This is a genomic window from Stenotrophomonas sp. YJH_SMC_20 (assembly GCF_059367845.1).
Genome location: NZ_JCAFRG010000001.1, coordinates 336,548 through 558,278, shown reverse-complemented (window position 1 = coordinate 558,278; position 221,731 = coordinate 336,548). Strand labels below are relative to the sequence as shown.

The 221,731-nt window shown below is 66.6% G+C and carries 217 protein-coding genes, 8 tRNA genes, 1 other RNA gene and 1 pseudogene (2 of these 227 cut by a window edge); 119 read left to right on the top strand and 108 right to left on the bottom strand.

The features are described from left to right. The 3 genes in view from AC5P6A_RS02645 to AC5P6A_RS02635 are tightly spaced (at most 44 nt apart) and all read right to left on the bottom strand, a layout consistent with a single transcriptional unit that may run on beyond the window. On the bottom strand, positions 1-247 hold the 5' portion of the coding sequence (locus AC5P6A_RS02645; RefSeq protein ID WP_005412421.1) for a hypothetical protein. It extends 38 nt beyond the left edge of the window; only the first 247 of its 285 coding nucleotides appear in the window; its start codon is at positions 245-247; its stop codon lies off the left edge, out of view. Next, positions 240-383: a hypothetical protein gene (locus tag AC5P6A_RS02640; protein WP_005412422.1), complete on the bottom strand. Its 144-nt coding sequence runs from the start codon at positions 381-383 to the stop codon at positions 240-242. The genes AC5P6A_RS02645 and AC5P6A_RS02640 overlap by 8 nt, the downstream gene beginning before the upstream one ends. 44 nt (positions 384-427) lie before the next feature. Next, positions 428-2,863 carry a DNA-directed RNA polymerase gene (locus AC5P6A_RS02635; protein ID WP_495222208.1) on the bottom strand — a complete coding sequence of 812 codons (2,436 nt, stop codon included), beginning with the start codon at positions 2,861-2,863 and terminating at the stop codon, positions 428-430. Between the two features lie 561 nt (positions 2,864-3,424). Here AC5P6A_RS02635 and tig point away from each other — a divergent pair. From tig to AC5P6A_RS02580, 11 genes are all read left to right on the top strand, one after another. Beyond that, the gene (tig, locus tag AC5P6A_RS02630; protein WP_019659529.1) at positions 3,425-4,720 is read left to right on the top strand and encodes a trigger factor; all 1,296 of its coding nucleotides are present in this window, start codon (positions 3,425-3,427) and stop codon (positions 4,718-4,720) included. A 74-nt stretch (positions 4,721-4,794) separates the two neighbouring features. After that, on the top strand, positions 4,795-5,421 hold the full coding sequence (clpP, locus tag AC5P6A_RS02625; protein WP_019659528.1) for an ATP-dependent Clp endopeptidase proteolytic subunit ClpP: 627 nt from the start codon (positions 4,795-4,797) through the stop codon (positions 5,419-5,421). A 126-nt stretch (positions 5,422-5,547) separates the two neighbouring features. Next, positions 5,548-6,837, top strand: a complete 1,290-nt coding sequence (gene clpX, locus AC5P6A_RS02620; protein WP_049466059.1) for an ATP-dependent Clp protease ATP-binding subunit ClpX — start codon at positions 5,548-5,550, stop codon at positions 6,835-6,837. A gap of 143 nt (positions 6,838-6,980) precedes the next feature. Next, the gene (gene lon / locus AC5P6A_RS02615; protein ID WP_021202276.1) at positions 6,981-9,431 is read left to right on the top strand and encodes an endopeptidase La; all 2,451 of its coding nucleotides are present in this window, start codon (positions 6,981-6,983) and stop codon (positions 9,429-9,431) included. A gap of 217 nt (positions 9,432-9,648) precedes the next feature. Then, entirely contained in the window at positions 9,649-9,921 is a 273-nt protein-coding gene (locus AC5P6A_RS02610) for an HU family DNA-binding protein (protein ID WP_005408270.1), read from the top strand. An 11-nt stretch (positions 9,922-9,932) separates the two neighbouring features. Further along, a tRNA-Val gene (locus tag AC5P6A_RS02605) sits at positions 9,933-10,007 on the top strand. 25 nt (positions 10,008-10,032) lie between these two features. Beyond that, positions 10,033-10,109 (top strand) — tRNA-Asp (locus AC5P6A_RS02600). A gap of 83 nt (positions 10,110-10,192) precedes the next feature. After that, a tRNA-Asp gene (locus AC5P6A_RS02595) sits at positions 10,193-10,269 on the top strand. An 87-nt stretch (positions 10,270-10,356) separates the two neighbouring features. Then, positions 10,357-10,433: transfer RNA gene (locus tag AC5P6A_RS02590), tRNA-Asp, on the top strand. Between the two features lie 105 nt (positions 10,434-10,538). Further along, positions 10,539-10,615, top strand: a tRNA-Asp gene (locus AC5P6A_RS02585). A gap of 147 nt (positions 10,616-10,762) precedes the next feature. Beyond that, a complete protein-coding gene (locus AC5P6A_RS02580; protein ID WP_021204523.1) occupies positions 10,763-12,718 on the top strand; it encodes a peptidyl-prolyl cis-trans isomerase in 1,956 nt (651 codons plus the stop codon). Positions 12,719-12,926: 208 nt separating this feature from the next. On the opposite strand, the gene AC5P6A_RS02575 is transcribed toward AC5P6A_RS02580, so the two are convergent. After that, positions 12,927-14,126, bottom strand: coding sequence for a lytic transglycosylase domain-containing protein (locus AC5P6A_RS02575; RefSeq protein ID WP_019659524.1), 1,200 nt, complete (start codon positions 14,124-14,126; stop codon positions 12,927-12,929). Beyond that, positions 14,123-14,887, bottom strand: coding sequence for a hydroxyacylglutathione hydrolase (gloB, locus tag AC5P6A_RS02570; protein WP_021204521.1), 765 nt, complete (start codon positions 14,885-14,887; stop codon positions 14,123-14,125). Before gloB ends, AC5P6A_RS02575 begins: the two co-directional genes overlap by 4 nt. 11 nt (positions 14,888-14,898) lie before the next feature. Between gloB and AC5P6A_RS02565 the strand changes: the two genes are divergently transcribed. From AC5P6A_RS02565 to dnaQ, 3 genes are read left to right on the top strand one after another with little or no spacing between them, the layout of a single operon-like run. Then, positions 14,899-15,543, top strand: coding sequence for a class I SAM-dependent methyltransferase (locus AC5P6A_RS02565; protein ID WP_019659522.1), 645 nt, complete (start codon positions 14,899-14,901; stop codon positions 15,541-15,543). A gap of 13 nt (positions 15,544-15,556) precedes the next feature. Then, positions 15,557-16,009 carry a ribonuclease HI gene (gene rnhA / locus AC5P6A_RS02560; protein WP_019659521.1) on the top strand — a complete coding sequence of 151 codons (453 nt, stop codon included), beginning with the start codon at positions 15,557-15,559 and terminating at the stop codon, positions 16,007-16,009. 4 nt (positions 16,010-16,013) lie between these two features. Further along, positions 16,014-16,745, top strand: a complete 732-nt coding sequence (dnaQ, locus tag AC5P6A_RS02555; RefSeq protein ID WP_019659520.1) for a DNA polymerase III subunit epsilon — start codon at positions 16,014-16,016, stop codon at positions 16,743-16,745. 110 nt (positions 16,746-16,855) lie between these two features. Here the strand turns inward: dnaQ and AC5P6A_RS02550 are convergent, their stop codons facing one another. Continuing rightward, a complete protein-coding gene (locus AC5P6A_RS02550; RefSeq protein WP_019659519.1) occupies positions 16,856-17,560 on the bottom strand; it encodes a PP2C family protein-serine/threonine phosphatase in 705 nt (234 codons plus the stop codon). Positions 17,561-17,724: 164 nt separating this feature from the next. Between AC5P6A_RS02550 and AC5P6A_RS02545 the strand changes: the two genes are divergently transcribed. Continuing rightward, a tRNA-Ser gene (locus tag AC5P6A_RS02545) sits at positions 17,725-17,815 on the top strand. Positions 17,816-18,531: 716 nt separating this feature from the next. Then, positions 18,532-18,936: a DUF6165 family protein gene (locus tag AC5P6A_RS02540; RefSeq protein WP_019659518.1), complete on the top strand. Its 405-nt coding sequence runs from the start codon at positions 18,532-18,534 to the stop codon at positions 18,934-18,936. 18 nt (positions 18,937-18,954) lie between these two features. On the opposite strand, the gene AC5P6A_RS02535 is transcribed toward AC5P6A_RS02540, so the two are convergent. After that, positions 18,955-20,001, bottom strand: coding sequence for a glycosyltransferase family 9 protein (locus AC5P6A_RS02535; RefSeq protein WP_346714633.1), 1,047 nt, complete (start codon positions 19,999-20,001; stop codon positions 18,955-18,957). A gap of 20 nt (positions 20,002-20,021) precedes the next feature. Here AC5P6A_RS02535 and AC5P6A_RS02530 point away from each other — a divergent pair, with 20 nt between their 5' ends. From AC5P6A_RS02530 to AC5P6A_RS02520, 3 genes are read left to right on the top strand one after another with little or no spacing between them, the layout of a single operon-like run. Continuing rightward, a complete protein-coding gene (locus AC5P6A_RS02530) occupies positions 20,022-20,771 on the top strand; it encodes a 3-deoxy-D-manno-octulosonic acid kinase (RefSeq protein WP_021204519.1) in 750 nt (249 codons plus the stop codon). Then, the gene (locus AC5P6A_RS02525; RefSeq protein ID WP_111097839.1) at positions 20,771-21,538 is read left to right on the top strand and encodes an MBL fold metallo-hydrolase; all 768 of its coding nucleotides are present in this window, start codon (positions 20,771-20,773) and stop codon (positions 21,536-21,538) included. Before AC5P6A_RS02530 ends, AC5P6A_RS02525 begins: the two co-directional genes overlap by 1 nt. Beyond that, on the top strand, positions 21,535-21,924 hold the full coding sequence (locus AC5P6A_RS02520) for a nuclear transport factor 2 family protein (RefSeq protein WP_049405685.1): 390 nt from the start codon (positions 21,535-21,537) through the stop codon (positions 21,922-21,924). The genes AC5P6A_RS02525 and AC5P6A_RS02520 overlap by 4 nt, the downstream gene beginning before the upstream one ends. Positions 21,925-22,014: 90 nt before the next feature. Here AC5P6A_RS02520 and ffs read toward each other — a convergent pair. Next, an RNA gene (ffs, locus tag AC5P6A_RS02515) (signal recognition particle sRNA small type) lies at positions 22,015-22,111 on the bottom strand. A 302-nt stretch (positions 22,112-22,413) separates the two neighbouring features. On the opposite strand from ffs, the gene AC5P6A_RS02510 reads away from it, so the two are divergent. Together AC5P6A_RS02510 and AC5P6A_RS02505 are read left to right on the top strand one after the other, a co-directional pair. Continuing rightward, complete coding sequence (locus tag AC5P6A_RS02510) at positions 22,414-22,731, top strand: DMT family transporter (protein ID WP_005415486.1); 318 nt, start codon at positions 22,414-22,416, stop codon at positions 22,729-22,731. Between the two features lie 358 nt (positions 22,732-23,089). Then, positions 23,090-33,991, top strand: coding sequence for an autotransporter-associated beta strand repeat-containing protein (locus AC5P6A_RS02505; RefSeq protein WP_346714634.1), 10,902 nt, complete (start codon positions 23,090-23,092; stop codon positions 33,989-33,991). Between the two features lie 56 nt (positions 33,992-34,047). Here the strand turns inward: AC5P6A_RS02505 and AC5P6A_RS02500 are convergent, their stop codons facing one another. Further along, the gene (locus tag AC5P6A_RS02500) at positions 34,048-34,491 is read right to left on the bottom strand and encodes a GNAT family N-acetyltransferase (RefSeq protein WP_031270818.1); all 444 of its coding nucleotides are present in this window, start codon (positions 34,489-34,491) and stop codon (positions 34,048-34,050) included. 352 nt (positions 34,492-34,843) lie between these two features. Here AC5P6A_RS02500 and AC5P6A_RS02495 point away from each other — a divergent pair, with 352 nt between their 5' ends. After that, positions 34,844-35,218: a DUF3592 domain-containing protein gene (locus AC5P6A_RS02495; RefSeq protein ID WP_346714635.1), complete on the top strand. Its 375-nt coding sequence runs from the start codon at positions 34,844-34,846 to the stop codon at positions 35,216-35,218. 335 nt (positions 35,219-35,553) lie between these two features. Here AC5P6A_RS02495 and AC5P6A_RS02490 read toward each other — a convergent pair. After that, a tRNA-Ser gene (locus AC5P6A_RS02490) sits at positions 35,554-35,646 on the bottom strand. A gap of 143 nt (positions 35,647-35,789) precedes the next feature. Between AC5P6A_RS02490 and dnaX the strand changes: the two genes are divergently transcribed. The 4 genes from dnaX (at position 35,790) to AC5P6A_RS02470 (ending at position 39,303) form a co-directional block, all read left to right on the top strand. Continuing rightward, positions 35,790-37,838 carry a DNA polymerase III subunit gamma/tau gene (dnaX, locus tag AC5P6A_RS02485; RefSeq protein ID WP_346714636.1) on the top strand — a complete coding sequence of 683 codons (2,049 nt, stop codon included), beginning with the start codon at positions 35,790-35,792 and terminating at the stop codon, positions 37,836-37,838. Positions 37,839-37,844: 6 nt separating this feature from the next. Beyond that, positions 37,845-38,165 carry a YbaB/EbfC family nucleoid-associated protein gene (locus AC5P6A_RS02480; RefSeq protein WP_019659509.1) on the top strand — a complete coding sequence of 107 codons (321 nt, stop codon included), beginning with the start codon at positions 37,845-37,847 and terminating at the stop codon, positions 38,163-38,165. A gap of 111 nt (positions 38,166-38,276) precedes the next feature. Then, positions 38,277-38,876, top strand: a complete 600-nt coding sequence (recR, locus tag AC5P6A_RS02475; protein ID WP_058979448.1) for a recombination mediator RecR — start codon at positions 38,277-38,279, stop codon at positions 38,874-38,876. 67 nt (positions 38,877-38,943) lie between these two features. Continuing rightward, complete coding sequence (locus AC5P6A_RS02470; protein WP_005408300.1) at positions 38,944-39,303, top strand: histidine triad nucleotide-binding protein; 360 nt, start codon at positions 38,944-38,946, stop codon at positions 39,301-39,303. Positions 39,304-39,379: 76 nt separating this feature from the next. On the opposite strand, the gene AC5P6A_RS02465 is transcribed toward AC5P6A_RS02470, so the two are convergent. The 4 genes from AC5P6A_RS02465 to AC5P6A_RS02450 are packed head-to-tail and all read right to left on the bottom strand — an operon-like array spanning position 39,380 to position 43,746. Next, positions 39,380-39,907 carry a Slp family lipoprotein gene (locus tag AC5P6A_RS02465; RefSeq protein ID WP_019659507.1) on the bottom strand — a complete coding sequence of 176 codons (528 nt, stop codon included), beginning with the start codon at positions 39,905-39,907 and terminating at the stop codon, positions 39,380-39,382. Next, entirely contained in the window at positions 39,904-41,853 is a 1,950-nt protein-coding gene (locus AC5P6A_RS02460) for a transglutaminase TgpA family protein (RefSeq protein ID WP_346714637.1), read from the bottom strand. The genes AC5P6A_RS02465 and AC5P6A_RS02460 overlap by 4 nt, the downstream gene beginning before the upstream one ends. Next, the gene (locus AC5P6A_RS02455) at positions 41,846-42,769 is read right to left on the bottom strand and encodes a DUF58 domain-containing protein (protein ID WP_032955142.1); all 924 of its coding nucleotides are present in this window, start codon (positions 42,767-42,769) and stop codon (positions 41,846-41,848) included. The genes AC5P6A_RS02460 and AC5P6A_RS02455 overlap by 8 nt, the downstream gene beginning before the upstream one ends. A 23-nt stretch (positions 42,770-42,792) precedes the next feature. Further along, positions 42,793-43,746, bottom strand: coding sequence for an AAA family ATPase (locus AC5P6A_RS02450; RefSeq protein ID WP_021202627.1), 954 nt, complete (start codon positions 43,744-43,746; stop codon positions 42,793-42,795). Positions 43,747-43,788: 42 nt separating this feature from the next. On the opposite strand from AC5P6A_RS02450, the gene AC5P6A_RS02445 reads away from it, so the two are divergent. Beyond that, a complete protein-coding gene (locus AC5P6A_RS02445) occupies positions 43,789-45,624 on the top strand; it encodes a glycosyltransferase family 39 protein (RefSeq protein WP_134730217.1) in 1,836 nt (611 codons plus the stop codon). 101 nt (positions 45,625-45,725) lie between these two features. Here AC5P6A_RS02445 and AC5P6A_RS02440 read toward each other — a convergent pair whose 3' ends face one another. Beyond that, positions 45,726-46,295 (bottom strand): Maf family protein, encoded by a 570-nt coding sequence (locus tag AC5P6A_RS02440; RefSeq protein WP_019659502.1) that lies wholly within the window; start codon positions 46,293-46,295, stop codon positions 45,726-45,728. A 113-nt stretch (positions 46,296-46,408) separates the two neighbouring features. Here AC5P6A_RS02440 and AC5P6A_RS02435 point away from each other — a divergent pair, with 113 nt between their 5' ends. The 14 genes from AC5P6A_RS02435 (at position 46,409) to AC5P6A_RS02370 (ending at position 57,842) form a co-directional block, all read left to right on the top strand. Beyond that, complete coding sequence (locus AC5P6A_RS02435; RefSeq protein WP_019659501.1) at positions 46,409-46,918, top strand: YceD family protein; 510 nt, start codon at positions 46,409-46,411, stop codon at positions 46,916-46,918. 107 nt (positions 46,919-47,025) lie between these two features. Next, entirely contained in the window at positions 47,026-47,220 is a 195-nt protein-coding gene (gene rpmF, locus AC5P6A_RS02430) for a 50S ribosomal protein L32 (protein ID WP_005408308.1), read from the top strand. A 91-nt stretch (positions 47,221-47,311) separates the two neighbouring features. Beyond that, on the top strand, positions 47,312-48,289 hold the full coding sequence (locus AC5P6A_RS02425; RefSeq protein WP_019659500.1) for a beta-ketoacyl-ACP synthase III: 978 nt from the start codon (positions 47,312-47,314) through the stop codon (positions 48,287-48,289). Between the two features lie 76 nt (positions 48,290-48,365). Continuing rightward, on the top strand, positions 48,366-49,148 hold the full coding sequence (locus AC5P6A_RS02420) for a BUD32 family EKC/KEOPS complex subunit (RefSeq protein WP_180876262.1): 783 nt from the start codon (positions 48,366-48,368) through the stop codon (positions 49,146-49,148). A 147-nt stretch (positions 49,149-49,295) separates the two neighbouring features. Continuing rightward, positions 49,296-50,240: an ACP S-malonyltransferase gene (gene fabD / locus AC5P6A_RS02415; RefSeq protein ID WP_346714638.1), complete on the top strand. Its 945-nt coding sequence runs from the start codon at positions 49,296-49,298 to the stop codon at positions 50,238-50,240. Positions 50,241-50,321: 81 nt separating this feature from the next. After that, on the top strand, positions 50,322-51,065 hold the full coding sequence (fabG, locus tag AC5P6A_RS02410; RefSeq protein ID WP_005408312.1) for a 3-oxoacyl-ACP reductase FabG: 744 nt from the start codon (positions 50,322-50,324) through the stop codon (positions 51,063-51,065). A gap of 152 nt (positions 51,066-51,217) precedes the next feature. Next, entirely contained in the window at positions 51,218-51,457 is a 240-nt protein-coding gene (acpP, locus tag AC5P6A_RS02405) for an acyl carrier protein (RefSeq protein WP_005415509.1), read from the top strand. A 142-nt stretch (positions 51,458-51,599) separates the two neighbouring features. After that, on the top strand, positions 51,600-52,862 hold the full coding sequence (fabF, locus tag AC5P6A_RS02400; RefSeq protein WP_058979438.1) for a beta-ketoacyl-ACP synthase II: 1,263 nt from the start codon (positions 51,600-51,602) through the stop codon (positions 52,860-52,862). A 92-nt stretch (positions 52,863-52,954) separates the two neighbouring features. Next, the gene (locus AC5P6A_RS02395; protein WP_346714639.1) at positions 52,955-54,319 is read left to right on the top strand and encodes an aminodeoxychorismate synthase component I; all 1,365 of its coding nucleotides are present in this window, start codon (positions 52,955-52,957) and stop codon (positions 54,317-54,319) included. A gap of 246 nt (positions 54,320-54,565) precedes the next feature. Further along, complete coding sequence (gene mltG / locus AC5P6A_RS02390; protein WP_134734711.1) at positions 54,566-55,627, top strand: endolytic transglycosylase MltG; 1,062 nt, start codon at positions 54,566-54,568, stop codon at positions 55,625-55,627. Then, positions 55,624-56,289: a dTMP kinase gene (tmk, locus tag AC5P6A_RS02385; protein ID WP_019659493.1), complete on the top strand. Its 666-nt coding sequence runs from the start codon at positions 55,624-55,626 to the stop codon at positions 56,287-56,289. Before mltG ends, tmk begins: the two co-directional genes overlap by 4 nt. Then, complete coding sequence (locus AC5P6A_RS02380) at positions 56,286-57,242, top strand: DNA polymerase III subunit delta' (RefSeq protein WP_155029044.1); 957 nt, start codon at positions 56,286-56,288, stop codon at positions 57,240-57,242. Before tmk ends, AC5P6A_RS02380 begins: the two co-directional genes overlap by 4 nt. After that, positions 57,239-57,592, top strand: coding sequence for a PilZ domain-containing protein (locus AC5P6A_RS02375; RefSeq protein ID WP_005412452.1), 354 nt, complete (start codon positions 57,239-57,241; stop codon positions 57,590-57,592). The genes AC5P6A_RS02380 and AC5P6A_RS02375 overlap by 4 nt, the downstream gene beginning before the upstream one ends. 175 nt (positions 57,593-57,767) lie before the next feature. After that, a tRNA-Val gene (locus AC5P6A_RS02370) sits at positions 57,768-57,842 on the top strand. 69 nt (positions 57,843-57,911) lie between these two features. Here the strand turns inward: AC5P6A_RS02370 and AC5P6A_RS02365 are convergent. Then, complete coding sequence (locus AC5P6A_RS02365; protein ID WP_180876260.1) at positions 57,912-58,811, bottom strand: DUF6216 family protein; 900 nt, start codon at positions 58,809-58,811, stop codon at positions 57,912-57,914. 575 nt (positions 58,812-59,386) lie between these two features. Between AC5P6A_RS02365 and AC5P6A_RS02360 the strand changes: the two genes are divergently transcribed. Continuing rightward, the gene (locus tag AC5P6A_RS02360; protein ID WP_005415517.1) at positions 59,387-59,767 is read left to right on the top strand and encodes a tautomerase family protein; all 381 of its coding nucleotides are present in this window, start codon (positions 59,387-59,389) and stop codon (positions 59,765-59,767) included. A gap of 34 nt (positions 59,768-59,801) precedes the next feature. On the opposite strand, the gene AC5P6A_RS02355 is transcribed toward AC5P6A_RS02360, so the two are convergent. After that, on the bottom strand, positions 59,802-60,701 hold the full coding sequence (locus AC5P6A_RS02355) for an XVIPCD domain-containing protein (protein ID WP_242015451.1): 900 nt from the start codon (positions 60,699-60,701) through the stop codon (positions 59,802-59,804). A 239-nt stretch (positions 60,702-60,940) separates the two neighbouring features. Continuing rightward, positions 60,941-61,516: a hypothetical protein gene (locus AC5P6A_RS02350; protein ID WP_021202618.1), complete on the bottom strand. Its 576-nt coding sequence runs from the start codon at positions 61,514-61,516 to the stop codon at positions 60,941-60,943. A gap of 241 nt (positions 61,517-61,757) precedes the next feature. On the opposite strand from AC5P6A_RS02350, the gene AC5P6A_RS02345 reads away from it, so the two are divergent. The 3 genes from AC5P6A_RS02345 to AC5P6A_RS02335 all read left to right on the top strand — a co-directional run bounded on the left by AC5P6A_RS02345 (position 61,758) and on the right by AC5P6A_RS02335 (position 65,939). After that, the gene (locus AC5P6A_RS02345; protein ID WP_346714796.1) at positions 61,758-62,153 is read left to right on the top strand and encodes a DUF2946 family protein; all 396 of its coding nucleotides are present in this window, start codon (positions 61,758-61,760) and stop codon (positions 62,151-62,153) included. Between the two features lie 130 nt (positions 62,154-62,283). Then, positions 62,284-64,422 (top strand): TonB-dependent receptor, encoded by a 2,139-nt coding sequence (locus AC5P6A_RS02340; protein WP_346714640.1) that lies wholly within the window; start codon positions 62,284-62,286, stop codon positions 64,420-64,422. Positions 64,423-64,433: 11 nt separating this feature from the next. Continuing rightward, positions 64,434-65,939 (top strand): PepSY domain-containing protein, encoded by a 1,506-nt coding sequence (locus AC5P6A_RS02335; RefSeq protein ID WP_346714641.1) that lies wholly within the window; start codon positions 64,434-64,436, stop codon positions 65,937-65,939. A gap of 9 nt (positions 65,940-65,948) precedes the next feature. Here AC5P6A_RS02335 and AC5P6A_RS02330 read toward each other — a convergent pair whose 3' ends face one another. Together AC5P6A_RS02330 and AC5P6A_RS02325 are read right to left on the bottom strand one after the other, a co-directional pair. Continuing rightward, on the bottom strand, positions 65,949-67,082 hold the full coding sequence (locus AC5P6A_RS02330) for an MFS transporter (protein ID WP_346714642.1): 1,134 nt from the start codon (positions 67,080-67,082) through the stop codon (positions 65,949-65,951). A gap of 11 nt (positions 67,083-67,093) precedes the next feature. Next, positions 67,094-67,870: a DeoR family transcriptional regulator gene (locus tag AC5P6A_RS02325; protein ID WP_180876251.1), complete on the bottom strand. Its 777-nt coding sequence runs from the start codon at positions 67,868-67,870 to the stop codon at positions 67,094-67,096. A gap of 159 nt (positions 67,871-68,029) precedes the next feature. Between AC5P6A_RS02325 and smqnr the strand changes: the two genes are divergently transcribed. Then, positions 68,030-68,677, top strand: a complete 648-nt coding sequence (smqnr, locus tag AC5P6A_RS02320) for a SmQnr family pentapeptide repeat protein (RefSeq protein ID WP_014646203.1) — start codon at positions 68,030-68,032, stop codon at positions 68,675-68,677. A gap of 3 nt (positions 68,678-68,680) precedes the next feature. Here smqnr and AC5P6A_RS02315 read toward each other — a convergent pair whose 3' ends face one another. Both AC5P6A_RS02315 and AC5P6A_RS02310 read right to left on the bottom strand, forming a co-directional pair. Continuing rightward, complete coding sequence (locus AC5P6A_RS02315; RefSeq protein ID WP_180876249.1) at positions 68,681-69,355, bottom strand: methyltransferase domain-containing protein; 675 nt, start codon at positions 69,353-69,355, stop codon at positions 68,681-68,683. A gap of 87 nt (positions 69,356-69,442) precedes the next feature. Then, on the bottom strand, positions 69,443-70,141 hold the full coding sequence (locus AC5P6A_RS02310; RefSeq protein WP_180876247.1) for a glutathione S-transferase N-terminal domain-containing protein: 699 nt from the start codon (positions 70,139-70,141) through the stop codon (positions 69,443-69,445). A 115-nt stretch (positions 70,142-70,256) separates the two neighbouring features. On the opposite strand from AC5P6A_RS02310, the gene AC5P6A_RS02305 reads away from it, so the two are divergent. After that, positions 70,257-71,201, top strand: a complete 945-nt coding sequence (locus AC5P6A_RS02305) for a LysR substrate-binding domain-containing protein (protein WP_495222207.1) — start codon at positions 70,257-70,259, stop codon at positions 71,199-71,201. On the opposite strand, the gene AC5P6A_RS02300 is transcribed toward AC5P6A_RS02305, so the two are convergent. Beyond that, complete coding sequence (locus AC5P6A_RS02300; RefSeq protein WP_180876243.1) at positions 71,140-72,519, bottom strand: aminotransferase-like domain-containing protein; 1,380 nt, start codon at positions 72,517-72,519, stop codon at positions 71,140-71,142. The genes AC5P6A_RS02305 and AC5P6A_RS02300 overlap by 62 nt on opposite strands. Positions 72,520-72,652: 133 nt before the next feature. On the opposite strand from AC5P6A_RS02300, the gene AC5P6A_RS02295 reads away from it, so the two are divergent. From AC5P6A_RS02295 to AC5P6A_RS02285, 3 genes are all read left to right on the top strand, one after another. Continuing rightward, positions 72,653-73,540 carry a DMT family transporter gene (locus AC5P6A_RS02295; protein ID WP_155029051.1) on the top strand — a complete coding sequence of 296 codons (888 nt, stop codon included), beginning with the start codon at positions 72,653-72,655 and terminating at the stop codon, positions 73,538-73,540. Between the two features lie 178 nt (positions 73,541-73,718). Then, complete coding sequence (locus tag AC5P6A_RS02290) at positions 73,719-74,555, top strand: SDR family oxidoreductase (RefSeq protein ID WP_346714643.1); 837 nt, start codon at positions 73,719-73,721, stop codon at positions 74,553-74,555. Between the two features lie 38 nt (positions 74,556-74,593). Then, positions 74,594-75,472, top strand: coding sequence for a LysR family transcriptional regulator (locus AC5P6A_RS02285; RefSeq protein ID WP_069138975.1), 879 nt, complete (start codon positions 74,594-74,596; stop codon positions 75,470-75,472). Positions 75,473-75,833: 361 nt separating this feature from the next. Here AC5P6A_RS02285 and AC5P6A_RS02280 read toward each other — a convergent pair whose 3' ends face one another. Further along, a complete protein-coding gene (locus AC5P6A_RS02280) occupies positions 75,834-76,238 on the bottom strand; it encodes a GFA family protein (RefSeq protein WP_171952385.1) in 405 nt (134 codons plus the stop codon). 170 nt (positions 76,239-76,408) lie between these two features. On the opposite strand from AC5P6A_RS02280, the gene AC5P6A_RS02275 reads away from it, so the two are divergent. Together AC5P6A_RS02275 and AC5P6A_RS02270 are read left to right on the top strand one after the other, a co-directional pair. After that, the gene (locus tag AC5P6A_RS02275) at positions 76,409-77,383 is read left to right on the top strand and encodes an Lnb N-terminal periplasmic domain-containing protein (protein ID WP_227852035.1); all 975 of its coding nucleotides are present in this window, start codon (positions 76,409-76,411) and stop codon (positions 77,381-77,383) included. Next, on the top strand, positions 77,383-79,404 hold the full coding sequence (locus AC5P6A_RS02270; RefSeq protein ID WP_346714644.1) for an esterase/lipase family protein: 2,022 nt from the start codon (positions 77,383-77,385) through the stop codon (positions 79,402-79,404). The genes AC5P6A_RS02275 and AC5P6A_RS02270 overlap by 1 nt, the downstream gene beginning before the upstream one ends. 87 nt (positions 79,405-79,491) lie before the next feature. Here the strand turns inward: AC5P6A_RS02270 and AC5P6A_RS02265 are convergent, their stop codons facing one another. Next, complete coding sequence (locus tag AC5P6A_RS02265) at positions 79,492-80,913, bottom strand: MFS transporter (protein ID WP_346714645.1); 1,422 nt, start codon at positions 80,911-80,913, stop codon at positions 79,492-79,494. Positions 80,914-80,942: 29 nt separating this feature from the next. On the opposite strand from AC5P6A_RS02265, the gene soxR reads away from it, so the two are divergent. Then, positions 80,943-81,377, top strand: a complete 435-nt coding sequence (soxR, locus tag AC5P6A_RS02260; protein WP_021202603.1) for a redox-sensitive transcriptional activator SoxR — start codon at positions 80,943-80,945, stop codon at positions 81,375-81,377. Positions 81,378-81,462: 85 nt separating this feature from the next. Here soxR and AC5P6A_RS02255 read toward each other — a convergent pair. Further along, positions 81,463-82,092, bottom strand: a pseudogene (locus tag AC5P6A_RS02255) (short chain dehydrogenase); the annotation flags it as partial. Between the two features lie 71 nt (positions 82,093-82,163). On the opposite strand from AC5P6A_RS02255, the gene AC5P6A_RS02250 reads away from it, so the two are divergent. Beyond that, positions 82,164-83,039 carry a LysR family transcriptional regulator gene (locus AC5P6A_RS02250; RefSeq protein ID WP_019659471.1) on the top strand — a complete coding sequence of 292 codons (876 nt, stop codon included), beginning with the start codon at positions 82,164-82,166 and terminating at the stop codon, positions 83,037-83,039. Positions 83,040-83,098: 59 nt separating this feature from the next. On the opposite strand, the gene proC is transcribed toward AC5P6A_RS02250, so the two are convergent. Both proC and AC5P6A_RS02240 read right to left on the bottom strand, forming a co-directional pair. Beyond that, a complete protein-coding gene (gene proC, locus AC5P6A_RS02245) occupies positions 83,099-83,920 on the bottom strand; it encodes a pyrroline-5-carboxylate reductase (RefSeq protein ID WP_019659470.1) in 822 nt (273 codons plus the stop codon). A gap of 18 nt (positions 83,921-83,938) precedes the next feature. Then, the gene (locus tag AC5P6A_RS02240) at positions 83,939-84,616 is read right to left on the bottom strand and encodes a YggS family pyridoxal phosphate-dependent enzyme (protein WP_134734730.1); all 678 of its coding nucleotides are present in this window, start codon (positions 84,614-84,616) and stop codon (positions 83,939-83,941) included. An 87-nt stretch (positions 84,617-84,703) separates the two neighbouring features. On the opposite strand from AC5P6A_RS02240, the gene AC5P6A_RS02235 reads away from it, so the two are divergent. From AC5P6A_RS02235 to AC5P6A_RS02225, 3 genes are all read left to right on the top strand, one after another. Further along, entirely contained in the window at positions 84,704-85,741 is a 1,038-nt protein-coding gene (locus tag AC5P6A_RS02235; protein ID WP_006422551.1) for a type IV pilus twitching motility protein PilT, read from the top strand. 99 nt (positions 85,742-85,840) lie between these two features. After that, positions 85,841-86,983 (top strand): PilT/PilU family type 4a pilus ATPase, encoded by a 1,143-nt coding sequence (locus tag AC5P6A_RS02230; RefSeq protein WP_019659468.1) that lies wholly within the window; start codon positions 85,841-85,843, stop codon positions 86,981-86,983. Positions 86,984-87,132: 149 nt separating this feature from the next. Continuing rightward, a complete protein-coding gene (locus AC5P6A_RS02225) occupies positions 87,133-88,116 on the top strand; it encodes an aldo/keto reductase (protein WP_346714646.1) in 984 nt (327 codons plus the stop codon). Positions 88,117-88,198: 82 nt separating this feature from the next. Here AC5P6A_RS02225 and AC5P6A_RS02220 read toward each other — a convergent pair whose 3' ends face one another. Next, positions 88,199-89,095: a LysR family transcriptional regulator gene (locus AC5P6A_RS02220; protein WP_346714647.1), complete on the bottom strand. Its 897-nt coding sequence runs from the start codon at positions 89,093-89,095 to the stop codon at positions 88,199-88,201. A gap of 484 nt (positions 89,096-89,579) precedes the next feature. On the opposite strand from AC5P6A_RS02220, the gene AC5P6A_RS02215 reads away from it, so the two are divergent. Together AC5P6A_RS02215 and AC5P6A_RS02210 are read left to right on the top strand one after the other, a co-directional pair. Beyond that, positions 89,580-89,792, top strand: a complete 213-nt coding sequence (locus AC5P6A_RS02215) for a DUF4287 domain-containing protein (RefSeq protein ID WP_019659465.1) — start codon at positions 89,580-89,582, stop codon at positions 89,790-89,792. A gap of 111 nt (positions 89,793-89,903) precedes the next feature. Next, the gene (locus AC5P6A_RS02210; RefSeq protein WP_014036228.1) at positions 89,904-90,611 is read left to right on the top strand and encodes a YitT family protein; all 708 of its coding nucleotides are present in this window, start codon (positions 89,904-89,906) and stop codon (positions 90,609-90,611) included. An 85-nt stretch (positions 90,612-90,696) separates the two neighbouring features. Here AC5P6A_RS02210 and AC5P6A_RS02205 read toward each other — a convergent pair whose 3' ends face one another. After that, positions 90,697-91,242 carry a DNA-3-methyladenine glycosylase I gene (locus tag AC5P6A_RS02205; RefSeq protein ID WP_197574798.1) on the bottom strand — a complete coding sequence of 182 codons (546 nt, stop codon included), beginning with the start codon at positions 91,240-91,242 and terminating at the stop codon, positions 90,697-90,699. Then, positions 91,239-93,050 (bottom strand): DUF4153 domain-containing protein, encoded by a 1,812-nt coding sequence (locus AC5P6A_RS02200; RefSeq protein WP_346714648.1) that lies wholly within the window; start codon positions 93,048-93,050, stop codon positions 91,239-91,241. The genes AC5P6A_RS02205 and AC5P6A_RS02200 overlap by 4 nt, the downstream gene beginning before the upstream one ends. Positions 93,051-93,141: 91 nt before the next feature. Here AC5P6A_RS02200 and AC5P6A_RS02195 point away from each other — a divergent pair, with 91 nt between their 5' ends. From AC5P6A_RS02195 to AC5P6A_RS02180, 4 genes are all read left to right on the top strand, one after another. Beyond that, positions 93,142-93,708 (top strand): YqgE/AlgH family protein, encoded by a 567-nt coding sequence (locus AC5P6A_RS02195; protein ID WP_021202596.1) that lies wholly within the window; start codon positions 93,142-93,144, stop codon positions 93,706-93,708. Then, complete coding sequence (ruvX, locus tag AC5P6A_RS02190; protein WP_005415547.1) at positions 93,701-94,195, top strand: Holliday junction resolvase RuvX; 495 nt, start codon at positions 93,701-93,703, stop codon at positions 94,193-94,195. Before AC5P6A_RS02195 ends, ruvX begins: the two co-directional genes overlap by 8 nt. Before the next feature lie 16 nt (positions 94,196-94,211). Continuing rightward, on the top strand, positions 94,212-95,162 hold the full coding sequence (locus AC5P6A_RS02185) for an aspartate carbamoyltransferase catalytic subunit (RefSeq protein ID WP_180876219.1): 951 nt from the start codon (positions 94,212-94,214) through the stop codon (positions 95,160-95,162). 246 nt (positions 95,163-95,408) lie between these two features. Then, positions 95,409-95,900 (top strand): REP-associated tyrosine transposase, encoded by a 492-nt coding sequence (locus AC5P6A_RS02180; RefSeq protein WP_019659459.1) that lies wholly within the window; start codon positions 95,409-95,411, stop codon positions 95,898-95,900. 119 nt (positions 95,901-96,019) lie between these two features. On the opposite strand, the gene AC5P6A_RS02175 is transcribed toward AC5P6A_RS02180, so the two are convergent. The 16 genes from AC5P6A_RS02175 to AC5P6A_RS02100 all read right to left on the bottom strand — a co-directional run bounded on the left by AC5P6A_RS02175 (position 96,020) and on the right by AC5P6A_RS02100 (position 109,420). Further along, entirely contained in the window at positions 96,020-96,817 is a 798-nt protein-coding gene (locus AC5P6A_RS02175) for a carboxylesterase family protein (RefSeq protein ID WP_111103434.1), read from the bottom strand. Between the two features lie 70 nt (positions 96,818-96,887). Next, positions 96,888-97,154, bottom strand: a complete 267-nt coding sequence (locus AC5P6A_RS02170) for a hypothetical protein (protein ID WP_019659457.1) — start codon at positions 97,152-97,154, stop codon at positions 96,888-96,890. Between the two features lie 59 nt (positions 97,155-97,213). After that, entirely contained in the window at positions 97,214-98,575 is a 1,362-nt protein-coding gene (gene mgtE, locus AC5P6A_RS02165; RefSeq protein WP_019659456.1) for a magnesium transporter, read from the bottom strand. A 193-nt stretch (positions 98,576-98,768) separates the two neighbouring features. Beyond that, on the bottom strand, positions 98,769-100,538 hold the full coding sequence (gene ptsP, locus AC5P6A_RS02160) for a phosphoenolpyruvate--protein phosphotransferase (protein WP_019659455.1): 1,770 nt from the start codon (positions 100,536-100,538) through the stop codon (positions 98,769-98,771). 2 nt (positions 100,539-100,540) lie between these two features. Continuing rightward, positions 100,541-100,810, bottom strand: a complete 270-nt coding sequence (locus tag AC5P6A_RS02155; protein WP_005408385.1) for an HPr family phosphocarrier protein — start codon at positions 100,808-100,810, stop codon at positions 100,541-100,543. Further along, positions 100,803-101,195, bottom strand: a complete 393-nt coding sequence (locus AC5P6A_RS02150) for a PTS sugar transporter subunit IIA (protein WP_111103436.1) — start codon at positions 101,193-101,195, stop codon at positions 100,803-100,805. Before AC5P6A_RS02150 ends, AC5P6A_RS02155 begins: the two co-directional genes overlap by 8 nt. A 492-nt stretch (positions 101,196-101,687) precedes the next feature. After that, on the bottom strand, positions 101,688-102,572 hold the full coding sequence (gene rapZ / locus AC5P6A_RS02145; RefSeq protein ID WP_019659453.1) for an RNase adapter RapZ: 885 nt from the start codon (positions 102,570-102,572) through the stop codon (positions 101,688-101,690). 27 nt (positions 102,573-102,599) lie between these two features. Beyond that, positions 102,600-103,550 carry an HPr(Ser) kinase/phosphatase gene (hprK, locus tag AC5P6A_RS02140; RefSeq protein WP_019659452.1) on the bottom strand — a complete coding sequence of 317 codons (951 nt, stop codon included), beginning with the start codon at positions 103,548-103,550 and terminating at the stop codon, positions 102,600-102,602. Next, positions 103,547-103,999 (bottom strand): PTS sugar transporter subunit IIA, encoded by a 453-nt coding sequence (locus AC5P6A_RS02135; RefSeq protein WP_019659451.1) that lies wholly within the window; start codon positions 103,997-103,999, stop codon positions 103,547-103,549. Before AC5P6A_RS02135 ends, hprK begins: the two co-directional genes overlap by 4 nt. Before the next feature lie 21 nt (positions 104,000-104,020). Then, positions 104,021-104,338, bottom strand: coding sequence for a ribosome hibernation-promoting factor, HPF/YfiA family (hpf, locus tag AC5P6A_RS02130; RefSeq protein ID WP_004147311.1), 318 nt, complete (start codon positions 104,336-104,338; stop codon positions 104,021-104,023). Positions 104,339-104,396: 58 nt separating this feature from the next. Further along, positions 104,397-105,818: an RNA polymerase factor sigma-54 gene (locus AC5P6A_RS02125; protein ID WP_346714649.1), complete on the bottom strand. Its 1,422-nt coding sequence runs from the start codon at positions 105,816-105,818 to the stop codon at positions 104,397-104,399. Between the two features lie 39 nt (positions 105,819-105,857). Next, positions 105,858-106,577, bottom strand: a complete 720-nt coding sequence (lptB, locus tag AC5P6A_RS02120; RefSeq protein WP_019659449.1) for an LPS export ABC transporter ATP-binding protein — start codon at positions 106,575-106,577, stop codon at positions 105,858-105,860. Next, positions 106,577-107,128 carry a lipopolysaccharide transport periplasmic protein LptA gene (gene lptA / locus AC5P6A_RS02115; protein WP_019659448.1) on the bottom strand — a complete coding sequence of 184 codons (552 nt, stop codon included), beginning with the start codon at positions 107,126-107,128 and terminating at the stop codon, positions 106,577-106,579. Before lptA ends, lptB begins: the two co-directional genes overlap by 1 nt. 103 nt (positions 107,129-107,231) lie before the next feature. Further along, the gene (gene lptC, locus AC5P6A_RS02110; RefSeq protein WP_180876217.1) at positions 107,232-107,807 is read right to left on the bottom strand and encodes an LPS export ABC transporter periplasmic protein LptC; all 576 of its coding nucleotides are present in this window, start codon (positions 107,805-107,807) and stop codon (positions 107,232-107,234) included. Further along, positions 107,804-108,352 carry a KdsC family phosphatase gene (locus AC5P6A_RS02105; RefSeq protein WP_019659446.1) on the bottom strand — a complete coding sequence of 183 codons (549 nt, stop codon included), beginning with the start codon at positions 108,350-108,352 and terminating at the stop codon, positions 107,804-107,806. The genes lptC and AC5P6A_RS02105 overlap by 4 nt, the downstream gene beginning before the upstream one ends. Before the next feature lie 66 nt (positions 108,353-108,418). Then, positions 108,419-109,420: a KpsF/GutQ family sugar-phosphate isomerase gene (locus AC5P6A_RS02100; RefSeq protein ID WP_019659445.1), complete on the bottom strand. Its 1,002-nt coding sequence runs from the start codon at positions 109,418-109,420 to the stop codon at positions 108,419-108,421. 54 nt (positions 109,421-109,474) lie between these two features. On the opposite strand from AC5P6A_RS02100, the gene AC5P6A_RS02095 reads away from it, so the two are divergent. Genes AC5P6A_RS02095 through AC5P6A_RS02085 form a run of 3 tightly spaced genes read left to right on the top strand, consistent with a single transcriptional unit; the run spans position 109,475 to position 111,312 of the window. Beyond that, the gene (locus tag AC5P6A_RS02095) at positions 109,475-109,705 is read left to right on the top strand and encodes a BolA family protein (protein ID WP_021202589.1); all 231 of its coding nucleotides are present in this window, start codon (positions 109,475-109,477) and stop codon (positions 109,703-109,705) included. 21 nt (positions 109,706-109,726) lie between these two features. Beyond that, on the top strand, positions 109,727-110,998 hold the full coding sequence (murA, locus tag AC5P6A_RS02090) for a UDP-N-acetylglucosamine 1-carboxyvinyltransferase (RefSeq protein ID WP_019659444.1): 1,272 nt from the start codon (positions 109,727-109,729) through the stop codon (positions 110,996-110,998). Continuing rightward, on the top strand, positions 110,995-111,312 hold the full coding sequence (locus tag AC5P6A_RS02085; protein ID WP_019659443.1) for a hypothetical protein: 318 nt from the start codon (positions 110,995-110,997) through the stop codon (positions 111,310-111,312). Before murA ends, AC5P6A_RS02085 begins: the two co-directional genes overlap by 4 nt. 114 nt (positions 111,313-111,426) lie before the next feature. Here AC5P6A_RS02085 and AC5P6A_RS02080 read toward each other — a convergent pair whose 3' ends face one another. The 7 genes from AC5P6A_RS02080 to purM all read right to left on the bottom strand — a co-directional run bounded on the left by AC5P6A_RS02080 (position 111,427) and on the right by purM (position 116,343). Then, complete coding sequence (locus tag AC5P6A_RS02080; protein ID WP_019659442.1) at positions 111,427-112,110, bottom strand: DUF3108 domain-containing protein; 684 nt, start codon at positions 112,108-112,110, stop codon at positions 111,427-111,429. A 2-nt stretch (positions 112,111-112,112) separates the two neighbouring features. After that, the gene (locus AC5P6A_RS02075) at positions 112,113-112,931 is read right to left on the bottom strand and encodes a DUF3108 domain-containing protein (RefSeq protein WP_346714650.1); all 819 of its coding nucleotides are present in this window, start codon (positions 112,929-112,931) and stop codon (positions 112,113-112,115) included. Between the two features lie 68 nt (positions 112,932-112,999). Next, entirely contained in the window at positions 113,000-113,659 is a 660-nt protein-coding gene (purN, locus tag AC5P6A_RS02070; RefSeq protein ID WP_021202586.1) for a phosphoribosylglycinamide formyltransferase, read from the bottom strand. Next, positions 113,656-114,315, bottom strand: coding sequence for a DUF2238 domain-containing protein (locus AC5P6A_RS02065; RefSeq protein WP_019659439.1), 660 nt, complete (start codon positions 114,313-114,315; stop codon positions 113,656-113,658). The genes purN and AC5P6A_RS02065 overlap by 4 nt, the downstream gene beginning before the upstream one ends. 40 nt (positions 114,316-114,355) lie before the next feature. After that, a complete protein-coding gene (locus AC5P6A_RS02060; protein ID WP_058979369.1) occupies positions 114,356-114,778 on the bottom strand; it encodes a hypothetical protein in 423 nt (140 codons plus the stop codon). Further along, complete coding sequence (locus AC5P6A_RS02055; RefSeq protein WP_019659437.1) at positions 114,775-115,263, bottom strand: hypothetical protein; 489 nt, start codon at positions 115,261-115,263, stop codon at positions 114,775-114,777. The genes AC5P6A_RS02060 and AC5P6A_RS02055 overlap by 4 nt, the downstream gene beginning before the upstream one ends. Before the next feature lie 21 nt (positions 115,264-115,284). After that, positions 115,285-116,343 (bottom strand): phosphoribosylformylglycinamidine cyclo-ligase, encoded by a 1,059-nt coding sequence (gene purM / locus AC5P6A_RS02050; RefSeq protein WP_019659436.1) that lies wholly within the window; start codon positions 116,341-116,343, stop codon positions 115,285-115,287. A gap of 99 nt (positions 116,344-116,442) precedes the next feature. Between purM and AC5P6A_RS02045 the strand changes: the two genes are divergently transcribed. The 3 genes from AC5P6A_RS02045 to hda are packed head-to-tail and all read left to right on the top strand — an operon-like array spanning position 116,443 to position 119,455. After that, positions 116,443-117,582, top strand: coding sequence for a DUF2066 domain-containing protein (locus AC5P6A_RS02045; protein WP_019659435.1), 1,140 nt, complete (start codon positions 116,443-116,445; stop codon positions 117,580-117,582). After that, positions 117,579-118,748 carry an AI-2E family transporter gene (locus AC5P6A_RS02040; protein WP_111099197.1) on the top strand — a complete coding sequence of 390 codons (1,170 nt, stop codon included), beginning with the start codon at positions 117,579-117,581 and terminating at the stop codon, positions 118,746-118,748. The genes AC5P6A_RS02045 and AC5P6A_RS02040 overlap by 4 nt, the downstream gene beginning before the upstream one ends. Then, positions 118,748-119,455 (top strand): DnaA regulatory inactivator Hda, encoded by a 708-nt coding sequence (gene hda / locus AC5P6A_RS02035; RefSeq protein ID WP_021202582.1) that lies wholly within the window; start codon positions 118,748-118,750, stop codon positions 119,453-119,455. Before AC5P6A_RS02040 ends, hda begins: the two co-directional genes overlap by 1 nt. 491 nt (positions 119,456-119,946) lie before the next feature. On the opposite strand, the gene murU is transcribed toward hda, so the two are convergent. The 4 genes from murU to AC5P6A_RS02015 form a co-directional block, all read right to left on the bottom strand. Continuing rightward, positions 119,947-120,657 (bottom strand): N-acetylmuramate alpha-1-phosphate uridylyltransferase MurU, encoded by a 711-nt coding sequence (gene murU / locus AC5P6A_RS02030; protein WP_155029073.1) that lies wholly within the window; start codon positions 120,655-120,657, stop codon positions 119,947-119,949. Beyond that, positions 120,654-121,679: an aminoglycoside phosphotransferase family protein gene (locus tag AC5P6A_RS02025; RefSeq protein WP_019659431.1), complete on the bottom strand. Its 1,026-nt coding sequence runs from the start codon at positions 121,677-121,679 to the stop codon at positions 120,654-120,656. Before AC5P6A_RS02025 ends, murU begins: the two co-directional genes overlap by 4 nt. A gap of 62 nt (positions 121,680-121,741) precedes the next feature. Next, positions 121,742-122,011 (bottom strand): GlsB/YeaQ/YmgE family stress response membrane protein, encoded by a 270-nt coding sequence (locus AC5P6A_RS02020; RefSeq protein WP_019659430.1) that lies wholly within the window; start codon positions 122,009-122,011, stop codon positions 121,742-121,744. A 70-nt stretch (positions 122,012-122,081) separates the two neighbouring features. Beyond that, positions 122,082-123,575 carry a M20/M25/M40 family metallo-hydrolase gene (locus AC5P6A_RS02015; protein ID WP_180876280.1) on the bottom strand — a complete coding sequence of 498 codons (1,494 nt, stop codon included), beginning with the start codon at positions 123,573-123,575 and terminating at the stop codon, positions 122,082-122,084. Positions 123,576-123,774: 199 nt separating this feature from the next. On the opposite strand from AC5P6A_RS02015, the gene AC5P6A_RS02010 reads away from it, so the two are divergent. The 4 genes from AC5P6A_RS02010 (at position 123,775) to AC5P6A_RS01995 (ending at position 126,921) form a co-directional block, all read left to right on the top strand. Next, positions 123,775-124,101 (top strand): ComEA family DNA-binding protein, encoded by a 327-nt coding sequence (locus AC5P6A_RS02010; RefSeq protein WP_032955193.1) that lies wholly within the window; start codon positions 123,775-123,777, stop codon positions 124,099-124,101. Between the two features lie 351 nt (positions 124,102-124,452). Continuing rightward, positions 124,453-125,535: a L,D-transpeptidase family protein gene (locus AC5P6A_RS02005; RefSeq protein ID WP_134735829.1), complete on the top strand. Its 1,083-nt coding sequence runs from the start codon at positions 124,453-124,455 to the stop codon at positions 125,533-125,535. Between the two features lie 17 nt (positions 125,536-125,552). Beyond that, positions 125,553-126,278 (top strand): murein L,D-transpeptidase catalytic domain family protein, encoded by a 726-nt coding sequence (locus tag AC5P6A_RS02000; protein ID WP_019659426.1) that lies wholly within the window; start codon positions 125,553-125,555, stop codon positions 126,276-126,278. Positions 126,279-126,312: 34 nt separating this feature from the next. Beyond that, on the top strand, positions 126,313-126,921 hold the full coding sequence (locus tag AC5P6A_RS01995) for a HutD/Ves family protein (RefSeq protein WP_111104318.1): 609 nt from the start codon (positions 126,313-126,315) through the stop codon (positions 126,919-126,921). A 213-nt stretch (positions 126,922-127,134) separates the two neighbouring features. Here the strand turns inward: AC5P6A_RS01995 and AC5P6A_RS01990 are convergent, their stop codons facing one another. The 13 genes from AC5P6A_RS01990 to AC5P6A_RS01930 all read right to left on the bottom strand — a co-directional run bounded on the left by AC5P6A_RS01990 (position 127,135) and on the right by AC5P6A_RS01930 (position 140,535). After that, positions 127,135-128,739: a flavodoxin domain-containing protein gene (locus AC5P6A_RS01990; protein ID WP_180876207.1), complete on the bottom strand. Its 1,605-nt coding sequence runs from the start codon at positions 128,737-128,739 to the stop codon at positions 127,135-127,137. Continuing rightward, complete coding sequence (locus AC5P6A_RS01985; RefSeq protein ID WP_180876205.1) at positions 128,736-129,707, bottom strand: FAD:protein FMN transferase; 972 nt, start codon at positions 129,705-129,707, stop codon at positions 128,736-128,738. The genes AC5P6A_RS01990 and AC5P6A_RS01985 overlap by 4 nt, the downstream gene beginning before the upstream one ends. A gap of 51 nt (positions 129,708-129,758) precedes the next feature. Then, complete coding sequence (locus AC5P6A_RS01980; protein ID WP_005408419.1) at positions 129,759-130,562, bottom strand: DUF4198 domain-containing protein; 804 nt, start codon at positions 130,560-130,562, stop codon at positions 129,759-129,761. A gap of 73 nt (positions 130,563-130,635) precedes the next feature. Further along, positions 130,636-131,154: a DUF2271 domain-containing protein gene (locus AC5P6A_RS01975; protein WP_021202573.1), complete on the bottom strand. Its 519-nt coding sequence runs from the start codon at positions 131,152-131,154 to the stop codon at positions 130,636-130,638. A gap of 26 nt (positions 131,155-131,180) precedes the next feature. After that, positions 131,181-131,819, bottom strand: coding sequence for a PepSY-associated TM helix domain-containing protein (locus AC5P6A_RS01970; RefSeq protein WP_010483588.1), 639 nt, complete (start codon positions 131,817-131,819; stop codon positions 131,181-131,183). 176 nt (positions 131,820-131,995) lie between these two features. After that, the gene (locus AC5P6A_RS01965; protein ID WP_346714651.1) at positions 131,996-134,416 is read right to left on the bottom strand and encodes a TonB-dependent receptor domain-containing protein; all 2,421 of its coding nucleotides are present in this window, start codon (positions 134,414-134,416) and stop codon (positions 131,996-131,998) included. A 145-nt stretch (positions 134,417-134,561) separates the two neighbouring features. After that, positions 134,562-134,963: a hypothetical protein gene (locus AC5P6A_RS01960; RefSeq protein ID WP_021202570.1), complete on the bottom strand. Its 402-nt coding sequence runs from the start codon at positions 134,961-134,963 to the stop codon at positions 134,562-134,564. A 164-nt stretch (positions 134,964-135,127) separates the two neighbouring features. Next, entirely contained in the window at positions 135,128-135,805 is a 678-nt protein-coding gene (locus AC5P6A_RS01955) for a Fe2+-dependent dioxygenase (RefSeq protein ID WP_495222206.1), read from the bottom strand. Between the two features lie 10 nt (positions 135,806-135,815). After that, on the bottom strand, positions 135,816-136,535 hold the full coding sequence (locus tag AC5P6A_RS01950) for a tetratricopeptide repeat protein (RefSeq protein ID WP_346714652.1): 720 nt from the start codon (positions 136,533-136,535) through the stop codon (positions 135,816-135,818). A gap of 68 nt (positions 136,536-136,603) precedes the next feature. Beyond that, the gene (locus AC5P6A_RS01945; protein ID WP_346714653.1) at positions 136,604-138,910 is read right to left on the bottom strand and encodes a TonB-dependent receptor; all 2,307 of its coding nucleotides are present in this window, start codon (positions 138,908-138,910) and stop codon (positions 136,604-136,606) included. 148 nt (positions 138,911-139,058) lie between these two features. Continuing rightward, entirely contained in the window at positions 139,059-139,463 is a 405-nt protein-coding gene (locus tag AC5P6A_RS01940) for a hypothetical protein (RefSeq protein WP_134735820.1), read from the bottom strand. A gap of 203 nt (positions 139,464-139,666) precedes the next feature. Then, on the bottom strand, positions 139,667-139,999 hold the full coding sequence (locus AC5P6A_RS01935; protein WP_010483575.1) for a non-heme iron oxygenase ferredoxin subunit: 333 nt from the start codon (positions 139,997-139,999) through the stop codon (positions 139,667-139,669). Continuing rightward, complete coding sequence (locus tag AC5P6A_RS01930) at positions 139,996-140,535, bottom strand: GNAT family N-acetyltransferase (protein ID WP_346714654.1); 540 nt, start codon at positions 140,533-140,535, stop codon at positions 139,996-139,998. The genes AC5P6A_RS01935 and AC5P6A_RS01930 overlap by 4 nt, the downstream gene beginning before the upstream one ends. Before the next feature lie 241 nt (positions 140,536-140,776). Between AC5P6A_RS01930 and AC5P6A_RS01925 the strand changes: the two genes are divergently transcribed. From AC5P6A_RS01925 to AC5P6A_RS01880, 10 genes are all read left to right on the top strand, one after another. Beyond that, the gene (locus AC5P6A_RS01925) at positions 140,777-141,082 is read left to right on the top strand and encodes a hypothetical protein (RefSeq protein WP_346714655.1); all 306 of its coding nucleotides are present in this window, start codon (positions 140,777-140,779) and stop codon (positions 141,080-141,082) included. Positions 141,083-142,471: 1,389 nt separating this feature from the next. Further along, positions 142,472-143,083 carry an RHS repeat domain-containing protein gene (locus AC5P6A_RS01920; protein WP_346714656.1) on the top strand — a complete coding sequence of 204 codons (612 nt, stop codon included), beginning with the start codon at positions 142,472-142,474 and terminating at the stop codon, positions 143,081-143,083. A gap of 20 nt (positions 143,084-143,103) precedes the next feature. After that, the gene (locus AC5P6A_RS01915; protein ID WP_329841402.1) at positions 143,104-143,445 is read left to right on the top strand and encodes a hypothetical protein; all 342 of its coding nucleotides are present in this window, start codon (positions 143,104-143,106) and stop codon (positions 143,443-143,445) included. Further along, complete coding sequence (locus AC5P6A_RS01910) at positions 143,442-143,909, top strand: hypothetical protein (RefSeq protein WP_054171181.1); 468 nt, start codon at positions 143,442-143,444, stop codon at positions 143,907-143,909. The genes AC5P6A_RS01915 and AC5P6A_RS01910 overlap by 4 nt, the downstream gene beginning before the upstream one ends. 479 nt (positions 143,910-144,388) lie before the next feature. After that, positions 144,389-144,838 carry a hypothetical protein gene (locus tag AC5P6A_RS01905; protein ID WP_346714657.1) on the top strand — a complete coding sequence of 150 codons (450 nt, stop codon included), beginning with the start codon at positions 144,389-144,391 and terminating at the stop codon, positions 144,836-144,838. A gap of 70 nt (positions 144,839-144,908) precedes the next feature. Then, entirely contained in the window at positions 144,909-145,103 is a 195-nt protein-coding gene (locus tag AC5P6A_RS01900) for a hypothetical protein (protein ID WP_049413427.1), read from the top strand. A gap of 542 nt (positions 145,104-145,645) precedes the next feature. Then, positions 145,646-146,152 carry a hypothetical protein gene (locus AC5P6A_RS01895; RefSeq protein ID WP_346714658.1) on the top strand — a complete coding sequence of 169 codons (507 nt, stop codon included), beginning with the start codon at positions 145,646-145,648 and terminating at the stop codon, positions 146,150-146,152. A 686-nt stretch (positions 146,153-146,838) separates the two neighbouring features. After that, on the top strand, positions 146,839-147,276 hold the full coding sequence (locus AC5P6A_RS01890; RefSeq protein ID WP_058979329.1) for a hypothetical protein: 438 nt from the start codon (positions 146,839-146,841) through the stop codon (positions 147,274-147,276). A gap of 248 nt (positions 147,277-147,524) precedes the next feature. Continuing rightward, a complete protein-coding gene (locus AC5P6A_RS01885) occupies positions 147,525-147,917 on the top strand; it encodes a hypothetical protein (protein ID WP_346714659.1) in 393 nt (130 codons plus the stop codon). 57 nt (positions 147,918-147,974) lie between these two features. Beyond that, the gene (locus tag AC5P6A_RS01880; RefSeq protein ID WP_346714660.1) at positions 147,975-148,277 is read left to right on the top strand and encodes a hypothetical protein; all 303 of its coding nucleotides are present in this window, start codon (positions 147,975-147,977) and stop codon (positions 148,275-148,277) included. A gap of 176 nt (positions 148,278-148,453) precedes the next feature. Here AC5P6A_RS01880 and AC5P6A_RS01875 read toward each other — a convergent pair whose 3' ends face one another. The 5 genes from AC5P6A_RS01875 to AC5P6A_RS01855 form a co-directional block, all read right to left on the bottom strand. Further along, positions 148,454-149,710 carry a cysteine desulfurase gene (locus AC5P6A_RS01875; protein WP_227844101.1) on the bottom strand — a complete coding sequence of 419 codons (1,257 nt, stop codon included), beginning with the start codon at positions 149,708-149,710 and terminating at the stop codon, positions 148,454-148,456. Further along, positions 149,707-150,969, bottom strand: coding sequence for a Fe-S cluster assembly protein SufD (gene sufD / locus AC5P6A_RS01870; protein ID WP_346714661.1), 1,263 nt, complete (start codon positions 150,967-150,969; stop codon positions 149,707-149,709). The genes AC5P6A_RS01875 and sufD overlap by 4 nt, the downstream gene beginning before the upstream one ends. Then, positions 150,969-151,733, bottom strand: a complete 765-nt coding sequence (gene sufC, locus AC5P6A_RS01865) for a Fe-S cluster assembly ATPase SufC (RefSeq protein WP_058979323.1) — start codon at positions 151,731-151,733, stop codon at positions 150,969-150,971. Before sufC ends, sufD begins: the two co-directional genes overlap by 1 nt. Before the next feature lie 74 nt (positions 151,734-151,807). Continuing rightward, on the bottom strand, positions 151,808-153,283 hold the full coding sequence (gene sufB / locus AC5P6A_RS01860; RefSeq protein ID WP_049414162.1) for a Fe-S cluster assembly protein SufB: 1,476 nt from the start codon (positions 153,281-153,283) through the stop codon (positions 151,808-151,810). Positions 153,284-153,300: 17 nt separating this feature from the next. Beyond that, positions 153,301-153,756, bottom strand: a complete 456-nt coding sequence (locus tag AC5P6A_RS01855; RefSeq protein WP_005408436.1) for an SUF system Fe-S cluster assembly regulator — start codon at positions 153,754-153,756, stop codon at positions 153,301-153,303. A 206-nt stretch (positions 153,757-153,962) separates the two neighbouring features. On the opposite strand from AC5P6A_RS01855, the gene AC5P6A_RS01850 reads away from it, so the two are divergent. Both AC5P6A_RS01850 and AC5P6A_RS01845 read left to right on the top strand, forming a co-directional pair. Beyond that, positions 153,963-154,430, top strand: coding sequence for an SET domain-containing protein (locus AC5P6A_RS01850; RefSeq protein ID WP_026346957.1), 468 nt, complete (start codon positions 153,963-153,965; stop codon positions 154,428-154,430). Between the two features lie 161 nt (positions 154,431-154,591). Beyond that, positions 154,592-155,134: a type 1 glutamine amidotransferase domain-containing protein gene (locus AC5P6A_RS01845; protein ID WP_019659400.1), complete on the top strand. Its 543-nt coding sequence runs from the start codon at positions 154,592-154,594 to the stop codon at positions 155,132-155,134. 72 nt (positions 155,135-155,206) lie between these two features. On the opposite strand, the gene AC5P6A_RS01840 is transcribed toward AC5P6A_RS01845, so the two are convergent. The 4 genes from AC5P6A_RS01840 to AC5P6A_RS01825 all read right to left on the bottom strand — a co-directional run bounded on the left by AC5P6A_RS01840 (position 155,207) and on the right by AC5P6A_RS01825 (position 157,482). Then, a complete protein-coding gene (locus AC5P6A_RS01840) occupies positions 155,207-155,803 on the bottom strand; it encodes a YceB family lipoprotein (protein ID WP_164144927.1) in 597 nt (198 codons plus the stop codon). 82 nt (positions 155,804-155,885) lie between these two features. Further along, positions 155,886-156,434 carry a hypothetical protein gene (locus AC5P6A_RS01835; RefSeq protein WP_019659398.1) on the bottom strand — a complete coding sequence of 183 codons (549 nt, stop codon included), beginning with the start codon at positions 156,432-156,434 and terminating at the stop codon, positions 155,886-155,888. A 55-nt stretch (positions 156,435-156,489) separates the two neighbouring features. Continuing rightward, a complete protein-coding gene (locus tag AC5P6A_RS01830; protein WP_180876278.1) occupies positions 156,490-156,798 on the bottom strand; it encodes a DUF3861 family protein in 309 nt (102 codons plus the stop codon). A 285-nt stretch (positions 156,799-157,083) separates the two neighbouring features. After that, on the bottom strand, positions 157,084-157,482 hold the full coding sequence (locus AC5P6A_RS01825; RefSeq protein WP_005408442.1) for an HU family DNA-binding protein: 399 nt from the start codon (positions 157,480-157,482) through the stop codon (positions 157,084-157,086). Positions 157,483-157,854: 372 nt separating this feature from the next. On the opposite strand from AC5P6A_RS01825, the gene AC5P6A_RS01820 reads away from it, so the two are divergent. Then, positions 157,855-158,286, top strand: a complete 432-nt coding sequence (locus tag AC5P6A_RS01820; RefSeq protein ID WP_134730459.1) for an OsmC family peroxiredoxin — start codon at positions 157,855-157,857, stop codon at positions 158,284-158,286. Between the two features lie 99 nt (positions 158,287-158,385). Here AC5P6A_RS01820 and AC5P6A_RS01815 read toward each other — a convergent pair whose 3' ends face one another. Both AC5P6A_RS01815 and AC5P6A_RS01810 read right to left on the bottom strand, forming a co-directional pair. Next, on the bottom strand, positions 158,386-159,264 hold the full coding sequence (locus AC5P6A_RS01815) for a PhzF family phenazine biosynthesis protein (RefSeq protein ID WP_180876185.1): 879 nt from the start codon (positions 159,262-159,264) through the stop codon (positions 158,386-158,388). A gap of 113 nt (positions 159,265-159,377) precedes the next feature. Continuing rightward, the gene (locus AC5P6A_RS01810; RefSeq protein WP_180876183.1) at positions 159,378-160,253 is read right to left on the bottom strand and encodes a PhzF family phenazine biosynthesis isomerase; all 876 of its coding nucleotides are present in this window, start codon (positions 160,251-160,253) and stop codon (positions 159,378-159,380) included. Positions 160,254-160,328: 75 nt separating this feature from the next. On the opposite strand from AC5P6A_RS01810, the gene AC5P6A_RS01805 reads away from it, so the two are divergent. From AC5P6A_RS01805 to AC5P6A_RS01790, 4 genes are all read left to right on the top strand, one after another. Then, complete coding sequence (locus AC5P6A_RS01805; RefSeq protein ID WP_346474188.1) at positions 160,329-162,923, top strand: bifunctional aspartate kinase/diaminopimelate decarboxylase; 2,595 nt, start codon at positions 160,329-160,331, stop codon at positions 162,921-162,923. 76 nt (positions 162,924-162,999) lie between these two features. Continuing rightward, positions 163,000-164,352, top strand: a complete 1,353-nt coding sequence (murL, locus tag AC5P6A_RS01800) for a UDP-N-acetyl-alpha-D-muramoyl-L-alanyl-L-glutamate epimerase (RefSeq protein ID WP_227844104.1) — start codon at positions 163,000-163,002, stop codon at positions 164,350-164,352. After that, the gene (murD, locus tag AC5P6A_RS01795; RefSeq protein ID WP_495222204.1) at positions 164,333-165,742 is read left to right on the top strand and encodes a UDP-N-acetylmuramoyl-L-alanine--D-glutamate ligase; all 1,410 of its coding nucleotides are present in this window, start codon (positions 164,333-164,335) and stop codon (positions 165,740-165,742) included. Before murL ends, murD begins: the two co-directional genes overlap by 20 nt. Before the next feature lie 95 nt (positions 165,743-165,837). Next, positions 165,838-166,371 (top strand): hypothetical protein, encoded by a 534-nt coding sequence (locus AC5P6A_RS01790; protein WP_495222203.1) that lies wholly within the window; start codon positions 165,838-165,840, stop codon positions 166,369-166,371. An 87-nt stretch (positions 166,372-166,458) separates the two neighbouring features. Here the strand turns inward: AC5P6A_RS01790 and AC5P6A_RS01785 are convergent, their stop codons facing one another. Further along, a complete protein-coding gene (locus AC5P6A_RS01785) occupies positions 166,459-167,052 on the bottom strand; it encodes an SMI1/KNR4 family protein (RefSeq protein ID WP_180876173.1) in 594 nt (197 codons plus the stop codon). A gap of 133 nt (positions 167,053-167,185) precedes the next feature. Between AC5P6A_RS01785 and AC5P6A_RS01780 the strand changes: the two genes are divergently transcribed. Continuing rightward, positions 167,186-167,977, top strand: a complete 792-nt coding sequence (locus AC5P6A_RS01780) for a dienelactone hydrolase family protein (protein ID WP_180876170.1) — start codon at positions 167,186-167,188, stop codon at positions 167,975-167,977. 219 nt (positions 167,978-168,196) lie between these two features. Here AC5P6A_RS01780 and AC5P6A_RS01775 read toward each other — a convergent pair whose 3' ends face one another. Next, positions 168,197-169,195 (bottom strand): polyprenyl synthetase family protein, encoded by a 999-nt coding sequence (locus AC5P6A_RS01775; RefSeq protein WP_111101859.1) that lies wholly within the window; start codon positions 169,193-169,195, stop codon positions 168,197-168,199. Positions 169,196-169,409: 214 nt separating this feature from the next. Between AC5P6A_RS01775 and AC5P6A_RS01770 the strand changes: the two genes are divergently transcribed. After that, positions 169,410-171,023: an alpha-amylase family glycosyl hydrolase gene (locus tag AC5P6A_RS01770; protein ID WP_180876167.1), complete on the top strand. Its 1,614-nt coding sequence runs from the start codon at positions 169,410-169,412 to the stop codon at positions 171,021-171,023. A gap of 230 nt (positions 171,024-171,253) precedes the next feature. On the opposite strand, the gene AC5P6A_RS01765 is transcribed toward AC5P6A_RS01770, so the two are convergent. Both AC5P6A_RS01765 and AC5P6A_RS01760 read right to left on the bottom strand, forming a co-directional pair. Next, positions 171,254-174,010: a TonB-dependent receptor gene (locus AC5P6A_RS01765; protein WP_180876165.1), complete on the bottom strand. Its 2,757-nt coding sequence runs from the start codon at positions 174,008-174,010 to the stop codon at positions 171,254-171,256. 275 nt (positions 174,011-174,285) lie between these two features. Next, positions 174,286-176,340 (bottom strand): glycoside hydrolase family 97 N-terminal domain-containing protein, encoded by a 2,055-nt coding sequence (locus AC5P6A_RS01760; RefSeq protein ID WP_180876276.1) that lies wholly within the window; start codon positions 176,338-176,340, stop codon positions 174,286-174,288. A gap of 237 nt (positions 176,341-176,577) precedes the next feature. Here AC5P6A_RS01760 and AC5P6A_RS01755 point away from each other — a divergent pair, with 237 nt between their 5' ends. From AC5P6A_RS01755 to AC5P6A_RS01735, 5 genes are all read left to right on the top strand, one after another. Beyond that, complete coding sequence (locus AC5P6A_RS01755; protein ID WP_346714662.1) at positions 176,578-178,770, top strand: MGH1-like glycoside hydrolase domain-containing protein; 2,193 nt, start codon at positions 176,578-176,580, stop codon at positions 178,768-178,770. Further along, positions 178,767-180,254: an MFS transporter gene (locus AC5P6A_RS01750; RefSeq protein ID WP_180876161.1), complete on the top strand. Its 1,488-nt coding sequence runs from the start codon at positions 178,767-178,769 to the stop codon at positions 180,252-180,254. Before AC5P6A_RS01755 ends, AC5P6A_RS01750 begins: the two co-directional genes overlap by 4 nt. Continuing rightward, positions 180,254-181,969: an alpha-amylase family glycosyl hydrolase gene (locus AC5P6A_RS01745; protein ID WP_019659381.1), complete on the top strand. Its 1,716-nt coding sequence runs from the start codon at positions 180,254-180,256 to the stop codon at positions 181,967-181,969. The genes AC5P6A_RS01750 and AC5P6A_RS01745 overlap by 1 nt, the downstream gene beginning before the upstream one ends. A gap of 125 nt (positions 181,970-182,094) precedes the next feature. Beyond that, positions 182,095-182,481 carry an SseB family protein gene (locus AC5P6A_RS01740; RefSeq protein WP_134735501.1) on the top strand — a complete coding sequence of 129 codons (387 nt, stop codon included), beginning with the start codon at positions 182,095-182,097 and terminating at the stop codon, positions 182,479-182,481. Between the two features lie 141 nt (positions 182,482-182,622). After that, positions 182,623-182,940, top strand: a complete 318-nt coding sequence (locus tag AC5P6A_RS01735; protein ID WP_111201188.1) for a hypothetical protein — start codon at positions 182,623-182,625, stop codon at positions 182,938-182,940. Positions 182,941-183,051: 111 nt separating this feature from the next. On the opposite strand, the gene AC5P6A_RS01730 is transcribed toward AC5P6A_RS01735, so the two are convergent. Then, entirely contained in the window at positions 183,052-184,083 is a 1,032-nt protein-coding gene (locus AC5P6A_RS01730) for a substrate-binding domain-containing protein (protein ID WP_180876159.1), read from the bottom strand. 139 nt (positions 184,084-184,222) lie between these two features. On the opposite strand from AC5P6A_RS01730, the gene AC5P6A_RS01725 reads away from it, so the two are divergent. The 6 genes from AC5P6A_RS01725 to AC5P6A_RS01700 all read left to right on the top strand — a co-directional run bounded on the left by AC5P6A_RS01725 (position 184,223) and on the right by AC5P6A_RS01700 (position 189,503). After that, a complete protein-coding gene (locus tag AC5P6A_RS01725; protein WP_164143932.1) occupies positions 184,223-184,618 on the top strand; it encodes a hypothetical protein in 396 nt (131 codons plus the stop codon). 170 nt (positions 184,619-184,788) lie between these two features. After that, positions 184,789-185,358 (top strand): single-stranded DNA-binding protein, encoded by a 570-nt coding sequence (locus tag AC5P6A_RS01720; protein WP_043396898.1) that lies wholly within the window; start codon positions 184,789-184,791, stop codon positions 185,356-185,358. Positions 185,359-185,560: 202 nt separating this feature from the next. Then, on the top strand, positions 185,561-186,457 hold the full coding sequence (locus tag AC5P6A_RS01715; protein WP_329859012.1) for a hydroxypyruvate isomerase family protein: 897 nt from the start codon (positions 185,561-185,563) through the stop codon (positions 186,455-186,457). A 27-nt stretch (positions 186,458-186,484) separates the two neighbouring features. Further along, positions 186,485-188,170 (top strand): GMC oxidoreductase, encoded by a 1,686-nt coding sequence (locus AC5P6A_RS01710; RefSeq protein ID WP_134735498.1) that lies wholly within the window; start codon positions 186,485-186,487, stop codon positions 188,168-188,170. Beyond that, positions 188,170-188,745 (top strand): gluconate 2-dehydrogenase subunit 3 family protein, encoded by a 576-nt coding sequence (locus tag AC5P6A_RS01705; protein ID WP_021203063.1) that lies wholly within the window; start codon positions 188,170-188,172, stop codon positions 188,743-188,745. Before AC5P6A_RS01710 ends, AC5P6A_RS01705 begins: the two co-directional genes overlap by 1 nt. Then, positions 188,730-189,503: a 3-keto-disaccharide hydrolase gene (locus AC5P6A_RS01700; RefSeq protein WP_346714663.1), complete on the top strand. Its 774-nt coding sequence runs from the start codon at positions 188,730-188,732 to the stop codon at positions 189,501-189,503. The genes AC5P6A_RS01705 and AC5P6A_RS01700 overlap by 16 nt, the downstream gene beginning before the upstream one ends. Before the next feature lie 30 nt (positions 189,504-189,533). Here the strand turns inward: AC5P6A_RS01700 and AC5P6A_RS01695 are convergent, their stop codons facing one another. Genes AC5P6A_RS01695 through AC5P6A_RS01675 form a run of 5 tightly spaced genes read right to left on the bottom strand, consistent with a single transcriptional unit; the run spans position 189,534 to position 194,166 of the window. Next, positions 189,534-189,830: a c-type cytochrome gene (locus AC5P6A_RS01695; RefSeq protein ID WP_019659367.1), complete on the bottom strand. Its 297-nt coding sequence runs from the start codon at positions 189,828-189,830 to the stop codon at positions 189,534-189,536. An 18-nt stretch (positions 189,831-189,848) separates the two neighbouring features. Next, positions 189,849-190,712, bottom strand: a complete 864-nt coding sequence (locus AC5P6A_RS01690; RefSeq protein WP_180876153.1) for a TIM barrel protein — start codon at positions 190,710-190,712, stop codon at positions 189,849-189,851. 19 nt (positions 190,713-190,731) lie between these two features. Continuing rightward, on the bottom strand, positions 190,732-191,856 hold the full coding sequence (locus tag AC5P6A_RS01685) for a Gfo/Idh/MocA family protein (protein WP_058980803.1): 1,125 nt from the start codon (positions 191,854-191,856) through the stop codon (positions 190,732-190,734). 12 nt (positions 191,857-191,868) lie between these two features. Then, positions 191,869-193,086, bottom strand: coding sequence for an MFS transporter (locus tag AC5P6A_RS01680; RefSeq protein ID WP_180876151.1), 1,218 nt, complete (start codon positions 193,084-193,086; stop codon positions 191,869-191,871). A gap of 27 nt (positions 193,087-193,113) precedes the next feature. Further along, positions 193,114-194,166 (bottom strand): sugar phosphate isomerase/epimerase family protein, encoded by a 1,053-nt coding sequence (locus tag AC5P6A_RS01675; RefSeq protein ID WP_021203068.1) that lies wholly within the window; start codon positions 194,164-194,166, stop codon positions 193,114-193,116. A 95-nt stretch (positions 194,167-194,261) separates the two neighbouring features. On the opposite strand from AC5P6A_RS01675, the gene AC5P6A_RS01670 reads away from it, so the two are divergent. The 3 genes from AC5P6A_RS01670 to AC5P6A_RS01660 all read left to right on the top strand — a co-directional run bounded on the left by AC5P6A_RS01670 (position 194,262) and on the right by AC5P6A_RS01660 (position 197,578). Then, positions 194,262-195,269 (top strand): LacI family DNA-binding transcriptional regulator, encoded by a 1,008-nt coding sequence (locus AC5P6A_RS01670; RefSeq protein WP_058980811.1) that lies wholly within the window; start codon positions 194,262-194,264, stop codon positions 195,267-195,269. 114 nt (positions 195,270-195,383) lie between these two features. Next, positions 195,384-196,436, top strand: a complete 1,053-nt coding sequence (locus tag AC5P6A_RS01665; RefSeq protein WP_495222202.1) for a sensor domain-containing diguanylate cyclase — start codon at positions 195,384-195,386, stop codon at positions 196,434-196,436. 116 nt (positions 196,437-196,552) lie between these two features. Then, positions 196,553-197,578, top strand: coding sequence for an AI-2E family transporter (locus AC5P6A_RS01660; protein WP_180876149.1), 1,026 nt, complete (start codon positions 196,553-196,555; stop codon positions 197,576-197,578). A 74-nt stretch (positions 197,579-197,652) separates the two neighbouring features. On the opposite strand, the gene AC5P6A_RS01655 is transcribed toward AC5P6A_RS01660, so the two are convergent. After that, positions 197,653-197,832 (bottom strand): hypothetical protein, encoded by a 180-nt coding sequence (locus AC5P6A_RS01655; protein ID WP_258009872.1) that lies wholly within the window; start codon positions 197,830-197,832, stop codon positions 197,653-197,655. Here AC5P6A_RS01655 and AC5P6A_RS01650 point away from each other — a divergent pair. The 7 genes from AC5P6A_RS01650 to AC5P6A_RS01620 all read left to right on the top strand — a co-directional run bounded on the left by AC5P6A_RS01650 (position 197,825) and on the right by AC5P6A_RS01620 (position 204,539). Continuing rightward, on the top strand, positions 197,825-199,483 hold the full coding sequence (locus tag AC5P6A_RS01650; protein ID WP_495222201.1) for a GGDEF domain-containing protein: 1,659 nt from the start codon (positions 197,825-197,827) through the stop codon (positions 199,481-199,483). The two genes, AC5P6A_RS01655 and AC5P6A_RS01650, sit on opposite strands and share 8 nt — an antisense overlap. 225 nt (positions 199,484-199,708) lie before the next feature. After that, positions 199,709-200,140, top strand: coding sequence for a pyridoxamine 5'-phosphate oxidase family protein (locus AC5P6A_RS01645; RefSeq protein ID WP_026346954.1), 432 nt, complete (start codon positions 199,709-199,711; stop codon positions 200,138-200,140). A 94-nt stretch (positions 200,141-200,234) separates the two neighbouring features. Further along, entirely contained in the window at positions 200,235-200,819 is a 585-nt protein-coding gene (locus AC5P6A_RS01640; RefSeq protein ID WP_058980816.1) for an NMCC_0638 family (lipo)protein, read from the top strand. A gap of 184 nt (positions 200,820-201,003) precedes the next feature. Then, positions 201,004-201,471: a DUF2975 domain-containing protein gene (locus AC5P6A_RS01635; RefSeq protein WP_026346953.1), complete on the top strand. Its 468-nt coding sequence runs from the start codon at positions 201,004-201,006 to the stop codon at positions 201,469-201,471. Then, a complete protein-coding gene (locus tag AC5P6A_RS01630) occupies positions 201,471-201,695 on the top strand; it encodes a helix-turn-helix domain-containing protein (protein WP_005408494.1) in 225 nt (74 codons plus the stop codon). The genes AC5P6A_RS01635 and AC5P6A_RS01630 overlap by 1 nt, the downstream gene beginning before the upstream one ends. 43 nt (positions 201,696-201,738) lie before the next feature. Then, a complete protein-coding gene (locus tag AC5P6A_RS01625) occupies positions 201,739-203,280 on the top strand; it encodes a TerC family protein (protein WP_155029112.1) in 1,542 nt (513 codons plus the stop codon). A gap of 122 nt (positions 203,281-203,402) precedes the next feature. Next, positions 203,403-204,539, top strand: a complete 1,137-nt coding sequence (locus AC5P6A_RS01620) for a metallophosphoesterase (protein ID WP_180876145.1) — start codon at positions 203,403-203,405, stop codon at positions 204,537-204,539. Positions 204,540-204,674: 135 nt separating this feature from the next. On the opposite strand, the gene AC5P6A_RS01615 is transcribed toward AC5P6A_RS01620, so the two are convergent. From AC5P6A_RS01615 to AC5P6A_RS01595, 5 genes are all read right to left on the bottom strand, one after another. Next, positions 204,675-205,313, bottom strand: coding sequence for a ferric reductase-like transmembrane domain-containing protein (locus tag AC5P6A_RS01615; RefSeq protein ID WP_111098249.1), 639 nt, complete (start codon positions 205,311-205,313; stop codon positions 204,675-204,677). Between the two features lie 14 nt (positions 205,314-205,327). Beyond that, positions 205,328-206,098: an HvfC family RiPP maturation protein gene (locus AC5P6A_RS01610; RefSeq protein WP_180876143.1), complete on the bottom strand. Its 771-nt coding sequence runs from the start codon at positions 206,096-206,098 to the stop codon at positions 205,328-205,330. Beyond that, complete coding sequence (locus AC5P6A_RS01605; RefSeq protein ID WP_019659350.1) at positions 206,091-206,936, bottom strand: HvfB family MNIO-type RiPP peptide maturase; 846 nt, start codon at positions 206,934-206,936, stop codon at positions 206,091-206,093. Before AC5P6A_RS01605 ends, AC5P6A_RS01610 begins: the two co-directional genes overlap by 8 nt. Before the next feature lie 54 nt (positions 206,937-206,990). Beyond that, on the bottom strand, positions 206,991-207,467 hold the full coding sequence (locus AC5P6A_RS01600) for an HvfA family oxazolone/thioamide-modified RiPP metallophore (RefSeq protein WP_014646322.1): 477 nt from the start codon (positions 207,465-207,467) through the stop codon (positions 206,991-206,993). Between the two features lie 95 nt (positions 207,468-207,562). Next, positions 207,563-208,207 carry an HvfX family Cu-binding RiPP maturation protein gene (locus AC5P6A_RS01595; RefSeq protein ID WP_329841453.1) on the bottom strand — a complete coding sequence of 215 codons (645 nt, stop codon included), beginning with the start codon at positions 208,205-208,207 and terminating at the stop codon, positions 207,563-207,565. 342 nt (positions 208,208-208,549) lie between these two features. Between AC5P6A_RS01595 and AC5P6A_RS01590 the strand changes: the two genes are divergently transcribed. The 5 genes from AC5P6A_RS01590 to AC5P6A_RS01570 all read left to right on the top strand — a co-directional run bounded on the left by AC5P6A_RS01590 (position 208,550) and on the right by AC5P6A_RS01570 (position 213,439). Then, entirely contained in the window at positions 208,550-209,338 is a 789-nt protein-coding gene (locus AC5P6A_RS01590) for an alpha/beta fold hydrolase (RefSeq protein ID WP_180876139.1), read from the top strand. A 3-nt stretch (positions 209,339-209,341) separates the two neighbouring features. Continuing rightward, the gene (locus AC5P6A_RS01585) at positions 209,342-209,887 is read left to right on the top strand and encodes a redoxin family protein (RefSeq protein ID WP_111098251.1); all 546 of its coding nucleotides are present in this window, start codon (positions 209,342-209,344) and stop codon (positions 209,885-209,887) included. A gap of 57 nt (positions 209,888-209,944) precedes the next feature. Beyond that, positions 209,945-210,685: a response regulator gene (locus AC5P6A_RS01580; RefSeq protein WP_019659345.1), complete on the top strand. Its 741-nt coding sequence runs from the start codon at positions 209,945-209,947 to the stop codon at positions 210,683-210,685. Then, positions 210,682-211,995 (top strand): sensor histidine kinase, encoded by a 1,314-nt coding sequence (locus AC5P6A_RS01575; protein ID WP_019659344.1) that lies wholly within the window; start codon positions 210,682-210,684, stop codon positions 211,993-211,995. The genes AC5P6A_RS01580 and AC5P6A_RS01575 overlap by 4 nt, the downstream gene beginning before the upstream one ends. A gap of 184 nt (positions 211,996-212,179) precedes the next feature. Beyond that, a complete protein-coding gene (locus tag AC5P6A_RS01570; protein WP_111098253.1) occupies positions 212,180-213,439 on the top strand; it encodes an MFS transporter in 1,260 nt (419 codons plus the stop codon). Positions 213,440-213,443: 4 nt separating this feature from the next. Here AC5P6A_RS01570 and AC5P6A_RS01565 read toward each other — a convergent pair whose 3' ends face one another. Further along, positions 213,444-214,391 (bottom strand): nucleoside hydrolase, encoded by a 948-nt coding sequence (locus AC5P6A_RS01565; protein WP_111101871.1) that lies wholly within the window; start codon positions 214,389-214,391, stop codon positions 213,444-213,446. Positions 214,392-214,542: 151 nt separating this feature from the next. On the opposite strand from AC5P6A_RS01565, the gene AC5P6A_RS01560 reads away from it, so the two are divergent. Further along, complete coding sequence (locus AC5P6A_RS01560) at positions 214,543-214,875, top strand: hypothetical protein (RefSeq protein ID WP_329841455.1); 333 nt, start codon at positions 214,543-214,545, stop codon at positions 214,873-214,875. A 70-nt stretch (positions 214,876-214,945) separates the two neighbouring features. Here the strand turns inward: AC5P6A_RS01560 and AC5P6A_RS01555 are convergent, their stop codons facing one another. The 9 genes from AC5P6A_RS01555 to mdcA all read right to left on the bottom strand — a co-directional run. Then, positions 214,946-215,665 (bottom strand): GntR family transcriptional regulator, encoded by a 720-nt coding sequence (locus tag AC5P6A_RS01555; RefSeq protein ID WP_171952338.1) that lies wholly within the window; start codon positions 215,663-215,665, stop codon positions 214,946-214,948. A gap of 40 nt (positions 215,666-215,705) precedes the next feature. Further along, positions 215,706-217,073 carry an SLC13 family permease gene (locus tag AC5P6A_RS01550; RefSeq protein ID WP_227853931.1) on the bottom strand — a complete coding sequence of 456 codons (1,368 nt, stop codon included), beginning with the start codon at positions 217,071-217,073 and terminating at the stop codon, positions 215,706-215,708. Positions 217,074-217,178: 105 nt separating this feature from the next. Then, positions 217,179-218,099 (bottom strand): malonate decarboxylase subunit epsilon, encoded by a 921-nt coding sequence (mdcH, locus tag AC5P6A_RS01545; RefSeq protein WP_171952337.1) that lies wholly within the window; start codon positions 218,097-218,099, stop codon positions 217,179-217,181. After that, positions 218,096-218,953, bottom strand: a complete 858-nt coding sequence (gene mdcB, locus AC5P6A_RS01540) for a triphosphoribosyl-dephospho-CoA synthase MdcB (RefSeq protein ID WP_171952336.1) — start codon at positions 218,951-218,953, stop codon at positions 218,096-218,098. Before mdcB ends, mdcH begins: the two co-directional genes overlap by 4 nt. Then, positions 218,950-219,591: a malonate decarboxylase holo-[acyl-carrier-protein] synthase gene (gene mdcG / locus AC5P6A_RS01535; RefSeq protein ID WP_329841456.1), complete on the bottom strand. Its 642-nt coding sequence runs from the start codon at positions 219,589-219,591 to the stop codon at positions 218,950-218,952. Before mdcG ends, mdcB begins: the two co-directional genes overlap by 4 nt. Further along, positions 219,584-220,294: a biotin-independent malonate decarboxylase subunit gamma gene (mdcE, locus tag AC5P6A_RS01530; RefSeq protein ID WP_021203092.1), complete on the bottom strand. Its 711-nt coding sequence runs from the start codon at positions 220,292-220,294 to the stop codon at positions 219,584-219,586. The genes mdcG and mdcE overlap by 8 nt, the downstream gene beginning before the upstream one ends. Further along, positions 220,291-221,199 carry a biotin-independent malonate decarboxylase subunit beta gene (locus tag AC5P6A_RS01525; protein WP_019659334.1) on the bottom strand — a complete coding sequence of 303 codons (909 nt, stop codon included), beginning with the start codon at positions 221,197-221,199 and terminating at the stop codon, positions 220,291-220,293. The genes mdcE and AC5P6A_RS01525 overlap by 4 nt, the downstream gene beginning before the upstream one ends. Next, a complete protein-coding gene (gene mdcC, locus AC5P6A_RS01520; RefSeq protein ID WP_021203094.1) occupies positions 221,196-221,516 on the bottom strand; it encodes a malonate decarboxylase acyl carrier protein in 321 nt (106 codons plus the stop codon). Before mdcC ends, AC5P6A_RS01525 begins: the two co-directional genes overlap by 4 nt. Before the next feature lie 9 nt (positions 221,517-221,525). Continuing rightward, a protein-coding gene (gene mdcA, locus AC5P6A_RS01515) for a malonate decarboxylase subunit alpha (RefSeq protein ID WP_021203095.1) crosses the window boundary here: on the bottom strand, positions 221,526-221,731 show its 3' portion. 1,438 nt of this gene lie beyond the right edge of the window; only the last 206 of its 1,644 coding nucleotides appear in the window; its start codon lies beyond the right edge, outside the window — the gene reads right to left on this strand; its stop codon occupies positions 221,526-221,528.

The following is a 221,731-nucleotide window of genomic DNA, read 5'->3' as shown; positions in this document are numbered from 1 at the left end:
GGCGCACGGCGTTGAGGGTGTTGACCTGCCGGTAGCGACAGTCCTGCTCCATGCGCGAGACGACCCGCAGCACTTCCATCGGATCGAGGCCGAGCACTTCGCAGAAGTTCTTGAAGGCGCACGCCAAACCGATCACCTGATCGGCCGGGTGGCCGAGGGACTGCACGCTGTCGATCACGACGAAAGCGCCGCGTGCGGCGCTCTCGGCGGAACGTGAGTGCAGTCCGTCGATGACGCGATCACGCACCTGCGTGCAGCTCCGTCATGCGGTGCTTGAACTCCTCGACCGTGCCGTGTTCGGCCGGGTTGTAGATGCCGAGGACCACACCGAAGTGGTCCTGGGCAACGTAGGTGTTCAGTGCGTGCTGGTAGTTGATGCTCATGTTGATGTTCTCGCTTGGGGTATCAATTGCCAAAGGGGGATGGACTAGGCAAAGAAATAGCGCGACTCCAGCACCAGGCTGAGGTCCAGGTCGCCATGCGGCGGGAGGGGTGGGAGTTTCTCTGCCGCTTCTGGCGGGAGCTGCTCGACGAGTTGCTGTCGGAAGTCGGCCAGTACGTTGCCGCTGTATTGATCGACGAACGCCTGCCGGAGTGCGGCGGCGAGGATTGCTGCCTGGCCCGCGTGCGTACCGTAGGAGTCGTGGATCATGGCGAACGACTCGATGCCGTTCTCTGCCGCGAGGCAGGTGGTCAGCATCATGTGGCTGGCGTCGCAGGAGTGGACGAAGTTCGGGCTGATCCCGAGGGTCTGCCTGCGACGGTCGAGCTTAGTACCGCCGATGTTGACCACTAAATTCACCTCGCGGCCTCCGACGTGCGGCCGGATGCGGACGCCTTCCTCCTCGCGGTACTCCTGGAGGACCGGGAAGCCAGCAGGGGTCGTCCAGCTCACCGGCAGGTCTGCCGACGAGGCGACCTTGGAGGCGTCACGCAGCCAGTCCATGGCCGCGCGGGCTGCGATCACCACCTCGCCAATGCACTCCCATAGCAGGGTCGCCAGGTACTCGGCGGTCTCCCAATCGTCCTCCATGCCCAGCTTCTTGAACTTGGAGAGCACCTGGGCGCGCATGCCCGACTTCGTGACGCCGTAGGGCAGCGTCATCACCGGCTGCTTCACGATGTCGCGGGTGAGCTGGCCGTCCAGCTTGATCGCCAGCGGGTCGCCGCTTTCGGCACGGGCGCGCAGCTTCTCCTGGGCCACGTCCTTCACGCGCGAATAGATGTCGGCGGGCTTCGGCTGCGGGATCAGGTTGGTGGCTGCGCCGCCCACGGAGTCGCGGAGCATGGCCGAGAAGTTCTGGAGGCCGTTGCAGGAGCCGTCGAGCGCGATGGGCAGATGGGAGACGTGATCGCGGCCGTTGAGGCTGTAGCCAAGCCACTCGAAGCACGCGGCCAGCGCGCAGAACGGGCTGTCGGCGTCCATCCAGAAGCGTTGGCCGTCCAGCGGATCGAGAGCGCTGTCGAGAATCTGCTCCTCGTGCTCGCGCACCCAGGCCACGCGCTCCTCGAACGACACCTTGTCCACGCCGAAGCAGTTGGCGACGTGGATGGCGAGCCAGTAGGCACCGTCCTCGCCGAGCGGCACGCCTTGGGCGAACGTCAGCAGGCCCTTGGCCGCATCATCACCCTGCGGGGTCAGCGTCGGGGGCAGGGGGTAGCACCGGCCGCGGAAGTCGAGGTTGTGCGGGAAGTAGATCGCGGGGTACTCGGCGAACTTCTCCGCCAGGGCGATCTTCTGCGCGGCGGCGAGGCGGGTGGACACGCTGCGTGCGTTGGCCTCGTAGACCTTGGCGCGGTCGCGCTTCCATTCCTTGAACTCGTCGGCGTGGTGCTCCTTGAAGTAGTCCGGGTCGGTCTCCAGCAGGGCAGGGCGGCTCGGCAGGTCCATCAGCTCGCGCTCCGGCAGCCCGGCGACACCGCCGCCTGCGTTCCACAGCTCGCGCATGACCTCCAGGACGGGCACGTTCACCTTCCAGGCGGTTGCCTGGATGGCGTTGAGGGCCTGGTAGACGTTGGGCATATCGACCAGCGCCAGCTCGCGCTTGTAGGCGCGGTTGCGGGTACGCACGAGGTCAGCCCGGCCGCCGATGTCGGTCAGGTAGCCGCCGTCGCGGGGCGTGGTCCACGGACGGGGCGGGACGACCATCGGCATCAGCACCGGCTGGTACAGGGCGGCGCTGTCGTGGGCCTTGGTCAGCCAGTCGAGCACCTTCTGATTCCCGGCGATGATCAGGTGGCGCTTGCCTCGCTCGGCCACGGTGACCAGCTCGACCAGCCCGGTCGCCTCGACGAACAGCTCGATGAGCTTCATGCCCACCAGCAGCGCGTCCTTGTCGGACAGGTAGAGGCGATTGTCGTCCTCGGGGGCGAACTCGGCGTCGGCGATGACGTGCCGCATGACGGAGGTGGAGTGCCGGGCCGAGGTGGACTTTTTGAGCTGCTCCTGGACCACCCGGTACAGGCCGGGGTGCTTCTCGCGGAGCAGGGAGAAGTTGATCTCGTTGGCGACCTCGTGGCCCAGGGTGATCGCCACGGACACCGCCTTGCGGTGATCGGCGACCAGCGCGTTGACGCAGGTGAAGCTGGTCAGATAGGCGAGGGCGTGGGGGTTCAGGTGGCGGATGAATTTGAGGGCGGCGTGGCGCTTGCCTGGCTTGCCGGTGTCGGCTTCGGCCACGAACGCCATGATCGCGGCGGCGGTGGCGTCGATGCTCTCCATGACCAGCTTGCGGCCGGGGCCGGTCTCGGCCTCCTGGCGCTGCCCCCTGATCTTCTCGTAGCGGGCAATGCCCAGGCTGGTGCTTTCCTTCTCCAGTTCGAGCTGGGCGGCGTGCAGGTCGTTCTCTTGCCAAGTCGTCATCGTTTGCCCTCGGGGGATGCAAAAGTCAAAACGGGAGGACCGCACCGGGGGCTGCCCGGTACGGTCCTGAGTGGTTCGGTTGTTGGTCCTGGGTGGACCTATGTGGAACTGTAGTAGTCCTCGGTGGTGAACAGCAATGAGTAGTTCTGAATGGTTGTCCTAGGAGGAGGTCCGCCGAAGATGACCACTTTATTCGGCGTCACCTGGTGTCACCTGTCGTGGCACCCGGCGTCACCTATATGTCACCCGAAGCGTCACCTGATAGACTGGAAAGCTGTAAGTAGTTGAGTGGTAAGGACTAATCGGCAGGGGCTTCGGGATTTAGGTTCCAGTGCCGCAAGGCGTGGGGGTTCGAGTCCCCCCTTTCGCACCAGTGCCGGCCTGTCCCCGCCCTGATCGGGCCATCTGCGCCCCTTGACCGGCACGCGCTGGCAGTGCAGGCCGAATTGGGCGAAACTAAAGGGCTGCGGCAAGCAGGCGCGTCCCAGACGTCGCGTCCTTACAACCGTTTCATCCCAATCATCGAGCCGGGGGCGTGGGCCACCGGTGGCAGGAGTCAACATGCAAGCTTCGATCGAATCCACCGGCAACCTGGAACGCCGCCTGAGCTTCTCGCTGCCGGAAGAGCGTCTGCAGAGCCACATCGCCGGCCGCTTGGGCGAAATCGCCCGTACCACCCGCATCAAGGGGTTCCGTCCGGGCAAGGTGCCGGCCAAGGTGATCGAGCAGCGCTTCGGCGCGCAGGTCCGTGGCGAGGCGCTGGACGGCCTGCTGCGCGAAACCTTCGACGCGGCCGTGCGCGAGCACGACCTGCGCGTCGTCGGCAGCCCGCGCATCGACAAGGGCGACGAGGGTGAATTCTCCTTCGTGGCCACCGTGGAAGTGGTGCCGGACTTCGGCGACATCGACGTCAGCAAGCTGACCGTCGTGCGTCACACCGCCGAGATCACCGAAGCCGACATCGACCAGATGATCGAGAACCTGCAGAACCAGCGTCGTACCTGGGCCCCGGTCAGCCGTGGTGCACAGGAAGGCGACCTGGTCGCGGTGGAAACCTGGTCGCAGGCCGGCGAAGAGCGCCTGCCGGCCGAGGGCACCGAGAAGGGCTCGATCGTTCTCGGCCAGGGCATGATGTTCGACACCATCGAAAAGGGCCTGGTCGGCCTGGCCAAGGGCGAAGAGAAGACCCTGGACGTCGAGTTCCCGGCTGATTGGCGCGTGCCGGTGCTGGCCGGCAAGACCGTGCAGGTCACCGTCAAGGTTGCCGAAGTGTCCGAGCCGGTCGTGCCGGCGGTCGACGAAGCCTTCATCAAGAGCTTCGGCGTGAAGGGTGGCGACGTCGCGCAGTTCCGCAGCGACATCCGCGCCAACCTGGAGCGTGAGCTGAAGGGCGCGCTGATGAACCGCCTGCGCCGTGAAGTCGGCGAGCAGCTGATCGCGGCCTACTCGTCGGTCGAAATGCCGCCGCGCCTGGTCGAGAACGAAGCCCGCGCCATGCTGGCCCAGCAGGTCGAGCAGCTGCGCCGCAACGGCCAGAACGTCGGCGAGATCCCGGCCGATGCCCACGAAGGCTTCAAGGACGCTGCCGCCAAGCGCGTGCTGGTCGGCCTGCTGGTCGGTGAAGTGGCCCGCATCAACGACCTGCGCCTGGAAGCCAAGCGCCTGAACGAAACGATGCGTCTGATCGCTTCGACCTACGAAGAGCCGGAGCAGGTCATTGAGATGTACCGCAACGACCCCCAGCTGATGTCTGGCCTGCAGAACCGTGTGATGGAAGAGCAGGTGATCGACTGGATCGCCGAGCGTGCCCAGCACACCGAAGAGAAGCTCTCGTTCCAGGACGCGATCCGCCAGTAAGCCGGCGGATCACCGGATGCCCCGCGCCTTTGCCGGCGCGGGGTTGTTGCCCCCCAAGATAGGTACCTCACGTAATGGACAACCGAACCAAAGCCCTGAACCTGGTTCCGATGGTGGTCGAGCAGACCAGCCGCGGCGAGCGTGCCTACGACATCTATTCGCGCCTGTTGAAGGAGCGTCTGATCTTCCTCGTGGGCCCGATCGACGATCACATGGCCAACGTGGTGGTGGCGCAGTTGCTGTTCCTGGAATCGGAAAACCCGGAAAAGGACATCAACATCTACATCAACTCGCCGGGTGGCGTGGTCACCGCCGGCATGGCGATCTACGACACCATGCAGTACATCAAGCCGAATGTGAGCACCACCTGCATCGGCCAGGCCGCCTCCATGGGCGCCCTGCTGCTGGCCGCGGGCGAAGCCGGCAAGCGCTACGCGCTGCCGAACTCGCGCGTGATGATCCACCAGCCGCTGGGTGGCTACCAGGGGCAGGCCACCGACATCGACATCCATGCGCGAGAGATCCTGACTCTGCGTTCGCGCCTGAACGAGATCCTGGCCAAGCACACCGGCCAGTCGCTGGAGACGATCGCCCGCGACACCGAGCGCGACAACTTCAAGAGCGCCTTCGAGGCGCAGGCCTACGGTCTGGTCGACCAGGTCCTGGAGCGTCGTCCGGATGAGTCGATCCAGGCCGGTTGACCGGCCTTCACGGGGCCATGGAGGCCCCGTTCCTGCAGGGTCGGGCGGGACTGGTGTCCCCTCGGCCCTGTGCTATTCTCGAATCGAACCCCCGTTCAGCGGGTGGGGTAACTGGGTAAGCGAAGCATGAGCGAAGACCGCCAAGGTCGTTCCACGGACACCGGCAAGATCCTCTACTGCTCTTTCTGCGGCAAGAGCCAGCATGAAGTGCGCAAGCTGATTGCGGGTCCGAGCGTATTCATCTGCGATGAGTGCGTGGAGCTGTGCAACGACATCATCCGTGAGGAGCTTGAGGAGAAGGCGCAGTCGGCACGCAGTTCGCTGCCCAAGCCGCGCGAGATCCTCGAGGTCCTCGACCAGTACGTGATCGGCCAGAACCGCGCCAAGCGCACCCTGGCCGTGGCCGTCTACAACCACTACAAGCGCATCGAGAGCCGGCAGAAGAACGACGACGTCGAACTGGCGAAGTCGAACATCCTGCTGGTCGGCCCGACCGGTTCGGGCAAGACGCTGCTGGCCGAAACCCTGGCCCGCCTGCTCAACGTGCCGTTCACCATGGCCGACGCCACCACGCTGACCGAAGCCGGTTACGTGGGCGAGGATGTGGAGAACATCATCCAGAAGCTGCTGCAGAAGTGCGACTACGATGTCGAGAAGGCGCAGCAGGGCATCGTCTACATCGATGAAATCGACAAGATCTCGCGCAAGAGCGAGAACCCGTCGATCACCCGCGATGTATCCGGCGAAGGCGTGCAGCAGGCCCTGCTGAAGCTGATCGAAGGCACCGTGGCCAGCGTCCCGCCGCAGGGCGGCCGCAAGCATCCGCAGCAGGAATTCCTGCAGGTGGACACCAAGAACATCCTGTTCATCTGCGGCGGCGCGTTCGCCGGGCTGGACAAGGTCATCCAGGCCCGTTCCACCGACATCGGCAGCATCGGCTTCGGTGCCAAGGTGAAGAGCAGCGAGCGCAAGCAGGAAGTGGGCAAGGTGCTGGCTGAGGTCGAGCCGGAAGACCTGATCAAGTTCGGCCTGATTCCCGAGTTCGTCGGCCGCCTGCCGGTGGTCGCGACCCTGGAGGAGCTGGACGAGCCGGCCCTGATCAAGATCCTGACCGAGCCGAAGAACGCCATCACCAAGCAGTTCAAGAAGCTGTTCGAGATGGAGAATGTCGAGCTGGAGTTCCGTCCGGACGCGTTGTCGGCCATCGCCAGGAAGGCGCTCAAGCGCAAGACCGGCGCCCGTGGCCTGCGCACCATCGTCGAATCGGTCCTGCTGGACACCATGTATGACCTGCCGTCGCAGGAGAACGTCAGCAAGGTGGTGGTGGACGAATCGGTGATCGAGCACAAGTCCGAGCCGTACCTGATCTACCAGACCCCGGCGGCCCCTGAACAGAAGGCCGCAGGCGCCGAGTGATCCTTCCAGGTTGTTGATTGGAAAGGATTTTAAAGGAATGCCTTGCATCTGAAAGCCGATGGCCCCATAACGGGGCCATCGGCTTTTTTTGTCTCCGGAAGATGCCCTCCCGGAGGCGGTTTTCCCCCTTCCCTGGAGCCCCCATGGCCCGTTCCCCAAGTGAAACCCTCGACCTGCCGGTCCTGCCGCTGCGCGACGTAGTGGTGTTCCCGCACATGGTCATCCCGCTGTTCGTCGGCCGTGACAAGTCCATGCACGCGCTCGAACAGGCAATGGAGGCGGACAAGCGCATCCTGCTGCTGGCGCAGAAGTCGGCCGAAACCGACGACCCGCATGCGGCCGACCTCTACCAGGTCGGCACGCTGGCGCAGGTGCTGCAACTGCTGAAGCTGCCCGACGGCACCATCAAGGTGCTGGTCGAAGGCCTGTCGCGCGTGCAGGTCACCCACGTCGACGAGCGCAACGGTTCGCTGCACGGCCAGGCGGTGGAGATCGAGGCCACCGACGAGCGCGAAGCGCGCGAGGTCGAGGCGATCGCCCGCTCGCTGATGTCGCTGTTCGAGCAGTACGTGAAGACCAACCGCAAGCTGCCGCCGGAGCTGCTGCAGACGCTGTCGGGCATCGATGAGCCGGCGCGCCTGGCCGACACCATCGCTGCGCACATCAGCGTGCGCCTGGCCGACAAGCAGCGCCTGCTGGAAACGCTGGCCGTCGGTGACCGCCTGGAGATGCTGGTCGGCCTGGTCGACGGCGAGATCGACGTGCAGCAGATGGAGAAGCGCATCCGCGGCCGCGTGAAGTCGCAGATGGAGAAGAGCCAGCGCGAGTACTACCTCAACGAACAGATGAAGGCCATCCAGAAGGAACTGGGTGACCTGGACGACGCGCCGGGCGAGCTGGAAGAACTGGCCCGCAAGATTGCCGAGGCCGGCATGCCGAAGGCGGTTGAAGCCAAGGCGCGCAATGAACTGAACAAGCTCAAGCAGATGTCGCCGATGTCGGCTGAAGCCGCCGTCGTGCGCAACTACCTGGAGTGGCTGCTGGGCGTGCCGTGGAAGAAGCGCAGCAAGGTGCGCAAGGACCTGAAGGTGGCGCAGGACACCCTCGATGCCGATCACTACGGCCTGGAGAAGGTCAAGGAGCGCATCCTTGAATACCTGGCGGTGCAGTCGCGCGTGAAGCAGATGAAGGGCCCCATCCTGTGCCTGGTCGGGCCGCCGGGCGTGGGCAAGACCTCGCTGGGCCAGTCCATCGCCAAGGCCACCAACCGCAAGTTCGTGCGCATGTCGCTGGGCGGCGTGCGTGACGAGGCCGAGATCCGTGGCCACCGCCGTACCTACGTCGGTTCGATGCCGGGCCGCATCGTGCAGAACCTCAACAAGGTTGGCAGCAAGAACCCGCTGTTCGTGCTGGACGAGATCGACAAGATGTCGATGGACTTCCGTGGCGATCCGTCGTCGGCGCTGCTGGAGGTGCTCGACCCGGAGCAGAACAACGCGTTCAACGACCACTACCTGGAAGTGGACCTGGACCTGTCCGAAGTGATGTTCGTGGCCACCTCGAACTCGCTCAACATTCCCGGCCCGCTGCTGGACCGCATGGAAGTGATCCGCATCCCCGGCTACACCGAGGACGAGAAGCTCAACATCGCCACCCGTTACCTGGTGCCCAAGCAGGTCAAGGCCAACGGCCTGCAGCCGGAAGAACTGGAGATCGGCAGTGACGCCATCCAAGACATCGTGCGCTACTACACGCGCGAATCGGGCGTGCGCAACCTGGAACGCGAGATCGCCAAGATCTGCCGCAAGGTGGTGAAGGAGATCGCGCTGGCCGGCCCGCAGCCGGTGAAGGCGAAGAAGGGCGCGAAGAAGCCCAAGGCGCTGGTCAACGTGTCCAGCAAGAACCTGGACAAGTACCTGGGCGTGCGTCGCTTCGACTTCGGCCGTGCCGAGGAAGAGAACGAGATCGGCCTGGTCACCGGCCTGGCCTGGACCGAGGTCGGTGGCGATCTGCTGCAGATCGAATCGACACTGGTGCCGGGCAAGGGCCAGCTGATCCTGACCGGCCAGCTCGGCAACGTGATGAAGGAATCGGCTTCAGCGGCGCTGTCGGTGGTGCGTTCGCGCGCCGTCGGCTTCGGCATCGACAGCGACTTCCTGCAGAAGCACGACGTGCACCTGCATGTGCCCGATGGCGCTACGCCGAAGGACGGCCCGAGTGCCGGCGCGGCGATGGTCACCTCGCTGGTATCGATGCTGACCAAGGTGCCGGTGCGTGCCGACGTGGCGATGACCGGTGAGATCACCCTGCGTGGCCGTGTCACCGCCATCGGCGGCTTGAAGGAAAAGCTGCTGGCCGCATTGCGGGGCGGCATCCGCACGGTCATCATTCCGGAAGAGAACCGCAAGGACCTTGCAGACATTCCGGCAAACGTTACCCGCGATCTGCAGATCGTGCCGGTGAAGTACATCGAGGAAGTGCTGGACCTGGCGTTGGAGCGCCCGTTGGCACCGAAGAAGGCACGCAAGAGTGCGCAGCGTGTCACGGTGCGCAGCAAGGCCAAACCGAGTGGAAGTGCGCGCGTCAAGCATTGACGCGCACCGTCCAATGGCCCGAAACCCGCGTCGTTGCTGGCTTTCCAGCTTGCGTGGGGGTAGGGCCACTGGTATAAAAGCAGCACTCGCGAATGAGTGATCGCTGTCAGCGATGACTGAATCGGCGAACCGTTTCCACATGGCGGCCGCATGCAGAAGGCGTGCGGTTGCTTCCCTGTCGAATAAGCGGAACCCACCGCCAAAGGAGTTGTAGAGAATGAACAAGACCGAATTGATCGATGCCGTTGCTGAAGCTGCGGACCTGACCAAGGCCGAGTCCAGCCGCGCTGTCGATGCCGTCGTTGCTGCCATCACCAAGGCGCTGAAGGACGGCGATGCGGTCACCCTGGTTGGCTTCGGTACCTTCCAGGTCCGCGACCGTGCTGCCCGCACCGGCCGCAACCCGAAGACCGGCGACACCATCAAGATCGCTGCTTCGAAGAATCCGTCGTTCAAGGCTGGCAAGGCTCTGAAGGATGCTGTAAACTAAGCGGCTCGCTGGGGTGCTTAGCTCAGCGGTAGAGCGTCTCCTTTACACGGAGAGGGTCGGGGGTTCGAAACCCTCAGCACCCACCACAGCACCGCGGTAACGTTTGAGTGTGGAGCGGTAGTTCAGCTGGTTAGAATGCTGGCCTGTCACGCCGGAGGTCGCGGGTTCGAGTCCCGTCCGCTCCGCCATTCAACGAGGCCTCCGGCCAAAAGCTGGAGGCTTTGTTTTCTCCCAGGTCCAGGCCGATGGGAAAACAAAAAAGCAACAATGCGGAGCGGTAGTTCAGCTGGTTAGAATGCTGGCCTGTCACGCCGGAGGTCGCGGGTTCGAGTCCCGTCCGCTCCGCCACTACATCAAGGCCCCCGGCCTAAAGCTGGGGGCCTTGTCTTCTCCCCGGAAGGTTCGGGGAGAAGGCGAATAGGTTCTTGCAAGAACGGAGCGGTAGTTCAGCTGGTTAGAATGCTGGCCTGTCACGCCGGAGGTCGCGGGTTCGAGTCCCGTCCGCTCCGCCATTGCAGAGTCTTAAATCCCTGTGAAAAAACTTTGAAAAAAGTGTTCATCGGGCTGGGTTTCCAGGGAGTCTTCGGATATACTGGGCGCCTGCAAAGTTTCAGCGCGGAGCGGTAGTTCAGCTGGTTAGAATGCTGGCCTGTCACGCCGGAGGTCGCGGGTTCGAGTCCCGTCCGCTCCGCCAACTCTAAAAGCCCTCGGCGCAAGCCGGGGGTTTTTTCTTTAGCCCGTCGCAAAGTGATGCGCAGGCCGCGCCGCCGCTGCTTTTGGTCCCTGCGGCGAAGCGGGTTACACTGCCGGGCTCGCCAATCAGGCCTTGTGATTCCTCACCATGCTGCAGAAACTCCGCGACAAGACCTCAGGCTGGATCGTCACCGTGATCCTGGGGCTGCTGATGATTCCGTTCCTGTTCGTGATCGACAACAGTTACCTCGGTGGCGTTGGCGCTCAGAACGTGGCCAAGGTTTCCGCCCCGCCGACCTGGTGGCGTTCGGCACCGTCGTGGTGGCCGGTGCGCATGCTGTGGCAGCACCATGAGATCAGCGCGCAGGATTTCCGCACCCGTTTCGAGCAGGAGCGCATGCGTGAGCGCCAGCAGCAGGGCGAGAACTTCGACCCGCGCGCTTTCGAAAGCACCGAAAACAAGCTGGCCGTGCTCGACCAGCTGATCGATGAGCAGGTCGTGCGCCTGGTCGGTGAACAAGCCGGCGTTGTCATTGGCGATGGTGCGGTGCGCGAGTACATCGCCACCATCCCGGCCTTCCTCGATTCGAACGGCAAGTTCAACGAAAACAACTATCGCCTGGCCCTGGCCGGTGGCAATCCGCCGCGTACCCCGACCCAGTTCCAGGAACTGGTGCGCGAGAGCCTGCAGCAGTCGGTGATCCCGTCGGGCCTGCAGAATTCGGGCTTTGTCACCCAGGCCGAAACCGAGCGCCTGCTGAAGCTGCTGGGTGAAACCCGCGACGTCGAACTGGCCGCGTTGCCGGAAGTACCGGCTGACACCGCGCCGGTGACTGACGCGCAGATCAAGCAGTGGTACGACAGCCATGGCAAGGATTTCCGCCAGGCCGAGAGCGTCTCGCTGGAATACGTCGAGATCAACGGTGCGAACCTGCCGGCACCGACTCCGGCCGATGAAGCGACCCTGCGCAAGCGCTATGAAGAAGAAAAGGCGAAGTTCACCTCGCCGGAGCAGCGCCAGGCCTCGCACATCCTGATCACCGGTGACGGCGCCGAAGCCAAGGCGAACAAGATCGCTGCCGAAGCCAAGGCGGCCGGTGCCGACTTCGCTGCGCTGGCCAAGGCCAATTCGGAAGATCCGGGCTCCAAGGACCAGGGCGGTGACCTGGGCTGGGTCGAGCGCGGTGCGATGGTCAAGCCGTTCGAAGACGCACTGTTCGCTGCCAAGGCCGGTGACGTGATCGGCCCGGTCAAGACCGACTTCGGCTACCACATCATCAAGGTCGCCGCGGTGCGTGGCGGCGAAGGCAAGTCGTTCGAGGAAGTACGTGACACGCTGGCCGCCGAGCAGCTGAAGGCCGACGGCGAACGCGGCTTCAACGAGCTGGCCGGTCGTCTGGTGGATGCCATCAACAAGAGCCCGAGCGATCTGGCCGCTGCGGCCAAGGAAGTCAACCTGCCGCTGCAGACCCTGGGGCCGATCACCCGCGCAACCGCCAGTGGCATCGCCGCTGACCCGGCCGTGCTGCGTGCCGCCTTCTCTGAAGTGCTGGTGCAGGACGGCACTGCCAGCGACCCGATTGCGCTGGGCGGCGCGACCAACCACAGTGTGGTCATCCGTGTGGCCGCCCATACCCCGGAACAGGCCCTGCCGCTGGACAAGGCCCGCGAGCAGGTGATCGCCGCGATCCGCGCTGACCGCCAGCGCCAGGCCAGCGACAAGGCCGCCGACGCCGTGCTGGCCAAGCTGAAGGCGGGCGCCACCCTGCAGTCGCTGGCCGCAAGCGAGAAGCTGCAGCTGAGCCCGATGCCGGGCCTGCCGCGCAGCCAGCCGGTGCCGACCCCGGAAATCAACCGCGCCATCTTCAGCGCGCCTGTGCCGGCCGAAGGCAAGCCGAGCTACGGCAAGGTCGACGTCAACGGTCACGCGCTGCTGTTTGCAGTGAACAAGGTCAACCCGGGCGACATCAAGGAAGTGACCGCCGAGCAGCAGAAGCAGCTCAAGGAGCAGCTGAGCCAGATCGATGGCATGGCCGCAGCCAAGGCCTACGTGGATGCGATGCGCAAGAAGTTCATGATCCAGACCACCGAAGCGAACCTGTAAGCCTCGCGGCGAGCAGATCGAAGAAGGCCCGGCATCGCCGGGCCTTTTTTTGTCTTCGCGTCGTTTGTGTCGCGCTTGCGCTTTGGCAGTGGTCGAGCTTGCTCGACCACCTTTTGTAGAGTCGAGCCGTGCTCGACTGCATCTGCTGCGCGCAGGCATGAAAAAGCCGAGCATGGGCTCGGCTCTACAGGAGGGCCTGGCTGGCGCGTCAGTCCTCGACGCGCAGCACCGCGCCCGGCTTCAGCACGCTGCTGCCACTCAGGCCGTTCAGTGACAGCAGCGCCTTCACCGGCATGCCATAGCGACGGGCGATGGTCCATGCCGACTCGCCATCGCGCACGGTGTGGCGGCGGCTGCGCGGGCGATCGGCAATCGCGGCGACGGTCTTGGCCGCCTGCGGCGTCGGTGTGGTCGTGGCAGCCGGTGCGGTGCTGGCCACCAGCGTGGTCGCGGTTTCCGTCACCGTCGCATTGGCGGCCGAGACCGGGGCCAGCACCCGGGTGGTTCCCGAGGCACGGTTGCCGGCGGCCAGGGCCGGGTTGAGGCGGGCGATCCTGGCAGGGTCCAGGGCGCGTTGTGCGGCCCACTGCTGGATGCTGGTGCCGGCCGGCAGGGTGTGGTCCTTCAGCACCGGCACGGTGCGGTCCAGCGAGGCCATCACGCCGGGCTGGTCTTCCACGTCCTCCAGCACGCAGGCCAGGGCATGCAGCTTCTCGACATAGGCATGAGTGACCGGTGACAGGCCGGGCAGCGCCGATGGCTTGGCGTTCTGCGCGTTCATGCCGGCCTTGCGCATGGACTGCAGGACCCGGTACTCGCCGGCGTTGTAGGCCATGGTGGCCAGGCGCCAGTCGCCGCCGAACATGCCGTGCAGGGTCTTCAGGTAACGTACCGCGGCCTGGGTGGAATCGACCGCCGACAGGCGGCCGTCGTAGCCGTTGGACATGGGCACCCGATGGTTGCGCGCGGTGGTGGCGATGAACTGCCACAGGCCCGTCGGACCGCTGCCATTGCGTGCATTGGGCCGATAGCCACTTTCCACGAACGGAATCAGTGCGAATTCGGTGGGCAGGTTGGCCTTGCGCAGCTCTTCGACCACGTAGCCGAACAGCACCAGCGCATCGTCATCCTGGTTGGCCAGGCGTGAGGGAGCATGGGCGAACTGCTTCTGCCAGCGCGGGCTGGTGGCCTCGGCATCGCAGCTGGGCTCGGCCAGGCCGTCGCGGAAGCTTGTGAAGATCTCCTGGCCGTTGCGTACCGAAGCGGCCGGCAGCGCCGATGGATCCAGCGGCAGCGCAGCGGCAGCGGTCAGGTTCTGGCTGATGCCTGCGCCCAGCGACTGTGCGCCCGCGGTTCCTGCCAGCCCCAGCGCAAGGCCCAGGGCCAGCGGCAGACTTCGGCGCATCATGCGCGGAAGCCGTCTTTCCAGTGCCGGAGACCGGCCATCACGTCGACGTCGTCCACGACGTCACGGCCCAGGTGCGCCGCCACCGACGCACGGATCGGCGCCGCGTGCACACGCAGGAAGGGATTGCAGTCGAATTCGCTGGCCAGGGTTACCGGCAGGGTGGAACGGTCATCGCGGCGCATGGCCAAAGCCTCCTCTTGGCGCTGCCACAAGGCAGCGTTGGCGGGGTCGACATGCCGCGCGAAGACGGCATTTGACACGGTGTACTCATGAGCGCAACAAAGCAGCAGTTGCGCGGGCAGGGCACCCAGCTTGCGCATCGATGCCAGCAGCTGGGACGGCGTACCTTCGAACAGGCGTCCACAGCCCAGGCTGAACAACGAATCTCCGCTGAAAAGATGTTCAGCAGTGTGAAACGCGATGTGGCTGCGGGTATGTCCGGGCACGGATAGTACGTGGAACGTCCGGCCCAGTGCCTGAACGCGTTCACCTTCACCGACGCGGTGGGTCGCAGTGGGAATGCGCTCCTCGACCGGCGCGATCACCCGGACGCCGGGAAAACGCGCCTGCAGCGCGGGCACGCCACCGATGTGGTCATCGTGATGATGGGTGAGCAGGATCGTGTCCACGCGCAGGCCCTGATCGGCCACCGCAAGCACCGGCGCGGCATCGCCGGGATCGATGACCACGGCGGCGCCATCGTCGTCGATCAACGTCCAGATGTAGTTGTCCGCAAATGCGGGCAGGGCAGTCAGTCGCATAGAATTGGACCATGCCCGCGCTGCAGAGCACCCGTCAAGCGAGCCAGACCCCGTGGTTCGACAGTGAACCGGCGGAATCCCTGCGCGTGCTGGAGCGGCAATTACTGCTGCCGCAGCTGTCAGTGCTGCCGGCACAACCCTGGTTGTGGATCGCGCCAAGCGCGTGCTGGCTTGATGATGCGCAGCTCGGCGGGCGTGGCCTGCGCCTGTTCCGGCAGGGGCAGGGCTATGCCGGTGATACCCGCTGCGCACTGCCGCTGCCGCTGGCCAACGAGAGTGTCAACGCGATCGTGCTGCAGCATGTGACCACCGGCGATGCCGACCAGCTGCTGGATGAGTGCGAGCGCGTGCTGATGCCGGGCGGCCACCTGTGGCTGAGCAGCCTCAACCCGTTCAGCCCCTACCGTACACATTGGCGCCAGCACGGACTGGTGGTGCGCACGCCGCAGCGGATTCGCCTGCTGCTCGGCCGCCACGGGCTGGAGTGCGACGATATGCGTTACATCGGCCCCCTCTGGCGCGGTGCCGGCAGCCGTCGCCCGGGCGGGTGGGCGCCACTGCGCGCGGCCTGCCTGTTCCATGCTGAAAAGCGCACGCTGGCCCTGCCCGGGCCGACACCGCTGCCGGTGCGCTGGCACGGCACCGTAGCCACCTGATTCTGGAGTTGTATTGAAAACCATCGAAATCCACACCGACGGTTCCTGCCTTGGCAATCCCGGCCCCGGCGGCTGGGCTGCACTGCTGCGCTACAAGGGCCATGAGCGTGAACTGAGCGGCGGCGAAGCGCACACCACCAACAACCGGATGGAGCTGATGGCCGCCATTTCCGGGTTGGAGACGCTGACCGAGCCGTGCAACATCGTGCTCTACACCGATTCGCAGTACGTGCGGCAGGGGCTGACCCAGTGGATGCCGGGCTGGATCCGCAAGAACTGGAAGACCGCCGGCGGTGAGCCGGTGAAGAACCGCGAGCTGTGGGAGCGCCTGCATGCGGCCACGCTGCGGCACCAGATCGACTGGCGCTGGGTGAAGGGCCACTCCGGCGATCCGGACAATGAGCGGGTGGATACCCTGGCCCGCAACGCGGCCATCCAGATCCGCGACGCCAGCCCGGTAAACTGAGCCCATGCGTCAGATCATCCTCGATACCGAAACCACCGGCCTGGAGTGGAAGAAGGGCAACCGCATCGTCGAAATCGGCTGCGTGGAGCTGTTCAAGCGCCGCCCGACCGGCAACAACTACCACCAGTACATCAAGCCGGACTGCGAGTTCGAACAGGGCGCGCAGGAAGTCACCGGCCTGACCCTGGAGTTTCTGGCTGACAAGCCGGACTTCGCGCAGATCGCCGATGAATTCCTTGCCTTCATCGATGGCGCCGAGCTGATCATCCACAACGCGGCGTTCGACCTGGGCTTCCTCGACAACGAACTGTCGTTGCTGGGCCCGCAGTACGGGAAGATCACCGATCGCTGCACGGTGATCGATACCCTGGTGATGGCGCGCGAGCGCTTCCCGGGCCAGCGCAATTCGCTGGATGCGCTGTGCAAGCGGCTGGGCGTGGACAATTCGCACCGTGCGCTGCATGGCGGCCTGCTCGATGCGCAGATCCTGGGTGACGTCTACATCGCGCTGACCTCGGGGCAGGAAGAGATCGGATTCGGCCTGGGGGATGACGATGGCGGTGGCGCCGGTGCGGCGCTGCAGGCCTTCGATACCAGCAAGCTGCTGCCGCGCCCGCGCGTAGTGGCCACGCCGTCGGAGCTGGAAGCGCATGCCGCGCGGCTGGAGCGGTTGCGCAAGAAGGCCGGCCACGCGCTGTGGGATGGCCCGAAGGTGGAAGAACCCGTCAGCGCGTAATACATCGAGGTAGTGCCGGCCGCTGGCCGGCATCTACGTGATACGGGGTTTCCCGGTGAGCCGGCCAGCGGCCGGCATTACCGCATCCACGCGTGGCGTGGATCTACCGGTCAATGGCAGCGCACCAGGATCACGCTGATGTTGTCGCGGCCACCGCCGTCGAGTGCGGCTGCGACCAGCGTGTCCACGCATTCCTGCGCGCTGGCATCTTCGTAGGCGAGGGTGCGGGCGATACTGCGGTCGTCCACCTCCTCGGTCAGGCCGTCACTGCACAGCAGCAGCTGCATTCCCGGGCGCAGTTCACCGCTGGTGGTGGCCACGTTCAGGTGTGCCGGATCGGTCACGCCCAGCGCCTGGGTAACCACGTTGCGATGCGGATGCGCACGCGCCTGTTCGGCGGTCAGGTTTCCCTGCGCGACCAGTTCCTGCACCACGCTGTGGTCCTGGCTGAGCTGTGCCAGCTGTCCATCGCGCCACAGGTAGGCGCGGCTGTCGCCGACCCAGGCCACTTCATAGCGGTTGCCCTGCACGCGCGCGGCGACCACGGTGGTGCCCATCGGCAGGCTGTCATTGCGACGGCGTGAGGTGCGGATGATCTCTTCGTCGGCGGTGCGGATGGCCTGGGCCAATGGCGCGCCACGGCGTATCTCGCGCACGATGGTTTCGCGTGCCAGCGCGCTGGCCACTTCACCGCAGGCGTGCCCGCCCATGCCATCGGCCACCAGCCACAGGGCCAGCTCGCTGTCACCGTAGTAGGTGTCCTCGTTGAGCTCGCGGCGCATGCCGGGGTGGGTGAGGTGTCCGAATTCGATCATGGGGGCTGGGGCAGGGTGTTGCTGGGGAGACAGGCATCATCGGGTGGCCGCACGCATCCGGCAAGGCATGCGCCCAGGAAATTTCCACTTCATGGGCCGGAATGACTTGTCGTCGGCCTCACTTCCTCGTATGATGCGCGTCCCCGGTCCGCCGGGGACCACCCGGAGAGGTGGCAGAGTGGTTGAATGTACCTGACTCGAAATCAGGCAGGCGTTTATAGCGCCTCGGGGGTTCGAATCCCCCCCTCTCCGCCAGATAAAGAAAAAGGGCTGCCTTTCGGCAGCCCTTTTTCTTTATCTGGCGCGGGACGCGACGCGCTCTGCGCGTCGCCCCAAACGTTGCTGCGCAACGGTATGGGCCCCTCCCTTTGCCGGCCTCTCCCCGCCCCTGTCGGGGCAGCCCCTCAACAGAGGGGCTTGGTCCTCCAGATGGATCACGGGAGATCCGCGCGGTGCGTGGATGCGCGGCGGGCATCCCGCCGTAGTGACCCTGTACTGATCTGGCGCGGGACGCGACGCGCTCTGCGCGTCGCCCCACACGTTGCTGCGCAACGCGTGGGCCCCTCCCTTTGCCGGCCTCTCCCCGCCCCTGTCGGGGCAGCCCCTCAACAGAGGGGCTTGGTCCTCCAGATGCATCACGGGAGATCCGCGCGGTGCGTGGATGCGCGGCGGGCATCCCGCCGTAGTGACCCTGTACTGATCTGGCGCGGGACGCCACGCGCTCTGCGCGTCGCCCCACACGTTGCTGCGCAACGCGTGGGCCCCTCCCTTTGCCGGCCTCTCCCCGCCCCTGTCGGGGCAGCCCCTCAACAGAGGGGCTTGTTCCTCCAGATGGATCACGGGAGATCCGCGCGGTGCGTGGATGCTGTTCCTGCTGGCAGGCTCATCCACGCATGGCGTGGATCTACCCGGGATATCCGTGCGGACGCTGCGGGTTAACATGTACGCATCACCTGCTGGAGCTTTTCCCGATGACCGCTGAAATCCTCGTCCCCGTTTCCTTCGGCGAGCTGCTGGACAAGATCTCGATCCTGCAGATCAAGTCCGAGCGCATCAGCGACGAGGGCAAGCTGGCCAATGTGCGCAAGGAGCTGTCGGCGCTGGAGCAGACCTGGATGGCACACCCGGCCGCGGTGAAGGACATCGCCAAGCTGCGTGCCGAGCTGAAGGCGGTCAACGAGCAGCTGTGGGACATCGAGGACGACATCCGCCTGAAGGAGAAGGTGCAGGCGTTCGACCAGGGCTTCATCGACCTGGCGCGCAGTGTCTACCTGCGCAACGACGAGCGCGCGCGCATCAAGAAGGCGATCAACCTGGCGCTGGGCTCGGCGTACGTGGAAGAGAAGTCCTACCAGGATTACGCGCAGCGCACGTAAACCCGGGCAGGCTGCCGATCACCCCAGGTGGTCGGCGACGTAGCGTTCGAACGCAGCGATACCGTCTTCCACGGTGATCAGTTCCATCACATCGTCGAATTCGATCTTGGTGCCCCACTTCAGGTCCGTCGCCTGCTTGGCCAGGTACTTGCGCGCGGCATCATCGTAGCGGTCCACGCAGTAGCGGCGGTCCGAGTACGGGCCACTGCGGTCCGGATTGCTGGCTGCATGCAGGCCCAGCACTTTGGCGCCCATCGCGTTGGCGATGTGCATCGGGCCCGAGTCCGGGGTCATCACCAGATTGGCGCGGGCCAGCAGGGCAGGCAGCTGCTTCAACGTGTCCTTGCCGACCAGGTCCAGTGCCGGCGTCTGCAGCTGCGCCTGGATCGCATCGGCCATGTGGCGCTCCAGTTCGCTGCGGCCACCGCACAGCACCACCCGCCAACCGCGCTGTGCGGCGTGGTTGGCCACCACTGCATAGCGGTCCGCATACCAGTTGCGCCGCACGTGGCTGGAGCAGGGCGAGATCATCAGCACCGGGCGGCCATCGTCCTGCCACTGCGCGGCGGCCCACTCGAAGGCGGAGGGCGGCACGGCCAGATCCCAGCTGACTTCGGTCTGGCGCAGGCCCAGCGGTTCGCAGAAGCTGCCGATGGCATCCAGTACATGGATGCCGGGGCGGTCAGGAATGCGCTCGTTGATGAAGAGCCCGTGCAGGTCCTTGGAGCGGCTGCGGTCGTAGCCGATGCGGCGTTCGGCCGGAATGAAGGCTGACAGCAGGTTGGCGCGGAATGCGACCTGCATCTGCAGAAGCGCCTCGAAGCGCCCCGGTGGCAGTTGCCTGCGCAGTTCCTTGACCCCAGCCATGCCGCTCTTCTTGTCGTAGGCATGGAAGGTGACACCGGGCAGGCCGTCAAGCAGCTTGTGGCCAACCTTGTCGATGATCCAGTGGATCGGCGTGTCCGGGCGCGCAGCCTGCAGGGTGCGCACCAGGGGCACCACGTGGGTGACGTCGCCGAGTGCGGACAGGCGCAGGAGGCACAAGGAGGAGGACGCTGATGCCATGTGTTGTTAGACTCAATGAAATGGTCGCATTCGACGCCAATGAAGCGCTGACGCCATGCCGCGAGGGTCGCGGCATCGGGGCCATTCTGTTCGACCGCGAGCGGCTGCGGCAAGCCGACATCGGCCTGTTCTCGCCCCAGCACTGGGGCAGCAGGGCCCGGCCGGTGGGCGAGGGCGGCCGCGGCAGCGCCTGGTTCGTCGATGCGCCGTTCGGGGCCAGCGTGCTGCGGCACTACCTGCGGGGCGGCCTGGCCGCGAAGCTCAGCCACGACCAGTACCTGTGGCGCGGTTCGGACCGGACCCGCAGCTTCGCCGAATTCCGGCTGATGCGCGCGCTGCGCGAGAAGAAGCTGCCGGTGCCACGGCCGATCGCCGCGTTCTACATGCGCGAGGGCCTGCGCTACCGGGCCGCGATCCTGATGGAGCGGATCGAGGGCGTGCGCTCGCTGGCCGACCGCGCCCTGGTCGCCGGCCGGGGCGCGCCCTGGGAGGAGACGGGGCGGCTGATCGCCCGCTTCCATCGTGCCGGCCTGGACCATGCCGACCTCAACGCGCACAACATCCTGTTCGATGGCAACGGCCATGGCTGGCTGATCGACTTCGACCGTGGGGTGATCCGCATTCCGGCCACCGCCTGGCGCGAACGCAACCTCAAGCGCCTGCTGCGCTCGCTGATCAAGTTGCGCGGCGAGCGCAGCGTGGAAGATGTGCAGAAGGACTACGCGCGGCTGCGCCGTGCCTATGACATGGCCTGGAACCGGGGCACCTGATGGATTGGTCGTTGCGTTTCCTCGGCGTCGGCAATGCGTCGGCGGTCGAGCTGGGGTCGCCGATGTCGGTGATCGAGCGGGATGGGCGTCCGTGGCTGACCATTGATTGTGGTGGTGAAGGGCTGACTGCGTTCAAGGCGCACTACGGCCACATGCCGCAGGCGTTGTTCGTGACCCATGTGCACCTTGACCACGTGGCAGGCTTCGAACGGCTGTTCGTGGACACCTTCTTCAATGCGCAGCGGCGCGGCAAGGTGCGCCTGTATGTGCCGGCCACGGTGGTGCCGCTGCTGCACCAGCGCATCGGTGACTATCCGAACGTGCTGGCCGAGGGCGGTGCGAACTTCTGGGATGCCTTCCAACTGGTCGTGGTGGGCGATGCGTTCTGGCACGAGGGAGTGCGCCTGGAGGTGTTCCCAGTGCGCCACCACTGGCCGGAGACGGCCTATGGCCTGCGCCTGCAGGGCGCGCTGACCTGGAGCGGCGATACCCGGCCGATTCCGGAGATGCTGGCCCGCTTCGCCAATGACAACGAGCTGATCGCCCACGACTGCGGCCTGCACGGCAATCCGTCGCACACCGGCGTGGACGATCTGGAGCGTGAGTACAGCGCCGAGCTGCGGGCGCGGATGATGCTTTACCACTATGCCAGCGTGGCCGATGGCCAGGCGCTGGCGGCGCGGGGGCACCGTGTTGCGCAGCCGGGGCAGTGCGTGCCCCTGGCCAGCCCGACCGCGCCGCACGTACTGGCGCAGGATCCGGCGTGAGCGGTACCGGCCAGCCCGCAGGTGCGGCGTTGGCTGCCGGGCTGGAGGCGCTGGAGCGTGCACTGCATGCGCCGCAGGTGCGTGCCGACCGCGAGCAACTGGCCGCATTGCTGGATGAGGATTTCAGCGAGATCGGCAGCTCCGGCCAGTGCTACGACCGTGCGGCCGCGCTGGTGGAGATTCCGCTGGAGCGTGCCCAGGTGCAGATCGAATCGGAGCAGTACGCCGTCTGGCTGCTGTCGCAGGACCTGGCCCAGGTGCGCTACCGCAGCCGCCATCACCTTGATGGGCAGCTGCAGCACTGGGTGCTGCGCAGTTCGCTGTGGCGCCGGCACGGGGACAGATGGCGCATGGTGTTCCACCAGGGCACGCCCGAGGCAGGGTAGCGCGGCGCCATGCCGGGCCAAGAATGCGAAGCCGGGGTCAGATCCCTTTGCCATGCAAAGGGAACTGACCCCAGTGCGGAAAAGGCGATGGCCCCGCCGGCTGACCTCGGCGCCCGCGTCGATCGATACCGTTGCTGCCTTCCGGCCCTGGCGGGATTTCCGACCTAGCGTCGCGAGGGGCCGACGGGGCCACCATAGAGACGTTGGCCGCCCAAGGGGCGGCCGGTGTTCACCGATCAGGGGAAGCAGCGCGCGACGCGCCGGAGACCACAGCCGGACTGCACATCGGCTGACCGATGGCAGACGGCAACTATAGCGCAGGCAGGTACATCGACGCCAGCTTCGTGCACTGAATCGGCTGTAACCCGCGTCTGCTGGCAAGGGCCCGGCGCGACCGGCGTTGCTACAATGCCGGCCAGGAGGAACGGCCTCCCCCACATCGGGAACCACTGACCAGGACGGCCTGGCCCTACCAAGAGGAGGGCTGTCATGGCCTGGATCTATCTGTTGTTCGCCGGCCTGCTGGAAATCGTCTGGGCCGTGTCCATGAAGCAGTCCGAAGGCTTCACCAGGCTCACCCCCACCGTAGTCACGATCATCGGCATGATCGCCAGCTTCTGGCTGCTTGCAGTAGCCATGCGCAGCCTGCCGCTGGGCACTGCCTACACAATCTGGACCGGCATCGGCGCGGTTGGTGCATTCGTGGTCGGCATCGTGTTCCTGGGCGAGCAGGTCAGCCCGATGCGGATCGGTGCAGCGGTGCTGATCGTTTCCGGCCTGGTGCTGATGAAACTCTCCAGCAGCTGAATGATTTACTTAAGGCGGGGAAGGGAATCTCCGCTTTCGGCAGGTATATGCATTTTCGGCAAGACCATTTTGTCCGCCCGTTTTATTTGACGTACGTCATGAAAATAATGAGCGTGATTCACATGCCGCTGGCACCTACGGTCGCACAGTGCCGCCATTCGTCGGGCGAAACCGGGGAGTTTTCGCCTTGAGGGACACGCTGTCGTACCTGTCACCGGGTGCGACCGCGTGAAGATGTGAAGATTTTCAGGAGTTAATGCCCTCGAACCTTGTTCCCGCATCGGGAGCCGGGGTGGGCCGCATTGTCTCCAAAAAACCTGCCAGCTGTGCCATCCGGTCTTTTCATGGAGATTTACCGATGAACCGCATTTACCGTCTGGTTTTCAATCGTGCCCTTGGGGTAATGCAGGTTGCTTCGGAGATCGCCCGCAATCCCGGCGGAAGCGCGGTCAGCGCAGGGCGGGTGCCGCGATTGCGGGCGCACCAGCTGGCGGCGGCTTTGGCCGCCACACTGGCCAGCGGACCGGCATTCGCAGCGTGCACGGGCACCACAACCGTAAACTGCGACAGCAGCACCAACATCAACAACTACTCCAACGCGACCAACGGCCTCACGCTGAACATCGACGCGGGTGCATTGCTGCGTACGCCGCCGATCGTAGGTGGCGGCAACGCAGCAACGCTGACCGGCGACAACGTGACGGTCAACAACAATGGCACGATCGATCCGAGCTCGATCATCCTCGCCTCGCCCGGCCTGGTCATCGGCAATGCTTCTGCCAACAACAGCGCGATCGTCGTCAACAACAATGCCAGCGGACAGATCAAGGGTGTCGTCAACATCGCAACGCTGCTGGGCTTCGGTGGACAGGCGCTGGTGGCACAGAATGTCAACGGCACCACCACCATCAACAACGCCGGCCTGATCAGCACGTCGTTGATCGGCGCAGGCAGCGTTTCCGACGCGACTACCGTGGTGACATACGGTGGTGCGGCAGCCAATGTGACCAACACCGGCACCATCGACGGGCGTGTCGGTCTGGGCGCTTCTGGCGGTAATACGTTCCTCAATGCGGGGGCGGTCAGTGGCAGCGTTCACCTGGGTGATTCAACCGGCGGCAACACCTTCACCGCAGTGTCGGGTTCCAGCGTTGTGAGCGGCGGCGGCAGCGCTCTTGCAGGCGTGATTACCGGTGTCACCGGGGTGAAGGTTGCGGCTGCGGGATCGGTCGACGCCGGCACCGGCAGTGGTGCGGCCAACAACACGCTGGTGTTGCAGAACGTCGTCAGCGGTCCGGGGGCCGGCACCGGCGGAGCGGTGACCACGCTGGGCTGGAACCAGTACCTCAATTTCCAGAAGCTCACCGTCAACAGCGGCACCTGGAACCTGCAGGGTGCGTGGGCGGGTGCAGGTGCGACCACGCTCAATGATGGCTTGGTCAATTTCAACAATGCCGGTTCCTTCGGCACAGGGCTGTTCACCGCCAACGGCGGTGCCATCGCATCCTCCACGGCCGGTCTGAATCTGGCCAACGCTTTCAGCCTCGGCGGCAATCTATCCCTGGCCGGGACCAATGCGTTCGGCTTGAATGGCGTGCTTTCAGGTGCTGGCGGACTGACGGTCAACAACACCGGCATCGTTACTCTCGGCGGCGCAAACCTGTTCTCCGGTGGCGTCAACCTCAATGCCGGCGGCCTGCTGCTGGGCAATGCCGGTGCACTCGGCAGCGGCAATCTGACCGTCGGTGGCAGCGCCTCGCTGGACACGACGGCGGGCTTCAACCTGGGCAACAACCTGGTGGTCAATGGCGGGGGCTCGCTGAACCTGCTGGGCAGCAATGCGCTGACATTGAGTGGCTCGATTTCCGGTGCCGGCAAAGTGACCAAGAACGGTGCGGGCACGCTGACCCTGAACGGTGCCAATTCGCTGAGCGGCAGCTTCAACCTGGCCGGGGGCGCGTTGGCCTTGGGCGCGGGCGGTAGCCTGTCGCCCACCGGCGCGATCACGCTGGGCGTCGGCACCAGCCTGGATCTTTCGGCGGCCGCCAACCAGACCATCGGTTCGCTGGCGGGCCTCGGCGGTTCGGTCAACCTAGGCAGCCACACGCTCACCCTCGCGGGGCTGGGCGATACCAGCTACGCCGGCACGTTCGCCGCAGGCACGGGTGGCCTGGTCAAGCTGGGCACCGGCGTGCAGACCTTGTCGGGCGTGAACAACCTCAGTGGCGGCGTGGCACTCAACGGCGGCGGCCTGCTGCTGGGCAATGCTGCTGCGCTGGGCAGCGGTTCGCTCAGTGTCGGCGGCGACGTGACGCTCGATGGAACCACGGGGGCGCTTGCACTGGGCAACGCGGTCAACCTCGGTTCGGGTGCCAGCCTCAATCTGCTCGGCAACCAGGCGTTGACGTTCAACGGCGTGATCGGTGGCACCGGCAGCCTGGTCAAGAGTGGTGCGACCACGCTGACGCTCAACGGTGCAAATACCTTTGGTGGTGGGCTGGCGCTCAATGCCGGTGGCTTGGTCCTGGGCAATGCCGGCGCGCTCGGAACCGGCGCGCTGAATGTCGGCGGTCCGACAACGCTCGATGCCAGCGCGGCGCTGAGCGTGGGCAACGGCATCAACCTCGGCGCAGGTGGCCTGCTGAATGTACTGGGCAGCAATGCATTGACGCTGGGCGGCGCCATCGGTGGCACCGGCAGCCTGGTCAAGAACGGTGCGGCCACGCTTACGCTGGGTGGCGCAAATACCTTCATCGGCGGCCTGGCGATCAATGCCGGCAAGGTTGCGGTGGGCAGCGGCGGAAGCCTGGCCGCCGGCGGTGCGGTCAGCCTGACCGGCGTTGGCGCGGACCTGGACATCTCGCTCGGCGGCAACCAGACCATCGGCGCGCTGTCCGGTATTGCCGGCAGCACGGTGACGCTGGGCAGCAGCACGCTCACCTTCGGTGATGCCACCAACCAGACCTTCGCCGGCGTGATCGGCGGCACCGGTGGGCTGATCAAGCAGGGTACCGGCGTGCAGACGCTGACCGGTGCCAATACCTTCAGCGGTGGGGTGAATCTTGCGGCCGGTGGGCTGGTGCTGGGCAACGCCGGTGCGCTGGGAAGCGGCGCGCTGACGGTCAGTGGCAACGGGTCGCTGGATGCCACGGCAGCGTTGAACCTGGGCAGTGCGATCAACCTCGGCGCGGCCCTGACCCTGCCGGGTAGCCAGAACCTGGCCCTGGCCGGCAACATCACGGGCACCGGCAGCCTGGTCAAGAACGGCGCCTCGACACTGACCTTGAACGGAACCAACACCTTCAGCGGTGGACTGAACGCAAACGCGGGCAGCCTGCTGCTGGGCAACAGCGGCGCGCTCGGTACGGGGACACTGGGCATCGGTGGCAACGTCTCGCTCGACGGCAGTGCGCCGCTGAACCTGAGCAACAACGTGGCACTGGGTGCAGGCGCCGCGTTGTCGCTGCCGGGTTCGCAGGCGATCACGCTGGGTGGGGTGGTGTCCGGTGCGGGCAGGCTGGTGAAGAACGGTGCCACCACCTTGACCCTCAATGGCGCCAACAGCTTCGGTGGGGGGCTGACCGTCAACGGCGGCGGCCTGCTGCTGGGCAACGCCGGCGCGCTGGGCACCGGTGCATTGTCGGTGGGGGCCGATACCACGCTGGACAGTTCGGTGGCCCTGAATCTCGCCAACGACGTCAACCTCGGTGCAGGCGCGGTGCTGGATCTGCTGGGCAGCCAGGACGTGTCGCTGGGCGGTGTCATCAGCGGCACTGGCGGCCTGGTCAAGAACGGTGCGGCGACACTGGCGTTGAACGGAGCCAACACCTTCAGCGGGGGTGTTGGCCTCAACGCGGGCCTGCTGCAGCTGGGCAATGCGCAGGCATTGGGTACCGGCCAGCTGGACGTGGGCGGCAACGCTTCGCTGGATGCAGCATCGGCGCTCACCGTGACCAACAACATAGGCCTCGCCGCCGGCGCCAACCTCACGGTGCTGGGCAGCAATGACCTGACGCTCGCCGGCCCGGTATTCGGTGTTGGCGGGCTGATCAAGGACGGTACGGCGCGGCTGACGTTGTCTGGCGCCAATACCTACAACGGTGGCACGACCATTAACGCAGGCACGCTGGCGCTGGGAGCGGGCGGCAGTCTTGCCGCAACCGGTGCAGTGGATCTTGCGGGCGCCGGTGCGGCACTGGACATCTCCGCAGCGGGTGCAGCGCAGACCATCGGCGCACTGAACGGCGTGGCAGGCAGCCAGCTGCTGCTTGGCGCGCAGTCACTCACCTTCGGCAGTGCCGCCGATGGCAGTTTTGCCGGCGTGATCGACGGTACCGGTGGCCTGATCAAGACCGGTACGGGCGTGCAGACGCTGTCCGGCGCCAACACGTTCAGCGGTGGCCTTGCGCTCAACGCGGGCGGCCTGATTCTCGGCGACGCCAGTGCGCTCGGCACCGGTCCGCTGGGCATCGGTGGCACCACCACGCTGGACAGTACCGTGGCGCTGAACCTGGCCAACGCGGTGAACTTTGGTGCCGGTACGCAACTGACGCTGGGCGGCACCAATGATGTCACCCTCGGCGGCGTGGTGGCTGGCAACGGCAGCCTGGTCAAGAACGGTACGGGTCTGCTGACGCTCAACAACACCAACACGTTCGATGGCGGCCTGACCTTGAACGGCGGCAGCCTGGTGGTGGGCGCCAACGGGGCGCTGGGTTCCGGCACGCTGGCGGTGAACAACAGTGCTTCGCTGGATGCCGGCACCGCGGTGACGCTGGGCAACGCGGTGAACCTTGGCTCGGGCGTGGCGCTGACCGTAGCGGGCAGCAATGCGCTGACCCTGGGCGGCATCGTGTCCGGCAATGGCAGCCTGATCAAGAACGGCACCGCCACGCTGACACTGGACGGCGCCAACACTTACAGCGGTGGCACCACCATCAACGCCGGCACGCTGGCGCTGGGCGTGGGGGGCAGTCTGGCTGCCGCTGGCGACCTCACGCTCGGTAATGCCGGCGCGGGCTTCGATATCTCCGGCGCGACCGGCAACCAGACCATCGGTGCGCTCAACGGCGTGCTCGGAACCACACTGGCGCTGGGGGGCAATTCGCTGACATTCGGCACCGCGACCAACGGGGCCTTCGATGGCGTGATCAGTGGTGGTGGCGGGCTGGTGAAGGTCGGCGCCGGGGTGCAGACCCTGTCCGGTGCCAATACCTTCGGCGGCGGCGTCTCGCTCGATGCCGGCGGCCTGGTGCTCGGCAATGATGCCGCGCTGGGTACCGGCGTGCTCACCGTCGGTGGGGCGACCACGCTGGATACCACCGCGCTGGCGACGCTGGCCAACAACGTGGTGCTCAACGCCGGGCTGACGGTGCTGGGCACCAGCGCGCTTACCCTCAACGGTGTGCTCTCCGGTGCCGGCAGCCTGACCAAGAACGGCACTGCGATGCTGACCTTGAACGGCGCCAACACCTACACCGGCGGTACCAACGTCAACGCCGGCACGCTGGCACTCGGCGCCGGGGCCAGCCTGGCCGCAAGCGGCACCGTCAATCTCGCCACCGGCGCCACGCTGGACCTGTCGGCCGGCAACGGCACGCAGGTGTTCGGCACGCTGGTTGGCAACGGCACGGTCAACCTGGGCGCCAACAACATCGAAGTGGGCAGCGCCGCCAACGGCACCTTCAGCGGTTCGATCGCCGGCACCGGTAGCCTGACCAAGGTCGGTAGCGGTATCGAGACACTGACCGGCACCAATACCTACACCGGCGGCACCACCATCAACGGCGGCACGCTGGCGATCGGTCTCGGCGGCAGTCTGTCCTCGTCCGGAGCGGTGAACGTCGCCGCCGCCGGCGCGGGCTTCGACAATTCGGGTTCCGGTGCCAACCAGACGATTGGTTCACTGTCTGGCGTGACCGGCTCCCTGGTCAGCCTCGGCGCCAACTCGCTGATCCTCGGCGGCGCCGACAGCAGCACCTTCGACGGTTCGATTTCCGGCACCGGTGCGCTGGTCAAGAACGGCGTGGGTATCCTCACCCTGGGCGGCGCCAACCTGTTCAGTGGTGGTCTGGCCTTGAACGGTGGAGGCCTGGTGGTCGGCAACAACAGCGCGCTGGGTACGGGGGCGCTGGACGTGGGGGCCGACGCGACGCTGGACAGCAGCCTGGCAGTCACCCTCGGCAACGCCATCAACCTCTCTGCCGGCAACAACCTCACCCTGCTCGGCAGCAATGGGCTGACCCTGGACGGCATCATCAGCGGTGCCGGTGGTCTGGTGAAGGACGGCGCAGCCACGGTGACCCTGACCGGTGCCAACACCTATTCCGGCGGCACCACCATCAACAACGGCACGCTGGCCATCGGTGCCGGAGGCAGCCTGGCGTCCACCGGCGCGGTGAATCTGGCCGGTGCCGGCACGCTGGACATCTCCGGCGGTGGCAGCCAGAGCATTGGTTCGCTGGCCGGCGTGGCCGGCAGCACAGTGGCGCTGGGCGGCAACACGCTGACCCTCGGCGGCGTCGCCGACAGCACCTACAACGGCGTGATCAGCGGCAGTGGCGGCCTGATCAAGAACGGCGCCGGCGTGCAGACGCTGAATGGTGCCAATGCCTTCAGCGGTGGCGTCACGCTCAACGCCGGTGGCCTGGTGGTCGGCAACAATTCCGCGCTTGGCACGGGTACGGTGACCGTGGGTGGCAATGCCTCGCTCGATTCCAACAGCGCGATCACGCTGGGCAACAACTTCGTTCTCAATGCCGGCCTGACCGTGCTGGGCAGCAACGATCTGACACTCAACGGCAATCTCAGCGGCACCGGGTTCCTCACCAAGGAGGGCCTGGCCACACTGACCTTGAACGGCACCAACACCTATTCCGGTGGCACCAACATCAACGCCGGTACGCTGGCGCTGGGCGCGGGCGCGAGCCTGCTTGCCAGTGGCACCGTCAACCTGGCCACCGGCGCGACCTTCGATCTGTCGGCCGGTGCGGGTACGCAGGTGTTCGGCACGCTGATCGGCAACGGTACGGTGAATCTGGGCGCGAACACGCTGACCATCGGCGATGCCAGCAACGGCACGTTCGGTGGTTCGATTGCCGGCACCGGCGGCCTGATCAAGGAAGGCACCGGCACCGAAACCCTGACCGGTACCAACACCTTCACCGGCGGCACCACCATCAATGCCGGCACGCTGGCGATCGGTGCCGGCGGCAGCCTGGCGGCGACCGGTGCGGTCACCCTCGCCAATGCGGGTACCGCGTTCGATATCTCCGCAGGCGGCAACCAGAGCATCGGCTCGCTGGCGGGCGTGGCGGGTTCGAGTGTGGCGCTGGGTGGCAACACGCTGACTCTCGGCGGCGTCGGCAACACCACGTTCGACGGCACCATCGGCGGCACGGGAGCGCTGATCAAGGACGGCGCTGGCGTGCAGACGCTGGGCGGTGCGAACACCTTCAGCGGCGGCGTCACCCTCAATGCCGGCGGGCTGGTGGTCGGCAACAATGCCGCGCTCGGTACGAGTGCGTTGAACGTGGCCGGGAACGGTTCGCTGGATGCCAACGCGGCGGTGACCCTGGCCAACAACGTTGCACTCGGCGCCGGTGCCACGCTTGATGTGCTGGGCAACAACGACCTGACGCTGGCCGGTGCGGTCTCCGGTGCAGGCGGCCTGACCAAGGACGGTGCGGCCACGCTGACCCTGGCCGGCGCCAGCAGCTACACCGGCACCACCACCATCAACAGCGGCACGCTGGCGGTGGGCGCGGGCGGCAGCCTGTCCGACGCCAGCACGGTGAACCTGGCCGGCACCGGTACGCTGGACATCAGTGCCGGTGGCAACCAGAGCATCGGTGGCCTGGCCGGTGTTACCGGCGGTACGGTGGCGCTGGGCGGTGCAACGCTGACCACCGGCGGCAACAACGCCAGCACCACGTTCGCCGGCGTGATCGGCGGCACCGGTGGCCTGGTGCAGAGTGGTACCGGCACGCTGACCCTGAGCGGTGACAACACCTACACCGGTGGCACCACCATCAACGGTGGCAGCACGCTGCAGATCGGCAACGGTGGCAGCACCGGCTCGGTGCTGGGCGACATCACCAACGACGGCAGCCTGGTCTACAACCTCGGCACCACGGCAACCGTGGGCGGTGTGGTCAGCGGCAGTGGCAGCCTGACCCAGGCCGGCAGCGGTACGCTGGTGCTGACCGGCAACAACACCTACACCGGCGGTACCACCATCAATGCCGGTGGCACATTGCAGGTGGGCAACGGCGGTGCAACCGGCGCGATCGTGGGTGACATCACCAACAACGGTGCGCTGGTATCCAACGTGGCCGGCAACACCACGCTGGGCGGCACCATCAGCGGCGCCGGTGGCCTGACCCAGGCCGGCAGCGGCACGCTGACCCTGACCGGCAACAACACCTATACCGGCGGCACCACCATCAATGCCGGTGGCACGCTGCAGGTGGGCAATGGCGGTGCGACCGGCGCGATCACCGGCAACGTTGCCAACAACGGCAGCCTGGTGTTCAACGTCGGTGGCAACACCACAGTCGATGGCGCGATCAGTGGCAGTGGCACGCTGATCCAGGCCGGCGCTGGCGTGTTGACCCTGGTTGGCAACAACACCTACACCGGCGGCACCACCATCAATGCCGGTGGCACGCTGCAGGTCGGCAACGGCGGGGCAACCGGCTCCATCGCTGGCGACATCACCAACGATGGAGCGTTGATCTCCAACGTGGGCGGCAACACCGCGCTGGGCGGCACCATCAGCGGCAGCGGCGGCCTGACCCAGGCCGGCAGCGGGACGTTGCTGCTGACCGGTACCAACACCTATACCGGCGGTACCACCATCAACGCCGGCGGTACGCTGCAGCTGGGCAACGGCGGTGCGACGGGCTCGATCGTCGGCGACGTCACCAACAATGGCACGCTGCTCTCCAATGTGGCGGGCAATACCACGCTGAATGGCACCATCAGTGGCAGTGGCGGCCTGACCCAGGCCGGTAGCGGCACGCTGACCCTGAACGGCAACAACACCTATACCGGCCAGACCACCATCAATGCCGGTGGCACCCTGCAGGTCGGCAATGGCGGTGCGACCGGTGCCATCGGCGGCAGCGTCGTCAACAACGGCAGCCTGGTGTTCAACGTGGGTGGCAACACCGCCGTCGGCGGTGCCATCAGCGGCAGCGGCGGCCTGACCCAGGCCGGCACCGGCACCGTGGTCCTGACCGGTAACAACACCTATACCGGCGGCACCACCATCAACACCGGCGGCACGCTGCAGGTCGGCAACGGTGGCGCGAGCGGTGCGATCACCGGCAACGTTGCCAACAACGGTAGCCTTGTGTTCAACGTTGGCGGCAACACCACGGTGGGCGGCACCATCAGCGGCAACGGTGGCCTGACCCAGGCCGGCACCGGCACCGTGGTCCTGACCGGCAACAACACCTACACCGGCGGCACCACCATCAATGCCGGCGGCACCGTGCAGGTCGGCAATGGCGGCGCCAGCGGCTCGATCACCGGCAATATCACCAACAATGGTGGCCTGGTCATCAACACCGGCGGCACCACCACGCTGGGCGGCACCATCAGCGGTGGTGGCAGCATCGTGCAGGCAGGCCCGGGCGGCCTGAACCTGGGCGGCAACAGCGGCGGCTTCAGCGGCACCGGCCAGGTCACCGGCGGTGGCCTGAATGTCACCGGCAACATCGGTGGCCAGTGGACCATCGGCAGCGGTACCACGCTGTCCGGTACCGGGACCATCGGTGGCACGGGTGGCGGCGTGACGGTGTCCAGCGGCGGCGTGCTGTCGCCGGGCAATGGTCCAGGCAACAGCGGCGGTGCGGGCAATGGCGCCGGCACCATTACGGTGGGCGGCAATCTGACCCTGTCGCCGGGCAGCACGCTGGGCATCGACCTGGGTGCCACCGGCAGCGACACGGTGCAGGTGGGCGGTAGTGCAAACGTGGGTGGCAGCACGGTGCGGGTGAACACCATTTCGCCGAGCACCAGCTACCAGCAGGGCCAGCAGTACACGGTGGTCAATGCAGGTGGTGGCGTGAGCGGGCAGTTCGCTTCGGCAACCTCGCCGTCGGCCTTCCTGACGATTACGCCGGTCTATACCGCCAACACCGCCAACCTGCAGATAGACGTGGCGCAGACCGCAGCATTCACCACCGCAGCGACGACGCGCAACCAGTACAACACTGCCGCAGCGCTGGACAGCCTGCCGCAGAGCGGCCCGGCGCTGGGCCTGTACAACACCCTGCTGATGTATGACGCGGGCACTGCGCGCGCGGCGTTCGACCAGCTTTCGGGTGAAGTGCATGCGGCCAGCCGCGCGGTGCTGCTGTACGACAACTACCTGGAGGAGGGTATCCGCCAGCGCCTGGGCAGTGAGCTGCCGACCGTGCGTGGTGAGCGAGCCTCGGCCTGGCTGGCCGGGAGTGGCAAGGTGTTCCGCCAGGACGGTGACGGCAACGGCGATGACATCCGCTCCAACCGCAATGCGCTGATGGCGGGCGTGGACTGGCAGCTGGGCGAGCACGTGGTGCTGGGTGCGGCCGCAGGCAACGAGCGGCTGGATACGCGCCTGTACGATCGCAGTTCGCGGGCCCGCCTGCGTGGCCACACGTTCGGCCTGTATGCACAGGGCCAGTGGAACAACGGTTTCGCGGTCGGTGGCAGCGTATCGCGCGGCGACTACCGCACGCGCACCACGCGTGAGGTGCCGCTGCTGGGCCAGACCCTGTACAGCCGCCAGGACTCGGATGTCACCATCGCGCAGGTGGAGGGCAGCTGGACCTGGTCCCATGGCAGGACCCAGCTGCAGCCGTACGTGCAGTTCACCAAGCACTGGGTCGACAGCGATCGCGCAGTGGAGCAGGGCGGCACTGCTGCGCTGGCGCTGGAAGGCGGCAAGGACACGCTCAATGTCAGCACCGTGGGCGTGCGTGGGCGCTGGGACGTGGGCAGCGGCGAGCGCTTCCCGGCACAGCTGACGGTCGGCCTCGGCTGGCAGCACGCCTCGGGTGACACCGATGTGGCCAGCCGCAATCGCTTCGCGGTGGGCGGCAATGCCTTCGATGTCTACAGTGCGGTGATGGCGCGCAATGCGCTGGTCAGCCAGCTGGGCGTGGCGGTCGGCCTCGGCCGCAACAGCCAGCTGTCGATGTTCGTGCAGGGCCAGCATGGCGATGGCCGCCGCGACGTGGGTGGGCAGATCAACCTGCGCGTGGGCTTCTGAGGGAAGTGCGGCGATGTTGGATCCAGGCTTGCGTGGATCCGGGGCGGGGCGGAGGGCTAGACCCCCCGCTCCATCTCCACGGCGTCGATCCCGGCGCCGTGGCCATTGGACACGATCCGCGTCACCTGGAAGCCCAGCCCGGCATAGAAGCCCTGGGTGTGCTGGCTGGTACTGAGCGTGATGCGCTTGATCGACGGATCCGCTTCGGCCTGGCGCAGGCGTGCCAGCGCCAGTTCGCGGCCCAGTCCCTGCCGGTGCAGCGCGCGCTGCACCATGCCCCAGCAGAAGCCGGCACTGCCGTCGCCGCGTCGCGACAGGCCGCCACAGGCCACGATGCTGCCATCGCGCTCGATCACCTGGAATGCACAGTCCATGGCCTGCTCGCGCAGGAAGCGTTCAAAGTCGCTGCGCTCTTCGGGCGCGAAATAGGTGGGCACGTTGCTGTCGAACATCGACAGGCAGGCGCTGGCGTCGGCGGGGCGGTAGAGGCGGAGGTTCATGGGAAATGCCATGGAGTTGCCCGGCTGCATTTCAACCGTCCAGACGTTGGGAGGGGGCGAAGCGTTCCAGGGTACATGGAGCGATGCCGATCCTTTTCCAGGTGACTTTTCCCCACTCGAATGACCGTGCTCGGGACGCAGGCGCCTGTACCAGGCGGGTGCGTCGTTCGCGGGCAATGGCGAGGCGCATGCGGCCGCGATGGCGTGCAGCGGGGCGCGGCGGCTTCCGGGCTATGCTTTCGACACATGGGACTGACCGCGCGGCAGGATCCGCCGGCCCCATTCGTCTTCCTGCCTGCAACGGAGCTGCCCAGTGACGCCCGACCCGTCTCTTTCCCGGACTGCCCAGCTCATGCGTGGTCTGCTGTTTGGCGCGGTGGGCCTGTTGAGCCTTGCCGGGGCCGCCCTCGAGGTGACGCATCGTCTTGAGTTCCTGGAGGTCGCGCAGGCCGTTGATGGCCAGGTCGAGCGCCTGAACGCCGGCGGATCGCATCCGCAGGTCGCGTTCACCACCGCGACCGGCCAACGCATCTCGTACCCGCAGGGCGGCATGATTTTCGGCTATGAGCCTGGGCAGCCGGTACGCGTGCTGTACGACCCGGCGCGACTGCGGCTGGAGCCGGTCCTGGATACGTTCGGTGCGTTGTGGGGAATGACGGTCGTGTGGGTGCTGCTGGGGCTGGCGTTCGTCGGCGCCTGCGTGCGGGGATTGCTCCGGCGCAGATGACTCGCGGCCGATCGCGCGCCGTCGGCGGGCGGGCCGTTGGACCGGCCACGGCGGCAGCGCCTGTTCAGTCCGGTAGTGCCTGCGGCGATTGCCGCCAGCCAAAATAAAAAAGCCGCCCACTGGGCGGCTTCTTCATTTATCTGGCGGAGAGAGGGGGATTGTCGGGTGCATCCCTGCACCCGATCCCGATGCGCGTTGCGCCCCGGGACCAGCCTGCGGCTGTCCGGTTCTGCTCCTGCAGAACCGTCGAACCCCGGCGGGGCTTCTCACCACCCATCCCATCCGCCAGACAAACGCAAAAGGGCCACCCTGTGGGCGGCCCTTTTGCGTTTGTCTGGCGGAGAGAGGGGGATTCGAACCCCCGAAGCGCGGTTTAGACGCTTACACACTTTCCAGGCGTGCTCCTTCAACCACTCGGACACCTCTCCGGATCCCTGCCACCGGCAAACGCCTCAGCAGGGGCGCAGATTCTAGCGGGCGGCGCGGCCGGACACAAGCGCCCAGATCACGGACGCATCCGGGCGCATTGTTGGCGAGGGGGCTGGACAGGCATGGCACAATGGAACATCCGATGGAAAACGGTGGCCTGATGTCCTACCTCGTCCTTGCCCGCAAGTGGCGTCCGAAGCGTTTTGCCGAGCTGGTGGGCCAGGAACACGTGGTCCGTGCGCTCAGCAACGCGTTGGACAGCGGCCGTGTCCACCACGCGTTCCTGTTCACCGGTACCCGCGGCGTGGGCAAGACCACCATCGCGCGCATCTTCGCCAAGTCGCTGAACTGCGAGCAGGGCACCAGCGCCGACCCGTGCGGCCAGTGCGCGGCCTGCCTGGACATCGACGCCGGCCGCTACATCGACCTGCTGGAAATCGATGCCGCGTCCAACACCGGCGTGGATGACGTGCGCGAGGTGATCGAGAACGCGCAGTACATGCCGTCGCGCGGCAAGTACAAGGTCTACCTGATCGACGAAGTGCACATGCTGTCCAAGGCGGCGTTCAATGCGCTGCTGAAGACGCTGGAAGAACCGCCGGAGCACGTGAAGTTCCTGCTGGCCACCACCGACCCGCAGAAGCTGCCGGTCACCGTGCTCAGCCGCTGCCTGCAGTTCAACCTCAAGCGCCTGGACGAGGATCAGATCCAGGGCCAGATGACGCGCATCCTGGCAGCAGAAGAGATCGAGGCAGATGGCAGTGCCATCGTACAGCTGGCCAAGGCCGCTGACGGCAGCCTGCGCGACGGCCTGTCGCTGCTGGACCAGGCGATCGCCTATGCCGGCGGCGCGCTGCGCGAGGACGTGGTGCGCACCATGCTGGGCACGGTCGATCGCACCCAGGTGGCGGCGATGCTCGATGCGCTGGCCGAGGGCGATGGCCCGCGCCTGCTGCAGGTGGTGGCCGCGCTGGCCGAATTCTCACCGGACTGGAGTGGCGTGCTGGAAGCGCTGGCCGAAGGCCTGCACCGCATCCAGGTGCAGCAGCTGGTACCGGGTGCGGCCGCTGCCGAAGGCCTGGACGCCGTCGCATTCGCCGAGCGCCTGCGCCCGGAAGTGGTGCAGCTCTGGTACCAGATGGCCCTGAATGGCCGGCGCGACCTGCCGTTGGCGCCGAGCCCGCGCGCAGGTTTCGAAATGGCCGTGCTGCGGATGCTGGCATTCCGCCCGGCCGTAGCAGTCCCGCCGGTACCGAAGTCGGTGGATGGTGCAGGCAATGCGCCGGGTGGCAATGCTGCCGGTAGTGGCACCGGTGCGGGTACCCACGAAGCGATGCCGGCGACTGCCGCCGCTTCGGCAAGCCCGGCCGTGGTGGCGCAGGTGGCCGCTCCGGTGCAGGCCGCGCCGCGCGAACCTGAACCCGAACCCGAGCCGGCCCCGCAACCCGAACCGGACCCGACGCCGGAGCCCGAGCCGGTTCCGGTGGAAGAGCCTGTGCAGCCGCCGCCGATGAAGGCCGAGGCCGCTCCACCGGCTGCTGAAGCGGAAGCGGGCGACGACCTGCCGCCGTGGGCCACCGACGAAACCGAGGCGCGTGACGAGGCGCTGGCGGCCGAGATGGCGGGGCCAGACGCCGCCATGGTCGCGCCCTGGCATGAGCCGCCGGCTCCCGTCGTGGCTCCCAGCGAGCCTGCACCGCCCGAGCGCCCGTTCCGCACTGAAGGCATTGCCATCGCGCCGGCCGAGCCCGCGCCAGTGCAGGGGACCGCGCCGCTGGAAGGTGTCAGCGACCTGGCCACGGCCGAGGACTGGCTGGATCTGGTGGCCAACAGCGGCCTCAGCGGCCCGTCGCGGCAGCTGGCGGCCAACGCTGCCTTCATCAGTTGCCAGCACGGGACCTTGAAACTGGGCCTTTCGCCCGGATTTGAGTACCTGCGCTCTGAGCGTGCGCTGGCCGCCCTGGGCGAGATGCTGGAGAAAGCCCTTGGCCAGGCCCCGAAGATCGTGGTCGAGACCGTGGAGATCGAGCACGTTCCGGCCGAGACCCTGCATCAGCGTGCCGACCGCCAGCGTAGTGAGCGGCAGCAGGTGGCAGAGGCTGTTTTCATGGACGATCCGGAGGTGCAGGTGCTGATCCAACAGCACGGTGCCCGGGTTGTTTCCGATTCCATCCGTTCTTTTGACGAGTAAGAGACTATGCGCGGCAACATCGCCCAACTGATGCAGCAGGCCCAGAAGATGCAGGAGAACCTGCAGAAGGCCCAGGAAGAAATCGCAAGGATCGAAGTGACCGGCAGTGCCGGTGGCGGCATGGTCAGCGTGACCCTGACCGGCGCCAAGGAATGCCGCAAGGTGCGCATCGACCCGTCGCTGACCAGCGACCCGGAGATGCTGGAAGACCTGATCGCCGCCGCCTTCAACGATGCTTCGAACAAGATCGATGCCGAGTCGAAGTCGAAGATGGGTTCGGCCACCGCTGGCATGCAGTTGCCGCCGGGCATGAAGCTGCCGTTCTGATTCTTGGCGGGGCGCCTGCTGCTGCAGGCGCCCGCTGCAACCCTCAGTCGAGCATGGCTCGAGTCTACACGTAGCTGTCGAGCTTGCTCGACGCCATCAAAGCACACCGCCGTGTCCGCACCCCTGCTTGAACAATTGATCGACGCGCTGCGGGTGCTGCCTGGCGTGGGCCAGAAGACGGCGCAGCGCATGGCCTACCACCTGCTAGAGCGCGAGCGCGAAGGTGGCCAGCGCCTGGCCCAGACCCTGGCGCTGGCGGTGGAGCGCATCGGCCACTGTGCGCAGTGCCGCGATTTCAGCGAAACCGAGCTGTGCCCGACCTGTGCCAACGGCAGCCGCGAGCGCAGCCAGCTGTGCGTAGTCGAATCGCCGGCCGACCGCCTGGCCATCGAAAACGCCACCGGCTTCCGCGGTGTCTACTTCGTGCTGCAGGGGCGACTGTCGCCGCTCGATGGCGTCGGCCCGCGCGAACTGGGCCTGGAGCAGCTGGAGCGACGGCTGGCCGAAGGCGAGGTGCAGGAGCTGATCATCGCCACCAGCGCCACTGTCGAGGGCGAGGCCACCGCGCATTACCTGGCGCAGCTGGCGCGCGCACGCAAGGTACAGCCCAGTCGCCTGGCGCAGGGCCTGCCGCTGGGCGGCGAGCTCGAATACGTTGATCGTGGCACGCTGTCGCACGCGTTCGGTACGCGCAGCGAATTCCGCGATTGAGCAACGGCCGGACGTGGCCGGGCGTGGGCGGCCTACAATGCGGGAGACATCTCCGCCGAGGCCGACCATGAGCAACGAAACCCTTTTCAGCAAGATCATCCGTCGTGAGATCCCGGCCACCATCGTCTACGAGGATGACGAGGTGCTGGGCTTCAAGGACATCGCACCGCAGGCGCCGGTGCATGTGCTGTTCATCCCGAAGAACGAGATCATTCCGACCCTGGATGACCTGCAGCCCTCGCAGGCGCACCTGATCGGCAAACTGGCCCTGGCCGCTGCCGAGTACGCGCGCCGCGAGGGATTCGCGCAGGACGGCTACCGCATCGTGATGAACTGCCGTGAGCATGCCGGGCAGACCGTGTTCCATATCCATATGCACCTGCTGGCGGGGGCACCGCTGGGGCATTTCGGTGCGCCTGGGCGTTGAAGCCCCTGTCCACGCCATGCGTGGATGAAAAAGGCCGCCCGAGGGCGGCCTTTCCGTCATGCCTGTGCGGTGGCGATCACCACCAGCCCCAGCGGCCATAGCCGCCCCAGTAAGGGCCCCACGGACCCGGACCCCACGGGCCATAGGGGTAGGGCACCACATCGACCTGGCGCTGTTCCGGCCACAGGTAGATGACATCGGCCGCCAGCTTCGGCAGGCGATAGTCGTACTCGCCGATGCGGGTGTTCTGGTAGCCGTCGATCTTGCCGATGAAGGTGACGTCACGACCGGCCTCGAACACCGCCGGGTCGTAGAAGCCGGCACGGCAGGCGATGAAGCGGCCGTCGCTGGCATCGGACGAGGTGGTGTTCGGGCGGCCACTGCCATTGAGCGGGCGCGAGATGATCTGGAAGCAGGTCTCGCCCTGGCCAGGCTTGGTTTCGATGATGCGACCGCCCCAACGGACCGGCGTGCCGACCTGCTGGGTAGCGACCGAGTCGCGAGGAGAGACCAGGCTGAACTGTCCCTGCAGCGGCTTCGGGGCCGTGGCGCAGGCCGACAGGGCCAGCGTGGCCACAGCGGTGAGGAGGAACTTGGTGTTCATGGGGAGGCTCCGGAAGTCGGGCGATGCCTGCGCAGGTCCCGCAATAATGAGGCGAGGTCGTTGCAAGTTCCAGCGTAGCGCGCGTCGGCGAAACGCTGGCTGAGCGCGAGCAGGGTGGGGTCGGGTCGCTGCCGGTGAACCCGCTGTGCCCAGTGCTGTGCGGTTTCGTGCGGTTCTCGGGCCAGGCCGAGGCGGGCGTAGCGTCGCCCGAGGCGATGCCAGGCGCGCAGCAGCGGGTCGCGTTCGCGCTCGCCGCGGGCCAGCAGCCAGGCCATCCACGCCAGTGCCAGCAGGGCGGCCACGACGAAGCCGGCGACCAGCTGCCCGGGACCCAGATCGTCCAGCCCGAAAGGCTTGAGCAGTTGCTGCTGGCGGCGCGCATCGAAGGACAGCACCAGATCGTTCCAGCCGCGGCGCAGCCAATCCCCCATCTGGCCCAGCTGCAGCCACCGCTGTCGCAGTGGTGTGTCCGTGCCGGCCTGCAGGCGGTCGTCCAGCGTGTCCAGGATGCGTTCCGGTGCCACGGCCGCCGTCGGGTCTACCCGTACCCAGCCGCGCTGCGGCAGCCACACCTCGGCCCAGGCGTGGGCATCCATCCGCCGCACCACCCAGTAGTCGCCGATGCGGTTGCGGGTGCCGCCGGCGAAACCGGTCACCACCCGCGCGGGTACACCCGCGTTGCGCATCAGCACCACGAAAGCCGAGCTGAAGTGTTCACAGAAGCCGGCCTTGTAGCCGAACAGGAACTCGTCGATCGGGTCGCGCCCCGCCGCCGGGGTATCCAGCGTGTACGAGAAATCCGTGGTGATCCACTGCAGCGCGCGGCGCACGATGGCCTCGTCATCACCGCCGGCGTCCTGTCGCCATTGCTGGGCCAGGGTGGCGGTGCGCGGGTTGAAGCCGGCCGGCAGCTGCAACGTCGCGCGGCGCAGATAGGGCGACAGCGTGCTGTCGAAGCGCAGTGGCGGGGCCGAATGCAACCGCCAGCGGCTGAGCGAGGCCAGCGGGCGTTCGCTGCGCAGGCTCATGTCCGCATCCAGCATGCTGCCCGCAGGCGCACCGCTGGGCAGGTCCAGCGCCACAAGCTGGCGGCGGTCAGTCGGCTCGTAGTCGATCTGGTAATCCCAGCCCTGTGTACCGGCTTCAACCACCGCAGCAGGTCGCCGCGCGCTCGCAGGCTCGCGTGTCCAGCGCCGTCCATCGAAGGCGGTCAGTACAGGGCCGCGCCAGTAGCGCTGCGCCGGCTCGGGTGGGGCACCGAAGAACTGCACGCGCAACGCCGGGGTGTCGTCGGCCATCAGGTCCAGCCACTGGCCGGGTTCCATGCTGTCGGACAGCCCCGGTGTACCCACGGCGCGCTCGGGAACGCCCCACAGTGGCGTGGCAAGGCGCGGGAACAGCCAGAAGCAGGCCAATGCCAGCGGCAGGCCGATCGCCAGCAGGCGGCCGACACCACGCAGCTGCCCGCGCAACGGCAGGCGGCCAGCATGGCCTTCATCCTGCGCCAGGCGTTGCAGGGCGAGCAGTGCGCCGACCCCGGCCAGCGCGGCCAGTGCTGTTGTCAGCGGCCCCTGGTCGAGCAGGAATGCTGCAAAGGGCGAGAACAGCGCAAAGCCGAGCAGACTGCGGGCATCACGCATGCTGCGCAGCTCGCTGGACTTGATCGCCAGCATCGCGGCCAGCAGCGCGCAACCGGTGTCGCGTCCTGGGCGCACCATGCCCATCTGCCAGACGATGGCGCCGAGCATGGCCAGCACCAGCAGCAGGCGCACCGGCATCGGCAGCACTGTCCGCCGCGACAGGGCGGCGGTGAAAATCGCCGCCAGCGCGATCACGCCCGCCAGCAGTGGCGGCAGCTGCAGCAGCAGCGGCAACAGAGCCAGCGCCGCGCTGGCCAGGGTCCAGTTGCGGGCGTTGCGGTCGAGCAGCTCCGGGGTCTCAGTCATGCGGCATCAGCGCCAGCGCGCGCAGGCACAGGTGGTGGTGGCTGGCGCCCTGTCCGGGCCCGAACGGCGGGTGTGCAGGCAGCAACAGGGTGTAGCGGCGGCCCTCGCGCTCGGCTACATCCACCCAGCGCGCCAATCGAGCGATGCGTGCTTCTTGGCCCAGCGGCGCCAATGCGCGCCAGTCGAGGACTACTTCGATGCCGACCGGTTTTTCGTACTCGCGCACCAGCAGGCTGTCGCGGCGTGCCGAGTGCTTCCAGGAAATGCTGCGCGGCGCATCGCCCGCCCGGTAGGGGCGCAGCTGATGCAGTTCCTCGCCGCTGGCGTGGGCACGGGTATGCAGCGGATCGCTGCCGCTCTCCGGCAGTGCAGGCGCCAGGGCTTCGGCCAGTGGGTAGACCAGCAGCGGCTGTTCCGGCCACACCCACGACCACGCCCGCACCAGGCCCAGGGGCTGGGTCGTGGACAGGCGGATACGTGGAAGCTCCAGCCAGCCCCGGCGTTCGCTGGGAACCTCCAGTTCCACTTCACCACGGCCGTGTGCAGGCAGCGAGGTCCAGGCCTGGCTGTCGCCCAGCTGGAGATGAAGGCCGTGCCGCGCACGCGGATCCCGCAGAGAGAGGTCCACGCGCAGGCGCAAGGGTTGCCCGGCCGGTACCGGCTCGGCGGAGATCGCGTCGATCTGTACGCCGGACAACTGGAGATGCGCGGCAATGGCACTGGCGATTGCCGCTGCCGCCAGCAGCAGGGCCAGCAGCAGGGCGGGATTGTTGTTGTAGTTCAGCGCGCCCAGCAGCATGGCTGCCAGCAGGATTGCAACGAACAGGCCGAAGCGGGTGGGCAGCACATAGATGCGATGGCGATCCAGTCGCTTCGGCAAGGCTTCGGGCCTGCGCGGCCGAGCCAGCAGCTGCATGCGTGCCCAGCGTGTGGCCACGTTCAATCCACCGCGACGGTCTGCAGGATCGCGCGTGCCAATGCCGGCCCCGAACTGGATTCGGCTTCCGCCACCAACCGGTGGCCGGCCACGGCGACGAACAGCGTCTGCACGTCCTCGGGCACCACATGCCCGCGACCCAGCAGCAGTGCATGTGCTCTGGCTGCACGCAGCAGCGCCAGGCCGGCACGCGGCGACAGGCCGACGCGCACGCCTGCGTGCTGGCGGCTGCGGGTCAGCAGGGCCTGCACATAGTCGATCAGCGCGTCGCTGGCATGCACCTGGTTCACCGCGTCGCGCAACGTGCGCACCTGGGTGTCATCCAGCTTCGGCACGGCCCGCGCGATCAGGTCGCGGCGGTCGCTGCCACGCAGCAGCTCGCGCTCGGCCTGGGCGCTGGGATAGCCCATCGCCAGCCGCAGCAGGAAGCGATCCAGCTGTGAATCCGGCAGCGGGAAGGTGCCTGACAGGTCCACCGGGTTCTGTGTGGCGATGACGAAGAAAGGGTCCGGCAGCGGGTGCGTCTGCCCGTCCAGGGTGACCTGCTGCTCGGCCATCGCTTCCAGCAACGCGCTCTGCGTGCGCGGGGGGGCGCGATTGATCTCGTCGGCCAGCAGTACGTGGGTGAATACCGGGCCTGGGTGGAACTGGAACTGGCGGCTGCCGGCTTCATACACCGACACGCCCAGCACATCGGCGGGCAACAGGTCTGAGGTGAACTGCACGCGCTGGAAACTGAGGCCCAGGCTGCTGGCCAGCGCATGCGCCAGCGTGGTCTTGCCCAGGCCGGGCAGGTCTTCGATCAGCAGGTGGCCGCCGGACAGCAATGCAACGAAGGCCAGCCTGACTTCCGGCACCTTGCCCAGCACCAGTGCGTTGACCTGATCCTGTGCCTCCCGCAGGGCCTGACGCAATTGATCGGTTAGCATGCTGGGATTGGGGGACGAGGCTGGCATGATCGTCTCAGATCTGGAATCCACTCGATTATCCATAGAGCAATGCAAGGCGAACAGCGCGCACGGACGATATTTCTCTGGTTATGGACGCTGGTCACAGCGGCCAAGCTGATCGTTGCCGCGCGCCTGCCGCTGTTCGTCGACGAAGCGTTCTATTGGCAGGAAGGCCAGCATCTGGCCGCAGCCTATTCGGACCTGCCCGGGCTGACCGCGTGGCTGGCCCGGCTGGGCGTTGAGATCGGTGGCCATCACGTGCTCGCGTTGCGCCTGCCATTCCTGGCCATCGGTGCGCTGCTGCCGCTGCTGGTGGTGCGCACGGCCACGCGCTGGTTCGGCAACGTGGCCGGTTGGCAGGCGGGCAGCCTCACGCTGTTGATGCCGTTGTCGGCGACGCTGGGCCTGCTGGCGGTGCCGGACGTGCCGATGGCACTGGCGGCGGTGATCTGCCTGCATGCCGGCGCGCGCCTGCTGCACAACGTGGATGCCTCCTCGGCGATGAAGCTGGCGCTGGGCCTGTTGATCGGTGCGCTCAGCCATTACCGCTTCATCGGTGTCATCGGCGTGGGTTTCATTGCGCTGCTGGCATTGCCGCAGGGGCGGCGCATGCTGGCCGATCCGCGCGTATGGGTCGCGTTGGCGGTGGGCGTGCTGGCGTGGCTGCCACTGCTGGCGTGGAATGCGGACAACCACGATGCCGGGCTGAAATTCCAGGTGGTCGAGCGTCATCCCTGGGCCTTCGAATGGGGCGGGCTGTGGTTCCTGGTGATCCAGCCGATGCTGGTGACGCCGATCCTGTGCATGGCGATGTGGAAGGTGGCGCTGGCAGGAACCCGGAGCGGTGGCGGCGCGCGCGTGCAGTGGCGCTATTTCGGCCTGGTGGGCGGCGTATCCACGCTGGGCATTTTCGTGCTCGGCTTCTTTACTGACGTCGAGCGGATCAGTTTCCACTGGCCGCTGCCGGGTTACCTCGCACTGCTGGTGGCGGTGCCGGTGGTGCTCAACGGCTGGCCGCGCTGGCTGCGCCGCACCGGCTGGTGGTTGGCCGGTGCGGGCATGGTGCTGGCCTTCGGCTACTACCTGATGGCCTCCACGCCGGCACTGCGCGAGCAGATGGCCGGCAGCAAGTACTACCCGCGCAATTTCGCCGGCTGGCAACCCCTGGCGGTAGCGGTGCGCGAGGAGTTGCGGCAGATGCCGCAAGGGACACGCGTGCTGGCCGGCAACTTCAAGGTCGGCGCTGAACTGGGTTTCCAGCTGGGCAATGGCAACATCGAGGTGCTGCCGCATCCGCTCAATGACAAGCATGGCCGCACCGCACAGCTGGCACAGTGGGGCCTGCTGCATCAGGGCGAGCGCACGGCGCCGATGCTGCTGGTGCTGTCACCCAGCGACCAGCGCTATCGCGAACTGCTGGCGCGCTATCACGCCATCTGCGATCAGGTGGGGCCGCTGCCTGCGCCACGCGTGGTCAGCAGTGATCACGGATTCCAGCGCTTCCTGTTGTTCCGCCTGCCGGTGCAGCGCGCGCAAGGGCCGTGCGTGACGCCGGCGATGGCGTGGCTGGATGCGCCGTCCAACGGCGAGAAGGTGTCCGGCACGCTCGCGATCAAGGGCTGGGCGTTCAAGGATGGCGTCGGCCTGGCGCGGGTTGAAGTGCTGGTCGATGGCCGCTCCATCGGTGATGCCCGCTACGGGCGTGTGTTCGACGTGCGCCACACCTGGCCGGACAGTACCGATCCGCAGCATCCGGCGGTGGGCTTCGACGCATCGTTGGATACCACCACGCTGGCTCCGGGCAAGCACTGGCTCGGGCTGCGCCTGCATGGCCGCGATGGCAGCGTGGAGGCGTGGCAGGAGCAGCCGTTCGAGGTTCGTTGAGGTCCTCTGATCCTGTAGAGCCGAGCCCATGCTCGGCTGCTTCTGCTTCAGATGCAGGCAGCCTCAAAAAAAACAGCCGGGCATGGGCTCGGCTCTACCGTTCACGGCACCGCGAAACCTGCCCTGCGCAGCAATCCGCATAGCGTGATCAGCGGCAGGCCGATCAGCGCGGTCGGGTCGCGGTTGTCGATGGCGTCGAACAGGCTGATGCCCAGGCCCTCGCATTTGAAGCTGCCGGCGCAGTCCAGCGGCTGTTCGGTGGCCACGTAGCGGGCGATCTCGTCCGGTTCCAGTGCGCGGAAGCGGACCTCGGTCAGATCGGTGGCCGTGAATGATGCTCCATCACGGCTGAGGCAGACGGCGGTATGGAAGTGCACGGTCTGCCCGGACATCGCCGCCAGCTGTGCGCAGGCGGCCTCGACCGTACCCGGTTTGCCCAGTGGCTGGCCGTTCAGGTCCGCGACCTGGTCCGAGCCGATCACCCACGCGCCGGGATGCCGGCACGCCACCTCGACCGCCTTGGTGGCGGCCAGGCGGGTGGCCAGGGCCAAGGGCGCTTCGTTGTTCAACGGGGTTTCATCCACCTCAGGGCGCGCGCAGTCGAAGGGCAGGCCCAGCCGCTGCAGCAGTTCACGGCGGTAGCGGGACGTGGAGGCCAGGACCAGTGACATGCGACAATACCGGGGCAGGGCGAAGCAGTCTGGCCCGTCTGCAGCGCCAGCGGCAAGTCCTGTATGGCGGGCATTTGACAGCCGCTGCTCCGATCCTTAGTATTCAGCGGCTTATGTCCGCGAACGTGCCCGAAACGCTGGATGCCTGGCGGATGGTTGTAGCGCGAAGGCGCTTCGACGGTCAGGTCTCCCTGGCTGAATTGACCCGCCTGCAGGGGTTGGTCGCAGATACCGACGGCGAGTGCGTCTACTCGCTTGAATTCGGTCGCGACGACGTCTTGCGGGTATCCTATGTGGAACTGACCATCGACACCGCGTTGCCGCTGACCTGTCAGCGCAGCATGCAGCGATTCCTGTTGCCGGTGAAGGTGACCCAGAGGCTTGGCCTGATCCGCGACGAGGACGAGGAATCGTCCCTGCCGGAGGAATACGAGGCGTTGCTGGTGCCGGAAGATGGCCAGCTGAAGCCGCTGGATCTGGTCGAGGACGAGCTGGTGCTGGCGGTGCCGGTGGTACCGCTGTCGCCCGACGGTGAAGCAGTCGACAAGGACTGGGCGCCGAGCGAAGAAGAAACAAAGAAGGCCAACCCGTTTGCGGCGTTGGCGGCATTGAAGAAACAATAGCAGCCGGTTGTCGTCGGCGGCTGCGGCGAAAGCGAAAAGTGTGCTGGGCGCTGGCGTCCTGTGCGACGAAACGACGAAGCAAAACGAACCGAGTTTGGAGCAATCCCATGGCTGTCCAGAAATCCCGTGTTACCCCGTCCCGCCGCGGCCAGCGCCGTTCGCATGACGCCCTGAGCGCCAAGCAGCTGTCGACCGACCCGACCACCGGCGAAGTGCATCTGCGTCACCACATCACTGCCGATGGTTTCTACCGCGGCAAGAAGGTCATCCAGACCAAGACCTCGGCCGTCGAAGAAGATTGATGTGCCGGGAAGGCCGCTGCCTCCGGGCAGCGGCCTTTGCCTTCTTTCCCGGGCGTGCCGGTGATCGGCGGCCCGCGCAACAGGAAACATGATGAGCAAGCGGATCTACTCGAGGATCGCGGGCACCGGCAGCTATTTGCCGGAAAAAGTCCTGACCAACGCCGACCTGGAAAAAATGGTCGAAACCTCGGACGAGTGGATCCAGTCGCGCACCGGCATTCGTGAACGGCACATCGCGGCCGAAGGCGAAACCACCAGCGACCTTGGCTACAACGCCGCCCTGCGCGCGCTGGAAGCCGCAGGCATCGACGCTTCGCAGCTCGACATGATCGTGGTCGGTACGACCACGCCTGACCTTATTTTCCCGTCCACCGCGTGCCTGATCCAGGCCAAGCTCGGTGTGGCCGGGTGCCCCGCCTTCGACGTCAACGCAGCCTGCTCGGGCTTCGTGTTCGCGCTGGGCGTGGCCGATAAATTCATCCGTTCCGGTGACTGCAAGCACGTGCTGGTGATCGGCACCGAAACGCTGACCCGCATGGTCGACTGGAACGATCGCACCACCTGCGTACTGTTCGGCGATGGCGCTGGCGCCGTCGTGCTCAAGGCCGACGAAGAGACCGGCATCCTCAGCACCCACCTGCATGCCGACGGCAGCAAGAAGGAACTGCTGTGGAACCCGGTCGGCGTCTCGAGCGGTTTCAAGGACGGCGCCAACGGTGGCGGCACCATCAACATGAAGGGCAACGACGTGTTCAAGTACGCCGTCAAGGCGCTGGACTCGGTCGTGGACGAGACCCTGGCCGCCAACGGCCTGGACAAGTCCGACCTGGATTGGCTGATTCCGCACCAGGCCAACCTGCGCATCATCGAAGCCACCGCCAAGCGCCTGGAGATGTCGATGGACCAGGTGGTGGTGACTGTCGACAAGCATGGCAATACCTCGTCCGGCTCGGTGCCGCTGGCGCTCGACGCCGCCGTGCGTTCGGGCAAGGTCGAGCGCGGCCAGCTGCTGCTGCTGGAGGCCTTCGGTGGTGGCTTCACGTGGGGTTCGGCTCTGTTGCGCTATTGATAGTGCAAGTTACGACAATGTGAAGCTTTGTCGTTGCGGCCCTCCGGGGCCGTAACGCGTTTAAGGAGGACCTGTCATGGTTGAGCCCATCGTCATCGAAGGGCAACGTGCCTGGCTGAAGCAGTACGGCAAGGGAAGCCGGGCGCTGGCCCTTGGCCTGCTCAATTTTGTTGCCCGTCGTTTCCACCTCGATGCCCTTCGTCCTCCTCCGCACCGTGGCGGCGACGCCGCACGCGAAACCGAGGCCCGCCGCCTTGCAGAACTGCAGGCGCAAGGTGTGAACGTGCCTGACGTGCTGGGCACCGGCCATGCCGCGCTGGTAATCGGCGACAACGGCAGCTCGTTCAATACCTGCCTGCGCCAGGCCGACGAGGCCGGTCGTGATCGGCTGGTCATGGCGGCGATGCAGGCCATTGCCCAAGCGCATGCGCGCGGCGCCTATTTCGGCCAGCCGTTGCCGCGCAACCTCACCTGGGATGGCGACAAGGTCGGTTTCATCGACTTCGAGGAAGATCCACTGGAAGTGATGGACCTGTCCGAAGCCCAGGCCCGCGACTGGCTGATGTTCGGCTATGGCGTGGCCAAGTACTATGCCGACCGCCCCGAGCACCTGCAGGCGATGATGGCCGAGGCGATGGGCGGTGCCCAGGCACCGGTGCGCGAGCACGTGCATGCGGTCAGTGGCCGCCTGCGCAGCCTGGCCAGGGTCTGCATGAAGCTGGGCCGGTCAGCGCGCGCGCTGGCCCATTCGATCTTCATCACCCACGGTGCCAGCACTGCTGGCGTGCTGATGCTGGTGGGCCTGTGCGTGGATTTCCTCGCCGACGGCGATCTGGACGTCCTGCAGCTGTTCTGCTGATCGTCGGCCGGGGTCAGATCCCATTTCCGGTGGAAAAGGGATCTGACCCTGTCATTGCTCCATACGCCTGCATACGCGCACGTACAGACGACACAGCGGATTCCGCCTTATCATGGCCCGCTTCGATTGCAACAAGCGGATGACCGCGTGACCGTATCCACCCTCGCTTTTGTCTTCCCCGGCCAGGGCTCGCAGTCTGTGGGCATGCTGGCCGAGCTGGCCGAACTGCACCCGCAGGTGCGTGAAGCCTTCACCGAGGCATCCGATGGTGCCGGTGTCGACCTGTGGGCGTTGTCCCAGGGCGGCCCGGAGGAAATGCTCAACCGTACCGAATACACCCAGCCGGCCCTGCTGGCCGCCAGCATCGGCGTGTGGCGCGCCTGGAACGCCGTGGGCGGTCCGCGCCCGTCGGTGCTGTCCGGCCACAGCCTGGGCGAGTACACCGCCCTGGTCGCCGCCGGCGCGCTGAGCCTGCATGACGGTGCGCACCTGGTGCGCCTGCGTGGCCAGCTGATGCAGGAAGCGGCACCGGCCGGTGTCGGTGCCATGGCCGCCGTGCTCGGTGCCGAAGACCAGCTGGTGCTGGATGTCTGCGCCGAAGCCGCAGGCAGCCAGGTGGTGGTGCCGGCCAACTTCAATTCGCCGGGCCAGATCGTGATCGGTGGCGACGCCGATGCGGTCGACCGTGCACTGGTGCTGCTGGCCGAGAAGGGCGTGCGCAAGGCGGTCAAGCTGGCCGTCAGCGTGCCCTCGCACACCCCGCTCATGCGCGAAGCCGCCAACCGCCTGGCCGAAGTGATGGCCGGCCTGTCCTGGCAGGCGCCGCAGCTGCCGGTGGTGCAGAACGTCGATGCCCAGGTGCACGACGGCGTGGACGCCATCCGCACCGCGCTGGTCCAGCAGCTGTACCAGCCGGTGCAGTGGACCGGTTGCGTGCAGGCGCTGGCCGCCCGCGGCATCACCCAGATCGCCGAGTGCGGCCCAGGCAAGGTGCTGACCGGCCTGGTCAAGCGCATCGACAAGGCCATCGACGGCCGTCCGCTGGCCACGCCGGGCGACTTCGAAGCCGCCCGCGAGGCATGGTCGGCCTGACCTTCCCTGTTCCTGCCGGCCGTACCGGTGGCCGCTGCAAGCGGCACGGTGCGGCGGCCGCTCCCGTCTGAGGAAAACATCATGAGCAAGCCCCTGCAGGGTGAAATCGCACTGGTCACCGGTGCCAGCCGTGGCATTGGCGCCGCCATCGCCGATCTGCTGGCCGCCCAGGGCGCCACCGTCATCGGCACCGCCACCACCGAATCCGGCGCTGCCGCGATCGGCGAACGCCTGGCTGCCCACGGCGGTCACGGCCGCGCGCTGAACGTCACCGATGCCGCCGCGCTGGACAGCGTGCTCGATGGCATCGCCAAGGAATTCGGCCCGATCTCGATCCTGGTCAACAATGCCGGCATCACCCGCGACAACCTGCTGATGCGCATGAAGGACGAGGACTGGGCGTCGATCATCGACACCAACCTGACCAGCGTGTTCCGCACCAGCAAGGCGGTGATGCGCGGCATGATGAAGGCACGCAAGGGCCGCATCATCAACATCGCATCGGTGGTGGGCGTGACCGGCAACGCCGGCCAGGCCAACTACGCCGCGGCCAAGGCCGGCATCATCGGCTTCAGCAAGTCGCTGGCCAAGGAAATCGGTTCGCGCGGCGTCACCGTCAATGTTGTCGCACCTGGCTTCATCGACACCGACATGACCAAGGCGTTGCCGGAAGAAGCGCGCACCGCGCTGATCAACGACATCGCCCTCGAACGCCTGGGATCGCCGGAAGACATCGCCCATGCGGTAGCCTTCCTGGCCAGCCCGGCTGCCGGTTACATCACCGGCGAAACCCTCCATGTGAACGGCGGCATGTACATGCCGTAAGCAAGGGGCGCAGGGATTGCGCCGCAAGTGGTTGATCTGCGGGGGTTTTTGCTGCAATGCAAGGCCGCGCCGGTTTCCACTACACTATCCCACGGCCATCGCCCTTGATGGCGACCACTTTTGAACCACAACTCCATCTGGAGCGAGATCCCATGAGCACCATCGAAGAACGCGTCAAGAAAATCGTCGTCGAACAGCTTGGCGTCAAGGAAGAAGAAGTCACCAACAGCGCATCGTTCGTCGATGACCTGGGCGCTGACTCGCTGGACACCGTCGAGCTGGTGATGGCCCTGGAAGAAGAATTCGAGTGCGAGATCCCGGACGAAGAAGCCGAGAAGATCAGCACCGTGCAGGCCGCCATCGACTACATCAAGGCCCACGTCAAGGCCTGATGTCAGACGGCAGTGCGCGCGCGGGCTCACGCTCGCCGCGCACCGCACCCCATGGGGCCGCAGTTGCGGCCCCGTGTGTTTGGGCATCACACCGAAGCAAACCGTGTTACCCGATTGAACCTTCGGGTCAGGAGAATCAGCAATGAAGCGTCGCGTCGTCGTAACCGGCCTGGGTATCGTCTCGCCGTTGGGCAATGATCTGGCCAGCAGCTGGGAAGGCATCACCCACGGTCGTTCGGGCATCGGTCCGCTGACCAACATTTCTGATGCCTACCTGGATCGGTTCACCACCAAGATTGCCGGTGAGGTCAAGGGATTCGACATCACCGCCGACAATGAACTGTTCGGCAAGTTCCGGGTCAGCGGCAAGGATGCCAAGAAGATGGACCCGTTCATCCATTACGGCCTCGGTGCCTCGTTCATGGCCCTGCACGACTCGGGCCTGGAGATCACCGACGCCAATGCCGAGCGCATCGGCGCCATCGTCGGCGCCGGCATCGGCGGCCTGCTCGGCATCGAAGAGCAGACCATCGAGTTCCACGAGGGCAAGAAGATCTCGCCCTTCTACGTGCCCAAGACCATCATCAACATGCTGCCGGGCCAGCTGAGCATCATCACCGGCCTGAAGGGCCCGTCGTTCTCGGCGGTGTCGGCGTGCGCGACCTCGAACCATTCGATCGGTACCGCGATGCGCATGATCCAGTACGGCGACGCCGACGTGATGGTGGTCGGCGGTGCCGAACGTGGCTCCTCGCCGACCGCACTGGGTGGCTTCTGCGCGATGAAGGCCATGAGCACCCGCAATGACGCCCCGGAACAGGCTTCGCGCCCGTGGGACAAGGACCGTGACGGCTTCGTGCTGGGCGACGGCGCCGGCATCCTGATCCTGGAAGAGTACGAGCACGCCAAGGCGCGTGGCGCAAAGATCTACTGTGAACTGGCCGGCTTCGGCGCCAGCTCCGACGCGTACCACATGACCGCACCGAGCGAGAACGGCGAAGGCGCCGCGCGCTGCATGGTCATGGCCATGAAGGACGCGGGCGTGACCCCGGAACAGGTGGGTTACCTCAACGCGCACGGCACCTCCACGCCGCTGGGCGACCTGGGCGAGACCATGGCCATGAAGACCGCCTTCGGCGACCACGCCTACAAGATGATGGTCAGCTCCACCAAGTCGATGACCGGCCACCTGCTGGGTGCTGCCGGCGGTGTGGAAGCGATCTTCTCGGTGATGGCACTGCAGGACAACGTCATTCCGCCGACCATCAACCTGCAGCAGCCGGGCGAAGGCTGCGACCTGGACTACGTGCCCAACGAAGCACGCCAGGCCAAGGTCGACGTGGTGATGTCCAATGGCTTCGGCTTCGGCGGCACCAACGGCACGCTGGTCTTCAAGCGCGTCTGACCGAGTTGTAGCGTCGGGCCATGCTCGACGCCGCGTTCTACGGAGCCGCCGCAAGGCGGCTTCCGTGCATCTGAACCCCAGAACTGGCTGCCATGACCCACGCACCGCTGATCCACCCGCTGCCGCACCCGATCGACCTGCTGGCCCTGCAGCAGCATGACCCGGCGCGCTTTCCGCTGCTGATGGAATCCACTGCCTCGGGCACCGCGCAGGGCCGCTGGAGCCTGCTGCTGGCCGCGCAGGGCGATCGCCTGCGACTGGATGCGGATGGCCAGGTGCGCGACCAGCACGACGCGGTGCACGCCGGCAGCTTCCTGCAGGTGCTGGACCGTGCCTGGCAGCGCGAACGCCTGCCGCATGACGGCAGCCACAGCCTGCCGTTCCGCGGCGGCTGGGCGTTGATGCTCGATTACGAAGTGGCCAGCCAGATCGAACCGGTGCTGCCGGCGCGCGCACGCGAGGACGGCCGCCCGACCGCGCTGGCGCTGCGCTGCCCGGCCGCGGTGCTGCACGACCACCAGAACGACGCCAGCTTCGTCATCGCCGAAGCCGGTGAGCAGACCCTGCTGGAGGCGCTGATGGCCTTGGCGTCGCAGGCATTGCCGGAGGCCGGGCAGGGCTGGCAGCCGCCGCAGTCGGTCGGCGAGGATGCGCCACAGCGCTTCACCGATGGCGTGCGCCGGGTGATCGACTACCTCCGTGCCGGCGATGTGTTCCAGGTGAACCTGTCGCGGCGCTGGAGCGCGCAGTTCGCCGCGCCGGTCAGCCCGCAGGCGTTGTATGCGCAGCTGCGCCGTGCCAACCCCGCACCGTTCGCCGGGTTGTTCAGCGCGCACGGCCGCCACGTGGTCAGTTCCTCGCCGGAACGGCTGGTGTCGGTGCATGCCGGCCACGCGCAGACGCGTCCTATTGCCGGCACGCGTCCGCGCTTCGAGGGCGACGATGATGCCGCGCGCATCCAGGAACTGGTCGGCCACCCCAAGGAGCGTGCCGAGCACGTGATGCTGATCGACCTGGAGCGCAACGACCTGGGCCGTATCTGCCTGCCCGGCACCGTGGTGGTCGATGAGCTGATGACCGTGGAGAGCTACGCGCATGTGCACCACATCGTCAGCAACGTCAGCGGCCACCTGCGCCCGGAGGTCACGCCCGGCGAGGTGATCGCCGCCACGTTCCCGGGCGGCACCATCACCGGCTGCCCCAAGGTGCGCTGCATGCAGATCATCAGCGAGCTGGAGCAGGTGCCGCGTGGTGCCTACACCGGCGCGTTCGGCTGGCTGAACCGCGATGGCGACCTGGACCTGAACATCCTGATCCGCACCGCCGAAGTGGACGGCCAGGAGGTGAGCTTCCGCACCGGCGCCGGCATCGTGGTCGATTCGGACCCGGACAAGGAACTGGACGAGACCCGCGCCAAGGCCCGCGGCCTGCTGCGCGCGCTGGGCCAGCAGGGCTAGGCGTGCACCGGTAGTGCCGGCCGCTGGCCGGCAACGCCATTCCCCCACGGTGGGTGCCGACCGTTGGTCGGCACGGAGTCCTCCATGGCCATTCATCCACGCATGGCGTGGATCTACTGATCGCCGCGCCAGGCATGGATTGTGGTGGGTGCCGACCGTTGGCCGGCACGCAGGCGCCACGCCGGTCATGACCCCAATCCACCGGCACGGTATCCTGCACGACGGAATCGGGTTCAGAGGTAGTCCATGGCGGAAGCCAAGCGCGGGTGTCTGTTCGTGGTAACGCTGGTGGTGGTGCTGGCTGCCGTCGTGGCCGGCGCGGGCGCGTGGTTCTTCTACCAGCAGACGCGGTTCGCCGACGCCCCGATCACCCCGACCGCCGAGAGCGTGGTCATCGCCAGCGGCGATGGCATGAACAGCGTGCTGCGCAAGCTGCGCGACGCCGGCGTGGACGAGGGCCAGGACACCCAGTGGCAACTGCTGGCGCGCCAGCTCGATGCGGCCGGCAAGCTGAAGGTGGGCGAGTACGCGCTCAGTGGCGAGCTGACCCCGCGCGAGCTGTTGCTGCGCATGCGCGCCGGCAAGGTGCTGCAGCACCGCGTCACGATTGTCGAGGGCTGGAACATCCGCCAGCTGCGTGCTGCACTCAAGCGCGCCGAGCCGCTGCTGCACACCACCGACAACCTGGATGACGCCGCGTTGATGCAGCGCCTTGGCTTCGGTGGCCAGCACCCGGAAGGCCGCTTCCTGCCGGAGACCTACGTCTACCAGCGCGGCGACAGTGATCTGGACGTGCTCAAGCGCGCCCACGCCGCAATGGAAAAGGCGCTGGACGAAGCCTGGGAAAGCCGCGCGCCGGACCTGCCGATCAACACGCCCTACGAACTGCTGACGCTGGCGTCGATCATCGAGAAGGAAACCGCGCTGGCCAGCGAGCGCCCGCAGATCGCCGGCGTGTTCATGCGCCGCCTGAAGATCGGCATGCGCCTGCAGACCGACCCGACCGTGATCTACGGCATCGGTGCCGCGTATGACGGCAACATCCGCCGCCGCGACCTGACCACCGATACGCCGTACAACACCTATACCCGTGCGGGCCTGACCCCGACCCCGATCGCCATGCCCAGTCGCGACGCGCTGATGGCCGCCGCGCAGCCGGCCGCCGGTGACGCGCTGTACTTCGTCGCCGTGGGCGACGGCAGCGGCGCGCACGTGTTCTCGCCCAGCCTGGACCAGCACAACGCCGCCGTAGCCCGCTACCTGCAGCAGCTGCGCCAGCAACGTACCCAGGAGACCCCGGCGCAATGAGTCCCGCGCTGCTTCGCCACCCGCGTTTCGTCAGCCTGGAAGGCGGCGAGGGCGCAGGCAAGACCACCGCCATCAATGCCATCCGTGACTGCCTGCGCAGCCACGGCCACGAGGTGGTGCTGACCCGCGAGCCGGGTGGCACGCCGCTGGCCGAGCGCATCCGCGGCCTGGTGCTGAAGCCCGATGCCGAGATCGCTGCCGAGCCGCTCAGCGCCGAAGCCGAGTTGCTGCTGGTGTTCGCCGCACGCGCCCAGCATGTGCGCCAGGTGATCCGGCCGGCGCTGCAGCGCGGTGCCTACGTGCTGAGCGATCGCTTCACCGATTCCAGCTACGCCTACCAGGGCGGCGGCCGTGGCCTGGATCCGCAGTGGATTGCCGACCTGGAGCGCCGCGCGGTCGGCCTGCTGCCGGGCCTGACCCTGCTGCTGGATGTGGATGTGGCGGTGGGCCGCGCCCGCGCGAATGGCCGTGACCTGTGGCCGGACCGCATCGAGAGCGAGCAGGACGATTTCTTCCAGCGCGTGCGCGCCGTGTTCCGCAGCCGCGCACAGCAGGACCCGCAGCGCTTCGCGCTGATCGACGCCGGCCAGGTGCAGGAACGCGTGGCCGCCGATGTGGTCGCACGTATCGAGCGTTGGCTGCAGGACGGGGAGGGCGCATGAGCACGTTTTCGCCGTGGCAGCAGCGCGCGTTCGACCAGACCGTGGCCGCGCTCGACGCCGGTCGCCTCGGTCATGGCCTGCTGATCTGCGGCCCGGCCGGGCTGGGCAAGCGCGAGGTGGCGCTGGCGCTGGCCGACCACGTGCTGGCGCAGGGTGATGCAACGCACGCCACGCGCACGCGCCAGCTGATCGCCGCCGGCACCCATCCGGACCTGCAGCTGGTCAGCTTCATTCCGAACAAGAGCGGCGACAAGCTGCGTACCGAGATCGTCATCGAGCAGGTGCGCGAGATCACCGAAAAGCTGGCGCTGACCCCGCAGTACGGCGTGGCGCAGGTCGTGATCGTCGATCCGGCCGATGCGATCAACCGTTCGGCCGCCAACGCGCTGCTGAAGACGCTTGAGGAGCCGCAGCCCGGCCGCTATCTGTGGCTGATCAGCAGCGATCCGGCACGCCTGCCGCAGACCATCCGCAGCCGTTGCCAGCGACTGGAATTCAAGCTGCCGCCGCAGCACGAAGCACTGGCCTGGCTGCAGCAGCTGGGCCACAGTGAAGCATCGGTGCGCGAAGCGCTGGAGGCCGCCCGCGGCCATCCCGGCCAGGCCGACAACTGGCTGCGCGAAGACGGCCTGAGCCTGCGCCGCGAAGTCGGTCGAGATCTGGAACAGCTGGCCGCCGGCAAGACCGGCGCGGTGGAGCTGGCGCAGAAGTGGTGCGGTGATGACAACGCGTCGCTGCGCCTGCGCTTCGCTGCCGATCTGGCGCTGGCCCAGGCCAGTACCGATGCCTTGACCACGCCGGAGCGATTGCACAAGCTTGCAGCCTGGTTCGATGCGGCCAACCGCACCCGCGACCTGCTGCGCACCACGGTGCGTGCAGACCTTGCGGTGGTCGAGTTGCTGCTGGCCTGGAACAAGGTGAACGAGCGGCCTGCCGCAAGGGGAAATCGATGAGTGCCAGCAACGCCCGCCAGGGCATCCTGTCCCTGGCTGTGAAGGACAAGGCCGCGCTGTACAGCGCGTACATGCCGTTCGTGAAGAATGGCGGCATCTTCGTGCCCACACCCAAGCGCTATTTCCTGGGCGACGAGGTGTTCCTGCTGCTGACCCTGCCCGATTCCAGCGAGCGCCTGCCGGTGGCCGGCAAGGTGATCTGGGTGACCCCGGCCGGCGCACAGGGCAACCGCACCGCCGGCATCGGCGTGCAGCTGGCCGACGGTGCCGAAGGCGAGGGCGTGCGCCACAAGATCGAGACCCTGCTGGCCGGCCTGACCGGCTCGGACAAGCCGACCCATACGATGTGATTCCGGTAGCGCCGGGCTGGGCTCGGCTGCATGCCCCGAAACGCCTGTGAACCCGCTGTTCTGTAGAGCCGAGCCATGCTCGGCTGCGCACCCCGAAAACACCCGTGAACACGAATGTGAAAAAGTGTTGACGGCCTCTGAAAAGCCCCTATAATGAGCGGCTCAGCAACACACCGGGCGGTTAGCTCAGCGGTAGAGCATTGCCTTCACACGGCAAGGGTCACAGGTTCGATCCCTGTACCGCCCACCAAATAGAACCCTGATTTTTCAGGTGTTATGAAGAAGCCGGCCTTGAGCCGGCTTTTTCGTGTTTGCTTGATCAGTGGTCGGAACGTCGACGCTGTCCAAAAATCGACAGGTGAATGCAAAGCTTCCGGGGTCTCGCAATGACGGCCTGCTGTGCAGCGGGGTTTGTCTTCTGAAGGCGCTGCGCGAGATTCTGCGCGGTGAGACCTTGAATCATGAGGATGAACGTGAAAACGCTCATTCCCCCACACAATACAGCTAAGTAGATCAAACTGCGGCGCTGGGCCTTGACTTCCTCGTTGATAACTTTGGACAGTTTGGCATCGTTGAAGACCTCACACAGAATTTCCTTGTCCCTCGGGCTGAGCCAGTTGGAGGGCTTCGGCTCGCCCGAGCGTGGCGCAAGGGGTTGGCAGAGGACATTTTTCTCGATGGTCACGCCTTTGAGAAACCAATTGCGTTGGGATACATGGTCTGGCGAGAGCCAGATTTTTGTTCCTGTCTCCTTGAGCGACGTCATGAAGTCACCTTCAGTAGACATGCCGGCTAGGATGACAGCAGGAACGAAGAAGAATAGGGCAAGCAAAAAAACAATGATGTTCTGCCCTCGGCGCGGCAACTGCTTTTCACGCATGGTCAGTGCAGAAATGTCGAACGCCCTTCCCGCTCGGCTAATCAAAGATAGAGGGATGTTTTTTGCAAGGGCGAACGAAATAACACCCTCTGCATCTTGCAGTGTTTCCGCCTTTATCCCGCTGCTGAATCGAAATGCGAGAAGCGACGATTCATCCAAAATATGTTGATTTATTGTTTCGTTGGTCAGGTCGCGCCTTGAGACGAAGATCCGGATCAGCCGTAGTCTTATGTGATGGAGTGACTCTGCCCGATACCAAAGATAGATAAATCCAAAGAGGATGAGCGCCGGTGGCACTATCACCGGAAGAATATTGATGAATGGAATTTCAAGCAGCATGTTTGGCTGTTATATGTTAGGGGTGTGCTTCCGAGATCGGCGATGCTTCCGGAAACTTTATAGTGGAAATTCTTCTCCATCTGCGTGCGCGACTGACGGCTGTTTGCAATTCGCGCCGTAGTCGATCCCCACGCACCGGCCGCCATTGAAGGCAATCGGTGCATTCTCTCTGCTGCGACGTAAACCGCAGCGATGAGTATTCGTTCGTTTATTCGAGACGCCAATCCCGGCCAAGGTGTCTTGCCCCGGCGCGGCGATCTTCAAGCCGGGCAATCACATCGGTCTGTAAGGAAAATTCTCAACTGTCCCTAGGCAGGCCAGACGTTTCCCGATGTGTGCCGTCCAGCACCCGCGAGTAGTGCGGCCCATCACTGATGGCGCACATCGCCGCCCCTGGCGACCGTGCACATGACGACTCCGGAGGGATGCCGCCACGGCAATCGCGTCACCCCGCGCGGCGGAGGCGGGACCATGCCACGCATGGAGCCAGAGGGTTCCATCCCTGCGCTGTCCCGCCGCCCCGGGCAGGCGTAGTCTCAGCCTGTCGTCGTACCCATCCACTCTGGAGTGCCACCATGCCGCTCGCCCGCATCGATCTTCGCAAAGGCAAATCCGCCGACTACCTGCAACGCGTCGGCGAAACCATCTACCAGGCCATGCGCGCGGTGGGGGTGCCGGAAAACGATCGCTTCCAGATCTTCCAGGAACACGCGCCCGGCACGCTGATCTACGATCCCGGCTACCTGGGCGTGGATCGCACCGACGACTTCATCTGCATCCAGATCACCTGGAACGAAGGGCGCACGCTCGAGCAGAAAAAGGCGTTGTACGCCGGCATCGCCGATGGACTGCATGCGGCGGTGGGCATCCGCCGCGAGGATGTGTTCATCAATCTGGTGGAAGTGAAGAAGGAGAACTGGTCGTTCGGGAACGGTCAGGCGCAGTACGTGAGTTGATGCGGGAACGGTGCCTGCGCCTGATGCGGCTGGGTCAGGCCATGCGCGGCGACGCCTGCTGTTGTGCCTGTTGCTCGTCCTGCGCCAGCCGGCTTGCGTCGCGGGATTGCTGCTGCACATTGGCCTGCTGATACAGCGTATCCGCGTCGCCCTGCTGCGTATCGAGCAGGGACAGGCGCTGGCGATTGGCGGCAGGGTCCGGCGAGGCGGTGTCGCCGCTGCGATGCAGGAATACGTAGCCGGGTGCCTCGGCGGTGCTGTTTGAACTGAATGCCACCTGCAGCGTGTCCTTCTCGCTGAAGCCGGCCTGCACCGCCGCGTGGGTCAGATGGCCGGCCAGTCGTTCGTGCTCCTGGCCGGGGGGCAGTCCCTGCTGTTCGCTGGCCTGGGCGAGTGCGGTACGCACTTTCTGGTCCAATGCATGAAGGCTGTGCCCCGGTGCGCGCGCGTCCGCAGCCAGACGCTCGCTCAAGGGGCCATCAATGCCATCGGTTTCGCTGAGCAGACGCTGCTTCAAGCTGCGCTCGGGCAAGGGATGAGTGGTGGTGCGGTTGAGTTCGCTGTTGGGGAAAGGGGGCTCAATGCTGTCCACGCCATGGATGTTGCGCAGCGGACGATAGCCGTCCTTGCCCTGTGACTGGACGCCCAGCGGAATGCGGACATCGGGCAGCAACTGGCCGACGGGGCCGCCGATGCTGTTCACGTCCAGGCTGTGCTTGCGCTGGATGCCGGCATGATTCAATGCGCCCCAGGTGAAGTCCACGCAGTTGTGGCGCACGTCGGCATAGTGCTTGCTGAAGCCGTGCGCCACTGGATCGTCGCCGAACGCCTTGAGCTTGTTGTACTGGGCTTCGGTGATTTCCAGAGAGCGCGTGTAATGCGGGTTCTTGTAGGTCTTTGCATCGCTGTCCACGATGTCGCCAGGTCCGTTCATGCTGCCGTGCTTGATCGGTGCAAAGCCGTAGCTCGCTGGATCTTTCCCCGGTGCTCGCAGGACGTAGAACATGTGACCGGGCCCGGATGTCTGCGGGGAACCATCCGGATTGCTCAGCGGCTGCTGCGTTACGGGGTCGAGAAGCGGTGTACCCGGTGCCGCAATGACGATATCGACGATGTAGCGTGGCTTGTCCAGGTGCGTGGTGTTCCTCCTGGAAGGTGTACGAAGGCGCTGCGCTACTTGGCGAGCGGACGCGATTCGTGAATCAGCATCCTGGCGCTTGCGCCACGAAGTGGTGCGATGTCTTCAACCGTGCTGACCTGGACCCGATACCGGCCATGCGCCTGCAACGGCAGCAACGCGACATGCAATCGGTATGCGCCATCGCTGCCCCGTTGGATCTGGGCGTAGTTCAGACCCTTACCGCGGTGCCAGTCTGGCAGTGGCTGGCCAGATTGCGACTGTGCGATCTGATACGCGTCGGGGCTTGCCAGCGGCTGCCAAGTGCCGCCGGACCATTGCTGAAGTCCAACGCGTAAAGGAATGTGCAGGTCGCGCGGAGAAGCAGCATCTGGCGATGGGGAGACGTGCTGCAGATCCAGTTCCACCGCATAAGTGCGGTAGCTGGCAAAATTGCGCGCCGTGGTTTCGAACTCGAACTGCACCTGCTGGCCGGGCGCGTCCACGGCGATGGGCTGTGAGAGTTCCAGCGGCTCTGGCGGTGGGGGCGGCCCCTTGTCGGCGCAGGCAGCAAGCAGCGCGGTCAGGCCGAGCAGGCTGATGCGCTGCCGGTGTGTGATGCGGGTGGTCATGCAGATTCCTCTGGCTCCTTGCCGTGGCCAATTGAACCCTAACGTTGGCGAGGCAGAGCCCGCAAGCGCAGGGACCGCGGTGTGGTGCATTCACATGTCGCCGCGCGAGGCGAGCTCCTGCGTCACCGTGTCGCAGGGGGCAAACCCTGAACGGGGTCCAAGGTTGGCCATGGCCCCGTAGAATGGCGACGTGCGCCGTTCTGTTCTCCACCGCCGGTTCCAGGCCCTGGCATGGCTTGCCATGCTGCTGGTGCTGCTTGCCCCGCTGGTGAGCCGCTGGCTGGCGCATGGTCACGTGGCTGCCGCTGCGCCGGTGGCGGCCATGGACCACGCAATGCAGGCAGAACATGCGCAGCACGCGTTGGAAGGGCACCACGACCATCACGCGATGGCGATGCCGCACGGCGAGACCGCAAAGAAGCCGCCCGCCGATCCGCATGCCGATCATGAGATGGGCGTGAATTGTGATTACTGCCTGATTGCAGCGCGGTTGATCACCCTGTTGGTGGCGGCAGTGCTGCTGTTGATGCCGATGGCTCCGGTGTGCCGCGCGTTGCGCGGTGCGGTGCAGACGTTGCCGCAACGGATCAGCGGCACATTGGGAGCGCGTGGGCCGCCGGCCTTGATGGCCGTCTAAGCCGCACGCGCGTTGCATTGATCGTTTTTCCATGAGGTTGCCGGCCACGGCCGGTACCCGCACGCGCGTGTTTGTCCCTTTCTGATTGCTGCCCTGCCATCGCGGGGTGGCCTTGCATGCCGTGAAAAAAATGAAAACGAACCCCAGCTCCGCGCGCCTGCGCCGGGCGACGCTGCCTGTCCTGTGCGCGTTGCTCCTGCATGCTGCGCCCCTGCTTGCCGCCGACGCGGCACCCCCGACCACGCTGGATACCGTGCGGGTGGTCGATACCCGCAGCGGCGAGCTGTCCTCCACCGCCAGCGCCGGCTCTGCATTGGGCCTGAGCGTGCTGCAGACGCCGGCCAGCCTGACGGTGATTTCGCGCGAGCAACTGGAGCAGCGCGGCGACAGCAACCTCACCGATGCGATCAGCCGGGCGGGTGCGATCAGTGCGATGCCGCACCCGGGCAACGGCCTGAGCGCGCTCTCCAGCCGCGGCTTCACCGACGGTGCTTCGGTGATGCGGCTGTACGACGGGCTGCGCCAGTACGGCGGCGTGGGCATCACCTTCCCGTTCGATACCTGGTCGATCCAGCGCATCGAAGTGCTGCGCGGCCCGGCCTCGGTGATCCATGGCGACGGGGCGATCGGCGGCGTGATCAACATCGTGCCGAAGAAGCCCACGCGCGGCGCCATCGAGAACGAGATCAGCGTAACCGTGGGCAGCGAGGACACCGCGCGGCTGGGCTTCGGCAGTGGTGGCGCGCTGACGCCTGAGCTGGCCTATCGGGTTGATGTGAGCGGCAACTACAGCGGTGGCTGGGTTGATCGTGGACGCAACAGCGACGCGACATTCTCCGGTGCATTGCTGTGGCAGCCACGTGCGGACCTGCAGCTGACGCTCACCCATGCGCAGGGCTACCAGCAACCCATGCGCTACTTCGGCACGCCGCTGGTCGAGGGCCGCCAGCTGGAGGCGCTGCGCCACCGCAACTACAACGTCGATGACAGCGAGATCCGCTTCCGCGACCGCTGGACCCAGCTCGACGCGCTGTGGACACCGAACGCGAACGTGGAATGGCGAACCCGCGTCTACCAGATCGACAGCCAGCGTGATTGGCGCAATGCCGAGGCCTATGTCTACAACCGCGCTACCGGCTTGATCGATCGCTCGGGCAATACCGAGATCACCCACAACCAGGACCAGACCGGGCTGACCTCGACGCTGCGCGTGCAGGGCAATGTGGGCGGTAGGGCGAACAGCTTCGCGGTGGGCCTGGATGCCAACCGCGCGCACTTCAAGCACACCAACAACACCTATGCTGGCAGCTCGGGCCCGGTCGATCCGTTCGATCCGGTGCCGGGCCGGTTCGCCAGCGACGCGCCGAACCTGCCGCGCTATCGCAACCGCGCCGAGCAGTACGCGCTGTTCGTGGAGGACCGGCTGGCGTTGAGCGAACGCTGGTCGGTACTGGGTGGGCTGCGCCACGACCGCGCGCGCATCGATCGCACCGATCTGATCAGTGGCCAGAACGCGTTCTCGAAGACCTACAGCAGCACCGGCTGGCGTGCAGGTACCGTATTCGCGCTGCAGCCGGCGCTGAGCCTCTACGCGCAGTACTCACAGGCGGCGGACCCGGTCAGTGGACTGCTGATGATCAGCCCAGCCAACGGTGCCTTCGATCTGGCCAAGGGCCGGCAGATCGAGGTGGGCCTGAAGCAGGCCTTCGATGGCGGCGAGTGGACGCTGGCGGCGTATCGCATCCGCAAGACCGGTCTGCTCAGCCGTGATCCGCTGGTGCCGGATCGCCGGGTGCAGGTGGGGGCGCAGACCTCGCGCGGTATTGAAGCGTCCTTGAACTGGAACTTCGCGCCGCGTTGGTCGCTTGATGCCAACGCGACGGTGCTCAGGGCTGAGTTCGAGGATTTCCTGGAAACCACGGGTTCGCCGGCGGAGCTGGTATCGCGCGACGGCAACGTGCCGCCGAACGTGGCCGAGCGCCTGGCCAGTGTGTGGCTGAGCTGGCAGTTCGCACCGGACTGGAGTGCGGCGGGTGGCGTGCGTTACGTCGGCAAGCGCTACGCCGACAACGCCAACACCTTGGAGCTGCACGGCTACAGCACCACCGACCTGGCACTGACCTGGCAGGCGGCACCGCGCACGCGGCTGTCCGCGCGGTTGTTCAACGTGTTCGACAAGGCGTACTACGCGACGGCGTACTACACCAGCACACAGTGGTTGCTGGGTGCGGACCGCCGCGTCGAGTTCACGCTCGACCACCGCTTCTGAGGACGCCGGCGATGTCGCTGCGATCCACCGCCAAGCGCTGGACCTACCTGGTGCATCGTTGGCTGGGCATCGGCGGATGCCTGCTGATGCTGCTGTGGTTCGTCAGCGGCATGGTGATGCTGTTCATTGGTTACCCGAAGCTGACGCCCGGCGAGCGGCTGGCGGCGTTGCCGGTGCTGGGTGAGGCCCGCGACCTGCAGGGGCTGTCGGTACTGCCTGCCGCCGTGCAGGCCGAGCCGGAGGCTGTGGCATTGACCACGCTACGCGGCGAGCCGGCGTATGTGGTGCGAAGTGGCAGCAACGTGGGCGCCTGGTCTGCCGTGACCGGCCAGGCGCTGCTGCCGGTGTCGGCACAGCGTGCCGAAGCGTCCGCTGCACAGTTCGCCGGAGGCCCGGCCTTCGTGGGTGCGATGCGCGTGGACGAGGACCGCTGGACGCATTCGCGTGCACTGGACGCGCATCGGCCGCTGTATCGCGTCGAGGTGGGCGGTGAGCAACCGGGCGACCTGTATGTGTCCTCGCGTACCGGTGAAGTCGTGCTGGACGCGCCGCATATGCAGCAGCGCTGGAACTATGTGGGCGCCTGGCTGCACTGGTTGTATTTCCTGCGCATGCAGTCGGTGGACCCGGTGTGGACGTGGGTGGTGATCGTGTTGTCCGCGCTGTGCACGGTGGCCGCAGTCAGCGGCATCGTGGTCGGTGTGTGGCGCTGGCGTTTCCGTGGGCACTATCGTTCCGGTGCGAAGACACCGTACGTCGAGCCGTGGATGCGCTGGCACCATCTGATCGGTCTGGTGGCAGCGGCCTTCGTGTTCACCTGGATCTTCAGTGGCCTGATGTCGATGAATCCATTGGGCGTCTTCAGCAGCACGCATGAAGCGATTGATGTTGAGCACTATCGTGGCGGCGCGGTGGCGGTGGATGGCACGTTGGCTGAGCCGGCGAGGCTTATGGCTGTGGCCGATGCTGGGCGCTTCCGGCCGGTGGAGATCCAGTGGCGACGGATCGGTGGTGAGCTGTTCGCGGTGTTGCTGGACGGGCAGGGTGATACTCGCATCGTGTCCGGCGGCAGTGGGCACCTGCAGGTCGCACGGTGGCTGTCGGCCCCGTGGCTGCAGCAGAAGGTGCGCGCGTTGTCCGCTGCGCCGATGCAGGGTTTCATGGTGCAGCATGCAGCGGACGCCTACTTCTATCCGCGTGCGCCCGAGGCCATGAACGGCGCAGCGGTACGCCGCTTCCCGGTGGCGTTGGTCGACTTTGGCGATGCCGAGGCGACGCGCGTCTATCTCGATCTGGCGACCGGCGATCCGCTGCTGACGATGGGGCATCGCGAGCGGGTGGGGCGCTGGTTGTTCTACTTCCTGCACAGCTGGGACCTGCCGGCGATGCTGCGCCAGGAAGGTGTCCGGCTGGCGGTGTTGCTGCTGCTGAGTGCTGCTGGCACCGCGTTGTGTGCCACGGCGACGGTGATCGGCTATCGGCGGTTGCGGATGAAGCTGCGGCGCAGGCGGCGTTGATGCCTTGGGCTACACCCGCAGCCAACGCGTGGAGATCGCCACCAGCAACAAGGCCGTGGCAACGCCGATGAATGCGGCGATCAGGCCGAAATGGTTGGCGGCGAAGCCGATCAGCGCCGGTCCGGCGAGAATGCCGGCGAAGCCCAGCGTGGAAACGGCGGTGATCGCCAGCGCACCCGGCATGCGGGTCTGGTGGCCGGCCAGCGAGAACAGCGCGGGCGCGATGTTGGCGCAACCGAGGCCGACCAACACGTAGCCGACCAGCGACGCCTGCCACGGCGTGACCAGGGTCAGCACCAGCACGCCCGCAGCGGCAAGCAGAGCACCGAAGACGATCGCGCGCTGGCGGCCCACGCGCGCCACCAGTGCGTCGCCGAACAGGCGCGCCACGGTCATGGTCAGGGTGAAGGTCACGTAGCCGACGCCGGCCAGGCTGGCATCGACGCGCCGCACATCGCTGAGGAACACCGCGCTCCAGTCGAGCATCGCGCCTTCACCGAGGAAGGCGACGAACGCCAGCACGCCGATGAACAACACGATGCCGTGCGGCAGGGCCAGCATCGGTGTGTCGTGCGGGATGCGTTCGCTGTGCCAGTGCGCTGCCGACAACAGCATCACCAGCAGCATGGCGCCAACGCCGATCAGCACCGATGCCAAGGGCGGCAGCTGTGCGGACAGCAGCACGGTCATGGTGGCCGCGCCGAGGAAACCACCGATGCTGAAGAAGGCATGGAAGCCGGACATCATCACGCGCCGTGCTTCGCGCTCGACGATGACGGCCTGCACGTTCATCGTGCAGTCCATTGCGCCCACGGCGGCACCGAACACGAACAGGACCAGCCCGAGTGTCCAAGCCGAACCGGCCAGCGCCAGGCCGGGCACGGTCAGGCAGATCAGCAGGCTGCTGGCCACCATCATCCGCCGGCAACCCAGGCGCGCGGCCAGCACGCCGGACAACGGCATTGCCAGCAGCGAACCGGCACCGAGGCAGAGCAGTACCAGCCCCAGCGTGGCGTCGTTGATCCCGGTGCGTGCCTTGGCGAACGGCACCAGCGTGGCCCACAGCGCGGTGGCGAAGCCGGGAATGAAGAACGCAGCGCGGGTCGCGTGCTGTTCGGCACGCGCGCGGTTGGCAAGGGACATGAGCGGTACGGTCACGGCGGAGTGGGGTGTACCGCGATGCCTGCGGCGCGGAAGCGTGCCGCCAGCGCCGGCGGGGCCGAGGTGGTGAGCACCAGGTCGTCGATCTCGTCCAGGCTGGCAATCTGCCAGTTGCCGCGTGCACCCAGCTTTTCAGTCGTGGCGGCGACGATGACGCGGCTGCTGCACGCGACCATCGCGCGCTTCAGCGTGGCCTCTTCTGCATCCATTGCCCATACACCAGTATCGCCGTCCACCGCGCAGGGGCCGGGCAGGTACACGTCGGCGCGCAGGCGCTGCACCTGGGCCAGTGCTTCTGCGCCGACCGCACCGCCACCGCTGGCCAGGCGGCCGCCGATCACCTGCACCGAGGTGCCTTCAAGCAGGCTGGCGGCCGTGGCGATCTGTGGCGCATTGGTGATCACCGTCAAGCCGAGGGCGGGCGGCAACTGCTGGGCGATCGCCAGGTTGGTTGAACCGGCATCGAGCAGTACAACCTGATTGGGTTGCAGCAATGCGCAGACGCGGGCGGCCAGCTCGGCCTTGTCGCCGCGGTCGCGGGTCAGGCGCTCGCGCAGCGGCCGTTCCTTGGGCGGCGGCAGCACGGCGCCGCCGTAGACACGCTGGCACAGGCCCTGTGCGGCCAGTTCGCGCAGGTCTCGGCGGATCGAATCTTCGGAAACCGCATAGCGGCGCGCCAGTTCGGCGGCGACCACGCGGCCCTGCTGGCGCAGTTCCTCCAGGATCTGCCGGGTGCGCTGGGCGGGGAGGGGGCTGGGATCGGAGCTCATGCTGCAAGTCTGCACGTTCGTGCATTAACGTGCAACAACGTGCATGCGGCGTTGGGGGACGCAGGGCGGCTGGACTGCCGGTGAATCCGCCCGCGCCCACGTCTATGGATCACCCTCGCGGTCCGGCATGATGGCGGGGCACCTGGCATGGAATCCCTGATGTCCCCCACCGTTCACCGCAAGCTGCGCATCGGCGCGGACCAGTACACCGGCCAGAAAGTGGTCGACCAGCAGTTCCATGAGTGCGATTTTTCCGGTGCCGACCTGACCGCCACCGAGTTCATCAACTGCAGCTTCTACGATGCCGACAGCCGCAGTGGCTGCCGCTTCAATGGCGCCACATTGAAGGAAGCCAGTTTCCGCAGCTGCGACATCAGCATGTGCCACTTCAACTTCATCAAGGCGCTGGGCCTGGAGATCAGCGAGTGCCGCGCGCAGGGTGCGGATTTCAGCAACGCCAGCTTCATGAACCAGATCACCACGCGCAGCTGGTTCTGCAGCGCCTTCATCAAGAAGTCGAACCTGCGCTATGCCAATTTCTCGCGGGTCACGCTGGAGAAATGCGAACTGTGGGAGAACCGCTGGGACGGTGCGAACGTGAGTGGCGCAAGCTTCGCGGGCTCGGACCTGTCCGGTGGCCAGTTCGAGGGAATCGACTGGAACAGCGCCAACTTCACCGACTGCGACCTGACCAATTCCGATCTGGGCGAGCTGGACCTGCGCAGCACCAACCTGCGTGGCGCCACGCTGGACGTGCAGCAGGTGGCGCTGTTGATGCAGCGGATCGGCATCACCGTGGTGCCGTAGACATCACCCGGCGTACGCCACCCAGCCCTTGAAGCTGAAGCCCGCATAGAACAGCTCCACGCCATCGAAGCCGGCCTCCTGCATCAGCGCGACCTCCTGTTCGGGGGCCAGCAGCGGCAACCGCTCGGCAATGGCGTCGATCGCGCGCTGTGCATCGGCGTGGGCAACCCCCGAGGCTTCGGCGAACGCGGCGTAGCGCTGCAACCAGCGCAGCTTGCCGGCCGGATCCTGCGGCACGCTGTGGTGCGCCACCACCAGCGGTGCGCCGGGCTGCAGGCGCCTGTGCAGCTCGCGCAGCGTGTGCAGGCGCTGCGCGGCGTCGAGGAAGTGCAGGGTCAGCAGGCAGCTGGCACCATCGAAGCGCAGATCGGGCGCATCGTCGATGTAACCTTCCAGCAGCTGCACGCGCGGCATCAGCGGACCCAGTGTCTGCTCGGCCAGGGCCAGCATCGGCGCGGCCGGATCCACACCCAGCAGCTGCCAGCCCGGCTGCGCTTCGGCAAAGGCCTTCAGCTCAAGCCCGCCCCCGGCGCCGAGTACCAGCACGCGGCCCTGTGCGGGAACGTGTTCGGCCAGCAGCAGGCGGGTCATCTGCTGCAACGCGAGGAAACCGGGCACCTGGCGCAGCGGCGCTTCGGCATAGTGGGCCACTGCCTGCGGGTCGGAAAACGTGGACATGCGCGGGTTCCTGCGGCGGGGGACAGGCCACTGTAGCAAGGCGCGCAAGAGGCATTGCGCGTCGCTGCCGCACAGTCAGGACCGGGCTCAGGCCGTGGCGGCCTCAAGCACGTCGTGCAGTTGCACCTCGCCGAGGAAGCCGCCGCTGCTGGCTGCCGGTCGCTGCGCTTCGATGGCGTGGGCGAACTGCACGCCGGCGTCGTCCTGCAGGCGCTCGAACAGCTGCTGCACCCTGGGGAACCCGCGGCGGTCGACCACCTGGTGGTAGTCGTTCCAGCGCGCGATGCCGGCGAAGTAGGCATCGGCAAAGCTGCGCTGTTCGCCCAGCAGCCACGGGCCTGTGCCGATCATCTGCTCCAGCGCCTGGTGGGCGTGGCGCACCTTGGCCGTGCCATAGGCACGCAGCGCCTCGCCCTCGGTACCCTCGGCGTGTTCGAGCGCATGCCAGAGCGGCGCGTAGGCACCGAAGAAGCTGGTGTTGAGATAGGCCAGCCGGTGGTTGAGGCGGTCGAAGCCGGACGTGCCCTGTGCGAAGCCCAGCCCCTGCATGATGCCCTTCGCGGCCAGGTGGTTGAGGATGGCCAGGCTCTCGCTGAGCAGTTCGCCCTGCGCTGTGCGCAGGGTCGGGGTTTCGCCCAGTGGATTGAGGCGGCGGTAATCTTCGCCCTGCACCTGGCCGGGCATGTCGATGCGGCACAGGTGATACGGCTGGCGCAGCCATTCCAGGGCGACGATGGAGCCGAACGAGCAGCCCGAGGGCACGCCGTAGAAGAGGATCGGGGTCATGGCAGGTTTCCGGTTCAAGCCGCGATGCGGCGGGTGAGGAAAGCGTGCCTGCGTGGACATTGCGCCGGAAGCCGTCCGAATGGCATCCTGAAGTCCACATCTGTGGACGTTGCGCATGCTCAACCTCAACGATCTGGCCCTGTTCGTGACCGCAGTGGAGCAGGGCGGGTTCGCTGCAGGCGGTCGCCATCTGGGCCTGCCGCGCTCGACCCTGAGCAAGCGCGTGGCGCTGCTGGAAGAACAGCTCGAGGTGCGCCTGCTGCAGCGAAGTTCGCGCCGCTTTGCGCTGACCGAGGTCGGTCAGGCGTTCTTCGAACGCGCACGCGCGGCGTTATCCGAGGTGGAGGCTGCCGAGGCCATCGTCCGCGATCGCCAGGCCGAACCGAGCGGCACCGTGCGCATCAGTGCTTCCATTCCGGTGGTGCAGAGCGAGCTCGCCGCGTGCCTGCCTGCGCTGGCCCGCCGCTATCCACGGCTGCGCATCGAAGTTGAAGTGAGTGATCGTTTCATCGACCTGGCGCAGGAAGGCATCGACATCGCCCTGCGCAGCCACTTTGGTCCACTGCCGGATTCCGGGTTGGTGCAGCGCATGCTCGGTAGCGAACGCATCGTGCTGGTGGCGTCGCCTGGTTATCTGGTCACCGCGCCGGCAGTGGACACTCCCGAGCAGCTGCGCGCGCATGCCGGCCTGCTGACCGCGCGCCACGCAACGCGCTGGACGCTGCACAGCGCCGACGCCCGCACCGTGCAGGTGGAACCGCAGGTGGCGCTGGTCGGCAACGAGTCGCAGCTTCTCATCGCGGCGGCCGAAGCGGGCCTTGGCATCACGGTGTTGCCGCACAGCCTGTGTGCCGCAGCGATTGCTGCGGGCCGCCTGCAGCAGGTCCTGCCGGCGTGGCATGCCGGCGAAGTCACCACCAGCGTGCTGCTGCCGCATCGTCCTGGGCAGTTGCCGGGTGTGCGCGTGGTGGTGGATGCGCTGGTCGCGCATTACCAGCTCAACGCAGCGCGCGCGCCAGCACCTGCCAGATCCGCGGGTCCTGGCACTGCGAAACGTTGAAGCGCAGATAGTCGGCCGCACGCTGCGACTGGCTGAATGCATTGCCCGGCGCCAGCACGATGCCCTCGCGCAGGCAGTGCCGCGCCAGTGCGGTGGCGTCGCGGCCATCGGGCAGCTGGCACCACAGGAACAGGCCGGCTTCCGGCTGCAGCCACGGCGTGATGCCCAGCGTCTGCAGTTTCCGCAGTGTGTGCCGGCGTGCATCGGCCAGGCGCGAACGTATCGACTGCATGTGGCGGCGGTAACCGCTATCGGTCAGCGCGATGTGCATCAACTGCGCGGCCAGATGGCCGCCGCCAAAGCTGGTGGCCAGCTTCAGGTCGGTCAATGCCTCTATCCAGTCGTGGCGCGCAGCGATGTAGCCGCAGCGCGACGCTGCCGACAGCGTCTTGGAGAAACTGCCGACGTGGATCACCCGTGACAGTCCATCGAGCGCGGCCAGCCGCGGTGCCGGCTGCAGTTCGAAGTCGGCGAAGATGTCGTCCTCGACGATGATCAGCTCGCTGCGTTCGGCCAGGCCCAGCAGGCGGTGCGCGGTGTTGGCTGAAAGCACCGCGCCGGTCGGGTTGTGCAGTCCGGAATTGGTGATGTACAGCCGCGGCGAATGCGCCTGCAGGGCTTGCGCGAACGCCTCCAGGTCCGGGCCGCTGTGCGTGTACGGCACGCCGATGGCCTGCACCTGGTGCGCCTTGAGCAGTGCGTGGTAATTGAAGTAGCTCGGGTCATCGACCAGCACGCAGTCACCGGGCTTGAGCAGGAAACGGCAGAGCAGATCGACCGCGTGCGTACCGGATTCGGTCAGCAGGATCTGCTCCATCGGTGCATCGATGCCAAGCGAGGCGCTGCGCCTTTGCAGCAGCTGGCGCAACGCGGGCAGCCCGAGCGGGCCGGCGTAGTCCACCAGTTGCATGGCATCGGCACGCGCCAGCCCGCGCAGGCCGCGGCGCACGCCATCGTGATACAGCCAGTCACTGGGCATCCAGCCGCACCCTGGCTTGAGATCGCCCGCGGGCGTTTCCAGCGATTGTCGTGATACCCACAGCGGATCCACCGCGCGATCCAGCCGCGGCTCCATTTCGGCCAGCGCCAGCGGTGCGGCCGGGCCACTGACGTAGAAGCCCGAGCCTGCGCGTGCACTGATCAGGCCTTCGGCCGCCAGGCGCTCGTAGGCCTCGACCACGGTGGAGACTGAAACTCCCATGGTCGCTGCCTGCGCACGTACCGAAGGCAGGCGGGAGCCGGGGCCATCCACCCGTGCACTGATGCGGGTGCGGACGGTCTGGATGACCGATTCGATGCGGGTGAGCGGGCGCGGCATGGTGGAACCGTAGTGGAAGTGTGGGCAGTACAGTTACTTGCGGCTGTACTGGATTGTAGCTGGGGTCGTTCCGCGCTGGATGCTTCCATACAGGTGCAGCCGGGCATCGTCCGGCACCTTCAGGAGTACAGGCGTGGAACGGTCGGCGAGTGGTTGGATCAATGGCTTCATCGGTGTGGTGATCTTCGCCGGCTCATTACCGGCCACCCGCCTGGCGGTGCTGCAGCTGGATGCCGGGTTCGTCACCGCCGCACGCGCCACCATCGCCGCGGTGCTCGGCCTGGGCCTGTTGTTGATGCTGCGCCAACCGTGGCCGCGGCGCGGCGACCTGCCGGGGCTGGTGGTGGTCAGCCTCGGCGTTGTGGTCGGCTTCCCGCTGCTGACCGCGCTCGCGCTGCGCCATGCTTCGTCGGCACACACCATCGTGTTCCTCGGCCTGCTGCCGTTGAGTACAGCGGTGTTCGGCGTGCTGCGCGGTGGCGATCGGCCGCGCCCGGCGTTCTGGCTGTTCTCGTTGCTGGGCAGTGCCTGCGTGGTCGGCTATGCCGCGCGCAACGGCATCGAAGCCTCTTTGCAGGCCGACCTGCTGATGCTGGCGGCGATCGTGGTGTGCGGGCTGGGCTACGCGGAAGGTGGTCGGCTCGCCCGTCATCTGGGCGGCTGGCAGGTGATCAGCTGGGCATTGCTGCTGGCGTTGCCGGTGATGCTGCCGATGACGGTGCTGATGCGCCCGGCCTCGCTCTCGGCGGTCGGTGCCTCGGCGTGGTGGGCACTGGGCTACGTGGCAGTGTTCAGCATGCTGATCGGCTTCCTGTTCTGGTACCGCGGGCTGGCCCAGGGCGGCATCGCCGCTGTCGGCCAGCTGCAGCTGCTGCAGCCCTTCTTCGGCCTGGCCCTGGCCGCGCTGCTGCTGCACGAATCGGTCAGCCTCAGCATGGTGCTGGTGACTCTGGTCGCAGTGATCTGCGTCGCCGGCGCGCGCCGCTTCAGCCGCCAGGAAAAAGGGGACGGAGGGGATTAAGTCGTAACTGGCCCTGCTGTGCCTGAAACGACTTAATCCCCTCCGTCCCCTTTTTCGGTGATACCGCGGGCGTATCGTGCGGCGTGGTCAATGGTATTGGCCGCAACCTGGGTGCACGGCCGAAGCTGTGCCGATGCAGCCGATTTCCCGAATTTCCTTTGAAGGTCAGGTTGGCCTGGTGACGGGTGCCGCCGGTGGACTCGGCCTGGCCTACAGTCGCCTGCTGGCCGAGCGCGGTGCGCAGGTGCTGATGCATGACGTCGGTGCCGGTACCGATGGCCGAGGCGCTGACCCGCAGCGCATCCTGCGCAGCGTCGAAGTGCTGCAGGCGCAGGGTCTGCAGGTGCAGGCCGCAAGCGGCCCCATCGGCCATCGCGACGGTTGCCATGCGCTGGTGCAGGCGCTGCTGCAGGCGCACGGCCGCATCGACTTCCTGATCCACAACGCGGGCTGGGTCGAGTACCAGCCGCTGGAAGCGGTCGAGGACGATGCGCTGGAGCAGATGCTGTGCCTGGCGGCGAAGACGCCGTTGTGGCTGGCGCAGGCGGCATGGCCGGCGATGCGCGAGGCCGGTGGTGGACGCATCGTCATCACTACTTCGGATCGCGCGTTGTATCCGCAGTACGCACAGCGTGGACTGTCCGCCTATGCAATGGGCAAGCTGGCTGCGCTTGGCCTGGTCAATGTTCTGGCGCTGGAAGGCTCCGAGCATGGCATCGTGGTCAACGCTGTTTCGCCGGTGGCGAAGACACGCATGTGGGGCATCGAAGGCGAGCCCGACGAACTGCATCCGGAAGCTGTTGCGCAAGGGGTGGCCTATCTGGCATCCACGCGCTGCCAGGAAGGTGGGTGGGCACTGCGTGCCAGCAACGGGCAGTTCCATGCACTGCGCCTGCAGGAAGCCGAGCATGTGGCGTACCCGCGCGATCTGCGTGCGGTGACTGCTGACAGCATCGAATCGGTCGCACTGCAGTGGCCGGCCATCGCCCGCGCCAGTGTCGACGCGCGCAGCTGACGGCGTACCCTAGGCAGGTTTCCACTGCCGGCACCGAGATGATCGACCTGCGCCTGCTTCGCCAGTTCGTGGCCGTGGCCGAAGAGCTGCATTTCCACCGCGCTGCAGCGCGCCTGCACATGTCGCAGCCCCCGCTGACGGCGGCGATACGACGGCTGGAAGACGAACTGGGCAGCGAACTGATCGTGCGCGGCAATCGCACCCTGGGCCTGACCGTGGCCGGGCAGACGTTGCTGGTGGAGGCGCGGGCAACGTTGCAGCAGGCCGAGCAGGCGCTGCAGCGCACCCGCGCCGCCGCCGCCGGGCAGTCCGGCAGCCTGCGCGTGGGCTATGTGGGCAGTGCGCTGTATGGGCGCCTGCCTGGCCTGATCCGCCGCTTCCGCCAGCAGTACCCGCAGGTACAGCTGCACCTGCAGGAAGCCACGTCGCGTCAGCAGCAGTTGTGGCTGCGTGAGCAGCGCATCGACGTCGGCGTGCTGATTCCACCGATTCCCGCCGCCGAGCTGGTGCTGCACGACTTCGACCATGATTGCCTGGCAATTGCGCTGCCACGTGCCCATGCGCTCGCCGATGCGCCGGAACTCAACATCGCGATGCTGGCCGACGAGCCGTTCGTTTCATGGCCAGCGGGCGAGGGCATCGGCTTCCACGCGCAGGTGCTGGGCCTGTGCACCGTTGCGGGCTTCACCCCGCGCGTGGTGCAGGAAGCGCAGGGCATGCATGCGGTGTTGTCGTTGGTGGCGGTGGACGCTGGCGTGGCAATCGTTCCAGCCAGCATGGCCAGCTTCCGCCCGCAGGAGATCGTCTATCGCGCGCTGGAAAGCGATGCCGCGCGCTTCGATCTGCCGTTCTGCACGCGGCCAGAGCAACCGTCGCCGCTGCTGCGCAATTTCCTGGAGGCGGCGGCCGGGGCCTGACGCCGCCTGTGCGTTCGCCGGCGGCAATGCACGACCATGGAACCAGGCTCCGGTGATTCCCGTCGTGCACCGTCGAGCAAGGAAGCCCCACTCCGTGCCCTACCGTCATCCCGTTGTCGTGTCCCGCTCACGTCGCCTATGCCCACCCGGGCCTAGTCTTGATCGTCCCCGTCCCCCCACGGAGACCTGCCATGTGGCTGCTCGACCATCTCTGGCCCAGCCGTCGACCGCTTCCTCCCCCGGTCGCGGATGCGCCGCAGGCACCGCCGCGCCGGCCTTGGCTGAAACGCCCGGCGCGGGCGGGGCGCAGCGGCATGGCGCCCTGGCAGAAGATCGCCACGCCGCCGCGGCGCACGCGCCACTAGCCGGTGCGGTCTGACGGGTGGTTGACCCCGTCGCTGACCGGAATAACCCCCAGCGCGAACGGGTCGATGCCCTCCAGGCACGCCACGTTGTAACCGTACTGGTCCGGGTTGGAGCGGCGCCGGTGATGGGTGTAGATGCCGCACACGTCGCAGAAGTAGTGCTCGGCCACATGGGTGTTGAACTGGTACAGCTGCAGGTGGTTCTGCCCGCGCACGACCTGCAGGCCCGCGCGGGCAACGCTGGCTGCAATGGCACCCCGGCGCCGGCACATCGAGCAGTCGCAGCGGCGGGGATCGACGATGCCGTCCGGCAGGTCCAGCAGCAGCTCGACCGTGCCGCAGTGGCAGGTTGCGCGGTGCCGGGGTTGGACCGGAACGCCGGCCACGGAAGTGATGCCCATCATTGCTCCTGTGTGATCCATCTGGCCGTGCGGCCGCCGGAGACGGTGCGCCGGCGTGCCTGAACGGGCCGTAGATGCCACGGTGAACCCGCTTGTGGCTAACTATGCGGCTTCGGGACCGCGACAGGATGCCAGTGAGAGCCGCAGGACGTTGGATGACAGGAAGTGCCATGGCGCTGGCGGCGTTGTGGGTGACCGGGCTGCTGGCCTATCAGGTGCCGGGGCCGGGCTGGCTGGCCAATGGCATTGCGGCGCTGTGGCTGCTGGTTGCGCTGTGGGCGTCGTGGCAGGTCGCGCGTGGCCGTGGCCATCGTCGCCTGGGCATGGCGTTCGGCGCGTCGCTGGCGCTGGCCGGCCTGTGGTGGCTGCTGCTGACCCCGCGCCAGGACCGCGTATGGGCCGATGACGTGGCCCAGCGCCTGCATGTGGTGTCCTTCGACGGGCGCCACGTGGTGCTCGACAACGTGCGTGATTTCACTTGGCGCAGCGAAACCGACTACGACGCGCACTGGGTGCGCCGCGCGTACGACCTGGACCAGTTGCGCTCGGCCGACCTGGTGCTGTCGTACTGGATGGGCCCGGCCATCGCCCACACCCTCATCTCGTTTGGCTTCGAGGATGGGCGCCACGTGGTGTTCTCGCTGGAGATCCGCAAGGAACGCGGCGAATCGTTCTCGGCGCTGGGTGGCTTCTTCCGCAAGTTCGAGATGACCCTGGTGGCCGCGGAGGAGACCGACATCATCCGCACCCGCACCAATGCGCGCGGCGAGGATGTCTACCTGTACCGCCTGCACGGCATGGACCGTGCGCAGCTGAAGGAGCTGTTCGCCGCGTACATCGCGCAGGCGCGCGAACTGGATGCGAAGCCGGGCTTCTACAACACACTCACCAGCAACTGCACCACGATCGTCTTCGATCTGGCCCGCCAGATCGCGCCGCGCCTGCCGCTGGACTACCGCCTGCTGCTGTCCGGCTACCTGGCCGAGTACGCACAGGAGGTCGGTGCACTGACCCCGGGTGTGCCGTACGCCGAGCTGCACGACAAGGGCCGCATCACCCAGCGTGCGCTGGACCTGGGCAGCGGCGAACACTTCTCCACCGTGATCCGCCAGGGCGTACCTGGCACCGAGCAGGACCCGCAGTAATGACCCGACTCTTCCTGATCCGCTGGCAGCGTGCGCTGCCGGTGTTGTTCGCCGCCTTCCTGCTGCTGGGCAGCAGTGGCTGCGCGATGGTCACCGTCAAGCAGGTCAAGTCCAGCGATTCGCTGGTCAACAAGCGTGCCGACGTGCTCAATACCGGCAAGCTCAGCCCCGCCGCGCGAGAGACGCTCAGCGCGGCAGGCCTGGACGAATCGCAGTGCGAGAAGGACTTCCTGGTCTGCCGCAGCACGCTGCTGATGACCGACGATCTCAATGTCGAGCAGCGGCTGTCGGCGCTGTCCGAACTGTGGGTGAAGGCCGCGCTGGCGCTGACGCCGAAGAAGACCGCAGCCGGTGATCCGCCGATGAGCGACGCAGCGCTGGACGCCTGGCTGGAAGCTGCGCGCTACGCCTATGCCTACCTGTTCTACAGCGGCCGCTCACCATCGGATCGCGCCTTCGAAGACCGGCAGACGCAGGTGCGTGACTACTACAACTACGCGGCCGAGAAGGCGGCGGTGGTGCTGTTCGTCCGCGCGCGCGCCGCTGCGTTGGCGGGCGAGGACTACACGAAGCCGATCTCGGTCGGCAGCTGGTCGCTGGCTTCCAACTACCAGCAGCTGAACCTGAAGAGCATTCCCGCGCAGCTGGTGCCGGCTGGCACGGTCAGCTTCGTCGGGCTGCGCAGTACTTATCGCCGTGATGGCTTCGGTGCCGAACTGGTGATGGTGATGGACCCGCCGAAGCTGGTCGCACCGGTGATCGCACCCGAGGGCCCCAAGGCTGAGGCGCCGCAGGAGGATGAGGACGACGCACGCCGTGGCCGCCGTCATCGCCACGACGATTCGGTGCCCGAGTTCAGTGAGATGTCCTCGATCAACGTCACCGCACTGCTGCGCTTCGAAGGCAGCAACCTGGACGATGTGATGCGCACGCGCCGGGTCGAGCTGGACGCTTATTCGCCCGAAGCGACCGAGCGCATCTCCCTGCATGGCGAGCAGGTGCCGCTGGCCGGCAACTTCACCGCCGCCTATGGCTTGTGGTTGGCGCAGAGCGGTTTCGCCCGGCAATCACTGCGCACCCTGTTCGGCATGAGCGAGGGCATCGGCGAACCGCACATCTACCTGATGCAGCCGTGGGACCCGAACCGCCGCATCATCTTCATGCTGCACGGCCTGGCCAGCAGCCCGGAAGCCTGGGTGAACCTGGCCAACGAGATCATGGGCGACCCCGAGCTGCGCCAGCAGTTCCAGGTGTGGCAGGTCTACTACCCGACCAACGCGCCGATCGCGCTGAACCGCTACGAGATCGCCAACGCGTTCAATGACACCCTCAAGCACTTCGACCCCAACGGCAGCACGCGCGCATCGAAGGACATGGTCTATATCGGCCACAGCATGGGCGGCGTGCTGGCGCGGCTGCTGGTGAGCGACTCGGGTGATGTGCTGTGGGATGACCTGCTGGCCAACTATGACCTGAAGGGCGAGCGGCTGAAGCGGGTGCAGGCCAAGCTGGGGCCACTGCTGCATTTCAAGGCGCAGCCGAACGTGGAACGCGCGATCTTCATCGCCGCGCCGCACCAGGGCACGGATATCGCCGGCAACAGGGTCGGGCGGCTGATCGGTCGCCTGGTACGCCTGCCGCTGACCATTCTCGGCAAATTCGAGGACGTGTTCATGGCGCTGGCACAGGCCGAGCAGCAGGTCGACGGCACCGCCAAGCCGAAGATCCCCAACAGCATCGACAACCTCAAGGCCAGCGATCCATTCGTGAAGGCCGCAGCGCAGCTGCCGATCGAAGCGGGACTGAAGTACCACTCGATCATCGCCCAGCGCAAGCCGGAGCTGCCGGTGGACAAGTCCGATGACGGACTGGTGCCGTACTGGAGTGCGCACCTGCCGGGTGCACAGTCGGAGAAGGTCATCATTTCCGGCCACAGCGTGCAGGAGACCCCGCAGGCGGTGCTGGAAGTGCGGCGCATCCTGCACCGGGACATCGATGACGTAGGCACGGGGACCCGGTAGTCCCGGCCGCTGGCCGGCACTCTCCGCGCACGCGGGAATCCCGTGATGGTGCCGGCCAGTGGACGGCACTACCGAAACCCGGCGGCGCTACACCCGCCGCGCGATCACCACGGCCAGCACCGCCAGGCCGAAGGTGATCGCCAGGCACAGCAGGTAGCCGGTGTGCGGCGCGCTTTCCACGAACAGCGCGAACAACGCACCGGAGACCGCCAGCGCGGTGGCAACCGACAGGGCCTCGCTCAGCTGCAGGGCAGAGGTGTTGGCACCCTGCTCATGCGCTGCTGACAGTGACAGCGTCAGCACCGAGAGGCTGGCGTAGATAATGCCCATGCCGAAACCGGTGACCGTCCAGCCCACCAGGGCCACCGGCAATGGCACTGCATTGAACAACACCGCAAGCGTTGCGGCGATACCGAGCGTCATCATCGCCGTGCCGACGCGCAGCAGCTGCTGGCGTGACCAGCCGCGCTGCTGGTGACCCTGCAGCCAGGAGCCGGCGAACCAACCGAGTGCGCCGAGGCTGAGCACCGCGCCGGCCCAGCTGGGCGGGAGCCCGCGTTCGCGCTGCAGCAGCAGCGGCAGGTAGGCTTCGCAGGCGAAGAATGCGGCAGCGGCGATGCCGCGCAGTGCGATCACGCTGGGCAGGCCCCTGCGCAGGATCAGCGTTCCGGCCGGCAGCAGGCGATGCACGCATAGCAGCAGCGCCAGCATCGCCACGCCGATGCAGAGCAGGGCGGTCGGACCGTGCTGCTGGCCGCCGAAGTACAGCAGCAGCGCCGCCAGCGATGCACCACTTGCCCAGCGCACGATGTTGCCGCGGCCCTCGTCGTTGCTGCTGTCGGCGGAAGGCTGCATGCGCGCCAGCGCAGGCCGCAGCAACAGGGCAGCAGGGACTGCCAGCAGCGGTACCGCCAGGAACACCCAGCGCCAGCCGAGATGCTGGACGATCAGGCCGCTCAGCGCCGGGCCGACCATCGAGGGCACCACCCAGCCCGCCGAGAATGCCGCGAACACCTTCGGCCGCAAGTGCTCGGGGTAGCTGCGGCCGACCATCACGTACAGCGAGACCGAAATCGCGCCCGCGCCCAGGCCCTGCATCAGGCGCCCGGCCACCAGCATGCCCATGCGCGTCGCAAAGCCGGCCAGCAGCAGGCCCAGCACGAAGCAGCCCAGGCCGTACCAGAGTGGCCGCGCGGGGCCGTGGCGATCGGCCCAGCACCCGGCCAGGGTCATGCCGATCACACTGGTGGCCAGGGTGCCGCCAAAGGCCAGCGCGTACAGGCGCAGTCCATCGAGTGCTTCGGCCACGGTGGGCATCGCGGCCGCGACGGCCAGTGCTTCGAAGGCGTGCAGCGCGACCAGTGCGACCATGCCGATGGTCGTGGCGCGGTAGCGCGCGGACAGGATCGAGCTGTCAGCCGGCAGGTGGGTGTCGGCGGGAGAGAGGGTCGGGGTCATACGGGTCAGGTGCAGGCCGCGCTTGTCAACGGGCGGCGAAGATAGCAGCATGCCACCTCAACTGTAGTTGAGGTCAAGCAATGGCATCCCAGGAACTCAGCGTTGGCGAGGTCTCCCAGCGCAGTGGCGTGGCCGTTTCCGCACTGCATTTCTACGAGCGCAAGGGGCTGATCAGCAGCCTGCGCACCTCGGGCAACCAACGGCGTTACAGCCGGGACGTGCTGCGCCGGTTGGCGGTGATCCGCGTGGCGCAGCGGGTGGGCATGCCGCTGGAAGCAGTCGGCCGTGCCTTCGAAAGCCTGCCTGACGGCCGCGCACCAACCAAGGCGGATTGGGCCAGGTTGTCCGCGCGCTGGCGCACCGAGCTGGAAGAGCGCATCCACATGCTGCAGCTGCTGCGCGATGAACTGACCGGCTGCATCGGCTGTGGCTGCCTGTCACTGCAGCATTGCCGCCTGGCCAATCCCGGCGACGTCCTCGGCGAACGCGGCGACGGCCCGATGCGCTGGGAGTGAGCGACAAAAAGGGAACGCGCTCCCGGTAGCGCCGGGCCATGCCCGGCGGACGAAAACGACTTAATCCCCTCCGTCCCCTTTTTTCTTACCAGACCGTGATCGTCTCGCCGCTCTGGATGCCTTCCACCGCGCGCTGGAAGGCCAGTGCCGCGCGCTGTGCGCTTACCGCCTCGAAGCCCGGGAAGTAGGGGCCGTAGGCGGCCATCGATTCGATCAGTACGTTCGGGCTGACCACGTTGATGCGCAGGCCGCGCGGCAGCAGCTCGAGTGCGGCGGCGCGCACGAAGCCTTCCAGTGCGGCATTCACCGAGGTGGCGTTGACGCCGTCGCGGATCGGTTGTGCGCTGACGATGCCGCTGGTCAGGGTGATCGAGCCGCCGCTGTTGAGATGGTGCTGCGCGGCCAGTGCCAGCCTCACCTGGCCCAGCAGTTTGTCCTGCAGGCCGAGGTTGAACTGCGCCGGCGTCATCTGCTGCAGCGGACCGAAGTGCAGCTTGCCGGCGGTGGAAATCACCGCATCGACCGGGCCGGTACGTGCGAACAGTTCGGCGACGCTGGCGTCATCGGTCAGGTCCACGCGCAGTTCGCCGCTGCTGCGGCCGGCGGCGAGAATCTGATGCTGTTGGCCGAGCTGGCGGGCGACTGCCTGGCCGAGGGTGCCGCTGGCACCGACGAGGAGGATCTTCATGGCGGTTCCTTGCGTGAGGGTGTGAGCGCAGTCTGCGCCGTCACATTGGGGTTAGGTAAGCGGCGTATGATTTGCAGATTCCTAACTTTGGATTAGCAATGGATACCCTTCGCTGCATGCAGGCCTTCGTCGCCGTGGCCGAGCGCGGCAGCTTTGCCGGGGCCGCCGAACAGCTGCAGGTGTCGGCGGTGATGGTGGGCAAGTACATCCAGCAGCTGGAGGCGCATCTGGGCACCGCGCTGCTGCAACGGAACACCCGCCGCCAGCGCCTGACCGAAGCCGGCAGCGCCTATCTGGCCGGATGCCGGCAGGTGCTGGAGCAGGTGCAGCAGGCCGAGGCCGATGTGGCCGGTCTGCAGGTACAGCCACGTGGCCTGCTGCGGGTCAGTGCGCCGACCACCTGGGGCAGCTGCGTGCTGGCGCCGCAGCTGGCCGGCCTGCTGCGCGCACAGCCGCAGTTGAATATCGAGCTGGACCTGAGCAACCGCCGCGTGGATCTGATCGAGGATGGTTTCGATGTGGCGATCCGGGTCGGGCCGCTGCCATCGCAGGAACTGGTGGCGCGGCCGCTGCCGCCGTATGCGATGAGCCTGTGTGCGTCACCGTCGTACCTGCGCCGGCGCGGCACGCCGCGTACGCCCGCCGATCTGGCAGGGCATGACTGCCTGAGCCATCTGGCCTGGCGCGGTGGCCACGGCTGGCAGCTGGCCAACGGTGAACAGGTGGACTGGGAAGCGCGCCTGACCTGCAACGATGGTTTCGCGTTGCGCGAAGCTGCCGTTGCAGGAGCGGGTCTGGTGCTGCAACCGACGGCGCTGCTGGCTGGCGAAATTGCTGCCGGGCGCCTGAAGCCGCTGCTGCGCGACTACCTGCCCGAGGCGCGGCCGATGCACCTGATCTACCTGCCCGACCGCAGGCCACGCCCGCGGTTGCAGTGCTTCGTGGATTTCGTCATGACCACGTTGGGGCAATGAGCATCCACGCCATGCGTGGATGATGGTAGGTGCCGACCGCTGGTCGGCACACATCGGGATCAATCATTCGCCGCAGACAATTCCTGCCCGCGCACCTGCGCGGCGCGCAGCGCCGTGTTCACCAGCGCCTCGAAGCCACCGGCCTGGAAGCTCTCGATCGCGGCCTGGGTGGTTCCGTTCGGCGAGGTCACGCGGCGGCGAAGCTCGGCCGGGCTTTCGCCGGCTTCAGCCAGCATCCGCGAGGCACCCAGCAGGGTCTGCACCACCAGCGTGCGCGCGGCGTCGGCCGGCAGGCCCTGGGCAATACCCGCCGCTTCCATCGCTTCGGCCAGCAGGAAGACATAGGCCGGTCCACTGCCGGAGACCGCAGTCACCGAATCCATCAGTACCTCGCTCTCGATCCACACCGTGCGCCCGGCGCTGGCCAGCACCTGTTCGGCCTGCGCGTGTTGCTGCGGATCCACCGAGGGCGTGGCATACAGGCCGGTCACGCCAGCGCCGAGCAGGGCAGGGGTGTTAGGCATCGCGCGCACCACTGCCAGGTCGCCCCCCAGCCAACGCTGCAGCTGCGCACTGGTGATGCCGGCAGCGATCGACACCACCAGCGGCCGGTGTGCCTGGGCCAGTGCCTGCAGCGACTGGCAGACCTCACGCAGCACCTGCGGCTTCACCGCCAGCAGCCAGGTGCTGCCCTGTGCGGCGGCATCGGTGGCGTTGTCGTGCACCTGCACGCCGAAGTCGGCAGCCAACGACTCGCGCAGCGCTGCAACCGGTTCGGCCACATGGATATGCGCGGCCGGCACGCCCTGGCGGATCAGGCCGGCGATCAGGCTGCGCGCCATGTTGCCGCCGCCGATGAAGGTGATGGAATCAGCTGCCATGGACGTCTCCTTTGAAAATCAGGCCGGGCGCGGGCGCGCGCCGAACAGGGCGGTGCCGATGCGCACCAGGGTGGCGCCCTCGGCGATGGCTTCGGCGTAGTCGCTGCTCATGCCCATCGACAGCGTGTCGACCTGCGCGTGCTGGGCGGCCAGCGACTGGAAAAGTGTGCGCATGCGCACGAATGCATCCCGACGACGCTCGGCTTCGGGCCATGGCGCGGGAATCGCCATCAGCCCGCGCAGGCGCAGGGCAGGCTCGGCGGCAATTGCCGCAGCCAATGCATCCACGTCTTCCGGTGCACAGCCGTGCTTGCTGGATTCATCGTCGATGTTGACCTGGATCAGCACATTCAGCGGGCCGCGTGTGGCCGGGCGATGGCGCGCCAGCGCCGTTACCAGCTTGGGCCGGTCCACGCTCTGCACCCAGTCGAAGTGGGTGGCCACGGCATCGGCCTTGTTCGACTGCAGGTGGCCGATCAGGTGCCACTCCAGCGCCAGGTGCTGCAGCGCCTGCATCTTTGCCAGCGCTTCCTGCACATAGTTTTCGCCGAAGGCCTGCTGGCCCTGTGCGGCCAGCGCAGCCACGGCCTCGGCCGGTTGGGTCTTGGACACGGCCAGCAGGCGCGGATCGGGCCGGCCGGCCGCCTCGGCGGCGGCATGCAGGTTGCTCAGGATCTGGGGCAGGGGAGTGGCCACGTAACGCGTTCCATTGAATCAGGAGGCTATACTGCCGCCCGGGGAAAGATCCTTCCAGTCGAAGCCGTTATTGGGGAGTAGCCGCTCATGGATATCGCCGAACTGCTGGCGTTTTCCGTAAAGAACAAAGCGTCCGACCTGCACCTGTCTGCAGGCCTGCCGCCGATGATCCGCGTGGACGGCGATGTTCGCCGGATCAACATCCCGGCCCTGGACCACAAGCAGGTCCACGCGCTGGTGTACGACATCATGTCCGACAAGCAGCGCCGCGATTATGAGGAATTCCTCGAAGTGGACTTCTCCTTCGAGATCCCGTCGCTGGCGCGCTTCCGTGTGAACGCGTTCAACCAGAACCGCGGCGCCGGTGCGGTGTTCCGTACCATTCCGTCCGAGGTGCTCACCCTTGAGGACCTGGCCTGCCCGCCGCTGTTCCGTGAAGTGATCCAGCAGCCGCAGGGCCTGATCCTGGTGACCGGCCCGACCGGCTCGGGCAAGTCGACCACGCTGGCGGCGATGATCGACTACATCAACAAGAACGAATACGGCCACATCCTCACCGTCGAGGATCCGATCGAATTCGTGCACACCTCGCAGAAGTGCCTGATCAACCAGCGCGAAGTGCACCGCGACACGCATGGCTTCAATGAAGCGTTGCGCTCGGCACTGCGCGAGGACCCGGACATCATCCTGGTCGGCGAACTCCGCGACCTGGAAACCATCCGCCTGGCACTGACCGCTGCGGAGACCGGCCACCTGGTGTTCGGCACTCTGCACACCAGCTCGGCGGCCAAGACCATCGACCGCATCATCGACGTGTTCCCGGCCGGCGAAAAGCCGATGGTGCGCTCGATGCTGTCCGAGTCGCTGCGTGCGGTGATCTCGCAGGCGCTGCTGAAGAAGGTCGGCGGTGGCCGCACCGCAGCGTGGGAAATCATGGTCGGCACGCCGGCCATCCGCAATCTGATCCGCGAGGACAAGGTGGCGCAGATGTACTCGGCCATCCAGACCGGCCAGCAGTACGGCATGATGACCCTGGACCAGCACCTGCAGGACCTGGTCAAGCGCAGCCTGATCACCCGCAACCAGGCCCGCGACTACGCCAAGGACAAGCGCCTGTTCGAGTAAGGCAGGGCAGCCACGGGCGGCGCGTGCAATGGCGCGGCCGCTCCGTGTTGTTTCCTCCACCGACCGTTACCTGGTAAACCGCTTTTCCGGGAGCCTGCCGTGAACACCACCGCGACCACCATCGATTTCACTTCGTTCCTCAAGCTGATGGCGCACCAGCGCGCCTCGGACCTGTTCATCACTGCGGGCATGCCGCCGGCGATGAAGGTCAACGGCAAGATCTCGCCGATCACGCAGACTCCGCTCACGCCGCAGCAGAGCCGCGACCTGGTGCTCAACGTGATGACCCCTGCGCAGCGCGAGGAGTTCGAGAAGACGCATGAATGCAACTTCGCCATCGGCCTGTCCGGTGTCGGCCGCTTCCGCGTCAGCTGCTTCTACCAGCGCAACCAGGTCGGCATGGTGCTGCGTCGCATCGAGACGCGCATTCCGACCGTGGAAGAGCTGAGCCTGCCGCCGATCATCAAGACGCTGGCGATGACCAAGCGCGGCATCATCCTGTTCGTTGGTGCCACCGGTACCGGCAAATCGACATCGCTGGCGGCGATGATCGGCTACCGCAACCAGAACTCGACCGGCCACATCATCACCATCGAAGATCCGATCGAGTTCGTGCACAAGCACGAGGGCTGCATCATCACCCAGCGCGAGGTCGGCATCGATACCGACAGCTGGGAAGCGGCCCTGAAGAACACCCTGCGCCAGGCGCCGGACGTGATCATGATCGGCGAGGTGCGTACCCGCGAAGGCATGGATCACGCCATCGCGTTCGCCGAAACCGGCCACCTGGTGCTAGCCACGCTGCATGCCAACAATGCCAACCAGGCGATGGATCGCATCATCAACTTCTTCCCGGAAGACCGCCGCAACCAGCTGCTGATGGACCTGTCGCTGAACCTCAAGGGCGTGGTCGCGCAGCAGCTGGTGCCGTCGCCCGACGGCCGCTCGCGCAAGGTGGCGATGGAGATCCTGCTGGGCACGCCGCTGGTGCAGGACTACATCCGCGACGGCGAGATCCACAAGCTGAAGGAAGTGATGAAGGACTCGGTCCAGCTGGGCATGAAGACCTTCGACCAGAGCCTGTTCGAGCTGTACCAGGCCGGTGAGATCAGCTACGAGGACGCACTGCGCTACGCCGATTCGCAGAACGAGGTACGCCTGCGCATCAAGCTCAGCCAGGGCGGCGACGCGCGCACCCTGTCGCAGGGGCTGGATGGCGTGGAGATCTCCGAGATCCGGTGACCTGGCGATGTGTAGAGTCGACTGACAGTCGACTCTACCGGGCGCGCGGGCGATTGATGAATTCCGGTCATGACCGACTGCCGTCCAGCCGGTTCAATCCATCGCCAATGCAGGCGTATCGTCAGCGCTCCCCTCTCTGGAGCACGACGATGCAGACACGTGAACTCGGCCGCAGCGGCCTGAAGGTTTCCGCCCTGGGCCTGGGTTGCATGGGCCTGACCCATGCCTACGGCCAGCCGGTCGAACCGAGCCAGGGCATTGCCCTGCTGCACGCTGCCGTCGAGCGCGGCGTGACCTTCTTCGACACCGCCGAGGTGTACGGCCCGTACACCAACGAAGACCTGCTCGGCCAGGCCTTGGCGCCCTACCGCGACAGGCTGGTGATCGCCACGAAGTTTGGTTTCAGGGACGCGCGCACCGATGCCGGCCTGGACAGCCGCCCGGAGAACATCCGTGCCGTGGCCGAAGCCAGCCTCAAGCGCCTGCGTACCGACCATATCGATCTGTTCTACCAGCACCGCGTCGACCCGAACGTGCCGATCGAGGATGTGGCCGGCACCGTGCGCGACCTGATCGCCGAGGGCAAGGTCGGCCACTTCGGCCTGTCCGAGGCCAGTGCTGCCACCGTGCGTCGCGCGCATGCGGTGCAGCCGGTCACCGCCGTGCAGAGCGAGTACTCGCTGTGGTGGCGCGAACCGGAGCGTGAACTGCTGCCGACGCTGCAGGAGCTGGGCATCGGCTTCGTGCCGTTCAGCCCGCTGGGCCGCGGCTTCCTGACCGGTGCGATCAACGCCGACACCACCTTCGACGCCAACGATTTCCGCAACAGCGTGCCGCGTTTCGAAGTGGAAGCGCGTCGCGCCAACCAGGCGCTGGTGGATCGCATCAGCACGATCGCGGCGGCGCGGGGTGCGACCCCGGCGCAGGTGGCGCTGGCCTGGCTGCTGGCACAGGCGCCGTGGATCGTGCCGATCCCAGGCACCACCAAAATCCATCGTCTGGAGGAAAACCTGGGCGCGGCCGACCTGCAGCTGGCGCCGGAAGAACTGCAACGCATCGCGCAGGCGCTGGACGAAGTGTCGATCGTTGGCGAGCGCTACAACCCGCAGCGTGCGGCACAGGCCAAGGGTTGATCACCAAGTGGGTGCGGACCGTTGGTGGTGGGTGCGGAACGTTGGTGGTGGGTGCGGACCGTTGGTCCGCACTCCTTGATCCTCACTCCATCGGCCCACGCAGCGCATCAAGCACCGTCCGCATCGCCACGGTCACGTGGCGGCGCGAGGGGTAGTACGCGTAATAGCCATCGAAGTGCGGGCACCAGTCGTCCAGCACCGAAAGCAGGCGGCCGTCGTCCAGCATCGGCTGTACCTGGTCCTCCGGCAGCCAGGCCAACCCGCTGCCTGCCAGCGCGGCGGCGCGGGTCATGCCCATGCTGTTGAAGATCCACTGGCCGCTCACACGCACGCTCAGTTCATTGCCGTCCTGGCCGAAATCCCACGGCATCAGCCCGCCATGCGTGGGCAGGCGCAGGGTGACGCAGTTGTGCCCGGCCAGGTCGTCCGGGTGCCGCGGCACCAGGCGCTGGCGGAAGTAGCTGGGCGCCCCGACCACGCGCATGCGCAGCGGCGGGCTGATCGGTACGGCGATCATGTCGCGCGCCAGCCGCTCGCCCAGGCGGATGCCGATGTCGTAGCGCTCGGCCACGATGTCGGCCAACCCGTAGTCGGCCGCCAGTTCCACCTTCAAGTCCGGATACTGCTGCAGCAGCGGCGCCAGCCTGGGCCAGGCGATGTACTCGGCGGCGTGGCCGGTGGCATTGATGCGGATGGTGCCGGCCGGGCGTTCACGGTACTCGGCCAGCGCGGCCAGCCCATCCTCGATCTCGGCCAGGCGCGGGGCCAGCGTTTCCAGCAGGCGGGCGCCGGCTTCGGTGGTGGACACGCTGCGGGTGGTGCGGGTCAGCAGGCGCACGCCCAGGCGCTGCTCCAGTCCGCGCATGGCATGGCTGAGCGCGGACTGGGACACGCCCAGCTGGGCGGCAGCCTTGGTGAAGCTGCCCTCGCGGGCAACGTGGACGAAGGCCTGCAGGTCGTTGAGATTTTCGCGGGGCATGCGGGGATGATACGGCCGGGCTGCGCCCGGCACCTGCCGAATCAACGTCAACGGCAACGTCAAAAGCTGGCTTCCCGTGGGAGGCGGGGTGGCTCAGGTTGCGGGGGACGGCGCAAGTCCCCCTCCGGGGCCCGGCCCAGCCGCTGGCGGCTGTGCGTTCGGGCGCTTGCGAAGCAGTGCTTCGCAAGCAAAGCGCCCTCACCCATGTAGCCTCGGTCGCGCTTGCTCGTGTGCGCTGTCCTGCGCACACGGCAAGAGCGGGGTTGGGCGTCCTGCCCAACCCGTCCGAGGCATGCCTCGGGCCCATGGCGCTCACGCCCCCGCAACCTGAGCCACCCCGCCTTCGACAATTTCCCGCGAGCTGTTGGAACGGCATTCTGCTTTGGTGGGTGCCGACCGTTGGTCGGCACTGGGTCGGACGTGTGGGTATGTCGATTTCTGCGTCTGTGGTTCGTCGAATGAATGACTTCAACGGGAGCTGCACATGAGCACTGACACCAAGCCCAAGGGCCCGGCCTCGTACTTCCCCTCCATCGAGAAGACCTATGGGCAACCGGTCGCCCACTGGCTCGGGCTGCTGGCAGGGAAGAAGGGCCTGAAACACATGGAACTGGTCAGCTTCCTGAAAAGTGAGCATGGGCTGGGCCATGGCCATGCCAACGCGCTGGTGGCGCACCATCTGGCCGGCAAGGGCTGAGCAGCGGCGGGCCCGGGGCAGGGCGGGGCGCATTCAGCTGAACGATTTCATCTGCAACTGTCATGCGGATCGTGTCTAATACCGCTCCCCACCTGCTGTTCCCCCACCCGCATGTCCCTTCCTTCCCATGGCCCCGCGCCGTGCGACGACGCTGACGGCCACCTGGTCACCGCCGGTCCGCTGACCCCGCCGCCCGACAGCGCCGGCACCACCGCCGACGAAAAAGCGCTGCGCCACTCGATCGCCGAGGACGTGCAAGGCATGGTGCTGGCCACGATGGTGGCCTCGCTGGGCCTGGCCATCTTCGCCAAGGGCGGGCTGATGATCGGCGGCATGGCGGGCATGGCGTTCCTGCTGCACTACGCGATGGGCTGGAACTTCGGCCTGGTGTTCGTGCTGGTCAACCTGCCGTTCTACTGGGTGGCGCTGCGGCGCATGGGTTGGGAATTCACCCTGAAGACCTTCGCTGCGGTCACCGCCTGTGGCGTGTTGACCGACCTGCTGCCGCGCTGGATCGACTTCTCGCACATCAACCCGCTGTATTCGGCGATCGTCGGTGGCGCGTTGTCTGGCCTGGGCATCCTGTTCTTCATCCGCCATCGTGCCAGCCTCGGCGGCATCGGCATCCTGGCGGTGTACCTGCAGCGCACCCGTGGCTGGAGCGCGGGCAAGGTGCAGATGTCCTACGACGCCTGCCTGATGGTGGCCGCGTTCTTCGTGCTGTCGCCGTCGAAGGTGCTGTATTCGGCCATCGGCGCGGTGGTGCTCAGCCTTGTGCTGATGTTCAACCACCGCCCTGGCCGCTACATGGGTGTGTGATCGCGCTCTCCGCGTTCGCCGGGCATGGCCCGGCGCTACTACGTGGCGGTTCCGGTAGCGCCGGGCCATGCCCGGCGGCCGTCCTTCAACGTACGGCGGCCTGCAGCCACGGCGGTGACAGCATCAGCAGCCGCGCATGCACCGGGCAATCCTCGGCGTGCGCACCGGGCAGGTAGCCCAGGCTCATCAGGAATTCGCCGGTGATCTCGCCGCCGGTGAAGCGGAACGTCTTCTTGAACAGCTTCACCCAGTCGGCCTTGTTGCGTGGGTGGTGCGCATCCAGCCACGCCGCGAAGCTGCCATGGCTGGCCCGCAGCTGCTGGATCACCTGCGCGTTGTGGATCGCCGCCAGCACCTTCAGGCGGTTGCGGATGATGCCCGGGTCCGACAGCAGGCGCGCGATGTCCTGCTCGCCGTAGGCCGCCACGCGGTCCACATCGAAGCCGTCATAGGCTGCGCGGAAGCCCTCGCGCTTCTTCAGGATCGTTTCCCAGCTCAAACCGGCCTGGTTGATTTCCAGTACCAATCGCTCGAACAGTTCACGCTCGTCCCGCTGCGGGAAGCCGTACTCGTTGGCGTGGTAGTAGTCGTGCACCGGATGGCCGGGGGCAATCAGGCAGTAACCGCTCATGGGGAAGGCTCGTTGGATTCGGATTCGGATTCGGATTCGGATTCGGGTTCGGGATCGATGGCCACTGCAGGGTGCCCGCCGATGGACAGCATCGGCCAGCGCGGTGGCACGAGCGTGAGTTTGCCGTTACGCAGGGCCTGGTTGATCGCCTCGGCCGGCCCGCTGACGGTGCCGAACAGCGCACCGGCCCGGCGCCACTGGGAATCGGTGCCACGTGCGTACAGCACGCAGTCCGGTCCACGGTGGGTGTACAGCTCGCACAGCAGCACTTCGCCGGTACCATCACCGTCCAGGTCGCGATGCACGATCAGGCAGTCGCGCTCGCTCTGTGCGCAGGATTCGCCATTGATCGATCGGGTGGCCAGAGCTTTCCACCAGTCGTCCGGTGGCGAGCTGGATCCGGCGGCCAGCTTCAGCGCGCGCCGCAGGGCGGCGACGTCCTGCGGCCCCTTGTCGAGGCGGTGGCCGTCGTCCCAGCGGGAGGTACGCGCCAGTGCTGCCGCGACCACCTGTGGCGCGTTGGCATCGGCGATGATGGCCGGATCACGCTGCAACTCGCGCAGCGCCTGCACGCCACGGCGGCCAAGATCGAAGCGCAGCACGTTGACGTCACTGCTGGTGATCGCCGGCGGGTCCGCGCGCAGGCGCTCCAGCTGGCTGGACAGGGTCAGCCGCACCGGGTCCAGCAGGGGCGAGTTGCCCAGCAGGGCCAGTGCGAGCACCACCCAGCACATCCAGCGGTTGACCGGTTCCAGCGCCTGCAGCCAGCGGCCCTGGCGACGCAGTACCGCCAGCGCATAGCCCAGGGCATAGCCGGCCACGGCCAGCGCGATCAGCAGTGCCCAGAACCGGTCCACTGTCCACCCGTACTGCACCACGCGCAGGCCCAGCGCATACAGCGCCAGCGCGGCGTAGACCGGCAGCGCCAGCAGGCTGGCCTCGACCAGACGGCGCAGCACGAGAGGGTACGGCGCGGAGTCTTCCCCCTGCTGGTAGACCGCATTGGTGAACGTCACCAGCAGCAGTGACACCACCACCAGCAGGCTGGCGGCCGAACGGGTCTTCCACAGCGGCTCCAGCCCGGCAAGCGGCAGGCTCAGCACGAACAACACGGCGATGAACGAGAGCAGTGGCAGCAGCCCGCGGCAGATCGCGAACAGCACCTGGCGGGTGATCTGGATCGCCCGATGCTGGGTGCGCCCGATCAGCACGCCAAACCCGGCCAGGCTGCCGGTGGCCAGTGCGATGAAAGCATCCTGGCGGAACAGATCGCGGAAGAAGGTGACCTCCAGCAGCTGGAACAGCGCCGCCCACAGCCACAGCAGCAGCCAGGTCAGCCCGGTGAACAGCGCCGCCAGGGCCAGGGTCAAGCCGTTCTGCCAGGCGCGCTCGAACAGCCCGGGGTAGCTGGCGCGCCACTGACCGTGCTGCAGCTGGAACTGCCACCATGGCAGGGCCACGAACACCGCCACGGCCATGCCCAGGGTCAACGGAAGCTGCAACGCGCCCGATTCCAGTGCGGCCTCGCCATTGAGGTTCCAGCCGATCCAGGCGGCCAGTGCCAGCACCACCACCGAGCCGAGCGCCGCCTGCAGCCACAGGCGGCGTTGGCCCAGCTCGACCAGGCTCAGCGCCACCGCGCTGGGAATGGCCAGCACCCAGGCGTACCAGCAGTAGCGCCAGCCGATATCGCGGAACGGCCACGCATCGGACAATTCCTGCGCGGCATACAGCATCAGACCCTGCAGCAGGGCGATCAGGACGATGGCGCTGCGTGCCGGCAGGGTCAGGGGCGATGAAGACTGCATCGATGACCTTCCATGGCAAAGCACCATCCTAGCCCATCGCGGTTCGGCGCCATCGCGCGACCATCCCGCCCCCAGCAGGTAGAATGGACCCATGCCTGTAATGCCGACCTCCCTTGCCGATCACCTGCTCGTCGCGCTGCCGTCGCTGCTCGACGCGACCTTTGCCCGCAGCGTCGCGCTGATCTGCCAGCACGACGAGAACGGGGCGATGGGCGTACTGGTCAACCAGCCTTCCGAATACACGCTGGGTGAAGTGCTTGCGCAGATGGACATCACCACCGGTGATGGCGAGCTGCAGGCGCGCATGGTGCTCAATGGCGGTCCGGTGCATCCCGAACGCGGCTTCGTCATCCACGACGACGCGCGCGCGTGGGATTCCAGCCTGACCGTGGGCGACGGCCTGTACCTGACCACCTCGCGCGACATCCTCGAAGCGATGGCGCGTGGCGAAGGCCCGGCCAATGCGGTGGTCACCCTCGGCTGTGCCGGTTGGGGCGCAGGGCAGCTGGAAAGCGAGCTGTCCGAGAACAGCTGGCTGACCGTGCCGGCCGATGCCGAGCTGGTGTTCCAGCTGCCGCTGGAGCAGCGCTGGCAGGGCGCGGCTGCGCGCATCGGCGTGGATCTGTTCCGGCTGACCGACTACAGCGGCCATGTCTGAGCCGGCCGCGCCCGCACCGGTTCCTGCTGCCCCGGCGATCCGCCGTGACGGCACCGTTCTGGGTTTCGATGTTGGCTCGCGACGCATCGGCGTGGCCATCGGCAGTGCTTTCGCCGCCCATGCGCGCGCGGTGGCCGTGGTCGATGTGCACGGCAACGGCCCGGACTGGACCGCGATCGAGCGCCTACTCAAGGAATGGAAGCCCGACGGCCTGGTGGTCGGCGATCCGCTTACGCTGGACGGCCAGGACCAGCCCAACCGCAAGCGCGCGCAGGGCTTCGCCCGCCAGCTGCGGGAACGTTTCAAGCTGCCCGTGGTGATGATCGACGAGCGTTCCAGCTCGGTCGAGGCCGCACGCCGCTTCGCCGTCGAGCGCGCCGAAGGACGCAAGCGCCGCCGCGATGCGGCCGCCCTCGATGCTGTGGCCGCGGCGGTGATCATCGACCGCTGGCTGTCGTCCCCCGACGACGCCACCCCCATTCCCTGACTGCACGACTCCCGCCATGACTGCCCAGCAAATCGATGCCTCCGGACGCCTGCGCCACCTGCTGACCCTGGAGGGCCTGCCGCGCGGAACACTGCTGCAGTTGCTGGACCGGGCAGGGCAGATCCGTGACGCCGCAGTCGGCCGTGTCGGCAACAAGCGCCACGTGCTGGCCGGTTCTGCGGTATGCACGCTGTTCTTCGAACCGTCCACGCGCACCCGCAGCTCGTTCCAGCTGGCCGCGCAGCGCCTGGGCGCCGATGTGCTGAACTTCGACGCGTCGACCTCGTCCACGCGCAAGGGCGAAACGGCCTGCGACACGTTGCGCAACCTGGAAGCAATGGGCGTGCGCGGCTTCGTGGTGCGTCACCCCGATGACGGCGCCGTGGCCGCGCTGGCCGAGGCGGCGGGCGAGGGCACCGCACTGATCAACGCCGGCGACGGCCGCAGCGCGCACCCGACCCAGGGCCTGCTGGACATGCTGACCCTGCGCCAGGCCAAGGGCCCGGATTTCTCGAAGCTGAAGGTGGTGATCGTCGGCGACGTGAAGCACTCGCGCGTGGCGCGCACCGACCTGCATGCGCTGCGCACGCTGGGGGTGGGCGAGATCCGCGTGTGCGGCCCGCAGTCACTGCTGCCGGACGACGAGACCCTGAAGGGCTGCGTGGTCGGCGATGATTTCGATGCGATGCTGGAAGGCGCCGACGCGCTGATGATGCTGCGCCTGCAGCGCGAGCGCATGGAAGAAGGCCTGGTGCCGTCGCTGGAGCAGTACCACGCCCAGTACGGCCTGACCAACGAACGCTTGGCCCGTGCCGGCAAGGACGCTGCGGTGCTGCATCCGGGCCCGATCAACCGTGGCGTGGAAGTCACCGATGACGTGGCCGACGGCCCGCAGTCGTGGGTGCTGCGCCAGGTCGCCAACGGCGTCGCGGTGCGCATGGCCGTGCTGGAAACCTTGCTGGGCTGACCACTTTGGTGGGTGCCGACCGTTGGTCGGCACGGCTGATCTGTCCTCATCCGACCCGGTGGGTGCCGATCGTTGGTCGGCACGGTTGATCTGTCCTTATCCGACCCGGTGGGTGCCGACCGTTGGTCGGCACTGAACCATCAGTGCGGTGAAGTGCGGGCCTGGCCATTGAATGGTTCCGGGCCCACCTGTACTGACGTGGTTGCCCGATAGAAGAGGGATACCGGCAGGCGCACGCTTGGGCCCATGAACCGCGCACGCCTACGCCTTGGCCGTCATTCCCGGATCGGGCAATCCTACATCCTGACCACCGTCACCCAGGAACGTCGACGCTACTTTGATGATGCCACTGCGGCACAGGAGGTGATGGATGTGTTCCGTCGCATTGATGATGATGGCCTGACGCACTCACTTGCCTATGTGGTCATGCCGGACCACATCCATTGGCTTGTGGAGATCCGTGCGTTCTCGCTGGACTACATCATGCAACGCTTCAAATCGAGCAGTGCATTGCGGATCAACCGCATGCTGGGTAAGACAGGACCATTTTGGCAATCGAGCTATCACGATCACGCCATGCGTTCTGAAGAATCACTGTTTCGCCATGCGATGTACATCGTCGCCAACCCGGTCAGGGCGAACTTGGCGAGCTGCGTGGGAGAGTATCCGTATGCCTGGTGCCGATGGGAGATCGATGGGAGGTACCAAGCAATGGATTACCCCGAAGCGGAGAGATAGTGCCGACCAACGGTCGGCACCCACCAATACCCAAGCCGGCCAACGGTTGGCATCCACCAATACCAAGCCGACCAACGGTTGGCATCCACCCACAGATGTTTCCCAGCAGAAACTATGGCTCAGCGCTTCTGCGCGAACATCCATTCCCACATCGCCGGGTCGGCGTAGGTGGCGTCCCAGGCATTGTGGTTGCCTTCCGGGTATTCGGTGTAGCGCACGTCACGCGCGTTGGCGTTCTGGAATGCGGCGTGCAGCCGGCGGTCGTCATCCGGCGGCACCACGTCATCCAGCGCGCCATGGAAGATCCAGATCGGCGTCTGCCGCAGGCGCTGGGCAATGGCCGCATACGGGTCGGTTTCACCGGCCACCTGTTCGACGAACAGGGTCGGACGTACCGCGCGCGGGGCCAGCACCGCGCCGCACACCGGCACGATCGCAGCAAATCGGTGCGGGTTGTCCAAGGCGATATTCCAGCTGCCGTAGCCACCCATCGACATGCCGGTCAGGTATTGCCGCGCCGGATCGGCACCGAACTCGGCGATCGCTGCATCCAGCGCGGCCAGGGCCACACGGTTGTTGCGCCCGCTCCATTCCCCGCGTCCCGGCGCCTGCGGAAATACGGCCAACGCAGGGAAATCGGCGGCCTGCTCGCGCAGGTACGGTCCCAGCCCCGCGTGGGTCTGCTTCACGCCATCGGCGCCGCGCTCGCCCGAACCGTGCAGGAACAGCACGACCGGCAGTGAGCCCGGTGTACGCGCCGATGCGGCCGGAATGAATACCTGGTAGTAGGCCGTCTCGCCATCCACCTTCACGGCGCGGGCTTCGAAGCGACCCCGCGCGCCATCCGGCAGCGACGTGCAGCCGCTCATCAACAGAAGGGCCAGCAGTGGCAGCCAGCGCGACAGCAAACGGACCATGGGGTTTCCCGAAGTGGCGAGATCGCCTGCATCGTAGTCCGCTGTCGCCAGCGCGGCATCGTGCGCCGCGTCACTGCGGGCGCGGGAAGCTGGCAATGATGTCCAGTTGTTCCTGCGCTTCGGCATTGCCTGCCGCCGCCGCAGCCTGCACCTGCGCCATATCCGGGTGCAGGACCACCAGCAGCGGGTTCTCGCAGACCGGGCAGTCATACTCGGTGGCGTCCTCGTCCAGTTCCATCTCCATGGCGCGCGAGCTGCCCTTCCACTCGCAGGCCGGGCAGGTGTGCTGCTGGTCGCGCCAGCCGGGCTGGAAATAGTTTTCGATCGTTGTTGCCATGGGTGTTCCGGTTGGGTGGAGTCAACGACCCGCGTGGCGGGGGCCGATCCTCGATGCGGTCAGTGCAGCAGCACCAGCGTGGCCAGGCCGAGGAAAGTGAAGAAGCCCATCGAGTCGGTCACTGCGGTCAGGAAGATACCGCTGGCCAGCGCTGGATCGAAGCCGAAGCGTTTCAGTGTGAGCGGCACCAGCACGCCGGCCAGCGCTGCGAACAGCAGGTTGCAGGTCAGTGCGATGGCGATCACCGCAGACAGCCCGGGTGAATGGAACCAGGCCAATACGATCAGGCCCAGCACCGAGCCGAGCATCACGCCGTTCAGCAGCGCAACACGCACTTCCTTCCACAGCAGGGTGCGCGCGTTGGAGGCGCCCACCTGGCCCAGCGCCAGGCCGCGCACCATCAGCGCCAGCACCTGGGTGCCGGCGTTGCCACCGAGGCCGGCCACGATCGGCATCAGCACCGCCAGCGCCACCAGCTTGTCGATGGTGCCCTCGAAGTGACCGACCACGCTGGAGGCCAGGAAGGCCGTGCACAGGTTGATCGACAGCCACATCAGGCGGCGGCGCATGGCGCGCCAGACCGGGCTGAACAGATCCTCGTCCTCGTCCAGGCCGGCGGCGCCCAGCGCCTGGTGCTCGGCCTGGCCACGGATGATGTCGACCACGTCATCGATGGTGATGCGACCAACGAGGATGTTGTTCTCGTCCACCACCGGTGCGGAGATCCAGTCATGGTCGGAGAACTGCCGCGCGACTTCCTGGTCGCTCTCGCCGACGTCGATGGCCGGCTGCTCGTCGTCGATCAGGCGGTTGATCGGGGTGGTGTCCTCGTGGGTCACCAGTGCCGCCAGCGACACCCGGCCAAGGTACTGGTGGCGCCGGCTGACCACGAACAGGTGGTCGGTGTGGTCCGGCAGTTCGCCGCGCAGGCGCAGGTAGCGCAGCACCACGTCCACGTTGACGTCGGCGCGCACGGTCACCACGTCCGGGTTCATCAGGCGGCCGGCACTGTCCTCGGGATAGGACAGCACCTGTTCCAGGCGCTCGCGGTTCTCGCGGTCCATCGACTTGAGGACTTCGTCGATGACCGTATCGGGCAGGTCTTCGACCAGGTCGGCCAGGTCGTCGATGTCCAGGTCTTCGACCGCGGCGATGATTTCGTCCGGGTCCATGTCCGCGAGCAGGCTCTCGCGCACGTCGTCGCCGACGTGGACCAGCACCTCGCCGTCATCTTCCGGATCGACCAGGCCCCACACCACCTCGCGCTTGCCCGGCGGCAGCGATTCAAGCAGGTTGCCGATCTCGGCCGGGGCCAGGGTGTTGACCAGGCGACGCACCGGGCCCAGCCGACCGCTGTCCAGTGCGTCGGACAGCATCCGCAGTTGGCGCGCAGTCTTGTCGTGGCGTACGGCTTCAGCCATCGCAGCTCCCGCGGGATAAGAAAAGCCGCGATCCCGGCGAGGATGCGGCAACAGGGGTGTTCAGCGCGTCATTATCGCAAGGGGATGTTTCAACGCATAGCCGAGGGGCGGTGGTTGCGCCGGCCGCTGGCCCGCAATCGTCCCCATCGAAGTCCACGAGATTGCCGGCCAGCGACCAGACTACCCTCGGCAGTCAGGCCGTTTCGGCCACCAGCGCCAGCCAGCGCTCGATCGCGCGGCGGTCGCGTGCGGCCAGCAGCTTCGGCGCGCGCGCGCGCAATGCGGCCAGATCGGCATCGCGGATCGCACGGCGCACTTCCAGCAGCGTGCCGGGGTGCAGGCTGAACTCGGTCAGGCCCAGCGCCAGCAGCAGCGGGGTCATCCGTGCGTCGCCGGCCATCTCGCCGCAGACCGCCACCGGGATGCGGTGACGCGCGCCGGTCTCGATGACCATCTGCAGCAGTCGCAGCACGGCCGGATGCAGTGGCGAATACAGTTCGCCCAGTGCCTCGTTGTTGCGGTCGGCGGCCAGCAGGTACTGCACCAGGTCATTGGTGCCGATCGACAGGAAATCGACCAGGTCGATGAAGCTCTCCAGCGCCAGTGCTGCCGCAGGAACTTCGATCATCGCGCCCAGCGGCACGTGGTCGGACACCATGTGGCCCTCGCCGCGCAGCTGTTCGGTCAGCTTGAGCATGCGCCGGCGCACCGCCAGCAGCTCCTCGCGGGTGCTGACCATCGGCACCAGCACGCGCAGCTTGCCGTAGGCGGAGGCGCGCAGGATCGCGCGCAGCTGGGTATCGGCCACCTTCGGCCGTGCCAGCGACAGGCGTACGCCGCGCAGACCCAGGGCGGGGTTCTCTTCATTGCTGAGGGTCAGGCCGGTGCGGTCGGCCTTGTCCGCGCCCAGATCGAGCGTGCGGATGGTGACCGGTCGCCCGCTCATGCCCAACGCGGCATCCCGGTAGGTCTGGAACTGTTCTTCTTCATCCGGCAGCTCGTTGCGCTGCAGGAACAGGAACTCGGTGCGGTACAGGCCCAGTCCCTGCGCGCCCAGCGCGTGCGCCTGGGTGACGTCTTCCAGCGATTCGGCATTGGCCAGCAGGGCGATGTCGACCTGGTCGCGGGTGCGGCTGGGCTTGCTGCGCAGGCGGCCGAGCTCGCGCTGCTCGCGCGCATGCTCCTTCAGGCGCGCGCGATAGTCACGCAGGTTGTCGGCCTGCGGGTTGGCGGTGATGCTGCCGTCGGCGCCATCGATGATCAGCACGTCGCCATCGGCGATGCGGCTGAGCAGCTGCGGAACGTTCACGATCAACGGCAGATGCAGGCTGCGCGCCAGGATCGCGCTGTGCGACAGCGCGCTGCCGGCGGCGGTGACGATGCCAACCACGCCCTGGGCCTGCAGCTGGGCCAGTTCGGACGGGGCGATGTTGTCGCAGACCAGGATCTCGCCGGCCAGGCCCTTCATCACCGGCGCGCGTTCAGGCTGCAGGAACGCGTGGATGCGGCCGATGACATGGTCCAGGTCGTCCATGCGGCTCTTCAGGTAGGCATCGTCCATGCCATCGAAGACCTTGGCCAGGCGGTCACGCTGCAGGCGCAATGCGTAGCCGGCACTGTAGGGACCGCTGCGGATCAGCTCGTCCAGCCCGAACAACAGCTCGGGATCGTCCAGCAGCAGCGCGTGCAGGTCCAGGAACTCGCCCACTTCCTGGTTCAATGCGCCATGCAGGCGCTGGCGCAGTTCGTGCATTTCCGTGCGCGCGGCATCCACCGCACGATGCAGGCGGGCCAGCTCGGCCTCGACCTGGTGGGCGCCGATGCGTTGCTCGGCCACCTCCAGCGCATGCGGCAGGCGTACCCGTGCGCGGCCCATCGCCGCGCCACGGGCAGCACCGTGCCCAGCCAGCAGCTGGACCGGCCGCTGGCCGGAAGGAACCTGGCCGGCGCGCGCGCGCGGCACGCTCAGCTGTCCTCGTCGAAGCGGCGCTCGAACAGACCGACCACCGCTTCCATCGCGGCGGCTTCGTCCTCGCCGTTGATGCGCACCGTGACCGGAGTGCCCTGGCCGGCGGCCAGCAGCATCACGCCCATGATGCTCTTGGCGTTGATCTCACGGCCCTTGGCGGCCATGGTCACGTTGCAGCGGAACGGCGCCAGGGTCTGCACCAGCTTGGCGGTGGCCCGGGCGTGCAGGCCCAGGCGGTTGCTCACGGTGAGTTCTCGTTCAAGCATCGTCGACTATCGCTCCATTACGGGTGCCCGCCGCGGCTGTGGCGGGCAGTAGATCCAGTCCCTGTTCCGGATAATTCATCACCCGCAGCAACATCGGCAGGCTCAGCGCCGATACCCGGCGAACCGGGGTCCCCAACCGGGCCAGCTGCCCGGCTAGGTTGGCGGGGCTGGCGCCGTACAGGTCGGTCAGGATCAGCACGCCATCCCCTGCATCGACCCGCCGCAGGGCGGCCGAGGCGAGCGGGAGCAGGGCGTCCAGGTCTGCGTCGAACGGTACTTCGAAAGCTTCGGTTTTCAGCGGCAATTGCCGCAGGAGCCGGGTCGCCACCTCAAGCAGGGCGGGCCCGACCCCCGGATGTGTTACGAGGAGAATGCCACAGGTCATTACTGCACGTTAACAGGTCAAGGTGAATTGGCGATAGCAGCAGATGAGGGGCACTGTGTCCCGTATTCAGCGTTGCTCGAGAGGGGAGCCTTTCCGTTGAGAAAGAGATCCGACCCCATCCGTTTTTCGATGCCTGACAGCGATTCATCCACGCACGCGTGGATCCATCGTGTCGACCAGGGTCGACACCCACCAGCAGCAGAAATCTGTCAGAGGCGGGGCGGTGTGGGCAGGCAGGACCGTTGGCGCCATGGATGGCGCCATCGAGCCCCCAGGGGTGAGGGCGCTTTGCTTGCGAAGCACTGCTTCGCAAGCGCCCGAACGCCCAGCCGCCAGCGGCTGGGCCGGACCGCGGAGCGGGGTCTACGGCGTGTCCTGCAGATCCACACCGCCCCGCCATCCCACGGAATGCCGCTTCTGCTGTTGCTGTTGCTGTTGCCGGCCAGCGGCCGGCACTACCGGCGGGTGCCGGGCGCAGCCCGGCCGCCCCCCTCAATCCTGTTCGCGGTGATACGTGGCCACATCTTCCCAGCCCATCTCGCGGGCATGCCGGGCCAGGCGCTCGGCCAGGAACACCGAGCGGTGCTTGCCGCCGGTGCAGCCGAACGCCACCGTCACGTAGCTGCGGGTGCCATCCCCCAGTTTCGGCAGCCACGTATCGAGGAAATCCATCAGCTGGGCCAGGTAACGCTGCACGTCCGGCTGTGCTTCCAGATAGTCGCGCACGCCCGGTTCGCGGCCGCTCAGCGCACGCAGATCGGGGTCCCAGTGTGGATTGGGCAGCACCCGCGCATCGAATACGAAGTCCGCCTCGGCCGGCACGCCGCGCTTGTACGCGAACGATTCGAACAGCAGGGACAGTCCGGTGGCATGGTCCAGCGTGAACTCGGTGATGATCCGCCGCCGCAGCTGATGCACGTTGAGGTTGCTGGTATCGATCACCGCATCGGCCTCGCGGCGCAGCGGTGCCGTCAATTCACGTTCGCGTGCGATCGCTTCGGGCAGCGACAGGCCCAGCTGGCTCAGCGGATGACGGCGCCGGGTGTCGGCGTAGCGCTTGAGCACAGCCTCATCGCTGGCCTCGAAGAACAGTACCTTCACTTCCACGCCGGCGTCAGTGGCCAGCTGCCGCCAGTTGCCCAGCTGGCTCAGATCGGCCTGCCCGCGAACGTCGATGCCCACGGCCAGGCGGCGCGGCGCGCTGCCGTCATGGTTGGCCAGCAGGCTGCGCACGAAGTCGGGCAGCAGATTGATCGGCAGGTTGTCCGAGCAGTAGTAGTCCTGGTCCTCGAAGGTCTTCAGGGCGACGGATTTACCCGAGCCGGACAGGCCGCTGACGATGATCAGGGTCGGGGCGGAGGGGGTGACGGTGCTCATGGACAGGCTCTTCGAGGGGCAGGGAAATCAGGGTGTTCGCCGTTCCAGCAGGTTGCTGTGGCGGGCGATGAACATAGCCGCCGGGTCGATGCCCTTGGTGCGCAGGATGTGCAGGCGGGTCGCGGCTTCGGTCAGTACGGCCAGGTTGCGGCCGGGCATCACCGGCAGGGTGATCAGCGGAACGTCCAGGTCCAGCACATGGCGGGTGCCCGAATCGCCGGTCAGGCGTTCGTAGCCATGTGGGGTGGGTTCGGTCATCGGCTTGGTCAGGTGGACGATCAGCCGAAGGTACTTGTTCTTCTTTACAGCCGTGTCGCCGAACATCTCGCGCACGTTGAGCACGCCCAGGCCGCGCACTTCCAGCAGGTCCTGCAGCAGTTCGGGGCAGGTGCCGTCGAGTACGTCCGGGGCGATCTGGGTGAACTCGGGGGCATCGTCGGCGACCAGGCGATGGCCGCGGGTGAGCAGCTCCAGCGCCAGCTCGCTCTTGCCCGATCCGGCCTCGCCGGTGATCAGCACGCCGATGGAATAGATCTCCATGAACACGCCGTGCAGGATCACCCGCGGCGCCAGCGTACGCGCCAGATGGTAGGACAGGTGGTTGAGCAGTTCGTGGCCGCGCTTGGGCGAGAGCCACAGCGGCGTGCCGGATTCGTCAGCAGCGGCGCGGAGGTCTTCCGGGCAGGGCTGGTTGCGGGTCAGCACCAGCGCCAGCGGGTGCGACTGCATGATCTTTTCGATGGTCTCCCAGCGCTGGCGTGGTTCCAGTGCATCCAGCCAGGACAGTTCCTCGGTGCCCAGGATCTGCACCTTGTTGGGATAGATCGCGTTGAGGTAGCCGGCCAGCGAGGGACGCCGCGAGACGGTATTGCCGGCCTCCAGCTCGCGCTTCTCACCGGACTTGCCGGCGGCCCAGCGCAACCCCAGCCGCTCGCGCTGCTGTTCGAACAGTTCACGGGCGGTGATGCTGGTATTCATGCGGCACTCGCAGGAGGGGTCATGTCCAGCGCCTCGCGCAGCGCCCGGGCATCGCCCGCTTCGCGCAGGGCCTGGCGGATGTCCGGCGCGGAAAACAGTTCGGCCAGCTCGGACAACAGCATCAGGTGCTGGTGGGTGTAGTGGGCGGGGACGGCCATGGCGAACACCAGGTCCACCGGTTCGTCGCCGCCGAAATCGACCGGGGCGGCCAATCGCAGCAGGGCGCCACGGGGGCGATCAAGGGTAGGCGCGCGGCCGTGGGGGATGGCGATGCCGTGGCCGATCGCGGTGCTGCCCAGGGCTTCGCGCTGGCACAGGTTCAGATAGATCTGTTCGGCATTGGCCTGGCGGCAGGCCAGCAACCCGGCGGCGGCCTGCAGGACGCTGTCACGGTCGGTGGCCGTGCAGAGCTGGGTCTGCACGGCCGCCAGGAGGTCAGTCAGGGGCATGTCTGCGGGGAACGGTGGCGATCAGCCACCATTGTCGCCCACCGGCAGCGGCGCGTGCTGCTGTTTTTTCTCCTTGTGCTTGATCACCAGGCGGTCAAGCTTGTCCGCAAGCAGGTCGATCGCGGCATACATGGTCTGGGCATTGGCCTCCGCGTGCAGGGTCTGGCCCGGGATGTTGAGGCTGGCGTCGACATGGTGTTCGGTCTTCTGCAGCTTGAGGGTCACCCGCGCTTCGCAGTGCTGGTCGAAGTGCTTTCCGATCCGGGCCAGCTTTTCCTCCACATAGGACTGCAGGGCCGGGGTGACTTCGACATCTTTGCCAAACGTTTCGATGCGCATCGGGTTTCTCCTGTGTTCGGATGTGCCAATGAACCTCTCCGCCGGGCGCGGCGGCGCGTCAAGCGATTCTGACCCTTTCGTGCGAGGCGGAAATGTTCATGGCTTCACGATACTTCGCCACGGTGCGCCGCGCTACTGGGATTCCCGACGATTTGAGCAGGTCAGCCAGCTTGGCGTCAGAAAGCGGCTTGCGCGGATTCTCATCGTCGATCAGGCGCCGGATCATCGCCTGGATGGCGGTGCTGGACGCCTCGCCGCCGCCTTCGGTATCGATGCCGGAGGCGAAGAAGGCCCGCAGTGGCAGGGTGCCGCGCGGGGTGCGCACGTGCTTGCGGGCGATCGCACGCGACACCGTGGATTCGTGCAGGCCCAGTTCGGTGGCAATCTCGCGCAGAGTCAGTGGGCGCAGCGCCTGCTCGCCGAATTCAAGGAAGCCGGCCTGCTGCAGGATCAGGCTGCGCACGACGCGCAACAGGGTTTCGCCGCGCTGCTGCAGGCCTTTCAGCAGCCAGCGTGCTTCCTGCAGCTGGGCACGCAGGTAGCCGGCATCGGCATCGCCGCAACGCCGGATAAGCTGTTCGTAGCCGCGGTGGATCACCACCTTCGGCCCGGCATGGGCGGCCAGTGCAGCGCGCCACACGCCGTTCTGCCGCCATACCACCACGTCCGGCACCACGTAAGTGTCCTGCGACAGCGGTGCGATCTGCGTGCCCGGGCGCGGGTCCAGCGAGCGCAGCAGCGCGACGGCAGTCTCGACCTCGTCGATCGGTTGCTTCAACTCATGAGCAAGCCCGGCGACGCCACTGCGTGGCAGCCGTTCCAGTGGGCCTGCGGCAATCTGTCGCGCCAGCGCCAGCCCGGGCGTTTCGCCGGGCAGCACATCCAGCTGCAGCAGCAGGCATTCGCCCAGCGTGCGTGCAGCCACACCCACCGGATCGAAGCGCTGGATGCGATGCAGCACGGCGAGGATCTCGTCCTCGCCGGCGTGGATCGCCGGCAACAGGGTGTCGGCGATGGTGCCCAGCGGTTCGCGCAGATAACCGTCATCGTCCAGTGCATCGATGAGCGCGGCACCGATGCTGCGATCACGTGGGGACAGATGCGACAGATGCAGCTGCCACAGCAGATGGTCGGCCAGCGTTTCGGTTTCGGCTACGCGCTCGGCGGCGCTGCCATTGTCGTCGTCATCGTCGAAGCTGCCGCCGCTGCCGGACGCGTTCCAGTCCAGTTCCGCCGGCGCCCAGTCGTCGCCGGCATCGGCGCGTTCTGCGGGCGCATCGTTGCCGTTGTCGTCGCCTTCGCCGGCAGGACTGCTGCTGTCACTGCTGTCGGCCCAGTCCAGCAGCGGATTGCTTTCCACCGCCTGCGCGATTTCCAGCTCCAGCTCGGTGGTGGACATCTGCAGCAGCTTGATCGCCTGCTGCAACTGGGGCGTAAGCACCAGTTGCTGTCCCAACGATGTCTGCAGCCGAGTCTTCATGCCTGTGCCGAAAGGAAGGAAAGGGACCCGGCGACTGCTTCACAGCTTGAAGGAATCCCCGAGGTAGACGCGGCGTACATCGGCGTTGTCCAGGATCGCTTCCGGCGAACCCTGGGCCAGCACGCTGCCCTCGGCGAGGATATACGCGCGGTCGCAGATACCCAAGGTCTCGCGCACGTTGTGGTCGGTGATCAGCACGCCGATGCCACGCTGCTTGAGATGGGTGACGATGCGCTGGATCTCGCCGACCGAAATCGGATCGACACCGGCGAACGGCTCGTCAAGCAGGATCAGGCGCGGCTGCGCTGCCAGGGCGCGGGCGATCTCGCAGCGGCGGCGTTCGCCACCGGACAGGCTGGCGCCAAGCTGGTCGGCAACATGGCCCAGCTGCAGTTCGTCAAGCAGGCTGTTCAATTCGCGCTCGCGGCCGGCCGCATCCAGGTCTTCGCGCAGCTCCAGCACCAGGCGGATGTTGTCGGCCACGGTCAGCTTGCGGAATACCGACGGTTCCTGCGGCAGATAGCCCACGCCCTGCTTGGCGCGGGTATACATCGGGTCGCCGGTGATGTCCTTGCCGTCGAGCACGATGCTGCCAGCGTCAGCCGCAACCAGGCCGACGATCATGTAGAAGCAGGTGGTCTTGCCGGCACCGTTGGGGCCCAGCAGGCCGACCACTTCGCCGGCGTCGAGGGTCAGCCCGAAATCCTTGACGACTTCGCGCTGCTTGTACTTCTTGCGCAGGCCCTTGGCGACGAGCATTACTTCCTGCTCCCGGCCGGCTGCGCCGGCGTGGTGGCCTTGGGCTGTGCCGCAGGCGCGGCCGGGGTCTTGTTCTTCGGCGGGATGACGGTGCGCACACGGCTGCCGTCACCACCGGAGTTCATTTCGCCGGTGCGGGTGTTGTAGACCATGCGCTGGCCGGCATTGGTGCCGCGCGCGCTGGTGACCTTGTAGTTGCCGGTCAGGGTGATGATCTCGGTCTTGATGTCGTAGTCGATGCGGTCGGCAACGGCATCCATCCAGGTGCCGTCATCGAGCTGCTGCTTCATCTTGGCCTGCTTGCCAGTGAACACCGCGCGCACGGCTTCGCCATCCTTGAGGTAGATCTCGGCCTCGGACGAGCGCAGGTCCAGCGTGCCCTGGGTGATGATCACGCCCTGCGACAGCACGGTCTTGCCGTCGCCGGTGAGCGTGCCGGACTGGGCGCCGGAATCGATGTGCATGTCTTCGTTGCGGTCGGTGGACTTGGCGAAGGCGGCGCTGGGGACAAGAAGACCGAGCGCGAGTACGGCGGCAAAGGAAATCTTCATCGGGGTCCGTTCTACCGGTGGGGGCCTCCCGGGCGGGCCGGGGGCGGAGGGTGGGGCTGCCGGCCCTGCGCCTGTCCGGAGACGTCGCGGGATGGCGGTGGAATCAGCGTTTGGGCGTGTAACGGCCCTTGGACTGGCTGAGGAAATGATACGTGTTGTTCTTCGAATCCACTTCGAAGCCGACGCCGGACTGTTCCATGCCCGGGCGGGTCATGGTCACCAGGGCGTCGGTGCGGGCGCGGTTCTCCTTCGGGAACACGTCCAGATGGTCGGTGCGGAAGGTGGTCGGCACCACGCCCGGATCGGCCGGGCTGTCGCCGGCCACATTGCCGCGCAGCTTCATCTGGTCGCCCTTGGCGCTGAGCCAGCCGGTCTCGGCACGCAGGGTCCAGTGCTTGCCATCCTTGTCCGGCATCTCGAACAGCGGCGTGGCGATGTTGATGGTCTGGTCGCCACGCTGGCGCTCCAGCCGCGGCGCACGCAGGGTGGTCGACTCCTTGCCGTGCTCATCCAGGGCCACGATCTGGAAGTCGTGCAGAACGTAGTCCACACCCGGCTCCTGGCCGTCGTTGGCCGGGCCCTTGTCGCGGTTGCGCAGGGCGGCCCAGCTGCTGAGCAACGCCGCCAGCAGCAGGCCGACGCCCAGCAGGGTGCGCCAGTTCAGTGTCGGCAGGCTCATGCGCCGAACCTCGCCAGCACCGCATCCACGTGGCCCTGTGCGGCCAGCAGGATGTCGCACAGTTCGCGGGCGGCGCCACGTCCGCCGTCGGCGCGGGTCTGCCAGTGCACGCGCTCGGCGATCCACGGGTGGGCGTTGGCCGGGGCCACTGCCAGGCCGACCGCGCCCAGCGGCGCCAGGTCCGGCAGGTCGTCGCCCATGAAGGCCACCTGCTCCAGGCCGACGCCGTGCTGCGCGCACAGCGCCTGCACGCTGGCCAGCTTGTCGCCCACGGCGATCTGGGTGTCGATGCCGAGGTCGGCGCCGCGCTTGAGCGCGGACTGGCTGTTGCGCGCGGTGATCAGCACGGGGTGGATACCGTGCTGCTGCAGCAGTTTCAGGCCCAGGCCATCCTGCACGAAGTACGCCTTGCTCTCGTTCCCTTCCTTGTCGTAGTACAGCCGACCGTCAGTGAGGGTGCCGTCCACGTCGAAGCAGGCCAGGCGGACGCGGGCCGCAGCGGCATGCAGGTGGGCAGGGAAGGCGGGCAGCGGGGACCAGGGCATCAGGGCAGCAGGCTCGGTGGGGTCGGGTGGGGCATTACAGACTGAATGGGGTCTACGGACTGTCGGTTAAACCACCCGGGCCCGCAACAGGTCATGAATGTTCAGGGCGCCTACCGCACGGCCCTGGTCATCGACCACGATCAGGCCGTTGATTTTCTGGGTTTCCATCTGCCGCGCGGCCTCTACGGCCAGCTGGTCGGCCCCGATGGTGCGCGGGTTGCGGGTCATCACGTCGGCGATCTTCGCGGTACGCACGTCAAGCGCGCTGTCCAGCGCGCGGCGCAGGTCGCCGTCGGTGAACAGGCCGATCAGCACGCCATCGGCGTCGACCACGGCGGTCATCCCGAGTCGCTTGCGGCTCATTTCCACCAGCGCCTCGCTGAGGCTGGCGTCGGCACCCACGCTGGGCAGGTCCTCGCCGCTATGCATGACGTCGGTGATGTGCAGCAGCAGGCGGCGGCCGAGGCTGCCGGCCGGGTGCGAGCGGGCGAAATCGTCGGCGGTGAAGCCGCGTGCGTCGAGCAGGGCCACGGCCAGCGCATCGCCCATCGCCAGCGAGGCGGTGGTGCTGGAGGTCGGCGCCAGCGCCAGCGGGCAGGCCTCGGCCGGCACGCTGACGTCCAGGTGGATATCGGCGGCGGTGGCCAGGCTGGACTGCGGGCGGCCGGTCATGGAGATCAGCAGGTTGCCCTGGCGCTTGAGCACCGGCAACAGCATGAGCAGCTCGTCCGACTCCCCCGAATAGGACAGCGCCAGCACCACATCGTCCTCGGTGATCATGCCCAGGTCACCGTGTCCGGCCTCGCCAGGGTGCACGTAGAACGCCGGGGTGCCGGTGGAGGCCAGGGTGGCGGCGATCTTGCGGGCGATGTGCCCGGATTTGCCCATGCCGGTGGCGACCACACGCCCGCGGCTGGCCAGGATCGCCTGGCAGGCCTGCTGGAAGGCCTCGCCGAGGCGGTCAGCCACGGCCTCCAGTGCCTGCCGCTCGATCTCGAACACGCGGCGGCCACTGGCGATCAGGCCGGCAGGGTCGGCAGAACGGGGGGGCAACAGGGATTCGGCCATGCGGACGCCACGCAGCGGAAGTAGAATGGATGCACATTTTATTAGGAAAGCCCGTTGGACGCCGACACCATCCGCAATCTGATCGAAACCGGCCTGCCTGGCGCCCGCGCCGATGTGCGTGGCGACGATGGCGTGCATTTCGAAGCGACCGTGGTCTGCGAGGCCTTTGCCGGCAAGATGCCGCTGGCCCGCCACCGGATGGTCTATGCCACCCTCGGCGACCTGATGGGCGGCGCGATCCACGCGCTGGCGCTGAAAACCGTGACCCCGGCCGAAGCCGGCTGAACCGCAGAAGATTCCCAATACATGGCCAAGATCGTTGTGACCGGCGGCGCTGCGCTGCACGGTGAAGTGAGCATCTCCGGCGCCAAGAACGCCGTCCTTCCCATCCTCTGCGCGACCCTGCTGGCCGATGCGCCGGTGGAGATCACCAACGTGCCGCACCTGCACGACGTGGTCACCACGGTGAAGCTGCTGGGCGAACTGGGTGCCAAGGTCACCATCGACCAGGGCACGCTGTCGCGCGGCAGCGCGATCGTGGTCGACCCGCGTTCGGTCAACCAGCACGTGGCACCTTACGAGCTGGTCAAGACCATGCGCGCCTCGATCCTGGTGCTGGGCCCGCTGCTGGCCCGCTTCGGCGCGGCCGAAGTGTCGCTGCCGGGCGGCTGCGCGATCGGTTCGCGTCCGGTCGACCAGCACATCAAGGGCCTGCAGGCACTGGGTGCCGAGATCGTGGTCGAGAACGGCTTCATCAAGGCCAGCGCCAAGCGCCTGAAGGGCGGCCACTTCACCTTCGACATGGTCAGTGTCACCGGCACCGAGAACGTGCTGATGGGCGCGGTGCTGGCCGAAGGCACCACCATCCTCGACAACTGTGCGATGGAGCCGGAAGTGACCGATCTGGCGCATTGCCTGATCGCGCTGGGCGCGAAGATCGAAGGACTGGGCACCGCCCGCCTGGTGATCGAAGGCGTCGAGCGCCTGTCCGGTGGCCGCCACGAAGTGCTGCCCGACCGCATCGAGACCGGCACCTTCCTGGTGGCCGCAGCGATGACTGGCGGCAAGGTCACGGTCAACCGTGCGCGCCCGAACACCATGGACGCGGTGCTGTCCAAGCTGGTCGAGGCCGGTGCGAAGATCGAGACCACCGACGACACCATCACCCTGGACATGCAGGGCAAGCGGCCGAAGGCGGTCAACCTGACCACCGCGCCGTACCCGGCATTCCCGACCGACATGCAGGCCCAGTTCATGGCGCTCAACTGCGTGGCTGACGGCGTGGGCGTGATCAACGAAACGATCTTCGAGAACCGTTTCATGCACGTCAACGAACTGCTGCGTCTGGGCGCGGACATCCAGGTTGAAGGCCACACCGCCATCGTGCGTGGCAGCGAGCACCTGAGCGGTGCGCCGGTGATGGCCACCGACCTGCGTGCGTCGGCCTCGCTGATCCTGGCCGGCCTGATGGCCAGCGGCGAGACCACCATCGACCGCATCTACCACCTTGATCGTGGCTACGAGAACATCGAAGAGAAGCTGTCTTCGCTCGGCGCCACCATCCGGCGCGTGCCATGATCCTGCGTGGCAAGTTCAGCCCGCGTCGCAAGGCACTGCTGGCCCTGGTGCTGATCGTGCTGGCGTGGCTGGGCTATGCCTGGTACGCCAACATCGCCATTACCCAGGGCATCGAGCAGAGGGACATGGACTGGAACGGCGATGGCACGGTCTCGCGCGACGAGATCATCGAGTCGTTCTACGCGGTCGCGGTGAACGACAGCCAGGACGGCAACCGTCATTGCCGCACCTTCGTCTGGCGCAGCACCGGCGAGCAGATCCGCGTGGACTGCCGCACCGAGTTCAAGCCCGCTGCGGCCGAGGAAAAGAAGTAAGAAAAACGCCCGCGAAAGCGGGCGTTTTTCCCGGGGCGTCCATCCACGCATGGCGTGGATCTACTCCAGGTTTCCAGTAGATCCACGCCATGCGTGGATGACGTCGATCTCCGGTCAGTTCAGCGCCTTGATGGTCAGGTCCAGCGCATCGCGTCCGCCCTCACGCTGCAGCATGCGCGCCGGCACCGGGAACTCCGGCACGATCCAGGCGATCAGCTCCTTGTTGCCGTCGGCGCGCGAGACCTTGGTGGCCTCGTAGCTCTTGCCGCCCACGGTGATCGATTCCTTGCCGACCACGCGGTAGGTCATGTTCTTGATGCGGCCTTCGTCGACCATGCGATAGGTCAGCGGCTTGCCGGCGGCCAGGTCACGGGTGATCGCCAGGTTGATCAGCAGCGCATCCATGTCACCGGCCTTCAGCGCGATGGGGCCGGCACGGTCCGGCTTGATGTCGCCGGTCCAGGTGGCCTGGTTGCTGGTCCAGTTGTAATTGGCCTGCACGTTGCGCTTCTTCACCAGCAGCGCCGAGCGGTCCTGGCTGCTCAGCGGGCGCAGCTGCCCACGCACTTCCTCGAACACGGTGCTCTGGCTCAGGTCGGCCAGCTGGTTCTTCACCTGCAGGCTGTAGCGCCACTTGTTGCTGCCTTCGTTGGACAGGGTCATCGTGCCGTTGGCCTGCATGCCCATGTAGCTGGCCAGGTAATCCGCCTTGAAAGGTTGCAGGGCCATGGCCGGCAGGCTGGCCACGGACAGGGCAGCGGCCGCGATCCAGGCGAGGGGGCGGGTCGGGATGCTCATGCTCAGACTCCTTGGTATTCGATCAGGCGCAGATCGACGCGGTCTTCGCCGTCTTCGCGTTGCAGGATGCGCACCGGGGTGGGGACCCCGTTGGCGATCCAGAGGATGGTTTCATTTTTGCCGCCGTTGGTCCGGTAGACCCGCAGCGCGTTGTAGGACAGGTCGCCGACCTCGACGTTCTCGGTCTGCGGCGCGGCCTGGTAGTCATGCTGGCGGACCTTGCCCATGTCCACGTAGCGGTAGTGCATCGCGGCGCCTGGGCGGGCGTCGCGCATGATTGCCAGATTGATCAGCAGCGCACTCTGGTCGCCCGGCTGCAGCGGAATCGGCTGTGCGCGCTTCTTCTCGACATCGCCGCTCCACTGCGCGGTACCGGCCTGCCAGTTGTACGTGCCGACCGCCTTCTTGCCGAGAAACAGGCCCTTGCGCACCGTGCTCTGGCTCAGCGGTGCATAGGTGCCAGCGCGCTCCTCGAAGACCGTGCTCTGCTCGATGTTCAGTCCCAGCACGCTGGCGAACCCGCGGCGGCCGACCACCTGCATGTCCACCCGCCACTGGTTGCCGCCGGTGTGGGTGACCTGCATGCTGGCGTCGCCGGCCTCCTTGCCCTTGTAGAAGGCCTGGTAGGTGGCGCTGAACGGCTGCAGCGGCGGCGGTTCCCACGCCAATGCCGGCAGGGCCGGGGCCGTCGTTTCGGCCGGCGGCTGCACCGCTGACGCCGGAACCGGCGAGGCAGGCGCCTGTGCCTGGCCCCAACCCACGCCGGGAAGCACGACAAGCGACAGCAGCAATGAAGTGGACAGCAGGGTCGTGGTCTTCATGGAGGACAGGAGCTGCAGGAGGGGGGCAGGATGCCAGCCCCGCAGTCAGCGGGGCGTGTGCGTGGGCGTTACCGGTTCAGGTTCCCGGCGGAATCTAGGACCAGTGGGCTAAACAGGGGGTGACCATCCAGCAGTGGCTGGCCCTCCCGTTCAGCCAGGCGGCCGGCGCACAGCAGCTGCAGGGTGGCGATCAGCAGCGGATGCTCCACCGCCAGCACACGCGCCGCCAGGCTGTCGGCGTCATCGCCGGGCATCACGGGCACCCGCGCCTGGGCCAGCACGGCGCCGGCATCCAGCTCGGGCACCACCAGGTGCACGCTGGCCCCATGCTCCGCATCGCCGGCGTGCAGCGCCCGCGCATGCGTGTCCAGCCCCTTGTGCAGCGGTAGCAGGGAGGGGTGGATGTTGACCAGCCGGCCATTGAAGCGCTGCACGAAGTCGGCGCCGAGAATGCGCATGTAGCCGGCGCAGACGATCAGATCCGGCGCGACCGCGGCCAGTGCATCGCCCAAGGCCTGCTCGTAGGCGGCGCGGTCACCGAATTCTTTCGGTGCATGCGCCCAGCGCAGGCTGTCGCCGACCCGTTGCAGCGCGGCTGCGGCTGGGCGGTCGGAGAACACGCCGACAACCTCGGCGGGCAGGCGGCCGTCAGCAATTGCGTCAAGGATGGCCTGCAGGTTGCTGCCGCGGCCGGAGGCGAGCACGGCAATGCGGGTGGGCGTGCTCATTGCCGGGCACTCCGGCGGATCAACGGCCAGGTCAGCAGACTGCCCAGGGTCGCCAGCAGCATGTCGGCATGAGCGTCCCACATGTCGCCCTGCTGCCCGTTGTAGGCCTCGGCGGCGTCGGGCGACAGGGCAAGCGCGATGGCCCACTCGAACCACTCGTAGACCAGGCTGGCGCACATCACCGTCATCACCGCCAGGCTGAAGGCCTGGCCCAGGCGCAGCGCCGGCCAGGCATGCCGGGCCAGCTGCAGCAGCGCGGGGGTGAAGCAGACGCCGAACAACAAGTGGATGAGACGGTCGAAGTGGTTGCGCTGCCAGCCGAAGGCGGCATTCGGCGACCAGCCGGCCAGCGCCTGTGCCCAAGCGTCGTAGGGCACGTTGGAGTACAGCCAGCGCGCGCCCACGCAATGCAGTGCGATGAAGCCACAGATCGCGATGAAGGCGCCATTTCCCAGCCAGCCACGCCGGTCCACCCAGAGCAGGGCAGCCAGGCCGACGACGGTCAGCGAGCTGTGCAGGGCCTGTTCGACGGGCCACAGCGGATCGATCCAGCTGACCAGGAACACGGCCAGTACGGCGGCGAAGGCCAGCTTCTTGGGCAGTGAAACACGATAGCCGCGGGCAGTGGCGTTTGCGGCGGTGGCGGGCGCGGACATGTCGGATCGGTCAGGAGGAAGCGATGGGTTGCCTGCGGGCTCAGGCACTGAGGTGGTCGCCGCGGTCGAACAATGCGGCCATGTCAGGCTTGGACAGGAACACCCGGGCATAGGCCGTCAGCGCCATGCCCAACGGGCCGGCAAGCACTGCCAGCCATGCCGCGCGCTGGCACCAGGCCAGCCCGGTGCGGCGCGACAGCAGGCGCGCAGTGTGCAGCTGTACGAAGCCAAGCGCCGCCGCCAACAACGAAATGACCCCGTAGACCGTGGCCAGCGCCGCGCCCTCGTCCAACCCCCGGGAACTGGCGACCAGGCCGATGAAACCGAGGAAGGCCAACGCGGCCAGCCAGTGGAAACCTGCCAGCGCGTAGAACAGCACCTTCAGCGTCTGCAGGTGGCTGGCCAACTGCAGCTGCGCCAGGGTCTGCTGTGGCAATGGCGGAGGCGCGCCCGGCATCGTCATGCAGCCGTGCCAGCTGCATCGAAGGCGGCCTTCACCTGCGGGCGCAGCAGTGTGACCAGGGTGAACACCCCTAGAACGGTGCCCAGCGGCGCGAACAGGCAGAGCAGGCCGGCCACGATCAGGCACAGCAGGTAACGACGCCGCCGGGCCACGCAGCGGCCGGCATGGATGACGAATGCGGCCATGCCCAGGCCGCCGGCGACGAACACGGTCCCCAGGACCGTGAACACCCAGCCGAACAGGCGCTGTTCGGCCGGCGACGAGGGCTGGCCCCCGGAGTTCATCGGCAGATGGCCGCTCAGCGCACTGATGCCGAGCACGATGTACAGAATGAAAAACAGCGAGAGCAGCGCAATCAGGCCACCGAACACATAGTGGGCGATGGACAGCGCGCGCAGGTGGTCAGCGTCCTGCCTGCTGAAGACCGGCACCGCCGCCAACGGCGGTGGTACCGGGGTGGGTGCCAGGGGGGGCGTTGCGTCCATGCGGGCTCCTGGTTGCCGGGCTCAGCCGATGTGGACGCGCTCGGCGCCTTCGGCGGTGACCACCTGGCCGATGGTCCAGTGCTCCAAGCCCTGCGCCCTGACCGCCTCGGACACGGCAGCCTCCTGGTCCGGCGCGACGATCAGCACGAAGCCGATGCCGCAGTTGAAGGTGCGCCACATCTCGCTGTCGGCCACGGCGCCTTCCTTCTGCAGCCACTGGAATACCGGCGGCAGGGTCCAGGACGAGGCCTGGATGTCCAGGCCGAGGCCGTCGGGCACCACGCGGATGATGTTCTCGGTCAGCCCGCCACCGGTGATGTGGGCCATGCCGTGAATGGCCTCGCCGTGTGACTTCAGCAGCGCCAGGATCGGCTTGACGTACAGGCGGGTCGGCGCCATCAGCGCATCGACCAGCTTCACGCCGCCTTCCAGCTCCAGCTCGGCCGGGCGGCCGGCACGGTCGTAGATGCGGCGCACCAGCGAGTAGCCGTTGGAGTGCGGGCCGGACGAGGCGATGCCGATCAGCACGTCGCCGGCAGCCACGCTGGCGCCGTCCTTCAGCTCGCTCTTCTCGACCGCGGCCACCGTGAAGCCGGCCAGGTCGTATTCGCCCGGGGCATACATGTCGGGCATTTCAGCGGTTTCACCACCGATCAGCGCGCAGCCGGCCTCGGTGCAGCCGTTGGCGATGCCGCCCACGACCGCCGCGGCGGTGTCGATGTCCAGCTTGCCGGTCGCGAAGTAGTCCAGGAAGAACAGCGGCTCGGCACCCTGTACCAGCACGTCGTTCACGCACATGGCGACCAGGTCGATGCCGATCGTATCGTGGCGGTTCAGCTGGTGCGCCAGCTTCAGCTTGGTGCCCACGCCGTCGGTACCCGACACCAGCACCGGCTCGCGGTACTTGTTGGACAGGTCGAACAGGGCGCCGAAGCCGCCCAGGCCGCCCATCACTTCCGGCCGGAAGCTGCGCTTGACCAGGGGCTTGATCCGCTCGACCAGCTCGTTGCCGGCGTCGATGTCGACACCCGCGTCACGATAGGTAAGGGGGGAGGGGGCGGAAGACGGGGTGTTGGTCACGGGCGTCGGCGCTGGCAGGGGTTGAACGGGCGATTTTAACAGGCCGCATTGGCGCAAAGGCCGTATTCGGGCAACAATTCCCCCGGATACGTCGAGCCAATGGATGTCCTGATGCGCCGCAGCCTGATTCTGACCCTGCTCCTTGCGCTGAGCCTGCCGGTGGCCACGATGGCCCAGAGCGGCCTTCGCACCGAGGGTGATGTCGCCACCGCCAGTGGCGCGTACGAGGCCGAAGTGCCCGTCAACAGCCAAGCCGAAGCCGATCGCAACGGCGCCCTGGCCCGCGCCCTGAGCGTGGTACTGGGCAAGCTGTCCGGTGATCGCAACGTGATGTCGCGCCCCGGTGTGGTGCAGGCACTGCGCAATGCCAAGGACTACGTGGCCAGCTACGACTACAAGCAGGACCAGAGCGTAGGCGCCAGCGGCGCGCCGAGCTTCCGGACCCTGCTGGTGGCCCGTTTCCGCGAGGACGACGTCGATTCGCTGGTCTCGGCGCTGGGCCTGCCGCTGTGGCCGCAGCCGCGACCAAAGCCGGTGGTGTGGCTGGCCGTGGATGACGGCAGCGGACCGCGCCTGGTCAGCGTGCAGCAGGCCAATGCCGCCCGCCCACTGCTGAACCGCGCCATCGAGCGCGGCTACAAGCTCGGCCTGCCCAGCGGCGGTGCCGCCGAGCAGGCGCTGGCCGGTGCCATCTGGCGCCAGGACAGTGCCGCCGTGGCCCGCGCCTCCTCGCGCTACTCACCGCCGATGCAGCTGATCGGCAAGCTCTACCGCGCCAACGGCGGCTGGCAGGCGGACTGGGTGTTCGTCGACAACGGCCGTGAGCTGAACAAGTGGACCAGCAAGGACGCCAACGCCATGCGGGCGATGGCGGCCGGCGCCGATGGCGCCGCCGATGCGCTGGTCAGGCGCTATGCGAAGGCCGGCGCCGCCGTCGGCCAGGCCGGAACCTACCGCGTGGTGGTCACCGGCATCAACAGTGCCGACGACTACCTGCGCCTGGCCGCCGGCCTGCGCGAGGTGCCGGTGGTGCGCAACGTCACCCCGCTGCATGCTTCGGCCGGCCAGCTGGAGCTGAGCCTGGAGATGACCACCGGCCTGGCCGGCTTCAACCGCATGCTGGGCGACAACGGTGTACTGGTGCCGAGCGCGCCGCTGCCGGCCCTGCCGACGCCGATCGACGACACCACCGGTGCCCCGGTCGCAGCACCGGTCAGCAATGAGTACCGCCTGCGATGACCCTGACCCCGGAAGCGGAAATCGCGCAGTTCCTGCGCCGGCTGAAGTACATCCTGTTCGCCGGCCTGGTCGGCTGGGTGGTGTGGCTGCTGGCCCCGATCCTGACCCCGTTCGTGCTGGCGCTGGCACTGGCCTGGCTGGGCGACCCGCTGGTGGACCGCATCGAGGCCACCGGCCGCTCGCGCATGACCGGCGTGGTGCTGGTGTTCGCGGCGATGGTGCTGGTGATCGTGGCGCTGCTGCTGGTGCTGGTGCCGATGATCGAGCGCCAGATCACCACCCTGATCGCGGTCGCGCCGCAGGCGCAGGCGTGGCTGATGGAAAAGGGGATTCCCTGGTTCGAGCAGAAGACCGGCCTGGAAGTGATGCAGTGGCTGGATCCGGACCGCCTGATCGAGTGGGTGCGCAGCCACTGGCAGCAGGCCGGCGGCGTCGCCACCACGTTCATGGGCTACGTCTCGCGTTCGGGTTTTGCGATGGTGACCTGGGTGGTCAACATCCTGCTGCTGCCGATCCTGGCGTTCTACTTCCTGCGCGACTGGGACAAGCTGGTCGAGCGGGTGGCCTCGGTGATTCCGCGCAACCACATCGGCACCATCACTGCGCTGGCGCGTGAGTCCAACGAGGTGTTGGGGGCGTTCATCCGCGGCCAGTTCCTGGTGATGCTGGCATTGGGCGTGATCTACGCCGGCGGCCTGTCGCTGGTAGGCCTCAAGCTGGGCCTGCTGATTGGCCTGATTGCCGGCCTGATCAGCTTCATCCCCTACCTGGGCGCGACCACCGGCGTGCTGATGGCGGTGATTGCCGCGCTGGTGCAGGCACAGGGTTTCGACCTGAAGCTGCTGATCCTGGTCGGCGTGGTGTTCACCGTGGGCCAGCTGCTGGAGAGCTACGTACTGACCCCGCGCATTGTCGGCGACAAGATCGGCCTGCATCCGGTGGCGGTGATCTTCGCGGTGATGGCCGGCGGCCAGCTGTTCGGCTTCCTCGGCATGCTGCTGGCGCTGCCGGTGGCGGCGGTGACCAACGTGCTGCTGCGCTATGCCCACCAGCGTTACCGCCAGAGCGAGCTGTACGTGGGCGAGAAGCCGGCGATCGTGCTTGATGGCGTGGTCGACGCCCCCCATATCATCGTTCCGACCGACAAGGGCCCCGACCTGAAGTGATGGGCGTGCCGCAACTGCCGCTGGCCCTGCATTACCCGCGGGACCAGCGCCTGGAGACCTTCATCGGCGCGCCGGATGGCGCGCTGGCGCAGCTGCGCGCGATCGCGGTCGGTGCCAGCCACGATTGGGTCTACCTGGAAGGCGCTGCGGGAACCGGCAAGACCCACCAGGCGCTGGCGACGTGCTCCAGCGCCGAGCAGGCCGGGCGCCTGCCGACGTACGTGCCACTGGCCAGCGCCGCCGGCCGCGTTCGTGCAGCGCTCGACGGGCTGGACGCACGCGAACTGGTGGCGCTGGACGGGCTGGACGAGGTTGCCGGCAACCGCGAGGACGAGATCGCGCTGTTTGATTTCCACAACCGCGCGCGTGCAGCAGGCGTGACCGTGCTGTACACGGCGCAGAAGGCGCCGGAAGAACTGGGCCTGGTACTGCCGGACCTGCGTTCGCGGCTGGGCCAGTGCGTGCGCGTGCTGCTGCAGCCGCTGGATGAGGAAGGTCGTGCTGCGGTGCTGCGCGAGCGCGCGCTGCGACGCGGCCTGGCCATCGACGAAGCGGCCATCGAGTGGCTGCTGTCGCACACCGGGCGCGAGCTGGGTGGGTTGATCACGCTGCTGGACTGGCTGGACCGCGAATCGCTGGCGGCGAAGCGGCGGATCACCGTGCCGTTCCTGCGCCAGGTGCTGGAAGAAGGCCGGCCCCGCTACTGAGGGTGGGGTTTGTTTGCAGGGCTGCGCCCTGCACCCGCAGAAGCAACGTCAACGTCAAAAGCTGGCTATCCGTGGGGATGGCGGGGTGGATCCGGTTGCGGGGGGCGCTGCAAGTACGTCCATGTAAGCTCGGTCGCCGCATCCATGCGGCTCACGCCCCCGCAACCGGATCCACCCCGCCTTCGACAGTTGGCCGCGATCTGCCGGGACTGCGTACTGCACTGCTGACTGCTGACTGCTGTTGGTGGGTGTCGACCTTGGTCGTCACCAGAGCAAGCGCAGCGAAGCGACCCGCTTTTGCTTTTCTTTTTTCTTTTCCGTGGCTGGACGCCCACGGAAACTGTCAGAGGCCGGGCGGGGTGGGTTCGCGGGGGTGTCCGCGGCATGGATGCCGCGGCCAAGCCCCCAGGGACGGGTCCACGGCGTCCCCCGCGAACCCACACCGCCCGGCCAAGCACGGCTGTTGATTTGAGCGACCAGCCACGAGGGGCTCAGCCGTTCGCCGCCAACTCAGCATCCAGCGCGCGCAGGCGATCAACGGTCCCGACGTCGGTCCAGCGCCCCCGATGGTGCTGCCCGGTCATCAACCCCTGCGCCATGAAATGCTTCTGCAGCGGCACCACCGAGAATCTCGGCGGCAGCCGCTCGCTGCCCGGCGCATCGCCGATCACCGCGCGCCAGTCGGCCACGATCGAAGGACGGTACACGCCGATGCCGGCATAGGTCAGGCAGGGACCTTCGCGGTCATGGTGCAGCACCCCCTGCGTATCGAGGCGGTAGTCACCGTCGGGGTGTTGCGCCGGATTGTCGACCAGCACCAGGTGTGCCTGGCCCTGCGGCTCGCGCGGCAGCGTGGCGAAATCGAAATCGGTCCAGATATCGCCGTTCACCACCAGGAACGGGGCATCGCCCAGCACCGGCAATGCGTTGAGGATGCCGCCGCCGGTTTCCAGCGGGGTCGGCCCTTCGTGCAGGAAATGCAGGCGCACGCCCCATTGGCTGCCATCGCCCAGCGTTGCAGGGAACTGCTCGGCCAGCCACGCGGTGTTGACCACCACCTCGCGCACGCCGAGTGCGGCCAGGCGTTCCAGGTGCCAGACGATCAGCGGCTTGCCAGCCACTTCCAGCAGCGGCTTGGGCGTGTGCAGGGTCAGCGGGCGCATGCGCTCGCCGAGGCCGGCGGCAAAGACCAGCGCCTTCATCGGGCCACGCGCATCGGTGCACCCAGCTCGGCCAGCGCCGGCTTGATGCGCTCGTCCAGCAGCTGCTGCAGCGGTGCCAGCTCGCGGTAGCGCGGCAGTACTTCATCCAGGTAGCCGATGAAGCGCGGCGCGTCGTCCAGGTAATGGCCCTTGTTGTCGCGGTAGCGCAGGCGGCAGAACAGGCCAAGGATCTTCACGTGGCGCTGGATACCCATCCAGTCGGCATCGCGCAGGAAGGTGGCGCGGTCGGGTACCGGCAGGCCGGCGTCGCGTGCGCGCTCGTGGTACTGCGCCAGCCACTCGTCCACGCGCTGCAGCGGCCAGCTCAGGAAGGCGTCCTTGAACAGGCTCACCGCATCGTAGGCGATCGGGCCACGCACCAGGTCCTGGAAATCCAGCACCGCGGGGCCGTCGTCGACCGGCATCAGGTTGCGCGGCATGTAGTCGCGGTGGGTCATCAGCTGGGCCTGGCCCAATGCGTTGTCCATCAATCGGCGGTGTACCAGCTGCAGCCCTTCGATCTCGCCGCAGTCCAGTTCCAGCTGCAGGTGGCGTTGCAGGAACCATTCGTCGAACAGGCCGGCATCGCGCTGCAGCAGCGCTTCGCCGAACTGGCCGAAGTCGGCCGGTACCGGGATCGCCTGCAGGCGCAGCAGCTGTTCGATCGAACGGCCGAACCATTCATCGGCGTTGCGCTCGTCGAGGATCCTGGCCAGGGTCGGGCCGCCGAGATCTTCCAGCAGCAGGAAGCCGGCTTCCAGGTCCTGCGCCAGCAATGCAGGCACGCGCAGGCCGTTGTCGTGCAGCAGGCCGCGCATGCGCAGCCACGGCCGCGGATCTTCCAGCCCCGGCGGAGCGTCCATCACGATGTGGCTGCCGCGCGTGCTGGTGGTACGCCAGTAGCTGCGCATGCCGGCATCCACCGAAGCGCGTTCGACTACCGCGTTGGCGTCATCGAGCTGGGTACGGGCCCACTGCAGGCGCTGCGCGCTGCGCTGGGGATCGGAGGCGGGTTCGGTCATGCGGGCATATCCGGGCGCGCCGGGCGCGCCAACGTCGGGAGCAGGGGGAAGGAGGGACGGGGTCAGCGGCGGCCGCTGAACAGGCGCAGGACGGCCAGCACGGCCACCGCGCCCACTACCGCACCGAGGAAACCGGCCGGTTCGCCGGGAGCGTACCAGCCCATGTACTGGCCGAACCAACCGGCCACCAGCGCGCCAATGATGCCCAGCACGATGGTCAGCAGGCAGCCCATGCGGTTGTTGCCGGGCATGAAGAAGCGCCCGAGCAGGCCGACGACGAAGCCGACCAGCAGGATGTACAGCCAGCTGCTGCTGCCGAACAGACCATTCATGTGCATGTGTTCCGCTTTGGGTGGACGCAGCCTAGCAAGGCCAGGCTGCGTCCGTCACGGTGTGCCGTAATCAGCAGCAGCCGTGGTCGCCGTGGCGGGTGCCGCTGTCGGCAGCCACCGGCGAACCGCTGGTCTCGCCGCGCAGGCTGGCGGCATAGTGCTCGCTGATCACCTTGGACACGCAGGCGGTGACCTTCTTGCCCATCGGGATGTGCAGGAACTCGTTGGGGCCATGTGCATTGGAATGCGGGCCGAGCACGCCGGTGATCATGAACTGCGCGCCCGGGAACTTCTCGCCCAGCATGCCCATGAACGGGATCGAGCCGCCTTCGCCCATGTACATCGCCGGCTTGCCGAAGAAAGCCTGGCTGGCGTCGTCAATGGCCTGGGTCAGCCACGGCGCCATGGCCGGTGCGTTCCAGCCGGTGGAGGCCTTTTCCAGGTCCAGGGTGATCTGCGCGCCGTTCGGCGGGTCGCGCAGCAGTGCTTCCTTCAACAGTTCGCCGCAGGTCTTGCCATCGGCAGTCGGCGGCAGGCGCAGCGAGAGCTTCACCGAGGTCTGCGGACGCAGCACGTTGCCGGCCGATTCCAGCGGCGGCATGCCACCGACGCCGGTGACCGACAGCGCCGGGCGCCAGGTGCGGTTGAGCACCAGCTCGGTCAGGTCCTCGTTCATGGGGCGCAGGCCGTCGACCATCGGGAACTTCTCGAAGATCTCGGTATCCACCACTTCGGCCGCGCGCTTGGCCTGTTCCAGGCGTTCGGCCGGGATTTCCACGTTCATGCCGTCGATCAGGATGCGGCCGGTGTCCTGGTCCTCGATGCGCGACAGCAGCTGGCGCAGCAGGCGGAAGCTGGACGGCACCACGCCGGAGGCATCGCCGGAATGCACGCCTTCGTTGAGCACCTTCACGGTGAAGTTGCCGCCGGTCAGGCCGCGCAGCGAGGTGGTGCACCACAGCTGGTCGTAGTTGGCGCAGCCCGAATCCAGGCAGACCACCAGCGACGGCTTGCCGATGCGGTCGGCCAGGTGGTCGACGTAGGCCGGCAGGTCGTAGCTGCCCGATTCTTCACAGGCTTCGATCAGCACCACGCAGCGGGCGTGCGGCAGGCCCTGGGCCTGCAGCGCCAGCACTGCGGCCAGCGAGCCGAAGATGGCGTAGCCGTCATCCGCACCGCCGCGGCCATACAGTTTGTCGCCGCGCAGGACCGGGGTCCACGGGCCGAGATCGTCGTCCCAGCCGGTCATTTCCGGCTGCTTGTCCAGATGGCCGTAGAGCAGGATGGTGTCGTCGCCGGTTTCCGGGCCGGAGGCCGGAATTTCCAGGAAGATCAGCGGGGTGCGGCCTTCCAGGCGCACCACTTCAACCTTCAGGCCGGGCAGCTGCTGGGCCCTGGCCCAGTTCTCCATCAGCGTGACCGCCTGTTCCATGTAGCCGTTCTGCACCCAATTGGCGTCGAACATCGGCGACTTGTTGGGAATGCGGATGTAGTCGACCAACTGCGGGACGATTTCACTGTCCCACTTGTCATTGACGAATTGGCCGAGCTTGGCGCTGTCCATCTGAAACTCCGGTTGCATGGGCTGATCCCGCCATTCTACGCCTGTGCCACGGGTAGGGTTTTTCCTACATCACGTCGGGTATTTGGCTGGCTTTTAGAAATCCAGGAAACCGATAGGCTGTGTGCATGTGGTGACGGACACTGTTCCTACCGACGGGATTGCCGGTCGGGACGTCCAGAATCACAAGGAGATACACGTCGTGCCTTGGAGTGTCGTGTTGAGGGCACTGGTGCTGGTCGTGTGGATCGCCGGGGCGCATGCCGCCGAACCGATCGACATCAACCGCGCCGATGCCCAGGCGCTGCAGCAGGGATTGACGATGGTCGGAGCCGCCAAGGCCGAGGCGATCGTCGAGCACCGGCGCAGACACGGCCCGTTTCATCGCGTCGAGGACTTGGCGCAGGTGAAGGGGATAGGGAAAGCCATCGTCGAACGGAATCGACAGCGGATCACCGTAGGCAACAGGTTGTTGCCGGCGGATCCGGTACCCGGATCGGTACCGGTGCGAACCGTACCGAGGCGCTGACAGCAGGAATCGTCGGAACCGGCAGGACGCTGGTTCACCGGTCACGGACAGGACGCCCGTGACCACCGACCGCCGCAGGACGCGGCACCACTCACCAGGATGGTGGCATCACAGACCTGTGGAAGGGGCTGAGATACAAACAGGACAGACGCGGCCGCGTGCAGGATGCAACGCTACCCCCACAGCGCAGGATGCGAGGGGGCGGCAGCAGGCCGACAAGGACGTAACGATTGCCCGGTACGACACATGGCTGTGTCGCCGGGCAATTTCATTTCCGGCGCCTGGTTTTGCCGCGGCCACCACGGGCCGATGGTGTACGGTGGCCGCTCCGCATGGAAAGGACCCCGCTGGATGCTTGTGCACCGCCCCACCACCCTGATGCTCGCCTTGGCACTGACCCTGCCACTGCAGGCCCACGCCGCTGCGCCGACGCCGACAGCCACGCCCGCGGCCGCAGCCAGCACCGCTGAAGTGCGCGGACCGACCGACCTGAAACCGGGCGAATACCTGTGGCATCCGGAAATCTCGCCGACCGGCCCGATCGTGCTGGTGGTCAGCCTCGATGAGCAGCGCGCCTATGTCTACCGCAACGGTATCGCCATCGGCCTGACCACGATCAGCTCGGGCAAGGCTGGGCACGAGACGCCAACCGGCGTGTTCACCATCCTGCAGAAGGACAAGGACCACAGGTCCAACCTCTACAACAGCGCGCCGATGCCGTACATGCAGCGGCTGACCTGGGACGGTATCGCTCTGCATGGCGGCAGCCTGCCCGGGCATCCCGCCTCGCACGGCTGCGTGCGCCTGCCGCAGGCCTTCGCGCAGAAGCTGTTCAGCGAAACCCAGCGTGGCGATACCGTGGTCGTGGCCGATGCCAAGAGCTCGCCGATGACCCTGGCCTATCCGTCGGTACTGGCACCCGTGAATGCGCGTGGGCAGGCCCTGCCGGAGGCAGAGGGCGGAGCGCCGGCGCAGGCGTGGTGGAACGACAGCGCGGCCCCGGCCGGGCAGGTCGGCATCCTGGTCAGCCTGCACGACCAGCGCCTGTACGTGCTGCGCGATGGCGTGATGATCGGCGAGTCGCCGTTGAAGGCGGACGCGCTGCCGGCCTTCCAGGGGACCACGCTGTTCGTGATGGGGCAGGGTTACAGCGACACCCCCAGCCCGCTGGACGTGAACCAGCGCCTGCACCAGTGGACGGCCTACCCGTTGCTGGGCCAGGATCGCGCCCAGGCCACGCCGGACCTGCTGGCCACGCCCTCGCTGCCGATGGCGCTGCCGGCCGATTTCGCCCGCCAGCTGTACCAGGTGCTGGTGCCGGGCACGACCCTGCTGGTGACCTCGCTGCCGGCGGTCCGCCCAAGCCCGGCTGAATCCGGAATGCAGCCGGTCTTGGAATCCGAGCCGCCAGGGTCCACCCTCAAGGGCAACTGAGTCCCCTCGTTGTGCCCATGACTGCATCCCGCCTGTGCCGGCTGGCCGCGTTCGGCCTGCTGGCGACCTCGGCCAGCGCCCCGGCGCTGGCACAGACGCCCGCCCTCGCCACCTCTGCCGATGATCTGGCTGCCCTGCTGTCGCGCAGTGCGCCCAAGGCCGACCGCCACGTGTTGCAGCTGGCGGCGCGCGCCATGCGCTGCGCGCTGCAGCGGCCGGAGCTGGGCATCAACGGTGATCGGCTCAGCGTGATCGATTACTCGCGCCCGTCCACCGAGCCGCGCCTGTGGGTGTTCGACCTGGCCCACCAGCGCCTGCTGTTCGAGGAATGGGTGGCGCATGGCCGCAACAGCGGCGAGAACCGCACCGAGCACTTCTCCAACCGCGATGGCAGTTTCATGTCCAGCCTCGGCGCGTTCACCGCGCAGGAAACCTACATGGGCGGCAACGGCTATTCGCTGCGCCTGGCCGGGCTGGAACCGGGCTTCAATGACCGCGCGCGCGATCGCGCGATCGTCATCCACGGCGCACCGTATGTGAACCCGGCCACCGCTCAGCTGCAGGGGCGCTTGGGTCGCAGCCTGGGTTGCCCGGCGGTGCGCCTGTCGGTGGCCAAGCCTCTCATCGACGCATTGCGCGGCGGCACGATGGTGTTTGCTTACTACCCCGACCAGGATTGGCTGAAGCACTCGCAGCTGCTGGCCGGCGGGTGCGGTGGCCAGGGCACGCTCGCCACGCGGTGATGCACGACGGCGCGCGGCATGATGCAATGCGCCGATGAACATCGACTCCCTGCTGCACACTCCGAGCCAGTTGATCTCCCGCCTGGACTACCGCCGCGAACGTTGGCGCAACGGCCTGGGCTGGACCCGCGAGATCCTGCGCCTGCCCGCGCAGGGGGATGACTGGGCGCTGCGCCTGTCGGTGGCCGAAATCGAACAGGACGCCGCGTTCTCCGCCTTCCCCGGCGTGGAGCGAGAACTGGTGCTGCTGCAGGGCAATGGCGTGCGCCTGCGTTTCGACGATGGCCGCGTGGCCCAGGTGCTGCCGCCGCACGGGCGCGTGCGCTTTGCGGGAGAGGAAAGGCTGCACGGCGAACTGGTGGATGGCACCACCCACGATTTCAACCTGATGTGGAAACGCGATCTGCTGCAGGCCGAACTGCTGCATCGGCCGCTGGTGGGCGCGATGTTCTTCTTCTGCGAACCGGGCGTGGCCTGGGCGCTGCATCTGTTGGCCGGTCAGGCGGCGTTCGGTGCCGACAGTGGCCTGCCGCCGCTGCAGGCCGGCGATACCGCGTGGTTGGCGGCCGGCGAACGTCAGCGGCACGCGTTGCAGGGCGGGGGCGAGTTGTTGGTGATACGGGTCAGTGCGGCGGCGGGATGATGCCTGGGCGCCGGTGGCTCAATCCACGCATGGCGTGGATCTACTGGGGTGTAGTTGCCATGCCTGGACACGCCGCGCAGTAGATCCACGCCATGCGTGGATACGGCCGCCAATGCTGCGTCATGGTGCGAACCAAGGTTCGCACCCACCAGAAGGCGGTTCGCAGGCGTCGGTGCGTTCAGTAGATCCACGCCATGCGTGGATGCGGCAACCTCAATACACATCGCGCCGGTAACGACCGGCCAGCAGCAGCGCTTCCTTGTCCGCAGTCCCCAGCACCTGCTCGATCACCGCATCCACCGCCGGGGCCATGCCCTGCAGGCTGCCGCAGACCAGGATCGTCGCGCCCTCATCCACCCACCGCCGCAGTGTTGCCGCTTCGGCCAGCAGGCGGTCCTGCACATAGCGATGCGCACCGCCATCGCGGCTGAACACTGCATCCAGCCGCGCCAGCGTGCCGTCGGCCAGCATTGCCTGCAGTTCTTCACCGAAGTGGAAGTCATGCGCGGCGGTGCGCTCACCGAACAGCAGCCAGGTACGGCGTGCGCCACTGCGCACGCGTTCGTGCAGGTGTGCGCGCAGGCCGGCGATGCCGGTGCCGTTGCCGATCAGCAGCAGCGGTACCTCGGCGGCGACGCTGTGGAAATTGTCGTTGCGGCGCAGGCGCAGCTGCACCGGCTCGCCAATGGCCGCGTGGTCGCACAGCCAGCCACTGCCGATGCCGGGTGTTCCGTCGGCGCGCAGCTGGCGGCGCAGCAGCAGCTCGACCGCACCGTCGGCCATCACCGAGGCGATCGAGTACTCGCGATGCGGGAGCGGTTGCAGGGTCGCCAGCAATGCGGGAAGATCACCCGGGGGAACCAATGAGGGCAGGTGCGAGCGCGCGACACGCGCCAGCAACGTCTGCCCGTCATCCAGTACGGTATCCGCATCGAAGCGTTGTGCGTCCAGCCAGGCACGCACGGTGTGCGGTGCGTGCTGCGGGCCGATCTCGGCGATGTCACCGGCCTGCCACTGCGCATCTGCATCGGCCGGGGGCTGCAGGCGCAGCCAATACACCGCGCCGCCGGGGCTGCCCGGGTTCAGATGCTCACGTTGCAGCAGCGTCCACGGCTGGTATTCGGCCGGGCTCCAGTCGGGCAGTTCGCTGGCGCCGCCGCCGAGCTGGCCCAGCAATTGCTGCCAATGGCGCAGCGCGGCCGGATCGGCGTTGTCGACCTCGATCGCATCGAACAGCGGATGCGCACCGTGCTGGCGCAGCCATTGGTCGAGCTGGTGGCCGAATCCGCAGAAGTGGCCGTAACTGCGGTCGCCCAGTGCGAGCACGCCGTACTGCAGGTGCTGCAGCGCAGGCGGTGAGGTCATCACGCCGCGCAGGAACGGCAGCGCATGATCGGGTGGGTCGCCTTCGCCAGTGGTGCTGGCGATGAACAATGCACGCTGGCTGTCGACCAGCAGCGTGGCGTCGACCTCATGCAGGCCGCGCACACGCACCGGCACGCCGGCACCGCGCAATGCCTCGGCACTGCGTTCGGCCAGTTCGCGGGCAAAACCGGTCTGGCTGGACCAGACCATCAGGATCGGTGCGACGTCGCCAGAGGCAGCATCGTCGCGCGGTCGCCCACGCCACCGCAGTGCGGCGCAGGCCAGCGCATACAGTGCGGTGGCGATGATCGCGATCTGCGTTTGCCGTGCCGGCGGCGCGCCCTGCCACCAGGCTTCGCCGAGATGCAGTCGCAGCAGCGCCCAGGCGATCAGCGCCAGCAGGAGCAGGACCAGTGCGTTGCCAAGCCACGCGCGCGATGGACGTGCGCTCATGCGTCCTGCTCGTCGAGCAGGCGCTGGAAGGCGCTGCTGAGAAATTCCCGCGGGCCGTCTGCTGCACGCTGCAGGTAGCGTGCAGCCAGGCCTTCGCGTTCGGCCAGCGCCATGCCCTGTTCGTGGCCGAGCACGGTCAGTGCGGTGGCCCAGGCATCGGCGTGCATGGCGTCGGCGGCGACCACGGTGACCGCTGCGGCGACCTGGCGTACCGGCATGCCGGTGCGCGGGTCGAGACTATGGCTGAAGGCCTGGCCATCGGCCTGGTACTGGTGCCAGCGATCACCGGAGGTGGCCACCGCCTTGTCCTCCAGCGCCAGCACCCGCGGTGGTGTTTCGGTGTGCGCGTCTTCTTCCGGTGCGGATTCCACCAGTACGCGCCAGGGGTGGCCGTCCGGTTTTCGGCCGTAGCCGGCCAGTTCGCCACCGACCTCGATCAGTGCAGCAGCGATACCCTGATCGCGCAGCCAGGCGGCCACGTGATCGACGCCGAACCCCTTGGCGATCGCAGAGAGATCCAGTTCCAGTCCGCCCGGTTGCAGCAGCGCATCGCTGCGCCATTGCAGGCGCTGCCAACCGCAGCGCTCGCGCGTGGCCTGCACGGTGGTGGCATCGGGTTGGCGGCGTTCGCCGGCATGTGCACCGAAACCCCACAGTGCCACCAACGGGCCGACGGTGGGATCGAATGCACCATCGCTGGCGGCGGCGATGGCCTGTGCGCAGGCCAGCACCTGGCGGGTTTCAGCCGGCAGCACGCACCATTGGCCCGCGTTGGCGCGGTTGTAGCGACTCAGGTCCGAGCCGGGCTCCCAGGTGCTCATCTGCGCGACCACCGCATCCAGCCGCGCCTGGATGCCGGCATGCAGCAGGTGCAGGTCGCGCTGGCGCGGCGCAACCAGCGACACGCTCCAGGTGGTGCCCATGGTGGTGCCGCCGAGGCGGGCGATGTCGAGCTGGGGATCGGTCATGGTGGTGTGCTGCAGATGCGATGCCGGGGCTGCCCGGCATCGCGGTCCACATTACTGTGGCAGCACTTCCAGCGTGGCGACGTAGCTGAGGCGGCGCTTGGCGGCCTGCTTCACCGAGGTCTTGTTGTCCTCGGTGCCGGTCTCCAGCCAGTACATGCCGGCTTCCGGCCAGGTCACCTTGATCTCGCCCTTGGCATCGCTGGTGACCTTCAGTTCGTCCTGTGCGTTGCGGTAGCGGGTGGCACCACGCACGATCTCGAATTCCAGGCCGGCGGCCGGCTTGCCGTCGACCAGCACGCGGAAGGTGGCTTCCTCGCCGGCGAACAGATCGTTCGGGTGGCCGACCGCGACCAGCTCGATGCCGCGGTTGGTCGGCTTCAGCGCGGTGTCGTTCGGCGCACCGTTGGTGACGAAGGTCTCCACGCGGCCGACCGACTGGCTCACTTCCAGCTTCTTCGCATCCTTCGGCAGTTCACCGAAAGTGGCAACGCTGCCACGCCAGCGCTTGCGCTCGCCGTTCTGCTCGTAGGTGGCGAACAGGCCGTCATTGACCGACGCGATGCGGTAGGTGCCGGGCTGCTTCAGTTCGATGTCGAACACGCTGCGGTACTTGCCGGTGGAGGCGTTCTGCGGCTGCACGGTGCTGCCGTCCGGCGCGGTGATCACCAGCGATTCCAGGCGCAGCGGCACGTGGTTGAAATAGAACAGGTCGTTGGAGACCGCACCGTCGACAGTGATCCACGGCGCGTTGCCGGCGATCACGGTCTGCGAGGGCAGCAGCCAGGCCTTGTGGGCCAGGGCGGAGAAGGGAAGGGCAGCGGCCAGGGCGGCGGCGAGGACGAGCGTGCGCTTCATGCGGAGGACTCCAGTGGATGCGGGTGATGCGGCAAGGAAGAGGGGGCTACGACTTGATCCCCTCCGTCCCCTCTCAGGGTTTGACGGACAGGGTGACCTGGCCCAGTTCGGTGGCGCCCTGCGCCTTGCCGTTCTGCGCGGCGGTGGCCGGCCAGGTAAAGGGGATCTTCAGCAGTTCACGGCCGCCGACTTCGCGCACCGCCTCGACCACCAGGGTGTAGTTGCCGGGGGCCAGCTGCTTCAGTGCCGGCTGCTTGTCGTTGAACGACAGCGCGTGCTTGCCGGCCGGGCGGGTCGGGCCGGTCACGCCGTCCACCGGCACCTGCAGGGTGCGGCCGCTCTTGCGCCACCACTGGCGCAGGTCGGGCAGCCACTTGGTGCCGTGGCCTTCGCTGTTGCTGGTCTGCTGGTACCAGACCGACAGATTGGCCGCGACCTTCTGGTCGGCGCCTTCCAGCCACACTGCCACGTACGGGCGGTGGTACTCGGCCACGTTGAGCTTGGGCACTTCGACGTTGATGTCGAGGGTGGTGGCATAGGCCGGCGAGGTGGCCAGCAGGCCGCTGAGGGCGATGGTCAGGGTGACGCGCATGGGGCGGCTCCGGAAACGAAGGAAAGTCAGTGGATCAGCAGCAGGGCGATCAGCAGCGGGATCATCAGACCGAGGCCGACCAGCGGCCAGGTCATGCGCCGCTGCCGCGCATGCAGGTGCAGCAGGAACAGGCCGGTGATGCAGAACACCAGGCAGGCCACGGCGAACAGGTCCAGGAACCAGCCCCACGCCGGGCCCGCGTTGCGGCCCTTGTGCAGGTCGTTGAGGTAGGACACCGCGCCGCGCGAGGTTGATTCGTATTCCACCGCGCCGGTCTGGCGATCGATGCTCAGCCAGGCATCGCCACCGGGGCGCGGCAGCGACAGGTAGATCTCTTCGGCCGACCATTCGGCCGGGCGGCCGCCAATGGCGATGCCCAGCTGCGTATCCAGCCATTGCCGCGCCGGGCGCGGGATCGGCGCGTTGCCGTCTTCGCGGGTGCCCAGTTGGCCCAGCAGTTCGGCCGGCAGCTCCAGATGCTGGTTCTGCACCTCGGGCTTGGCCTCGATCTTCGCGGCATGGTTGAGGGTCAGGCCGGTCACCGCGAACAGCAGCATGCCGATCAGGCACACCGCCGAGCTGATCCAGTGCCACTGGTGCAGCGTCCGCAGCCAGAAGCCACGGTTCTGTTGCTGCTGCACGGTGGAAGAGGCAGGACGGCTCACGGCACGGTTCGGGGCGGACGGGGACTGCCCATTACATCATTGATGAGAATAGCTCGCAATTGCGTGTCGTTCTGTATCCCTGGAGGGCGATTGCCGGCCAGCGGCCGGCACTACCGGGGTTCCGGGAAACAACGTCGGATTGCCGGCCAGCGGCCGGCACTACCGGTGCGTGGCGGTCAGAACTTCGCGTTCAGCGAAATCCAGTAGCTGCGGCGCTGGTCCTTGGTCGCGTAGTCGTCCACGCAGTTGAACTCGCTCTGGCTGATCAACAGGCACGACTGCGAGACGAAATCCTTGTCGAGCAGGTTGTTGACCCGTGCGTTCACCGTCAGCCAGGGCGTGGCCTTCCAGCTGCCACCGAGATGGAAGATGGTGTAGTCCTCGTAGTAGCGGGTGTGGCTGGCGCCGTTGGCGTCCAGCAGCGTGTCGCGGTAGCGGTCGTAGCGGCCCTCGCCGATCAGCGACAGGCTGACTGCTTCGTTGACCTGCCAGTTGAGGCTGGCGTTGGCCATGTGTTTTGCCGGCATGGTGCCTGAGATCGGGCGCCCCTTGTCGGGGCCACTGGTCTGCTCGCTCCTGGTCCAGGTGTAGTTGCCGCGCAGCTGCAGGGTGTCGAGCAGGTCGACGTGGGCGGCCAGTTCGGCACCCCGCGTTTCAGCCTTGTCGATGTTCACGCTCTGGGTGAAGGTGCTGTAGCCCAGCGCGGCCCAACCCGGACCGATGTCCACGCAGTAACCGCTGCCGGCCGGCGCCACTTCGCAGTTGGGGAAGGTGCCGCCGCTGGCGATCTTGTCCTCGAATTTGTTGAAGAAGCCGGTCACGTTGAAGCCCCAGCGCTGGCCCTCGTAGTAGGCGGCCAACTCGTAGTTGGTGCTGGTTTCAGGCTTCAGGTTCGGCGAACCCACCAGCGGCAGCACGCCCTGGCCACCGAAGCCGGTGATGCCCGGGAACAGCTGGTCCGGACGCGGGGTCTTGTAGCCGGTGCTGACGCCGCCCTTGAAGGTCCACGCGTCGCTGGCGTTCCACACAAGGTAGCCGCGCGGGCTGACATGGCTGCCGAACACGTTGTGGTCGTCGTAGCGCAGGCCGAAGGTAGCGGTGAGGGTATCGGTCAGCGCCCAGTTGTCCTCGGCGAACAGCGCCCACATGCGGTGCTTCTGCTTGGTGTTGCTGCGGTAGCCGGCGCCATCCATGCCGAACACGCCATCGATCATGTCGGTGTCGTTGTACTGGCCGCCAACGGTCAGCGTGTGCGCGCCGAAGTCCAGGTCGAGCATCGTGTCAAGCACGTAGCCTTCCAGCTCCATGGTGCGCAGCGGACGCGGCAGGAACGCCTGCAGGCGCGCCATCTCGCTGGGATTGAGCGCAGTCAGCGCATTGCCACGGCCGGCCGCGCAGTTGTTGGCGGCACCGGTACGACGGCAGACGTCATTCCACAGCGTCTGCAGGTTGGCGCGCTCGTCCAGGGTCAGCGGCAGCGAACGACCCAGGTTGCTGCTCTTGCTGTGGGTCAGTGAGGTCTGCCAGGTGCCGAAGCTGTAGCGGCCCTGGTGGGTCAGCGATACCTGGTCACGCTCATAGCGCTGGTAGGCGGTGTAGCCCACGCGCGGCTGCACCACGCGGCGGGTGACGGTGCCGCTGCCGTTCGGGTTGGGGATGACCGCATTGCCGACGCGCCACAGGCTGGCCAGGCTGTCCAGCGTGCCGGTCTGGCCTTCGCTGTTGTCGTACTTCTGCCGCGACACGTCGTAGTCCAGCCACAGTTCGTGGTCATCGTTGACCCGGAAGTCCAGGCGCACGCCGGTATTCCAGTTGGTGTTGGCCACCGACTTGCCACCGCCGCCGAAGCCGATGCTGCGCTCCCACAGGCTGCCGTCGGGCAGGGTCAGTGCATCCCACTCCGGGTTGGAGGCCTTGGCGTCGTAGTAGCTGCCGCGCACCGCCAGGCTGAGGCGGTCCTTCAGCAGCGGGCCGCTGAGGTACAGGTCGGTGGTGCGCGCATCACCGAACTGGTCATCCTGCTGCACGGTGAAGCCCTGGGTCACGGCGCCGTGCCAGCGGTCCTGGTTGCGTCGGGTGATGATGTTGATCACGCCGCCCATCGCGTCCGAGCCGTACAGCGTGGACATCGGGCCGCGCACGACTTCGATGCGTTCGATCGCGTCCAGCGGCGGCAGGTAGGCGAACTGGCCGCCACCGAAGTTGTTCGGGTACAGCTGGCCGACATTGCTCTGGCGGCGGCCGTCGATCAGCACCAGGGTGTATTCGGACGGCAGGCCGCGCATGGAGATGGTGGCGCGGCCGTTCTTGTCGGTGGCCTCCAGGCCGACGTCGATGCCTTCGACGTCGCGCAGCGCGTCGACCAGGTTGGTGTAGGGGCGCTTGCTGAGTTCCTCGCGGCTGACCACGCTGATGCTGGCCGGTGCATCGACCACCTTCTGCTTGAAGCCGGAGGCGGTGACCACCACCTTGTCCAGCGTCTGTGGCGTGCCGGAAGCGTCACCGTGGGCGAAGGCAGGGGCGGTCATGGCCACCAGCACGGCGCTGGTCAGCAGGGTACGGGACAGGGACGAACGGACACGATGGCGCTGGGCCATGGCAGTAACCTCGAAGGATGCAGGGTGGTGCGATGCCAGGCGCGAACGGTCGGCATGCACGGGGAGGCCCGGTCAGGGGCGGCAGGGATGAAGCAGGCAGCGGCGCGCTGACGCGACCGTGCAGGTGGTCACGCGGGGCCGTGAATCAGGCGAGCGGCGGCGCCTGGCCGCGTTGCTGGCGGCGTCCGGGCGCGTCGGCCCAGGGCGTGTCCGGAGCGGCCAGCGGCCAGTCCGGTCGCACGCCGGGCATGGCCGGCGTAGCGGGTACGAGTTCAAGCTCGGTGCGCAGCCATTGGCTGGCCAGCAGCAACGGCGGGCGTGCCTTCTCGGCTGATTTCACCGGGGCGGCAGCACAGCGGCGCAGCTTGGCCGGTGCCTCTTCCAGCAGGGGGGCTTCGCCACCGCGCTCTTCCAGCGGCATCTGCACGGCCATTCCGGCTTGCCCGTGTGGCAGCAGGGGCAGGGTGCCCAGCAGCAAGGCCAGCATCGCCACCCACGCCAGCAGGCTGGCCAGCGCAGGACGCTGGCCGCGCATGGCGGTGCCCATCTTCCGATGGATGAGTGGGCGAGGGCGAAGCGGGCGCAGCAAGCAGGGGTCCCCAGGGGTCTGCCGGCAGCGGCCGGCATCAACGGGGCGTGATTGTAATGAGAGCCGTTAGCTGTTGCAAATGAGAATGATTGCCAAAATGTCGCAGGCTGGCCAGATGGGGCTCAGACCTCGCTCCAGCGCCGCAGCAGGTTGTGGTACACGCCGGTCAGCTGCAGGATCGCCTCGGCGTCGCCGCCGGTCTGCCGCAGGCGCTCGATCGAGCCGTCCATTTCCCACAGCAGGCGGCGCTGCACATCGTCGCGGACCATGCTCTGCACCCAGAAGAACGAGGCCACGCGCGCGCCGCGGGTGACCGGCCGCACCTGGTGCAGGCTGCTGGACGGATACACGATCAGGTCGCCAGCGGGCAGCTTCACTTCATATTCGCCGTAGGTGTCGCTGATGATCAGTTCGCCGCCCTCGTACTCGTCCGGCGCCGACAGGAACAGGGTGCAGGAGATGTCCGAACGCAGCTGTTCGCCGTTGGCCAGGTTCATCACCGCGCCGTCGACGTGGAAACCATAGGTGCCGCCGCCGCTGTAGCGGTTGAAGCGCGGTGGCAGGTATTTCAGCGGCAGCGCCGCGCTGAAGAACAGTGGGTGACGGGCCAGCGCGACGAGGATGATCTCGCCCAGCTCGCGGCGCAGCGGCGAGGCCTCGGGCAGCTGCTGGTTGTGCTTGGCCTGCGCGCCCAGATGGCCGACGGTCTCGCGGCCATCGGTCCAGTCGGCGGCATCCAGCCGGCGGCGGAAGTCGGCCACCTGGTCGGCGCTGAGAATGTCGGGGATGTGCAGCAGCATGCGGGACTCCTCAGAGGGACGGCGGTGCGACCAGGGCGCGCACCTGCGGATGCGGCGATGCGGCCAGTTCCGGCACGAGATGCGCCATGAACGCCGGGCTGCCGTGGGCCAGTGCAAGCCGCAGCCAGTGCACGGCCTGCTCGACGTGGCCGGCCTGTAGCAGGATCGAGGCGTAGTTGGCCTGGCCGCGGAAATCACCGGCCTCGGCCGCGCGCTGGTACCAGTCCAGCGCCGCCTGCGGATCGCGCTCGATCTCCAGTCCGTCTTCGAGGTGGCGGGCCAGCAGGTTCATCGATTTGGCGTGGCCCAGATGCGCGGCACGGGTATACAGCGCCAGCGCCTGCGCGCGGTCCAGCGGCACGCCGCGGCCGGTGGCCAGCAGGTTGGCCAGGTTGTACAGGCCCCAGTCCAGCCCGGTCTCGGCCGCGCGGCGGTACCACACTGCGGCCAGTGCCGGATTGGCCGTGGTGCCTTGGCCCAGCTCATGGCAGCGGCCAAGCATGTTCATCGCCATCGGCGCGCCGTTGTTGGCGGCGGTTTCGTACCAGAGCAGCGCCGCCGAGGCGTCCTGTACGGTGCCCTTGCCTTCCATGTGCATCTGCGCGAGCAGCAGTTGTGCGTCGACCTGGCCGGCCTGCGCGGCATCGCGGATGTGCGCGAACGCAGCTGCCGGGTCGTGCTGCAGCAGCTCGGCCAGGGCGTCGCTGTCGATGGGAGTGCGGGTAACCATGAGGTGAGTATCGCCGGAAACAAAAACGGCGGCAGGAGAGCCTGCCGCCGTGGTGGAGCGGAGTTACATCAGAACTTCACGTTCAGTGCCAGGGTGGCCGAGCGACCCGGGGCGATGCTCGCGTAGTGCGAGGCATAGGCCTTGGTGAAGTAGGTCTTGTCGGTCAGGTTCTGCACGTTGAGCTGCAGGCTGATGTTGTCCTGGATCGCGTAGCTGGCCATCGCGTCGAAGCGGGTGTAGCTGGCAATCCACTTGGTGTTGGCCACATCACCGTACTGCTTGTCCGAGTAGAACGCACCAGCGCCGATGGTCAGGCCGATCGGGAAGCGGTAGGTGGTCCACAGGTTGGCGCTGTGCTTGGCGGTGTTCGGGAATTCGTTGCCGTTGTTCGGCGATGGCACGTAGACGTTGGACGGGCAGGTGCGGCCCACCGGTGCGCCACAGACAAAGCCATTGTCCTTCAGCTCGGAATCGAGGTAGGTGTAGCCGCCGTACAGGCTCCAGGCCTCGGTCAACTGGCCGTTGAAGCCCAGCTCGAAACCGTTGATCTCTTTCTTGCCGGCGTTCTGGCTGGTGCCGTTGTCGACGGTCACGCGCGCGTTGTTCATCACGGTGTGGAAGATCGCAGCAGTCAGGTTCAGGCGGTTGTCCAGCAGGTCCCACTTGGTGCCCAGTTCGAGGTTCTTCGTGTCCTGCGGCTTGAGGTCGGCAACGGCCGCGCTCAGGCCGTCCGAACCGTCACCACCGTCCATGCCCGGCGGGGTCGAGGAGGTGCCCCAGGACAGGTAGATGCTGCCGTTGGCGGCTGGCTTGAACACCACGCCGGCCTGGTAGTTCAGGAAGTCGTTGCTGTTGCGCACGCGGGTCGGTGCCTTGCCGGCCACCGGCGTGGTCAGGGTGGTACGGAAGTCGTCGTAGCGCAGGCCGAGGTTGATCATCCACTGCTCATTGAGCTCGATGGTGTCGAACACGTAGGCCGAGGCGGTCCTGGTGCGCTGCTCGACGTCCAGCGCTTTGTCGCTGCGATAGACGATCTGACCGGCCGCCCACGGATCGTTCGGGTTCGGCTTGTTGAAGTCGGTGCAGTTGTAGCCGGTGGCCGCGCCGGACACCTGGCAGCGAGTGCTGTTGGCGCTGTTTTCAAGGGGATTGGCGGTGCCCGGCGACATCAGGTAGCTGCCACGGGTCATCTTCTCGTCGCTGTACTCCAGGCCCGCGCTGTAGCTGTGCTTGAGCGCGCCGGTCTGGAACGCACCGGTCAGGCCCAGCTGGTCGGCGAAGCTCTTGACGTCGACCGCACGGGTGTTGGTGCGACGCCACAAGGTGCCGTACAGGTTGGGGTTGCCCTTGCTGTCGTCCGGCTGGGTCCACAGGTAGTCGTTGCTGGTGTTGCCCAGGCGCGCGATGTTGCGCAGCTTGTGGCCACCGAAGTCGTAGCTGGCGTCCAGAGTGCTGATGTCGGCGCGGGTGCGCTGGAAGTCACGGTCGACCAGGCCGTAGTAGTTGTTGCGGTCCGGCACCACTGGGCGGCCATCACCGTTCCTGGCCACGTTCGGGCCGCTGGAGAACGGATTGTTGTAGGGGAAGCCACCCGCATCGGGCAGGTCATCGCTCTGCATGTGGTAGTGGCTGGCGATCAGCTGCGCCGGGCCGTTCAGGCCGAACGCGATCGACGGCGCGATGCCCCAGCGGCTGACGTTGGCGGCGTCGCGGCCGGCGATGTCCGACTCGTGCTTCATCAGGTTCAGGCGGGCGGCGATGCCGTCGCCCAGCACGTAGTTGGCGTCCACGGTGCCGCGTGCGTAGCTGTCGGTACCGATGCCCATGCTGGCGCTGGTCTCGTTCTTCAGCTTCGGCGTCTTGCTCACCAGGTTCAGGCTGCCACCACCGGAGTCACGGCCGCCGTAGGCCGAGCTCGGGCCCTTGACCACTTCCACCTGCTCCAGGTCGAAGATCTCGCGGGTCTGCGAGCCGACGTCGCGCAGGCCGTCGACGAACACGTTGCTCTGCGAATCGAAGCCACGGATGAACGGGCGGTCACCGGTCGGATTGCCGCCTTCGCCGGCACCGAAGGTGATGCCCGGCACCATGCGCAGCGCATCCTGCAGGTTGGTCGCACCGGTTTCGGCGATCAGCTTCTCCGACACGATCGACACTGACTTCGGGGTGTCCAGCAGCTCGGCGGTGAACTTCGGCGAGGACGGGTTGAACCAGCTGCCGCGCACCTGCACCTTGTCCAGCTCAGTGGCGTTGCGGGAGCCGGCGTCGGCGCTGTCGGCGGCCTGCGCAGCCAGCGGCGCGAAGCCCGCGGCCAGGGTGGCGGTGGCGAGCAGGGAAACGCGCGGGGCGTGCTTGCGGGACGTGATGTAGGTCATGGCGATGGGTCGTGGCGTGGATCGGGAAAGGGGGAGAGCCGCAGCGCAGGCAGCGCGTGGGCACGTGGAGAGCTTCGTCTGTAGAGCCGAGCCGATGCTCGGCTATGGGCGAATGACGTCAGACGCACGGCAACAGCCGCAGGGCGTCTCAGCTGGCGTGCGGTGCGGGCGGTGCGTGGCCGGGGTTCAACCGCAGTGCGGGATCGTGCAGCTGCCAGCGCAGGGCGTTGGAGCGCCACAGCGGAACATGTACGACCAGGGCGGCGCGCGGGGGAGCCAGTCCGGTACAGGGCATGGTGCCCTCGCCATCCAGCGGCGGCTCCGGTGCTGGCGCGGCAGGGTGCGGGCACTCGTCCGCCGGCGGGGCCGGCATCGGCATGACCTGCTGCAGATCTTCAGCCTGTGCCTGCCAGCCGTTGGCAGCAGGGCCGTTGTCGCGTCCTTCGTGCAGTGCCGACCAGCCCAGCAGCAGCGTCAGCAGCACGGCCACAAGCAGCGGCCACCCTTGACGGGCAAGCTGGCACAGCGTGGCGGTGGGCGCGGGCGAAGCCATGGCGCGAGGGGCGGAGTCGTTACGAAGATGTTACGTAGAATAACATCAACGATAATGATTCGCATGTACGGGGCGTGGCGGCCCCCGAGGCGGCCACGGGGCGCCCTGGAAGGGTCCTCATGGCCTGCCGGTAGATCCACCCCATGGGTTGATGCTCTCTGGCGGGGCGCCCCGTGAATGGTCTCTCCGGGCGGAGCGCCGCCTCAATCCCGGTCGTCGCGGGTCCAGATGGCGTCGTGCTCGCGCTTCACCGGAAACTTGGGCACAGGGCTGTAGGCCGGCGCGCACAAAGCGCGCCCGTCACGCACGTCGAAGCGCGCCCCGTGCAGCACGCACTCCACACTGCCTTCGGTGGTGTTGAACTCGCCCGAGGACAGCTCGAACTCTTCATGCGTGCACTGGTCTTCCAGGGCGTACAGCTCGCCGTCGAGGTTGAATACCACGATCGGCGTGCCGGTCACCTCGTCGAACACACTCTTCATTTCGCCCGGCAACAGCTCGGCGCCGGCACAGACAAAGGTCCAGGCCTCGCTCACGCGACGGCTCCGGTCAACGGCTTTTCCAGGATCTCGAAGCGCAGGTCGTCGCGCTTGGGGATGCCGAAACGCTCGTCGCCATACGGGAACGGCTTCTTGATGCCGGTGCGGCTGTAGCCGCGACGCTCGTAGAAGGCGATCAGTTCGTCGCGCACGTCGATCACCGTCATCTGCATCACCGGCACGTTCCATTCGCGTGCGGCGTGCGCTTCGGCGGCGTCCATCAGCTGCTTGCCAACGCCGCCACCCTGCTGGGCCGGGTCGACCGAGAACATGCCGAAATAGCCCTTGCCGTCGACATCGGCGACATGGGCGCAGGCCACCAGCTGGTCCCCGCGCTCGGCCAGCAGGATGGTGGAGCGCGGGCGGTCCAGGTCGGCCTGGATGCCTTCGGCGTCGATGCGGGCGCCGTCCAGCAGGTCGGCTTCGGTGGTCCAGCCGACGCGGCTGGCATTGCCGCGGTAGGCCGAGGTGACGAGGGCGATCAGGGCGGGGATGTCGGCCGGCGTGGCGGCGCGGAAGGTCAGGGTGCTCATGGGGACATTCTAGGTGGAGCAGGGAAGGGCACGGGAGGCTGCTGGCTGACGTGACTTTGCCGAGTGTGGCCAATGCGTGGACTTGACGCCATCTTCATTATTCGTTCATATCTGTGACCAGCACCCGCCCACCGTTAAGCAACGCGTGGCTGTCTGCCGGCGTGGGTGCCGCCTGGTCGAAGGCCAACTGCCGTTCGGCGCGGGTGGGGCACACAGGGACGTCGATCCAGGGAGGATCTGCATGCAGTCTGGCCTCATTTCTCATCCGCGCGCGGCAATGGCTGCCAAGGGTCTGCTTCTCGGTGTCGTTGCCCTGTGCGTGCTGGCACCGGTCGGCGTTTCCGCCCAGATCGTTCCCACCTGGCGGCAGGAGTACGACAAGCGACTGAAGTACGGGGACCTTGTCGAGCCGCTGAAGGGCGAGATCTTCGGCGAGCAGGTCAATCTCTACGACGGCTCGATCAGCTTCAAGGCCACGGATGTTTCGATTCCGGGCAATGGCAGCCTGACGATGACCTTGGGCCGCAGCTATCCGCCGATCCAATAGCTTTATCAGTGGCTGCTTTTGGGCGCTACGCGTATGCGCTGGGGAACCCGTATCGGTCCCTTGATCCGGATGGAAGGCAGCCCAAGGATGCTCGGCAGGCTATTACTGGGAGCAAAATAAAAAACAATGGCATTGCGGCCGGGGTAAGAGTGGCGGCAATCGGAGGGGCTCTCCCGTCTGGCTTTACAAAGGAAAATGCACAGGCTCGATATGATGCCATGAAGGGTGTTGTTGATGCTACGAAGGTAAAGATGGAGTCAATTCCGAACGCGAATTCAGACAACGCTGCCAAGATTTTTTCAAAGGTTTATCAGAAGTACTCTGTTAGATTCGGATGGGAAGTGAGTGCGGAAATCGTGATGAAGAATAGCGGTGCCTTTCACCTTTCCGATATTGGGATATCCAGTCAGGTTCGTGACGTGGACTGGCTGGGTGGGACTGCCGGTAGGCCTCTCGTAGGGGGGTCAATATCCACACGCATCCAGCATTGGACGGATACAATCGTGCCTACTCGCCATTCTCATATTGGGATGTTGAAACGTACAAGAAAACAAATTCGATTAATTACGTTTCGGATCCGTCGGGGGTCTATAGGCTGAACAAGGATGGTGTGTCGGAGGTTGTGAAATGAGAATAAATTATCAGCTTTTCGTGACCTTCTTCTTGGCGATTTCCGTGGTCGGTTGCGGTGATCAGGAAGGACGGCAGACGCCGCCCGCAAAGGATTGTGGGATCGGTCAGAATCCAGCTTGCCGAGTCGGCTTCCGGGCGCTGGCTGCGACCCCCCGTCTATTCGATGGGAAATCGATACGCGTGGAAGGCTATCTCGGAGTTAGTCGAGGGCTCTTTGTATTGAACTCCAGCAAGGAGCTGTTCGAAGCTGGAGTGACTGATGAGACCCAAGTTCGCATCAGGGGCCCAATAGATCTCCAGCGTGACGTTTTTAATCGGTATGCCTATTCGTGGGTATCAGTGACTGGGGAGTTCAGGCTTAGGAGGACGGACGGGTCGACGGATGATCTTCTTCTCGGCGAAATGCATGCCCCACTTGACGTTCAGTCGTTGAGAGTCCCAGGTCCGATTCCAAGAGCGACTTTCGGAGACGTGTCCGTTGATCTCGAAGATCTGAAGTGAGTTTCAAGTATCAATCGCGGCTCCCATGAAGCGGTTCGTGATAACAGGGATTTTCTGATGGTATCCGAGGCGGGTGCCGACAGGTCACTGCATACTGGACGGCGCCTGTACACCGGCCCCAATACCTACGTGCAGTCGAGCGGCGGGACCTACTGCGCCAGTCTCTACATTGTCAGGGCCTGCAACGCCGGTGGCTGTTCGGCATGGTCCGCAGACTTCCCCGTCACCCGCGGCTTATTGAATTGGGACTAAGCCATGAATGGACTCTGTTCGCTGTTGATTCGGGCGGTGCTCACGCTGGTGGTGCTGGCGGCCTGTGTGGCTCCGGCGGTCGCACAAGAAGTCGTCGAGTACATCCACACTGATGCATTGGGTTCACCGGTGGCGATCACCGATGCCAGCGGAAACGTCATCGAGCGTATGGTTTATGAGCCGTATGGGGCGGTGGTGAATCGGCCGTTGAAGGATGGGCCGGGATATACGGGGCATGTGACGGAATCGGGGGCCGGGCTGAGTTACATGCAGCAGCGATATTATGACTTCCAAACGGTCGCATTTCTGGGGGCTGATCCAGTTGCAGCTAGTTCGGAAGGGGCTTCATTCAATCGCTATCGCTATGCTTCTGCCAATCTGTATAAGTTCAAGGATCCGGACGGCAGGGCAGACATGAACGTGCTCGGTGAAGCTGATCCGAACGGGCTGAGAGCAGGAGGAGATGCGCTCAACATTCCGGGCAAGTTCACGGTCGCAGGGCACGCCAATAACATGGTCATTAATAACATGGTCATTCAGGACCAGCGAGGGGGCGCATGGAAAACTACTCCACAGTCAGCTCCTGAGATATGGCTCGGACCCAGTTTGGGCTAAAACAGGTCCAGGAAATATTCATGGCAGGTTGCCACTTGGGGGCGGAAATCGGTCAGGCAAAGGCTTTTGCTCAGGGATGGGCGAACCTGAATAAGTCGTCCGTCTATGCTCCCAACGGATTCGTTCGCTATCCAAAAAACTACAAGCCTGGAGATGATATGACGCTCCGTGTCAGTATGGGTAAGAACGGAACCGGAGGTGCAGGTGTATGGCAAAGGTTCTCGCCTGGAGGGACGGGGCCGACGGGTCCAGCTATTCGTTCGATTACGATCAAAGCTGATGGTTCAATATCCTATCAGTTTGCTGAGCCTGAATTGGGGTCCAGAATTCGTAGAATGGAAACGGTGAAGGTGAAGCAATGAAAATTCTTTCGAATTCCGTTGTTTTGTCTTTGCTGCTTGTTGGCTGCGGTAACGGGGAGCCCCAGGAAGAGCGGCTTTCCCGAAATGAGAAGCATGATGAAGCGCCAAGTTTGGCCCTTTCCGAGGAAGAGTTGGAACGTCAGATTTCGATGGCTGAAAACGGGAATGCAGAGGCCCGTCTAAAGCTTGAATGGCACTACTCGACGCGTGGCGACATGGAGCGGTATCGCTACTGGCTTGAGGAGGGGGTCGCACGAATGGACGTTAGTTCAATGCAGCGATTGGCACTGTTTCTCTCCCTTGAGCAAGGCGGGGGAGATTGTAAGCGCGCGATGCAAATCCTCGAGGAAGGTTTGCGTCTTGATCCGCCGGAGACTACGCGCGAACTGATGGAGATGGATCTTCAGAGATTGCGGCATGAACGGGTCGGGGTTCCACCTTGCGGGGTGGGGCTCTCCAATTAGAGGCAGCAGTTGCGCGAATGTCGATAATAATTCGTTCGGATTCGATGATAGGAACGGGTGGTGCGGAGCGCATTCTGGTTTGAACTCGAGGTTATTGGTTGGGCAGGTCTCGATGAAGATCATAATTTCTCTATCTGCTGCCTTACCGATGCTGCTTCTTGCCTCCTGTGTGCAGGACCGCGGTTGTCTTCTTCGGGTGGCCAGCCAGGACCACGACAGCTCCTCATCTCAGAAGATCCATGCTGATATGGATGAACTCATACATTCGCGCCCTGTGGATGGGGAGCGGGAAGTGAATGCAGAGTTAGTGGTATCGCAGCTCGAACTCTCTCGGGAGGGGCGGAGAAATAGAAGGATTTTCTATGTATTGACTGATGGTAGCGGGAAACTCTTGACTGCGGGGACTTGTGGTATTGACGAAAGCCAGTGTGCCTCGATCATTGTGAAGCGAATGCTCGGGTTCTGTGAAAGGATGTAGATTGCGGGTGCGCCAGGTTTTGGGAGGTATTTCAGTGAGAAATTCCCAAGTGCTTGATCGCTTTGGGTGGCTGGCCGGTATTATTGTGGCGGCGCTTTGTTTTTTAGGAATTGCCGCCTGTGGCGGAAGAGATGAACGTTTGGATGTGGTCATGAATCATGATCCGGGAAACGCAGCGGCTAATCAATACGAACTGGCGCTCGAGTCAGTTTTCAATTCTTTCGAAAATGTGCCAGAAGCACAAATATGCAGGGTGCATTTAATTGATGTCAGGAGCTCATTTGATCAGGATGGAAGCGAAAGGTTAAGGGTATATTTCGTCTTGGTCGATCGTTATGGTGTCGTCAAGTCGGCTGACACCTGTGGGCTTCCTTTGAATGAGTGTGTGACGATTATTGCCGAGAGGTCGAGGGTGGGCTGTCGGAAGGAAAAAGGGCTGGCTTTCCACTAATTCGGGCGGCACTCGCGGTGTTGGTGCGCATGGCCTGTATATAGTGCTGGGCGCTGCCGATGAAGTGGTCATGTACACTTGCACCGATGCGTTGGCTTCACCGGCGGTGATTACCGCTGTCAATGGAAATGTCATCGAGCGTACGGTGTATGAGCTTTCTGGTGAGGTGGTTCGGATGGTCATGGCTGAAGGGGTGATGGGCGAATGGCTATCCCAAGTAGAATGGGAGCACGTTGTCGTCAAACAGTGGCTGACGCGCTATTGATAGAATCACCACCGCAAACGCGGGTGGACACGCGGCCCACGGTGTTCCTTCCTGGGTTTCTCGACAAGTGGCGGGAGTGCTGTGAAATCCACAAGTTCATCTCGATGCCGACGACCAGCGATGGTTCTTCAAGGGTTTGCGCGCACTTCAGTGCTATGTCTTGTATCTGTCGCTGGTTGTTCGCTACATGAAATAGGAAGCGGTCGGCTGGATGACAACTGTCTTTTGGTGGTGGCCGACTATGTAAAGTCGTCGCGGGGGTGGGGTGGGGATGTCTACGACATTGCTCCTGAGGGGACGGTGGCAGGGCTGCGAGGATATGCAGTAATGCATCGCTCGGACGACGGAAAACTGCCGTCCGGGGAGTTGAAATCATTTCATGTCGATTTGGATCCCGAGTGCAAGGCTATTGTTGATGAACTTGGCTATCAATGATTCCGCGCACTTTTCGGCTGGCAGGAGGAGGGCTTGGGTTTATGGGTGTGGATCGAAGAAGGTGAGCGGTATCCCATGGCGCTGGATGGCGACGCAGAGGTGTGGGCGTGAATGTTGATTTCCGGTTTTTCATCGTTATTTTTTTTATTTTCTACGGGGCTGGTTGCAGGCATCAAGAAGGCGGGGGCGAACCGTCTGGAAAGAGCTGTGGGGTCGAGGGCAGCTCCGCTTGCCGAGTCAGCTTCCGGGAACTAGCTGCTACGCCCCGGCTATTCGATGGAAAGTTGGTGCGGATGGAGGGCTATCTCGGGGTGAGCCGGGAGCTCTTTGTACTGAATTCAAGCAAAGAGTTGTTTGAGGCCGGAGTGACTGAGGAGACCCAAGTTCGAATTAGAGGGCCAATAGATCTGCAGCAAAGCGTATTTGATGAATACGCGTATTCATGGGTCTCGATAATCGGGGTGTTCAGGACAAGGGAGAGTGACAATTCGACAGGTGATCTGCTGCTTGGCGAAATTCACGCCCCCCTTGAAGTTCGCTCCCTACGAATCCCTGGTCCCGTTCCACGTGCGGAATTTGGAGATGTGCTCGTCAATCTTGAAGATCTGAAGTGAGTGATAGGTTGTGGAAATGGCGTTATGTGCTTTCATTTCTGCCTTCTGTGGCAGGAAAGCGGGATGATCCACAGGCGCGCCTAACATGTGATCGCATGGTCTCCATGTTAGGATTGACACTTGCCAGACAGAGACTTCGGAACATTCTCGATGGCTGGCAGAGTCACAGATATCACAGTACGCCATTTCACTCCTGGGCTGTTCAATTCTACACGTTGCGCGATTGCGTCTGTGTCATTGCGAGCTGATCGATCACGTCGATAGGCTTTGGGGAAATTTCCGCTTGGTTGAAGAATACGAGGTTTCGCATTGAGCGCTATCGATGTAAAGAATCTCGTTCTAGCCTGTCTGCGGAGGCTTTTGGAATCCGAGCCTGCTTCCGTGGAGCAGGTGTCTAGCTGGTACCAGAGGGCGGAATTTATCAAGAACGTGCTTCGGTCAAGTTCGTATGAAATCGGTGTTCCTCACGTGATATGGCACTATCTTGATGATGCCGTTATCCGTATTCGCGATCCCCGCTATGCCGAAGCACAGGTGTTGGCCGTTAGGCGGAGTATTGATGAGTGGGCTTGAGTGCATTCAGAGAAGCTATGAAAAATACATGTTGCTGGCCAGATTTCATTGCGGCATCTCTCTCAAACTCTAACCCTCCGGATCTCCCTCTCCTCCGGGAAGACTGGGCTGGGATGGCGTTTGATCGCAACCTGTATGAGGATTTTGCTCCGAATGATGTTTGGGTGGCGTGGTTGAGCGCACTTTCGGAGCACTTTGCAGATATCGCGATGTGCGCGGTTCGATGTTCAGAGAGCTCCGACGGCGGAAACCCCGTGGAAATTGAGCGAGGTCTGGACGGCCTGCGCTCCTACTGGTTGGAAGATGGGAACTTCATGCGTGATCATTTCTTGTTTTCGCGTGATGGTCGCTGGGTTGTAAAGCTGGATCAGGACGTGACGTTATTTGCGGGAGATGTCACTTTCCTTGCGGATGTTGTCGCGCGACTTGGTGGTGTAGAGCATGTCGAGAAGATGATGCGACGGGACCTGATTGGTACAGCTGAGGACGTAGTTGGTCTCGGTGGGTACGTCAAGGGGCTTCTTGCGCCATTGAACGCATCGAATCCATAGCTGATTGCTACGTAGAAGATTGGGTGTGCGGGCGCTATGTGATGGAGTAGCTTCAAAGGGCCTGCAACGCCGGTGATTGTTCGGCATGCTCCGCAGGCTTTTCCGTCACCCGCGGCATATGGAATTGGGACTAAGCCATGAATGGCTCTGTTTGCTGTTGATTCGGGTGGTACTCGCGGTGGGGCCGTGGCTTGTGTGGCTCCGGCAGTCGCACAGGAAGTCGTTTCAACGTTCGGAGGCTGCAAGAAATGGCGAACTGCAAGTTGGATGCTGAGCACTCAACCGCGTGGAGTGGTCGAATCCACTCATGCCTGGCTGCTGTGGTTCTTTCGCTGGGGTTGCAAGGTTGTGATTGGTTGTCGGATCCGGTGATTGTTGTAAAGAATGTTGGAAGGGAGGTGATTTATGACGTCAGCTTGGAGGTTGGCGGTGGTGTGGTAGGCGTAGGATCAATTCCTGTCGGTGAAAGCAGGGTTGTGAAGCCTGAGGTCGCTACTGATTCCTCACTTCTTTTAACTTACTACGAGAGCAGTGTCCGAGTGGTTTGCCATGGGGATGTGTATTTTACGAATAATCTCCACGTCAAGGTTGAGGCGGATGTGGGTGGAGGGGTTTGCCGTATTGCAGAAATTGCGGAATGATTTGATCTGCGGAGCGTGTTTGACGATTTTTATAGCGCGTAGCCAGGGTGAAGAACGATGAAAAGCCTTGTTGAGAGCTTCCCCATTTGGGCTTCCATCATTCTAGGTGCCATGTGGATAAACGCATTTGCGGCTCACAGGATGTTGCTGAAAATCGAGCGTGAACGGCCGGAAGTACTCGCTGCAGTCGGAATCACCAAGGTTGATTGGTGGCTTAGGTGCTTGCGCGGTATTGCAGTGCTTGCCCTTACTTCCAAAGGGCAGACGCTCCATCAGGGGGAACGGTGGGTGTTGAGGGGCGTCGTGATGATGTACGTTTTCTTGATTGCCTCCGGGGTATCCATGCTTGTTGGCATGTAGAAGACGGTGTCTCAAGGCCGTTGATGATGGATGGATCGGCATTAGGGTGAGATTGCCCGTTCCTGGCATCACTCAGCATTTCCCCGTTACGCCTCTGCTTGCTTGCGTCCAGCGCGCAATAAAAAACGCCGCAGTTCCCTGCGGCGTTCTCGTAGTTCCCTGATTCTGGCGAATCCTCAGCCCAGCAGCTTCCGCACCTTGGTTAGTGCGGTCATGAACCGCTCGATCTCGGCATGCGTGTTGTAGAACGCCAGCGAGGCGCGGCAGGTAGCCGCGACGCCGAAGTACTGCAGCAGCGGGTGTGCGCAGTGCTGGCCCGAGCGCACGGCCACGCCTTCCAGGTCGAGCAGGGTCGCCAAATCATGGGCATGCGCACCGTCGATCAGGAACGAGACCACCGCAGCCTTCTCCGGTGCTTCGCCGATGATGCGCAGGCCGTCGACGCGGCGCAGCTCTTCGGTGAAGTGCGCCAGCAGTTCGGCTTCGCGTGCTTCCACGTTCTCCTGCCCAAGCTGGTGCAGGTAGTCGGCAGCCACACCCAGGCCGATGAAACCGGCGATGTTCGGGGTGCCGGCTTCGAACTTGTGCGGGGCATCGTTGAACACGGTGCCGTCGAAGCTGACTTCCTTGATCATCTCGCCACCGCCGAGGAACGGCGGCATCGCGTCCAGGTGCTCGCGGCGGGCCCACAATGCACCGGTGCCGGTCGGGCCGCACATCTTGTGGCCGGTGATGGCGTAGAAGTCGCAGCCGATCGCGGCGACATCGACCTTGCGGTGCGGCACGGCCTGCGAGCCATCGACCACGGTGATGATGCCGCGCTTGCGCGCTTCGCGGCAGATCTCGCGCACCGGGTTGACCGTGCCCAGCACGTTGGAGACGTGGGTGACGGCCAGCAGCTTGACCTCCGGGGTCATCGCCGCGCGCAGCGCATCCAGATCGAGTGCGCCGTCAGGCGTGATCTCGGCCACGCGGATGGTGGCGCCGGTACGCTGCGCGACCAGCTGCCACGGCACGATGTTGGCGTGGTGCTCCATGCGCGTGATCAGGATCACGTCGCCGGCCTTCAGTCGAGGCAGCGCCCACGAGTAGGCCACCAGGTTGATGGCGAAGGTGGTACCACTGCACAGCACCAGGTCGCTGGGCCGCACGTTGAGGAAGCGCGCCAGCGTGTTGCGCGCACCCTCGTAGGCGTCGGTGGCTTCGCTGCCCAGTGCATGCACCGCGCGGCTGACGTTGGCGTTGTAGCGGCGGTAGAACTCGTCCACCGCGCCGATCACCTGCACCGGCTTCTGGCCGGTGTTGGCATTGTCGAAATAGACCAGCGGCTTGCCGTGCACTTCACGCATCAGCAGCGGGAAGTCGAGGCGGACGCGGTCCCAGTCGGGGGCGCCGGTGCGTTCTTCGATCGGGCGCGGCGTGGACAGGTTCATGCCACACCCGCCTCGGCCAGTGCCTTGTCCAGGCGACGTGCCAGCTGCGCACGCAGCGCGTCGGGCAGGATCTTCAGCGGCTCGTGGCAGAACGCGGCGCTCAGCAGTGCCTGCGCCTGTGCCTGCGGCAGGCCGCGCGAGCGCAGGTAGAACAACGCGTTGGCGTCGAGCTGGCCGACGGTCGCGCCGTGCGCGGCCTTCACTTCATCGGCGTCGATCACCAGCGTCGGCTGGGTGTCGATCTCGGCATCGGCCGACAGCAGCAGGTTCTTGTTGGACAGGTTCGCGTCGGTGCCATCGGCGCCTTCGCGGATCTGGATGCCACCATGGAACACCACGCGGCTGCGGTTGGCGGCGACGCCGCGCCACAGCAGTTCGCAGACGGTATCGCGTGCGATGTGGTCGATACCCAGGCGGGTTTCGACGTGGCGGCGGCCATTGCCAAGCAGCACGCCGTTGGCGGTCAGCTGGGCATTGTCGCCTTCCAGGCGCACGTTCAGTTCATGGCGGCTGAGCGCGGCGCCCAGTTCCAGGTCCACGCGGTGGTACTGCGCGTCGCGGGCCAGCACCGCGTCGGTGCGCAGGAAGCTGGTCTGGCGCGCGCCGCCGGCCTGCACGCGGGCGTGCTTGAGCACGGCATCGCGGGCGACATGGGCATGCAGCACGGTATTGTCCAGGTGGGCGGAGTCGCCCACGCTGAAGCGATGCTCGACTACGCCCAAGCTGGCGCCGGCACGCAGTTCGATCAGGTGGCGGTGATGCCAGGCCAGGTCGGTGTCACCGGCGACGCTGGCGAACACCAGCTGCAGCGGCACGTCGACCTGCACGCCTTCATCCACGCGCAGCACCACGCCTTCATCGGCCAGGGCAGCATTCAGGCGGGCGAAGATCTCCTCGCTGCGCTCGTAGCGGCGGCCAAGGAAACGCACGGCGTCTTCGCCAGCGGCCAGTGCGGCCGACAGCGGCTGCAGCTGCACGCCGGCCGGCAGGGCCTGCACGTCGCTCAGTGCGGCATCCAGGCGGCCATTGACGAACACCAGGCGCGGTGCCGGAATGTCCTCCAGCAGGGCGGCGTCCAGCGCCGGGCCCTGCAGCGGTGCCGCAGCGAACGCACGGCGTTCCAGCTGCCGCAGCGAGGTGTACTTCCAAGCCTCGTTGCGGGCGGCCGGCAGGCCGTCACGCAGGGCCGCATCCAGCACTTCGCGGCGCGCATCGCTGCCGCAGAAGGCCTGGGCCATCGAATCAAGCAAGGCGCTCATCAGACCGCCGCCTCGGGCACGACCCGGTCCTTCAGGAAATCATAGCCGTGCGCTTCCAGTTCCAGGGCCAGTTCCGGGCCACCGGTCTTGACGATGCGGCCATCGGCCAGCACGTGCACCACGTCCGGCTTGATGTAGTCCAGCAGGCGCTGGTAGTGGGTGATGACCAAGAACGAGCGATCAGCAGCGCGCAGTGCGTTGACACCATCGGCCACGCTCTTCAGTGCATCGATGTCCAGGCCCGAGTCGGTTTCGTCCAGGATCGCCAGCTTCGGTTCCAGCACGGCCAGCTGGAAGATCTCGTTGCGCTTCTTCTCGCCACCGGAGAAGCCTTCGTTGACGCCACGGTGCAGCAGTTCGTCCTTCAGGTGCAGCACGGCCAGCTTCTGGCGCACCAGCTTGAGGAACTGCATGGAATCGAGTTCCTCCTCACCGCGTGCCTTGCGCTGGGCGTTCAGTGCCGCGCGCAGGAAGTAGGTGTTGTTCACGCCCGGGATCTCCACCGGGTACTGGAACGCCAGGAACAGGCCGGCAGCGGCGCGCGCTTCCGGGTCCTGCTCCAGCAGGTCGACGCCGTCGAACTGCACGCTGCCTTCGGTCACTTCGTAGCCTTCGCGGCCGGCCAGGACATTGCCCAGGGTGGACTTGCCGGCGCCGTTCGGGCCCATGATGGCGTGCACCTGGCCCGGCTGGACGTCCAGCGACAGGCCCTTGAGGATTTCCTTGTCGCCGATGCGGGCGTGGAGGTTTTCGATCTTCAGCATGGTGGGGATTTCCGTGGGGCGGGCCGCGGCCCGCCGGTAAAGAGAATGCGTTTGCGAGGGGCAGGGGCGGGCGGTCAGCCCACCGAACCTTCCAGCGAGACTTCCAGCAGCTTCTTGGCTTCCACCGCGAACTCCATCGGCAGTTCGCGGAACACTTGCTTGCAGAAGCCGTCGACGATCATCGACACCGCGTCTTCCTGGCTGATGCCACGGGCGCGGCAGTAGAACAGCTGGTCGTCGGAGATCTTGGAGGTGGTGGCCTCGTGCTCGACGGTGGCGCCCGGGTTCTTCACCTCGATGTAGGGGAAGGTGTGGGCGCCGCACTGCTTGCCGATCAGCAGCGAATCGCACTGGGTGTAGTTGCGCGCGCCATCGGCGTTGCGGTCCACCCGCACCAGGCCGCGGTAGGTGTTCTGGCCTCGGCCGGCGCTGATGCCCTTGCTGACGATCTTGCTCTTGGTGCGCTTGCCAACGTGGATCATCTTGGTGCCGGTGTCGGCCTGCTGGCGGTGATGGGTCAGCGCTACGGAGTGGAACTCACCGACCGAGTCGTCGCCCAGCAGCACGCAGGACGGGTACTTCCAGGTGATCGCCGAGCCGGTTTCGACCTGGGTCCAGGTGACCTTGCTGCGCGCGCCACGGCATTCGGCACGCTTGGTGACGAAGTTGTAGATGCCGCCGACGCCGTTCTCGTCGCCCGGGTACCAGTTCTGCACGGTGGAGTACTTGATCTCCGCATCTTCCAGCGCGACCAGCTCGACCACTGCGGCGTGCAGCTGGTTCTCGTCGCGCATCGGCGCGGTGCAGCCTTCCAGGTAGGACACGTAGGCCTTGTCCTCACACACGATCAGGGTGCGCTCGAACTGGCCGGTGTGGCCGGCGTTGATGCGGAAGTAGGTGCTCAGCTCCATCGGGCAGCGCACGCCCCTGGGAATGAACACGAAGCTGCCATCGGAAAACACCGCCGAATTGAGCGCGGCGAAGTAGTTGTCGCCCACCGGCACCACGGTGCCCAGGTACTGGCGGACCAGCTCCGGGTGCTCCTTGATGGCCTCGGACATCGAGCAGAAGATGATGCCCTTCTCGGCCAGTTCCTTGCGGAAGGTGGTACCGACCGACACCGAGTCGAACACCGCATCCACCGCCACGCCGGCCAGCTTGGCGCGCTCGTGCAGCGGCACGCCCAGCTTGTCGTAGGTGTCCAGAAGCTCCTTGGGCACGTCATCCAGCGAGGCGTACTTCGGGCCCTTCGGCGCGGAGTAGTAGCTGAGCGCCTGCAGGTCGATCGGGGCGATCTCCAGCTTGGCCCAGTCCGGCATCGGCATGGTCAGGAAGTGGCGGTAGGCGTCCAGGCGCCACTGCGTCATCCACTCCGGCTCGTCCTTCTTGGCCGACAGGGCACGGATGGTGTCCTCGTCCAGGCCCGGCGGCAGGGAGTCCGACTCGATCTCGGTGATGAAGCCGGCCGAATACTTGCGGCCGAGCTGCTCGTGGATCTCGCGGTTGGGGGTGTCGTCGTGGGCGACGTTTTCGATGGTTTCGGTGGCCATGGGGGGCTGCCTGCGGATCAGGAGACGACGTCGACAGCGATGGTGCGGCGCTGTTCGTCATCGGCAAGGGGGAGAGGGGGCAGGATCTGGGCGAGGGTGACATCGCGCAGGGCCTCGGAGACCACGTCGTTGATCAGCCGCCAGCTGCTGCGCGCGCCGCACTTGGGCGCCATGCCGCACTGGTGGTGGTCGTGGCTGCATTCGGTCAGGGCCAGCGGCCCTTCCATCGCTTCGACCACTTCGAACAGCGAGATCTCGATGGCCGGGCGGGTCAGGCGGTAGCCGCCACGGACACCGCGCAGGCCTTCGACCAGGCCGGCCTGGGCCAGTGGCTTGAGCACCTTGCTGACGGTGGGCGGCTCCAGGCCGGTGAATTCGGCCAGCTCGGTGGCACTGAGCACCTCGCCCGGACGGGCGGCAAGCACGGTCAGTACCACGGTGGCGTAATCGGTGAGCTTGGTGACACGCAACATGGGGATGCGAGTGGTTCTTAAAGCGGACTGAAATTGTACGCTTTTATTCGCTGCCATCCAACCCGGGCATTCAGCCGGCGCTGGGCCGGGCGGGAGGACGCGCCGGGCCGTTGCCGGGGCGCCATGCTGCGCTACCCGGGTGATTTTCGCAATCACCCGGAATGGGCGAGAATCCAGGTTCCATCCGCTGCAAACAGCCCGTGCCGATGCCGAAGAAGATCCAAGCCCGCAAGTCCGCCATCCATGGCAACGGCGTGTTCGCCGTGGCCCCGATCAAGCAGGGCGAGCGCGTGATCCAGTACAAGGGCCTGCTGCGCAGCCACGGCGATGTTGATGCCGATGACAGCGGCGACGTCGAAAGCGGCCACACCTTCCTGTTCACCCTCAACGACGACTGGGTGATCGATGCCAACTACAAAGGCAATGACGCGCGCTGGATCAACCACAGCTGCGAGCCGAATTGCGAGGCCGTGATCGAGGAAGACGAGGACGGCGACAGCCGCGGTGACAAGGTGTTCATCGAGGCGCTGCGTGACATCACGCCCGGCGAGGAACTGACCTACAACTACGGCATCACTCTGGCCGAGCGTCACACTGCCAAGCTGAAGAAGATCTGGGAGTGCCGCTGCGGCTCGCCCAAGTGCACCGGCACCATGCTGCAGCCCAAGCGCTGACCGGTACCGGGTAGGGCCGGCCGCTGGCCGGCATGGCGCGATGCAGGTGCCGGCCAGCGGCCGGCACCACCTGGAGCTCTCCACCTGCCGTGCACGGCAGGGTCACTGCCCTGCAAGGGCCGTTCTTCCATTCTGTCGGCACCCCCAACCGGAGTGCACCCATGGCAGAACGATTGAAGGGCAAGCAGATTGCCATCCTTGCCACCCACGGCTTTGAACAGTCCGAACTGACCGAACCCAAGCGGCTGCTGGAAGCCGAAGGCGCGCGCGTCAGCGTCGTGTCGCCTGCAAAGGAGGCGACGATCAAGGGCTGGAAAGAGAAGAACTGGGGCGACGCCGTTGCAGTGGATATTCCGCTGGATGAGGCCGATCCGGCCAGCTTCGATGCCCTGGTGCTGCCGGGAGGGGTCATCAATCCGGACACGCTGCGTACCGACGAGGCTGTACTCGGCTTTGTCCGCGCAGTAGACGAAGCAGGCAAGCCTGTGGCGGCGATCTGCCATGGCCCGTGGCTGCTGATCAACAGTGGCCTCGCCGATGGCCGCGCGCTGACGTCCTGGCCGTCCCTGCAGCAGGATCTGACCAATGCGGGGGCGAACTGGCGCGATGCCGAGGTGGTGGTCGACGGCAACGTGATCACCAGCCGCAAGCCGGATGACATTCCGGCCTTCAGCGAGGCGGTGGTAAAAGCACTTGCCGCGTGATGCCTTGCCGGTAGTGCCGGCCCCTGGCCGGCACGCAAGTGAGACGCGTGCCGGCCAGCGGCCGGCACTACCTTATTTGCCCAGCAGGCCCGCTGGCACCAGGTTGCCCAGGTTCTGGTTGAAGGTGACCACCAGCTTGCCGTTCTTCACCTGTGCCGACTGCACCTGCAGGGCGCCGAGCATGCCGGCCACGGCCGGGTCCAGCTTGTAGATCGGCTCCCGCTGGGCGTAGTCGCTCAGCCAGGCGTTGAGCAGGCCGCGGGTACGGGAGTCGAGACGACCGCCCTGGTTGGCCGGGGTGAAGTCATCCACGCTCGGCTGCTGCAGGTGGAACCCCTGGGTCTGCGCGTCGTAGCGCAGGCCGCTGCTGAGCTTCACCGTACCCAGTTTGGCCGGATTGCCACCGGCAGTGGCCAGTGCCACGTCCATGCCAAGGTTCAAGCGCTCGCCGGCCGGGAGGCTCAGCTGCGGGTGGCTCATCGTCAGGGCGATCAGGCCGCCGAGCGCGTCCTGCGTGCGCGGGAAGCTGCCATCAAGGTACTGCTGTACGTCGCTGGCACCGACCGACAGTTCCCGGCCGGAAATGGAAGGCGCAGCCTGGGCGCCGATTGCAGCGGCGATCAGCACGGTGGAGGCCGCGAGGCGGGTCATCAGGGAACGCAGGCGCATGGCAGAGACCGATGGATGCGGAATGGATGGTTCAAAGAGTAGCCTTGCCGGCTGAATCGCGCGTGCATGCCGCCGCAACGGTTCAGTCCAGCGATGGCCGCAGTTGTGCCGACTGGATCTGCCAGGCGCTGCCGTCGGCGCTGGGTTGCACCCGGTACCAGCCGCCGAAGCGGAAGGTGCCCTCAGGAGTCACCGCGCGGATCCGCACCGGAACCTCCAGCAGCTGAGGCGGCTGGTGGCCGTCGCGCGCGATCGGCAGCTCGCTGGTCAGGCGCAGGCTGCGTACGTCCGTCAGCTGGCGCAATGCGGCATCGTCAGCGCGCCGGGCATCGCTGGGCGGGAAAGTCCACGCGGCGTCGGCGGCCTTGCGATCGCGATTGAGCAGGGCCATGACATACGCGTTGAGCATGGCCGCGGGCAGCTCGGCGTCGGCCGCGACGGCGGCAAACAGGGGATCAACATCGATGGCCCGCGCAGCCGCTGCATCGCTTGCTGCGGCGGTCTGTGGCTTCGTGCTGGCAGTCGTCCTGGCCGCTACCGGCGGTGCGGCATCCGCTGCGTCGGATTGCGATGGCGGCCTGGAGCAGGCCAGCAGCACCAGTGGTGCGATCAGTATCAGGAACCTGCGCATGCCAGCCTCCTCCCCGAGGCGAACGGAAGGAGGCAGTGTATCGGCTGTGCGGCGATCAGCGGGAGGAGGGCAGCTGTTCCAGTGCATCCAGCGCCGGCAGCACCTGCGCGGCGATGGCGGCCAGGGCATGGCCTTCTGTTTCGGCGTGGCGCTGCACGATGTCGCGCAGCAGCTGGGTGGCGATCACCAGGGTCGCGCGCTCGTCGCCGCTGACGCCAGCGGTGCGCGGCGCCGCTTCCAGCAGGCGCATGAGGTCTCGGCTGGCGCGATGTTCCAGTTCGATGGTGCAGCGCCCGGCGCACTGCAACCCGTCCTTTTCGATGGGGGTCACCGAGATCCGGTAGCGGGTGGAGGGGCTGGCCATGAGGATGTGCTCGCCGTAGCTGTGGAGGATGTGCCCACCATAGGCAAGGCCACGGCCGGCGGCGACGGCCACCGCTGCACGCAGTGTTCCACCCGGTACGTTCCGGGGCCTGCACAGGGCGCGCCTGCCAGTGACGGCGGGCCTGAGCGGTCGTTTCCCGATATGCGGCAACGCTGTGTTGCGGATGGCCCCGGGGCGGCGCATCCACGCATGGCGCGGGAAGCGCGCAAAAAAAAAACGGGACGGCCAGAGCCGTCCCGTTGCAATCCGCGTTGGGGCGCGCGCTTACAGCGCGGCGTCCTTCAGCTTCTTCAGCGGACGCACCTTCAGCTTGGTGGTGGCCGGCTTGGCAGCGAACCACTGCTCTTCCTTGGTGAACGGGTTGATGCCCTTGCGCTTCGGCTTGGCCGGCACATTGACGGTGGTGATCTTCAGCAGGCCCGGCAGGGTGAACGAGCCAGCGCCCTTCTTGTGCACCGAGGAGGCGACGGCGCTTTCCAGCGAGGCCAGCACAGCGCGGACGTCCTTGGCGACGACGCCGGAGGCTTCAGCGATGTGTGCAACCAGGCCGGACTTGGTCAGCACTTCCTTGATCGGCTTCGGAGCGGCCGGCTTGGCGGCTGCCTTCGTCGCGACTTTCTTCACTGCCTTCTTCGGGGCAGCCTTCTTAGCGGTCTTTGCCATGGTTTCCTGTTCCGTGAACGGTTGGTTGTTTGGTCGGCGCCGAACCCCGTCGGCAAGCGCAATGTAGGGCAACTCTTGGGCGCCGCCAATAGCCCGAAGCGCGGAAAGTGCATGTTTTTTCATATCCAGGCCGATTCAGTACATGGCCGGCGGTGGGGGCTGGGGGCGTGTCAGCGTGCTCGAAGCCCGCCGCCTGCCCATTGGTGCACTGCGCGAAACCACTGAAAACAAGAGGAAAATGCGTTGCGCGCTGGCGAGGAAGTGTCCATCTTCCGGGGTCGGGGGCGACGTGGGGCGTGCGGCGGAGCGACGCAGGGCTAACGCGTGGCATGCGAGGGTGGCCGTTCATCACCGCCACGCAGGAGCAGCACAATGGGAATCTCGCGACACGCCACCGCGCACTGGGAAGGCGATCTGAAGTCGGGCAAGGGGCAGCTGAGCACGCCGCAGAGTGGACTGCTGGACAACACCCGCTACGGCTTCAACAGCCGCTTCGGCGACGAAAAGGGCACCAATCCAGAAGAGCTGATTGCCGCCGCACATGCCGGCTGTTTCACCATGGCGCTGTCGGCCAAGCTCGGCGAGGCTGGCTTTACCCCGGCCTCGCTGGACACCGAAGCCAAGGTCGACCTGTCGATGGAAGGCGGCCCGCAGCTGTCGCAGATCCGGCTGAAGGTAAAGGCGGTGGTGCCTGGCATCGACGCGACGCAGTTCCGCGCCATTGCCGATGACGCCAAGCAGAACTGCCCGGTGTCCAAGGCGCTCAGTGCGGTGCCGATCAGCCTGGAAGCCGAACTGGGCTGAGCCGACGCATCTGTAGAGCCGAGCCCATGCTCGGCTTCTGCAGCTCCCGTGATCTGGCCGGAGAGCAACCGAGCGCGGGCTCGGCTCTACAGTGTCCCTTTACCAATCGATGGTGCCGGTGATGACGGTCTGCACCTGGCCGCCTGACCATACCTCGCCATCCTCATCGACCAGCAGGGTCAGGCGCGCGTCATGGCCGACTTCGCGGCCCTGGCTGACTTCGAACGGCGTCCGCCCACGCGGCAGCGCGTCGCGCAGGTCCAGCCATGCGGCAAGCACCGCATTGGCCGCACCCGAGGCGGCGTCCTCGAAGCGGCGACCGTTGCCGACGAAGGCACGCACGGCCAGATCGAATCCCTCACCGCCATCGCTGAAGGCATAGGCGAACACGCCCATGCTGTCGGTGGACTCGGCCAGTGCGGCCACCGCATCCCAGTCGGGTTGCAGGGCGCGCAACGCGGCTTCATCGGCCACCTGCACCACCCACCAGCTACGCCCGCCCTGCATGCGCGCCGGCGGCAACGAACCCAGCGGCCAGCCCCTCAGTGCAGCCTGCAGGCGTGGATCGCAGGCCTCGGCAGTTTCGGCCAGCTGCGCGCGCGGGGTGCGGATGGCGATGCGCTGTTGCGTACCCTCACCGCTGACGCGCAGCGGCAGCGCGCCGGCAATGCCGTCCTGCACCAGCACACCGTCAACCGCTCCGGCCAGGCCCACCTGCAGCACCGCATGCGCGGTGCCGACGCTGGGGTGGCCGGCGAACGGCACTTCCTTCTGCGGGCTGAACATGCGCAGCCGGTAGCTGGCACCGGCTGCCTGGGGCGGGAACACGAAGGTGGTCTCGGGCAGACGCGTCCAGCGCGCGATCGCCTGCATGCTGGCGTCGTCCAGGCCGTCGGCATCGAGTACCACGGCCAGCGGGTTGCCAGCGCCGGCGCGCGGGGAGAACACATCCAGCTGCAGGAAACGGCGGGTGGTCATCGGGGCGAAACTCCAGGATCGGTTGGCGCGCAGCTTAACGCGCGGTTGTAGAGCCGAGCCCATGCTCGGCTGTGTCGGGGTGTGAGAAGAAGCAGCCGAGCGTGGGCTCGGCTCTACAGCCAACGGATCTGGCCGTCGATGACCGGCTGCACCTGGCCGCCGATCCACACCGCGCCCTGCGCGTCGACCTGCACCTGCACGCGGCCATCGCGGCCCACTTCGCGGCCCTGGCTGGCCACGTAGCGGCCCTCGCGGCCGGGCAGGGCATTCCGCTGCCGCAGCCAGGCGCCTATCAGCGCATTGGCACTGCCGGTCACTGGATCCTCGGGCACGGCGGGCGCATCAGCGGGGCAGAAGGCACGCACCACGCGGGTGTGGTCGGAGCTGGCCTCGTCGGCGAAGACGGCCAGGCCTGTAGCGTCGGTGGCGAGACTCCAGGCGGCCAGCGCGGCCATGTCCGGTGCCAGCCCGCGTACGGCGGCGGCGTCGCGTAGCGGCAACAGCCACCAGCGCGCGCCGTTGTCCCAGAGTTCGGGCACGTGCCCGTTGGCGGCGAGGGCCAGCAGTGTTTCGGGTGCTCCGTCCGCGGCCGTGTCCAGTTGCCGTGCCGGCGGGCTGGCCAGCTGGATCTCCAGTGCCTCGGCCGGGCCGCTCACCCGTACTGGCAGCAACCCTGCCACGCACTGCTGCAGCAGGGCGCCGTCGCGAGGCTGGGCCAGGCCGCAGGTCACCGCCGCCCAGGCGGCGCCGACGCTGGGGTGGCCGGCAAACGCCAGCTCGCGGGTCGGGGTGAAGATGCGGATGTGGTAATCGGCGCCGGGCGCGGTGGGGCGCAGGAAGAACACCGTCTCTGAGAGGTTCAGCCAGGTAGCCAGGGCCTGCATCTGGCGGCTGGAGAGCCCGTCGGTGTCCAGGATGGCGCCCAGCGGGTTGCCGGTGCCGGGGCGGGCGGCGAAGACATCGAGCTGCAGGTAACGGAGGACGGCCATCTACGGGGATATTGCGCTTAGAATCAAAGGTTCCGCCCCCGAGGGCGGCTTCCCCACATTCTACATAGCCAATCCATGTCAGCTTCCCCCCTTGTCGATCGTTGGATCGTACTGAAGTTCGGCGGCACTTCGGTGTCGCGTCGTCACCGCTGGGACACGATCGGGAAGCTGGCGAAAAAACGCGCGGAAGAGACCGGCTCGCGCGTGCTGGTGGTGGTATCGGCGCTGTCCGGGGTCACCAACGAACTGACCGCGATTGCCGACGGCGCGCCCGATAGCCGGGACCGCGTGGCAGCGCTGGTCGAACGCCATGAAGGCTTCCTGGCCGAACTCGGCCTGGGTCGCGAGGTGCTGGCCGAACGGCTGGCCGCGCTGCAGGGCCTGCTCGACGATGCGCGTGCAGCCACCCGTCCGCTCGACTGGCAGGCCGAAGTGCTGGGCCAGGGCGAGCTGCTGTCCTCCACCCTGGGCGCGGCCTACCTGCGCGCCTCGGGCCTGGACATGGGCTGGATGGATGCCCGCCAGTGGCTGGACGCGATGCCGCCGCAGCCGAACCAGAGCGACTGGTCGCAGCGCCTGTCGGTGAACTGCCAGTGGCGCGCAGATGCGGAGTGGGTGCAGCGCTTCCGCGCGCAGCCGACCCGCCTGCTGATCACCCAGGGCTTCATTTCGCGGCATGCCGATGGCGGTACCGCCATCCTCGGCCGTGGTGGCTCGGATACCTCGGCGGCGTACTTCGGTGCGCTGCTCGGCGCCAGCCGGGTGGAGATCTGGACCGATGTGCCGGGCATGTTCAGCGCCAATCCCAGGGACGTGCCGGACGCGCGCCTGCTGACCCGCCTGGACTATTACGAAGCACAGGAAATCGCCACCACCGGCGCCAAGGTGCTTCACCCGCGCTCGATCAAGCCGTGCCGCGATGCCGGCGTGCCGATGGCCATCCTCGATACCGAGCGCCCGGAACTGCCGGGCACCAGCATCGATGGCAGCGCCGCACCGGTGCCGGGGGTGAAGGCGATCAGCCGCCGCAACGGCATCGTGCTGGTGTCGATGGAAGGCATCGGCATGTGGCAGCAGGTCGGCTTCCTGGCCGATGTGTTCAACCTGTTCAAGAAGCACGGCCTGTCGGTGGACCTGATCGGTTCGGCCGAGACCAACGTCACCGTGTCGCTGGACCCGTCCGAGAACCTGGTCAACACCGATGTGCTGGCCGCGCTGTCGGCCGACCTGTCGCAGATCTGCAAGGTGAAGGTGATCGTGCCGTGCGCGGCGATCACCCTGGTGGGCCGCGGCATGCGCTCGCTGCTGCACAAGCTGTCGGACGTGTGGGCCACCTTCGGCCGCGAGCGCGTGCACATGATCTCGCAGTCGTCCAACGACCTGAACCTGACCTTCGTCATCGACGAGGCCGATGCCGATGGCCTGCTGCCGATCCTGCACGCAGAGCTGATCGACAGCGGCGCGATGCCGGTGGAGGAGACCGAAGTGTTCGGCCCGCGCTGGCGCGAGATTGCCGGCACCGTGCGCCCGCGCGGCACGCCGTGGTGGCGCGGCCAGCGTGCGCACCTGCTGCAGCTGGCCGATGCCGGTACGCCACGCTACGTCTACCACCTGCCGACGGTGCGCGCCCGCGCCCGTGCACTGGCCGCAATCAAGCCGATCGACCAGCGCTACTATGCGATCAAGGCCAACAGCCACCCGGCCATCCTGCAGCTGCTGGAAGCCGAAGGCTTCGGCCTGGAGTGCGTGTCGCACGGCGAGCTGAAGCATGTGTTCCAGCACCTGCCGGAACTGTCGCCCAAGCGCGTGCTGTTCACCCCCAGCTTCTGCCCGCGCAGCGAGTACGAGGCGGCGTTCGCGCTGGGCGTGACCGTGACCGTCGACAACGTGGAAGCGCTGCAGCGCTGGCCGGACCTGTTCCGCAACCGCGAGCTGTGGCTGCGCGTCGATCTGGGCCGGGGCGAGGGCCACCACGCCAAGGTCCGTACCGGTGGCAAGGAGTCCAAGTTCGGCCTGCCGATCGCCCGCGTCGACGAGTTCGTGCGCGCGGCCACCGAACTGGGCAGCCGCGTGGTGGGCCTGCATGCGCACCTGGGCAGCGGCGTGGAAACCGCGCAGCACTGGCGCCTGATGTGCGATGAGCTGGCCGGTTTCGCCCGCCGCATCGGCAGCGTACAGACCATCGATATCGGGGGCGGCCTGCCGATTCCGTACAGCGACGAAGACGAACCCTTCGACCTGGACGCCTGGGCCGAGGGCCTGGCCGAGGTCAAGGCGCTGCACCCGGCATTCCGCCTGGCGATCGAGCCGGGCCGCTACCTGGTGGCCGAATCGGGCGTGCTGCTGACCCATGCCACCCAGGTGGTGGAAAAGGACGGCGTGCGCCGTGTCGGCCTGGACGCCGGCATGAACGCACTGATGCGCCCGGCGCTGTACGACGCCTGGCATGACATCGAGAACCTCAGCCGCCAGGGCGGTTATGCCGAAGCGGCGTTCGATGTGGTCGGCCCGATCTGCGAATCCAGCGATGTGTTCGGCAAGCGCCGCAAGCTGCCGGTGTCCACCGCGCCGGACGACGTGATGCTGATCGCAGATGCCGGTGCCTACGGCTATGTGATGGCCAACACCTACAACCAGCGGATGTTGCCGCGCGAAGACGTGATCGAATGATCACCATGCGCGCCCTGCACCCGCCCACCGACACGCCCCGCGCCCTCGCGCGGGCCCGTGCCTGACCGGATACACCATGACTGCTTTCGACAAACACCAGGTTTCCCGCTTCCGCTTCGTCCGTTGCGACTTCGCAGCGGATACCGGCGTGGCCCGGCTGGTCTACGCCTTCGACGACGGCCCGGAGATGGTGGAAACCATCACCGTGCCCGGTGCCCCGTTCGCGCTGGACGAGGCGCGCGCCGCCGCCGTGCAGCGTGCGCTGCAGCTGCTGCACCTGATTGCCGGCGTCAGCTACTACAAGGCCGGCGTACCGGATACGGTCAGCATCGACAGTTACAGCATCGATGCCGATACCGCCGCACTGGTGGAGACCATTTACCTCAATGGCCTGGGCGAATTCGCCTACCGCAACGGCCTGAACCTGCGCGGCCGCTTCCGGTTGCCGGTGCAGGGCGAGGCCGTGCAGGCGCCGGCGCTGGGTCTGCGGCCGCACGCGCTGGTGGCCATCGGCGGCGGCAAGGATTCGCTGGTGAGCATCGAAGCGCTGCGCCGTGCCGGCGTGGACGAGACCGTGACCTGGATCGGTGGCTCGCAGCTGATCCGTGCGTGCGCTGAGCGCACCGGCCTGCCGACATTGAACCTGGGCCGCACGCTGGCGCCGGAACTGTTCGAGTTGAACCGCCAGGGCGCCTGGAACGGCCATATCCCGGTGACGGTGGTGAACTCGGCAATCATGGTGCTGGCCGCGTTGCTGCACGGCGTGGACCAGGTCGTGTTCTCCAACGAGCGTTCGGCCAGCTACGGCAGCCAGATTCCGGGCACCGGCGAAGTGAATCACCAGTGGTCCAAGGGCTGGGCCTGCGAGCAGGCGTTCGGCAGCCATGTGCGGAAGTACGTGGCGGCGGACCTGCAGTACTACTCGCTGCTGCGCCCGATGTCCGAGCTGGCGGTGGCCCGCCAGTTCGCCAAGACCGATTTCTACGATGCGCACTTCTCCAGCTGCAACCGCAATTTCCACATCCTCGGCGAGCGCCCGGTGAACCGCTGGTGCGGCGTCTGCCCGAAGTGCCATTTCGTCTTCCTGGCGCTGGCCCCGTTCATGCCCAAGACGCGCCTGGTGCGCATCTTTGGCCGCAACCTGCTGGACGATGCCGAACAGGCCGGTGGCTTCGACGCGCTGCTGGAATTCCAGGACCACAAGCCGTTCGAGTGCGTGGGCGAAGGCCGCGAATCGCGTTCGGCGATGGCGACCTTGGCGCAGCGCCCGGAATGGAAGGAAGACCTGTTGGTGAAGCGCTTCTGCAATGAAATCCAGCCGCAGCTGGATGCCGCCGAACTGGAACTGGCGCCGCTGCTGCAGCTGCAGGGCGAGCACCGCGTTCCGGCTGCGCTGTGGGACCGGGTGCGTGAAGATTTCGAAGCTTGAAGGAAAGCGCGTCGCGCTGTGGGGCTGGGGCCGCGAGGGCCGCGCCGCGTTTGCGGTACTTCGTGAGCGCCTGCCCACGCTGCCGCTGAGCCTGTTCTGCCCGGCGGCCGAAGTCGGGGCCGCACGCGTGGAAACACAGGGCGCCCTGAACGTGCGTGGCGAGCCTTCCGCTGAAGCGCTGGCCGCGTTCGACGTGGTGATCAAATCGCCCGGCATCAGTCCCTATCAGCCGATCGCGCTGGCGGCGGCAGCGCAGGGCACCACCTTCATCGGCGGCACTGCGCTGTGGTTCGCCGAGCATGCGGCTGACGATGGCATCGTGCACGACACCGTGTGCGTGACCGGCACCAAGGGCAAGAGCACCACCACCGCGCTGGTCGCGCACCTGTTGCGCGCGGCCGGCCACCGTACCGGACTGGTCGGCAACATCGGCCTGCCGCTGCTGGAGGTGCTGGACCCGCAGCCGGCGCCCGAGTACTGGGCCGTCGAGCTGTCCAGCTACCAGACCGGTGAAGTGGCGCGCAGTGGCGCCCACCCGCAGGTGGCAGTGGTGCTGAACCTGTTCCCGGAACACCTGGACTGGCACGGCAGCGAACAACGTTACATCGAGGACAAGCTGCGGCTGGTGACTGAAGCCGCACCGCGCATCGCCGTGCTCAATGCCGCAGATCCGCACCTGGCGGCACTGTCGCTGCCCGAGAGTGAGGTGGTCTGGTTCAACCAGCCGCAGGGCTGGCACATGCGGGGCGACATCGTGCATCGCGGTGAGCAGGCCGTGTTCGATACCCGTAACACGCCGCTGCCGGGCCGTCACAATCGCGGCAACCTGTGCGCGGTGCTGGCCGCGCTGGAAGCGCTGGGCCTGGATGCGGTGGCGCTGGCACCGGCGGTGCAGGATTTCCGTCCGCTGCCGAACCGCCTGCAGCGCATTGGCGTGGCCCATGGCCTGACCTACGTCAACGATTCGATCAGCACCACGCCGCATGCCAGCCTGGCCGCGCTGGAATGCTTCGCCGGGCAGCGCATCGCGCTGCTGGTGGGCGGGCACGACCGTGGCCTGGACTGGACCGATTTCATGCAGCACATGGCCCACGACGTGCCGCCGGTGGAGATCGTGACCATGGGCAGCAACGGCCCGCGCATCCATGCCATGCTGCAGCCGCTGGCCGATGCCGGCCGCTTCGGTCTGCACGCGGCGTCGGATCTGCCCGAGGCGATGGCGCTTGCACGCGCGGCGCTGGGTGCGCAGGGCGGGGTGGTGCTGCTGTCGCCGGGCGCGCCCAGTTTTGGTGCCTACCGCGATTACGTGGCGCGTGGCCGTCATTTCGCCGAGCTGGCCGGGTTTGACCCGGACAGCATCAGCGCGATTCCGGGGTTGGGCATCGCCTGATCCGCCGGATCGGGGTCGGATCCCTTTCCTCAGGAATGGGCTCTGACCCCGGCGAGTTACCATGGGCGTATCCCCGGACGGACTCGGATAGCCGCATGTGCACCTTCATTACCCTGTTCCTGCCCGCATCCTTATCGCACGTTGAAGCCGCCGCGATCATGCGGCGCAGTGGCCGGCGCCTGTTTGCGCAGGATTCGCCCAGCCTGCAGGCCGCGGTCGGGCCTGGCTGGCAGCCGTGGCTGAGCGCCGCGCACTGCGATTGCGGTACTGCGCTGGCCTCGTCGCGGGCCGAGCGGGAGTGGAAGGGCGATGCTGAACGCTGGCGCAGGAAGGGCTGGAGCGAAGCCAAGATCGCCCGCGCGCTGGCCGAGCAGCGAGCGCGCCATGAACAGGATCAGCAGGTACGTCGCGATGAAGCAGTGGGCGACGCCGGCCAGTGGCTGCAGCGCATCGATGCCCTGCTGGCCGCAAGCGCGGCGCGCGTCGGACTGCTGGTACGCGACTACGACGGTTCGGTCGGTGCCCGGCAGCCGAAGCCGCCGGAACGGCGCTGGTCGCGGGATCAGCTGGCCGCAGCGGACCTGCTGGCGCTCATGCCGGGCACGTTGCACTGGATCGAACGCGGGTAGTGCCGGCCGCTGGCCGGCAACCTGCGGGGAAATTCATCCACGCATGGCGTGGCTCTACTGTAGCGCCGAGCCCACGCTCGGCGGCCTTCATTCGTCTTCGTCGATGAACGCGTAACCGCCGTCAATGAGCTGCTGCAGGTACGCATCGAAGCTTGGCGCGATGACTGCGTAGCTGTCCGGATCATGCAGATAGCGCACCACCTGGCCGACGGTGCCGCCCGGTGCCGGATCGAAATCCAGGTACAGCATCGAGGTGCCGCCGTTGTTCATGCAGTGCGAGAAGCACAGGCGCTTGCTCATCGGCAGATCACCGTCGATGCCTTCACCCAGGATCTCCGGCTCCTCATCCAGCCACTCTTCGTAGATGGAACGGATGCTGTCGTCCCACCGCTGCTGGTCCTCGAAGATCTGCGCGACCGATCGCAGGTAGTACGGATAGCCGCCGCCCTCGACATCCGAGCCGAGCATCAGCACGCAGACCTTGCCCGCGGGGTACTCCCGGTAGTGGGTGCCATCCACGCGCGACAGCAGTTCCACCAGGCTGCCCGGCACCTGCGGCCACTGCACATGCAGGCGCTGCAGGTCTTCGGCGCTGGCGCCCTGGACATGTACCCACTGCGGGGCATCCTCGGCAGGCAAACGCGGGATCAGGCCAGACAGAAAGCGATCAACAAGATTCATGCGAAAAAAGGGGACGGAGGGGATTAAGTCGTATCCAACCACACCTGCGTCACGCCGCCAATGCAGAATGCGACGCGGGAGGGGCGTTTACGGCTTAATCCCCTCCGTCCCCTTTTTCTTGCGGAGCAGGCGCATGAATCGTTGGCGATGCGGTGTGGCGGTGATCCTGGGGCTGGCGGCGATGCCGGCGTGGGCGGCGATGAAGACGCAGCCGGTGGAGTGGAAGCATCAGGGCACGACCTTCAGTGGCGTGCTGGTCTATGACGACGGCGAGCATGACAAGCGCCCGGGCCTGGTGATGGTGCCGAACTGGAAGGGTGTGAACGAATCGGCCATCGAGAAGGCCAAGCAGCTGGCCGGTGACGACTACGTGGTGCTGGTGGCCGATGTCTACGGAAAGGGCGTGCGGCCGAAGACCGATGCCGAGGCCGGGCCGGTGGCCAGCAAGCTGCGCAACGACAGGCCGCTGCTGCGCGCGCGTGCGCTGGAAGCGGTGAACGTGCTCAAGGCGCAGGCTGGCAAGGTACCGCTGGATGCCAGCCGGATCGGTGCGGTCGGTTTCTGTTTCGGTGGCACCACGGTGCTGGAGCTGGCTCGCGCCGGTGCGCCGCTGGCCGCTGTGGTCAGCCTGCACGGCGGGCTGGGTTCACCGCTGCCGGCGCAGGCCGGTGGCAGCCATCCGTCGGTGCTGGTGCTCAACGGCGCCGACGACAGGAGCGTGACCGCCGAGGACATCGCTGGCTTCCAGAAGGAAATGGACGCGGCCAAGGTCGATTGGGAGTTCACCAACTACAGCGGTGCGGTGCACTGCTTCGCCGAGCGCGACGCCAACAGCCCGCCGGGGTGCCAGTACAACGAGCGGGCGGCCAAGCGCGCGTGGAAGGCGCTGGATGAGTTCTTCGAGGAGCGCTTCGAGAAACATTGATTCGTGCAGCGGTAGTGCCGGCCGCTGGCCGGCAACCTCATGATGCTGCGGATGTCATCGGGAATGCCGGCCAGCGGCCGGCACCTACCGATGCTTCAATGCCGGCCAGCGGCCGGCACTACCAGATGCGGTCAATGCGACCGTTTCAGTGCCGGCCAACGGTCGGCACCCACCGGAATGCCGGTTTGGTAGGTGCCGACCGTTGGTCGGCACTACCGGTCAATGCGAGCGCTGCACCGCGTAGCGGGCCAGGCCACGCAGGGCGGCCACGGCATCGTTGTCGCCCAGGCCATCGAGCGCGCGCTCGGCGGCTTCGGCATATTCCTCGGCACGCGCGCGGCTGTACTCCAGGCCGCCGGTGGCACGGATCGCGGCCAGCACTTCCGGCATCGCCGAGGCGTCGCCGTCCTGCACGATGGTGCGCAGGCGTTCGCGGGTAGCGTCGTCGGAGTGGGCCATCGCGTGGATCAGCGGCAGCGTGGCCTTGCCCTCGGCGAGGTCGTCGCCCAGGTTCTTGCCCAGCTCCTCGGCGTTGGCCGAGTAGTCCAGCACGTCGTCGGCAATCTGGAACGCGTAGCCCAGATGCATGCCGTAGTCGAACAGGGCCTGTTGCTTGGCTTCGTCTACGCCACTGGCCAGCGCGCCCAGGCGGGTGCCGGCGGCGAACAGCACCGCGGTCTTGCGCTCGATCACGCGGAGGTACGCGGCTTCGTCGGTATCGGGGTTGTGCACGTGCAGCAGCTGCAACACCTCACCCTCGGCGATGCGGTTGGTGGCATCGGCCAGGATCTGCATCACCGGCATGCGCTCCAGCTCGACCATCAGCTGGAAGCTGCGCGAGTACAGGAAGTCGCCCACCAGCACGCTGGGCGCGTTGCCCCACAGCGCGTTGGCGGTGCTGCGGCCACGCCGCAGGCTGGACTCGTCCACCACGTCGTCGTGCAGCAGGGTGGAGGTGTGGATGAACTCGATGATCGCCGCCAGCTGGTGGTGTTCTGGGCCGGCCTGGCCCACCGCGTGGCCGGCCAGCATCACCAGCATCGGGCGCAGGCGTTTGCCGCCGGCGGAAATGATGTGGTCGGCGATCTGGTTGATCAGCACGACGTCCGAAGACAGCCGGCGCCGGATCAGGGCGTCGACGGCGGCCATGTCGGCCGCGGCAAGCGACTGGATCTGGGGCAGGCCCAGGGCGGGACGGGTGTCTTCGGTGATGGTCATGCGATCAGGCTTTCAGGCTCACCACTGATTATAGGCGCTGGCCGTGAATTCGGGCGCAAACCGGTCCGCGCGGCAATTCCAGCCCGGCCTGCGCGGCCCTCCGCGTGAATACGTATGCAGGTTGCGCCATGCCCGGGAGGCCACCGCTAAGCTTGCCGGATCAGGATTTCGGCCCGCTGCTGGCGGGTCCCGCATGCCCGGAGGGGGGCTGTCGATGTCGCACTATCCATGGTGGCGCGGAGCCGTCATCTACCAGATCTACCCGCGCAGTTACCTTGATGCCAACGGCGATGGCGTGGGCGATCTGCCCGGCATCATCCAGCGCCTGGACCACATTGCCGCGCTGGGCGTGGATGCGATCTGGATCTCGCCGTTCTTCAGGTCGCCGATGGCCGACTTCGGCTACGACATCGCCGACTACCGCGACGTCGATCCGCTGTTCGGCAGCCTGGACGACTTCGACCGCCTGCTGGCCAAGGCCCACGGCCTGGGCCTGAAGGTGATGATCGACCAGGTGCTGAGCCACACTTCGATCGAGCACGCCTGGTTCCGCGAGAGCCGCCAGGACCGCAGCAATCCGAAGGCCGACTGGTACGTCTGGGCCGACCCGCGCGAGGATGGCACGCCGCCGAACAACTGGCTGTCGCTGTTCGGCGGCTGTGCCTGGCAGTGGGAGCCACGGCGCGAGCAGTACTACCTGCACAACTTCCTGGTCGACCAGCCGGACCTGAACTTCCACAACCCGGACGTGCAGCAGGCCACCCTGGACAACGTGCGCTTCTGGCTGGACCGCGGCGTGGATGGCTTCCGCCTGGATGCGATCAACTTCTGCTTCCACGACGCACAGCTGCGTGACAACCCGGCCAAGCCCGCCGACAAGCGGGTGGGGCGCGGCTTCAGCCCGGACAATCCGTACGCCTACCAGTACCACTACTACAACAACACGCAGCCGGAGAACCTGCCGTTCCTGGAGCGCCTGCGCGCGCTGCTGGACGAATACCCGGGGGCGGTCAGCCTGGGCGAGATCTCTTCGGAAGACTCGCTGGCCACCACGGCCGAGTACACCCGCGATGGCCGCCTGCACATGGGCTACAGCTTCGAGCTGCTGGTGGACGACTACAGTGCGGCCTACATCCGCGATACGGTCTCGCGGCTGGAAGCGGCGATGACCGAAGGCTGGCCGTGCTGGGCGGTGTCCAATCACGACGTGGAGCGTGCGGTCAGCCGATGGGGCGGTCACCCGGCCGATCCGCGCCTGGCGCGGATGCTGGTGGCGATGCTGTGCTCGCTGCGCGGCTCGGTCTGCCTGTACCAGGGCGAGGAGCTGGGCCTGGCCGAGGCCGAGGTACCGTTCGAGGCCCTGCAGGACCCGTATGGCATCACCTTCTGGCCGAATTTCAAGGGCCGTGATGGCTGCCGCACGCCGATGCCGTGGACAGATGCGCCATTAGCCGGTTTCACCACCGGGCAGCCCTGGCTGCCGATCCCGGCCGAGCACCGCGCGGCGGCGGTGGCCGTGCAGGAGCGCGACCCGCATTCGGTGCTGGCGGCGTTCCGCGCGTTCCTGGCCTGGCGGCATACCCAGCCGGCCCTCCTGCACGGCAGCATCAGATTCCTTGAAAGCGCCGAGCCTGTGCTGCTGTTCGAGCGTATGCTTGCAGATGAAACCCTCCTGCTGGCCTTCAACCTGTCGGCCGAGGCGGTGACCCATCCGCTGCCGCCGGGGAACTGGCAGCAGGTGGCGGTACCGGGCCCGGATGCGGGCACGGTGCAGGGCAACGAACTCCAGCTGCCGCCGCGCGCGGTGTATTGCGCCCGACGCAGCTGACCGTTTTCTCCGGTGGCGGTACTTGCGGGGACGGGGCCGAAGCGCCCCGTCCCTTTTTTATGAGCGGCATGGCCGGGCGCCGGTCGGTGGCATGCCGGTGACCGGGCGAAAGAAAACCCGCTGCCTGCGCAGCGGGTTTCCGGTCCTGCTCCTGGCTTCCGTCGCCGGGCATGGCCCGGCGCTACCGATGGGGTGGTTGCCGGCCAGCGGCCGGCACTACCCGGCTGTGGTCAGAACTTGTAGTTCACGCCCAGCATGTAGGTGCGGCCCCATTCGATGTACTCCAGCGGGCGGTCCTTGCTGCCGGCGTAGGTGCGGTACGGCTCGTTGGTCAGGTTGCTGCCCTGCAGCAGCAGGGTCAGGCCACGCAGGGCGCTGCTGTCGCTGAAGGTGTAGCTGACCTGCGCATCGGTCACGTTTTCGCCGACGACATAGCGCAGGCTGCGGTTGCCGTTGAAGTTGCCGATCTCACCGATGAAGTCCGATCGGCGGCGCTGGCTGACGCGTGCTTCAAAACCGCTGCGCTCGTAATAGGCAGTGAAGTTGTACACGCGCTTGGACAGGCCCGGCAGGCTGATCGGGTCACTGCCCACGCTGGAGGCGCTCTCCGGATCCAGGATGGTGATGTCGCTCTTGTTGAAGGTCGCGCTGGCCTGCACGCCGAAGCCACGCAGGCTGTCGGTCAGCATCTCCAGCGGGAACGATGCGGTCAGCTCCAGGCCCTTCAGCGTGCCGCCCTTGCCGTTCTGCGGCGCGGAGAAGGTGCCGGTGGTCAGCACCGGTGCGGTCATGCCCGGTGGCGGCACGTAGCTGCCCAGCAGCGCGGTGAAGTCGTAGTTGTCTACCGACTGGGTGTAGACGTAGCTCTTCAGGTCCTTGTAGAAGATCGCCGCGGCGACGTAGGCCTTCTCGCCGAAGTACTTCTCATAGGACAGATCCAGCGCGGTGGCACGCCACGGGTCCAGCAGCGGGTTGCCGCCACTGCCGCCGGGGCGGCCGGTGCCGGTGTCCACGCCGAACTCCAGGCCGGCGCGCATCTGGTCCACACGTGGGCGTGCGACCTGCTTGGCGACGGCGAAGCGCAGCGTCTGCTGGTGCGGGAACAGGAAGGCCAGGTTCAGGCTCGGCAGCCAATCGTTGTAGGTGCGGCCGTTCGAGTATGGCTGCACGTTGTTGCCGGCCGACTGCGAGCTGTCCCAGTAGCGCGAATCCGAGCTCTGGTCGGTGTGCTGCATCTGCACGCCGATGTTGCCGCGCACGCCGACGTCGCCGATGTCGGCGTTGATGTTCAGGCGCGCCCAGGCGGTGGTGATCTTCTCCTGCACCGTCCACGACTTGGGAATCAGGTAGTCCAGGTTGTCGACCGGGTTGAAGGTCATGTAGCGGCCGACCGCGGCCGGGACGTTCCAGGCCGGGATGGTGCCGAGGCCGGCGAAGCCGAGGTTGACCGGGCGATACTGCAGGTCCGAGGCGATGTTGGCATCGCCCTGCGCACCCAGCAGGATGTTGCCTTCGGACTGGGTCTTCACCTTGCGGCGGTCGGCGTAGTTCACGCCGATGTCGATGTCCGGCGCCCACGACGCGATGGCATCGGGCAGCGCGATGGTGGCGGCCAGCTTGCCACCCTTCAGGCGGTCTTCCACCTGCGGCACCTTGCCGTAGCCGGAGCCGTAGATGGTGTTGGTCAGGAACAGCGCATCGGGATTGGAGTAGTTCAGGCCCGGGCTGATCTGCGAGAAGCCGTTCTGGCGGATCGACACGCCGACCGTATCCAGCTGTGGCATCGGGGTCAGCTGCAGGTTGTTTTCCAGGTTCAGCTCATCGCGCGTGGCCTTGGAGTAGTTCAGGTCGGCGACCAGCTTGACGCCGCTGAAGTTGAACTCGTTGTTCCAGCCGAACGCATCGATCTTGTCCTTGCGCTTGTTGTACATGCCGCGCACCAGCGGGTACACGCCGCTGGCGGTGCCGCCGGTGAACGAACCATTGGCGTTGACCTGCGGGTTGCTGACCAGCAGGCCCGGGGTGTAGTTGCCGTTGTAGTTGCTGAGGTTCAGCTCGAACTGGTTGGCGGTGTCGATCTGCTCGGCTTCGGTGTGGAATGCATCGAAGGTGCTGGTCCAGCTGTTGTTCGGCCGGAACTGGATCGTCGCCATCACGCCGTCGCGCTTGTTGTTGCCGGTGCGGCGCAGCGCCTTGATGCCATCGGAGAAGTAGGTGCCGACGCCCACGCCCGGACGGTCGCCCTTGTCGGTGTGCTCGGTGGTCCACGGCTCGTACAGGCCGACCTGGTTCTCCTGGATCGGCATGTCGCTGTGCGCGTAGCCGATGGCGATGCCCAGGGTCTTGTCCAGGAACTGGTCGATGTAGCTGGCGCTGAAGCGGTTGCCGTATGGATCGACGTTGGCGGCGCGGCCCAGCGAACTCTTCTGGTAGCGGCCACTGACCGCGATCACGCGCTCGCCGAAGCTGAGCGGGCGCGCGGTCTGCATGTCGATGGTGCCCGACAGGCCCTGGCCGACCAGCGCCGCGTCCGGGGTCTTGTACACCGTCACGCCGTTGACCAGCTCGGACGGGTACTGGTCGAACTCGACGCCGCGGTTGTCGCCGGTGCTGACCACTTCGCGGCCGTTGAGCAGGGTGGTGGCGAAGTCCGGCGACAGGCCGCGCACGCTGATCACCTGCGCACGGCCCGCCACGCGCTGCGCGGCCAGGCCGGGCAGGCGCGAGATGGACTCGGCGATGCTGACGTCGGGCAGCTTGCCGATGTCTTCGGCGGAGATCGCTTCGACCACCGAGGTGGCGTCCTGCTTGACCGCGATCGCGCTCTCGATGCCGCGGCGGATGCCGGTGACCTGCACCGTATCGAGGTTGGTGGCGGCGGTGCCGGCCGGCGTGGTGACGCTCTGCGTGGACTGTGCCGACGCCAGCGTCGGCGCCAGGACAACGGCCAGCGCGATGCTCAGCGCGCTGCGCTTGTGGTTCAACATTTTCCCCTCCCAGGCAATGTTGCAGATCGATTTGTGAGCGTTCCGGCGGGGCCGTGAACGTGCGACGCGGTGGCCGCTGTCGTCGCCGCTATGGTAGGCAGCGCGTTCTTCGCGGGAATCACCCTGCATACGTATTCAATGGCGTCTGCAGGGATGTAATCGCTTTCAAGTATCTCGCTCTGTAGAGCCGAGCCCATGCTCGGCTGCATTTCGGTGCTACGCACCGCCGCCCGAGCGTGGGCTCGGGCGCTACGGGGGCGCAGGCAGGAAAACGTTCAGCGGACCGGCGTGAAGCGAATGGCCTGGCCACCGCCCGGTGCCAGTACCAGCGTCAGTGCATCGGCGCTGGTCACCTCGCGGGTTTCGCGTGCGAACGCGAATGGATTGCTGCGGAAATCCGCGTCCCCGCCATCGCGGTAGATCTCGGCGCGATAACGCACGCCCGGCTCCAGGAAGCCCAGCGATACCGGCAGCATGCGGCCGTGCTCATCGGTGATGCTGCCGAGGAACCAGTCGCGGCTGTTGCGGTCGCGGCGCACGATCGTCACGTAGTCGCCCACTTCACCATCGAGCACGCGGCTCTGCTCCCAGTCCACCGCCACGTCCTCGATGAAACGGAACGCCTCGCGATGCTGCAGGTAGTGTTCGGGCAGGTCGGCGGCCATCTGGATCGGGCTGTACAGCACCACGTACAGCGCCAGTTGGCGCGCCAACGTACTGGGGATGGCCTGGCCGTGGCGGCCCTTCAGGCTGAGGATGCCGGGGGTGTAATCCATCGGCCCGGCCAGCATGCGGGTGAACACCAGGTTGACCTCGTGCTCCGGCGGGTTCGGCGGCTGGCCCCAGGCGTTGTACTCCATGCCGCGCGCGCCTTCGCGCGAGATCCAGTTGGGATAGGTGCGGCGCAGGCCGGTGTCCTTGATCGGCTCATGCGGGTTCACCGACAGGTGCCGGCGCGCGGCCTCCTGCACCACCTTCAGATGGTGGCGGGCCATGAACTGCCCGTCGTGCCACTCGCGCCACAGCGGTCCCCCTGCCGGATTGCGACGATCGACCTGGCCGTCGTCGCACACATAGCCGGTCTTGAACTGGTCCACGCCCAGCCTTGCATACAGGTCCAGCGCGGCACCCAACTGGTCCTCGTAGTGCTCGATGGCGCAGCCGGTTTCATGGTGGCCGATCAGGTGTACGCCCTTCTTCAGGCCATATGCCGACAGCGCTTCAAAGTCGAAATCGGGCGTGGCCCGGGTGAAATCGAAGTCATAACCATTGCCCACCCACATGCCGTCCCAGCCCGGGTTCCAGCCTTCCACCAGCACGCCACGGAAGCCGTGCGCGGCGGCGAAGTCGATGACTTTTTTCGTCTTGGCGGTGGTAGCCGCATGCTTCGGCCCGGTCGCCCAGCTCTCGTTGTCCAGGTGCATCGACCACCACACGCCCAGGTACTTGGCTGGCTTCACCCAGCTCACATCGCCCAGCGCGTTGGGTTCGTTGAGGTTGAGGATCAGGTCTGATTCGACCAGACCACCGGCACGGTCGGCGATCTGCAGCGTGCGCCACGGCGTGGCGAAGGGCAGGGCGCGGCGTACCTTCCAGCCTTCGGCCGAGGGCGAGAGCTGCGCGCGCAGGCGCTGCCCCTCGGTGCGCCGCAGCCACATGCCGGCATAGTCCACCAGCGCCGCCTCGTGGATCGCCAGATGCAGGCCATCGCGGCTGCGCAGGGTCATCGGCGTATGCACCAGCGGTACTTCGCGTAGCGGCGTGCGCTGGTAGAGGTATTCGTAGTGGATCGGTTCGCCGGCGGGGATCCACCAAGCGGTGGATTCAGGCGCGATGGCAAACTCGGTCAGTTCGTCATCGATGATCGCCTCGCGCAGGTTCGGTTGCTCAGGGAACACATAGCGGAAGCCGAGACCATCGTCGTAGACGCGGAACACCACATCCAGCCGTCGCTTGCTGCCGGTGGTTTCGGCCAGCTGCACGGTCAGCTCGTTGAAGTGGTTGCGGGTGAGCCGGCGCTCGCCCCACGGCTGCTCCCAGCTGTCGTCGACGCTGCGCTGCTGCTGGCCAAGCAGGGCGAAATCGCGGTCCAGGCGACCGTCGCGCAGGGCAAAGCCAAGCTTCGAATCCTCCACCACGGGTTCGCCGAAACGCTCGACGCGGTAGCGCGCGGTGCCGCCGTCCAGCACGAGGCTGACCTTCAGCACCTTGCCGGGTGATTCGACGCTGGCGACCTGTGGCGCGGCCTGTGCCAGCGTGGCCCAGGCCAACAGGACCAGGCCGAGCAGGTGCGCGATTGCCGCGCGTACAGCAGTGGGTGACATCGGCAGTTCCCCTCCCAAGGCGCCGTTGGCAGACCCGGACCATAAGCCAGCACAGCAGGCGCGCTACCGCGTGGCGCCATGAATACGTATGCAGTTGGACGCAGCCGACAGCCCCGCGTCTACCATGGGGCCAAGGCACCTTGAGGGAGGGGCCGTGCCCGCCCGCCGGCAGCGACGGTGCGGACCTACAACGCGTGCAGAGAGGGAGGGAGGCCGACGGGCGCAAGCCGGTCCGCCGCTTCGATGCTGAAGATCATTTGCCTGACCGCTGCCCTGGGGGCAGCGCTGGGGACGACCGCGCAGGCGGCCGACCTGCAATTCGACGGCCGCCATGCGCGCGCCGAAGCCGCTGCCAATGGCAGCTTCGTGCTGCATGCGCCGAAGGGCGCAGTGCAGATCGCAGCCGCACCGATGCGCAGCCAGACCGGCAGCGTGATGTTCGATGCACTGTTCGCGCTGGCCCAGCAGGAGATGGACCAGGACCGCGTGGATGCGATCCGCGATCCGGCCTTCGACGAGGGCCGGCCGGTGCCGTGCGAGTGCTTCCAGACCGGCGCGCGCTGGCCCTATGTGTGGACCCGCGATATCAGCTTCGCCGCCGATCTGGCACTGGCACGTCTGGACCCGCAGCGCACCCGGCAGTCGCTGCAGTTCAAGCTGTCGGCAGCCCGTGACGGGCGTACGCCCGGCCTGTTCGTGGCGCAGGACACCGGTTCCGGCGGCAGCTGGCCGATCAGCAGCGACCGCGTGGTGTGGTTCCTGGCGGCACGCCACCTGCTGGAGGACCGAGCGTTTGCCGATCAGGTCTGGCAGGCGCTGCAGGGCACGCTGGCGCAGGACCGCGCGATGGTGTTCGACGCGCAGATGGGCCTGTACCGCGGCGAGACCTCGTTCCTGGACTGGCGCGAGCAGACCTATCCGGACTGGACCCGCGAGGACGTGCGCTTCATCGGTGATTCCTACGCGCTGTCCACCAACGTGCTGCACTACCAGGCACTGCGCCTGGCCGAACGCCTGGCCGGGCAGCACGGCGATGCCCGCGCGGCTGAGTACAAGGCGTGGGCCGATGCGTTGGCGCAGCAGATCGATACGCGCTTCTGGCGCGAAGACATCGGCCAGTACATGAGTTACATCGGTGAAGCCGCGCACCCGGTGCCGTACGCCAAGGTGGATCTGCTCGGCCTTTCGCTGGGCATCCTGGCCGGGGTGCTGCCGCCGGAGCGCGCGCGGCGTGCGCTGGCGGCGTATCCGATGGGCCCGGCCGGCAGCCCGGTGGTGTGGCCGCAGGAGGCGCAGCAGCCGATCTACCACAATCGCGCGATCTGGCCGTTCGTCAGTGCGTACTCGCTGCGCGCGGCGCGGCAGCTGGATGATGCGCCGCGCATCGCCGCCGAAATCCGCTCGTTGATGCAGGGCGCCGCGCTGGCCGGCTCCAACATGGAAAACTACGAGCTGGTCAGCCAGGCCGTGCATGTCGAGGAAGGCGCACTGAGCGGCCCGGTGGTCAATTCCGAACGCCAGCTGTGGTCGGTGGCCGGCTATCTGTCGATGGTGGTCGAAGGCGTATTCGGCGTGCAGGACGATGGCCGCGTGCAGCCCAAGCTGCCGGCCGTGCTGGTGCCCGAACTGTTCGGCACGCAACGCCGCATCTCCCTGGAGGCCAACGGCAAGCGTTATGTGCTGGATCGGCCGAAGCAGCTGGCCGATGGATTGCTGGTAGCGGGCAAGGTGAAGATGCGTGGTGCCACCACCACCGTGCAGCTGGTCCCCGCAGCAGCGGCGCCGCGCAGCGTAGCAATGACGGCCGACGCCAATGCGCGCGCACCGGCCACGCCGGCCGCACCGCAGGCGCGGCGCAAGGGCAGGGGCTGGAACGTCGAGGTCGCTGCCGGCCAGGTGCTGTGGCAGGACGGTCGCGCGCTCACCGCCAGCAACGGCCAGGCGCACATCAGTGACGATGGCCTGCAGCATTGCCTCAGCCTGACCCGGCGCGACAACGCATTGGAATCGCTGCACAGCCCGACGGTCTGCGTCGGTCCGCAGCAGGTGCTGAAGGGCGAGGATCGCTGGCAGTTCACCTCGGCCAAGGCCGGGCAGGTGCGTCTTCGCCTGCAGTACCGCAACCCGAACGGGCCGATCAACACCGGTGTCACCGCTGCGGTGAAGCAGCTGGTGCTGCAGTGCCCGGGCCAGCCGTTGCAGCGGCACACGGTTACGCTGCCGCACAGCGTGGCGGTGCAGGACTCGACTTCGGCAACGTTCGTTGTGGCCAAGGGGCAGTGCAACGTCGCGCTCGAAGAAGGCTTCAACATGAGCGCGCTTGAACATTTCGCGCACTACACCGGGGGCAAGGGGGGCCGCGAAGGCGTGCTCAACCAGGCCCAGGTGCAGGCGCTGACGGTGGCGCCGGTGGCGATGGAAGAGGGTGCACGATGAATCGCACGGCAAAACCGCAGCTGTCGTTCTGGCAGATCTGGAACATGTGTTTCGGCTTCCTCGGCATCCAGTTCGGATTCGCCCTGCAGAACGCCAATGCCAGCCGCATCTTCGAGACGCTGGGCGCGGATATCGACGCGGTACCAGGGCTGTGGATTGCCGCGCCGCTGACCGGCCTGCTGGTGCAGCCGGTAATCGGCTACCTGTCCGACCGCACCTGGACGCGCTGGGGGCGCCGTCGTCCGTACTTCATGATCGGTGCGGTGTTGACCACGCTGGCGCTGCTGGTGATGCCGAACTCGCCGACGCTGTGGATCGCGGCCGGCACGCTGTGGGTACTGGATGCCTCGATCAACGTATCGATGGAGCCGTTCCGTGCCTTCGTCGGTGACCAGCTGGCGCCACGCCAGCGTCCGGCCGGCTATGCCATGCAGAGCTTCTTCATCGGCGTGGGTGCCATCGTCGCCAGCTTTCTGCCGTTCATCCTGGCCCACTTCGGCGTTGCCAACACCGCGTCCGCCGGGGAAGTGCCCGACACTGTGCGCTATGCGTTCTACTTCGGCGCGGTGGTGCTGCTGGCGGCGATCACCAGGACGGTGGTCAGCACCCGCGAATATTCACCGGCGGAGCTGGCCGGGTTCGATGATGCCGAGCCACCGGAACATCACGCGGCGGCCGCGATCAACGGCCCGGCTTCATGGACGCGGGTCACCCTGTGGCTTGGGCTGGGTGTGCTGTTGGCGCTGCTGATCGCCTGGCGGCAAGGCGACCGGATGCTGTACGTGCTGGCCGGCCTGTGCGCCGGCTACGGCCTGCTGCTGGCGGCCGCGCGCGCGCTGCCGGCCACGCATATGCTGGCCGCCATCGTCGGCGACCTGCGCGCGATGCCGGTCACCATGCGCCGCCTGGCGTGGGTGCAGTTCTTCTCGTGGTTCGCGCTGTTCGCCATGTGGATCTACACCACCGCTGCGGTGGCCGGTACCCACTTCGGTTCGACCGATCCACAGTCGGCCGCCTACAACGAAGGTGCCAACTGGGTGGGCGTGCTGTTTGGCGCCTACAACGGCTTCGCTGCGCTGGCGGCGGTGCTGATTCCGCCGATGGTGCGTGCGATCGGCCTGCGCTGGAGCCACCTGGTCAACCTGTGGCTGGGCGGCGCCGGCTTGGTCTCGCTGATGTTCATCCGCGACCCGCACTGGCTGCTGCTGTCGATGGTCGGCGTCGGCTTTGCCTGGGCCTCGATCCTGTCGTTGCCGTATGCACTGCTGTCCGACAGCGTGCCGGCGTCGAAGATGGGCGTGTACATGGGCATCTTCAATTTCTTCATCGTGATCCCGCAACTGGTGGCGGCCAGTGCGCTCGGCTTTGCCCTGCGCGCATGGCTGGGTGGCCAGCCGATGCATGTGCTGGTGCTGGGCGGCTGCAGCCTGTTCCTGGCCGGCCTGTGCGTGCTGCGGGTTCCGTCCCGTCCGGAGGTGGTGTGATGCGTGGTGTCCTGGCTGTTGCTGTTTCCCTTGCCCTGTTCGCCGGCCAGGCCGTGGCCACGCCGCGCCCGGACTACGTCGGCACCACCGAGCCGTTCGCCAGCGATGCGGTGTACTTCGTGGTCACCGACCGCTTCGTCAACGGTGACCCGGCCAATGACCATCGTGACCAGGGTGGCGCGCACCGCACCTTCGACATCCCAGTGCCGTGCCCGGACAAGGTGGACGGCAACATCGGCTACCTCGGTGGTGATTTCCGCGGTGTGCTCGACAACGCGCAGTACATCCGCAACCTCGGTTTCGGCGCGGTATGGATCACGCCCATCGTCGACAACCCGGACGAGGCGTTCACCGGCAGCAAGCCGATCAGCTGCACCAGCACGCTGACTGATCGCGGCAAGACCGGCTACCACGGGTACTGGGGCATCAACTTCTACAAGCTCGATGAGCACCTGCCCAGCAAGAACCTGGATTTCGCCGGGCTGACCAAGGGCCTGCACGGTGCTGGCTTGAAGGTGGTGCTGGATATCGTGGGCAATCACGGCTCGCCGGCCTGGACCATGCCGACGCGACAGCCGCAGTTCGGCCAGATCTTCGACAAGGACGGAAAACTGATCGCCGACCACCAGAACCTGCCGCCGCAGAAACTGGATCCGAAGCACAACCCGCTGCACGCGTTCTACAACAACATTGGACCGGTCGACAGCAAGGATGGCTCGATCTTCGATGGCAACCTGGCTGAGCTGTCCGACTTCAACCAGGACAATCCGGCGGTGATGGACTACCTGGTCGGTGCCTACCTGCAATGGACCGCGCAGGGCGTGGACGCATTGCGCATCGACACCATCGGCTGGCTGCCGCACCCGTGGTGGCATGCCTTCGTCAAGCGCATCCGTGCCGAGCACCCGGGCATGTTCATGTTTGGCGAAGCCTTCGACTACAACGCGGCGACCATTGCCGAGCACACCTGGCCATCCAATGCCAACGTGAGCGTGCTCGATTTCCCGTTGCGCGGGGCACTGGAGCAGACCTTCGGCACCGCCAACAAGGGCTTCGAGACCCTGGCTGAGCCACTGCACCTGAGCGGTGGCCCGTATGCCAATCCGTACGAGCTGATGAGCTTCTACGACAACCACGACATGCCGCGCCTTCAGGCCAGCGACACCGGCTTCATCGACGCGCACAACTGGCTGTTCACCGCGCGCGGCATTCCGGTGGTCTATTACGGTTCGGAGACCGGCTTCATGCGCGGCCGCGCCGAGCACGCCGGCAACCGTGCCTACTTCGGCCAGCCGCGCGTGGACGCTGCACCGCAGAGCCCGATCTTCGCGCCGCTGCAGCGCATTGCCAAGCTGCGCGAGGCCACCCCGGCCCTGCAGCGCGGCCTGCAGGTGAACGAACGCCTGCAGGGCGATGAGGCGGTGTTCTTCCGCGTGCTGCAGCAGGGCGAGGTGGCGCAGACCGCGCTGGTGCTGCTGAACAAGGGCGACAGGGCAAAGAGCTTCACTGTGGCGCGTTACGTGCAGGCGGGCCGCTGGCGTGATGCGCTGGACGGCGGTTCGTTGCAGGTGGATGCCTCCCTGAAGGCCGAAGTGCCCGCACACGGCGTGAAGGTGTATGTGCTGGATGCCGCCGTGCAGCAGCCAGCGCTGCAGGCCGAGCTGGACAAGGCGATGACCGACCAGAAGGCTCGGGACCAGCGTCTGGGACGGTGAGGGCGCCGCCGGGCATGGCCCGGCGCTACCGCTCTGGTGGGTGCCAACCTCGGTTGGCACGCTCTTCGAGCAGTCGAGCAGGCTCGACCCTACAATAGGCCCCCCTCACGCCCCGCCGTACCGCCATGACCGACCTCGCCCCGCAGACCCCGATCGAAACCCTGTTGAAGGCGGCGATGGACGGGGCGGTGCCGATCCGCGCCTTCATGGAGGCCTTCGTCGCTTCCGAGGTAGTGCTGCTGACCGGCAGCCTGGTCACGCCCGACGGCAGCGGCTTCGACCCGCTGCTGTTCGACAAGCAGGGCATCCTGCACGTGGCCGTGTTCACCGATCCGTCGCGGGTGGGCATCTACAGCCAGCAGGCCGAACACCAGATCCGCTGGCGGATGCTGGACGTGCTGCGCCGCGTGCCGGGTGGCTATGGCGTGGTGATCAACCCGGGCACCCAGCTGGGTTTCGAGATCTCGCCCAGCGGCGTCGGCGAGATCCTGAAGGACTTCGCCCAGGGTTGATTGTCATGTAGAGCCGAGCCCATGCTCGGCTGCCGTTCGCGCCATGCCGGATCAGTCGAGCACGGCCCGACCCTACAGAACGCTTCCCTTCGGGTGCAGTACGTGGTTCCTTTTGGATAACATCAGGATCGAGGCTCTGCTGTGGAATTGAAGGAATTACCTGTCGGCTCACCGGCACGATCACGCCATTCCCGCTCCGCACTGATCTTCCTGATCGCGGCGATCGTTGCCGCGCTGGTGTCCGTGCCCCTGCTGCGCGCGGTGGGCATCGTGCAGTGGCCGGCATTCGCCATTGCCTGGCTGATCAACCTGGGTTCGGCCTGGTATCTGGCCCAGTGGGCACGCCAGCAGGGCCGTTCGGCGTGGGCCTACGGATTGCCGGCGGTGCTCGGTACCGTCGCTTCGATCGTGGTCTATGTGCTGTTGGCGTTGCTGGGGCCGAAGGCCGGGGCACGCTGAACCTGCGCGCCTGTCGCGGGTAGTTTGCCGAGCACGGCTCGGCACTGGCACTAGGGTAAGACCAAGCCAAACAACAAGGGCGAGGCCAAGAGCGATCCCGCCCTGCGGCGCCTACCCGCGCAGCGACGATTCCCGCACCACCAGCTTCACCGGGATGCTCTGGCCCTCCACCGGTTGCCGGCCGATCAGCGTCAGCAGGCGCTCCACCAGCAGCTGGCCGGCCTGCTTGGTGTCCTGCTGGACCGTGGTCAGCGCCGGGGACACCGAGGCCGCCAGCGGGATGTCGTCGAAGCCGGTCACCGCCACGTCCTGCGGCACCCGTAGCCCGGCCTCGCGCAGGGCGCGCATCGCACCGATTGCGATCAGGTCGCTGGCGGCGCAGATCGCATCGATCGGCTCGCCACGCGCCAGCAGCGCCTGGCAGGCCTCCTGGCCGGAAGCCTCGGTGGTGATCGCATCGTGCTGCAGCGCCGGTTCGGCGGCCAGGCCGTGGTCCTGCAGGGCCGCGACGTGGCCGCGGTAGCGTTCCTGGAATTCGGGGTAATGGCTGGAGGCATGGCCGAGGAAGGCGATGCGGCGGCAGCCCTGCTGCAGCAGGTGGGTGGTGATGTCATGCCCGCCCTGGAAGTTGTCGCTGCCGATCGACACGCCCGGCTGGCCGGGCAGGGCGGCGCCCCAGCGCACGAAGTGCGTGCCCTGTTCGACCAGCCGCTGCAGGCGGTCGCGCGATTCGTGGTAGTCGCCGTAGCCGAGCAGGATGATGCCGTCGGCCTTGTTGCTGTCCTCGTAATCGGCCTGCCAGTCGGTGGACAGCTGCTGGAACGAGACCAGCAGGTCCTGCCCGTGCAGCGCGCAGGCGCGGGTGATCGAGCCCAGCATCGAATGGAAGAACGGATTGATCAGCGAATCGTCGTTGGTCGGGTCTTCGAAGAACAGCAGGGCCAGCGTGCCGGCGTTGCGCAGGCGCAGGCTGGAGGCGTTCTTGTCGACCTTGTAGTTCAGCTCGCGGGCGATGCGCAGGATGCGCTCGCGGGTCTCGGCGTTGACCATCGGGCTGCCGCGCAGGGCCCGCGACACGGTTGGCTGGGAGACCCCGGCCAGATGGGCGATGTCCAGGGAGGTGGCTTTGCCTTTGATCGTCATGGGAACGCGGGAGGGGACAGGGGGAAGGGTGCCCGGGCATGATGCCATGGGGTGGCTGCCGGCCGTCCTGGCCGTCACTGCTTGTGGCCACGGTCGCGGTCGTGCGACGGTCAACACCATAGCCTGATGGAGCCAAGCGGTGACCTTTCGCCTGTACCCGGGTGTCCCCGACGATTTCGAGGCGCGGATCCGCATCCTTGCGCCAGAGGAGGGTGGGCGTCGCAGCCCGGCCCGGAACGGTATCCGCTGGGACTTTGCCTACGCCGATGACGCCGGGGCGCCAGAGCTGTTCATGATCTGGCCCGACTTCCGTCACGCCGAGGGCGACAGCTGGGCGACCGAGCTGCCGCTGCCGGTGGGCGAGCCCCTGTTGGCCGGCCTGACCGTGGTCAATGAGGTGCTCAGGGCGGGGCTGCACCGGGAGCGTATCCGGCCCGGCGTGCGCTTCCACTGCCATGAAGGGCCCAGGGTGGTGGCGGTGGGGAAGGTTACACGGGTCACCGGCTTGCTGCTGGATCGCCCCCTGCTTCGTTGAGGTCGGTTCCGACCCGGATCGGCCGGATTCCCGACGGGCCGGGGGCGAAGGGAATGGTAAGATGCATCGTTCCGATATCCCCCATTCGCTACCGTGGGAGGTCCAGCGTATCGGCACCCCGTCGGGTGTGCTATCACTGGTCCAGCCCCGGACAACGGAAGAATCCATCTATGGCGCGCGGCATCAACAAAGTCATCCTGGTCGGCAACCTCGGCAACGACCCGGACGTGAAGTACACCCAGAGCGGCATGGCGATCACCCGCATCAGCCTGGCCACCACCAGCGTCCGCAAGGACAAGGATGGCAACCAGCAGGAACGTACCGAATGGCACCGCGTGGTGTTCTTTGGCAAGCTCGGCGAGATCGCCGGCGAGTACCTGCGCAAGGGCAGCTCGGTCTACGTCGAAGGCAGCCTGCGCTACGACAAGTACACCGGCCAGGACGGCGTTGAGAAGTACTCCACCGACATCGTTGCAGATGAAATGCAGATGCTGGGCGGCCGCGGTGAAGGTGGCGGCGGTGGCGGTGGTGGCAACTACGGCGGCGATCGCCCGCAGCGTCAGCAGGCGCCGCGCCAGGAGTACGGTGGCGGTGGCCAGCGTGGCGGCCAGGGCGGTGGCTATGGCAACCAGGGCGGCAACCAGGGCGGCGGTTACGGCAACCAGGGTGGCAACCAGCGCCCGCAGCCGCAGCAGGCGCCGCCGATGGACGACTTCGCTGACGACGATATTCCGTTCTGATCGGACGCTCGCCTGCAGCAGAAAAGAAAGCCCCGCTCATGCGGGGCTTTTCTTTGTCCGCGATTGCTACGGAGTTGTGCCCCGCAGCATTGAATTTTCGTGCACCGCAACTTGCAAGCATCCAATTTCCTCCCCTATGGTGCAATCGATTGCATTGCTGTGGATCGTTGCGTTTGATACCGGTTGGGAGGCCGGAAGGTGGATGTCCATCCATTCGATCAGACCGGCTCCTTCGAGGGGGCTCACGCGGCGCGATGCGCTGCGCATGGCGGTTGCTGGAGGCGTAGCTCTGGGTACTGCGGGAGCGTTGCCTGCATTCGCCACCACTGCACCGCTGAAGGGCAACCTGAAGCAGGCCGTGGCCCGCTGGACCTTCCCGCAGCTGTCAGTTGCCCAGCTCTGCGCGACGGTGAAGGACATCGGCTTTGCCGCGATCGACCTGGTCGGCCCCGAAGACTGGCCCACGCTGAAGGCCCATGGCGTCTACAGCTCGATGTGCAACGGCGCGGAGCTGGGTCTTACCAAGGGCTTTGCCGGCCGTGAGTTCCACGACCAGCTGGTAGAGCGCTACACGCGGCACATCGATCTGGTGGCCGATGCCGGTTACCGGAATCTCATCTGCTTCTCCGGCAACCGCAACGGTATGGACCCGCATGACGGCATGGCCAATGCCGAGGCTGGCCTCAAGCGCATCCTCGGGCATGCCGAGAAGCGAGGTGTGGTGCTGGTGATGGAGCTGCTCAACTCCAAGGTCGATCACCGCGATTACCTGTGCGACCACTCGGCCTGGGGCGTGGAGCTGTGCCAGCGGCTCGGCTCGGACAACTTCGGCCTGCTGTACGACATCTACCACATGCAGATCATGGAGGGCGACATCATCGCCACCATCGGCAAGCATCACGCCTGCTTCAAGCACTACCACACCGCAGGCGTGCCTGGCCGGCATGAGATCGGAGACCAGCAGGAGCTGAACTATGCAGCGATCTGCCGCGCGATCCGCGACACCGGTTTTGAGGGGTATCTGGCGCAGGAGTTCACGCCTGCCGCGCCCGATCCCGTTGCCTCATTGCGCGAGGCGATCCGCCTCTGCGACGTCTGAAACGATATCCACCCAGGTGAGAGACCCATGGCAGATAATCACTACGACGCCATTGTTGTTGGCTCGGGAATCAGTGGCGGCTGGGCAGCGAAGGAGCTGACCGAGAAGGGCCTGAAGGTCCTGATGCTGGAACGCGGGCGCAACATCGAGCACGTCAAGGACTACGTCAACGCGATGAAGGAGGCGTGGGATTTCCCGCACCGCAACCGGCCAACGCAGGCAATGAAGGCCGCGTTCCCGGTGCTGATGCGCGACTACGGGCTGGCTGAGAACCTGGAAGGGATGTGGGCCAACGAGCAGGACTCGCCCTACATCGAGACCAAGCGTTTCGACTGGTTCCGCGGCTATCACGTGGGTGGCCGTTCCTTGATGTGGGGGCGGCAGAGCTACCGCTTCTCCGATCTGGATTTCGAGGCCAACCTCAAGGACGGCATCGCCACCGATTGGCCAATCCGCTATGCCGACATCGCGCCGTGGTACGACCATGTAGAGAGGTTCGCCGGCATTGCCGGCACGCGCGAAGGACTGGACGTGTTGCCGGACGGCGAATTCCTGCCGCCGATTCCCTTGAACATCGTCGAGAAGGATGTGGCCGCGCGGATCAAGAAGGCCTTCGGCGGAACACGGCACATGATCCACTCGCGCACTGCCAACATCACCCAGCCGATGCCCGAGCAGGGCCGCGTGAACTGCCAGTACCGCAACAAGTGCATCCTGGGCTGTCCCTTCGGTGCCTATTTCTCGACCCAGTCGGCGACGCTGCCGGCGGCGATGAAGACCGGCAACCTGACGCTGCGGCCGTTCTCGATCGTCAAGGAAGTGCTCTACGACAAGGACCGCAAGCGTGCGCGTGGCGTGGAGGTGATCGACGCCGAAACCGGGCAGACCTACCAGTACACCGCCAAGGTCATCTTCCTCAACGCGTCGTCGTTCAACTCCACCTGGCTGCTGATGAATTCGGCGACCGACGTCTGGGACGGGGGACTGGGTTCTTCGTCGGGTGAGCTGGGGCACAACGTGATGGACCATCATTTCGGTGCGGGCGCCTCGGGCCGGGTCGAGGGCTACGAAGACAAGTACTACTTCGGCCGCCGGCCCTGCGGCTTCTACATTCCGCGTTTCCGCAATGTCGCGTCCGACAAGCGCGGCTACCTGCGCGGGTTCGGTTACCAGGGCGGTGCCAGCCGCACCGGCTGGTCGCGCGAGATCGCCGAGCTGAACATCGGTGCCGACCTGAAGGAGGCGCTGACCGTGCCGGGCGACTGGCGCATCGGCATGACCGGGTTCGGTGAAATGCTGCCGCACCACGACAATGCGATCCGCCTGGACCGCAACCGCAAGGACAAGTGGGGGCTGCCGGTGCTGGCGATGGATGTGTCCATGCGTGCCAACGAACTGGCGATGCGCAAGGACATGGCCGCCGATGCCGCCGAGATGCTGGAGGCGGCCGGGGTCAAGGACGTGAAGATGCACGACAACGACTATGCCCCGGGCAAGGGCATCCATGAGATGGGGACCGCGCGCATGGGACGTGATCGGAAGAGCTCGGTGTTGAATGCACACAACCAGGTCTGGGATGCGCCCAATGTCTATGTGACCGACGGTGCCTGCATGACTTCCAGCGCCTGCGTGAATCCCTCGCTGACGTACATGGCGTTGACGGCCCGTGCCGCCGACCATGCGGTGCGCGAACTGAAAGCGGGGAACTTCTGATGGATCGCCGCGAACTGCTGAAGATGATCGTCGCCGCCACCGGTGCGGCCATGGTTGGCCTGCCGGCGCTGGTGCAAGGGCAGGCGCCGGCCGCGGGGGCAATGCCCGCGTTCACCGATGCCGATATCGGCACGCTGGACGAGATCGCCGAGACCATCCTGCCGCGGACCCGGACACCCGGGGCGAAGGACGCGGGCGCCGGTGCGTTCATGGCGACGTTCGTCAGCGACTGCTACACCGCTCGCCAGCAGGCGGTGTTCCGTGCCGGCCTGGCCGACATCGACAAGCGTGCCGGTGGCCGCTTCCTGTCGCTCACGCCGGAGGCACGCACCGGGTTGCTGCGTACCCTGGATGCCGAAGCCAAGGCGCGCAATGCCGATGTGACCGAGACCGGTACGCCAGAAGAAGGCGAGGCGATGCCGCATTACTTCACGATGATCAAGCAACTGGCCATCTTTGGCTTCTTCACTTCCAAGGTCGGTGCGACCGGGGTGCTGCAATACGTCGCCGTGCCGGGACGTTACGACGGCGACCTTGCCTACGTTCCCGGTACGCCTGCATGGGGGACCAGCTGATGGGCGACACCCGGATGATCCGCGCTCTGCTGGGCACCGCCGGCCTGCTTGCCGCTGCGACGGCATTCGCACAGGACGGTGCCGATGCTGCGCGTGACCCGAAGAAGACCGAGGTGTGGACGCCGGTGCCTGCGGTGGTGGCCACGCCACCGGGCAAGGCACCGTCGGACGCCATCGTGCTGTTTGATGGCAAGGATGTCTCGGCCTGGGAGGCGGAGCAGGGAGGGCGTGTACCCTGGAAGGTTGCCGATGGCGCCATGACCGTCGTTCCGGGCAGCAAGGGCATCCGCACCAGGCAACGCTTCTGCGATATCCAGCTGCATGTCGAATGGCGTACCCCCACCGAGACGAAAGGCTTCGACGGCCAGAACCGGGGCAACAGCGGCATCTTCCTGCAGGAACTGTATGAGTTGCAGGTGCTCGACAGCTACCACAACCCGACGTATGCCAACGGCCAGGCGGGGTCGATCTACAAGCAGGCGATGCCGTTGGTGAACGCCTCGCGCGCACCGGGGCAGTGGCAGGCCTACGACATCATCTGGAAGGGACCGCGCTTCTCTCCGGGCGGTGGGCTGCTCTCGCCGGCGCGCATCACGGTGCTGCACAACGGTGTTCTGGTGCAGGACGATACCGCTGTGGCGGGCAGGACCGAGTACATCGGTCCTCCCTCCTACTCACCGCACGGATGTGCGCCGCTCTATCTGCAGGAGCATGACTCCAGGGTCAGCTACCGCAACATCTGGGTGCGCGAACTGTAGCGGCACGCGGCCGGCGTGGTCGCCGGCCGCCTACTTCGCCAGATAGCTGGCGAGGTCGTCGATCTCCTGCTGCGACAGCTGGGCAAAGGGCGGCATCAATCCTCCGCCCTTCCTGATCTTGTCCTTGACCTGGGCGGGCTGAAGCCGCTTGCCGACGTCGGTAAGCGCCGGGAAGGTCGGCGGTACGCCGGCGCGTTCAGCACCGTGGCAGGCAGTGCAGTGCTGGGCGTAGAGCTTCGCGCCGGCGGCCGGGTCGTCCTTGGCCCACGTTGCCGTCGCAACGCTCATGCCGCCCAGGGCGACGGCCACTGCCAGGATCATTTTCATGTGGGGCTCCTTCACGCGTCAGTGCTGTGCACGGGCGGGCACGTTGGCCGGCAGGTGTTCACGCAGGTAGTCCGCGCCGGTCTGGATCACCTTGGCCGGATCGCGTGGCTGGTCGTGTTCGACGATGTACCACTGCACGCCAGCGGTGGCGGCGGCCGGTAGGATCGCGTTCCAGTCCAGCACGCCCTGGCCGACCGCAGCGAAACCACCTTCGTCTTCGGCCTGGCCCTTGGGTGCATTGTCCTTGGCGTGTACCGCAAAAACGTGACCGCGGAACTTGCCAAGCATCACCGCCGGGTCCAGTCCCGCTCGCGCGACCCAGGCCAGGTCCAGTTCGGTCTTCAGATCGGGTCCGGCCGCTGCGAACAGCAGCTCCAGCCCGATCTGACCGTCGAAGTCGGCCAGCTCGAAATCGTGGTTGTGATAGGCCAGCTGCATGCCCTTGCCGCGCACCTGTCTGGCGATCCGGCCCAGCTCCTGGCCCAATGCGGTCCAGCCGGCGGCATCGCGCGGACGGTCCTTCTGGTCCAGGTAGGGCACCACCAGTGTGGTGTTGCCTATCGAGCGGTTGAAGGCCACCACGCCATCGAGGTTGTCGCGCAGCTCGGCCAGCTGCACGTGCGACGAAACCGCCCTGATCGAGTACCGGTCCAGCAGTCGCTTCAGTTCCGCAGCGCGGACGTTCTGCGTTCCGACGGTCTCCACCGCGCGCACGCCCGCGTCGTGGACGATCTTCAGCTGCTGGTCGAGCGAGCCTGCATTGCGCAGGGTGTACATCTGCACCGCGATCGGCTTCTGCGTGGTGGCCGCTTCGTCTGCGAAGGCGGGCAGGGCAGCGAGCAGCAGGATGAGACCTGCACTTCTACGGAAAAGAGCTTTCATCAACAGATCCTCCCGGGATTCAACCGATGGCGGTCCAGGCGCGTGACCTGGCCGATGCAATGACGCGATCGACGATCCGCGCCGAGCGCAGGCCGTCTTCGAAGGTGGGCAGGCCTTCGAAGCGCTCGCCGTCAACGGCACGATAGGTGTCGGCGACGAACGCTTCGAAGCAGTGGCCGTAGCCCTGGGCATGCCCCGCTGGCAGCGGCGACAACCGGCGTTGTTCGGCACTGCCGGCACCCGGGCCGCGCACGAAGATTTCCTCGCGCTGCTCGGGCCGGCCGATCCACAACCGCTCGGCATCCTCCTGGTTGAACGCCACGCTCGCATTGGCGCCATCGATCTCGAACCAGAGCCGGTTGTGGCGTCCGGCCGAGACCTGGCTGACCGTCAATGACGCCAGCGTGCCGGCGCCGGTCCTGAACATCGCTGCGGCCACGTCCTCGCTCTCGACCGCCTGCCTTGCGCCGCCTGTCGCCGGCGTGCTGAAGCTCTGGCCAGTGGTGGCGCTGCGCTCGGCGATGACCGTGGCGAACGCCGCGCTCGCTTCGGTGAAGCGTTCGCCACTGACCCATTCCACCAGGTCACACCAGTGCGAGCCGATGTCGGCGAACACGCGCGACGCGCCGCCCAGCGCCGGGTCAACCCGCCAGTTGTTGCTGGCCGGGTCCAGCAGCCAGTCCTGCAGGTAGCTGCCATGGATCAGGTGCAACGGCCCAAGTTCACCCTGCGCGATGCGTGCACGCGCCTCGCGGACCACCGGGTGGTAGCGGTAGACGAAGGGGACGGTGGCAACCAATCCGGTCGAGGCAGCCAGCGCCGCGAGCGCCCGTGCATCGTCCAGCGTCGTCGCCAGAGGTTTCTCGCAGATCACGTGCTTGCCGGCTTCCAGCGCGGCCTGCGCCATCGCGCGGTGCAGGTGGTTGGGCGTGCAGATGTGCACGACCTGTACCTGGGGGTCAGCGACGACGTCATTGATATCGCGATAGGCGTGCGGGACATTCCACGCGTGTGCCACCTCGCTCGCGCGCTGCGGCGACGAGGCCAGTACGCCGCGTACCGCGGCGCCCGCCAGCAGTGCCGCGCGGCGATGCACCGCGCCGATCATGCCGGTACCAACGATGGCGATTCCAAGGTGGGGCATCGGCCGGTCTCCTCAGGGTATGTACGGCGCTGCAGCAGCTGCCGGGCGGTCGCGGAACAGCAGCAGGAAGGCGATCAGCACCACCAGTGCAACACCGGCCGGGAACAACCAGATCTGTTGCCAGTCCGGGCCTGCTGCGGTGGTGAAGTGCTCCACAACGGCACCGGACAGGAAGGTGCCGATCAGCATGCCCACGCCGTAGGTGGCCAGGGTGATGAAGCCCTGTGCGCTGCTGCGCGCGGCGGGGCCGGCATGGGCGTCGGTGTAGATCTGGCCGGTGACGAAGAAGAAGTCATAGCAGATGCCGTGCAGCACGATGCCGATCACCAGCAGCGGGAAACCGCCACCGGCATCGCCGAAGGCGAACAGGGCGTAGCGCACCACCCAGGCGGCCATGCCGACCGCCAGCATGGTCTTCACCCCCAGCCGCACGAACAGGAAGGGCATGGCCAGCATCAGCAGCACTTCGGACACCTGGCCCAGCGACTGCAGGCCGGCGGCGCCCTGCACGCCCAGATCGTTGAGATACGGATTGGTGAAGTTGTAGTAGAACGACAGCGGAATGCAGATGGCGATGGAAGCCAGGAAGAACACCAGGTAGGCACGCGATTTCAGCAGCCGCAACGAATCCAGCCCCAGGATCTGTCCCAGCCCGGCCTCGCGCTGCTGCGCCAGTGGTGGCGTGTGCGGCAGGGTGAACGCATACAGGCCCAGCACCAGCGATGCTGCAGCCGCCATCCGGAACGTCAGTTCAAGCCGATGCGCCTGTTCCCAGCCCAGCCAGCCGATCAGCACGCCTGCGACGATCCAGCCGACGCTGCCGGCCACGCGTACCAGCGGGAACTGCTTCTCCGGCGATTGCATGTGCCGCATCGCCACGCTGTTGGCCAGGGCCAGCGTCGGCATGAACAGCAGCATGTAGCCCATGACGCACGCGGAAAACACGCTGAAACTGGTGGCGGTGGAAGCCAGCCACATCAGCACCGCGCCAGCCAGGTGCAGTACTGCCAGGATGCGCTGCGCCGCGAAATAGCGGTCCGCGATCAGGCCGACCAGGAAGGGTGCCACGATGGCGCCGATGGACTGGCTGAGGAACGCGGTTGCCACTTGGCTCGCGCTGGCCTGCAAGGGGCCCTGCACAAGGTACGTCCCCAGGGTGACGAACCACGCCCCCCAGATGAAGAACTGCAGAAACATCATCGCGCCCAGGCGCGACATCGCGTGCGTCATGGCTTGCCCTCCCGGGGCGGAAATGGTTCAGATTCCCAGCATGCGGTGAAGTGATTCCAGATCCGTGCCGCTCCCGGCAAAATCGTCGAAGGCGCGTTCGGTTACATGGATGATGTGATCGCGGATGAAGGCGGCGCCCTCGCGTGCACCGTCTTCCGGGTGCTTCAGGCAGCACTCCCATTCCAGTACCGCCCAGCCCGGGAAGTCGTACTGCGCGAATCTGGAGAAGATCGCCTTGAAGTCGATCTGGCCATCACCGAGTGAACGGAACCGGCCCGGGCGATCGATCCAGTCCTGGTAGCCGCCATACACGCCGCTGCGCGCGCTGGGCCGGTACTCCGCGTCCTTCACGTGGAAGACGCCGATGCGCGCGTGGTAGCGATCGATGAAACCGAGGTAGTCCATCTGCTGCAGCAGCAGGTGGCTGGGGTCGTACAGGATCTTCGCGCGCGGGTGGTGATCGACCACGTCAAGGAAGCGCTCGAAGGTTGCGCCATCGTGCAGGTCCTCGCCCGGGTGGAGCTCGAAGCACAGGTCCACACCACAGGTGTCGAAGACATCCAGGATCGGTCGCCAGCGGCGGCCGAGTTCGGCGAAGGCTTCTTCCACCAGGCCCGGCGGGCGCTGCGGCCACGGATAGAAATAGGGCCAGGCCAGTGCGCCGGAGAAGGTGGCATGCGCGGCCAGCCCCAGGCGCTGGCTGGCCTGAGCCGCCAGCCGCAGCTGCTCCACCGCCCACGCCTGGCGCGCCGGCGGGTTGCCGCGCACGTTCGCCGGGGCGAATCCGTCGAACAGGCTGTCGTAGGCAGGATGGACCGCGACCAGCTGCCCCTGTAGATGGGTAGACAATTCGGTGATCTGAAGGCCGTAACCGGCCAGCATGCCGGCAATATCGTCGCAGTACGCCTGGCTGCGTGCCGCCTCGGCCAGATCGAACAGGCGGGGCGCGGAGGTGGGAACTTGTACGCCAGAATAGCCCAGACCCGCGGCCCATCCGGCCAGCGTGTCCAGCCGATCAAAAGGAGCTGTGTCGCCGATGAACTGCGCCAGGAACAGCGCTGGACCCTTGAGCGTCTTCAACGTGATTCGCCCTCGATGCAATCGATTGCATTATCCTAGCAGGGGCGCACGCAGGACCTGTTGTGCACTGCACAGCGGACGGGAGAACTAACGCCATGGCCACCATCTACGACATCGCAAAGCACGTCGGCGTCTCCGCCGGCACGGTGTCGCGGGCACTGTCCCGGCCGGACAAGGTCCTGCCGGCCACCCGTGCGCGCATCGAGCAGGCGGCCGCCGCGCTGGGCTATGTGCCCAACACGGTGGCGCGCACGCTCAAGACCCACCGCAGCGGCAAGATCCTGGTCACCGTCCCGGACATTGCCAATCCGTTCTTCGCCCAGATCCTGCAGGGCGCGGAGGACGCAGCGCAGGCGGTCGGCTACGCGGTCCTGCTGGGGGATACCCAGCATCAACCGGACCGCGAGGAGCGCTACGCGCAGATGCTCCGGCGAAACGAGGCCGACGGCATGATCGTGCTGGGGCATCGCCTGCCACCTACGGCGCGTGACATCGTTGAGCAACGCGGTTCCGCCGCACCGGTGGTCAACGGCTGTGAATTCGATCCCGCACTGGGGATTCCCAGCGTCCACATCGACAATGCCGCCGCCGCGCGCACGGTGATGGAACACCTGTATGGACTGGGACACGAACGGATCGCGGTGGTGGGAGGCCCCCCCGACAATCCGCTGCACCAGCAACGGATGGAAGGGGTCCGGGCGGCGGGCAAGGCGCGTGGGCGCCTGCGCCAGCTGAACATCATGCCGGGTGACTTTTCGGTGGAGTCCGGCCATGCAGCTGCGATGTCGATGTTGGCCGTCGCGCCGGTGCCGACTGCGGTCTTCTGTTTCAGCGACCAGATGGCGTTGGGCACTCTCGCTGCCTGCCGGGAGCTGGGCATCCGCGTGCCGGAGGACCTGTCCATCGTCGGCTTTGACGACCTGGCCTCCTCGCGCTACCTCACGCCGCCGCTGACGACGATCAGGCAGCCGATGCGGCAGATTGGCGAGCGCGCGGTCAACCTGCTGCTCGCCATCATCGAACAGGTCGATGTGCCGCTGCAGCAGACGCTGGAGTTCAGCTTCATGCTGCGCGGTTCCACGGCGGCCCCCAGGGGCGGGTGAACACGGCGCCACGGGGCGCCGCCTTGATCCCGAATTGACGCGAACGTGTCAGACTCACCGGCAGCCAGCCCGGCAAGGGCCGTAGCAGCAGGTGCGATCGCGCAGGAGGGGGCAATGCCATTCTTCACCGATTCGGCGGAAGGCGCGGTCGAAGGCATTGGCGCGGCACGTCGCATCGGCTGGATGCGTTTTGTCGGCAATGGACTGGGGGCGATCCCCATCGCGTCGATCATCCTCGAACGGCAGAATGGCGGATGGGCGTGGGTCCTGCTGCTGCTCAACGCGCTGGCGTGGCCCGCGCTGGCGCTGCTGCTGACCCGGCGCTCCCGCCAGCCGGCGCGCGTCCAGTTCCGCTGCATGGTGGCCGATTCCCTGTTCGGCGGCGGCTGGATCGCATTCATGGCGCTCAGTGCCGTGCCCAGCGCGCTGTTTGCCGCGCTGCTGGTGGCCGACAAGATCGCAGCCGGTGGCGTGCGCCTGGCGACGCGCGCCACGTTGGCGCTGCTGCTGGGCTTCGCACTCACCTGGTGGGCGCTCGGCTTCCCATTCCAGCCGGTGACCTCGCAACGCACGATCATGCTGAGCATCCCGTTCCTGTTCGTGTATGGCATCGGGCTGAGCATTCTCAGCTGGCAGCTGGCCCGTCGGGTGAAATCGCAGAACCGCCAGTTGAAGCGGCTGAGCCGGATGGACCCGCTGGTGGAGCTGGCCAACCGCGGCTTCCTGATCGTCCGCGCTCAGCAGGCACTGGACAAGGCGCAGGGTCAGGGTGGTTTCGCCTGCCTGCTGATGCTTGATGTGGATGACTTCAAGCGCATCAATGACTCGCATGGTCATCGTGCCGGGGACGAAGTGCTGCGCCATATCGCGTCCACCTTGCGCGCCTTCGCCCGGCCCGGTGATACCCCTGCGCGGCTGGGAGGCGACCAGTTCGTGGTGCTGCTGCACGACTGTGCGCCCATCGATGCGATGCAGGTGGCCGAGCGGGTCCGCCTGCACCTGCTGGAAGCAGCACGGCAGGCAACACCGGGCATCGAGTTCAGCGTCAGCATCGGCATCGCGGCAACGCCGCGCGGTGGCAGCGTCGAGGACTGGCTGGCACTGGCCGACCGTGCGCTCTACCACGCCAAGCGCCAGGGCAAGAACAACGCCAGCTATGGCGAATAGTGGGCCGGGGGCGGTGGGCATACCGCAGAACGAGGGCGTAGCGCTCGTCCATGCTGTACCCGGAATCATCGCCACCAATCCTCTACCATGGGCCACCCCGCCCGGACGCACCGCCCATGCAAGACGCCCTCGTTGCCCAGCCCAAGCCCCCCATTCCAAGGATCGCGGCGTGGTTGATGATGTTGCTGGGCATGTGGCTGGCGTTGAAGCTGGGCCTGGTGGTGACCCTGCTGTCGGGGCTGCTGGTGTTCCAGCTGACCCACGTGCTGGCCTCCACCGTGGAAGGCAAGCTGCCGCCGGGACGAGCGCGGGCGATCGCGGTGATCGTATTGTCGGCCATCATCATCAGCGCGCTGGTATTGGCCGGCATCGGCGTGGCCTCGTTCTTCCGCAATGAGACCGGCGGCCCGGACGCGCTGCTGGCGCGCCTGATGGAGATCCTCAATACCTCGCGGCACCAGGTGCCGGCGCTGCTGCAACCCTACATTCCCGAAGACATGCCGGCGCTGCGCGCGGCGCTGAACGACTGGGCCGCCGAGCACCAGCGCCAGCTGGGCGTGGCCGGTACCTCGGTGGTGCAGGTGGGCGTGCGCGTGCTGATCGGCATGGTGCTGGGTGCGATGATCGCGCTGTACGACGAACTTCCCGTGCCCAAGATGGGGCCGTTGGCGCAGGAGCTGATCGGGCGCACCAGCCGCCTGGCCACCGCATTCCGCCAGGTGGTGTTCGCACAGGTGAAGATCTCGCTGCTCAACACCGTGTTCACCGCGATCTTCCTGCTGGGCGTGCTGCCGCTGTTCGGTGTGCACCTGCCGCTGTCCAAGACCCTGGTGTTGATCACCTTCGTCGCCGGCCTGCTGCCGGTGGTGGGCAACATCATTTCCAATACGGTCATCACCATCGTTGCGCTGTCTGTCTCGTTCTACGTGGCAGTGGCGGCGCTGCTGTACCTGATCGTGATCCACAAGCTGGAGTACTTCCTCAATGCGCGCATCGTCGGCGGTGAAATCCAGGCCCGCGCCTGGGAGCTGCTGCTGGCCATGCTGGTGATGGAGGCGGCGTTCGGCCTGCCCGGCCTGGTGGCGGCGCCGGTGTTCTATGCCTACGTGAAGCGCGAACTGGTCGACCAGCGCTGGATCTGACCCGGCGAAACCTGTCGCATCTGATCGGCTGGCGTCGGGGCGCCGGCATTGTCGGCGCGTTCGCGCGCGCTGCGCTATATCGCCCCTCGCGGATCGGGCGGCACTGGCTTGGCGCCGCCGGAGCCGGTCGCTACAGTGAGCCGCACTTCAGGGGAATTCTGCATGGCCGGCAAGGTATCGTCCATCAGGTTGCGGACCTGGGTCTGGATCCTGGCTGGGCTGTTTGTCGTGTGCACGTTGCCGTTGATGGCCATCGCCTTGGTCCAGGGAACACTGCGCTCCACCGACGCCGAAGGCAACCTGGCCAGCCTGCGGCAGCTGCGGCAGACCTTCGATCTTGCCAACCTGGCTTCGGCCGAGCGAGGCCCGGCCAACAGCCTGCTGGGGGCTGACCCGGCCGATGCCGCCGAACAGGCACGGCTGGCTGCGCAGCTGGCGGCCGCACGCCAGCGGGTCGACACTGCCCTGCTGCAGCTGGAGACCGTGTTCAAGGATGACCCGGGCGTGTACGACGAGCATCGCCTGCTGGCCAGCGCGCAGCGTCGCCTGAAGTCGGCGCGGGCTGCGGTCGATCATGTCGCGGCGCAACCGCATGACGCACGCCGTGTGGAGGAGGTGGAGCGTGCGATCAGCGGCATGTTCGCGGTGGTTGATCGCCTGCATCTGCTGACCTCGGCGCAGATCAACGCGCTGGTCAGTGCCGACCGTGAGGCGGCGATTCCGGCAATGCAGGGCCAGCTGTTGTTCGATCTTCGCGAGCATGGTGGTCGCCTGGCCTCGAACGTGATGGCGCCGGTGGCGGTACCGGGGGCGTGGCGCGAGGAACAGGTGCGCGCTGCGCTGCAGACCGAGGGCCGCTTGCTGGAGCTATGGCGGTTGGCGAGCAGCCACGAGTCGGTGTTCCGCAGCGACCCGGAATTGTCCTGGCACTGGGACATGGCGCGGCGGCAGCTCTTCGGTGAGTCACTGCCGATGATCGAGCAGCTGATCGAGGATGGCCGCCGTGGCGTGCCGCCGTCGTGGACCGCCGCCGCGTTCACCAATCGCTACGTGCCGACCCTGCAGTCGCTGGAGGCGCTGCGCGATGGCTACCTGAGCGTGTCCATCGCCCGCTTCGAACGCAGTCGCAACCGTGAGGCCATGCGTCTGGCCGTGCTGGTGGCGACCGCGCTGGGCACGCTGGTGGTGCTGGGCATGGCCCTGCGCATTGCCCACCTGCAGATCCTGCAGCCACTGCTGCAGGCGCAGCAGCAGGTGATCCAGCTTGCCTCGGATACGCCCGGTCCGGAGGAGAATGTCACCCACCCGCTGGCCGAGATGCAGCGCCTGTTCGATGCCATCGAAGTGCTGCGCGAGAAATCGCGCGAGCGTTCGGCGTTGACCAGCGAGCTGCGCCAGCTGGCCGGTACCGACCAACTGACCGGGCTGTTGAATCGGCGCGCGCTGGATGAGGTGGTGCAGCGGAGACATGCGGGGGGCGAGGCAAGCGCCGTGGTGATCCTGCTGGACGTGGATCGCTTCAAGGCCATCAACGATGGCCATGGCCATGAAGCCGGCGACGAAGTGCTGGTGCAGGTGGCGCAGTTGCTGCGGCACCACCTGCCGCGCAGCGACAACATCGCCCGCTATGGTGGCGAGGAGTTCCTGGTGCTGCTGGCCGACGGTGATCTGGCCGGCGGGCGCCAGCTGGCTGAATCATTGCGATTGGCGCTTCAGCAGATGGACATCGCGCTGGCCGGGGGCATCGTGCTGCGCGTGACCGCCAGTTTCGGGGTGGCCAAGGGCGGCACCGATGCGCTGGGCTGGCGCAGCCTGCTGCGTGCCGCCGATGCGGCCATGTACCAGGCCAAGGCACAGGGGCGTGACCGGGTACGGGTGGCGGGGGACGGTCGCATCACGCGCTGATGGCACGCGTCAGCCAATGCGTGCATGCACCCGTCGCAGCGTCTGCAGGATCGCCCGACGCGCGGGCGTGCAGCTGCTGCAAACGCAGGTGGTGTGGTGAGCAGCGCGTCACGCACGCGCCACGCGCCCTATCTCGTTTTCTGTGAAGAAGTCGCCATGGACCTTCCACGCTTCGGTCACCGCTCTGCGCAGACGCTGGGATTCCACTTGATGAAGGACGACACCATGACCCAGCTCACCCTGCCCGAACTGGCCAGGAAGATGGCCGACATCGATTTCACCATGCTGCAGACCCGCGCCGGCGGAGAAATTGCCGGTCGTCCGATGAGCAACAACGGTGACGTGGACTACGACGGTGACAGCTGGTTCTTCACCACGGAAGACACCGACATGGTGCACGAGATTGAGGCTGACCCCGCCGTTGCGCTGGGTTTTTCCGGCAGCAAGTCGCTGCTGGGCAAGCCGCCGTTGTTCGTGCACGTGCAGGGAAGGGCGGCGCTGGTGCGCGATCGCGCTGTGATGCGCGAGCACTGGGTGAAGGATCTTGAGCGCTGGTTCGAGCAGGGCGTGGATACACCGGGGCTGGTGCTGATTCACGTGCGCGCCAGCCGCATCCACTATTGGGATGGCGAGGACCAGGGCGAAATGGCCGTCTGACCCGGCAGCGGGAGGCTGGCGGCCATCGCGGCCATTGCGCGGCGCGCCAGGCCTTTGCCATCCTCCCCGCTGTTTTCCGTAGCGTGGAATCCCGATGCGTCCTGCGTTCTTCTGGCTGGCTTTGGCCCTGCTGCCCACACTGGTGGTGGCGCAACCCGCGCGTGCGCCCAAGGCCAAGGCCCCGGCGCAGGATCCCTTCAGCGAGCTGTTCGATACCGCCTGCATGCAGCACATCGGGGCCCCGGCGCGGTTGCAGTCGCTGATGGAATCCAATGGGCTGTCGCCGCTGCAGCCGGCCGAAGCCGCCACGCTGTTGCAGGGGCAATCGGGCGTGGCGTGGATGGTGCCGCTGGCCAGTGGCCGCTATGCGGTGAGCTGGGCTGACGATGGAACGTGTACGGTCTACGCCGAGAAGGCCGACGCGGCGGTGGTGCAGAAGGGGTTTGCCCGGTTGGTGCAGGCCGCACCGAAGCCGTTGCAGGTACGGTCGCTGCCAGGGCGTGGGCCACTGTCGGCCGATCAGGTGGCCATCCAGTACGGCTGGGCTACGCCGGGGCAGGGCAAACTGCAGGTGCGCTTCCGCCTGGTCACGCGGCAGGCGGCCGAAGCCGGGGTGCAGGCCATGGCCTCGGCCGCCCCTGGCGAAGCGATGCAGGCACAGGGCGCACCTGGGCCCTGACAGGGGCGACGCTCGCGATTCAGCCTTTCACGCGGCATGTGATATATCGTTTATCGATAAATCCACCCCGGGGCGGCGAGGCCACCCCAATGCCGGAGGCCGCTTGACCGCTCGTCCCGCCCGCGCCAGACCCGCGCGAGGCTTGTTCACCCTGGCCCTGGCGGCCGTACAGGCCGTCAGGGCGATGTGCTGGCTGGGCATCCTGGCCGCGCTGCTGGCCGTGCCGCTGGTCGCCCACGACCGCCGCTGGCTGCTCGACAGCGTGCATGACGCTGCGGCTGTCGCCGCGCATGGCAATGACCTGTTCCTGCATTTCTGCCTGGGCCTGGGCGCGATCGTCGCGCTGCTGGTGCTGTGCCTGATGTTCCTGCGCCACCTGCTGCGGCTGCTGAAGTCGGCGGCGCGCGAGCGGCCGTTCACCCACGCCAACGCACAGCGCCTGCAGCGCATGGCCTGGCTGATGCTGGCGATGGAGCTGCTGTCGATCCTGATCGGCGCCTACGCGGCCTGGATGGGCCCGGATTTCACCTGGATGGAGGTCGGCGGTGGCATGTCGATCACTGGCTTGGTGGCCGTGCTGATGCTGTTCGTGCTGGCGCGCGTCTTCGCCGTGGGCGCCGCGATGCGCGATGACCTCGACGGTGTCATCTGATGGCAATCGTCATTACCCTGGACCGCATGCTGCAGGAAAGGGGCATGACCCTGTCCGAGCTGGCCGGGCGTATCGACATCACGCTGGCCAACCTGTCGATCCTGAAGACCGGCAAGGCGCGCGCCATCCGCTTTTCCACCCTTGATGCGATCTGCCGCGAGCTGCAGTGCACGCCCGGTGACCTGCTCGGGCACGACCCGGCGCAGGCACAGGACGCTGACTGAGCGGTCGCTCTTTTCCCTTGCCTACTGACGAAACGGACCTGAAATGGAATGGTTGGCTGACCCCTCGATCTGGATGGGCCTTGCAACCCTGGTCGTGCTGGAGATCGTTCTCGGCATCGACAACCTGGTGTTCATCGCGATCCTTGCCGACAAGCTGCCGCCGCACCAGCGTGACCGCGCGCGGGTGATCGGCCTGGCGCTGGCCTTGCTGATGCGGCTGGTGCTGTTGGCCGCACTGGCCTGGATCATGAAACTGACCGCGCCGCTGCTGACGCTGTTCGACCACAGCTTTTCCGGGCGTGACCTGATCCTGCTTGGCGGTGGCCTGTTCCTGCTGTTCAAGGGCACCATGGAACTGCACGAACGGCTGGAAGGCCGCGAACACCACGAGGACGGCAAGAAGGTCTACGCCAGCTTCGCAATGGTGGTGGCGCAGATCGTGGTGCTCGACGCGGTGTTCTCGCTGGACTCGGTGATCACCGCGGTCGGCATGGTCGACAACCTCGGCGTGATGTATGCGGCCGTGACGATCGCCATGGCGCTGATGCTGCTGGCCAGCAAGCCGCTGACCCGCTTCGTCAACAAGCATCCCACCGTGGTGGTGCTGTGCCTGGGCTTCCTGCTGATGATCGGCTTCAGCCTGGTGGCCGAAGGACTGGGCTACAAGATCCCCAAGGGCTACCTGTACGCGGCGATCGCCTTCTCGATCCTGGTCGAGGCGTTCAACCAGTGGGTGCGTTTCAACCGCGAGCGCAACGAGCGCCGCCTGCCGTTCCGCCAGCGCACCGCCGATGCCGTGCTGCGCATGCTGGGCGCGCGCCCGGCCAATGGTCACGACGATGAAGGGGGGGACGGGCAGGTGGACACTGCAGAGCGCTTGCAGCCGGCCGAACACGAGATGATCCGCAGCGTGCTGGGCCTGGCCGATCGCCCGGTGTCGAGCGTGATGACGGTGCGTGCCGACGTGCAGTGGATCGACTTGGCGCGTGGGCAGGAGGATGTGGTGGCACGCCTGGTGGCGTCGCCGCACACCCGCCTGCTGGTGGGTGAGGGTGACCTGGACAGCCTGCGTGGCGTGGTGCAGAGCCGCGACCTGCTGGCCGACCTGCTGCAGGGCAGGCCGCTGCAGTTGGAGGGCAACCTGCGCGAGCCGCAGTACGTGCTGTCCAGTGCCAGCGCGCTGCAGGCGCTGGAACTGATCCGCCAGCACCCGGTGCCGCTGGCGGTGGCGGTGGACGAGTACGGCAGCGTGGAAGGCCTGGTGACCGCCAACGACCTGCTGGCGGCCATTGCCGGTGACCTGGTCGATACCCAGGACGAGCGCTATGGCGTGGTCGCGCAGGGCGAGGACCAATGGGAGGCCGACGGTGCGCTGACTCTGGACGACCTGCAGCGGCTGGCCGGCGTATCGTTGCCGCGCAGTGCCGACTACATGACCATCTCCGGGCTGGTGCTGGAGCAGCTGGGTCGGCTGCCGGACATCGGCGATGTGGTGGAGGTGGCGGGTGTGCGCATCACCGTGCTGGCGATGGAGAAGCGCCGCATCGCCCGCCTGCGGGTGGAGCGCCTCGACGGAATGGCCTGACCCACCTGTTGATGCAGAGCCGAGCCCATGCTCGGCTGCATGTTGAGCAGCCGAGCATGGGCTCGGCGCTACACAACGCCGCCCGCAGCCGTCACCATGGCGGCCCCCACTTTCCCTCCCGGATGGTTGCAGTGCTGAGTACGATCGGTTTGTTGATGGGCCTGTATGTGGCCTGGCGCCTGTTCTGGCCACTGCGCATGCCCCCCTGGCAGAAGGTCGTGCTGTCGCTGCTGCTGGTGGGCGTAGCCGTGCAGCTGCGTATCGTCGCCACGTTCTGGGGCACGATGGCCTCGCCCGAGATTCCGAAACTGGCCATCGCCACGCTGGCTACCGGCTCCACGGCGGTGTTGCTGTTGGCGTTGCTGATGCTGGCGATGGATGCGGGCCTGCTCGCGTCCCGCCTGCTGCGCTGGCCACGTGCGGTAGCCGCATTGCGCACGCGGCGCTTGCGGCCGGCGGCCGGCGTGCTGGCGCTGCTGGTCAGTGGTTATGGTGTCAGCCAGGGCATGGCGGTGCCTCATGCCCGGCAGATCGAGGTGAGCATTGCCGGGCTGCCAGCGGCGTTCGACGGCTATCGCGTGCTGCAGCTGACCGACATCCATGCCAGCCGTCTGCTGACCGGCGACTGGGTGCGTAGAGTGGTGGCCGAGAGCAACGCGCTGAAGCCGGACCTGATCGTGATCACCGGCGATCTGATCGATGGCAGCGTCGAGGCCCGTCGCGACGACGCGCGTCCGTTGGCCGATCTGCAGGCGCCGGACGGCGTCATTGCCATCACCGGCAACCACGAGTACTACGCGCAGTACCAGGCATGGATGCAGGCGTTCCGCGCGCTGCACATGCAGGTGCTGGAGAACAGCCACCTGCAGGTGCGACGCGGTGATGCGGCGCTGACCATCGCTGGTGTCACCGACCCGGTGGCGGCGCGTTATGGCCTGCCGCTGCCGGATCTGGACGCCGCCTTGGCCGGCGCCGATCCCACCGCGCCCGTGATCCTGCTCGATCACCGCCCGCGTAATGCACGCTCGGCAGCAGCGCGCGGCGTCAAACTGCAGCTGTCCGGGCATACCCACGGCGGGCAGATCATCGGCATGGACCAATTGGTGAAGCGGGCCAATGGTGGCTTCGTCTCCGGCCGCTACGACGTGGATGGGATGACCCTGTACGTGAGCAATGGCGCTGGCCTGTGGGCCGGATTCCCCGCGCGCATCGGGGTTTCCTCGGAAATCACCCTGATCACGCTGCGCCGCGCCCCGTGACCTGAAGTGGGGCATATCCCTTTCCGCAGAGAATTCGCTGCCTATCGTGCTGGGATCCCTCTGTAGAGCCGAGCCCATGCTCGGCTGAGCCAGGGGCAGCCGAGCATGGGCTCGGCTCTACAGGTAACCGCCTCCTCAAGAACTCCGCAGCGGTGGCCGCGCATGCGCATTGCGCCGCAGCGACTGCGCCCGCTTGGCGATCGCACGCACCACGACAGCGGTGAAGAGCAACGCGGAGGGTACCGCGTACCAGAAGTTGCCGGGCACGCGCTTGAAGTACGAATAGGTGAACACTGCGGCGATGATCCACATGCCGGTCACGTGCAGGCGACGCCACACGGTGGGGCCCATGCGGCGGGCGATGCCACGATGCGAGGTGATGGCCAGGGCGAGGATGGCTACATAGCCGATCGTGCCCGGCAGGTTGGCCAGGGCCGAGCGTGCCGGCCAGAACGCGGGGTTGAGGATGCCGAAGGCGGTGATCGCCACCGCATGCAGCAGGTGCGAGAACGCGAATGACAGGCCGATGATGCGCCGCTCGCGCAACATGTGCTGGGTGAACGGGCCGGGCAGCAGGCTGGCGAACGACGATGCGGTGAACGCGGCCAGGAACAGCAGGAACGACGTGCGTGCAGTGACCCGGATCGCCGCGCGGCTGCCCTCGACCACGTCGGGCTGCAGGGTGAACGCCGCCAGTGCGACGGCGATCAGGACCACAGCCATGGTCACGAAAAGGCGCCAGCCGTGCAGGAAGGAAGTGTTGGAAGCAGCCATGATCAAACCTCGAATCAGACAGGGGTAGTGCCGGCCGCTGGCCGGCAGTCGCAGAACCCGGCCAGCGTGACCAGCACGCCGGCCGCGCATAGTTCGCCCAGCAAGGGCATGGCCACCACGCGCAGTTCGTCGGCGGCCACGCCATGCGCATCGGCCAGTGCGTTCAGCGCGTCATCCACGTGGGTACCGTCATCAGCGAAGGCCGACAGCAGCGCATACGCCAGTGGTGCCAGTTCCTCGACCTGCAGCTGGTAGTCCGCCAGGCGGCGCAGCAGCAGAAGCGTCGGCTCGCTGGCGGCGGCATCGTCCAGCGCGGCGTCCTCATGCACCGGCCACCGGTAGCCCAATACCCGCACCAGCGGCGACAGCGCCAGCACATCGCTGCCCGCCGGCATGGACTGCAATGAATGCCCGGCATCACGTGCCTCGATGTGCAGCGTCTGCTGCGTGCTTTCGTAGTGCGCCAGTTCCGCCGCCCAGCCGGGCAGCGCGAACGCATACTGCACAGCCAGCCACGCAGCGAACTCGCTGGCGATCTGCGGGAACAACGGGGTATGGCAGACGTGATGTGCGTAGTAGTGCTCGACCAGACCGCGCCAGCGCGCTTCGCCCAGCTGTTCCAGCAGTCGCGGCAGGCTGCCTGCCAAAAGGGTGTCCAGGCTGTCGATGCACAGGCGGCGGTAGACCGCCATCCGCCGTGCCTCGACGCCATCGGGCGCAGGCATCGACGGGTCCCGTACATGATCGGCCCAGCGCCGTTGCACGATGGCCAGCGACTCAGCCATGGGCCACCTCCTGCCAACGTGCCTCAACCTGCGCTTGGCGGATGTGCGCAACCTCGGCCAGCAACTCCGCCAGCGGCGGAAAGTTGAAGTCGCGTTCGAGCAGCGTGGGGCGCACGCCCAACCGCGCATAGGCCTCGCGCAGGAGCGCCCAGACCACGCCTTTCACCGGCGCCCCATGGGTATCGATCTTGAAGCCGTCGTCTTCATCGAAGTGGCCCGCTACGTGCAGCGAGGCGACACGGTGGGACGGCACGCGAGCCAGGAATTCGAAGGCGTCGTAACCGTTGTTGCAGGCATTGACGAAGACGTTGTTGACGTCCAGCAGGAGGTCGCAGTCGGCTTCGGCGAGCACGGCGTTGATGAAGTCGATCTCGCTCATGTCCGCGCCGGCAACGGCGTAGTAGGAAATGTTCTCCACGGCGATGCGTCGGCCCAGCATGTCCTGCACCTGGGCGATACGGCCGGCGACATGGTGAACGGCCTCGGCGGTGAACGGCAGTGGCAGCAGGTCGTAGACATGGCCACCGGCGGCGCAGTAGCTCAGGTGTTCGCTGTACAGCTGCACCTGGTGCAGGTCGAGGAAGGCACGGGTCTGTGCCAGCAGGGTGCGGTCCAGCGGATCAGGACCGCCCAGCGACAGCGACAGGCCGTGGCAGGTCAAGGGGTGGCGCTCGCTGAGTTGGCGCAGCGCGTCGCCGTGTGCACCGCCGACGCCGATCCAGTTGTCGGGGGAGACTTCGAGAAAGTCGATGGCACCGGCCGGCATGGCCAGCAGTTCGTCGATCAGGCCACGGCGCAGGCCAAGACCGGCGGCATGGGTGGGCAGGGGCAGGGACATGGCGGATGCTCCACAGAGAGCGCCGCCTTGAAGGCGGCGCCGGTTGAACGTCGATCAATCGGCAACGCGGGAGAACAGGCCCTTCGGCATCGGCTTGCCGTTGGCGGTGTAGACGCTGCGCAGGTAGTCGTGCGCTTCCTGCTCGCTGATGTAACCGTCGTGGTCGGTGTCGATGCGGTCGAACTCGGCGGCACGCTTGGCGGCCACAGCGTTGAATTCGGCACGCGAGACCTTGCCGTCGTGGTCGCGATCAGTGCGGGCAAACGAGGCGTCGCCGCACTTGCCTTCGCCACACTGGCCCTCGGCCACCTTGGCCTTGCCGGCGGGCTTGCCGGTGGTGGCCTTGTTGGCCCCGCACTTGCCTTCACCGCACTTGCCTTCGGCGGCGGCGCTCATGGCCACCGCGCTGATCGCCAGCGGCTGGATCGCCGCGGCCTGGCCGGCCAGCAGCAGGCCACCGGCCAGGGCGATGCCGATGGCACCGATGCGCGGCAGGCGGGAGGAAGAGGTGTTCTTGGTCGAGATGGACATGGTGGTGACTCCTTGGGAAAGCACGCGGGGCGTGCGGGATGGACGCCGCCGAAGAGGCGACGGAAAGCGAAACGCGCGGGAACAGGGGAGTCGGCTCAGGCGGCGCGGCGACAGCGCAGCAGATGGCCCAGCAGCAGCACACCGCCGAGCAGGGCACCGCCGAAGCCGATGCCGGGCAACAGCGCGGCAACCGGCAGCAGCAGGGCGATCAGGCTGACGCCCCAACCCAGGCCGTCATTGCCTGCCGTGGCACGGCCGGGGCCGGCCAGCAGCCGGTCCACGCTGAGTGCGCCACCGCCGTTGAGGATCAGTGGTAGCAGCATGGCCAGGAACAGCAACGGCAGCTTGAAGTTGCCGTAGCCCTGGTCGGTGATCGCATAGCCCTGCCAGAGTTCACCCAGGCCGTTCCATTGGTCGGGCCAGTGCACGGCGGCGATGGCAACGATGGTGAGTACCCAGAACACGTAGGCCACCGAGCGCGTGGCCAGGCCGAGCAGCAGCATCACTGCACCCACCAGTTCCAGCCACGTGGCCAGCTGCCAGTTCAGCGACGCGGGCAGTGTGGAGAACGGGAACGGGAAGCAGCCTTCCAAGTCGGCGAACCAGTTCTGGCCGCCCAGCTTCTCGCGGCCGGATTCAAAGAACTCCCAGGCCAGCAGGGTGCGCAGCGCCAACGGCGAGAGCCAGCGGCCGACGGCGTCCAGGCGGGGCGTATACACGGAAGAAGCGGTGCTGATCATGGTGGTGTCCTGCGGGCCAGTGGTCGATGGAAGCCATTCCAGGCGGTGCAGGTATCGGAAACGTGTGCCGTTGCCCGGGGTTTTGTCAGCGACTGTGGCCGCGGCCGGGGTTTCGTACAGTCAGATACAAAGACGATGCGCTGATGCGCATCGGGGCGTTGCGCGCCCGCGTGCGGGCAGCGATATCCACCCGAAAGCGCCCGGCCAGGACCGGCGCGCGAATGTATCCCACTGTAGAAACCCGCCTGCGCCCTACAGTCCGGTACAACTCCGCGCTGCAGAGAAACAGCGCCGATACACCGGCAGGCGGAAATGGCCACTCCCAACTCCGGAGTGCCCCCCATGATCCGTACCTGCTTGCTGGCCGCCGCTCTCGCCCTCGCCGCCGCCCCTGCCTTCGCTGCCCAGGCCGATACCGTTGCACCGCCCACCGTCATCCTGGTGCACGGCGCGTTCGCTGATGGCTCCAGCTGGAGCAAGGTCATCAGCACCCTGCATGACTGGAAGCTGCAGGCGGTGGCCGTGCAGAATCCGCTCACCTCGTTGGCCGACGACGTCGCCGCCACCCGTCGTGCGATTGCCGCTGCGCCTGGCAAGGTGGTGCTGGTCGGCCACAGCTGGGGTGGCACGGTCATCACCGAAGCGGGCAATGACCCGAAGGTGCAGGCGCTGGTGTACGTGGCCGCGTTCGCACCGGATGCAGGACAGTCTTCGGCGCAACAGGGCGAGGGTTTCCCGGTTGGCCCGGGCCTGGCCCGACTGCAGGAAAGGGATGGCTACCTGACGTTGCCGGCTGATGCCGTCGCCCAGGACTTCGCGCCGGACGTGATGAAGAAGTCGGCCGCACTGCTGTACAGCACGCAGGTCCCGTTGAAGGCCAGCGCGCTGGGCGAAGTAGTGAACGTTGCGGCGTGGCGCAGCAAGCCGAGCTGGTACGTGCTCAGCCGCGATGACCGCATGCTGTCGCCGCAGCTGCAGGCCGCCACCGCCAAGCGCATCGGTGCACAGCTGCAATCGATCGGCAGCAGCCATGTGTCGCTGCTTTCGCATCCGGCGCAGGTGGCCGACAGCATCCTGGAAGCGGCGGGAGTGAAGCCGGCCGAATTGCCGCTGGCCGAGCAGGGGGGCTGAACGATGGCCGCCCTGCGTGTGTGTGCGCTGCCGTTGCTGCTGAGCCTGCTGGGTGGGGCTGCGCTACTGATGGCCTGGCGCAGCCCGGAGGCCGACGCGCAGCCGGCACAGGCCGTTCCCGCCGCCGGGTTCGACGGTGGCGGGCCCTGGCACAACAGCCCACCGCTCGCACTGAAGCAGTTGCGGGGACAGGTGGTGCTGGTCGAGTTCTGGACCTACACCTGCAGCAACTGCCTCAACGTGGCGCCGTATGTTCACCGGTGGCATGCACGCTACGCGCCGCAGGGTCTGAGGGTGGTCGGCGTGCATACGCCGGAGTTTGCCCATGAAGGGCTGCCCGGCAACGTGCGCAAGGCCATCGCACGGTTGGACATCACCTGGCCGGTGGTGCAGGACAACCAATACCGGATCTGGAACGCCTGGCGCAACCGCTTCTGGCCCGCACTGTACCTGCTCGACCGGCAGGGGCGGGTGGTCTACCGCCATTACGGCGAGGGCGACTACGCACGTACCGAAAGCGAGATCCAGCGCCTGCTGGCCAGCCCCTGAGCCGCGCTACCATGGCCGCGCAGCGCGGCCCTGACCTCCGTCTTCATCGAGAACGCAATGAACCATGTACCGCACATCCTGGTCGTCGACGATGACAGCGAGATCCGCCAGATGCTGGCCGACTACCTCCAGCGCAACGGCCTGCGCGTGAGCCAGGCCGACGGTGGCCGGGCCATGCGGGCGCTGATGGATACCCATGCCGTGGATCTGGTGGTGCTGGACGTGATGATGCCGGGCGAGGACGGGCTGAGCCTGTGCCGCAACCTGCGCGCCGGCAAGCATCGGGCGGTACCGGTGGTGCTGCTGACCGCGCGCGACGACGAGACCGACCGCATCATCGGCCTTGAAATGGGCGCCGACGACTACGTGACCAAGCCCTTTTCTTCGCGCGAGCTGCTGGCACGCATCAATGCGGTGATCCGTCGCACGCAGATGCTGCCGCCGAACCTGCAGGTAAGCGAAGCCGGCCGCCAGTTGGCCTTCGGCGAGTGGCGCCTGGATACCACCGCCCGCCACCTGCTGGATGCACAGGGCACCGCGTATCCGCTCAGCGGCGCCGAGTTCCGCCTGTTGCGCGTGTTCCTCGATCACGCCAATCGGGTGCTCAGCCGCGACCAGCTGCTCAGCCTCACCCAGGGCCGTGATGCCGAACTGTTTGATCGCTCGATCGACCTGCTGGTCAGCCGCGTGCGCCAGCGCCTGGGTGATGACGCGCGCGAGCCGACCTACATCAAGACCGTGCGCAGCGAAGGGTATGTGTTCAGCCTGCCGGTGCAATTGCTGGGGCCGGACGAATGAACACCGCCGCACGTCGTCCACGCTGGCCACGCACGCTGTCGGCGCGTCTGCTGCTGGTGCTGCTGGGCGGACTGTCCCTGGCCCACGCACTGTCCTTCGGCCTGCTGTTCTTCGAACGCTACCAGTCCACCCGCAGCATGATGCTGCGCAACCTCGACGAGGATGTGGCAGTGAGCGTCGCGCTGCTGGAACATTTGCCTGCGGAGCAGCGTGAGGCCTGGGTGCCGCGGCTGGAGCGGCGCACCTACCGCTATCTGCTGCGCCCGGCCGCGGCCGGACCAGGGCTGCAGACCGATCGTGCACGCCAGGTCACGGCGATCATCGACGACAGCCTGCAGCACCGCTATCCGTTGCAGGCGCGCCAGGTGGCTCGCCTGCCGGAGCGGTTCGAGGTGGAACTGCGCCTGCACGACGGCACACCCTTGACCATTGAAGTCACCCCGTCGGGCCTGCCGCTGGCACGTTGGCTGCCCGCCGTGCTGCTGCTGCAGCTGGCGCTGCTGCTGGTGTGCGCGTGGCTGGCGGTGCGTCTGGCCATGCGCCCGCTGCAGCAGTTGTCGCATGCGGTGGAGCATCTGCAGCCGGGCAAGGACGGGCCTGCACTGCCTGAAGATGGCCCTGCGGAAGTAGGCGGCGCAGCAGCCGCACTCAATGCCCTGCAGGCACGCATTCGTGGCCATGTCAGTGAACGCCTGCAGATCCTGGCCGCGATCTCGCATGACCTGCAGACCCCCATCACGCGCATGAAGCTTCGGGTGGAGACCCTGCCTGAAGACAGCACCCAGCAGCGCCTGCTGGCCGACCTCGATCACCTTGGGCAGCTGGTGCGTGAGGGCGTGGCCTATGCGCGCAGCAGCCACGTTGCCGCTGGCGCGCCGGTGTCGATGGACCTGGGCGCGTTCCTCGCCAGTGTGGTCGGCGACTACGAGGACATGGGCAAGCCGGTCACTGGCGGTGCGCCCGCTGGACTAGTCGTGCAGACCTGGCCGCAGCCGCTGCGCCGCGTGGTCGGCAATCTGGTCGACAACGCATTGCGCTACGCCGGCGCCGCCGAGATCGAGGCGGGCCGCGATACGGCCGGAAGGGTGTGGATCAGCATTTCCGACCGTGGCCCCGGCATTCCCGAGGACCAGCTGCAGGCAGTGCTGGCACCGTTCCACCGGCTGGAGAGCTCGCGCAACCGCGATACCGGAGGGACCGGTCTGGGACTGGCCATCGCGGTGCAGCTGGCGCAGTCGCTGGGTGGTTCGCTGAGGTTGCACAACCGCGAGGGTGGCGGGCTGCGGGCGGAACTGCAGCTGCCGGGCTGAGTTGCCCGGCCTTGTGTTCCAGCAAGGATGCTTCTGCTTCGGCCTTGGCGGTGAGCGCTTCACCGGTCATGAAACCCAGTGCATGCACGCAGTCGACAGCCGATGACCGGCATTTCACCCCGTCCATGCCACGCTGCGCGGAACCTGCCCAACCGGGACCGAGGCTGTTGAAGGCGAACACGCAATGACTGCGGCGCGGCAGCGCTCGATGTGGGTGGCGGGCCTGTCCACGGTGGTGGAGTGGTACGACTTCACCCTGTACCTGTACTTCGCCACGGTGCTGTCGCGGGTGTTCTTCGGCGGTGGCGAGCAGGCGTTGCTGGTGACCTTGGCTGGCTTCGCGGTGTCCTACCTGATGCGTCCGCTGGGCGCGCTGTGCTTCGGCCACCTGGGCGACCGCCTGGGCCGGCGCTGGATGCTGCTGGCTTCGATGGCGTTGATGGCAGCGGCGATGCTGGCCACTGCACTGCTGCCGACAGCGGCCACGGCCGGTACGACGGCTGGCGTGCTGCTGCTGATCCTGCGCTGCGTGATGGCGTTTTCGGTGGGCGGTGAGTACACCGGGGTGGTGGCGTACCTGCTGGAAAGCGCACCGGCGCGACGACGTGGCCTGGTGACCTCGCTGGCCTCGGCCGCCAGCGAAGTGGGCGCCCTGCTGGCGGTAGCGATCTCTGCACTTACCGTCGCGCTGCTGCCCACACCGCAGCTGGACAGCTGGGGCTGGCGGATTCCGTTCTTCGTTGGGGCTGCGCTCGCGCTGGTGATCCTGGTTGCGCGTTCGGGCATGCACGAGTCGCCGGAGTTCGAGCGCCAGCGGCGCGAGGGCAGCATCCCGGCCACGCCACTTCGGCACGTGCTGCGCCACCACCCGCTGGCGGTGGCGCGCACCTTTGCGATCTCCGCCTTGGGCTCGATCACCTACTACGTGGGCATCACCTATGTACCGGCGTTCCTGCACGCACGGGGGCATGATGAAGGCGATGCGCTGTGGTTGTCGACGATCGCGGCGGTGGCGGTCATTGCGATCACGCCGCTGTGCGGCGCGTTGTCCGACCGCTTCGGACGGCGGCCGATGCTGTTGGGTTTGACCGTGCTGGCAGCGCTGCTGCCGCTGTCCCTGTTCGCGTGGATGGCGCAGGCGACCGCACTGGGCATCGCGCTGGCGGCGGTAGTGCTGGCCTGCGTGGCCGGTGGCATCAGCGCGGTGGCGGCGCCGGCCACGGCCGAGCAGTTCCCCGGCGAAGGCAGGGTCAGCGGGCTGGCACTGGGGGTAACCATGGCCACTGCATTCTTCGGTGGCGCAACGCCGTGGCTGGCGCAATGGTGGGTGGAGCGCAGCGGCTGGGCGGCGGCGCCGGGCGCGATGATCGCGCTGGTGGCGGTGCTGGTGCTGCCGGTGCTGTGGACCCTGCCCGAGACGGTCCCGGGCAGGGCCAGACGCTAGCCGGTCAGACCTTCAGGGTCTGCTCGATGTCGGCCAGTACCGCGGCCGCATCCACACCGATGGCGATCGACTGCACCACGTGGCCGTCCCACACGCTGGGGCCGAAGGCCAGGCCTTCCGGCTTGGGAATGGTCATGCCGCGGGCGACGCCGTCGGTGGCCACGCGCACGCTGGCGCGCTCGAACTGGAACAGTTCCGGGCGGGTCAGCGCGATGCACGCGCAGCAGTCATGCACGACCATGCCCTTGTGGCCGGCCTGCAGGTAGAAGTCCACGTAATCCTGCGACAGCGCACGGACCAGCTCGGCGTCGGCACCGCCGATGGCGGCCAGCGTGTCCAGGCCGTCACGGTCCATTTCCACGCGGGTGGTGACGTCCAGGCCGATGGCGGTCACCGGCCAGCTGGCGGTGAACACCACGTCGGCCGCTTCGGCATCGCCCCAGATATTGGCCTCCGCAGCCGGGGTGATGTTGCCGTTGACGTGGAAGGCGCCACCCATGATCACCACGCCGCGTACCAGGCCGGCGATATCCGGCGCCTGCTGCAGGGCCAGCGCGAGGTTGGTCATGCGGCCGACCGCGACCAGGGTCACTTCGCCCGGATGGGCGCGGACCAGGTCGATGATCAGCTGGTGGGCGGGGCGGGTGTCGGCGGCCACGTCCAGTTCGGCCGGCACCGGGTAGTTGCCCAGTCCGTTGTGGCCATGGATGTGGACCGGCCAGGCTTCCGGGGTGGCTTCCGGCTGCAGCGGGCCACCGGCGCCGCGCGCGACCGGGGCGGCAAAGCCCCAGGCCTGCTTCAGGTACAGCGCGTTGTGCGTGGTTGAGTCCACCGAGGCATTGCCGAAGGTGGTGGTGACGCCGATCAGATCGATCTGGGCGTGCTTGTGCAGGTACAGCAGGGCCAAGGCGTCGTCGACGCCCGGGTCGGTATCGAAAATGACTTTCAGCATGTTCTTGTTCTTCTTCTTCCGTGTGGTGCGAGGGGCGCCGGCGGCCTGGAAGCAGGCCGGCGCGCCCCACATTGTCCCATCTTCATGACAGGCAGGGCCATTGCCGGGGCAGCAGGCCATAATGCCCCCAATCCGAGCACGGAGTCGCCGAATGCTGATCGCCGCCCTTCTGCTGGTCCTGCTGGTGCTGGGCCTGAACGCCGTGGCTACCGTGGTGATCGCCAAGCGTGATGGCCTGTCGACGGGCGGCCGGACGGTGCAGCTGCTGATGGTCTGGCTGCTTCCCCTGGTCGGGGCCATCGTGTGCCTGGCGGTGGCCACGGCCGACGGCTCCGGGATCCGGGGCGACAACAGTCCCGGCAGTGGCTACGATCATCCGGGCGGCCATTCCGGCGACAGCTACAGCCATCACAGCCACAGCAGCTTCGACTGCAGCAGCGACGGTGGCAGCGGTGACGGTGGCAGCTGCGGTGGTGGCGATTGACGAGATGTTCCGGGACGCCGGCCAAGGTCACGTCCTGGTAGTGCCGGCCGCTGGCCGGCAACTCATCCGCTCAACCGCCGCCTTCGGTCGGCAAGGGCGCCGGCACGTTCAACAGCCCGCCCGCTGCCACATAGGCGGCCAATGCCTGGCCCTGGCTGAGCAGATGGCGCTCCATGGTGCGTTCGGCAGCCTGCGCATCGCGGCGGCGGAAGCACTCCATCAGCTCGCGGTGTTCGGCCAGCGATTGCGCGGTGCGCCCCGGGGTCAGCAGCTGGCGGCCGCGATGCATCTTCAGGATGCGGTGCAGGTCGTGGGTGATGCGGATCAGCCACGGGTTGCCGGCGTAATGCTGCACGGTTTCGTGGATCAGGTAGTTGTTGCGGTAGTACTCGGCGATGTTGCCCTCGGCCGCCGCCGCTTCCATCGCTGCATGCAGGGCCTCCAGTTGTTGCACGCCGGCATCGTCGATGTGCCTGACCGCCTCGTGTGCGCAACGGCCTTCCAGCATGGCCATCACCGGGAACAGCTGGTTGAGGTCTTCCAGCGTCAGCCGGGTGACCCGGCTGCCACGACCGGCATCGATCTGCACCAGGCCTTCGGCGGCCAGCAGCTTCAGCGCCTCGCGCAGGGGCGTACGGCTGATGCCCAGTTCTTCGCACAGCGCGGGCTCGTCGATCCACCCGCCCGGCGGCAACCGGTAGTCATAGATGCGCTCGCGCACGTGTTCGGCCACCTCTTCGTACAGAGGCGCGCGCTTCTTCGGGGACCGTGGAGCAGGGGCGATGACCATGGTGGAAGTGTACCGCCAGGTAGTGCCGGCCGCTGGGTGGTTACATCCAGCCGGGCACCACGAACACCAACCACGCCAGCAGCGGCCCCAGCGCCACCACCAGACCGCTGTAGACCAGGAAGCGGCGGAACAGGGTCTCCCGTTCTTCCTTGGCGGCCGAGGCGACGACCAGCGCGCCATTGGTCGAGAACGGGCTGACATCGACGATGGTGGACGACACCGCCAGCGCGCAGATCACGCCGGCCGCGCCGAGATGGCCCTGCATCAGGAACGGCACCGCCAGCGGAATGGTCGCGCCCAGCACTGCGGCCGACGAGGCGAACGCGGAGACGATGCCACCCACGTAGCAGACCAGCAGCGCACCGAGCAGCGGGATGCCGATGTTGGACACGCCGTTGCCGATGAAATCCACCGCGCCGGCATGTTCCAGCACGCCGATGTAGGTCACCACGCCACAGATCAGCAGCACGGTGGACCAGCTGATGCCATCGACCGCGCCCTTCTGGCTCTGCGGCGACAGCAGCGCCAGCGCCACCGCCACGGTGATCGAGACCAGACCGACGTTGAGGTTGTAGATCAGCGCAGCAACACCCAGGCCCAGCAGGCCGATCAGAGTGAACAGCCGCTCGCGGGTCAGGTTCACCGCATCCAGAGCGGCGGGATCATTGGACAGGGTGCCCCCGCCAGCGGCTACCAGCGCGCCGTGGCCTTCGATGGCGAACTGGCGTGAGGATGCCTGCGGGCCACCGGCCATTGCCAGTTCAGCATTGCCGATCATTCCGGCCGCGGTGACCGAACCACGCCGCAGCAGGGCGATGCCGCCGAAGGCGAAGAAGCAGATCGTGGCCATCATGAAGTTGAAGCCGAGACTGGTCAGGAACACCGCCATTTCAGTCACGTCCAGCCCGGCTTTCTGCACCACGCCATTGGTGATGCTGCCGTACACGCTGATCGGCGAGAAGCCGCCCGCCTGTGCGCCATGGATGACCAGCAGGCCCATCATCAGTGGGTTGATGTTGTACTGCTTGGCAAAGCGCAGCGCGACCGGGCCGATGATCGCGACCGCCGCCGGGCCCAGCGCACCGAACGCGGTGAGCACCGCGGTGATCACGAACATCACCCACGGAATGGCCACGATATGGCCGCGCACGGCTTTCACAGCCCAGTGCACCAGCAGGTCGATGGTGCCGTTCTTCTGCGCGATGGCGAACAGGTAGGTGATGCCGACCAGGGTCAGGAACAGATCGCCGGGAAAGCCGGCCAGGACCTCCTTGCCGCCCATGTCGACCCACAGCCCACCGATGATGAAGGCCAACGCGAAGGCGACCGCGCCCATGTTGATCGGCATCGCCGTGGCGACGATGAACATGATCACCAGACCGATGATCGTTGCGATTTGTGGACTCATGCGCCCTCCCAGACACGTGACTCACGTACAGCGCGGATGGAGACCCGCCATCCCCGGGGTACGGCGACGTACTGCGTGATGCGTGATACGTACTGCTCGAACCCGTTACTGCAGCCGCTCCAGCGCACTGCGGACCCACGCCGCGGCGCCTTCCAGGCTCTGGAACTCTTCCACCGCGCGCACTTCGCAGCACGGATAGGCCGGTGCGACCATGCGCGCCAGCGCGTTGCCCGGGCCCAGCTGCAGGAAAACCCGCGCGCCGCGCTCGAAGGCCTGGCGCATCACCTGCGCCCACTCGATGGTCTGCGCCAGTTGCAACGACAGCGTGTGGACCGCCGTTGCGCGATCCCGCACCGGACGCGCATCGATGCCGGCCAGCAGCGGCAGGCGTGGGCCCTGCAGCGCCGAGGCATCGAGTGCGGCGGCGAACGGTGCGACAGCAGAGCGGAGCAGCGGCGTATGCGCGGGCACATGCACCGGCAGCGGGCGGATCTCCGCACCCTGCGCGCGAGCGTCATCGGCCAGCGCCTGCAGAGCGGTCTGCGTGCCGCCGACGATGAAGTGATCGCGGCCGTTGGCGATGGCCACATGTGCGCCGTGTGCATCACACAGCGGCTGCAGGGTATGGCGCTCCAGCCCCAGCACGGCCTGCATGCCTGCATCGGCAGGGCTGGCGGCATCCATCAGCCGCGCGCGCTGCGCGGCCAGGCTCAGGCAGGTGCTCGCATCAACGCTGCCGGCAACCACATGCGCCGCCAGTTCACCGATGCTGTAGCCGGCCACCAGCACCGGTGCTGGCACTGCTTCGCGAAGTCCCTGCCAGTGCGCGAGGCTGGCTGCACACAGCAGGGGCTGCGCGAGTGCATTGCCGAAGCGCGATTCGTCAGCGGCCGCCGCGAACACATCGCGTCCAAGCACTGCGCTGGCGGTCTCCAGTACGTGGCGCGCGGCCTGCAGATCGCGCACGCGGTCGAACATCGCCGCATGCTGCGCACCTTGCCCGGGGCAGAGCAGGGCAAGGCTCATGCGCCCTCCTGCAGCAGCAGGAACCAGCTGCAGGCCAGCAGGTCGGCGCTGCCACCGGGACTCAGGCGGCGCGCGATGAAGCCCTCACCCACGCGGTGCAGGCGTAACTGCCAGCCGGGTGCGAAGGCACCGCCCGCTTCGATGAAGCGGCGCGCCTCCTGCTGCGCCCAGGCCAGGCCGTCGGCGCCACCACGGTGCAGAAGGTTGAGATCGTCCACGTGCGCGACCAACTGCATCAAGGTCTGGCACATCGCCGCGTCACGCGGCAGGCCGGTGTGCAGGGCGTGGCGCAGGGTCGGTACGGCCAAGTCGCGCAACACGGGGTAACCGGCGGCGGCCTGTTCGCGCACGCCCGGTACGCCGTGGCGCACGCGCGCGCGCTGGCCGGGGCTGGAGGCATCCAGCGGTGCCGTGGCGAACGCATCAGCCCAGTGCTGCACGGCCAGACAGACCTGCGCGGCCGGCGCGGCGTGGCCCTGCTGGCGGCGGCAGCGTGCGGCAGCGGCGACCAGCAGGCCCAGGCTGAAGATGGCGCCGCGGTGGGTATTGATACCGCCAGTGGCGCGCAGCATCGCGTGCTCGGCGGCGATACCGTGCGCGCGCAGGATGGCGAACGGCGCGTCAGCGGCACCGGCGTCGGCAATCGCGGTGAAGAAGTGGCGCAGCGAGAACAGGCTGCGCAGGAACGTACCGGCGTCCATGTCGTCATGGCTGCCGGTATCGAAGGGGGTGACCAGCCCTGGCTTGGGCGCGCAGGCCAGTTCGGCATGCAGGCTGGTGATGGCCAAGCGGCCCAGACGCGCGCTGTCGATCGCGTTTGCATCCTGCAGCCGGGACTGGAAGACCGCGCTCACGCCGCCGCTCCGGCAGTCTCGAACAGGCGCTCGCGGACGTCCAGTGCAGCACCCGCCAGGCGCTTCACCAGCACCTGGCGGCTGTCACCGGCAAACTCGCGCCAGTTCACCGCGCCGCCATCAGGCAGGCACAGTTCACCATCGACCCGGCGGGCATGCGCGTGCTCCCAGGCGTTCAGGCGTGCGGCAAGCGCATCGGCCTGCGTAAGGCTCTCAACCTGCCACAGCAGGTCGATGTCCGAGCATGCGTGCACATAGGGCAGGCCGCTGAGGTGCTGCCAGGCGAAGGCGCCGAACACGCGTGCCGGTGCAACGCTCGCCAGTGCGTGCAGGGCCCGCTGCCAGTCGGTTGGCACGCCCCGGGTGAGTACCGCGTCCAGTGCGGGCGGCAATTGCAGGCGCTGCACATCCTGCTGCGGCACGCGCAGCGCAAGGCGCAGCTTGCCTTCGCCCGGTGGCAGCGGCACGCCCAAGCGCAGGCGCGGGTCGGGGTCATCCGCGGCGCGGCGCGCCACCATGGCCGGCAGACCCTGCGCGAACCACGCTGCCAGGCGCGGTTCCTGCGCAGCCACGTCGGCCCGCCAGTCGGCGTGGGCCGACAGCCAGACCAGCATGTGGCGTGCGGGCTGATCAGGCATCGCTGCGGGCCACCGCATCTGCAACATCCGCCGCCAGTGCACGACCGCCGCGCTGTGCAGCCAGCGCCGCGCGTGCATCGCCGTCGCTGGGTGTGCGCAGGGCCCGCAGCAGGTGCTGGGCAAGATCGCCATCCCACAGCGATTCCACCGCACCCATCGCCACGTAGTTGGCCACGCCCGGCGCGAACACCGGCGAGCTCTGGCTGAGTGCCTGCAGCTTCTCCAGCGGTTGCTTGGTTACCCGGGCCATCGCGCGCAGGTCCATCACCCGTACCTGTGCATCGGGCAGGGCATGGATGTGGTCGGCCATCAGGCCGAAGGACAGGAATCCGCCGCTCACCGATTCGCCGTAGACCAGGGTGACCAGACGCGCGCCACGGCGGCGGGCCAGATCGAGAGCCTGCGCGAGATGCGCGAAGTAGCCGTTGATGCCCAGCAGCTCATCGCGGCGCGCCAGGCGCTGGCCGGCAGTGTCCGCCAGCATCACGATCGACCGCTGCGGGTGTGCGGCGGTGCTGGCAAGCACGGTCCCGGCCAGCGCCAATGCATGGTCGACGCCAACCTCGATGCGATCGGTGGTGCCGATCACGGTCACCTCGCCATCGTCGGTGGTGGCCGTACCGGTCAGCACCGAATCCTGGATGTCGATACGATGGCCACGCGGGAACAGGGCATCGAGCAGAGACTGCAGCGGTGCGCTCATGGCAGCCTCCGGGCGGCGGTGGCGGCAAGGAAGGCGTCGGTGTCCAGCAACGGCAGTCGTTCGGGTTCGGCGATGCCTTGGCGGGCCCAGATTTCCAGCCCATCGCGGCAGTCGCCCCAGGCCTGCATTCGGGCTTTCAACGCCGCATGGCGTTCCTGCAGCGCGGCCAGCGCAGCATCGGTATCCGTGCTGGTGGCATCGGGTTGCAGCGCATTGCTTGCGGCCTGCGCGAAGGCTTCGATGGCGTCGGGTACCAGCACCTGTGCCTGGTCGATCAGATAGCGGTGCTTGCCGCCGGTCACGCGCCAGACCAGTGCACGGTCGCGCGAGTCGAACTCTTCGACGCCGCGTACCGTCTCGATCACTTCCGGTCCGGACAACGACAGCCGGCCTTCCTCGGACATGATCACCGTGGTGCAGCAGCGGGCGACGATGCCCATGCCGCCGAACGCACCGTTGCCGCTGCCGATCAGCGCGATGACCGGCACGCCCGCTGCACGCGCGTCCAGGGTGGCGCGCATGATTTCGGAGATCGCAATCAGGCCCGCATTGGCTTCGTGAAGCCGCACGCCGCCGGTATCGAGCAGCAGCAGCACGCCGTCAGGGCGGGTGTGCGCCGCACGGCGCAGCAGTCCGGTCAGCTTGGCGCCATGCACTTCGCCCACGCCACCGCCCATGAACTGCCCCTGCTGCGCGGCCAGCAGTACGTGCTTGCCGCGCAGCGTGGCCTCGCCGACGACGATGCCATCGTCGAACGCGGCCGGCTGGTCCAGCTGGGCCAGGTGCGGGCTCATCATCCGCCGCGCCGGGCCAAGGAACTCGCGGAACGAGCCGGCGTCAACCAGCCCGGCGATGCGTTCGCGCGCATCGGCTTCGTAGTAGCTGTGGCGCTGTACGTGGCTCATGGCGTGCCTCCGGCCAGCAGGGTTTCGACGGCCTGGTCGAGGCGCAGGCTGACCACGGCCGGGGTCGCACCGGCGTCGTTGATCGAGACGCGCACATCGCGCAGCGGATGACGCTTTGCGAAGTCATTGATCACCGCCTGCCAGATGCTGCCGAAGCCCTGCGCGGCGGTGATGACGCGCACCGTCATCGCGCCCTGCTGCGCCACCGGTTCCAGCAGGATTTCCAGGTTGCCCGACGCCAGCACGCCCACCAGCACCGCATCGCGCGGGAACTGCACGGCGGTGCGGCCGTCAAATCGATAGTCGAGGGTTTCCATGCTCTGTCCTTACCAGTTGCGGAAGCGCTTGGGCGGGTCGTAGAGGCCACCGGACCAGCGCACCAGGTCCTTCACCGAGCGTGCGGCCAGCAGATCGCGGCTGGCGTCGCGCGGCGAAATACCCAGGTCGTCCGGGCGACGGATCACGCCACGGTCGCGCAGGTTCTCCACCATCGCGCGGTCGCGGCCAAGACCGACGGCGGTGTAGCCGGATA

Bases quoted from the DNA above. Each gene is read 5' to 3' on its own strand.
- AC5P6A_RS01710 (WP_134735498.1), top strand. From the start codon at position 186,485: ATGGCAGATAATCACTACGACGCCATTGTTGTTGGCTCGGGAATCAGT.
- AC5P6A_RS02330 (WP_346714642.1), bottom strand. From the start codon at position 67,082: ATGTCCCTTGCCAACCGCGCGCGTGCCGAACAGCACGCGACCCGCGCT.
- AC5P6A_RS02065 (WP_019659439.1), bottom strand. From the start codon at position 114,315: ATGTCCGCGCCCGCCACCGCCGCAAACGCCACTGCCCGCGGCTATCGT.
- AC5P6A_RS01625 (WP_155029112.1), top strand. From the start codon at position 201,739: ATGGAATGGTTGGCTGACCCCTCGATCTGGATGGGCCTTGCAACCCTG.
- lptB (WP_019659449.1), bottom strand. From the start codon at position 106,577: ATGCTCGTCGCCAAGGGCCTGCGCAAGAAGTACAAGCAGCGCGAAGTC.
- AC5P6A_RS02425 (WP_019659500.1), top strand. From the start codon at position 47,312: ATGAGCAAGCGGATCTACTCGAGGATCGCGGGCACCGGCAGCTATTTG.
- AC5P6A_RS01915 (WP_329841402.1), top strand. From the start codon at position 143,104: ATGGCAGGTTGCCACTTGGGGGCGGAAATCGGTCAGGCAAAGGCTTTT.
- soxR (WP_021202603.1), top strand. From the start codon at position 80,943: ATGGCATCCCAGGAACTCAGCGTTGGCGAGGTCTCCCAGCGCAGTGGC.
- clpX (WP_049466059.1), top strand. From the start codon at position 5,548: ATGAGCGAAGACCGCCAAGGTCGTTCCACGGACACCGGCAAGATCCTC.
- AC5P6A_RS01690 (WP_180876153.1), bottom strand. From the start codon at position 190,712: ATGAAAGCTCTTTTCCGTAGAAGTGCAGGTCTCATCCTGCTGCTCGCT.
- AC5P6A_RS02040 (WP_111099197.1), top strand. From the start codon at position 117,579: ATGACCCTGACCCCGGAAGCGGAAATCGCGCAGTTCCTGCGCCGGCTG.
- tig (WP_019659529.1), top strand. From the start codon at position 3,425: ATGCAAGCTTCGATCGAATCCACCGGCAACCTGGAACGCCGCCTGAGC.
- AC5P6A_RS01880 (WP_346714660.1), top strand. From the start codon at position 147,975: ATGAAAAGCCTTGTTGAGAGCTTCCCCATTTGGGCTTCCATCATTCTA.
- AC5P6A_RS01650 (WP_495222201.1), top strand. From the start codon at position 197,825: ATGGCCATCGCCTTGGTCCAGGGAACACTGCGCTCCACCGACGCCGAA.
- AC5P6A_RS02215 (WP_019659465.1), top strand. From the start codon at position 89,580: ATGAGCACTGACACCAAGCCCAAGGGCCCGGCCTCGTACTTCCCCTCC.
- AC5P6A_RS02635 (WP_495222208.1), bottom strand. From the start codon at position 2,863: ATGACGACTTGGCAAGAGAACGACCTGCACGCCGCCCAGCTCGAACTG.
- AC5P6A_RS02000 (WP_019659426.1), top strand. From the start codon at position 125,553: ATGACTGCATCCCGCCTGTGCCGGCTGGCCGCGTTCGGCCTGCTGGCG.
- AC5P6A_RS02105 (WP_019659446.1), bottom strand. From the start codon at position 108,352: ATGCCCTGGTCCCCGCTGCCCGCCTTCCCTGCCCACCTGCATGCCGCT.
- AC5P6A_RS02640 (WP_005412422.1), bottom strand. From the start codon at position 383: ATGAGCATCAACTACCAGCACGCACTGAACACCTACGTTGCCCAGGAC.
- AC5P6A_RS01885 (WP_346714659.1), top strand. From the start codon at position 147,525: ATGGCGAACTGCAAGTTGGATGCTGAGCACTCAACCGCGTGGAGTGGT.
- AC5P6A_RS02275 (WP_227852035.1), top strand. From the start codon at position 76,409: ATGGCGCTGGCGGCGTTGTGGGTGACCGGGCTGCTGGCCTATCAGGTG.
- AC5P6A_RS02055 (WP_019659437.1), bottom strand. From the start codon at position 115,263: ATGGACGCAACGCCCCCCCTGGCACCCACCCCGGTACCACCGCCGTTG.
- AC5P6A_RS02220 (WP_346714647.1), bottom strand. From the start codon at position 89,095: ATGCCCCGCGAAAATCTCAACGACCTGCAGGCCTTCGTCCACGTTGCC.
- lon (WP_021202276.1), top strand. From the start codon at position 6,981: ATGGCCCGTTCCCCAAGTGAAACCCTCGACCTGCCGGTCCTGCCGCTG.
- dnaX (WP_346714636.1), top strand. From the start codon at position 35,790: ATGGAAAACGGTGGCCTGATGTCCTACCTCGTCCTTGCCCGCAAGTGG.
- AC5P6A_RS02445 (WP_134730217.1), top strand. From the start codon at position 43,789: ATGCAAGGCGAACAGCGCGCACGGACGATATTTCTCTGGTTATGGACG.
- AC5P6A_RS01985 (WP_180876205.1), bottom strand. From the start codon at position 129,707: ATGACCGATCCCCAGCTCGACATCGCCCGCCTCGGCGGCACCACCATG.
- AC5P6A_RS02280 (WP_171952385.1), bottom strand. From the start codon at position 76,238: ATGGGCATCACTTCCGTGGCCGGCGTTCCGGTCCAACCCCGGCACCGC.
- AC5P6A_RS02305 (WP_495222207.1), top strand. From the start codon at position 70,257: ATGCTCAACCTCAACGATCTGGCCCTGTTCGTGACCGCAGTGGAGCAG.
- AC5P6A_RS02540 (WP_019659518.1), top strand. From the start codon at position 18,532: ATGACCGCTGAAATCCTCGTCCCCGTTTCCTTCGGCGAGCTGCTGGAC.
- AC5P6A_RS01630 (WP_005408494.1), top strand. From the start codon at position 201,471: ATGGCAATCGTCATTACCCTGGACCGCATGCTGCAGGAAAGGGGCATG.
- AC5P6A_RS01955 (WP_495222206.1), bottom strand. From the start codon at position 135,805: ATGCTGCTGCACATCCCCGACATTCTCAGCGCCGACCAGGTGGCCGAC.
- AC5P6A_RS01645 (WP_026346954.1), top strand. From the start codon at position 199,709: ATGACCCAGCTCACCCTGCCCGAACTGGCCAGGAAGATGGCCGACATC.
- AC5P6A_RS01815 (WP_180876185.1), bottom strand. From the start codon at position 159,264: ATGACCACCCGCCGTTTCCTGCAGCTGGATGTGTTCTCCCCGCGCGCC.
- lptA (WP_019659448.1), bottom strand. From the start codon at position 107,128: ATGAAGATTTCCTTTGCCGCCGTACTCGCGCTCGGTCTTCTTGTCCCC.
- AC5P6A_RS02015 (WP_180876280.1), bottom strand. From the start codon at position 123,575: ATGGACAGCGCCAAGCTCGGCCAATTCGTCAATGACAAGTGGGACAGT.
- AC5P6A_RS01990 (WP_180876207.1), bottom strand. From the start codon at position 128,739: ATGAGCGCACGTCCATCGCGCGCGTGGCTTGGCAACGCACTGGTCCTG.
- AC5P6A_RS02455 (WP_032955142.1), bottom strand. From the start codon at position 42,769: ATGCAGCTGCTGGCTCGGCCGCGCAGGCCCGAAGCCTTGCCGAAGCGA.
- AC5P6A_RS01945 (WP_346714653.1), bottom strand. From the start codon at position 138,910: ATGACCTACATCACGTCCCGCAAGCACGCCCCGCGCGTTTCCCTGCTC.
- AC5P6A_RS01715 (WP_329859012.1), top strand. From the start codon at position 185,561: ATGTCCATCCATTCGATCAGACCGGCTCCTTCGAGGGGGCTCACGCGG.
- AC5P6A_RS02435 (WP_019659501.1), top strand. From the start codon at position 46,409: ATGTCCGCGAACGTGCCCGAAACGCTGGATGCCTGGCGGATGGTTGTA.
- AC5P6A_RS02340 (WP_346714640.1), top strand. From the start codon at position 62,284: ATGAAAACGAACCCCAGCTCCGCGCGCCTGCGCCGGGCGACGCTGCCT.
- AC5P6A_RS01525 (WP_019659334.1), bottom strand. From the start codon at position 221,199: ATGAGCCACGTACAGCGCCACAGCTACTACGAAGCCGATGCGCGCGAA.
- AC5P6A_RS02250 (WP_019659471.1), top strand. From the start codon at position 82,164: ATGGATACCCTTCGCTGCATGCAGGCCTTCGTCGCCGTGGCCGAGCGC.
- AC5P6A_RS01575 (WP_019659344.1), top strand. From the start codon at position 210,682: ATGAACACCGCCGCACGTCGTCCACGCTGGCCACGCACGCTGTCGGCG.
- murU (WP_155029073.1), bottom strand. From the start codon at position 120,657: ATGAAGGCGCTGGTCTTTGCCGCCGGCCTCGGCGAGCGCATGCGCCCG.
- AC5P6A_RS02575 (WP_019659524.1), bottom strand. From the start codon at position 14,126: ATGATGCGCCGAAGTCTGCCGCTGGCCCTGGGCCTTGCGCTGGGGCTG.
- AC5P6A_RS01825 (WP_005408442.1), bottom strand. From the start codon at position 157,482: ATGGCAAAGACCGCTAAGAAGGCTGCCCCGAAGAAGGCAGTGAAGAAA.
- purN (WP_021202586.1), bottom strand. From the start codon at position 113,659: ATGAGCACGCCCACCCGCATTGCCGTGCTCGCCTCCGGCCGCGGCAGC.
- AC5P6A_RS01685 (WP_058980803.1), bottom strand. From the start codon at position 191,856: ATGCCCCACCTTGGAATCGCCATCGTTGGTACCGGCATGATCGGCGCG.
- tmk (WP_019659493.1), top strand. From the start codon at position 55,624: ATGAGTCCCGCGCTGCTTCGCCACCCGCGTTTCGTCAGCCTGGAAGGC.
- AC5P6A_RS02135 (WP_019659451.1), bottom strand. From the start codon at position 103,999: ATGCCCCTGACTGACCTCCTGGCGGCCGTGCAGACCCAGCTCTGCACG.
- AC5P6A_RS02025 (WP_019659431.1), bottom strand. From the start codon at position 121,679: ATGACCGAACCCGCCTCCGATCCCCAGCGCAGCGCGCAGCGCCTGCAG.
- AC5P6A_RS01840 (WP_164144927.1), bottom strand. From the start codon at position 155,803: ATGCGCCTGCGTTCCCTGATGACCCGCCTCGCGGCCTCCACCGTGCTG.
- AC5P6A_RS01550 (WP_227853931.1), bottom strand. From the start codon at position 217,073: ATGAGTCCACAAATCGCAACGATCATCGGTCTGGTGATCATGTTCATC.
- AC5P6A_RS01695 (WP_019659367.1), bottom strand. From the start codon at position 189,830: ATGAAAATGATCCTGGCAGTGGCCGTCGCCCTGGGCGGCATGAGCGTT.
- AC5P6A_RS01700 (WP_346714663.1), top strand. From the start codon at position 188,730: ATGGGGGACCAGCTGATGGGCGACACCCGGATGATCCGCGCTCTGCTG.
- AC5P6A_RS01875 (WP_227844101.1), bottom strand. From the start codon at position 149,710: ATGAACCTGTCCACGCCGCGCCCGATCGAAGAACGCACCGGCGCCCCC.
- AC5P6A_RS01830 (WP_180876278.1), bottom strand. From the start codon at position 156,798: ATGGCCAGCCCCTCCACCCGCTACCGGATCTCGGTGACCCCCATCGAA.
- mdcC (WP_021203094.1), bottom strand. From the start codon at position 221,516: ATGGAAACCCTCGACTATCGATTTGACGGCCGCACCGCCGTGCAGTTC.
- AC5P6A_RS02440 (WP_019659502.1), bottom strand. From the start codon at position 46,295: ATGTCACTGGTCCTGGCCTCCACGTCCCGCTACCGCCGTGAACTGCTG.
- AC5P6A_RS02185 (WP_180876219.1), top strand. From the start codon at position 94,212: ATGACTGCCCAGCAAATCGATGCCTCCGGACGCCTGCGCCACCTGCTG.
- AC5P6A_RS02610 (WP_005408270.1), top strand. From the start codon at position 9,649: ATGAACAAGACCGAATTGATCGATGCCGTTGCTGAAGCTGCGGACCTG.
- hda (WP_021202582.1), top strand. From the start codon at position 118,748: ATGGGCGTGCCGCAACTGCCGCTGGCCCTGCATTACCCGCGGGACCAG.
- AC5P6A_RS02500 (WP_031270818.1), bottom strand. From the start codon at position 34,491: ATGAACCTCCGCCTCTACCGCCCCGCCGACGCCAGCGCCTGCCTGTCG.
- AC5P6A_RS01705 (WP_021203063.1), top strand. From the start codon at position 188,170: ATGGATCGCCGCGAACTGCTGAAGATGATCGTCGCCGCCACCGGTGCG.
- AC5P6A_RS01620 (WP_180876145.1), top strand. From the start codon at position 203,403: ATGGTTGCAGTGCTGAGTACGATCGGTTTGTTGATGGGCCTGTATGTG.
- AC5P6A_RS02495 (WP_346714635.1), top strand. From the start codon at position 34,844: ATGCGTGGTCTGCTGTTTGGCGCGGTGGGCCTGTTGAGCCTTGCCGGG.
- rapZ (WP_019659453.1), bottom strand. From the start codon at position 102,572: ATGAGCACCGTCACCCCCTCCGCCCCGACCCTGATCATCGTCAGCGGC.
- AC5P6A_RS02205 (WP_197574798.1), bottom strand. From the start codon at position 91,242: ATGAGCGGTTACTGCCTGATTGCCCCCGGCCATCCGGTGCACGACTAC.
- AC5P6A_RS01720 (WP_043396898.1), top strand. From the start codon at position 184,789: ATGGCGCGCGGCATCAACAAAGTCATCCTGGTCGGCAACCTCGGCAAC.
- AC5P6A_RS02525 (WP_111097839.1), top strand. From the start codon at position 20,771: ATGGATTGGTCGTTGCGTTTCCTCGGCGTCGGCAATGCGTCGGCGGTC.
- AC5P6A_RS02310 (WP_180876247.1), bottom strand. From the start codon at position 70,141: ATGACCCCGATCCTCTTCTACGGCGTGCCCTCGGGCTGCTCGTTCGGC.
- AC5P6A_RS02480 (WP_019659509.1), top strand. From the start codon at position 37,845: ATGCGCGGCAACATCGCCCAACTGATGCAGCAGGCCCAGAAGATGCAG.
- AC5P6A_RS02080 (WP_019659442.1), bottom strand. From the start codon at position 112,110: ATGAGCATCCCGACCCGCCCCCTCGCCTGGATCGCGGCCGCTGCCCTG.
- AC5P6A_RS01995 (WP_111104318.1), top strand. From the start codon at position 126,313: ATGAACATCGACTCCCTGCTGCACACTCCGAGCCAGTTGATCTCCCGC.
- AC5P6A_RS01790 (WP_495222203.1), top strand. From the start codon at position 165,838: ATGTGCACCTTCATTACCCTGTTCCTGCCCGCATCCTTATCGCACGTT.
- AC5P6A_RS01570 (WP_111098253.1), top strand. From the start codon at position 212,180: ATGACTGCGGCGCGGCAGCGCTCGATGTGGGTGGCGGGCCTGTCCACG.
- AC5P6A_RS02565 (WP_019659522.1), top strand. From the start codon at position 14,899: ATGCCCGCGCTGCAGAGCACCCGTCAAGCGAGCCAGACCCCGTGGTTC.
- AC5P6A_RS02020 (WP_019659430.1), bottom strand. From the start codon at position 122,011: ATGAATGGTCTGTTCGGCAGCAGCAGCTGGCTGTACATCCTGCTGGTC.
- AC5P6A_RS01845 (WP_019659400.1), top strand. From the start codon at position 154,592: ATGGCAGAACGATTGAAGGGCAAGCAGATTGCCATCCTTGCCACCCAC.
- AC5P6A_RS01925 (WP_346714655.1), top strand. From the start codon at position 140,777: ATGCAGTCTGGCCTCATTTCTCATCCGCGCGCGGCAATGGCTGCCAAG.
- AC5P6A_RS01555 (WP_171952338.1), bottom strand. From the start codon at position 215,665: ATGGTCATCGCCCCTGCTCCACGGTCCCCGAAGAAGCGCGCGCCTCTG.
- AC5P6A_RS02365 (WP_180876260.1), bottom strand. From the start codon at position 58,811: ATGCTGCTTGAAATTCCATTCATCAATATTCTTCCGGTGATAGTGCCA.
- AC5P6A_RS01600 (WP_014646322.1), bottom strand. From the start codon at position 207,467: ATGTCCATCTCGACCAAGAACACCTCTTCCTCCCGCCTGCCGCGCATC.
- AC5P6A_RS02085 (WP_019659443.1), top strand. From the start codon at position 110,995: ATGATCCTGCGTGGCAAGTTCAGCCCGCGTCGCAAGGCACTGCTGGCC.
- AC5P6A_RS02285 (WP_069138975.1), top strand. From the start codon at position 74,594: ATGATCGACCTGCGCCTGCTTCGCCAGTTCGTGGCCGTGGCCGAAGAG.
- fabG (WP_005408312.1), top strand. From the start codon at position 50,322: ATGAGCAAGCCCCTGCAGGGTGAAATCGCACTGGTCACCGGTGCCAGC.
- acpP (WP_005415509.1), top strand. From the start codon at position 51,218: ATGAGCACCATCGAAGAACGCGTCAAGAAAATCGTCGTCGAACAGCTT.
- murL (WP_227844104.1), top strand. From the start codon at position 163,000: ATGACTGCTTTCGACAAACACCAGGTTTCCCGCTTCCGCTTCGTCCGT.
- AC5P6A_RS01580 (WP_019659345.1), top strand. From the start codon at position 209,945: ATGAACCATGTACCGCACATCCTGGTCGTCGACGATGACAGCGAGATC.
- AC5P6A_RS02530 (WP_021204519.1), top strand. From the start codon at position 20,022: ATGGTCGCATTCGACGCCAATGAAGCGCTGACGCCATGCCGCGAGGGT.
- AC5P6A_RS01590 (WP_180876139.1), top strand. From the start codon at position 208,550: ATGATCCGTACCTGCTTGCTGGCCGCCGCTCTCGCCCTCGCCGCCGCC.
- AC5P6A_RS01755 (WP_346714662.1), top strand. From the start codon at position 176,578: ATGCTGAAGATCATTTGCCTGACCGCTGCCCTGGGGGCAGCGCTGGGG.
- AC5P6A_RS01835 (WP_019659398.1), bottom strand. From the start codon at position 156,434: ATGCGCAGGTTCCTGATACTGATCGCACCACTGGTGCTGCTGGCCTGC.
- AC5P6A_RS01610 (WP_180876143.1), bottom strand. From the start codon at position 206,098: ATGGCTGAGTCGCTGGCCATCGTGCAACGGCGCTGGGCCGATCATGTA.
- AC5P6A_RS02125 (WP_346714649.1), bottom strand. From the start codon at position 105,818: ATGAAGACTCGGCTGCAGACATCGTTGGGACAGCAACTGGTGCTTACG.
- AC5P6A_RS01890 (WP_058979329.1), top strand. From the start codon at position 146,839: ATGGCGTTTGATCGCAACCTGTATGAGGATTTTGCTCCGAATGATGTT.
- AC5P6A_RS02465 (WP_019659507.1), bottom strand. From the start codon at position 39,907: ATGAACACCAAGTTCCTCCTCACCGCTGTGGCCACGCTGGCCCTGTCG.
- AC5P6A_RS02060 (WP_058979369.1), bottom strand. From the start codon at position 114,778: ATGACGATGCCGGGCGCGCCTCCGCCATTGCCACAGCAGACCCTGGCG.
- AC5P6A_RS02375 (WP_005412452.1), top strand. From the start codon at position 57,239: ATGAGTGCCAGCAACGCCCGCCAGGGCATCCTGTCCCTGGCTGTGAAG.
- AC5P6A_RS02200 (WP_346714648.1), bottom strand. From the start codon at position 93,050: ATGCAGTCTTCATCGCCCCTGACCCTGCCGGCACGCAGCGCCATCGTC.
- AC5P6A_RS02150 (WP_111103436.1), bottom strand. From the start codon at position 101,195: ATGACCTGTGGCATTCTCCTCGTAACACATCCGGGGGTCGGGCCCGCC.
- murA (WP_019659444.1), top strand. From the start codon at position 109,727: ATGGCCAAGATCGTTGTGACCGGCGGCGCTGCGCTGCACGGTGAAGTG.
- AC5P6A_RS02360 (WP_005415517.1), top strand. From the start codon at position 59,387: ATGCCGCTCGCCCGCATCGATCTTCGCAAAGGCAAATCCGCCGACTAC.
- AC5P6A_RS01780 (WP_180876170.1), top strand. From the start codon at position 167,186: ATGAATCGTTGGCGATGCGGTGTGGCGGTGATCCTGGGGCTGGCGGCG.
- AC5P6A_RS01640 (WP_058980816.1), top strand. From the start codon at position 200,235: ATGCGTCCTGCGTTCTTCTGGCTGGCTTTGGCCCTGCTGCCCACACTG.
- ruvX (WP_005415547.1), top strand. From the start codon at position 93,701: ATGTCTGAGCCGGCCGCGCCCGCACCGGTTCCTGCTGCCCCGGCGATC.
- AC5P6A_RS02335 (WP_346714641.1), top strand. From the start codon at position 64,434: ATGTCGCTGCGATCCACCGCCAAGCGCTGGACCTACCTGGTGCATCGT.
- AC5P6A_RS02355 (WP_242015451.1), bottom strand. From the start codon at position 60,701: ATGAACGGACCTGGCGACATCGTGGACAGCGATGCAAAGACCTACAAG.
- AC5P6A_RS01850 (WP_026346957.1), top strand. From the start codon at position 153,963: ATGCCGAAGAAGATCCAAGCCCGCAAGTCCGCCATCCATGGCAACGGC.
- AC5P6A_RS01660 (WP_180876149.1), top strand. From the start codon at position 196,553: ATGCAAGACGCCCTCGTTGCCCAGCCCAAGCCCCCCATTCCAAGGATC.
- AC5P6A_RS02045 (WP_019659435.1), top strand. From the start codon at position 116,443: ATGGATGTCCTGATGCGCCGCAGCCTGATTCTGACCCTGCTCCTTGCG.
- AC5P6A_RS02460 (WP_346714637.1), bottom strand. From the start codon at position 41,853: ATGACTGAGACCCCGGAGCTGCTCGACCGCAACGCCCGCAACTGGACC.
- AC5P6A_RS01965 (WP_346714651.1), bottom strand. From the start codon at position 134,416: ATGGCCCAGCGCCATCGTGTCCGTTCGTCCCTGTCCCGTACCCTGCTG.
- AC5P6A_RS01560 (WP_329841455.1), top strand. From the start codon at position 214,543: ATGCTGATCGCCGCCCTTCTGCTGGTCCTGCTGGTGCTGGGCCTGAAC.
- AC5P6A_RS01605 (WP_019659350.1), bottom strand. From the start codon at position 206,936: ATGTCCCTGCCCCTGCCCACCCATGCCGCCGGTCTTGGCCTGCGCCGT.
- AC5P6A_RS02395 (WP_346714639.1), top strand. From the start codon at position 52,955: ATGACCCACGCACCGCTGATCCACCCGCTGCCGCACCCGATCGACCTG.
- AC5P6A_RS02535 (WP_346714633.1), bottom strand. From the start codon at position 20,001: ATGGCATCAGCGTCCTCCTCCTTGTGCCTCCTGCGCCTGTCCGCACTC.
- AC5P6A_RS01920 (WP_346714656.1), top strand. From the start codon at position 142,472: ATGAATGGACTCTGTTCGCTGTTGATTCGGGCGGTGCTCACGCTGGTG.
- AC5P6A_RS01565 (WP_111101871.1), bottom strand. From the start codon at position 214,391: ATGCTGAAAGTCATTTTCGATACCGACCCGGGCGTCGACGACGCCTTG.
- hprK (WP_019659452.1), bottom strand. From the start codon at position 103,550: ATGAATACCAGCATCACCGCCCGTGAACTGTTCGAACAGCAGCGCGAG.
- AC5P6A_RS02270 (WP_346714644.1), top strand. From the start codon at position 77,383: ATGACCCGACTCTTCCTGATCCGCTGGCAGCGTGCGCTGCCGGTGTTG.
- AC5P6A_RS02505 (WP_346714634.1), top strand. From the start codon at position 23,090: ATGAACCGCATTTACCGTCTGGTTTTCAATCGTGCCCTTGGGGTAATG.
- AC5P6A_RS01975 (WP_021202573.1), bottom strand. From the start codon at position 131,154: ATGCGCGTCACCCTGACCATCGCCCTCAGCGGCCTGCTGGCCACCTCG.
- AC5P6A_RS02325 (WP_180876251.1), bottom strand. From the start codon at position 67,870: ATGAGCTCCGATCCCAGCCCCCTCCCCGCCCAGCGCACCCGGCAGATC.
- AC5P6A_RS01665 (WP_495222202.1), top strand. From the start codon at position 195,384: ATGCCATTCTTCACCGATTCGGCGGAAGGCGCGGTCGAAGGCATTGGC.
- clpP (WP_019659528.1), top strand. From the start codon at position 4,795: ATGGACAACCGAACCAAAGCCCTGAACCTGGTTCCGATGGTGGTCGAG.
- mdcG (WP_329841456.1), bottom strand. From the start codon at position 219,591: ATGCCTGATCAGCCCGCACGCCACATGCTGGTCTGGCTGTCGGCCCAC.
- AC5P6A_RS01775 (WP_111101859.1), bottom strand. From the start codon at position 169,195: ATGACCATCACCGAAGACACCCGTCCCGCCCTGGGCCTGCCCCAGATC.
- AC5P6A_RS01910 (WP_054171181.1), top strand. From the start codon at position 143,442: ATGAAAATTCTTTCGAATTCCGTTGTTTTGTCTTTGCTGCTTGTTGGC.
- AC5P6A_RS01855 (WP_005408436.1), bottom strand. From the start codon at position 153,756: ATGTTGCGTGTCACCAAGCTCACCGATTACGCCACCGTGGTACTGACC.
- AC5P6A_RS01900 (WP_049413427.1), top strand. From the start codon at position 144,909: ATGTACACTTGCACCGATGCGTTGGCTTCACCGGCGGTGATTACCGCT.
- mdcH (WP_171952337.1), bottom strand. From the start codon at position 218,099: ATGAGCCTTGCCCTGCTCTGCCCCGGGCAAGGTGCGCAGCATGCGGCG.
- AC5P6A_RS02180 (WP_019659459.1), top strand. From the start codon at position 95,409: ATGAACCGCGCACGCCTACGCCTTGGCCGTCATTCCCGGATCGGGCAA.
- AC5P6A_RS01730 (WP_180876159.1), bottom strand. From the start codon at position 184,083: ATGACGATCAAAGGCAAAGCCACCTCCCTGGACATCGCCCATCTGGCC.
- AC5P6A_RS02580 (WP_021204523.1), top strand. From the start codon at position 10,763: ATGCTGCAGAAACTCCGCGACAAGACCTCAGGCTGGATCGTCACCGTG.
- rpmF (WP_005408308.1), top strand. From the start codon at position 47,026: ATGGCTGTCCAGAAATCCCGTGTTACCCCGTCCCGCCGCGGCCAGCGC.
- smqnr (WP_014646203.1), top strand. From the start codon at position 68,030: ATGTCCCCCACCGTTCACCGCAAGCTGCGCATCGGCGCGGACCAGTAC.
- proC (WP_019659470.1), bottom strand. From the start codon at position 83,920: ATGGCAGCTGATTCCATCACCTTCATCGGCGGCGGCAACATGGCGCGC.
- sufC (WP_058979323.1), bottom strand. From the start codon at position 151,733: ATGCTGAAGATCGAAAACCTCCACGCCCGCATCGGCGACAAGGAAATC.
- AC5P6A_RS02300 (WP_180876243.1), bottom strand. From the start codon at position 72,519: ATGCCGCGCCCGCTCACCCGCATCGAATCGGTCATCCAGACCGTCCGC.
- AC5P6A_RS02450 (WP_021202627.1), bottom strand. From the start codon at position 43,746: ATGCCAGCCTCGTCCCCCAATCCCAGCATGCTAACCGATCAATTGCGT.
- AC5P6A_RS02195 (WP_021202596.1), top strand. From the start codon at position 93,142: ATGCCTGTAATGCCGACCTCCCTTGCCGATCACCTGCTCGTCGCGCTG.
- AC5P6A_RS01770 (WP_180876167.1), top strand. From the start codon at position 169,410: ATGTCGCACTATCCATGGTGGCGCGGAGCCGTCATCTACCAGATCTAC.
- AC5P6A_RS02155 (WP_005408385.1), bottom strand. From the start codon at position 100,810: ATGCTTGAACGAGAACTCACCGTGAGCAACCGCCTGGGCCTGCACGCC.
- AC5P6A_RS02170 (WP_019659457.1), bottom strand. From the start codon at position 97,154: ATGGCAACAACGATCGAAAACTATTTCCAGCCCGGCTGGCGCGACCAG.
- sufD (WP_346714661.1), bottom strand. From the start codon at position 150,969: ATGAGCGCCTTGCTTGATTCGATGGCCCAGGCCTTCTGCGGCAGCGAT.
- AC5P6A_RS02380 (WP_155029044.1), top strand. From the start codon at position 56,286: ATGAGCACGTTTTCGCCGTGGCAGCAGCGCGCGTTCGACCAGACCGTG.
- AC5P6A_RS01950 (WP_346714652.1), bottom strand. From the start codon at position 136,535: ATGGTTACCCGCACTCCCATCGACAGCGACGCCCTGGCCGAGCTGCTG.
- AC5P6A_RS02420 (WP_180876262.1), top strand. From the start codon at position 48,366: ATGGTTGAGCCCATCGTCATCGAAGGGCAACGTGCCTGGCTGAAGCAG.
- AC5P6A_RS01680 (WP_180876151.1), bottom strand. From the start codon at position 193,086: ATGACGCACGCGATGTCGCGCCTGGGCGCGATGATGTTTCTGCAGTTC.
- AC5P6A_RS01635 (WP_026346953.1), top strand. From the start codon at position 201,004: ATGTGCTGGCTGGGCATCCTGGCCGCGCTGCTGGCCGTGCCGCTGGTC.
- AC5P6A_RS02005 (WP_134735829.1), top strand. From the start codon at position 124,453: ATGCTTGTGCACCGCCCCACCACCCTGATGCTCGCCTTGGCACTGACC.
- AC5P6A_RS02210 (WP_014036228.1), top strand. From the start codon at position 89,904: ATGTCCCTTCCTTCCCATGGCCCCGCGCCGTGCGACGACGCTGACGGC.
- mltG (WP_134734711.1), top strand. From the start codon at position 54,566: ATGGCGGAAGCCAAGCGCGGGTGTCTGTTCGTGGTAACGCTGGTGGTG.
- AC5P6A_RS02265 (WP_346714645.1), bottom strand. From the start codon at position 80,913: ATGCTGCTATCTTCGCCGCCCGTTGACAAGCGCGGCCTGCACCTGACC.
- AC5P6A_RS02350 (WP_021202618.1), bottom strand. From the start codon at position 61,516: ATGACCACCCGCATCACACACCGGCAGCGCATCAGCCTGCTCGGCCTG.
- AC5P6A_RS02550 (WP_019659519.1), bottom strand. From the start codon at position 17,560: ATGATCGAATTCGGACACCTCACCCACCCCGGCATGCGCCGCGAGCTC.
- AC5P6A_RS01805 (WP_346474188.1), top strand. From the start codon at position 160,329: ATGTCAGCTTCCCCCCTTGTCGATCGTTGGATCGTACTGAAGTTCGGC.
- hpf (WP_004147311.1), bottom strand. From the start codon at position 104,338: ATGCGCATCGAAACGTTTGGCAAAGATGTCGAAGTCACCCCGGCCCTG.
- AC5P6A_RS01595 (WP_329841453.1), bottom strand. From the start codon at position 208,207: ATGATCAGCACCGCTTCTTCCGTGTATACGCCCCGCCTGGACGCCGTC.
- fabF (WP_058979438.1), top strand. From the start codon at position 51,600: ATGAAGCGTCGCGTCGTCGTAACCGGCCTGGGTATCGTCTCGCCGTTG.
- AC5P6A_RS01930 (WP_346714654.1), bottom strand. From the start codon at position 140,535: ATGAGCACCCTGACCTTCCGCGCCGCCACGCCGGCCGACATCCCCGCC.
- AC5P6A_RS01655 (WP_258009872.1), bottom strand. From the start codon at position 197,832: ATGGCCATCAACGGCAACGTGCACACGACAAACAGCCCAGCCAGGATC.
- AC5P6A_RS02315 (WP_180876249.1), bottom strand. From the start codon at position 69,355: ATGTCCACGTTTTCCGACCCGCAGGCAGTGGCCCACTATGCCGAAGCG.
- AC5P6A_RS01940 (WP_134735820.1), bottom strand. From the start codon at position 139,463: ATGGCTTCGCCCGCGCCCACCGCCACGCTGTGCCAGCTTGCCCGTCAA.
- AC5P6A_RS01765 (WP_180876165.1), bottom strand. From the start codon at position 174,010: ATGTTGAACCACAAGCGCAGCGCGCTGAGCATCGCGCTGGCCGTTGTC.
- AC5P6A_RS02470 (WP_005408300.1), top strand. From the start codon at position 38,944: ATGAGCAACGAAACCCTTTTCAGCAAGATCATCCGTCGTGAGATCCCG.
- AC5P6A_RS02225 (WP_346714646.1), top strand. From the start codon at position 87,133: ATGCAGACACGTGAACTCGGCCGCAGCGGCCTGAAGGTTTCCGCCCTG.
- AC5P6A_RS01670 (WP_058980811.1), top strand. From the start codon at position 194,262: ATGGCCACCATCTACGACATCGCAAAGCACGTCGGCGTCTCCGCCGGC.
- AC5P6A_RS02075 (WP_346714650.1), bottom strand. From the start codon at position 112,931: ATGAAGACCACGACCCTGCTGTCCACTTCATTGCTGCTGTCGCTTGTC.
- gloB (WP_021204521.1), bottom strand. From the start codon at position 14,887: ATGCGACTGACTGCCCTGCCCGCATTTGCGGACAACTACATCTGGACG.
- AC5P6A_RS01750 (WP_180876161.1), top strand. From the start codon at position 178,767: ATGAATCGCACGGCAAAACCGCAGCTGTCGTTCTGGCAGATCTGGAAC.
- dnaQ (WP_019659520.1), top strand. From the start codon at position 16,014: ATGCGTCAGATCATCCTCGATACCGAAACCACCGGCCTGGAGTGGAAG.
- AC5P6A_RS01960 (WP_021202570.1), bottom strand. From the start codon at position 134,963: ATGGGCACCGCCATGCGCGGCCAGCGTCCTGCGCTGGCCAGCCTGCTG.
- mgtE (WP_019659456.1), bottom strand. From the start codon at position 98,575: ATGGCTGAAGCCGTACGCCACGACAAGACTGCGCGCCAACTGCGGATG.
- AC5P6A_RS02510 (WP_005415486.1), top strand. From the start codon at position 22,414: ATGGCCTGGATCTATCTGTTGTTCGCCGGCCTGCTGGAAATCGTCTGG.
- AC5P6A_RS01745 (WP_019659381.1), top strand. From the start codon at position 180,254: ATGCGTGGTGTCCTGGCTGTTGCTGTTTCCCTTGCCCTGTTCGCCGGC.
- AC5P6A_RS01785 (WP_180876173.1), bottom strand. From the start codon at position 167,052: ATGAATCTTGTTGATCGCTTTCTGTCTGGCCTGATCCCGCGTTTGCCT.
- AC5P6A_RS01820 (WP_134730459.1), top strand. From the start codon at position 157,855: ATGGGAATCTCGCGACACGCCACCGCGCACTGGGAAGGCGATCTGAAG.
- AC5P6A_RS01615 (WP_111098249.1), bottom strand. From the start codon at position 205,313: ATGGCTGCTTCCAACACTTCCTTCCTGCACGGCTGGCGCCTTTTCGTG.
- sufB (WP_049414162.1), bottom strand. From the start codon at position 153,283: ATGGCCACCGAAACCATCGAAAACGTCGCCCACGACGACACCCCCAAC.
- AC5P6A_RS02175 (WP_111103434.1), bottom strand. From the start codon at position 96,817: ATGGTCCGTTTGCTGTCGCGCTGGCTGCCACTGCTGGCCCTTCTGTTG.
- lptC (WP_180876217.1), bottom strand. From the start codon at position 107,807: ATGAGCCTGCCGACACTGAACTGGCGCACCCTGCTGGGCGTCGGCCTG.
- AC5P6A_RS02100 (WP_019659445.1), bottom strand. From the start codon at position 109,420: ATGGCCGAATCCCTGTTGCCCCCCCGTTCTGCCGACCCTGCCGGCCTG.
- AC5P6A_RS01810 (WP_180876183.1), bottom strand. From the start codon at position 160,253: ATGGCCGTCCTCCGTTACCTGCAGCTCGATGTCTTCGCCGCCCGCCCC.
- mdcE (WP_021203092.1), bottom strand. From the start codon at position 220,294: ATGAGCGCACCGCTGCAGTCTCTGCTCGATGCCCTGTTCCCGCGTGGC.
- AC5P6A_RS01585 (WP_111098251.1), top strand. From the start codon at position 209,342: ATGGCCGCCCTGCGTGTGTGTGCGCTGCCGTTGCTGCTGAGCCTGCTG.
- AC5P6A_RS02345 (WP_346714796.1), top strand. From the start codon at position 61,758: ATGCTGCTGGTGCTGCTTGCCCCGCTGGTGAGCCGCTGGCTGGCGCAT.
- AC5P6A_RS01980 (WP_005408419.1), bottom strand. From the start codon at position 130,562: ATGAAGCGCACGCTCGTCCTCGCCGCCGCCCTGGCCGCTGCCCTTCCC.
- AC5P6A_RS02235 (WP_006422551.1), top strand. From the start codon at position 84,704: ATGGATATCGCCGAACTGCTGGCGTTTTCCGTAAAGAACAAAGCGTCC.
- AC5P6A_RS01740 (WP_134735501.1), top strand. From the start codon at position 182,095: ATGACCGACCTCGCCCCGCAGACCCCGATCGAAACCCTGTTGAAGGCG.